Here is a 230,686-nt window from a genome sequence, read left to right as displayed (position 1 = left end):
TATCGCCATTGAACTGCCTGATTTCGATCCCAGCGTTTACAACGATGCGATTCGGGGGCAGCACCTTATCGCGATGAAGTCGCTACGGCAGAAATTCGGTTTGGATGAGCGTGTGACGCACGTAGAAAAAGGCCTGCCAGAAGAAGTGATCCCCGATCTGGCAGAGCATTTACAGGCGGGTGTCGTGGTGTTGGGTTCCCTGGGCAGAACCGGCCTTTCCGCTGCTTTTATCGGCAACACCGTCGAGCATGTGATTGATCATCTGAAGTGCGACCTGCTTGCAATTAAACCCGATGACTTCGTTTCGCCGATTACACAGGAAGAAGGCGATAACAGCTGATTGCTCGTTTCACACGTTTGAATCAAATAATGCCAGCCTCTCAGCGCTGGCATTATTTTTTTACGATAAGGTGCAAAAAAGGGGCCTCATTCGCCCCTTTCGCTGTCTACCTTCGTCACGCTTACAGCGCTTTCAGAATCGCCTCAACGCTGTCTTTGGCATCGCCAAACAGCATCTGCGTGTTCTCTTTAAAGAATAGCGGGTTCTGTACGCCAGCGTAACCGGTATTCATAGAACGCTTGAACACGATAACATTCTGCGCTTTCCACACTTCCAGAACAGGCATGCCTGCGATTGGGCTATGCGGATCTTCCTGCGCGGCCGGGTTAACCGTGTCATTCGCGCCAATGACCAGCACGGTGTCGGTATCGGTGAAATCATCATTAATTTCATCCATTTCCAATACGATGTCGTAAGGCACCTTCGCTTCAGCCAACAGCACGTTCATGTGACCAGGCAAACGCCCTGCAACTGGGTGAATACCAAAGCGAACGTTGATACCGCGCGCGCGCAGTTTTGCGGTGATGTCATGCACAGGGTACTGCGCCTGCGCGACAGCCATACCGTATCCTGGTGTGATGATGACCGAGGTTGAGTTCTTGAGCAAATCAGCCACATCTTCCGCTGACGCTTCACGATACTCACCCACTTCTTCACTCTCACCAGAGGAAACGCCGTCTGTACCAAAACCACCGGCAATCACGCTGATAAAGGAGCGGTTCATCGCCTTACACATGATATAAGACAGAATCGCACCAGACGAACCCACCAGAGCGCCGGTTACGATCAGCAGGTCATTGCTCAGCATAAAGCCCGCTGCCGCTGCCGCCCACCCCGAGTAGGAATTCAGCATAGAGACCACGACTGGCATGTCCGCACCGCCAATCGACGCAACCAGATGCCAGCCGAATACCAGTGCAATCGCCGTCATCAGAATCAGCGCAAGAACCTGCAACGCCACGCTTCCGGTACTGACGAAAACCAACAGCAACAGGAAGGACACAACCAGCGCCGCCAGATTCATTTTATGGCGATGAGGTAGCATCAACGGCTTGGAAGAGATCTTGCCGCGCAGTTTGCCGAAAGCGACAACCGAACCCGTGAAAGTCACGGCACCGATGAAGATACCCAGAAAGACTTCCGTCAAATGGATATTAACCATCACCGGATCGGTGATTTCACCGTGATCGAGGAAGCTGTTAAAACCAACCAGTACCGCTGCCAAGCCCACAAAACTGTGGAGGATGGCGACCAGTTCTGGCATTTCGGTCATTTCAACCTTACGCGCCAGATAAATACCGATTGACCCACCGATCGCCATCGCAACGATGATCCAGCCAACGTTGCCAGAATCCGGCCCCAAAATCGTCGCGATCAGCGCGAGCGCCATCCCGCTGATACCGAAGATATTTCCTTGTTGCGACGTTTCGTGCTTGGACAAACCAGCCAAACTGAAAATAAAGAGAATTGCGGCAACAATGTATGCAGCAGTTACTAATCCACCAGACATGTGTTACCCCTTAGTTTTTACGGAACATTTTCAGCATGCGCTGAGTCACGGTGAAACCACCGAAAATATTGATGCTGGCGATCAATACGGCAATGAATGAGAAAAACGACACCCATCCGCCATGGCCGATCTGCAACAATGCTCCGACAACGATAATGCCTGATATTGCGTTAGTGACTGACATTAGTGGCGTGTGCAAGGCGTGGCTGACATTCCAGACAACGTAATAGCCCACGACGCAGGACAACGCAAAAACGGTAAAGTGAGACAGAAACTCTTTTGGTGCGGCATCAGCCAACCAGCCAAACAGCAGAATAGCAATCGCGAGAAACGCGTATTTCTTCCACGGCGATGCAGGTTTGGCTTCTTCTTTCACGACCGCGGCGGCCGGTTTTGCCTGTTGTGGCTGCGCTGAAACCTGGATTGGCGGTGCTGGCCAGGTGATCTCCCCTTCTTTAACGACGGTTACTCCGCGAATCACGGTATCGTCAAAATCGACATTGATCTCACCATTTTTCTCTTTGCAGAGCAATTTCAGCAGGTTAACCAGGTTTGTGCCGTAAAGTTGTGAAGATTGTGTTGGCAGGCGGCTGGGTAAATCGGTGTAACCGATAATTTTGACGCCGTTTTCCGTCACGGTGACGCGATCGGCCACGGTCAATTCGCAGTTTCCGCCCGTTTGCGCCGCTAAATCGACGATCACGCTGCCGGGCTTCATGCTCAACACCATTTCTTTGGTTATCAGGCGTGGAGCAGGTTTGCCGGGGATCAATGCGGTAGTGACGATAATGTCGACTTCTTTTGCCTGTGCGGCAAACAGTTCCATTTCGGCTTTGATAAAGGCTTCAGACATGACCTTAGCATAGCCGTCACCACTGCCTGCTTCTTCTTCAAAGTCGAGTTCAAGGAACTCGGCACCCATGCTTTTAACCTGCTCTTTTACTTCAGGGCGGGTATCAAAAGCACGAACGATGGCACCTAAGCTACCCGCTGCGCCGATCGCAGCCAAACCGGCCACACCCGCACCGATAATCATGACTTTGGCAGGTGGAACCTTACCCGCAGCGGTAATTTGCCCGGTAAAGAAACGACCAAACTCGTGAGCAGCTTCAACAATGGCACGATAGCCAGCAATGTTGGCCATTGAACTGAGCGCATCGAGTGACTGCGCACGCGAAATACGCGGCACGGAATCCATTGCCATCACTGTCACCTGACGGGCCGCCAGTTTCTCCAACAGTGCTGGGTTTTGCGCTGGCCAGATAAAGCTGACAACCGTACTGCCTGCACGGGTCAGTTCGATTTCATCATCCTGCGGCGCATTCACCTTCAGGACGATATCGGATTGCCAAACTTCTGAACTGTCAACAATCGACGCACCGGCTTCTTCATATGCCGTATCGTCAAAACTTGCCAGTTTCCCCGCTTCACGTTCTATCGAGACCGTAAAACCCAGTTTCAGCAGTTGTTCAACCGTTTTCGGCGTCGCTGCTACACGGGCTTCATTGGCCAACCGCTCTCTTGGTACACCAATATGCATGCTGATACCCTTTTCGCTTATTCTTAACGAAGGTTATTATTTTCACCCTACTCTGTTATACAAGTTCGCCGAGACCTACTGCACCTTGTATCCCCGCATTCACACGGTAGGAAGAGGGGCTTATCATCTTCTTACCACACGTTTTTTTGGGGCGTCTCACTGTCGACGAATTCATTTATAACGTACTGAAAATGTGATCGATGATCCATAAATAAAGTGAATTTCACAGAAAAGCCGAGTTATTACAGCTTATGAAAGCCTTTCTTGGTCGAAAATCATGCTCTTCTCAGCCTTTTTTAGCATTATTACAGAAGTATTTTTCGGTGCTGTTTCACAAAAATGGGGTGTTACAAGGTTGTTAATACGATAAATCACATAAATATCCCTTATGATGGTAAAACAATCATTAACCGTTATTATTAGCACTTTTCTTGTTTAGAGCCGAAGCATTAGGGTTTTTCAGTCCTGCTGAAAATGCTAAAGCACAAGAATTTATTCCGTGCGATAATCAGCCCTATTCCGATACAGGTTGATTGCTATACCTAAATAATTCGAGTTGCAGGAAGGCGAAAGGATTTTTTATGAAGCTGAAGACTACTGTTATTGCGTCCACGTTATTGTTATCACTCTCGGCATTTTCAGCGCAGGCTGCACAGGAACTGACACCTGAGCAGGCAGAATCTCTGCAACCCTTTGAGCGGATTACGTTTAAAGGACGTTTTAACGCGATCAATGAAGCAGTAGCCGCGGCCTCAAAACGCGCCGACAAACTGGGAGCAGAGTCGTTCTATGTGCAATCCATGACGGATGCTAATTCAAGTTACTACTGGAATGTGACTGTCGACCTGTATCGCAAAGATGCGCCAAAGGTGAATGAGGATACGCAATTTCGCACCTTTTACGGCGTGAAAGAGCTGCCAAAAGATGTGGCCTATTCGCTAGAGCCGTATGATACGGTAACCGTTAGTGGATTTTTCCCCAGCCAACCAGACGTGAACGACGCCATCGCGAAAGCGGCAAAAGAGAAAAATGCGGACTCGTTCTACATTGTCCGTCAGATCGACGTGAACTCGAATAGCGCGAACCAAAGGGTTACCGCATTTATCTATAAAGCCGATGCACCAAAACGTCAACTCCAGCGTCCTGATGCAATCCCTGCTGATTCTGATGCAGGCCGCGCCGCACTGGCCGCTGGTGGAGCAGAAGCCGCCAAAGTGGAAATCCCAGGGGTTGCTTACTCTGATAGCCCTAGCCGCAACGTAGGTAATTTCTTTGAAACGCAGTCGTCCAAAGGTGGGCGTTACACAATAACGTTAACGGATGGTTCCAAGATTCAGGAACTGAATAACGCGACGGCGGCGCAGATGGTACCTTTCGATTCGATTAAGTTCCGTGGTAACTACACCAATATGACACAGGTGTCCGAAGCCGTCGCTAAACGTGCCGGCGAGAAAGGTGCCAAGTACTACCACATAACCAGACAGTGGGAAGGCAAAGGCAACAATATGACGATCAGCGCCGATCTCTATAAATAACAGCGCGGTAGAAAGCCACAAGCGTGATAAACAAAAAACCCGCAATATCGCGGGTTTTTTACATCAGTAGTCATCAATCGGCTGTAAGCAGAAGATTACTTGTTGGTATTCAGTTCAGGGAAACCTTTCACCAGATCGTCAATCGCTTTGATCTGTTGCAGGAACGGTTCCAGTTTATCCAGCGGCAGCGCAGACGGGCCATCACACTTCGCGTTAGCGGGATCTGGATGAGCTTCAATGAACAGCCCCGCCAAGCCCACAGCCATACCGGCACGAGCCAGTTCGGTCACTTGTCCACGACGGCCACCCGACGCGGCACCAAACGGGTCGCGGCACTGTAGCGCATGTGTAACGTCAAAAATCACGGGCGAACCATTAGAAACCTGCTTCATGACATTGAAGCCGAGCATATCAACAACCAGATTGTCGTAACCGAAATTGCTGCCGCGATCGCACAGAATAACCTGATCGTTGCCACCTTCGATGAATTTATCGACGATGTTGCCCATTTGTCCCGGGCTGACGAACTGCGGTTTTTTCACGTTGATGACCGCGCCCGTTTTCGCCATCGCTTCGACCAGGTCAGTCTGACGTGCCAGAAACGCAGGAAGTTGGATCACATCAACCACATCGGCAACAGGTTGCGCCTGATACGCTTCATGCACGTCGGTGATAATTTTTACGCCAAAGGTCTGTTTCAGTTCCTGGAATATTTTCATCCCTTCTTCCAGACCGGGACCACGGTAAGAGTGAATCGAGGAGCGGTTAGCCTTATCGAATGACGCTTTGAACACGTAAGGAATGCCCAACTTCTGCGTGACCGTGACGTAATGTTCACAAATGCGCATCGCCAGATCGCGTGATTCAAGAACATTCATGCCACCAAACAGCACAAAAGGCAGGTTATTGGCGACGGAGATATCCCCTATCTTGACCACTTTATTCGTCATACTTTTACCTTCATGTCTGGAAATAAATTAACGCTGCATTACTGCAAAACGGGTTCTTAATGTAAGACAATCTGTTTTTGCTCTATTGAGTGAATCTGTACTTTTATCATTTCACTCACCGGGTCTTCCGGGCACTGTTCAACGAAATAGTTGAGATCGGACAGCGCAATATGGTCGCAATCCAGCTGCGCATAAATCAGGCCGCGATCGCGGATTTCATACGGGTCATCCGGATCAAATTGCAGTACCGCTTCGCTGGCTCTTAGCGCGAGTTCCATCTGTTTTTCTTCCATCAGCGCGACTTTCAACGTATCGAGCATTTTACGCACGATCAAAACGTTCTCTGCTTCATCCAGATCTTCATCCAGCAGGCGCGTTGATGGACCGATATTACCTTTCAGCCACACTTCCAACACATGCTCACTCAGCGTATCGCCGTTTAGCGGGTTGATCAGCCACATTTCTTCGTCGAGCCAGTCGGCACGCAGAATCAGCTGGGTTGGGAAAATGACTGGCATCAGCGGTAGGCCGAGCTCATTGGCGATATGCAGGAAGATGACGCCAAGTGACACAGGTAGGCCCTGACGTGATTCAAGCACCCGATCGAGCCACAGTGCATCAGACAGGCGATAAACCCCGCCCGCACCGCCGAATCCCCAGGTGCGATAGAACAGCTCAATCAGCTTTTCAAGCTGAAGATCTTGCTCAAGATCTTCAGGGATAGCGGCCCGAGCGCTCTCAACCAGCTGTTGCAGATTTTGCCGCACATCCTGAGCGGGAAAGTCGCGGCGAATCGCCTGTGAAACCAACACGACACCATCACTTAGTAGCGACTGGTTGAACTCAAAATCAGCAATAGCACTCATAATTATTCCATCACCAGCGGTGAATGAGTCAGTGCCAGCAGCACGACCACACCAAAGCACATTAAAGCAGATACAAACGCCAGCCAGCGAACGTTCTGGCTACGGGGGCGTTTCCCCAAGGCGATAGCGCCAAGGAGGATATAAATAATAACGCCAAACAGTTTTTCCGTCAGCCAGCTTTGCTCTGGAGTAAACGGATAAATGTGGCTAATCATGATTAAACCAATACCGCTGATTAATAACAAGGTATCGTTAATATGCGGCAGGATTTTTGCCCAGCGCTGTTGCAGCAGCGCTGATTGTCGGCACAGCCAGAAAAAACGAATAATAAACAGAGAAATACTGATGCCAACCGTTGCCAGATGAAGATATATCGTGGCCGGGTAAAGAGTTATCACGTCCATTGCTCCTAATGCGTTGGGGCATCCAACCAGCGTCCTAACGACACGCGGTCATTGCCACCATAGTCCTGACAGGTTTCTATTTGTGTGAAACCGCGTGCCTGCAAAAGTTGACGCACTGCATCAGCCTGCTGCCAGCCATGCTCCAGCAGCAGCCAACCATTTGCCTCTAAATAATGTGGGGCAGACTCAATGATGGCGCGTAAATCCGCCAGCCCGTTGTCGGCGGCAATCAGCGCGCTGGCGGGTTCAAAACGAACATCGCCCTGCGACAGATGCACATCATCCGCATCGATATACGGTGGATTACTGGCGATGAGCGCAAAGCGCGTTTGAGCAAGCGGTGAATACCAGCTTCCAGACAAGAAACGGGCGTTGTCGAGCCCCAATTGTCGGGCATTTTTCGTTGCTAAGGCAACAGCATCCGGTTGAACATCAACGCCTGTCACCCGACAATCACGTCGTTCACTGGCCAGCGCCAGCGCAATTGCCCCGGTTCCGGTCCCCAAATCCAGCACGGCACACGGCGTTTGAGGCAGGCGCAGCAGCGCCTGTTCAACCAGGCATTCGGTATCGGGGCGAGGAATCAATGTGGCGGGCGAGACGGCCAGTGGTAGTGACCAGAACTCGCGCGCACCGATCAAATAGGCGATAGGTTCTCCCTGTTCACGGCGTGCCAGCAGTTCGGTTAACTGCTGCTGTTCCGTCTCATTCAGCTCGGTTTCGCCAAATGCCAGCAAAAACGTGCGAGACTTGCCAGTCACAAAGCCCAGCAAAATTTCAGCATCTCGCTTCGGGCTTTCTCCCGCCGCAAGCTGAGTCGCGGCAGAGATTAACCAATCCTGATAGGTCATTATTCCTGCTCGGACAACGCAGCAAGTTGATCGGCCTGATATTCTTGTACGACAGGCTGGATCAGCGTATCCAGTTTCCCTTCCATGACTTCATCCAGCCGGTAAAGCGTTAGGTTAATGCGGTGATCGGTCACCCTTCCCTGCGGGAAATTGTAGGTACGGATGCGGTCAGAGCGATCGCCGCTGCCGAGTAGGTTACGGCGAGTTGACGCTTCTTCCTGCTGACGTTTCTGCACTTCTGCCGCACGAATACGTGCCCCTAGCACAGACAGCGCTTTGGCTTTGTTTTTATGCTGTGAACGCTCGTCCTGACATTCCACGACAATACCGGTTGGCAAGTGAGTAATACGGATGGCGGAATCGGTGGTGTTAACGTGCTGACCGCCCGCACCAGAAGAGCGGAAGGTATCAATACGTAAATCTGCGGGGTTGATATCCGGCAGTTCCGCTTCCGGCACTTCCGCCATCACGGCGACCGTGCAGGCTGACGTATGAATGCGCCCTTGAGACTCCGTGGCAGGAACGCGCTGCACGCGATGGCCGCCAGATTCGAACTTGAGCTGACCGTACACGCCGTCGCCGGAGATTTTAGCGATAACTTCTTTATAACCGCCATGCTCACCATCGCTGGCGCTCATCACCTCAACACGCCAGCGGCGTGATTCGGCATAGCGGCTGTACATGCGGAACAGATCGCCAGCAAAAATCGCGGCTTCGTCGCCGCCCGTCCCGGCACGTACTTCCAGAAAACAGCCGCGCTCATCATCGGGATCTTTCGGCAACAACAGCACCTGAAGCAGCTGCTCCAGTGCCTCAATCGTCGCTTTACCCTCTTTCAATTCTTCCTGCGCCATATCGTGCATTTCTGGATCGTCCAGCATTACTTCTGCGGTCTGCTGATCCTCTTGCGCCTGCTGCCATTGCTGGAAACAGCGAGTAATATCAGTGAGCTGAGCATATTCTCGCGACAACGCGCGAAAACGATCCATATCAGCGATGACGCTGGGCTCACCGAGTAACGCCTGGACTTCCTCATGGCGTTCTTGTAACGCTTCCAGTTTAGCAACAATAGAAGGCTTCATGCGGGCGGTTAAATCCTGTAGTAGAGATGAATGCTAGTCCAGCCCAAGGCTGTCACGTAAAATTTGTAACCGGTTTTGGTCGCCGTCACGAGCGGCTTGCTGAAGGGATTTGGTCGGCGCGTGAATCAGACGGTTGGTTAAGCGGTGCGTCAGTTCCTGAATCACCGCTTCAACATCATTACCATGTTGAATGGCAGCCAGCGCCTTGGCCGTCATTTCCGCACGCAGCTCATCGGCTTGAGCACGATAATCGCGAATGGTCTCCACCGCTGACTGCGCTCGCAGCCAGGCCATGAAGTCGGAGCTTTCCTGCTGCACGATGGATTCGGCCTGCACCGCCGCCGCTTTACGCTGTGCGAGGTTATGCTGAATAATCGCATGCAGATCGTCCACGCTGTAGAGATACACGTTCGGCAATTTTCCGACTTCCGGCTCAATATCACGTGGAACCGCAATATCCACCATCAACATTGGCTGATTTCGTCTGGCCTTTAGCGTCCGTTCCATCATCCCTTTTCCGATAATCGGCAGTGTACTGGCCGTTGAACTGATCACGATGTCGGCCTGAGCAAGCTGTTCATCTAACTCGGCCAGCGTGATGACTTCTGCGCCCACTTCCGTTGCCAGCACCTGGGCGCGTTCACGGGTGCGGTTCGCAATCACCATTTTTTGTACCTTATGCTCACGAAGATAGCGAGCAACCAGTTCAATGGTTTCTCCAGCACCAACAAGCAGCACGGTAACGTCCGCCAGTGATTCGAAGATCTGCCGCGCCAGTGTACAGGCGGCAAAGGCAACCGACACCGCACTGGCACCAATATCCGTTTCCGTACGAACACGTTTGGCCACGGTAAAAGACTTCTGGAACAGCCGTTCCAACTCGCTGGACAAAGAATGGCCACGCTGTGATTCGGCAAACGCCTTCTTCACCTGTCCCAAAATCTGCGGTTCGCCTAACACCAGAGAATCCAGACCGCTGGCTACACGCATCAAATGGCTAACCGCGGCGTTATCCTGATGCCAGTAAAGACTGCCGTTGACGTCTTCCGGGCGCAATTGATGATATTCACACAGCCAGCGAATCAACTGTTCACGCTGGTTTTCCTGCTCGTCAACGCTAAGATAGAGTTCCGTACGATTGCAGGTAGACAGCACAACGCCACCCTGCACCAGCGGTTGCTGTAGCAGACTGTCGAGGGCCACCCCTAATTTATCTGGTGAGAACACAACGCGTTCACGCAGAGAAACTGGTGCGGTCTTGTGATTAATACCAAGCGCAAGCAGGGTCATTAGGCTGTTTCTGAGTAATACCGGTCTTAGTATGGATTTCGTTTGAGTCGCATTCTACTTGATGCAGGGGTGCAAGAAAAGCGACAGCACGCGATACACCTCGTCTAGGGTAGTCACTTTTTGACAGAAAACATTAAACGCCATTGACGAATAACAATCATTGACGCTGAGCGGTAAGCCCGTTAGCGTGACGTCTTTCACGAACTTCATTCATTTACAGGATACGACCGCCATGCCAACCAAAACCGTCCGATGCCTGCGTTTACTGCCTTTAGCCAGCGTGTTGCTAGCCGCCTGTAGCGTTCATCAACCGATCCAAACGGGTAAAAGCCCCACCTCGCCAGAGTGGCAACAGCATCAGCAAAAAGTACAGCAACTCAGCCAATATCAGACTCGCGGTGCTTTTGCCTATATCTCCGATAGTAAAAGAGTATCAGCCAATTTTTTCTGGCAGGACACACCGCCTCAGCGCTATCGCCTGCTGCTGACCAACCCACTCGGCAGCACCGAATTAGAACTGCGCGCCCAGCCTGACGGCGTGCAAATCACCGATAATCAGGGTAAGCGTTACGTGGGGAAAGATGCCGAATATATGATTCAGCAACTCACCGGTATGGCGATCCCGCTAAACAATCTGCGCCAGTGGATTCTCGGCATCCCGGGCGATGCCACCGAATTCACGCTGGATGAACACTATCTGCTGAAAACGGTCACCTATCGTCAGGGCAATCAAAACTGGAATGTCAGCTATCAGAGTTACAACACCGAGCTGACGCCTCCTCTCCCAACGAGTCTAGAATTAGTTCAGGGTGAGCAGCGTATCAAGCTGAAAATGAATAACTGGATGGTTAAATAAGCGATGCAACCGACGGTTATCGAGACATGGCCTGCTCCGGCCAAACTGAATCTGTTTCTTTATATCACCGGCCAGAGAAAGGACGGGTATCATCTGCTGCAAACACTGTTCCAGTTTCTGGATTACGGCGACACCTTGACGATTCGGTCGCGTGATGACGACCAAATTAACTTGCTCACACCTGTCGATGGTGTAGAGAACGAACAAAATCTGATCGTCCGCGCGGCACGCTTATTACAGCAGTACTGCGAACGCCATCATCTCCACCCTGTCCGGTTCGGTGCAGACATCAGTATCGATAAATGCCTGCCAATGGGCGGAGGGTTGGGCGGTGGCTCATCCAATGCGGCTACCGTTTTGGTCGCCCTGAACCATTTGTGGCAAAGCGGGCTGAGCGTTGATACGTTGACCAAGTTGGGACTGGAATTAGGTGCGGACGTTCCCGTGTTTATTCGTGGACATGCCGCTTTTGCCGAAGGTATTGGTGAACAGCTAACACCCGCGAATCCGCCAGAGAAATGGTATCTGGTGGCACACCCTGGTGTGAGTATTGCCACGCCATTGATTTTCGGCGATCCAGAATTGACGCGTAATTCGCCAGTTCGTGATTTAGAAACTTTATTAAACCAAACCTTCGTCAATGATTGTGAAGCTATCGCAAGAAAACGTTTTCGTGAGGTTGAACAGCTACTTTCATGGCTGCTAGAATATGCCCCGGCGCGCCTGACTGGAACGGGAGCTTGTGTGTTTGCAGAGTTCGACACCGAGTTCGCAGCCCGTCAGGTGCTTGACCAGGCCCCGGAATGGCTCAATGGTTTCGTCGCGCGAGGCGTTAACGTCTCTCCGCTACAACGTACGCTTTCCGGGCAACGTTAGGTTTTGCCACACACCGGCTGCCGTGCGGTCAGGCTGTAGCAAACTTAATTCATACACCCGTATGCATATTGTGCCTGTTGCTCTTCCCTGCCCGGCAGGTGCAATATTTCTCTGGACGCAAGCCTGAGGTTCTTCTCGTGCCTGATATGAAGCTTTTTGCTGGTAACGCCATCCCGGAACTAGCACAACGTATTGCCAACCGTTTGTACACTAGCCTTGGCGACGCCGCTGTCGGTCGTTTTAGCGATGGCGAAGTCAGCGTGCAAATTAATGAAAATGTACGCGGTGGTGATATTTTCATCATCCAGTCCACCTGTGCACCCACCAATGACAACCTGATGGAACTGGTTGTGATGGTCGATGCTCTGCGTCGCGCTTCGGCGGGACGTATTACCGCCGTTATCCCCTACTTCGGTTATGCCCGTCAGGATCGTCGTGTACGTTCCGCACGTGTGCCCATCACCGCGAAAGTCGTTGCTGACTTCCTGTCCAGCGTCGGTGTTGACCGTGTTCTAACCGTTGATCTGCACGCTGAGCAGATTCAAGGCTTCTTCGATGTGCCAGTAGATAACGTATTCGGTAGCCCGATCCTGCTGGAAGATATGCTGCAACAGAATCTGGAAAACCCAATCGTGGTTTCTCCAGACATCGGTGGCGTTGTGCGCGCGCGCGCAATCGCTAAACTGCTGAACGATACCGACATGGCGATCATCGACAAGCGCCGTCCGCGTGCTAATGTTTCTCAGGTGATGCATATCATCGGTGACGTCGCTGGCCGTGACTGTGTACTGGTTGACGATATGATCGACACCGGCGGTACGCTGTGCAAAGCAGCAGAAGCGCTGAAAGAACGTGGGGCGAAACGTGTATTCGCTTATGCCACACACCCGATCTTCTCAGGCAATGCTTACGAGAACATAAAGAACTCTGTCATTGATGAAGTGATTGTCTGCGACACCATTCCGTTGGCGGAAAACATTCGTTCACTGCCGAATGTTCGTACGTTAACGCTGTCTGGTATGCTGGCCGAAGCGATTCGTCGTATCAGCAACGAAGAATCTATTTCTGCGATGTTTGAACATTAATCGCGGCTGATCGGGTAACCGATCGCAAACGATAATAATAATGAAGCCACCTATAACAAGGTGGCTTTCTTATTTCTACCCACAGTTAAAAGCAAAAAGCCGCCATAGCAAAATGACAGCGGCTCTCATGTTCAATTTTCATTAATGCCTGTTGCGTCATTAATGGTTATGGGTGACGCTGGCGGCGACAACGCTTATCAAAGTGTTTAACCCACCAATAACGGTCTGCAACTTCCTCACGCCCGCTAATACGCGCTCCCACTAACCAAAATATTGCGCCAGAAAAAATACCGACCAGATCAATATAAGTCATAAATTCAGGAACATTCAGTTTAGGGAACTGGCTGGCGATGGAAAAACCGATGCCGCCAATCATCAGAATCATACCGAGCCCCATCAACATGTTACCCAACACTGTCACGTTTTTACGTTTCATCTGCCACCTCCAGATTAATTCTGTGGATGAATCGGAGTGCCATTACCGTCTACTTTCTTATTATTGATGTAATTATAGGCAATAATGTACCTGGATGATTGCGGGAGCGATCACAGATAAAACGAATGATTAATATTTTTTACGTTTAAATAAATAGATAAAATTCTGAATAATCACATTGCCGAACAAATAACATTGTATTTACATTTCAACATCAATATACCCTAAGTAATTCGAGTTGCAGGAAGGCGGCAACGCAGTAAATCCCCAAGAGCTTACACAAGTAAGTGACTGGGGTGAGCGAGGAAAACCAACGCACATGCAGCTTGAAGTATGGGGATATTTGGCTATCCACCACACGGTGTGTAAACTAGCGCTTTCGTTTATCACGCAACCCCGCTTAAGTGTAAGCACGTAATCTGGAATATACCGTGAGCAGCATTAAATTAATTGTCGGCCTGGCCAATCCCGGCGCTGAATATGCCGCCACCCGCCATAATGCGGGCGCCTGGTTTGTCGATCGTCTGGCGGACGTTTACCGTCAGCCGCTGAAAGAAGAAAGCAAATTTTTTGGTTACACGTCCCGCTTGAACATGGCTGGTCAAGACGTACGCCTGCTGGTTCCTACCACGTTCATGAACCTGAGCGGCAAAGCCGTCGCGGTAATGGCTACCTTCTATCGCATTCAGCCTGATGAAATCCTGGTTGCCCACGATGAACTGGATTTATTACCGGGGATTGCCAAACTTAAGTTAGGTGGCGGACACGGCGGCCACAACGGACTGAAAGACATCATTAGTAAATTGGGTAACAACCCAAACTTCCATCGTTTACGTATTGGTATTGGCCATCCGGGCGATAAAAGCAAAGTGACCGGTTTTGTGCTGGGTAAGCCGCCGACAAGCGAACAGACGTTGATCGACGATGCCATTGACGAGGCCGTGCGCTGCACAGAAATTCTAATGAAAGAAGACATGATCAAAGCAATGAATCGCTTGCATGCCTTCAAAGCGGCATAATCTGGTTAGAATACGGATGGCAGATCGAGATAAATCGTCATTCCGTGTATAATCGGCCGTAATGTTTCCATTCTGAAAGGCGATATACAGTAATCGTCTGATTAATAAGTTATTTAAGGTGATATAAACATGGGATTCAAATGCGGTATCGTTGGGCTACCTAACGTCGGTAAATCCACACTGTTCAATGCGTTGACCAAAGCCGGCATCGAAGCGGCCAACTTCCCGTTTTGTACCATCGAGCCGAACACTGGCGTTGTGCCAATGCCCGATCCACGTCTGGACAAATTGGCTGAAATCGTTAAGCCGCAGCGTATCCTCCCTACCACCATGGAGTTTGTTGATATCGCGGGCTTGGTAAAGGGCGCGTCCAAAGGTGAAGGCTTGGGTAACCAGTTCCTGACCAACATCCGTGAAACGGAAGCCATCGGCCACGTTGTACGCTGCTTTGAAAACGATAACATTATCCACGTAAACAACAAAGTTGATCCGGCCGATGACATCGACGTGATCAACACCGAACTGGCGTTATCTGACCTCGATACCTGTGAACGCGCCATTCATCGCGTGCAGAAAAGAGCCAAAGGCGGCGATAAAGATGCGAAAGCTGAGCTGGCTGCACTGGAGAAATGCTTACCGCAGTTGGAGAACGCCGGGATGCTGCGTTCACTGGATTTAAGCGACGAAGATAAAGCAGCGATCAAATACCTGAGCTTCCTGACGCTGAAACCAACCATGTACATCGCTAACGTCAACGAAGACGGTTTCGAAAACAACCCGTACCTCGATAAAGTACGTGAAATCGCGGCCGCTGAAGGTTCTGTCGTCGTGGCCGTCTGTGCCGCCGTTGAATCAGATATTGCGGAACTGGACGATGCTGACCGTGAAGAATTTATGGCTGAGTTAGGTCTGGAAGAACCGGGTTTGAACCGCGTTATCCGCGCGGGCTATGAACTGCTGAATCTGCAAACCTACTTCACTGCTGGCGTGAAAGAAGTTCGCGCCTGGACTATCCCTGTCGGTGCCACCGCCCCACAGGCCGCAGGTAAAATTCACACCGACTTCGAGAAAGGCTTCATCCGTGCCCAGACTATCGCCTATGAAGATTTCATCACCTACAGAGGTGAACAAGGCGCGAAAGAAGCTGGAAAAATGCGTTCAGAAGGCAAAGACTACATCGTAAAAGATGGTGATGTCATGAATTTCCTGTTCAACGTCTAATGAAATCTATCGTCTCATGAGGTTTCGCTGAATCTCACAAGAGTCGTAAAAAGCTATAAAATCCACGCAATTGCGTGGATTTTTCTTTTCATGGCGTCTCACGTAATCTCATGACAGCGCAGTCAAAATAGACAAGGACTCGCTATACTCACTGATACGCAATGCCGCACTGCCAAGTCGAAAGAAAAACTCTATCGACTCAATGGCTTCAACGGTCTCTAGCTCGAAGTGAAACCCAACGGCAAAAAAGCATGGCGCTAACGGTTTAAACTCAATGGTAAATCCAGCATGTTCGCGTTGGGTGAGTATCCAGCGGTGAAACTTGCCGAGGCGCGGGAGAAATGCGAGCAAGCCCGTAAACAAGTCGCAGAAGGCCTCAACCCGGCACAGGCTAGGCAGCTAGATAAGCTCCGCAAGGTCAACGATGCCTCCAACACCTTTGAGCTTATCACCAAAGAGTGGCTACAAATGAAATTACGGGCATCGACAGCACCTCTTTCCGGGCTGGGATAACCCACGTGGCCCGATGACATCACACTCTCTACGCCAGCTACTGAAAAGCCTCGGCTGGAGCGGAACGTATAGCCCACATGCCCTCCCCGAACCACAGGCCGCACACGTTTAAACGAGAGGGGCTATCAGCCTGATGCTATCAAGGCTCATTTTACCCATGCAGATACTAATAATGTTCGCCGCACGTATTACCACGCGACTTATCTTGATGAACGCAAAGTGATGATGCAGGATTGGGCAGATAAGCTTGATGGATGGGTAGGAAGCATACACAGCAATATTGATGTTTCGTAACCCATTGATGCATTGGTGTTTTAACACTGATTACTAACGATTATTTTCCACCAGAGTATAAAAACTACATTTTAATCTACACTTTTATAAGCATCTGATTTTACGAGCATTGTTTGCCCTGCCCGTCTGACGTTATAATCCCTCTGTTTTCCATCCCTCTAATAACACGGGGCATCTCCATGAGTCGATACCATGTATCCAGCAGTGAAGGCCAGTATGAGAAAGACTCTGGCGAACAAGTTTTGGCTAACAAACTGGGGATCGCTGCTTCTGATGAGATGGATGAGGCTGAACTTACCCTGTTGGAACAACTCTACCAGTCTGTTTTTGAAGAACAGTTCCCGGAATGGCAACTCAGCGTAGCCCTGCTAAAAAGCTGGCATCGCCGCTGGTTAGGTAACATCTACGAGTGGGCTGGACAAGAAAGAGCGGTAAATATCAGCAAGGACGGTTTTATGTTTGCTCCCTCAGCACAATTGCCGAAACTGCTGAACGAATTCGACACCAAGTATCTGGCTCAATACACGCCGTGTAGTGGCATGGATGAAGAACAACTCATCACCGCTATCGCCATAACCCATGTCGAGCTGATACTCATCCACCCATTCAGAGAGGGAAACGGGCGTTTGTCGCGACTATTAGCCGACGTGATGGCTGTTCAGGGAGGATACAAACCGCTGGATTATCAAAGCTGGGAGCAAAACAAAACCCAGTATATCTCGGCTATCCATGCTGGCGTATCAATGGACTATGAGCCGATGAGGCACTGGGTCAGAGAAGCATTGAGAAGTGATTAAACCGCAAGACGCAAATGGGCGAATTTTTTGCGCGTCGCTTCAAGGGAGGCTTCAATCTTCGCGGAGGACTGCCCTGTTTCTACAGCTGTAGACGTCACCACTGAGCGAACGATGTCAGCACGAGATGGCTTGGTGTAGCTTACCTGAGTTTTTTTGCTGTTGCTCATAATTACTCCTGAAAAGCAGAATCTGGGCTGAAAAACACCGTACAGACATTATACCAAGATTTCTACACAAATTCACATCTAGCCCCGCCAAAGATTCACTCATTGGCCGAGCCCTTTAAGCAATACATCAAGTATGAAACGATTGGCTAAATTTAGCAGTGAGCGTGTCGGCTTTTAGCATGAAGGAGTCAATGACCTTTTATAGCATTGGTGATGTAGCAGAGCGATGTGGAATTAACCCTGTAACACTGCGTGCCTGGCAACGACGTTATGGGTTGCTGAAACCGCAGCGCAGCGAAGCGAAGGCGGGCATCGCCAGTTTGATGAAAGTGATATTCAGCGAATCGAAGAAATTAAGCGTTGGGTAGAAAGTGGTGTTCCGGTTGGTAAGGTCAAAGCCTTGTTAGAAGGAAAAAGCATTGCCATCAATGATGGCTGGTCGTCACTTCAGGAAGAAATGATGACCATATTGCGTCATGTTCGTCCTACCAAGTTGCGCACCATGATCATGGCAATACATCGCGAGCATTCTGCCGACGAAATCATCGATCATGTTTTTATCCCCGTCCGTCAACGCTTCAGCCTTGATCAAAATACATCGCGGATTATGTCTAGCTTGCTGGATGGCGTTCTCATTGAATATGCGGTCTTGCGCCTTGCTGAGACGCGTAAGAAAAAAGGGAAAGAGGCTTTACTGATCGCATGGGATAACGATGACCGCACGCGCCTCTGGCTAGAAGCGTGGCGCCTTTCACAGCAAGATTGGAATAATATTGACGTGCTGGCTGAACCACTGAGTGCGCCCCGCCTGGAGCTTTTTCCCGGTCAACACCTCTTTGTATGGACAGGAAAGGCCTTGTCTCGCAGCCAGAATGAACAACTCACTCACTGGCAGGAACAAGGTTTTGCTATCGATTTTCATTCTGCGTAATGGCGTTGGTTCATTGAGATAAACCAACGTTCAATGACACGGCAGAATGGCTGACAAACCCCGTTGACGCTTGTATGAGAAACCCTTACCGTCTGTCACCGATGACGCTCGTTCTGGTGCGTCAGGTGTATCATTTTTTCAGCGCCAGCAGCGTTTTTCCCATCCCAATAACGAATTCATTTTGCTGTCCGATGACCTTATGCAGCGCGGCTTCATCCTGGATATTATCGACCATATTGATGGCCTGCACCTCCAGCACGCGCCCTTTAATCAGCGTCGAACACAGCGAATGCAGGACCTTGTTGTTCAGAATCGTTTGTAAGCAACGAAAAGGCGTCGCATCGTCAATGTTTCCCGCACGCTGATCGGGTTTGATGCGTTGGCGCAGCATCTCTTTTTCCGTGCTAGCAATCACCGCATCCAGATCGCTGGGCGTCGATGCGATGGGAATAGTTCCCTTGCTGTCTGGTGGTAGCATAAACAGTGAAACCAGTGCCTTATTGCCTGTCGTAGGATCGACATATTCGGTCTGTGCCATATGGTTAGCCGCATCGACCACTTTGTCCCGCTGCATCATGTTCAACAACTGCGCAGGTAATGCATCGGTAAGATCCTGCGTGGTATAGCCGACGAACAAATCTGGATCTTTTGCCTCTGCGACACCGTAGAGCGGTAGCGCCAGTAGCAGGACAACAATCCTTTTCTTTATCACACTGATTTTCATTATATTCCTCGACGATTCATTGTGTGCTTCCCCTATCCTACCACGCGTTATTCTTCGTGCACTGAAGCGGATAACCTCGGGCTTTTTTACCACGTTTACACGCAGTAACGCACTCTACAACTGCAAGAAAGAATAGCATTTTTTATACAAAAACTTGTTGTCGGAGGATTCCTTCGCTAGAACCGTGCCGTTTACTCCCCCTAATGTGTCATTTGGAGCCCCTAAGTACCCTCTCCCACTAACCGTCGACGACTGCATTAGCAGCCTCGATTCGATGCAGTCTGCGCCAGTGTTAGCAGAATACGCCGAACGCATCAAATCGAAAGTAAATCGTGAGGGTTGTGTAATGATGATTAATCATAGGGTTAGCATGGATAACATCGAGGATGGGCAAGTGACCCGCAGAAAAGAAAAAAGGAATGGGAGTACGGCGAAACGGGTGAAAATACTTCTTGATAATAAAACGAAGTCAATGAGGATAAGCACGCACCGAAACAATCGTTTACAGCACGCGATTGCCCATTTTATCCGCTTGCTGCCACGTTAAACGTAAACATTCAGTTGGTTATTTGCCGTCGGGCGGTTAATCCCGTCCGCCACAGGTGGCTTAAAGACCGAACCGCTATTTTCGTAAGTTGCTCGGGTTCGGGTAGATGCGTCTGGATGAGGATAACCAGACAGCTGCGACGAGCGGGAGATACCCTGTACGTGATCAGGTTTGTCCGGCATAGTGTAATATGACACTGGAGAAACAAGGTTGAGACCAATCATATTTCTTCCCCCTATTCATCTTTATCTCATCTGCCAGTAAAACTTATCTTGCTTACCAATGAGTATAGAACAGTCAAACAGAGGGAATATGTAAGGTTTTGTCTGAAAAAACGCCGCTGGCGCTATCGTACCAACATTCACCATAGCGCGTTCATCGCTCACATTTTTCGGCTTACTCAGCGCTGAGCCAGCAGCCGAATCGAGGCCTCACGCTCACGGAGTGACGTCACCGGCGTATGGATGATGAATTCATCCACGTCAAAGCGCTGATGGTAACTTTCCAGATGTTGGTGAATGTGCTCCGGCGTGCCGTAAAGCACATTGCGCGGCTCCTGCACGATACGGAAATCCGTCGCGCCCGCCTGCCGCACAAAATTATCGGCCTGCTCCTGACTCCCTACCGTCAGCGGCGGCTTGTTCTCAATATAAACCTTATAATTATGCTGCGTGCTGGCCAGTGCCTCCGCATCCTCATAACGTTCGGCGGCAATCACCGACAGCGACAGCAGTGTCTGAGCACTGGCTGGCTTCAATTCCCGATAGCTCAGCAGGGATTCCGTCAGTAGCGTGTCACTGGCGTTAATGAACCCGGCGAAGACAAAACTCCAGCCCAGCGAGGCGGCTAACCGCGCGCTCTCCTGACTGGCACCCAGAAGAAAGCGCTGTGGTACATGTTCTGGTAATGGCGTGGCATTCAGGCGTTCGGCCGTCTTGTCATGTCTGTCGAGAAAACGGTTTAATTGCTGTAATTTCTCCGTGAAGGCCACTCGTGTCGCTTCACTGATTTCCTGCTGTAGCGCCCGCGTTGCCAGTGGCAGCCCGCCCGGCGCTTTGCCAATTCCCAAATCCACACGTCCGCCCGCCAGTGCACCGATCACATGGAAATTCTCTGCGACTTTATACGGACTGTAGTGCTGTAACATCACCCCGCCGGAGCCAATCCGCAGCGTGGTAGTGTGCGCCAACAGCCAGGTGATTAAAACCTCGGGAGATGACCCCGCCAACTCATCAGAGTTATGATGCTCGGAAACCCAAAAGCGGTGATAGCCAAGTGTTTCTGCCACTTTCGCCAGCGACACGGTTTGCGCCAACGCCTGTTCCACGCTCATGCCTTCGGCAATGGGGCTTTGATCTAATAAACTGAGCTTATATTCCACGATGTTTCCCTATTTTCAACGCCTCTATTTTCAGCAACCATCCATCAGCGTCATTTATTGAAAGTGATGTTTTATTTCAAAACCATTCATACATAATGATTTGTTTCAATTTAAGCGTCACGGTAAGAACCTGGCAAAAAAAACAGAATAAGAAGCATGTTGCATAACAGCGTGAAATATAAATACCAATAACGAATTTTGTTAGCAGAAATTTTAATAAAGGAAATCCCTCATTGCTGGAAAAATAAATTACGCATAAATCATTCGCATTACGAACAGGAAATGGCATTGCTTTCCCAAAATATTAAATATATCGGGATAAAAAGGCATGAAATATAACCAGATGGTATTTATCCGCTGAGCTACTATCGGCTACCTTTATCATGTTTGAGTTTTGTTAAGGAGGTGTATTGATATGGCTGAATCTATCCCCTGTTGTGATACGTCATTCGAGCAACAGCTAATTAACTGGCGACGGCACTTGCACCAGTACCCGGAACTGTCCAATCAGGAACACCAAACCACCGCGCACATCACCCGCTGGCTACAAGAGAAAGACATCCGCCTGCTGCCCCTGACGTTGACCACTGGCGTCGTTGCCGAGATCGGTCACGGCAGTGGCCCGACGATTGCGCTGCGGGCCGATATTGATGCCCTGCCGATTGAAGAGCTGGTAAATGTGCCATTTCGCTCTGAGCATGCAGGCGTCATGCATGCCTGTGGGCACGATTTCCACACCGCAGTGATGCTGGGTGCCGCCTGTTTACTGAAAAAGCGCGAATCTGTCTTACCGGGTAAAATCCGCGTCTTTTTCCAACCGGCAGAAGAGGTTTCTACTGGCGCTAAACAATTTATCCGCGCGGGTGCACTCGCCGATGTGGCTGCCGTTTTCGGTCTGCACAACGCGCCTGAACTTCCCACAGGCACCTTCGCCACACGCAGCGGCCCGTTTTATGCCAACGTGGATCGCTTCGCCATTCACATTACCGGCAAAGGCGCGCACGCCGCCAAACCCGAACAGGGCATCGACAGCATCGTCACCGCCTGCAATATCGTCAATGCGCTACAAACGTTGCCCAGCCGCAGTTTCAGTTCACTGGAGTCGCTGGTCATCAGCGTCACGCGCATTCAGGGCGGCAACACCTGGAATGTACTGCCGCAAACGGTAGAATTGGAAGGCACAGTACGCACCTACAATGCCGCGATTCGCGCGGAAATACCGGAGCGCATTGAACAGTTGATCGGCGGTATTGCCGTTGCGTTGGGTGCCAAAGCGGAACTGAAATGGTACCCCGGCCCGCCAGCGGTCGTGAATACCAACGAATGGGCAGTTTTCAGCAAACAGATTGCCCGAGACGCAGGCTATCAGGTGGAAAACGCCGAGCTGCAAATGAGTGGCGAGGACTTTGCGCTTTACCTTCAGGAAGTGCCGGGCACCTTCGTCAGCATTGGTTCAAACAGCGAATTTGGCCTGCACCATCCTCAGTTTAACCCAGATGAAAGTGCGATTGCGCCTGCCTCACGCTATTTCGCACAGTTGGCGGAGGCCGCGTTGCATCGGCTGCGTACCACGAAAGTCACTCCACCGCAGGCGGTACTGTCTCGATCGTAATACCTTGTTCTACAACTAGAGTCATCCACAAACACATCACCTCCGCACGATCAATTCGGCGGAGGTGTATTGATTACATTAATCCGATATTAGGTGAGAAATCGGTATCAATTAACCGCGCACAGTATGATAACGGCGGGAAAAATACACCAGACCATCGGTGCTTTCGCCCTGCTTAAGCGCTAACACCCGGCAAATAAAGATATCATGCGTCGCAGCGCTTACTACTTCTTCAATCTGGCAGTCAAACGCGACCAGCGCATCCCGCAACACCGGTGCTCCTGTGTGCAGCACGTCCCACTCCGCCGCGGTAAACCGTTCTTCAGTAGATGAGCGGCTACCAAACAGCGTCGACAGCGCTTCATGATGGGAAGCCAACGTATTGATGCACAAATGCGTATTCGCCTGAAACGTGGGATACACCGACGAACCACGATTCAGACACACCAGTAACGTACCGGGCGAATCGCTGACACTGGACACCGCGGAAGCCGTGAATCCAGCTTTACCCGCCGGGCCATCCGTCGTCACGACATTAACCGCAGCACTCAACTTAGCCATCGCATCGCGAAACGCCTGCCGGTCAACCGTAACAGCCGCAGCAGAGAACACCGCGTCATTCGCGGTAACGTGTCGTTCAGCTATCAAATCAGACATTAAATACTTCCTTTAGATACGGCGAGAGACATGATCATTAACATGATACTAACAAAATAAGCCGCGTCATCATCTGAAATTTTTGAATTTTATTATCCATTTTTGTTGTTTTACATCACGCCTCGCCTCATCAATAGTGAAAACACGTCATTAACGCCTGATTAACCTTTCATTGGATACGTGAATTTCTATTGATGGCTTGTTTATTGATAGCAGGTTTATCGATGGCTTACTTTCACTTTCATGAAAGTTCATTCAATCAACAATACGTTCGCTCAATCAATAAAAACACATTCAATTAATAAAAAGGCATCTGACAATGAGTGAAAAACACACCTCCACCAAGCGACAATTAAGACTGGGTTTAATATTACAGGGTGCAGCGGGAAATATGTCCGCATGGCGACATAAAAATGTTGTGCCAGATGCCAGTATCAATTTTGGTTTTGTTCTTGATGCGGTAAAAAAAGCCGAACAAGGGAAATTTGATTTTGTCTTCGTGGCTGACGGCTTATATATCAATGAAAAATCTATCCCTCACTTTCTCAATCGCTTTGAACCGTTAACGCTGCTGTCCGCATTAGCCACTGTTACCACGCATATTGGTCTGGTCGGCACGCTTTCGACGTCGTATTCCGAACCCTTTACCACTGCCCGGCAATTCTCCAGCCTCGACCATCTCAGCAATGGCCGCGCGGGCTGGAACGTGGTGACTTCACCGTTAGAGGGGTCGGCGAAAAACTTCTCCCGTGCACAGCACCCGGAACACGCACTGCGCTACCGCATTGCCGATGAATTTCTTCAGGTGGCGAAAGGCCTGTGGGATTCCTGGGAAGATGATGCCTTTATTCGCGACAAAGCCAGTGGACAGTTCTTCGATCCTGAGAAGCTGCACACGCTACACCATAAAGGTGAATTCTTCTCGGTACAGGGACCGCTGAATATTGGCCGATCCGCACAGGGGCGCCCTATTGTGTTTCAGGCTGGCGCATCTGAAGACGGCCAAAAACTGGCCGCCAAGCACGCCGATGCCATCTTCACCCATCAACACACGCTGGAAGAATCACAGCGTTATTACCGCGAGGTAAAACAGAAGCTGGAAGAAAACGGCCGCCGGGCCGATCAGCTACATATCTTTCAGGGCGTCAGCGTAATTGTCGGCAACGACGCGGAAGACGTAGAGCGTCAATATCAGGAAACCGCCCAACTGGTCACGATTAAGGACGCCCTCAATTATCTGGGGCGCTACTTTGAGCATTATGACTTCACCCAACATCCGCTGGATGAGCCTTTCCCCGATATCGGCGATTTAGGGAAAAACAGCTTCCGCAGCACCACTGACGAAATCAAACGCAACGCGCAGGAAAAAGGCTTAACGCTGCGGCAGGTCGCGCTGGAAGCCGCATCACCGCGCCCCGTCTTCAGCGGCACGCCCGAACAGGTGGCGGATGGTTTACAGATCTGGTTTGAAAGCGGTGCGGCCGATGGCTTCATCATTCAGGGGGGTACGCCGGATACACTCAACCACTTTGTCGATCGCGTTGTTCCTCTGCTGCAACAGCGCGGCCTGTTCCGTCAGGATTACGCGGGCTACACGCTGCGGGAAAATCTGGCGCTGGATTATCCGGTGAATCAGCACCGCCATCAATGGCGCGATCCACAACGGCAGCTATGCGCAGGTGCTGGATCGCTGGGGTGAAGAGGATGAAAAAATCGCGCAATCCGTCGTGAATCCGCCGGGTATCGGCAATTAAGCAAGGCACATAAAGTGACAATGTCACAATAATCACCTGCAAGGGAAAACCAGATGCAAAAAGAGATTGCCCACACCATCACGCAGTCATCCGACTCACATCGACTGCGTCCATCGCGCTTGGCGACACTATTGACGGGAGTGCTGCTCGGTTCGTTTTCTATGGCGACCAGCACGCAGGCGGCTATTGACCTAAAAGCCAATCAACAGCCGATCCATGCACCGAAGAACGCAGAGGCTATCGCGCAAATACCGGCTGATTTTACCTTCGTCACACCGGGTAAATTCACCGTGGCGATTGCCGCGCTGGGGTCGTCACCGCCGCTGGCGTTTCTGGCCGACGATAACAAAACCGTGGTGGGCAGCGAACCGGATATCGCCCGACTGGTGGCCGACAGCCTCGGGCTGGAGCTGAATATCGTCCCCACCTCGTGGGAAGACTGGCCGCTTGGCGTGACTTCCGGCAAGTATGACGCCGCCATCATCAACATTACCGTCACCAAAGCGCGCAAGGAAAAGTTCGATTTCGCCACCTACCGCATCGACTCGCTGGGCTTCTATGTGAAATCCACCAGTAAGATTCAGTCCATCAACGAAGCGAAAGACATCGCTGGCTTGAAGATTATTGTTGGTTCCGGCACCAATCAGGAGGCTGTGCTGTTGGCCTGGGATAAGCAGAATCGCGCCAACGGTCTGCCCGCCTTTCAGCCGATTTATGTCACGGACGATGCGGCCGCCAACCTGAGCCTACAATCCGGTCGTTCCGATGCCTATTTCGGCCCCAACGTGATCGGGGCGTACAAAGCCGAGCTGACCGGCAAGGTTAAGCATGTCGGCACGGTCAACGGCGGCTATCCCAACGTCGCACATATCGCGGTCACCACGCGCAAAGGCAGCGGACTGGTTCAGCCAATTAATACTGCGCTGAACGGCGTGATTAAAAGTGGCGAATACGACCAGGTGCTAAACCGCTGGGGAGAAAGTATTGAGCGTATCGACCGTTCAGAAATCAACCCGCCGGGACTGGGCGATTAATCCCGCCCGATGGCTATCGGACACGATGAACATACCCGATAGCCCGTCATGTGTTAATGAATCAGGAGCACGCCATGTCCGACGACATCTTCATTGTTACCCAGCCCGAAGACCCTATCATGGCCCCCATTATCGACGGGTTATTCGCGGAATATGAGCAGCGCTATGGTGATTTTTTTGGCGAACGGGAAAGCGATCCGCTGGGAATCTACCAGCAACCGCACGGCATTTTTATTGCGCTGCTGCGTCAGGGGGTACCGATTGCGACTGGCGCGTTTAAACGCTACGACAGCACCACTGCCGAAATTAAGCGCGTATGGACGGATAACGCACTGCGCCGTCAGGGGCTGGCAGGGAAAGTGATGCAAGAGCTGGAGCAACATGCACGCCGGTTAGGCTATCAGCACTTTTTCCTGACCACCGGTTTCCGCCAGCCTGAAGCCGTGTGCCTCTACCTGAGCCACGGTTATACCCCGCAGTTCGACATCAACGTCGACCCGGTAACCTACAGCATTCCGCCTTACGATGGGCGACTGCCGTTTAAGAAAGCGCTGTTTGACACAGCCCCCCCTCGGGCTGCTCGACAGACGAAGGTCGATCTTATCGCTCGCCATTTGAAAGTGTGTTGACCCAGCACATCACGTCTCACCCAGTGCGGTGATGAAGAGCAAAAGGACATTTTTCAGGATCACCTTCAAAGGGTATCGATATGACACAATCTCTACACATACCTTCTCAGCCGGCACTGAGCCCGGCACCGTTACGCATCGTGCCTGCACGTTATCCCTTTCGTTTTGCTGGCGCGCTCTTTTCCCTGTTTATTTTTGCCGGGATTATTCAGTCAATCGCGCTAAATCCGCGCTGGGAATGGGCGGTCTTTGCCGAGTGGTTTTTCAATCCGGTTATACTCACCGGTCTGGGGCAAACGCTGCTATTGACCGCGCTGGGCACAATATTCAGCATCATTTTTGGCACCGCACTGGCGCTGGCGCGCCTTTCGCCGTCTTATCTGCTGTCCACCCTGTCGTGGCTCTATATCTGGCTGTTCCGGTCACTGCCGCTGATTCTGGTGCTGATCATTCTCTACAATTTCTCGTATCTCTACGACGAACTGGCGCTGGGGATTCCGTTTACCTCCATCGTCTTCCTGAACTATCCGACGATTGACTTACTGGATCAATTTTCCGTCGCCGTACTTGGCCTGACGCTGGTGCAGTCCGCCTATACGGCAGAGATTATTCGTGGCGGTATTCTTGGTGTAGATGCCGGGCAGTTTGAGGCCTCTGCCGCGCTCGGGCTGCCCGGAGGTCGCCGTACAGTACGCATCATTCTGCCGCAGGCGCTGCGCTCGATTCTGCCTACTGGTTTCAACGAGATCATCAGTCTGGCAAAAGGCACGTCCATCGTTTATGTGCTGGCGCTGCCGGAGCTATTTTATACCGTTCAGGTCATCTACAACCGGACGCAGCAGGTTATCCCCCTGCTGATGGTCGCCACTATCTGGTATCTGCTGATCACCACGGTGCTATCCGTCATCCAATACTACGTGGAACGCTATGTGTCGCGCGGTGCCGTGCGTGAAATGCTGCCAACGCCGCGCCAGAGACTCGTCCGTTTCCTGACGCGCAAGCGCGCACATTAATCTACCCGATTCTGGAGATTCACCATGTCTGAAGCTATCGACTATTTCGCTCATGCTCGCCCTGCTACACAGCCACAGGCAGAAAATGCTCAGGGGCTGATCGAGATCCGCAACGTGGCAAAATATTTTGGTCAGCACAAAGCGCTGGAAGATATCAATCTGACGCTGGCGCCCGGTTCCGTCACGGTGATCCTCGGCCCGTCCGGTTCGGGGAAATCCACGCTGCTGCGCACCATTAACCACCTTGAGCGGGTGGACGACGGCTTTATCCGCATCGACGGCGACTACATCGGCTACCGTCGCAAGGGGAATACGCTCTATGAGCTGAAAGAAAAGGACATTTTACGCCAGCGCATCAACGTCGGTTACGTGTTCCAGAATTTCAATCTGTTCCCACACCTTTCCGTGTTAGAGAACATTATTGAAGCCCCGCTGGCGCATAAGTTGTATTCACGCCAGGAGGCCGAAGATATCGCCTTTACCCTGCTGGAAAGCGTCGGCCTGCGCCATAAAGCCCAGTCCTATCCCCGCCATCTGTCTGGTGGTCAGCAGCAACGCGTTGCCATCGCCCGTGCGCTGGCACTCAAGCCCAAAGTCATGCTGTTTGATGAACCGACATCCGCGCTCGATCCTGAACTGGTCGGCGAGGTACTGGATGTGATCAAGTCGCTAGCCAGATCCGGCGTGACGCTGGTCGTCGTCACACATGAAATCGGCTTTGCGCGCGAAGTCGCCGACCGCGTGGTATTTATGGTGGACGGGAAAATTATCGAAAGCGGCGATTCCTGGCAGGTACTGAACCACCCCCGCCATCCACGCACGATCAACTTTTTGAATAAGGTGCTGTGAGGAAATAAAGGTCAGTTATTGACTAACACCCCGTCTGGTTCACTCGCAGCGAGCCAGACAGGGGGATAAACAATGACTTTTCAGGTAGTCACTCAGTATACGGGCTGCTATAAACCTGAACCATCACGCTTTTACACCAAGATAGCGGTATAGTTCGGTTAAATGCTCGCGCCGGGTTGTATCTCTACCAGAAAGGTAAGCTGGTCAGAGATCCCCGGTGAGTTTCAGCCTGCTGGCGATATGCTTCAGCGGCAAGTCAGATGGGAATAAACGCAAGATCATGTTCACTGAAATACGCCATTCAGGTCAGCATTAGTTCATCATCTGGTAACGCCAATAATGATTCTTCCGACAGCGAAAGAATCTGCCTCCGTGCCATATAGTTTTCCTCGTAAATCATTCCATTCGGTATTTTTAACAAATTCGATTATCGCCTAAGGGTACACCCTGACGCCATAACCAAAACGTGACGGCACCCCATCAATGATATAACCTATGTGCGATAGAATAAATGCAACAACTTAAATGCGATAACGTGGTGAAAAAATGTTCATTAGAGCTTATTTAAGGACATTGACGGAAGATCAGTTTGCCGATCGGGTAAAAGAGATGCTGGAGCAGTTCGTTCAGGAACGGGGACATAAAATAACCAGTTATTATCGGGAAAACATCAGCGCCACAAAACTTGACCGCCCGGAGCTGGGACGCTTACTGACGGACTGTCATCACAATGATATTTTATTGGTCGAGCGGATAGACCATCTGACCCGCCTGAGCAACAGCGACTGGATGAGGCTGAAAAAGCAGATCGAGCAACATGAACTACGAATTATCAGCCTGGATGTGCCCACATCATGGCAGGCGCTATCAGATAAAGACCTTTCACAGGCTGACCCGCTCACCCGCGCCGTGATAACCGCCATCAATAACATGCTTATCGACCTGATAGCCGCGATGTCGCACAAGGACTGGCATAGCCGCAACCAGCGGCAAAAACAGGGAATCGAACGGGCGCATACACTGGGTAAATACAGGGGTAAACAGGCCGATCATGAACGGCATCAGCAAGTCCTGTACTACCGACAGATAAAAAAACTCAGCATCCGCGAAACCGCAGACGCAACGGGCTACAGTGTTTCACAGGTTTGCCGTATCCAGGCTCTTTATTAAAGATGTCAGGGTTCGCTGAAAAGTTATTTTACTCCGTCCCAGATGGAGTTTTTTCATATTTTAAATCATATCGTTAGACATTACAGGAGAAAAAAGATGAAACAGTGGCAGGCTTTCCTTACTGGAGGGTTTTTAATGATTTCGACAATCACCGGAACGATAGCTTCCGAACAGCACGACCTTCCAGGATATACTCAGGGAGCAGAGGTTATTCAGGTTAAAACCACCCGCAACCAGGTAGATTACATCGGGGACGTGGTATACGCGCAGGTAAAAAGTACCCGGTCAGTCAGGCAAATGCACATGTCTGTTTTAGTTCCCCGTAATGATGAGCTGAAACCGGCCATTATCTATTTTCCCGGTGGAGGATTTACTACATCCGAGCATGACAAGTTTATTGAGATGCGCATGGCGCTGGCAGAGGCCGGTTTTGTCGTGGTGGCCGCAGAATACCGGACGATCCCTGATATATTCCCGGCACCGGTTATCGACGCTAAAAGTGCTGTCAGATACATCCGCCAGCATGCAATAGAATATGGAGTCGATCCCAAACGAATTGGCGTATTGGGAGACTCAGCCGGAGGATGGCTTGCTCAGATGTTGGGAACCACAAACGGCGATCAATCTTTTGATAAAGGTGACAACCTCAGTCAGTCATCGGATGTTCAGGCGGTCGCGACGCTTTACGGAATTTCTGACCTGCGAAATATAGGTGAAGGTTTCTCTGAGGTTATTCAGCGTGTTCATCATTCACCTGCAGCAACAGAAGCCCTGCTGGTTAATGGTGCAGCGTTCCGGAATTTTGCAGGGGCATCAATAACAGACTCACCAGAAAAAGCGCTTAATGCAAGCCCGGTTGGACATCTGAGTGGCCATACCCCTCCGTTCCTGATTATGCACGGCAGCAAGGATTCGCTGGTTTCGCCGGAGCAAAGTGCAACACTTTATGGATTACTCAAAAAAGCCGGAAATCACGCTAATTATGTGCTTATTGAAGGCGCTGAACACGGCGATTATCACTGGTACCAGCCAGCAGTAATCAGCAAGGTTGTTGACTGGTTTCGTCAGACGCTGGGTTCCCCTGAAAAAACAGGGAAGCAATCAACAATAAATCCGGATGCCAATCTCTGACATCCTCATATTCGTTATTTCCCGTTTCTAACGGGAAATAACGAATCAATTAACCTCAGGTATTATTGGGTTCAGTATTATTTACCTTCAAAAAAATCATCAGGCAGTTGCCCGGGTGGCATGTTGATAACGGCATCATTAGGGGCAAACTGTACGGCGTTCATCTGCTGGTTTGTCACCCAGCGGCCCCTACCAGCCCTTGATGAATACGGTAATCTCAGGTATTAGCGTTTCGGGCGCACCATTGAGAATATGTAGACGCAGCCTATTCATCATTCCAGACAGAAATAATAAGCCACTCGCATTAAATCGCAACCAGCCCCCGCACGCCGTCCTGTTCCATCGTTTCACCTCGTCCGCGCTGTATAATTTCCCCACGTGACATCACCAAATAGCTGTCAGCCAGTTCGGCGGCGAAGTCGTAAAACTGCTCGACCAGCAGAATCGCCATGTCGCCACGCTGCGCCAGTTGGCGAATCACCGCGCCGATTTCTTTGATCACCGACGGCTGTATGCCTTCTGTCGGCTCATCCAGAATCAACAACTGTGGTTTACAGGCCAGCGCACGACCAATGGCTAATTGCTGCTGTTGCCCGCCGGACAAATCGCCGCCGCGTCGCTGTTTCATTTCATCCAATACGGGAAAAAGCTGGTAGATTTCATCCGGCACCTGCCGCGCCTGTTTACCCGGAAAGCGCGACAGCCCCATCAGCAGATTCTCTTCTACCGTCAGACGAGGAAAAACTTCCCGCCCTTGCGGCACATAGGCGATGCCATCCTGCACACGCTGGTATGGCTTGCGCGTATTGATCGCTTCGCCCTGCCAGCGAATCGTGCCGGATTTCGCCGGAATCAGCCCCATCAGGCATTTCAGCAGCGTGGTTTTCCCCACGCCGTTGCGCCCGAGCAGGCAGGTAATCTCGCCAGGTTTTACCTCAAAGGACAGGCCGCGCAGGATGTGGCTGCCGCCGTAGTACTGATTCAGTTCAACAATCTCTAACATGTTAGCGCCCCAGATAAACGTCAATCACCTGCTCATTCGCCTGCACTTCGCGCAGCGATCCTTCCGCCAGCACCTGCCCCTGATGCAGCACGGTGACGCGATCGGCAATGCTCTCGACAAACCCCATATCGTGCTCTACCACCATCAGCGAGTGTTTGCCCGCCAGACTGCGGAACAGTTCGGCGGTGTACGCCGTTTCTGCGTCGGTCATCCCGGCGGCGGGTTCATCAAGCAGCAGCAGATGGGGCTCCTGTACCAGTAGCATACCGATCTCCAGAAACTGTTTTTGGCCGTGCGACAGCAGCCCTGCGGGGCGCTGCCGTTCGTGACCGAGCCGCAACAGCGCCAGCGTCTCGTCAATCCGATCACGCTGCTCGCTATGTAGTTTGGCACGCAAACTCGCCCACACTGACTTGTCGGTTTTCAGCGCGATATCGAGATTTTCAAACACCGTCAGCGCTTCAAACACCGTCGGTTTCTGAAATTTTCGCCCAATTCCTGCGCGGGCTATTTCTACCGGTGATAGCGTCGTCAGGTCGGTGTACTGATCGTAAAACGCTTTGCCGTTGTCGGGCCGCGTTTTACCGGTGATGACGTCCATCAGCGTGGTTTTCCCCGCGCCGTTTGGGCCGATAATACAACGCAGTTCCCCCACGCCAATCTGCAACGACAGATCGGTGAGTGCCCGGAAACCGTCAAAACTCACATTAATCTTGTCGAGTTGCAGCACCGGATCGGTCTGATGACGATGACGATCCGACGGGTGTGGTTGTGCAAACATCGGCTGAGCGGCAACAGTGTACGCAGGCTCGGAGACAGATGGTGCAGATAAAGACTCAGTCATGCTTCTTCCTCGTCAGCAAGCCAATCACGCCACGCGGCAAAAACAGCGTGACGAGAATAAACATCAGCCCTAAAAAGAACAGCCAGTATTCAGGGAAGGCCACGGTAAACCAGCTTTTCGCCCCGTTGACGATGCCCGCACCGAGTAGTGGCCCGATCAGCGTTCCACGTCCGCCCAGCGCCACCCAAATAGCCGCTTCGATGGAGTTGGTCGGTGACATTTCGCCAGGGTTAATGATGCCGACCTGCGGCACATACAGCGCCCCGGCCAGCCCGCACAGCACGGCGGAGAGCGTCCAGACAAACAGTTTGAAGCCTTTCGGATCGTAGCCGCAGAACATCAGACGGTTTTCCGCATCACGCACCGCCGTCAACACGCGGCCAAATTTACTGCGCGCCAGCGCAAAACCCACCAGCAGGCTGGCCATTAACAACAGCACGGAGGCGACAAACAGCCCGATGCGCGTACCGGTGGCCGTAATGGGGAAACCGAGCAGTGTGGTAAAGCCGGTAAAACCGTTATTACCGCCAAAACCGGTTTCGTTACGGAAGAACAACAACATACCCGCGTAGGTCAGCGCCTGCGTCATGATCGAGAAATACACGCCCTTGATTTTGGAGCGGAATGCAAACCAGCCGAATACAAAAGCCAGCACGCCAGGCACCAGCACAATCAGGCACAGCGCCCAGGCGAAATACTGGGTTCCTGCCCAGAACCACGGCAGTTCCGTCCACGACAGAAAGGACATAAACGCGGGCATTCCTTCTCCAGCGGCCTGCCGCATCAAATACATGCCCATCGCGTAGCCACCCAGCGCGAAAAACAGGCCGTGCCCGAGCGACAGCAGCCCGGCATAGCCCCACACCAGATCCAGCGCGACGGCAATAATCGCATAGCACAGAATTTTGCCGATCAACGTCAGCGTGTAAGTCGACATCGCCAACGGATTCTCTGCAGGCAACAGCGCGAGGAACGGCAGCGTCAGCAAAGCCAGAAAAGCGATCGAGCCGAGGCCAAAGATCAGTCGCGGCGCGCGCTGCGTCAGGGTTATCGTCATGGGTTGCGTAATAGGTTGCGTCATCAGTCAATCACCCGTCCTTTGAATGCAAACAGCCCCTGTGGCCGCTTCTGAATAAACAGCACGATCAGTACCAGAATGACAATTTTTCCCAGCACGGCACCGATCTGCGGCTCCAGCACTTTGTTGAGAATGCCGAGGCTGAATGCAGCCACCACCGTTCCGGCAAGCTGCCCGACGCCACCCAGCACGACAACAAGGAATGAATCGATGATGTAGCCCTGTCCCAGCTCCGGCCCGACGTTGCCTAGCTGCGACAGCGCCACACCGCCTAGCCCGGCGATGCCGGAACCCAGACCAAAGGCCAGCATATCGACGCGTCCGGTCGGCACACCGCAGCAATCCGCCATCGCCCGATTTTGTGTTACCGCCCGCACGTTCATGCCGAGGCGAGTCTTATTAAGCAATAACCAGGTGAGCAGCAGCACGCCAAGAACAAACAGGATCACCGCGATGCGGTTATACGGCAGCATCAGATTCGGCAACAGACGCAACCCTCCGGACAGCCACGCGGGGTTCGCCACTTCCATATTTTGCGTCCCGAATAACATCCGCACCAGTTGAATCAGCATCAGGCTAATTCCCCAGGTTGCCAGCAGCGTTTCCAGCGGCCGGCCATACAGATGACGGATCACCGCACGTTCCAGCGCCATACCGACACCAGCCGTAATGAAGAAAGCGACAGGCAACGCCAGCAGCGGATAGTACGCCAGCCAGCCGGGTGCAAACTGCTGACACAGCGACTGCACCAGCCAAGTCGCGTATGCTCCCAACATCAGCATTTCGCCGTGCGCCATGTTGATGACGCCCAGCAGCCCGTACGTGATCGCCAACCCCAGCGCCGCCAGTAGCAAAATAGAACCGAGCGACAGCCCGGTAAACGCCTGTCCCAGCAGATCGCCGGCGATCAAGCTTTGCTTAATCTGATCCAGACTCTCCTGCGCCGCCGCACGCACGCCGGTATCCGATTCGTTTTGCGTCTGCGTCAAGGGCTGTAAGCGCGCCTGCATTTGCGGATCGCCGGTCTGCCCTAAGCGTTTGACCGCCTCCAGCCGCACCTGCGGATTAGGATCGCTTAACTGTCGGGTCGCAATAGCGGTATTCAGCGCATCATGCACCTGCGCATCCTTTTCTACCTCAAGGCGCTGCACCAACAGCGGCAGTTGGTCCGCACTACTCTCGCTTTGCAACTGCCGTACGGCATTCAGACGCGTTGCGGCATCGTCGCTAACGAGCTGATGTGAGGCCAGCGCGGTAGCAACCAGCACACGCAGGCGGTTATTCATAAACAGCTTTTTGGTCGCGCCAACCGGTTCCGCATGCCCTTCCAGCGGCGTTAACGTCCCCTGCACATCCCTAAATGGCTGTTGGTTACGATCGAGCACCACGGATTCATCGCGCAATGCCTGTAACAGCGGCAAACGTGCGGGATCCGGCGCAGCGGCCCATTGTTGCAACAGTTCGGCCTGCTGCGTGCGGTTTGCCGCGGCGAAATCGGCCGCAGGCCCGGCCTGTGCCAGCAAAGGAAGCATCAGACACAGCGACAACACAAACGTAGATAATCGACAACTCATCATCGCAATATCCGCCATATAAGAGAGATAATATCTATTCGGCACCATTTATTTTGCCTTATATATCCAGCCGTCTCACCGCCACACCTTTAGTATGCTGGCACAGTGAGTATTTCGTGCGCTATAACGCCGCCATTCATATGCAATACCGTATGCGCGCCCGACGCAGGCGCTCAATCGCCGCCGCCCTGCGACCCCAGACTTCCGGCTAAATTATGCCGCTACGCGGTTCCATCGATGTTTATGACCGATAATCGAGCCGCTAGTAACGCGAATATTCGTCCCATAAACGGGACTCTCCCTACAGGCCAGCACACGTGCTGTTCAAAAACGTCTTTGACGTTTTTTGTCCTACGCGACACTGACTTTCTCGGCATCCATGCCGCTCACTCGGCGGTCATGCCCATCAATGCATAATTTTTTACGCCGGATTAAGGCCTAAAACTCAAATTTACTGCGCGGCTTTTATTGGATGATCGGGTTTCTTATCGTTACCGGGGATATACGGGCTCCACGGCTGCGCGCGAACCGGTTTATCCGTCTGCCAGACCACGTTGAACTGACCGTTTTCCTCAATCTCGCCAATCATCACCGGCTTGTGCAGATGGTGGTTGGTCTTGTCCATCGTCAGCGTAAAGCCATCCGGTGCGGCAAAGGTCTGGCCGGCCATCGCGGCGCGGACTTTATCTACGTCTGTGGTACCCGCTTTCTCTACCGCCTGCGCCCACATATGAATGCCCACATAGGTGGCTTCCATCGGATCGTTAGTCACCACCGTGCCTGCGTTCGGCAGATTTTTCGCTTTGGCATAGGCTTTGTAAGCTTCCACGAAGTCGGCATTGGTTGGGTTATCTACCGACTCAAAGTAGTTCCATGCAGCTAAATGGCCGACCAGCGGTTTGGTATCAATTCCGCGTAGCTCCTCTTCACCGACCGAGAACGCCACAACGGGTACATCCGTCGCTTTGATACCCTGATTCGCCAGCTCTTTATAGAACGGTACGTTGGAGTCGCCGTTGATGGTGGACACAACCGCCGTCTTACCGCCCGCCGAGAACTTCTTGATGTTGGAAACAATTGTCTGGTAATCGCTGTGACCAAACGGCGTATAAACTTCCTCAATATCCTTGTCCTGCACGCCTTTAGAATGCAGGAACGCACGCAGAATTTTGTTAGTTGTGCGTGGATACACATAATCCGTACCCAGCAGGAAGAAGCGCTTCGCCGCCCCGCCGTCTTCGCTCATCAGGTACTCCACGGCAGGAATCGCCTGCTGATTCGGTGCTGCACCCGTGTAGAACACGTTCGGCGACATCTCTTCGCCTTCATATTGTACCGGGTAGAACAATAAACCGTTCAGTTCCTCAAATACCGGAAGAACCGATTTGCGCGATACCGATGTCCAGCAGCCGAACACCACCGCCGCTTTGTCCTGCGTCAGCAGTTGGCGAGCTTTTTCGGCAAACAGCGGCCAGTTTGATGCCGGATCGACCACTACCGGCTCCAGTTTTTTACCCAACACACCGCCTTTGGCATTGATTTCATCAATGGTCATCAGCGCGACATCCTTCAGCGGCGTTTCCGAAATCGCCATTGTGCCGGACAGCGAATGCATAATGCCGACTTTGATGGTGTCCGCCGCCTGCACGCTCCAGGTCAATCCCATACCAACCACCGTCGCAGAAAGCGCAAAAACTTTTAGCAATGAACGTCTTTTCATTTATTAGCCCTTAAGTCGTGTTGAGTGAGAACGGAATTGTGTGATGCGTCAGGTGAAGTGCCTTCCGTTGAAACGGATGGCATTGAAACAGATTGCGGTGAAACAGCTTGAGGCCGCGCCTGTTGTAGCATGTGCAGGGTGATCTTCCTGACTTCGGCTTTACTGACGGCAATGTGGTCGGTCAGAATGCGCTGCGCCTCCTCGGTGTGTTGTTGTAATATCGCCAGCAGAATACGGGCGTGCTCTTTATAGGTCGCGTCGATACGATCCTCGCGGGTGAAATCGAGACGCCGAATAATGCGGATTTTCTCCGTCAGTTCGCCGTGAACCCGCGCCATTTCGCTATTGCCTGCCGCTGTCACCAGCCCTCGGTGAAACCCTTCGTCGTAGCGGGAGACGATCTTGCCGTCATCCAGACGCGGTTCTTCAATCCAGAAGCGTTTCAGGTCAGCCAATAGCTCGGCACAGCGACCCGGCGGCATTCCGCACAGTCGTCGAATGGCTTCGCGTTCTAGCACGATGCGGAAATCATACAGTTCTTCGAAATAGGCGAAATCAAACGGACGAACCTGCCAGCCGCTGCGAAAATAGACTTCGACATAGCCCTCCCGCTCCAGCCAGAACAGCGCCTGACGCACCGGCGTACGACTGACCGACATCCGCTCGGCAATTTCATTTTCACTAAAGCGGTCGCCCGGCATCAGGTGAAAGTCGAAAATGTCGTTTTTCAGCGCTTGATACACCCGCTCCGCCAGCGCTTCCGGGCGATCTTTGCTGCTCTTTTGTGTACCTGCTCGCATCGTTTTCTCCTCCTGGCTGTTTATTGCCGTTCGTCCGTTTATTCAGGCTCATGGTTTATGCCAGCCTGTCCTTTTATTCCAGCCCCTATCCAACCACAGCAAGGCATCACCGGGACTGACCGGTCGCCCCGGCTGGCAACCGATGCGCTTCACCCGGCCAGACTGCGGCGCGCTAATCGTCAGCTCCATCTTCATGGCTTCGACGATAATCAGCGGCTGCCCGGCTTCAATGACATCTCCGACGTTCACCAGCACTTTCCAGATGTTGCCATTCATGTCCGCACTGACCTGAAACGCATCGACGTCGTTCTCCACGGGGACGACCGCTACCCCCTCCTGCTGCGCGCTGTCATCCTCCTGTTGCCACAGCGCCACTTCCGTTTCAAACGCCGTGGCCTGACGCTGGCGGAACGCGGCAATATCGTCGGCCAGCTCCGTTAGGAAATGAGTGTGTTCAGCGAAATCAAATTCGGTTTCTTCGATGTGGATCGCGGCACGTCCTTCGCGAAAATCCTCACGCAGCGTTGTCAGTTCTGCTTCACTGACCGGATAAAACCGCACCTGATCGAAGAAGCGCAGCAGCCACGGTTCACCCGCAATGAACTGATCGTTCTTGAGGAATTTGTTCCAGATAGGCAGCGTGCGCCCCACCAGTTGATAGCCGCCCGGCGAATCCATGCCGTAAATGCACATGTACATGCCGCCGATACCGACCGTGCCTTCTGCGGTGAAGGTGCGTGCCGGATTATATTTGGAACTCAATAAACGATGGCGCGGATCGACTGGCACCGCGCAGGGCGCGCCGAGATAAACGTCGCCCAGCCCCAGAATCAGATAGCTGGCATCGAAAATGATGTCGCGTACGTCTTCACGGCTCGCTAACCCATTAATACGCTGGATGAAATCGACGTTATTCGGCAGCCACGGCGCGCTAGGCCGTACGGTTTCGCGGTAGCGCTCCACCGCGCCGAGCGTGGCGCTGTCTTCAAACGCCATCGGCAAATGGACGATGCGCGACGGTACTTTCATCTGGCTAACGTCGCCCAACTGATGTTCCAGATGCAGCAGTACGTCTAACAACGCCTGCTGGCGGATAACCTGGCTGTCATAACGCACCTGTAGTGACCGCACGCCGGGCGACAGCTCTTCGATCCCTGCGGCTTCGGAGGCACGAATCGCCGCCATCAGGAGATGGACACGCAACCGCAGCGCCAGATCCAACACGTTGTCGCCGTATTCAATCAGAACGTAGTTATCCCCCGCCTGACGATACACGGCGGCTGGGGTGGTCGCGGTGGCCGCTACAGCCGCCAACACCGTTGCAGAGCCGTGCTCTGTCGTCGCTAGCAAGGGCACGTCAAAGGTAGGCGTCTGCGTCACACCCAGTGTGGCAACACAGTCAGACTGCACCTGTTCCAGCGCTCGCGCTTCATCCGCGCTGATAGGATGAAAGCGGATACGATCGCCAGGCTTAACCTGACCGACTTTCCACAGTTCTGCTTTGGCAATCGTGACCGGACAGACAAATCCACCCAGACTCGGCCCGTCTCGAGTGAGGATCACCGGGAAATCACCGGTAAAATTCACTGCGCCGATGGCGTATTCACAGTCGTGAACGTTGGAGGGATGCAGACCCGCCTCGCCGCCGTTAGCCCGCGTCCAGGTGGGCTTCGGCCCAACCAGACGCACGCCCAGACGATTCGAGTTGTAGTGCACCTGCCATTCCGCCGCGAAAAATTCGTCGATTGCCGCGTGGGTAAAGAAATCCGGCGCACCGTGCGGACCATAGAGCACGCCAATGCACCACTCATCGCCATACTGCGGAATCAGCGCGGCGTCCACAGCTTGCGGCTTACTCACGGGCGCAGGCGTGGTGCAGGCTGGCAATGCAGGTTGAGAGATCGCCAACATATCGGCCACGCGCAGCGTTCGTCCGGCATGACCGCCAAATTCTCCGAGCGCAAAGGTCGAGCGGCTGCCGAGATACTGCGGCACATCAATGCCATTACGCACCGCCAGATAGGTGCGACAGCCAGACTGCGCCCGTCCCAGCGTCAGCGTTTGCCCGGCCGTTACCGTAACGGGCTGCCAGTATGGCACCGTTTCCCCATCCAGCGTCGCCAGGCAGTCTGCGCCTGTCAGCGCAATGACTGCCTCACGGTGGAAGCGCAGCGTCGGGCCTTGTAGCGTAAACTCCAGTCCGGCGGCAGTTTCATCGTTGCCGACAATACGGTTCGCCAGCCGAAACGCGAAATCATCCATCGGGCCGGACGGCGGCACGCCGATGTCCCAGTAGCCGAGGCGTCCGGGGTAGTCCTGCACACTACTCCAGGTGCCAGGTTGCATCACTTCAATCACCGAGGCGGATGGGGTAAAGCTGTCGAGCATCCGCGTCCACACGGTTCCGCTGCGGAACGCCTCGGTGGCGATAATCTGGCGCAGGTAATCGAGATTGGTGGCAATGCCGTGCAAACGCGTGGCATTCAGCGCCTGCTGCATCTTTTCCAGCGCCAGCTCACGGGTTTCCGCGTGAACGATCAGCTTGGCAATCATCGGATCGTAATATGCCGACACCTCGGTGCCAGAACTTACCCAGCCGTCAACACGCACGCCAGCAGGAAACGCCACTTCGGTCAGCACACCGGGGCTGGGCTGGAAATTTTTCAGCGGATCTTCCGCGTAAATACGTACTTCAATCGCGGCACCACGCGCTGCCTGCGTCAGTTTCGCCCAGTCCAGTGTTTCATCCGCCGCAACGCGCAGCATACATTCGACCAAATCCAGCCCGGTGACACACTCCGTTACTGGGTGTTCCACCTGCAAACGGGTATTCACTTCGAGGAAAAAGAATGCATCGCGTTCGGCATCGTAGATATACTCCACCGTTCCCGCGCTGCGATAGCTAACCAGCTCACCCAGCTTCACCGCTGAGGCCAGCAGCGCCGCACGCGTCGCTTCCGGCAAATGCGGTGCAGGCGTTTCTTCTACGACTTTCTGGTTGCGCCGCTGCAATGAGCAATCACGTTCGCCCAATGCCACTACGCGGCCTTTACCATCGCCAAAAATCTGTACTTCTACGTGACGCGCCCGATCGATACAGCGTTCGAGGAACACGCCCGCATCGCTGAAGAACTGTTCACCCAGACGACGCACGCTTTCCCACGCGGCCTGTAGCGCCACGGCATCGGCACAGCGCGTCAGGCCGATACCACCGCCCCCGGCGGTACTTTTCAACATGACCGGATAGCCGATGTCTTCGGCGGCGGCCAGTGCGTCCTCCAGCGAGGACAGCAACGGCGTTCCTGGCGTCATCGGTACACCGGCAGCGGCGGCTAATTCACGGGCACGGTGCTTCAGACCAAATTCACCAATTTGCTGAGCGGTTGGCCCGACAAACGCAATGCCGGCCTTTTCACACGCCGCGGCAAACGGCAGGCTCTCTGACAAAAAACCGTAGCCCGGCCAAACAGCCTCTGCCCCTGTCTGCTGTGCGGCGGCAAGTACTTTGTCGATACACAGATAGCTGTCGCTGGCCTTCTCGCCGCCAATCGATACGGCGATGTCGGCATCTTTCACGTGTTGTGCATTTTTATCCGCATCGGAATACAACGCTACGCTGGTGATACCCAAACGCTTTAGTGTACGTATGGCGCGGCAGGCAATTTCCCCTCGGTTAGCGATCAGTACGGTCTTAAACATGAGATGCCTCCTGATGAGCAAGCCAGTGACGCCAGCCGCCGAATGCCGTGATATCCACGGCGTCGCTCAGCGCAGCCGGTTCGCAAATAAAGCCTTTCACCTGCCGTCCGTCGGCTAATGTCAGCGTACCAATGCCCAGCGGTGCCGGAATTTCCGCGACGAACTCGCCAAAACGCGCCAGCGGAATGTCCCACAGTTCGACGATAATCGCCGCGCCATCGGTGCTTTTCGCTAAACCGGGCTTGGCGGGTTGCGTATTCGCTAGCGCATAAAGACGATAGTTTTCTGTGGTGCGCGTCTCTTCTACCCGCACCGCATCGCGGCTGGTCAGTTGATGGTTCAGCGGCATGCCCGTCAGATGTGCCCCGACAACGGCGAGACGGACGTGTAAGGCGGAAGGCGACAAGGTGCCCGCCCCCGCAGGCAACATTTTTCCTGTGGCCCCCAGCGTGAGCGCCAGTTGCGCCTGCCAGCGCAGACCAAAGCTCGCTAATGCGCGGTCGTGCCAGGCAGGCGCAATCAGCGTGATCCCCGCCGGTAAGCCATCGGAGCGGAAAGGTGCTGGCAGCGCCAGCGCCGAGAGATCGGCCAGATTAGTAAAGTTGGTGTAGGTGCCCAACTGAGAGTTGTAGCGCACCGGTTCCTGCTTCATCGCCTCACGCGTGTGGATTGTCGGCGAGGTCGGCACGACTAATGCATCAAATGAGGCCAGCATCTGCTGAATCTGACGCGCCAGTTCGGCACGCAGGTATTCAGCCCTAAACGCCTCTACCGCGCTGAAGCGTTCGCCGCTGGCCACAATACCGTGCACCACCGGATCCATGCTCTCTGGCTGTCGTAGCATGTCGCCAACGGCGACGGTGCGTTCCGCCACCCAGGGGCCTTGATACAGTTGATCGGCTAGCTGTGTGAAAACACTGAAATCGATAGGGTGCAGCGTCGCGCCCGTTGCTTCTAGTTCAGCCAGCGCCTGTTGCCATGCTGCCTGTGCAGCAGTATCAGCAAAGAAATTCGGGTCGCTGGGAATAGCAAAGCGCGGATGAGTGGGCAGCGCCGCAGGCGCACATCCTGGATTACTACGCGAGTAAGCATCTGTCACATCGTAGCCGCCAGCCAGTTCGGCGACGGTAAACGCATCTGCGACGGTCAGTGCAAACACGGAGATGGTGTCGTTCAGACGACAGGCTGGCACCACACCGCTTGCCGATAGCCACCCTTTCGTCGGCTTCAGGCCGACAATATTGTTAAATCCGGCGGGGACACGCCCCGAACCGGCGGTATCAGTGCCTAATGAAAAAGCAACCAGCCCACGCGCCAACACCGACGCCGATCCTGAACTGGAACCCCCGCTAACATAGTCCGCGTTAAAGGTGTTTGGCACCTCACCAAACGGTGAGCGCGTACCGACCAGACCGGTCGCAAACTGATCGAGGTTGGTTTTGCCAATGACAATCGCCCCTGCCGCTTTCAGTTTGGCAACGGCAGTCGCATCATTGTCGGCCAGATAGGTAAACGCCGGACACGCTGCGCTCGTCGGCCAGCCTGCAACATCAATATTGTCTTTGACGGCAAAAGGAACGCCAAACAGCGGCAGCGCATCGGGATTTTCACGATACTGAGGCAAGAGCGCCGCGATTTGTGCCTGAAGTTGCTCAGGTGTCGCCAGTGCGATCCAAGCCGGATCGTCCGGTGATAAGCTCGCAAGCAATGCCCCTAACGTTTCGCCGATGTTATCGGCCTGCTGGTGATAGTGCTGTTTCCATTCCTGAAGCGTGAGTCCTGTCATTCTTAGCATGATGTGAATCCCATCTGGTATACAAGATTGGATTCACTAAAGCGAATACCATGCCAAATTTTATTTTATTGATTTATATAGAATTAAAATAAATCGCCATATTGCAATGCACAGAAAAGGAACAACCGTGCGCCATCGCGGAGCATGGTTGCAAAAAAGCGTGGGTCATTGATATACGGATAATGTTTCTCTCAGGCAATTTTCTTCGCGGCCTGCTGCGCCATAATCGACAATTCCGCCGCCTTAAAGATATGCGCTTGCGGCATCGCCAGCTCGGTGCGCTCACGGCAGTCACGAAGAAAATCCCGGAAGAAGGTTCGTTCAACGTGTCCTGCGGGGGTAAAGCGCTGTTCACCCTTGCTATTCACCAGATAAACGACGTTGCTTTCGCGGCGCGTCAGATCGACATATTTTCTGATTTCGATATAGCCTTCCGTCCCCAGTATCGTCAGGCGTCCGTCGCCCCACACGCTCAAGCCATCTGGCGTGAACCAGTCACAGCGAAAATAGCCCGTTGCCCCATTATCACCCAGCAGCATCGCATCACCAAAATCCTCAAATTCTGGCTGATGCGGATGATGGTAATTCGCCGTTTGGCTGGCAACCACTCGTGCGCCGGTATTGTCGGTAAAATAGAGAAACTGTTCGATCTGGTGGATACCGATATCGCAGAGAATCCCGCCGTACTGACGCTTTTGATAAAACCAGTCAGGCCGTGCGCCGCGTTCACGATGTGGACCAACGCCGATCGTCTGAATCACTCGACCGATCTCACCTTGTTGCACCAGTTCACCGGCAAACAGCGCGCTATCCACATTGATTCGCTCATTAAAATACACGGCAAACTTGCGGCCCGTTTCCGCGACCCGATGCTGGACGGCATCCAACTGCTCCCGCGTGGTCAACGGTGGTTTGGCGGTCAAGAAATCTTTGCCTGCATCCAACGTGCGCAGCGCCAGTTCGGCTCGGTCACAGGGAATTACCGCACAGGCAATAAGATCGATAGACGCGTCGGCAATCAGTTGCTCCGTAGAATCAGCAAAAGGAACGGAAGGAAAAAACGAGAGGAATTTTGCCCGATTATGCGGATCGGATTCGAACACGCCGACCAGTTCCGCTCCTGCATCAACCAGTTGCCGACACATGTCATAAATGTGGTTGTGCGCTAACCCAATTGCTGCAAATCGAATCTTTTTCATCTTCACCTCTGCCGATATCACCATACCAAACCACTACAATAAAGTTGAAACCGAGCTGGCTAAAGACAAAAGCCGTGTAAGGCGGTAGAATTTCCTCTGTTTCTTTAACATATTCACATTTTTTGCAGCGCAACCGACGAAAGATCCCCATGAAAAGAAAACGTATTCTGATCCCCCTCATCATTCTGATCCTATTTGTGCTCTATCTGAATCGCGATGCGTTGAATCCCTTTGCGCCTGACTGTAAAAACCTCTCGGCTAATCAACCCAAGCCCGAAGTGTGTAAGAAGCCGGTAAAAGAAGTCGCTCCTGGTTTTGAAATCTAATGTTTTGAAATTTAAGCTAGCGTATCAGCGCGGTTTAGGGATATTGAACTGTTCCAATCTCGGGATGAATTATCGTTACAGCTAGATACCATCGCTGGCTACGATTAACGTAACCAGCATAAGTTGACTCAATAATTTCAAACGTTAGTTAACCAGAGGCACCTCTGGGTGCACGCCAAGCCAGCCCGGTGTGGGCTCGCCTTTTGCTTCACCAACATACAGGCTCATCTGTGCGCGAAAGCGCTCGACCGCACCGCGATCATACATAAAATCAGCAAACGCCTGTGGTCGAGTATTACGGTATTCCCAGATAGGTTTGTAGCCTTCTGGCGGCGCAACGTCAGTACGCACCGACCACATGCGCGAGACCTGAGTCTGTGTTTGCGGATCCAGCAGCCAGCTCAGGTACAGCTTGGCACTTTCCGGATGTTTAGCCTTTTTGAAAATAGCGGCACGCTGAGCCCAGGACACAAAAGGATCGGACTCAGGCAGAACAAAGCGGGTTACGGAATCCGCAGCCGGAACGAGCGCACCGGAGCTGGTAAACGTCGCGCTGTATTTTCCTGTCGCGATTTCAGCACCGGGCACATGGGTGCCGCGCACGTAGACAGGATCTTGCTCCTGCAATTTTTTAACAAAATCCCAGCCGTATTTGTCCACGACCTGCTTGTACCAGAACAGCACCGCATCGTCGTCGTTAGGATAGGCCAGAATCAAATTGCCTCTCAGATTCGGACGAAGGTAGTCATTGGCTTCGCGCGGCCAAGATTTTTCATCCAGAAGTTGGGTATTGACCAGATTGCTGAACGCGATGACATAAGCACCGATCCACGCGCCGTCTGCATCACGAAACTCCGGGTAAATCTTGTCCCAGCCGCGTGGTTTGTAATTCAGCAACACGCCTTCCTTTTTCCAGCGCGGGAAATCCTGCACCGTTTGCAGTTGCACCACGTCAGGAATCAGAGTATCGGTCGCCAGTTGGTTATCAATACGGGCGTCATGGTATTTGCTGTAATCGACAATCACGTTCAACTTTATGCCAGGAAAACGCTTCTCAAATTCCTGCTTGAAACGAGCCTGCTGCGATTGCACGTCACCACCGGCGTAAACGGTGACCGTCCCGCCTTCTCTCAACGCACTCTTATAGATTTGATCCAACGAGCGCGTCTCAAGTTCTACGGCCGCCTGACTTTGTCCGACACTGACCCCAGCCATCATAGCCAACATCAGCACTGTTTTCTTCAGGTACTTCCCAGTGTATTGCATTGTGATTTCCTTCACTTAATGAATAAAACTCGTACCGAAAAACGACAACTACCCGCCGTTAAAACGGCAACGGTGTGACCAGCGGATCGCGAATAAGCGACGCGCAGGATTGGATCGACGATAGGGGATCGTCAAAAATAAAATCAGAATATAAACGTATGAACCTTCGTCTCTATATTTCTCGTTCGAGGTTAATTCCCCTGCTTCCATTAGGAATTTTAGCCTTAAGTTTACAGGATTCAATAAAAACACATACGAAGAAAAAGCGAACAATATAGTTAAAAATATTGAATGGATAAACAGGGAGTTATTATATGCAGCGTACAGATTCTACGGGGATAGATTAAAAATGAGAGGAGATAGAACGGTATTACTTACCTTATGAAAAGATTTAAATTTAAATAATGTTATTTTTCACTATACCAAAATGAGAATATTGGCTTACAAGGTGCCGTTCTTCCCGCTGTGTAAAAGTAGGTTGTAAGCGCCCCGACCCTGTAAATAATACTGCGTATTTCATGACCTTTTCTTGTCGATTCCACCCAAGAGACGCCTCCCCCCATAGCATCGTTGATGCATCATATTGTATATTAGCGCTTCAGCGCCGCAGGTCATTGCGGCATTACGCATGTTTGTCTCACCACGTTGCGCAGCGCTTCTCTTTGGGGGAACAGTGAATTATCCAATCGGGCAGATCAATCACAGCTACCTGGGCTCCAGCGTTTATACCATGCTGCGTGAGGCGCTAATTACTGGTCAACTCAAACCGGACGACCGCCTGAGAATACGGGAGCTTGCCGCACAGGTTGGCACCAGCGTCACACCGGTACGAGATGCGATCCTGCAACTGGCGAAAGAGCAGGCGCTGGTGCTCAAGACGCCACGCGATATCCGTGTCCCCCAATTGACCGAAGCCCAGTTTATCGAAATCCGTACATTGCGGCTGGCGCTGGAAGGCACGGGCGCTGAACGGGCGGCCGCACACATTACGCCGAAGATGCTGGAACAGATTGAAGAAAATATTCGCCAGAATCGTCTGGCGATTGACGAGAAAAATCTACGCGAAGCCCTGCGGTTAAATAGCGAATTTCACCTGTTTCTGGCACAGGCGGCGCGTATGCCACTGTTGACGCAGTTTATCGGCAGTTTGTGGATGCGCACAGGCCCGCTGATTGCTCAAGCCTATGCGCATTTTTCCGTGCAGATGGCGATCGAACATCACGAAGACGTCCTTGCCGCGCTACAGCAGCGCGATGCCAGTGCCGCTCGGCAAGCCATCCAATCTGACATTCTGGACGGTAGCGAAACGATGCTGGACTTTATTGCTATAGATCAATAGATCAATAGCTCAATCGCGTTAGACCGCCATGAGACGAGGTAATAAACCGCGAATCAGCAGTCGGGTTTCTTTTCCTGACTGATAACCACGGGTTTTCGCCGCTCTGCCCGGTGTTAAGTGAGTTGGATGTGTAATCCATCTGACCATCCAGAATCGCGTTTTCCGTATCCAGCGCAATTCTCTGTGCCTGGGCGCCCGCTACACGCGTCAGAGAATCAGCCATCGCGATATCCAGATTCTGATTGTTCATTCATTAAGTGGTAGAGCAGGTCAGAGAGTTCCCGCAGAAAGGAGATTCTTTCGCTAAGACCACGGCGAGGGGAAGAACTAGCCTATTTTTCGCTGTGTTTCCGACCGTTAGTTATCGTAGGTTTTCTTTTAAAATAATAAAAAGCGTTATGACCGAAAGGCCGTATGTTGTTTCTGATTTGCACGCTTTACGCTATGTAACTGGCAAGGAGGCGATATCTGAACCTATGCCGCACTGTTCCCGTCACGCTGCCAAATGGTCGCTATGCTCAACTTAACTACTAACACCGGATTGTGGTTCAGACTTGTTTTTATTTCGTTTGCCAGCGCGTTGCTGGCGCTGTTTATTGGGCAAGGCATTTTAGCCAGGCTGGAACAAACACAGTTGCAGCAATATAGCCAGGAGGTGCTCGATCAGGGCATCGCTGTCGCGAATGAAAGCCGGGAAACCATCAACCGGGTGCTAACACTGAACAACCCCCCCTGTTCCACCGCAGACCTGAAAGAGTTACGCCTGATTTCCTTCTACTCCGTGTATCTGCGCGATATCGGGCGTATCAAAGACAACTATTTCATCTGTTCCGCGGGTTGGGGTATCCTCAATCCACCGATTTATCTGCTGCCGCCAAACCTGACGACGCCCGAGGGCATACAGTTGTGGACCGCAATGAAAGACGTGGTTGATCCACGTATTACCGCAGATATGCTAAGCCTCAACGATATTGTCACGATCACCGCTGCCGCTGCATTTCGCCGTTTCATTCATCCGCCAGCCGAACACAGCGCGATGCTACTCACGCGTAATCTGAATCATGTCTATCGGACCTTTGGCGACATCGACCTGCCAGCATTTAAACAGACTCGGCAACACGATAACGCGTGGCTGACCATGGGAAAACGCCAGACGTTTTTTTGTGCGCCACACCGGAATATCTGCGTCCTGGCGCAGTTGGATTCCGCGGGTATACTGTACCTGGTATATCATCACTGCCCTGTTTTTTGTCGGAGCGCTCATCGGTGCCAGTTTTACCCTGTCCTATCAGCTCTATGACGATCGGCATAAAGCCTTATCATCACAGCTAAAACGCGCGATCAAACATCAACGACTGCATGTACATTACCAGCCGCTGATCAGCCTGCCACAGCGCGCTATTATTGGCGTAGAAGCGCTGGCTCGCTGGAAGAATGAGTGTGGTGATAACGTCTCACCAGAGCTTTTCATCGGCATCGCTGAAAAAATGGGCTATTCAGCCGAACTTACTCGCCTCATCACGCGCCAGGCGCTGTGTGACATGCAACCGTACCTCACACTCACACAGGAAAGGCCCTTTCTGCTTAGCATTAATTTATCCGTCTCCGACATTGTTTCGCCCGATTATCATCGCTTCCTACAACAAATATGTGACGAATTGGCGATCGATAAAACGCGCATCATGCTAGAACTCACCGAGCGGTCGAGCACTTCACATAAAACACTGGCAAACGGCCTTGAAGCCCTGCGACGCTCGGGCTATAAGGTCGCACTCGATGATTTCGGCACGGGCTATTCCAACCTTGATTACCTGAGCCACTTACCGTTCGATATGATCAAAATCGACAAGATTTTTGTCGGCGCCATCGGCACAGACTCGGTTAATGCCGCCATGGCGGATTTGCTATTTTCCCTCATCAAAAAACTGGACGTCCCGGTAATCATCGAAGGGGTAGAAACTCGCGAACAAGCCGCCTACATCCTGCAACAATGCCCTTCGGCGATTATGCAAGGATGGTATTTCAGTAAGGCGGTAGCGTTACACGATCTACCGGATATCCATAACTATCCGTGCCCGCCGATAGAAACGGTGTAGCGAGTAATCACGCGCTCCGCCAACAGGCATAGGGTGATCTCATTGAATGGGTTCGCGCAATCAGTAGATCATCAAACCCTATACCTGTCTCCTTCTCTGGGGATTCGTCAGCCCTACAGGATGCCGCATCACCAAACATCACAAATCATGATAATGCGTTGATAAGTATCTCAAAATATATCCTGAAACATTACTATCACAATCAGCGCCTAGCCTGCTTCTATACCAACACACGTTTATACTCTCAATTAAGGATGCCACCATGCGTTATCGCTCTATGCCGCTACCCGCGACTAAAGTATTTCCTGCGCTCAGGCTGCTGCCTGCTGCTGGCCTTTTTCTGCTTCCCCTCTATGGCGTGGCTGCACCGTCTCAGCCAGATAACGCAAGTATCAGCACCCTTGTCGATACCACCACGCAGGCTAGTCATAGCTCTCGCGTTGTTGAATTGGAACAATCCATTCAGGCTGCGCTGCGCAAGGCAATCCAGGGTGATGCACCGAAGATTACCCGGGCACAGTTGGAGCAGGCAAAAGAAACGCCACAAATGGCGGACATCGACTGGCTCAACAACAGCGGTTATGACTTTGCCGTGAAAGCCAACCAGCAGGCCGGTATTGCTTTGCTGGAGTCTTTCTCACACCTTTCTGCTGAGGTATTGCAGCAAAACACAGCTATCGTGACGCACATTAATCGCGAAGCCACCACAGGGCAGCGCGAACAGGCTCTCGTGGATGCAGAAGGTCAAGGGTATCTCTACTATCTGGCTGATGCATTAGGCCCTCGGTTGGGCAAAATCTTCCTCAATGCGTATGATCACGGTGAAATACGCAAGGCCGCCGCCTTACTCAAGTTATCTGCCGTCAGTACGTCCGCCGCTAAACAGCATTTCGACTACCCTCGCCCTTTCCTACAGCCGAATAACACCATCCATCTGGTGCCGGATACCGCTGTAATTGGCGATAATAAACCCTATACCGCTTCCGGCGGTGCGTTTCCGAGCGGACACACAAATACGGGTTACACCGATGCGCTGCTGTTAGCAGAAATGATCCCTGAACGCTTCGTCCCGCTGATTGATCGTGGTGCGCGTTACGGCTATTCACGCATCGTGTTGGGTGTGCATTATCCATTAGACGTGATCGGCTCGCGGATGATTGTCGAGCGCAACGTAGCGCATTACCTCAACGATCCACAGTACCGTCGGCTGTTTGAACAGGCGAAGACAGAGTTACGCAACGCGTTAGAGAAAGCCTGTGGCACAACGTTGAGCGACTGCGCGAAGAGCGCGCCGCAGGATGACCCCTACGCCGCACCGGAAATGAAGACGTTTTATCGCTACACGATGACGTACGACCTGCCCGCACAACCAGGTGCAGCGTCTCCGGTTAGCGTTCCGGAAGGTGCGGAAGTCCTGCTCGAACCCGTGTTTCCTCGTCTTTCCGCGGCACAACGCAAAAACCTGATGGTGAAAACCGCACTGGCGGACGGCTACCCGCTTTCCGGCTCGCCGGGCGATAAAGGCACGCAGAATTTCTGGCAGCGCCTCAACCTTCATGACGCCGCACAATTGGCTCAACACCGTTAACGTTCCCCTACGACAGGTTATTCCTGCCTACGGGGGCTGATTTCCATCAATACATCACTCAGCGTGGTTAAAAACACATCAGCGTGTTCTTCCTGAAACACCAGCGGCGGACGAATTTTCAGCACGTTCGCCGCGGGCCCCGTCGCGCTGATCAGCACGCCGCGCTGGCGCATGGCATTCACCACCTGCAATGCGGATTCCTTTACTGGCGCTTTGCTTTCATGGTCGCTGACCAGTTCTACACCGATAAACAGACCGTAAGCCCGAATATCACCAATCAGTGGGAAATCCTGCGCGAGCTGCTGCAATCCCTGCCGCAGATATTCACCGACCCGCTGGGCATTCTGCTGCAACTGCTCTTCACGAATCACCCGCAGCACGGCATGCGCCGCCTGGCAGGACACCGGATTACCGCCGAAGGTATTGAAATAGCGCACATCCCTTCCGAAGGCATCGAACCGTGCTGAACGTCCAACCAACCCGGCAATAGGATGCCCGTTACCCATCGGTTTCCCCAGACTCACCAGATCAGGGATAACGCCATGACGCGCAAACCCCCACATCGACTCCCCGGTGCGGCCAAAGCCCGACTGCACTTCATCCGCGATAAACAACCCGCCCGCCTGACGAATCATAGCCGCCGCCTGCGCCATTTCGCCTTCCGGCGCGCAGAACACGCCATCGCTGGAAAAAATGGTATCCACTAGCAGTGCGGCGGGACGAATGCCTTCCTGCTGCATCTGTGCCAGCGCGTCACGAATACTGGTAAGAAATGCGCCGGGCTGGCGATAGGTATCCGGTGCATCGATCAGCTTCACATGGCTACCGCGCGCCACGCCATCGCCCAACGACGGCGACAGCTCCGCCAGCGCGCTGGTGACGCCATGATACGCCCAGCGTGTGATCAATACGCCTGTGCCCCCTGTGGTATGTCGGGCAATACGCAACGCCAGATCGTTGGCCTCACTGCCGGTACAGGTCAGCATCACGTTGTTCAACTCTGCGGGAAATTCGCTCAGCAGATCTTCCGCAAAATCGACAATTGCAGCGTGCAGGTAGCGCGTGTGGGTGTTGAGCTGAGCGCTTTGTTGCGCTATCGCCTCAACCACCGCCGGGTGGCAATGTCCTACTGAGGCCACATTATTGTAAACATCCAAATAGCGCCGCCCCTGATGATCAAACAGCCACACGCCCTCTCCGCGTGCAACATGCAGCGGTTCTTCATAAAACAGGCGGTAACCGCTGCCCAATACCCGCTGACGGCGCGTCAGCAACGCTTCTGTCGCAGTCATTTCAGACGTGATTTCGCTCTGATTCATCGCACATCCTCCGGGCAAACCTGCTGTAAGCGAGTCACAAATTGAGCATGGGAATAAGTCGCGATGCGCTGCAAACTGTGCCAGCAGCGCGGTACATTACGCAGCAGATATTCCCGATTGTCGGGGTAACGTAGTGCACGCCACTGCGCGATGGTCAGCGTGAGCGCCATGCGGGTCGCAATCAGATCCGGCAGCAGTGCGATCTCCTCCGGTACTAACGGACTATGTTGATGGTACGCAGCAATAAACGGCACCACCTGTTCCAGCAGATCCGCCCCTTCGCCAATTTGATACGCCAGCGCCGTCGCCACTTCGCAGATTAACGGGGCAAATATGGCATCGCCAAAATCGATAATGCCGCTCACTCGTGTCAGTGATGCACCATCTACCAGCACATTATGCGGATTCAGATCGTTATGAATGACCTGGCGTCGCAACGTCGTCAATACGGGGGCGACACGACTGTCATAGCGGTCAAAAATACGTAGAAGATGCTGGTGCTGTTGCCGCTCAGAAATGAAATCAAGGTAAGGACGCACCTGCTCTGCGCGGCTGATATCCCACAGCAGAGAACGGTTCGCCGCCGGATGCGTAAAGCCGTGCAGCGCCTTGTCCAACTGCGCCAGCGTGCTTCCCAACTGCGGCATCAATGCCGTTGAAGGCGCGGTCAGGTGCTGCGGCGTACCAGCCAGATAGCTCACCAGCCGCACGCGCAACTGCTCGCCCCCCATCTCAACACAGGTTTCCGGCAGACCCAATGTTGTCGGCTGGATTCGCGGTACAGGCAGTTCAGGTGCCTGTTGTGCAAGGTGCAGCAACAGCGCAGTCTGGAAATCGCTGACGTCGGCAGGCTCCGCCGCGTTGATCACCTTCAGCATATAGCGCTCATCTGGCGTCACCGTCAGACAAAAATTCATGTCACGCTCGCCCTGTAACAGCGTCACCTGCCCGGACAAGCCATATTCTTGCTGCGCAATCGCCAGCGCCTGTGGACAGGATACCTGTGGTACACTGTGCGTCATCAGTTCATCGTCGTGCGATACCGTCTCGGCAAACACCGGCTGATTGGACGCCGAAGGCGGGTATGAAGGGAAAAGTACGCTGGCTCGTCCGTCAGACATGTTGCCCTCCGTTGATGTGGATTTCCGCACCGTTGACATAAGAGGCACCGGATGTGCAGAGAAAATAGATTAGGCTGGCGACTTCTTCGGGCTTACCTAAGCGCTGCATCGGCACCTGCCGTTCAATGATGTCGTCCGTGCCGGGGGACAGGATCGAGGTTTCGATTTCTCCTGGCGCAATCGCATTCACGCGAACGCCGTGCGGACCAAAATCAAATGCCATTTCTCGCGTCAATGCGGACAGCGCCGCTTTTGACGTGGCATAAGCGACACCGGCAAAAGGATGAACCCGTAATCCGGCAATCGAGGTCACATTAATCACGCACCCCTGTGATGCCTTGAGTTCATCGAACAAACCCTTTGCCAGCAGCGCACAGGAAAACAGATTCACATTGAAGACACGCAGCCAGGTCGCGTAGTCCGTATCGCGAACGCCCAGACGCTGCCCACCTGCGCTTTTGGGTGAAATCCCTGCGTTATCCACCAATGCATCCAACCGCCCTCCCAGCTTTTCCTTAATCAACGGCAATGTCTGTTGCAGGCTGTCGATATCTTCCAAATCGAGATGAATGTGATTGAGCAGTTTTTCCACCCATGGGCACTCTTCTGCCCAGTTCTGACGCGACGCGGTAAAAATCCGCCACCCCGCTGCGTGGAAATGCTTAACGGTGGCATGCCCGATTCCCCGGCTGGCGCCGGTCAGCAAGAGTGTTTTTTGTGCTGTCATACCGAACCTCCTGAGCCTTTTGTACACGACCATCAAAATGGTGTTTGATGCATCATGATTTTGGTTTTAAAAAAAGCTGAAGAAAATTTCAGCGAAAACCGGTCTTTTCTCGTGGCGAAATGCGCTCTTAAACACACTTTTATGCCGAATCAGAGCGCGTTTCGTGCGCTACAGTACTGTTATTTCATGCTACCTCGTAGCACGCGCCCGACGCAGGGCGGCTCAATCGCCGTCGCCCTGCGAACCCTGGCTTTTCGGCGCTAATTATGTCGCTGCGCGATGCCTTCGTCGGTATCTGGCTTAACGGACCGCTTGCGACACGTTCCCTACGTGGCGCAAGCGGTCGCGGCATCCATGCCGCTCATCCTAAGCCTGCTACCTCCTCAGCATAATTTCTTACGCCGGATAACAACTGCTCTCACTTGCACCTTACATTAATGACGATAAGAAACGGCATGCAAATATCAACGCGCACGAAACATAACTCTGACACTGATTAGCTCCCACTCCGTAGCCGCTCCGAGCGGCGGCGCAGGATTTCCATTACGATCAGCAGGATGAGTGCAGCCCCCACCATCATGGTGGCGGCAGCGGCGATCGTCGGGTCGAGGTTCTCACGGATGCCGGCAAACATCTGTAGCGGCAGTGTTCGCTGGCGCGGACTGGCAAGGAACAGCGTGACGATCACCTCATCAAACGACGTCGCGAAGGCAAAGAGCGCCCCCGAGAACACGCCGGGCGCAATCAGCGGAAATGTCACCTTGCGAAAAGCCAGCAGCGGAGAGGCACCCAGACTGGCTGCGGCTCGCGTCAGGTTGTGATCGTAGTTCTTCAATACCGCCGTGACCGTAATCACCACGAACGGCACGCCCAACATCGCATGTGCCAATACCAGACCCAGATAGCTGTTCAGCAGCGATAGCTTGGCGAAGAAGAAAAACATCCCTACCGCGACAATCACCACTGGCGCAATCATCGGTGAAATCAGTACCGCCATCACCAACGATTTACCGCGAAACTCACCACGTACCAGCCCAACTGAGGCCAGCACACCGAGCACCGTCGCCAGCAGCGTAGCCAGCGGAGCAATCAGCAGGCTGTTGCCCAACGCGCCCAGCCATTCGCTGGAGTTGAAAAACTCACGATACCAGCGCAGGGAAAATCCCGTTAGCGGGTAACTCAGAAACGAACCGGCATTAAATGAGAGCGGAACAATCACTAGCACAGGGACGATCAAAAACAACAGCATCGCTGCCCCGTAGAAATTAAAGAACGTGTTCCACAGGCGGATCACCACTTCACCCTGCTGTCTCATTGGTTATCTCCCAGTATAAGTTTACAAACATCGTGCTTAGTGCGCCGCCGCTTCCGCATTCGTGCGCGTCACGCGGATGTACACGACATACAGCAGCGTCACGATAATCAGCAGTTGCGTACCCAGCGCGGCCGCCATTCCCCAATTCATCGTGGTATTGGTGAAGAACGCGACAAAATAGCTCAGCATCTGGTCACTCGGCCCGCCCAGCAACGCCGGCGTAATGTAGTAGCCAATCGCCATCATGAAGACCAGCAGCGCCCCCGCCGTGACACCCGCGTACGTTTGCGGCACATAAACCCGCCAGAAGGCAATAAACGGATGCGCTCCCAACGAGACGGCCGCCCGCACGTAGTTCGGGGAAATGCCTTTCATCACCGCGTACAGCGGCAGAATGAAGAACGGCAACAGGATGTGGGTCATTGAGATGTAGACGCCGATACGGTTGAACACCAGCACCAGTGGTTCATCGATAACACCGATGCTAATCAGCGAACGGTTGATCAAGCCACCCGATTGCAACAGCACAATCCAGCTCGCGGTGCGCACAATCAGCGATGTCCAGAACGGCAGCAGCACCAGAATCAGCAACAGGTTCGCGCGGTTAGACGGCTGCTTCGCCAGCCAATAGGCCAGCGGATACCCTAGCCCCACACACAGTAGCGTTACGACGCCCGCCATCAGCAGCGTGCGCAGCAGCACGTCAACATACAGTGCCTGATCGGCAGGCTGCGGGACAATCTGCTGCGTTGTGGCGTCAACTTTATGGTCAAACACGGCCAGCAGGTAATAGCTGGTAAAAGGACGCGCCGCGCGATCGAACGTTTGCCAGGTCGCCAGTTCCCCCCACATCGGCTGCTCACGTATCAGTTGATCACGTATGTCGCTGCTGCCCTCAGCGGGTAACTTACGCAATGTGCGAGTAATCAAGGTACGGTACGCCGCCCCTTCATACCCCAATCGTTTTGTGATCGTGCTTAATTTTCCGCTGCTGCGAGCCTCGCGCAGATCGCCGACCAGCGCCCGAAAGACCACTTCATCCGGTAGATTGTTGCCCGACCATTGCCGCATAGCAGCAATGGTCTGCGGCATATTGTCGCGCAATTCCGGGTTAGAGATGCTTTTCCCCAAAATCGAGGTGATCGGGAAGAGAAAACTCACCACGATAAACAGAAACAGTGGTGCGATTAACAGCAGAGAGCGTTTCTTATAGGCTTTCTGCGCCATCGACAATTGCTGTTTCAGTGTCGAATAATCCCCGTTTCCACCAGACGGTGCAGCGGTAACGATATCGCTCTGGGACATAAGCTCTTTCTCCATCATCACACGTACGGTCAATCACTGCGGTCTTATTGGGCAGCCCAGGCGTTAAAGCGTTGTTCTAGCTCTTCGCCGTGATCGATCCAAAACTCAGTGTCTACTTGCAAAGCCTGTGCCAGATTATCTGGAGCCGTTGGCAGATTGGCCGCAATAGCAGGGGCCAGCAGACTGGTGGTTTTGACATGTGTCGGACCATAAGGAATGTTTTCGGCGAACACCTTCTGGTTTTCCGGCTGGTTGGCAAACGCAATAAACTGTTCTGCCAGCGCCTTATGCTTGGAGCCTTTGACGATCGCCCAGCTATCCAGATCGTAAATGCTGTCGGCCCAGACAATTTTGAAGTCATGCCCTTCTTTCTGCGCCGCCGCAACGCGACCGTTATACGCAGAGGTCATCACCACATCGCCCGACACCAGCCATTGCAGCGGTTGCGCGCCGGACTCCCACCACTGAATATTGGATTTGATTTGATCCAGTTTCTTAAAGGCGCGATCAACCCCTTGCGGCGTCGCCAGTACCGTGTAGAGATCGTCACGCTTCACGCCATCTGCCAGCAGCGCGATTTCCAGCGTAAATTTGGCGCTTTTACGCAACGCACGTTTGCCGGGATACGCTTTCACATTCCAGAAATCGGCCCAGCTTTTCGGTGCCTGTTTCAACTTCTGGGCGTTATAGGTCAGAACGGTTGACCACAGGAAAATCCCCGCGCCGCATTCGGTTACCGCCCCTTTGACAAACTGGGATTGATCGCCCAACTTTGACCAGTCCAGCGGCTCAAACAGCCCCTCACTACAACCGCGCATCAGCTCTGGGCCTTCGACTTCCACCACGTCCCAGCCTACCTGCCCGGTTTCCACCATCGCCCGGATACGCGCCATCTCACCGTTATATTCACCGGCTTCCACCGTGCCTTTGCCCGCGGCGGCGAACGGTTTGTAAAATGCCTTATCCTGCGCATCCTTATTCAAACCGCCAAATGAGATCACCGTGACGGATTCCGCTTGCGCCTGACAGGCCATCGTCACCAGAAAAGCAGTAGCTGCGATTTTGTTCAGCGCCTGACGCTTGAACAGTCCTTTTGCTTTGGAGAGAGTATTGAGTCTGGACATTCTTTTGCTCCTGGAGTGGTAGTCAACGTAAAGGTCAAATGCGTATCACAATTTTACACTCTGCCCTTTTGATGCATCATGTATCATCATAACCATGCAAAAAATATGAGCATAAATTGTGCCAATTCAAAAATTTTATTGATGCTTTTCCACTACGGCGGTGGGAACGGCGATGAGAAGTATCAGGGGTGCACCGTAATGTCTTATTGCCTGATGGTATGTCACCACCCTTGCCTTGTTATGGTGCAAGCCGCAATGGTTTGCACCACCCAGACGCATTACGCGTCTTCCGCACGTACACCGACATTGACTGCCGATGTGCGTTTTTTACCGACGACCGGGATAAAAATTTTATCGGGAAAGATCGACGCAGAGGTATTTCATTTCCAGATAATCTTCGATACCAAAGCGCGAACCTTCTCGCCCCAGACCAGACTGTTTCACCCCGCCAAACGGCGCGACTTCGTTCGAGATCAGGCCAGTGTTAATACCGACCATGCCGTAGTCCAGCGCTTCCGGCACTATCCACTGGCGCACCGCATCACGCGTGTAAACATAGGCCGCCAGCCCGAATTCGGTATCGTTCGCCATCGCAATCGCTTCCGCTTCATCGCTAAAGCGGAACAGCGGCGCAACAGGCCCGAACGTCTCTTCGCGGGCGAAAAGCATCTCGCGGGTCACGTCGCCAACGATGGTTGGGGTGAAGAACGTGCCGCCCAGTTCGTGTCGTTTCCCCCCCAGCAGTAGCGTTGCCCCGCGCGATAACGCGTCGGCAATGTGCTGCTCGACTTTGGTGACCGCATCAGCATCAATCAACGGTCCCTGCGTCACACCTGGCTGAGTACCGTCACCGACATTTAACTTGCGTACTTCCTCAATCAGCCGTTCGACCAGCGCCGGGTAAATCCCATTCTGCACATAAATGCGGTTGGCGCAGACGCAGGTCTGCCCACTATTGCGGAACTTAGAGGCCAGAATGCCCTTCACCGCCTGATCCACATCGGCATCATCGAACACGATAAACGGCGCATTGCCACCCAATTCCAGCGACAGCTTTTTCACCGTTGACGCGCTCTGCGCCATCAGGATGCGGCCCACTTCCGTGGAACCGGTAAAGCTCAGTTTGCGCACCACCGGACTATCGCACAGCAACTTACCAACCGACTGCGCATCGCCAACGATGACCTGAAGCACGCCGCGTGGAATACCGGCCTGCTGTGCCAGTTCTGCCAGCGCCAGCGCGGTAAACGGCGTCTGCTCGGCGGGCTTGACGATCATCGTACAGCCGGCCGCCAGCGCGGGCCCGACCTTACGTGTGATCATCGCCGCAGGGAAATTCCACGGTGTAATCGCCGCACACACGCCGATGGGCTGCTTGATGACCAGCAAACGCTGCTGTCCCTGCGGCGATTGCAACACGCTGCCTTCAATGCGCTTGGCTTCTTCCGCAAACCAGTCAATGAAGCTGGTCGCGTAGGCGATTTCGCCCCGGGCTTCCGCCAGCGGTTTTCCCTGCTCTGCCGTCAGTAACTCGGCCAGGTCATCCTGATTGTCCATAATCAGACGCGCCCACGCCTGCAACAGCGCGGCACGTTCTTTTCCTGTCTTCTTACGCCATTCAACCAGCGCTTGTTCCGCAGCGGCAATCGTCTGCTCGGTTTGTGACGCTGTCACTAGCGGTATCGACCCCAGCACCTCGCCCGTCGCCGGATTGGTCACATCCAGACGCTCACCGTTTTGGCTGTCTTGCCACTCGCCATCAATCAGGCAGTGCTGGCGGAATAAGGCTTGTTGTTTCAATGAAATGGAGGATTTCAGTTGCATAGCTTCTCTTCTATCGTGTTAATACGCGAGTCAGGATGCTCATGGCCTTGCTGAACTGATCGTCAGGAATCGTTAGCGGGTACAGGAAACGGATCACGTTGCCATGTACGCCACAGGTCAGCAACAGCAGACCCGCTTCCAACGAGCTTTTCTGAAATTGACGGGTAATCTCCGCCGACGGTTTACCCGTATTCGGATCGTTAAATTCTGCCGCGACCATCGACCCTTGCGCACGAATCGCCACCAGCGCGGGGCACTGCGCTTTGATATTTTCCAGCGTTTCCACCAGCGCGGCACCCAGACGTTGTGCCCGTTGGCACAATTTCTCTTCTTCAATCACATCTAATACCGCTAGCGCGGAGGCAACCGACAGCGGGTTGCCCGCATAGGTCCCCCCCAGCCCGCCCGGCGATGGCGCATCCATCACCTCGGCGCGACCCACGACGCCGGAAATCGGGAAGCCGCCGCCCAGGCTTTTCGCCATCGTAATCAGATCCGCTTTCTCTGCGTAATACTCCATCGCAAACAGCTTGCCGGTACGGGCAAAACCCGTTTGCACTTCATCGGCAATCAGCAGAATGCCATGCTCATCGCATAGCTTACGTAGCCCGCTAATGAAGGCCGGTGGCGCGATGTTGAAGCCACCTTCGCCCTGCACTGGTTCCAGCAAAATAGCAGCAACCTGATCGGCGGCGATGTCCGTGTGCATCAGGCGTTCAACGCTTTCCAGCGCCTGCTCAACGGTAATGCCATGTTGCTCGCTCGGATAAAGCGCATGAAAAATGGAACCGGGGAACGGCCCAAATCCTGTGGAATACGGAGCCACTTTGCCCGTCAGAGTCATGGTCAGCAACGTACGGCCATGAAACGCCGCGTTGAAGGCGATCACACCAGGGCGTTTGGTGTACGCGCGGGCGATTTTCACCGCGTTTTCCACCGCTTCAGCCCCGGTGGTAAAGAACGTGGTCTTTGCCGTGCCTTGAATCGGTGCCAGTGCGTTGATACGTTCGGCCAGCGTGACATAGCTGCCGTAAGGCACAATCTGGTAGGCCGTATGGGTAAAGCGATCCAACTGTTCGCGCACCGCGGCGACAATCTTCGGGTGGCGGTGACCAGTGTTCAGCACCGCAATCCCGGCGGCAAAATCGATAAATTTTCGCCCTTCAACATCCCACAGGGTGCTGTTTTCTGCACGCTCAGCATAGAAATCACACATGACGCCCACACCACGCGGCGTGGCGGCCAGACGGCGTTGATTCAGTTCGCTATTCTTCATGATCTGCTCCGGTATCCCAAACACATCAGTTAGTTGATGATGATTAGTTGAACGATGACAGTTAGTGTAGTTGCAAGATGATGATGTCATTTAGACGCGAGATGGTTCTATAATCCAGTGCCAGTTTTTAATATTTGAAGGATCCACTTATGCGCTCACTTCTAACCGACTTATTGCTCCAGCGTTTAGCCAACCAGCACGACGGTGCACTAAACAAGCGTTTGTACGACTGCATTCGGCTGGCGATTCTTGATGGCGCAATTGCTGCTGGCGAACGCCTGCCATCGTCGCGCGATCTGGCGCAGCAATTGTCGCTGTCGCGTAACACCGTACTAACAGCTTATGAACAGCTACTGGCAGAAGGCTATATTGAAGCCCGCAAAGGCAGTGGGACCTTCGTCACGGAACAGTTGCCTGATGGCAATATGCAGCCCGTGGACAGCGCCAATGCGGGGGAAATACGTGAACCTAAACATGAGCTTTCGCGACGCGGTATGCATCTGCTGGGTTATGCCGGTGCCTCCGCCCGCCAGTGGGGCGCTTTTATGCCAGGTATCCCGGATATCGCCAGTTTCCCCCATGATTTATGGCGACGCATTCAAACGCGCCTGACGCGCCGCGTTCGTCCCGAGCAGTTGTCCTATTCGCCAATTGGTGGCTGCCCTGAACTGCAACTCGCCCTAGTGGATTATCTGCGTGTCGCCCGCTCCGTTGAATGCACGCCGGAGCAGATTCTGATTACCGAAGGCACCCATCAGGCGATGGATCTGCTAGCTAAAATGCTGTGTAACCCCGGCGATTTGGCGTGGATTGAAGATCCCTGCTACTGGGGGATTCGCAATGTTCTGACGATTAACGGGTTGCGCGTCGCTCCTATCGATGTCGATGAACAGGGACTGGCCCCCCCAGAGACGCTATCACCCGATGCCGCGCCACGCCTGATTTGCGTGACACCGTCACACCAATACCCACTGGGTGCAGTGATGAGTCTGGCCCGGCGTCAACGGCTGTTGGCACTGGCGCAGGAGCACGGCTGCTGGGTGGTGGAGGATGATTACGACAGCGAGTTTCGCTTTTCCGGTAGCCCAATCCCCGCGCTGCAAGGGCTACAGGCGCAGTCGCCGGTAATCTACATCGGCACATTCAGCAAGACGCTCTACCCCGGCCTGCGTGTCAGCTACATGGTGCTGCCGCCGCTACTGGCGCAGTCGCTGAAGACGGCACATTCCGAACTCTATCGCGGCGGACACTGGCTAACACAGGCGACGCTCGCGCAGTTTATCCGCGAAGGCCACTACGCTGCGCATATCCGCCGCATGCGCCTGCTGTATGCCAGGCGCCGCGCGCTATTAACGTCGTTGATTGAGCAACATCTGGGGGCGAATTACGTCGGGGACAACAGCAACGCCGGGCTGCATATGCTGCTCAGTCTGCCTTCCCACATCGATGATGTCGTGCTGAGCGCCGCGATTTTACGCCGTGGTGTGATGGTTAAACCGCTTTCCAGCTACTACCTGCAACCGACACCGCAGCGCGGTTTATTACTGGGTTACGCCAGCGTGGAAGAGGAGCAAATGATGCAGGCTTTTTCCGCGATCGTGGCCTGTATTCAAACACTAAATCAGACGTTAAATTCACGCGATTCCGAGGCCTGACAGCCCACTTTATTTATCCTGATCAATTCGCACCGTCACGGTGCCATCCGATACCAGCATGCCCCATGACGGGGCGTCCGTGGTGATGTACGATCGCGTTTTAGCGCATTACCGCGCGCCATTTTCTACTCGTGAAGCGTCCGGCATGGTTTATGCATTCTTATGAATAATAGTGACTGCCGGAGAATGAAAAAATGAGAAATTATGTCAGCTTCAGGAATGTTCAGAAGACTTATGACGGCGACCGCCTGATCGTCAAGAACCTGAATCTGGATATCCGTGAAGGTGAATTCCTGACCCTGCTTGGGCCATCCGGCTCGGGAAAAACCACCAGTTTGATGATGCTCGCCGGGTTTGAAACCCCGACACAGGGAGAAATTCTGCTGCGCGACGCGCCGCTGCACCATCTTCCGCCGCATCAGCGCGACATCGGCATGGTATTTCAGAACTATGCCTTGTTCCCACACATGACCGTGGCGGAGAATTTGGCGTTTCCGCTGTCCATTCGTCGTCTGAATCGTGCCGATATAAAAGAGAAAGTGGATCGGGTACTGGATCGCGTGAAGCTAACCAGTCTGGCCGATCGCTACCCTGCACAGATGTCCGGCGGCCAGCAGCAGCGTGTGGCGCTGGCTCGCGCACTGGTTTTCGAGCCAAAGCTGGTGCTGATGGATGAACCGCTGGGCGCGTTGGATAAGCAACTACGCGAACATATGCAGTTGGAAATCAAAGAGCTGCATCAGTCGCTGGAATTAACTGTGGTGTACGTCACCCATGACCAGAGCGAAGCCATGACCATGTCCAACCGCGTCGCCGTGTTTAACGATGGCGTGATTCAGCAGATGGACAGCCCCAGCGACATCTACGAAAAACCGGAAAACGCGTTTGTGGCGCAGTTTATCGGTGAAAACAATACGCTGCTCGCCACGCGCGCCGAGGCCGAAGGGGCATTCTATCGGGCAACGCTGGATGACGGTACCTCGCTGCGCGCGCTGAAAGTCCGCCCCAGTTCGCCGGGCCGACAAATTACGCTCTGCATCCGTCCGGAACGTATTCACGTCAACGCGACCCACATCGATGACGGCATGCAGCAGGTCACCGCACGTATTCAGCAGTTCATCTATCTGGGCGATCACGTCAGGATGATGACGGAAGTAGCGGGTCAGCCACAGTTTATGGTGAAACTCCCTGCCAGCGATATTCAGCCGCACTGGAAAGCCGGCACCGAAGTCAACCTATCGTGGCAGCCGGAACACCTGCGCGCGCTGGATAGCATCGTCACGCATTAATCGTGGCGCACTGACCGTATCAGCGAATGTGGGAAGTTAATCAGACAGGAATAAGGAAAGAAAGCACGTTGCCCCTGAACAGGGGCAACGGATATAGTACTAGTCTCGAATCTTGCGGTAGACCCACAGCACGACAATCGCGCCAACAATCGCCACCACAAAACTGCCAAAGTTAAAGCCATCGACCCGGCCGAACCCAAAGAAAACGCTGATATAGCCACCCACGACTGCACCGACAATCCCGAGCAACACCGTCAGGATAAAGCCGCCACCGTCTTTACCGGGCATAATCCACTTAGCCAGAATCCCCGCAATCAAGCCAAAAATAATCCAGGATAGAATTCCCATAACCACCTCGCTTTTATTTCATCATACCCGTATAAACGCCAATCCTTGACAGATAAGACGCGAATCCAATTATAGACAAGGATTTCATAAACGATCGGCAGACTGCCAATAAAAATCTGACGATGTGTATTTATCTCATTCATCCAGCACAATAATATCCACGCAGCCACTCACGATCGGTTTACATAAAATTTTATAGCCGTCGCTATCAAAATTTGCCGTGACCTGCTTTAAAGCAGCAACCTCTGATAACCTCGCCACGGTTCCCAAATAAAACCAGTTGTGAATGATGTGATAATCCGTCTTCCCCTGACGCGCTTCTTTAATGGCAATCTTCCCTGGATACGCCCAACAGTTCAGTTTCATGGCATTGAGTCGGTTTGTCAGCCTTGCGTGATGTGCCGCGACAGATTCTTTACCACAGCAGGCTCCTGCGCATTTTTTCAACGCATGGCGAAAACACGCTCTGCCTGCGGGCAGATGTTCAATACCCAATACTCCCAGGCATAACTTTTCTTCATCAGCCAAGGTCTTCAACGCGTTTACCGCTGCGAGACGGTGGCTAAACAAACCGTAAAGGTCAGGCGTTCTGGAGAAATCGAGCTGTTTAGCATAGACCACGTCAACACGTTTTCCATCAAAATGGAGCGCGCACAGTTGACGCGAACGCCGCAGCCGTTTGTTAAAAAGCGGCACCTGCTGCTTAATCAGTTGCGCTTCTAGTAGCAGCGCCCCAATTTCCCCTGCCGTTTCGATACACGTAATGCGCCGAGTCTGTCTCAGCAACCTTGCTTCTTTACGCGTACGCATGTGGGATAATACGCGTGAACGAATGTTGATACTCTTCCCAATGTACAGCGGTAATGTTTCGCTGTCGCCGTGGAAAAGGTAAACGCCGGGCGCAGCAGGCAACCCGGCCAGCTCGGTACGCAGATGCTCTGGATATTCATAAATATCCGGCATTTTTTCAGGCAATATCATGATTTAACGACCTTTACCTCTTCAGCTCGCGTAGTATAAGCGGGCGAAAGCCACTCTCGTTTCATTGACCAACCGGGGTTAATCCCCTGTCCTGCGAACCAGATTTTCCCTTTACCCGAATGATTGATACGATCTATGGCGTCCATCAAACTAGCGCTGTTCGCATACGGTTTACGCGCATCAAACATATCCAATTGCGCTACGCCTTGCAGGTAGAAATCGGATAACACCACGCCGGCTTTGCAATAGCGATAGCCAGGTTTCCAGATACGGTCCAGCGCATCTACCGAGAGTGCGATAATGTCGCGTGTATCGTTGGTCGGGATGTGGATCACGCGGGTCGCCTGATCGCCATAATATTCCCCCAGTGCAACATGGGGACTGGTGCGGATAAAGACGGAAATCTGGCAACAGTACTGGTTCTCATGGCGTAATTTCTCTGCGGCGCGCTCAGCATAACGACACACCGCCTGACGCAGGTGAACATATTCGGTAATACGCGAGCTAAATGAGCGGGAACAGAGTATCTGCTGTTTGGCGGGAGCCAGTTCCTCTATGTCCAAACAAGGCTGACCGCGGAGTTCCCGAACCGTTCGTTCTATCGCTACGCTGAAGTTTCTGCGGATATAGGCTAGATCGCAGCGTGCCAGCGTCAACGCATTCTCAATGCCCATTGATTCCATCCTGCGCGCCAGCCGTCGCCCAATGCCCCAAACATCAGCGACGGGCGTAATCGCCAGCAGTTTCTCCTGACGTACCGGGCTGGACAAGTCCACCACGCCATTCGTTTTACGCCAGGTTTTTGCCGCATGGTTAGCCAGTTTAGACAAGGTCTTGGTCGGCGCAATACCGACACCGACGCTCAAATGCGCTTCTTGTTTTACCCGTGCTCTAATCTGCTGTCCAAAAGCCTCAAGTGATGTACAGTGCGCCACACCGGGCACGTTCAAAAACGCCTCATCGATACTGTATATTTCCACCGCTGGTGCCATCTCTTCCAGAATACTCATTACGCGCGCCGACATATCAGCGTAAAGCGCATAATTGGAGGAAAACACAGCAATATTGTGTTGTTGAATTAACGCACGAATTTGAAACAGCGGCACCCCCATTTTTATCCCAATCTGTTTTACTTCATCGGAGCGAGAAATCACACAGCCATCGTTGTTGCTTAGCACAATGACCGGTTTGCCTGCCAGATCAGGGCGAAAAATTTTTTCACAGCTGGCGTAAAACGTATTCACATCTACCAATACGTACATCAGCGTGTCGCATGTATAACGTAAGTCACAACGCCAAAAATCTCGAGGCTGTCGCTGTCGTTAATCAAAATCGGAATATAGGCAACATTCATAGGAAGCAGGGCCCGGGTAGGCGTCAACTGTAGCTGTTTGATGGTGAATTCGCCGTCCAGCGCAGCGATAATGATATCGCCATGACGCGCCTGCAATGCGCTATCGACCACCACCAGATCGCCATCGTGAATACCGCCCTCAACCATCGATTGACCAGAGACGCGAACAAAATAGGTCGCTGAAGGATGGCGAACGCATAGCGTATTCAGGTCGATACGCTGTTCAACATAATCATTAGCAGGACTGGGGAACCCCGCAGGCACGGTATTCGCATAAAGATCTAACGCCTGCTTATTGGGGCTGTGCTCCGGAAGGTATCGTTTCATTGCTCGACCAGATTACTGTTTTTTTATACAGTATAAAGACAAGCGCCGACAATGCAACGCACAAGATTCGCCGACATCGCTAAATAGCCATCCCTGAATCTGAGTTAATAAAGAAACGTTCTGTTACGTCAGCGAGTTAACGCACCAAAGGCTGTAGTGTAAAGACATCATTTTCTTACTCCTTCGCATACAAATACACCGACGCACGCGATACGCTGAGGTGCTGTCCGATGGTTTCCATTGATTTTTTGACTTCCAGCAGGCCGCAGTTTCTCAGGTAAAAGATTACGGTTACGGGCTGGTTTGTGACCTCTACGGCAGCCCTTACAACGACCACTGCGCGTTTACCCCATTCAGCTCAGCGGTTCATCCCTAATGTCGGTTCGCAGTTCACCGGGAAATTCACCGAATGGGCGATGTAACAGGCATCATGCGCCAGTTCGTGCAACTGGGCATATTGCTTGGCGGTCGGCTGTTTTTCACCGCTAAATATCACCTGCGGACGCAGGGTGACGTCCAGCATCGCCGTTTTTCCCGCAGCGTTCACGCCCATCGTTCCTACCGCATGGTCCTGATAATCATCGACGCAGAAGCGTTTTTTGGCCGCAATCGATAAAAACCACAGCATATGACAGCTCGACAGCGAGGCCACTAGCGCTTCTTCAGGGTCGACCGCGTCTTCCCGCGAAAAAGGCAGCGGTACGACATGAGGCGACGATGAGGCTCTCAGCGTAATCCCCCCGTCAAACTGCCACTGATGCAGCCGGCTGTAGCGGTTATCAATAAAATCTTGCCCATCACGCTGCCAGCAGATTGACGCACGGTATTCAGACATCGTTCAGTTCCTTTTGTAATGACACAATTAGGTTTCGTTCGGCGAATGACTTCGTCTCTTTAGGCACAGTACGCCCAGTATGACTCTCCAGCCCGCACAATAGCGCAGCGAGATTAACATCAAGCGCAGCCAGAACCTCGGCAGGCAGCACGGATAACACCTGACGCTCGTTCTCAATGTGTGCCTCAACGGCGCGATTAATCAGGTCAAGTCCCGTGCCGGTGAGTTGCACCAGCGTACTACGCGCATCCTGCTCGTTCTGCACGCGTTCGATAAATTCGCGCGTTTCAAGGCGCTTGAGTCGATGAGTCATCGTGCCTGACGTCACCATCAGCGTGGAGAAAAGTTCGGTCGGACTCAGACAGTGTGGTGCACCCGCACACCGCAGCGTAGCCAGCATATCAAACTCCTAGTAGCCAGCATATCAAACTGCTAATAGCTCAGTTCGAATTTGGCAAAACAGGATTCCAGACGCTGATCCATGAGCACGGCACAGCGTCTGAGGCGTCCAATCGGTCCCATCGGGCTGGCATCCAGAAAAAGTCGTTGATGAAAAACAGTGGGTGGAAATGCGACCGAATTCCCGCAAAATATAAACGATTTCTAAACGGAACCGGCATTTATAGCCATTATCCTAATTAATGTGACGTTGCTCTCGTCTAAACTAGTTTGTAATCGCATTTTTCGGCTTTTACACCGAGTTTAACGTTGAGGAACAACATGAAGAAGGTCAGTAAAGAGCGATTTATCGGCCTGGAGTGGTTACGATTTTTGCTCGGCTGCTATGTGATGATTTATCACACGGTCCACGTTTATCCCCAGCGTGAGCGCATTCCTTTCCTGAACGAGCTCACCAGCATGGGATTCTTCGCCACCAGCACATTCTTTGTTCTGTCTGGTTTTTTACTCGCGCATGTCTACATTAAGGACGGGCGTCTGCGTGAACCGGCTCGTCAGTTCTGGGCCAAACGCTTCTTTAATCTTTATCCCATTCATATTATTGCCCTGCTGGCTTCGATTGCCGTCGTTACGCTCATGCAGTGGCTGGCCGTGCCACCGGAAGGGCAAGTCGCCAGTGCGCGTTTTGTCATTTATGACACCAACGATCCCGCCGCCGACCCCGAATCGCTGCGCCATTACATGACAAATGCACAGTTGGCGTTCAACGGGTTATTGCAGGTGCTGATGTTGCAGGCATGGAATCCTTACTTCCTGACCTTCAATGCCCCGTTATGGTCGCTTTCCACACTGTTCTTTTTCTATCTGACATTTCCGCTGCTGGCCCCGCGTCTGTTGAACAGCCGCCATCCGTGGCTGTGGATGGGAATAGTCTGCCTGTTGTATCTGCTGCCACCGATTTGGGTGATCTGGCAACAGCAGTTCGGCATGCCATATACCGGCTTATTGCAGCGCGGGCCGATCTTCCGCCTGCCGGAATTTCTGGCCGGGATTTTGGGGTATGCGCTATTCCGTCATTATCGTCAAAAAGATCGTTCACCGCTGACCAAAGGCCAGCGCTATGCACTCGCTCTCTTTATCAGTGTGAATTTCCTTGTCGCCACCTGGCTGTTCACCAAAGGCGAAGCCTATTGGTATTTCCTGCTGCACAACGGTTTGCTGCTGCCAACGCAGGTTGGTCTGGTCTGTCTCAGCGCGCTGGCACGTGAACCTAATAGCGAGTGGCTACGACATTGGTCCCCGCGTCTGGGTGCCGCATCGCTCTCGATCTTTGCGCTGCACGTTCCGCTCTTCAATCTGTTCCGCACGCTGGAACAGCTGGTGCGCGGCAATCCGATGGCCTGCTTCAGCGACTGGGATCAGTGTATTGCCGCCGCAGGTCAGGTGCAGCTCTCCATGACGGGCTACATCATTTTCCTGCTCACCACCGTGACACTCTGTGTGCTCTTCCAGGAGCGGATCGTACTACGCGTGAGGACATTCCTGACCTCGCGTTTCCTTAGTAACAACAGCGCATCACGTACGCAACGCACCGCGTAGTATCCGTTCTCGTACTCGCCTCTCTGGCCTGAGTAGTTTCAGACCAGAGAGGCCTCCCCCGCATACCGCATTGCCTTCTCATTAACCTAAAAATGTGACAGACACCGCGTTATAGCTGTTAATCATCAATGACAACTTTTATAACTATTTACATTCTAATCAATTACCGTTTTCGGGTAGAGCATCACTACGATTCCTGTTAATGTTTGCCGTTCCGGGCTAAACCGGTTCGTTATCAACGGCTGTGCGTCTTTGTCTCTGACGGACATCTCAATACCTGTCACCACTGTTTACTTGGCAATAATGACACTATCCAAACACGCAATCTCTTCCCTCAGCCTGGTTATCGTCCTCTCTGCTGGCATTACACAAAGCCGCGCTGACACCATTTGGTTGAACAACGGCGACAAGCTCACAGGGAAAATCACGCTACTTGACGGCGGTAAACTCTTTATCAACACCGACTATGCTGGCTCGATTTCTGTAGCCTGGGACAAGGTGAAAACCTTTGAATCCGACCATGGTCTGGTGATTCAAGGCGAACGCTACGAGAAAGGCGTTCTGTATCCGACGATCAAAGCGAGCGAAAACCGCGCTATCGTCGCGAACCCGTCGCTTGCTAACGAAGCCGCGGGTCCGCAAACATTGCCGCTTTCCGAAATCACGTCCATCGTCGCACAGAAGCCGCTGGTGACCGATTTTGCCTGGAAAGGCAACATTGACGCCGGCATGTCTCACAAGAAAAGCTCGACAGAAACGGATAACTACGACGTGACGCTGGATGCAAAAGCGCGTCATGATACGTGGCGACACAACCTTGATGCCAGTTACCATTTGGCAAAAGAGAATAAAGTTGAAAGCACCAAGAATGCGGCTGGCGAATATGCGCTAGACAAATTCGTGGATGAGAACTGGTTCTGGCAGGGGCGTTATCAGTACAAACGCGATTGGATCGAAAGCATTAAAATCAACCGCTCTTTCGGTCTTGGTCCGGGTTATCAGTTCTGGGATAACGATTTAGGCGCGTTCTCTCTGACCTCACTGGTCAACTCCCAAACCTTCGTGTACCGCGATCGGGGCGATGATGACTTCTACTCCGGTGCGATTAAGTGGGCGTACAACCGCTACCTGTTCAGCAAATCGGTCGAAGCCTTCACCAACGGTGAATTGGGTCGCTCATTTGACGGCACAGCGCCACTCTACCTGAAAGCGGACGCAGGTCTGCGCTTCAAGCTGACCGACTGGTCTTCCATGAGCATGAAAGTGTCACGTACCCGTATCGAGAGTAATCAAGGGGATGTTGACGACACGCTGTACACCATGGGTGTTGGCGTCGGCTGGTAGTTTGGTCGTTTCACACGTCTCAAGGTGAACGGCGCCTCTCGTCGTTCACTTCAACTCTCACACTCATCGCGCCGTTATTGCCCGGTCCCTGCCGCAGTAGAACACGCCTGTTGAAGAGCACGCACTCGCTGCGCCAATTCGCTCACGCTTGCATCCTCTGTCCCGTGATTTTTCAGCTCTTGCTCCAGCGCAAACAGATATTGCGCATTGGTGCCAAGCGGACCGCTCGCACGAGCAATCAGCGGTGCAACGCTCTGAATACAGGTATCATTTTCATTCAGAGGATGTTCTGGTTCGGAAACAAACACCAGCGCCGTCAGCGGTGTGCCGTTTTTCCGATGCAGTTCACACCAGAGTGGACGATAGCAGCCCGTCAGCATTTCACGCTTCCACAGCAGTTCCAGATCTTCACGCAGAGAAGCTTCCGGTAAACGAAAAGCCAGACCTGTCGTTTGTCCACCGGGCCGCAATGCTAACATCCGCCCCGGTTGGGTTAACGTGCCGCGGCCAATGGTGAGACGCAGACAAAACGCACGTTGCCACCCAGTCAACGTGGCCAGACAGGTTTCTTCAGCGTCAAAAACCGGGTTCCACATGAGTGAACCGTAGCCAAATACCCAGACCGGACAGCTATTGGGTCGGAGCGCCAGCGTCTTGTCCAACGAATCAGCCCGCTGTTGCGGCGTGAGCAGTAAGGTTTCTTCAATACTACCAAAAGACGTTCTACAATCTGCTTTCTGCAAAAAATCGCGTGTTAACACTACTTACCACCCCCAACCCTACTCTTTTTCTGCTCGTCAGACCGACTCTCGCCCTGCGTTTAAAAACCTAACTGCTTCATCTGCTTAATTTTACAACACCATCAATCTTGAGGTTATTCATTTATGGCTTTGCGATCAAGTTTGATTGTGGTCACAAAAACGAAAAAAGTTCGTGATAATGTTTCATTCACACAAGATTCCGCTTTTATATCAACTAATCGGCAACACGCCGTAAGACTTGACGTTTTCCTGATACAAGCCTCATTTGTGTGACATCAGCAGCCTGCCGCAAGCCGTGCGCCTAACGTGAAAATGCCAGCAGAGCATAGGCCTTAAAAAGCATCCATATCAGTTGCGGCAAAAATAACTGTAAACAGGAATAACAGACAGGCAAGAAATGATAATAGTTATCATCTCATGTTATTATCCCCTTTATTTTGGCATCGACTATACACGGAGACACTGAATGGCAACGCCGCGTCAGCCTGCTTTAGTTCAGGTTAAACAGATCCACGATATTTCCCCTCATTTGCGCTGCATTACTTTCCATCATGACGCGTTGCGCGATTTCCCAGCCGAGCGATATGGCGCACACATCAAACTCTTTCTGCCTCAGCCGGGACAGTTAAAGCCAATTCTGCCTGCCATTGGCGAACACGGCCCAGTCTGGCCGGAAGGCGAAGCCCGCCCTATCGTCCGTACCTATAGCGTCCGTGCGCTGCGCCCTGAAGAAGCGGAACTGGATATGGTTTTCGCGCTGCATGAACACGCCGGACCTGCCGTCACCTTCGCCCGTCAAGCTAAGCTCGGTGACTGGGTCGGTATTTCGCAACCCGGCGGCCCGTTCCCGATGTTGCCGCCGGCAACCGCTTATTATTTGGCCGCCGATCCGTCTTCGCTCCCTGCGCTCATGGCGCTGTTGGAGAATCTGCCTGACGACGCTCAGGGACATGCGGTGATCCGTATCGACAGCGAGGCGGATAAACTCGATATAATTAAGCCATCACGGCTTCAACTACACTGGATCGTTGGCGGAACCGATGTAACCGATGCGCTGTTACAGCATTTTCAGGCGCTTCCAGCGACTGAAAATGCGTTTTATTGGCTAGCAGGTGAGGATCGTATCGTGGTTCAACTTCGTCGCCATATACGTCGCGAACGCGGGGGTGAGAGAAATCAGATGTATGCAGTTCCTTATTGGCGAGAGGGGTTAAATGAAGAGGATTATCATCATAAACGCCACGATATTATGGACAACCCTGAAAAATAACGACAAAAAATACGTTTTATATTATAATCATAGGGAGAAAAATCGTAGATTCTCCCTTTTCATTTAAATTTTACTTCAAAGCGTAAAAATCCGTAAAAATACCCGCATCGCATCAACAATCTGTTATTGTCTTGTTCGCTTTATTACGTTACAACTACTTTTTAGTAACCTTTGCTGTTTATTATTGTTTTAAGACCTTAACAAATTGTTTAAGACCTTAATAAATAGCTTTATACCCAAAATAATTCGAGTTTCAGGACAAAACGTCAACGTTTTGAACAACGCGAAGCGTTAGCCCTTTAGGGCGATGCTCAGCGATGAGCATCGTAACGCGGCAAGCGAGGGACAAATTCGTCGGGAACGAATTTGACCAGCCAACGGCTGGCCTTCGGTGAGAGACAGGATGTCTCTCATTTCATCCCGATGAGCTTAATTAGGTAAGTGATTCGGGTGACTAAACGCAGCCAACGCTCATGCAACTTGAAGTATGACGGGGATATTTTGCCGTATCATTCCTCTGGATAAGGAGAACTCCCGCAATGAAGTCTCATGCTGAGGTGGTCAAAACTCGCCATCATGAATACTCACTCATTTTTCCTGTTATTGCGTTGGCCGTGCTCTACATGTGGGGCAGTTCACAAGATTTTATCGCCATTCTTGGCATTAACGCCCTCGCGTTAGCCGGCATACTTTTCAGCGCGTTTAGCGTGGTACGCCACGCCGATGTGCTCGCACACCGTCTGGGTGAACCCTACGGGTCGTTGATCCTCAGCCTGTCAGTCGTCATTCTGGAGGTCAGCCTGATTTCAGCGCTGATGGCAACCGGTGACGCAGGCCCAGACCTGATGCGTGACACCCTCTATTCCATTATCGTCATTGTCACCGGTGGCTTGGTCGGTTTCGCCCTTCTACTCGGTGGTCGTAAATTTGCGACGCAATATGTAAATCTCAGTGGCATCAAGCAGTATCTGATGGCGATCTTCCCATTGGCGGTGATTGTACTGGTTTTCCCCAGCGCGTTGCCCGATGGTAATTTCAGCGTCGCGCAGTCGCTGATTGTTGCCGCGATTTCTACGGCGATGTACGGCGTGTTCCTGTTGATTCAAACTCGTACGCATCAAAGCCTATTTGTGTATGAGCACGAAGATGAAGGCGACGGCGACGATCCCCAGCACGGTAAACCGTCTGCGCACAGCTCGCTGTGGCACACCGGCTGGCTTCTGATTCACCTGATTGCCGTTATCGCGGTCACCAAAATGAATTCCATGCCGCTGGAAGCGCTGCTGACCGAAATGAACGCGCCAACGCAATTTACCGGCTTCCTGGTCGCGCTGTTAATCCTCTCTCCTGAAGGACTGGGAGCGATCCGTGCCGTCCTGAAAAATCAAGTACAGCGCGCCATGAACCTGTTTTTCGGTTCCGTGCTGGCAACCATTTCACTGACGGTTCCTACCGTTACGATCATCGCTATGATCACGGGCCGTACGCTGAACTTCGGTCTGGACATGCCGCACATCGTCGTGATGCTGTCGGTGCTGGTGCTGTGCCACATTACGTTCTCCACCGGTAGAACCAACGTATTAAGCGGCAGTGCACACCTGGCGCTCTTTGCCGCCTATTTGATCACCATCACGCTGTAACCCATCTTCCGACGCGGTTTTCGCCGCGTCGGCTCAGCAAGACTTCACTTCTCTTGATGTATATCTGGATCTTCTGAACACGTCCGGCGTATTGTAAGGCTGTCGTCGACGGACCGACAGGCCCGCCATGTTAATTTACTTCCTTACTTTGGTTTCTGCTTAGATGAAAACGCACGGAATTAACGGCGTCAGGCCGTTCAGCGCGCTGATTGACGCGTGCTGGCGCGAAAAATATACGCTGCAACGTTTTACCCACGACATTATCGCTGGCGTTACCGTCGGTATCATCGCCATCCCCCTGGCGATGGCACTGGCCATTGCCAGCGGCGTTCCGCCGCAGTACGGGCTATATACTTCGGCTATTGCCGGGATCGTCATCGCCCTCAGCGGCGGCTCGCGCTACAGCGTGTCAGGCCCGACGGCTGCCTTCGTCGTCATTTTGTATCCGGTGTCGCAGCAGTTCGGGCTCTCCGGCCTGCTGATTGCCACCTTGCTTTCCGGCGTGTTTCTGTTGCTGATGGGAGTCTGCCGTTTCGGTCGTCTGATTGAATACATTCCGCTCTCCGTGACGTTAGGGTTTACCTCCGGGATCGCGATCACCATCGGTACCATGCAAATCAAGGATTTCTTCGGCTTGCAGATGGCCGTCGTACCCGAACATTACGTCGAAAAAGTGGTGGCGCTGGCGCAATCGCTGCCTACCCTACACCTTGCGGATACGTTGATTGGGGCCACAACGCTGTTGGTTCTCATCGTTTGGCCGAGACTCGGTATTCGTTTGCCCGGCCATTTGCCCGCGCTGCTGGCTGGCGTCGCGGTGATGGGGATCATGTCGCTGCTCGGTGAAAACGTGGCTACAATCGGCTCCCGATTCAGTTATCTGCTGGAGGATGGTTCACAAGGGCAAGGGATTCCGCCCATCCTACCGCAGCTCATTCTGCCGTGGGATATTCCGTCACCGGATGGAAAGACAATGACGTTGGATTGGCAAAGTATTTCCGCTCTGCTGCCCGCCGCATTCTCTATGGCGATGCTGGGCGCGATTGAGTCACTACTGTGTGCGGTCGTGCTGGACGGAATGACGGGCAAAAAACACAATTCTAACGCGGAGCTGATGGGGCAGGGCTTCGGCAACATTATCGCCCCGTTCTTTGGCGGAATTACCGCAACCGCGGCGATTGCCCGCTCCGCCGCCAACGTACGCGCAGGCGCAAACTCACCGATCTCCGCCGTGGTTCATGCACTGTTGGTGCTATTGGCGTTGCTGATACTTGCGCCGTGGCTGTCTTATCTGCCGCTGGCGGCAATGGCGTCGCTGTTGTTGATTGTCGCGTGGAATATGAGCGAAGCGCACAAGGTGGTAGATTTACTGCGCCACGGACCAAAAGATGACATCATCGTGATGCTGCTCTGTATGTCGTTGACCGTGCTGTTCGACATGGTGATCGCCATTACGGTCGGCATTGTGCTGGCGTCACTGCTCTTCATGCGGCGCATCGCACAGATGACCCGACTGAGTGAACTGCCGGACACCAAAATACCGGATCATCTGGTTCTGCGCGTCAACGGCCCGCTGTTTTTCGCCGCGGCAGAGCGCATCTTCAATGATCTGACTGTGCGCAGCGAAGGCTATCAAAATATCATCTTGCAGTGGGATGCCGTGCCGGTGCTGGATGCCGGTGGGCTGAACGCGTTCCTGCGCTTTAGCGAGACGCTGCCTGAAGGCAAGCAACTCATCATCACCGACATTCCCTTCCAGCCGTTAAAAACGCTGGCGCGGGCAAAAGTCCACCCGATTGAAGGACGGCTCAGCTTCTACGCCTCATTAGCGCAAGCGATTGAGGCGACCACAGTGCGCCCCAGCGTAGCAAAAACAGAGTAGAAATGTCGTGCAGGCCACGCCGAGCTAGTGCTGCACGGCTGGCATGTTGAAGCGGACGGACAGACGTTCGTCCCGCAGCGTTAAATCCAGCGCCGCGTCACATTCGCGGCTAATGGCGCTCAGTTGCTCGTTCGTCAGCGAATATGGCAATTGGATATCAAACGCGCTCAAGCCTTGCTGACGTGCCAGCGTAATCAGCCTGATAATGTTGGTTTCATCACTCACCTGAGTAGAAAGAATCTGTAACGCCAGTCCCTTCAGTCGCTCCTTCGGCGCACTCTGCCGTGATGACGCCATTTTGGTCACCATGCCAAAGATCGGCATCACGCCATACATCGCATCCATAAAGCGCCAACGTTTCTTACACAGTGCCGCCAAATAATCCGTATAGTCCAGACAGAGTGGCTCACCGGAACTTGTAAACTCAGGGGATTTTTCCATATTCCCTCCTCTCCTCTTTGCCAGTGTTTTGCTGCGCACTCCCCTGACGGGTATAAAACCGTAACCTGTATAGTGGTGAATTCGGGTATATTGTCACGGTTCGCCCCCTTTTGACTAGCGTGTTGAGGAGACCTAATTGTGACAACTTTTTCTTCCGCTCCCGTGTTAATTACCGGCGGCGCGCGGCGTATCGGGCTGGCACTGGCGCGTTCGTTTCTGACTCAGTCGATTCCGGTCATCATCAGCTATCGTACGCCTTACCCCGAACTGGACAGGCTACAGCAAGGCGGTGCGGTTTGTCTGACCGCCGATTTTTCCACCACGGAAAACCTCTATGCGTTTGCGGAGCAAATCCAGTCGCTCACGCCGCGGCTGCGCGCCATTATTCACAATGCCAGCCGCTGGGAGCCAGAAAGCCCTACCACACCGCCAGAGCAAACGCTGGCCGATATGCTGCAAATTCATGTCTATGCGCCCTACTTGCTCAACCAATTACTGGAGTCTTGCCTGCGTGGACAAGGTGTGGCTGGCGCGGATATCATCCATCTCACGGATTACGTGGTAGAAAAAGGCAGCGACAAACACATTGCTTATGCAGCCAGTAAAGCGGCGCTGGATAACATGACGCGTTCGTTTGCCCGCAAACTGGCACCGGAGGTGAAAGTCAACGCGATCGCCCCCGGTCTGATCCTGTTTAATGAACAAGATGACGAATCCTATCGTCAGCAGGCGCTGGACAAATCCTTGATGAAAATTGCCCCCGGCGAAGAGGAAATTGTCCGACTGGTGAATTATCTGTTCAGCAGTAACTACGTCACCGGGAAAACGCTGGGCGTTGATGGTGGGCGGGCTTTGCGTTAAAGCCACGCGACAATAAGATCTCTGGCGCTTTTTATGCCTTTTTCTTCGCGCGTCCCTTGCGCTGGTAAGCTTTATTATCGGCGACTTACTCCAGATAGGCCGCACGCGTCAGGCCCTGAAAACCGTATCCTGACTGGCCTAAAAATCATACTCAGCATGCTTATCTCATTCGGACGAGTAAACAATTACTTAACACCCATTTACGCTTCATTTCTCGTTTATCGCCTATCATCAGGCTATGCTATCAGGAATAAGATGGGGATGACGTAGATACCATGCATAAGATTGTTTTTATAGAAGATGATACCGAGGTGGGGAAATTGATCGCAGCCTACCTAGGCAAGCATGACATTGATGTTCAGGTTGAAGCACGCGGCGATCAGGCATTGGCCTTTATTGAACAACAGCGGCCCGATCTTGTGCTGTTGGATATCATGCTGCCCGGCAAAGACGGTATGACTCTCTGCCGGGAATTGCGGCCAGGGTACAGTGGCCCGATTGTGCTGCTGACCTCACTGGACAGCGATATGAACCATATTCTGGCGCTGGAAATGGGCGCCGATGATTATATTCTGAAAACCACACCACCCGCCGTTTTACTCGCCCGCCTGCGCCTGCATTTGCGGCAATACGCCACGGCACCCCAAGCTGTGGCGGAAAAAACCACGTCTGCCGCATTACAGGTGCATAAATCCCTGCACTTCGGCCTGCTCTGCATCGATCCGGTCAATAGGGAAGTGACATTAGGGCAAGAGCACATCGTATTATCCACTGCGGATTTCGATCTGCTCTGGCAACTGGCGACCCATGCGGGTCACATCATGGATCGGGATGCACTACTGAAAAGCCTGCGCGGCGTCACCTACGACGGTATGGATCGCAGCATTGATGTCGCGATTTCCCGCCTGCGTAAAAAATTGTACGACAACCCGCTGGAGCCGTTCCGCATCAAAACGGTGCGCAACAAGGGTTATCTGTTCGCCCCCAATACCTGGGAGAGCGTCACGCTATGAGAAAGCTGTTCGTACAGTTTTTTCTATTGCTGTTCGCCTGCTTTGTCGTCATGACGCTGTTGGTCGGGCTGGTCTATAAAGTCACAGCCGAACGCGCGGGTCGCCAGTCAATGGATGACCTGATGAAAAGCTCGCTCTACCTTATTCGTAATGAGCTGCGCGCAATTCCGCCCCGCGACTGGCATAAAACGATCAACCAGCTTGATTTAAACCTGTCGTTCAAATTGCACATCGAGCCGGTGAGTAAATATGTGCTGAGCCCCCAGAATCGCCAGCGTCTGAATCAGGGGGAAATTATCGCGCTGGATGACGAATACACGTTTATCCAACGTATCCCTCGCAGCCACTATGTTCTCGCCGTAGGCCCTATTCCCTATCTGTTCTTCCTGCACGAAATGCGGCTTCTGGATTTACTGCTGGTGATGCTAATTGGGCTATCGCTGGCACTGCCGGTTTTCCTATGGATGCGGCCGCACTGGCAGGCCATGCTAAAACTGGAGAATGCTGCACAGCGCCTGGGAGATGGTAATCTGGAGGAGCGCATTCACTTCGATAGCACCTCTAGCCTGTTTCGGCTTGGCGTCGCCTTCAATCGCATGGCGGATAATCTGAACCAGCTCATCAACAGTAAAAAACAGCTGATTGATAATATTGCCCACGAGCTGCGCACGCCGTTGGTCAGGCTGCGTTATCGGCTGGCTATGAGCGACAACTTAACCGAAGATGAACAACAGGCGTTAAACCGGGATATTGGTCAACTCGAAGCGCTGATTGACGAACTGCTGACGTATGCCAGACTCGACCGTCCACAGGTGACGCTGCATCTTGCCGATATTGATATCCTGTCGTGGCTACAGGCAAAAGTTGACGATTTCCGCCTGATCCACCCAGACAAACACATCTCGCTGGACATGCCCCACTCGGCACAGATTGGTGCGCTCGATTTACGCCTGATGGAACGGGTGCTGAATAACCTGATCGGTAACGGATTGCGCTTCTGCCATAATCGATTACACATCAGCCTGACATCCGATGCTGATCATATTGCCTGTCTGCAAGTCGAAGATGACGGCCCCGGTATTGCGCCGGAAAGCCGAGAAAGCGTTTTTGAACCGTTTATCCGTCTGGAGGCTGGTATCGAAAACAGCAGCGGCGGCTGTGGGCTCGGACTGGCAATTGTCCATGCTATCGCCCGAGCTTACGACGGCAGCATTACCGTGGATGAAAGCCCACTCGGCGGCGCTCGTTTCCGTTTTTGCTGGCCGGTAAAAACCACGACGGCGCAGGCCGCTATCACCAATCAGCACTAGCACTGAGACAGCGAGAACCCACCGTTTTCTCCTGTTTGCCTCGTTTTTCTGGCTTGTACATTAGGTTACACGCCGAAACCAATCACTCACTGAAGCCGCTCTCTGTTTCTCCTATTCTCTCTTCACCGGCCCAACCGAGGGCTACGAAACGTGAATGAGACAACGAGGAAATGATGATGAATAAAGTATTAGTTATTATCGCAGGTGCGGCACTGGGTCTATCCTCTGTAGCGTTTGCCGCGGATACGGTAACCAGCACACCAACTCAGCCTACGGCGACTACTTCAGCTCCGGCTAAAGCCGTTCACCATAAAAAACAGGTGAAAAAAGCTAAACCCGCTCCTGCACAGAAAGCGCAGGCTGCCAAGAAACACGTGAAAAAAGCAAAAACTACAAAACCTGCTGACGCCACACCAGCAGCGTAATCGGTAAACACCCACGTCTTCCCACGGGAAGACGTCATTTTCGGCCTGCCCTGATTTGAATCACATCGCTACGGCTGACCGAATAAGACAACGATCAAACACCCGGTTTACCGGGTGTTTCTTTCATCGGGGGATAGGAAAATGATGCGTCGTTACTCATTTGAAATTATGCTATCCCTTGTTCTGCTCTGCGGCATTATCACCTTGAGTTTTTTTCTCTAGTCCATAGTGCACCTGCATTGGCACTCTTGAACGCCAAACCACATGCAGAGAAAATGCTAACTGAGGAGGGTAATGCCGCTCATCAACAATTCCCTCCACGCCATTCGCCCCTTTAATACCCAGCCAGATAGATATCACAAGCGAATAGAACGTGAAATCCAATAATGCGCGATGTAACATTTGAGAACCGATCAACGTTAAAAATAAATCAATAAATTTCAAATAGTTAATAATTCAACTACCCAAAGATTTCAGAATAATAAAGTTTTATCATTCAGCGCCGTTTATATCATTACACTCCGGGCAATACCGAGAACGTCATAATGAAAAAAATCCGGCAAATCTCCGCCATATTGCTGGGCACTGTGGCAGCCACATCGTATACCTTTGCATCCCCTTCGCCATCGGCTGGTGTCATCCGCTTTTCAGGTGCCATCGTCGAACCCGTTTGTGGTGTTACAACACAGTCACGTAATGTGACCGTCAGTTGCGAACGACAAGGGGAAGTGCAAACGCTACAAATGAAAAACAGTTCACAGCACGCGGTGTTACCGCAAGGCATCGGTTCTGTGAGCACGAAAAACGTGAGTTCAAATGCGCGTATCGTGATCGTCAGCTACGAATAAGCGTGATGGCGCAACGAAATGCCGTTTGCTGATGCAAAAACACGACGCCACTGAAGATCGTCGCATGGCATTTGAAGCATTGTGACACGGTGAAACAGCCGCAGAAGGATTTGTCACAAATAATCGAGCTCCGCAGAAGCCATTTTGGCGATCGATAATCCTCCTGTCACCGCGCCGTGATGTCATGCGGCCTCTTTTACACTCAATAACATTTTAATTTTCAGTCCCTCACCAACAAATACATCTATAGTTAATCCAACACGCTATATTTAGCGTCTCAAGATGACTTTTATCATAAGGTTCATTCACTACATGCGCATATCAGCCTGGTTGTTATGTTCATTATCATTTATCGCCCCGCTAAGTTGGGCTGAGTCCTCACCAACCGATATCGACGCGCAGAAGCAGCAACAAATCCTATTTTTCAACCACGACGATCGGGATGTGGTTCCTGATACGGCAATCTGGCCGTGGCAGGCTATTGGGCAGTTGGAAACCGCCAGCGGTAACCTCTGCACTGCGACGCTGATTTCCCCCCATCTGGCGCTGACTGCTGGGCATTGCGTTGTCACGCCACCGAAAGGCGAGATCGATAAACCGGTCGCGCTACGCTTTCTGGCGACAGAAAATGGCTGGCGTTATGAAACGACGGAAATTGAAGCACTGACGAATAAAACGCTCGCCAGGAAATTGAAATCCGATGGCGAAGGATGGATAGTGCCACCTTCAGCAGCACCGTTGGATTATGCCCTGATTCGGCTAAAGCAAACGCCGCCGGGAATTCGTCCGCTCCCGCTCTGGCAGGGCAGCCGTCAGGAATTGATGCAGGCGTTGAAGGATAACGGTCAGCGCGTCACGCAGGCTGGCTACCCGAAAGATCATCAGGAAACGCTGTATCGCCACCAAAACTGTGTGATCACAGGCTGGGTTCACACCGCCGTTATAGCACACCAGTGCGATACGCTGCCTGGTGATAGCGGTTCCCCTCTGATGCTGAATTCATCAGTAGGCTGGGTGCTCATGGGCATTCAAAGCTCTGCGCCGGATGCCAGTGAACGCGATCGAGCCGATAATCGTGCCGTTTCCGTTACCGCGATTCGTCAGCAGTTAGAAACATTGGCAACACAACGCTAACGTCCCTTTACAAACGCACGACCGCCAAGCAACAACCGTTATTCAGGGCGTGCCGGGCGTCGGACACTTCCTGTCAGCAGCATGGTATCAAAAAATATCTGTTCTATTTTTATCCGAGATATAGGTTAATCATCCATATTGTTATGGTAGCAATGGAGTAGAAATTATCAGGGTGTTATTTTTATCTTATGAAAAATGCCATTTTTTATAATTAGATTGTCATTTATTTATAGAGCACCTCCTTAGCCAAGTTGTTTACATAATTCATCAAATCATTGAAAATAAGCACAAATTCACATAGAAAAATGAAAGACGGAAACATGACTTAAGACAAAGAATCGTCCAAATCTTAACGGAAAGATAAAGGTGGTATTATAAGTTACCTCAATTTTTAGCCTCTATGTTATTGTGTCGCCGTTAAATTAAATTGATGTTGTCGCGATTATTATTGCGAAAAGGAAGAGTCTACATGTTAAAATATTTGAGTCATGACGAAGAAAAACGCATGCAGACTCTCGATGAATCTAAAAAAACAGATACATATCAATATGATACGCTTCACAAGCTCACGAAATTAGCGTGCCAACTACTCGGAACCTCGACGGCACTGATCACGCTAACCGGCAGTAAATCTCTGCACGTTAAAGCCAAAACTCATTTCCCGCTGGATGATATGGATAAAATCGGTTCATTCGACCATTTTACCGTACAAACGGGTCAAGCTTTTATCTGCAACGATGCCATTCAGGATGAACGTTTTAAAGACAGTCCTTATGTAACAGGTGAGCCTCTGATCCGTTTTTACGCCGGCGTTCCGCTTAAAACCAAAGAAGGTTACGCCATCGGCACGTTCTCCGCCGTCGATTATGTTCCGCGAACGTTCAGTAAAATCCAACTGCGCTTACTGCACGATTTAGCCGCCATTGCGATGGTGTTAATGGAATACCGCAACGCAATCGGGCTAATTGACGCCGTCACCCTGTTACCTAACCGCCAGCGCCTGATTGACGACATCAGCTGTATTACCGACATTCACGAACGCTACCTGCTTATTCTGATTGATACCATCGATATTTCTTACGCCTATGAGATGGGATGCGCGCTGGGGATGCCAACGGTAGAAGGCCTGCTGAAAGATATTGGCATCTTCCTGCGCCTCAGCTTAAATGCGCCAGAAAATATCTACTGCACTGCCGTAGGACGTTTCGCCCTTTTGGTGAAGGCGGATAAAAAAGAACAGGTGCTAGCGGAGCTCGATGCCTGTGCCGATAGGATTCATGAAAGCATTACCAGCCATATTCCGCTCAAGCTGGAATTTTTCGTTGGCTATACTGAATTCCAAATTCCGGCCAACGATCCTCAGCGAATCCTGCGTGAGTCCATGAGCGCGCTACGCACCGCTATTACCAAGAATGTTCGCCAGTTCTCCTACGACCTTGAAGCCGATAAGGCACAGCAAATCGCCTTTACCTTACTCAATGAGCTGGCTGATGTGTTACATAACAACAAACCAGGTCTCTATCTGGTTTACCAGCCGAAATTAAGCATCAAGACCAACACCGTTATCGGTGCCGAAGCGCTGATTCGCTGGCATCATCCCGAACTGGGCGAGATTTATCCTGACCAGTTTATTCCGCTCGCGGAAGACACCACGCTGATGCGTCCGTTAACGAACTGGGTGACCCGAGAAGCGGCATGCCAGGTGAAACAGTGGCGTCAGGAGGGGCTAAGCTTCCCGGTGTCGATTAACGTTTCCGCCAGAAATTTCTCCGAAAATGACTTCATCCCACGCCTTATCACCATTCTGGAGACCCACGGCCTCACGCCTCAGGATATTGATATCGAGTGCGTCGAAACGCAGAAAATCATCGAAAATCCTGAAACACTTACCACCATCCAAACGCTACAGCAACTTGGATTTACTATCGCCCTTGATGATTTCGGCACAGGGTATAGCAACTTAAGCTATTTGCGTAATATCCCCTCTACAGTGATAAAGCTGGATAAGTCGCTAATTAAAGATATAAAAACCGATCACAAAAGCCGCGTCATTGTGGCATCGATTATCAGTATGCTGCACAAACTGAATTATGTTGTGCTGGCAGAAGGCGTGGAAAATAAAGAAACGCTCGACTATCTGGGCTGTTTTGGCTGTGATGAAGTACAGGGCTACTATTTTTCCTGCCCTATTCCTCCAGAGGCCTTCACCGCCTGGGTAACGGCACATTTGTCACAGCCCTCAACATAACCTCCCCGTCAAGCGGGCTATTCAACAAACGGTTTGGAGAACGACATGACTCTTCTTACTTCATTGGATGAGCTCGCCATCAGAAATGCGATGGCTCTGCTGGAAGCCCCCTCTTTTGCAATACAGGCGGCGAATCTAGTTGGAAAACCGATTGAATGGAGCCTATCAAAGCTACCCGACGTGGTGAAAAACAGAATTCAGGATGTGGTTCACTCCGCGCTATACAAAGCGGTAGACGCCGCGCTCTATACGCTGGACGATGCTCCCGCTCGGGTGGCATCCCCCAAGACACATAAGCTGGTCGTCGCCGCTTCCGGTGCCGTCAGCGGTTTTTTTGGCGCGGCCGGTTTGCTGGTCGAACTGCCCATCAGCACCACGATCATGATGCGTTCCGTCGCTGATATTGCCCGAAGCGAAGGTTTCTCCCTCACCGATCTTTCCGTCAAAGCCGCCTGTGTGGAAGTCTTCGCACTCGGTGGGACACAAGAAAGCGACGACGCTGCCGACTCCGCCTATTACACGTCACGCGCCGTTCTGGCAGATATTACCCGACATACCACACGCGAATTAATCGGCATTGCTGGCAAGAAGAGCGCCGGAAAAGCCTCAGCCCGAATGAGCACCTCGCAGGCAGGAAAAACCCTGGCAAAGCTGATTGACGCCGTCGCCACCAGACTGGGCGTGACCATGACGGAAAAAATGGCCGCGCAGATTGTCCCGGTGATTGGCGCTGTCAGCGGCGCAGCCATTAATACGCTGTTTATTCACCATTACCAAAACATGGCGAAAGGCCATTTCATCATAAAACGTCTGGAGCAGACGTATGGTGAAGAGGCGATCAAGTCGGCTTACCTTGAGCGCAAACAGCAACCCTCGCGACCTGATGTGATAACGCGAGATTAGCCTTCGACCTGCTCCATCGCCTGTAATACGCGTTTATCCGAGATCGGGAACGGCGTACCCAACTGTTGGGCAAAGTAACTGACACGCAGCTCTTCAAGCATCCAGCGCACCGCTTTCACATCGTCGTCATCACGTCGCTCCGCAGGCAGCTTATTCCACCACTGCTGCCACGCCTGTTGAACCTGCTCCACCTTCAGCATCTGTGCCCGATCGCGGTGGACATCCTGTGCCAGTTTCTCCAGACGTCGCTCTATTGCTTGCAAGTAGCGCAACACGTCCGGCAGGCGTTGCCAGCCGTTTTCGGTCACAAAGCCACGAAATACCAGGCCATTCATCTGATTCCTGATATCGCTTAACGCCAGCGCCATCGCTATGTCTACTCGCCCTTTCAGACGCTTGTTAATGGTGAAAACGGCCGTCAGGATTTGTTCAACCTGTTTGGCGATATCCACCACTGTATCGTTCAGTTCCGCACGCACTTTTTCATGCAACTGCTGGAAGGCTTCTTCCTGCCAGACCGGGCCGCCGGATGACTCAATCAGCTTATCCACTGCGCAGGCGATACAGTCATCGATAAGATCCAACACTTTGCCGTACGGGTTGAAATAGAGGCCTAGCTTCGCTTTGTTGGGCAGTTTTTCGTGCAGATATTTGATCGGCGACGGAATATTCAACAGTAACAGGCGACGCAGCCCCTGCCGCATGACCTGCTGTTGCTGATGCGGTGTATCGAACAGACGAATCGCCACGCTATCCTTTTCATCCACCAACGCCGGATAGGCTTTAACCGAGTAGCCACCACGTTTCTGCTCATAGCAGTCCGGCAGCGAACCGAAGCTCCAGACGTGCAAACCGCGCTGCTCCAACCCATCATCCGCCACGGATGACAGCGTTTGCTGCACTTTATCTTTGAGCTGATCTTTCAGCGCGTTCAGGTCTTTGCCTTCCCGCTGCGTCCGGTTCTTCTCATCGATGACACGGAACGTGATTTTCAGATGATCGGGCACCTGATCCCACTGCCATGCCTCGCGCGGCACCGTCACGCCCGTCATCAGCCGTAGCTCACGCTCCAGCGCATCCAGCAATCCCTTCTCTAACGGCGTAGTACGCGCCAGAAACGCCTCGGCATAATTTGGCGCGGGAACAAAGTTACGACGTAACGGTTTGGGCAAGGATTTAATCAACGCGATCGCCAGTTCACGGCGCACGCCAGGAATCTGCCACTCGAAACCCTCTTCACGCACCTGATTGAGAATGGGCAACGGAATATGTACCGTCACGCCATCCGCATCCGCACCCGGCTCAAACTGATAGGACAGCCGTAATTTCAGGCCCCCCTGATGCCAGAAGTTCGGATAATCCAGCGCGCTAACCTTCTCCGCGCCGTCTTTAATCAACATACTCTTTTCAAAATTAAGCAGGTCGGCATTATCCCGGCTGGCGGCTTTCCACCACTTATCAAAGTGACGCGACGAGATGACATCGTGCGGCAAGCGCTGATCGTAGAAAGCAAACAACGTCTCGTCATCCACCAGAATGTCGCGGCGGCGCGATTTGTGTTCTAAATCTTCGACCTCCGCCAGCAGTTTGAGGTTGGCGCGGAAAAAGGCATGATGCGTTTGCCAGTCCCCTTCCACCAGCGCATGGCGGATGAACATCTCACGCGCCAGAATTGGATCGATTTGGCTGTAATTCACCTTGCGCGCCGCAACAATCGGCAGCCCGAAAAGCGTCACCTTCTCCTGCGCCATCACGGTGCCCTGCGCTTTTTCCCAGTGAGGTTCGCTGTAGCTCCGCTTAATCAGATGCTGAGCCAGCGGTTCGATCCACTCAGGTTCAATACGTGCAGCGATGCGTCCCCATAGGCGACTGGTTTCCACCAATTCAGCCACCATCGTCCACTTAGGTGGCTTTTTGAATAGTCCAGAGCCAGGGAAAATCGCAAACCGGGCGTTACGCGCACCGCTGAACTCCTGTTTCTCAATATCTTTCTGCCCGATATGCGACAGCAAGCCGGTAAGCAGCGAGCAGTGAATACTCAGGTAATCGGCTGGTTCACTGTTGACTGGTAGCCCAAGTTCCTTCACCACCTGACGCAGTTGCGTGTAGATATCCTGCCATTCGCGCACGCGCAGATAGTTAAGGAAATCCGTGCGGCACTGGCGACGGAACTGGCTGGAAGAGAGCGCCTTTTGCTGGTCACGCAGATAGTCCCACAGATTGACGAAAGCCAGAAAATCAGAGTCTTTATCAGCAAAACGGCGATGTTTCTCATCCGATGCCTGCTTCTTATCCAACGGCCTTTCGCGCGGATCCTGAATCGACAGCGCGGCGGTGATGATCATTACTTCACGCACACAGCCGGTTTTACGCGCTTCCAGCACCATTCGTGCCAAACGTGGATCGATCGGCAACTGTGCCAGTTGCTGTCCCTGCGGCGTCAGGCGGTAATGCCCATTTTCCGCCAGATTAATCGCGCCTAGTTCCTCCAACAACCGCACGCCGTCCTGAATATTGCGCTTATCCGGCGCTTCAACAAACGGGAACGCGGCTATATCGCCGAGTCCCAGCGATGTCATTTGCAGGATAACGGAAGCCAGATTGGTACGCAGAATTTCGGGATCGGTAAATTCGGGCCGCGACAGGAAATCCTGCTCGGAATAGAGACGAATACACACCCCGGCGGCGACACGGCCACAGCGCCCTTTACGCTGATTGGCCGACGCCTGCGAGATCGGCTCAATTGGCAGGCGCTGTACCTTGGTGCGGAAACTGTAGCGGCTGATGCGCGCGGTACCAGGATCGATTACATAGCGAATCCCCGGCACGGTCAATGAGGTTTCTGCCACGTTGGTCGCCAGCACGATGCGACGGCCGTGATGTGACTGAAAAACGCGGTTCTGTTCCTGATTCGACAGACGGGCGTACAACGGCAGGATCTCGGTATGCGGCAAGTCCAGACGGGTCAGCGCCTCTGCCGTATCGCGAATTTCACGTTCGCCGCTCATAAAGACCAGAATATCCCCCGGCCCTTCGCGCGTCAGCTCGTCTACCGCATCGAAAATTGCCTGTAGCTGATCGCGTTCGCTGTCGTCGGCGTCTTCCACCACGGGGCGATAGCGGACATCTACCGGATAGGTCCGCCCAGACACTTCGATGATCGGTGCGTTATTAAAGTGGCGAGAGAAACGCTGCGGATCGATGGTCGCCGACGTAATAATCACTTTCAAATCAGGACGCTTTGGCAACAGCTGGCGCAAATAGCCCATAATGAAATCGATATTCAAGCTGCGCTCGTGCGCTTCATCGATGATTAACGTGTCGTACTGCATCAACAGGCGATCCTGCTGAATTTCCGCCAGCAAAATACCGTCGGTCATCAGCTTGACCAGCGTATTATCACTCACCTGATCGTTAAAACGGACTTTATAACCAACACTGCTGCCCAGCGGCGTTTCCAGCTCGGCGGCAATGCGGTCGGCGACGGTTCTGGCAGCCAGACGACGCGGCTGCGTATGGCCAATCAAACCATGCACACCACGACCCAGTTCAAGACAGATCTTCGGCAACTGTGTGGTCTTCCCCGACCCCGTCTCGCCCGCGACAATAATCACCTGATGGTTACGCAGTGCCTCCAGTATTTCGTCTTTTTTCTGGCGAACGGGAAGTTGTTCAGGGTAGCGAACCGCCGGACAGCTTGCTCGCCGGTTCTCGACCTTCTGGCGCGCCGCGACAATTTCCCCCTCAATTTCCTGCGCGATGGCAGCCTGCGCCTGCGGGCTGCTGACCTTCTCTGCGCCCTGCAAGCGGCGGCGCAGACGTTGTCGATCGCGAAGCATTAGCTCACTTAACTGCGTAGATAATGCACTGAGAGGTGATTTCACGTTGCTCTTCCTTAATTGTTTCTCTAATTCTTTTCTCTGCCGGGACAATGCTTGTCGCCGAATTTGGCTCGATTGAGCCTAACCTAATTTCAAGGTACGACATGTTTAAACGATGAAAATGGTTAAGACGTGGATAGTAGCACATTGTCATATGCGGCTCTAATCGCCCCATGCGGTCTTATTCAAACGTCGTCTTATTCAAGAAAATCGAATAAAGACCTCGAATATTTGCACTTTTCACCTTCCAGAGCACCGCATAAGATGTGACGCAGCAAAGGGCGTTATGTTGTCGTCCACTTCTAATCACTAAAGGAATTGGCAATGAGAAAAGTATTGGTTCTGAAATCAAGCATTCTGGCGGGTTATTCTCAGTCAAACCAACTGGCCGACCACTTCACCACCGAGTGGCAGTCTGCACATCCAAACGACAGCATCACCGTACGCGACTTGGCCGCTCAACCGATTCCGGTTCTTGATGGCGAGTTAGTCGGCGCACTGCGTCCTTCCGATGCCACGCTGACCCCGCGCCAACAGGAAGCCCTGAAACTGTCCGACGATCTGATCGCGGAACTGCAAGCGCACGACATCATTGTGATCGCCGCACCAATGTATAACTTCAACATCCCTACCCAATTGAAGAACTACTTCGACCTGGTTGCCCGCGCCGGTGTGACGTTCCGCTACACCGAGCAAGGCCCTGAAGGTCTGGTGAAAGGTAAACGCGCTATCGTCTTAACCAGCCGCGGCGGCATCCATAAAGGCACACCAACCGATCTGCTGGAACCATATCTGCGCGTCTTCCTGGGCTTCCTCGGCCTGACCGACCTTGAATTCGTGTTCGCAGAAGGCTACGGCTACGGCCCGGATGTGGCGCAAAAAGCCACCGAAGCGGCGAAAACACAGCTGTCTCAACTGGTCACTGCATAACGAATCACTGTCCATACAAATAACGGCTATAACGAATCATTGTTACCAACCTTGCCATCTCTTGATTTTATTGGCTAATTATTGCGCGCCTTCCGGCGCGCTTTTCTTTATCTCATCACCGGCCGCATTGTCCGATTTTTCCAGCAGTTGCGTCGCTTCTTTATCCGCTTTGATGTGAATGTCATGTTCGATCTTCACATTCATATTGATGGTGATGGGCTCTTTCGGCGCAGCCACTTCAATACGCGGCACACATGCCGTCAGGAAAACGACCGCGCAACATGCCGCCAGCCCTATCTCACTCTTGTTCATGGTTCTGCCTTGAATTTATTCATTTGCCTGCTGTTCCAGCGTATCCCGCAAGTTATCGCCAAAACGTAAGCTGCGCCATAGCTGGAAGAGATTCTCCTGATGGCGATAGTTAAGAATAACCTGCCGGTTCGCACTGAGCTGAGGATTTTTCCCCTGCACCTGCGACGTTAATGTCAGTTCACCCTGGTTATTCAGGTCAAGCGTGGCATAGGAACGCCCAATCTCCAGATAACGCAGCCAGCCAATCGCCGCACCGCCTGCCAGATTTTTACTCGCTAATTCATCGGCCAGTTGGTTATCCAGCCGCAGCGTCAGAAAGCCATCATTGGTAATTCGCCCGCCTGTAATCAACATGGTCGGGTGATTAAAATTCAACGGAAGCGTCCCGCTCACGCGCCCGGACAAGGCAAACTGTTTTTGTTTCAACACCGTCAACAGCTCGCTAAGATCCACACTTTTAACGGTGAACAGCGCGGGTTCACGCTGCGGCCAGCGCAGCGTCGACAGGCCGATATGCCCATCCAATACGTCCATATATGCCTGAGACATAATCAGCGGTCGCCGCTCGCTGTAAGGATAAAAACCCTGTAGATCGACACGAATATTGCTCATCCGAAGCAGGTTATCCAGCACGTCAATACGCAACGTGACAGGTTGCCTGACGCCCAGTTGCCAGCGTTGATCTTTCAGACGATAAGGCAGGACAAAGTTTACGCCGCCAACCTCACCATCCTGCAACCACAGTCCGCCATTTTTCACCACCCAATGCCCACCGGCGCTGAACCCTTCTTTACGTGCGGCGGAGAAGGCCGCCTGTGCGTAAAAATGTCCGGCGCGAATGTTCATTTTCAGCAGTGGGGAAAGCAGAGGCTGAAACACTTTAAGCGGCTGTGTCGGCCACCATGCGCCACCGCGAAGTCGTTCGCCATCCCAGCGTCCGCGCAGCCTCACCGGGCCGATATCATCAGCCTGTAACTGCCCCTGTAGCTGAAAATCATTCGGGCTGCGCCCCTGAATCGCCAGCGTTAACAGTGAAGGCGGCAGATAGCCGCCGTTGCTGAAGTGCGTCCGCTCTGAGGCTAGTTGCAGCGCCCCTTGAAAATATTCACCGGAACGGGCGCGCTGCCACCGGATCGGATCAGTAATCGTCAACCGGGGCTGATACACCGTCACCATGCCATAGCCCAACTGATCCAAGCCGCTCGATAGCTGACTGATTTCAATCAGCGTATCCTGCCATTGGCCTCGCCCGGCCACATCCCACTGGCCTTTCAGCGGGGGCAGGCGGCCATTGCCCCAATAACGCCATTGCCACCGCCCTTTATCTGTCCAGAAATCCTGCGCCTGACCGTCAAGGTGCAGGTTAACGCGCCCCCAATATTCTTCCCGCGCTTTCACAATCGCCTGAAGTCGCCCATTCACGCCAGTCGCACTCACCCGAACGCCCGCCAGCGGCCAGCGTGCCTCCTCCAGATAAACCTGCGGCGCAGGCGTTCCCCAGGCGCGCAGCAGCGCCCCAGGTAAAAGCGCGAGTTCAGGATTGAGAATCGAGCCCTGCAACACCCCCGGCAGCGTCGCCGTCAGGGAAAGCGCCGGTAAGTTAGCTTGCCCGGTAAGCTGAAAGCGCAATTCGCTGTTGAGCAGACCAATATTACCCGGACCCAGCACCAGCACGGCGTTCGCCTTGCCGTTATGTCCTTGCGTCAACACGTTCAAACGCGCATTAATCGTGGTGGCATCCAGCCCTTGCCGCCAGTGCTGTAAGGTCATGGCGACTTGCCCAGAGAGCGGCTGAGCGGTATACGGCCAGCGCCAGATGCCGTTAGTCACCTGGATCACCTCATCCGTCAACTGCCACGGTAGCGATATCAGCGGCGTTTCATCATTCGCCGCATTCATCACCAGTTCACCTTGCTGGTTATGCCAATCCAGCAGAAGCGAAAGCGGATCCGGCGTCTGCTCTGAATCCAGCTTTCCTGTCAGTCTCCCCTGTATAGGAGCCGCATCCAGCGTATCGGCCAGCGCCATCTCACCGCTGACCTGTAAACGTACGAATCTCGCTGGCGTTGCAAGCATGCCTTCATGCAGGGTCAGTTGTGCCTCATTCAGCTCTGCCCTCACCACCAGTTGATCGCCCTGATAATCGAGCGTTTGGTGCCGTTTACCGTCACTACTGAACCACACTTGCCCGGCATAATCCTGCCAAGGCTGTAGCGTAAACGCCTTTATCTGAATATCGGCAGCAGGCAATCGCTGTTGCCACTGCGCCAGTTGCGCCGTTGGCTCGGTGCTGCTACCTGCTGGCACATGTTGCAGACAGTCACTGTTTAATGTCACGGCATCAATATCGACATGCCATCGCCAGTGATGCCAGCGCAGCGTCATATTCCGTACCTCAACTAACGTGCACTTCCCGGCCATCATACGGAACCCCGTGCTATGTAGCCCACCGCTCTGCCAGCCAAGCGTCTCATTTACGGACAAAGACACCTCCGCCGGCAGCCAGATTGTGGCGATACGCGGCAACCACTGCGGCAGTGTTCGCCAGGAAAGAAACAGCAGCACAGCAATGAGGAAAACGACTGAAAGTGCATGTTTTTTAATCATTAGCGCGAGTTAAGCATCCTGTTCAATAGCGGTAAAAAGTCGTCCTGTATATCTCTGCCATTATTCATTCACAACTAGCTCTTTTTGTTAACAAAAAATCCTATGCATCTCACATTTACCACTATTGTGCGTACAGGCTCATTATCCTTTCGTGGTAAGATGTTTAATTGAAGTTATATTTTGTAATGAATTAGGTTATCTCATCATGAACAACGCGTTTCCGGGGGAATATCAGGATTATCTCCTTCTGCCCGAATCGCCTTAAAAAAAGCCATGAGCAACCTGAACCATCACCGCTATCCGCTGATTCACTCCGTGGGTATGCCTCAGTTAAATCAGTATTCGAACACAGCATATCAAGGACTGCTTCATGCGTAACAACACCCCTGTCACCGACCGCCAACGCCCTCTTTCTGAAAAAACCAGACTGATGTCGGTCACTACGCCAGAAAGCCATATTACCTACGCAAACAAAGATTTTATTGACGTCAGCGGCTACAGCACCGATGAGTTAATGGGGCAACCCCATAATCTTATCCGACACCCGGATATGCCACCAGCCGCCTTCGCGGATATGTGGAAAACGCTGCGTGCGGGTAATATCTGGACGGGAATTGTGAAAAACCGGTGTAAAAATGGCGACCACTACTGGGTAAAATCCAGCACCACGCCGTTGAGAAAAGGCGGTGAGATTACCGGTTATATGTCCGTGCGCACTGCGGCATCCCCCGAAGAAATTCGTCAGGCCGAAGCGCTCTACGCCAGTGTAAACAAAGGGAAACTGAAATACCGCACCTTCCATCACGGCTTGCTTATTTATACCGGGCCATTGCGCATTCTGAGCCTATTTGAAACCATGCCACTACGCTGGCGTATCCGCAGCTATTTTCTGCTCTTTAGCCTGATCCCATTGCTCGCCGCCTATTCCCTGCTGGCGGGAACAGCATTGGCTTCAGTACTCTTTCCACTGCTTATCGCCTGCTGTTTTGTTAGTGGCGAGCTTCTGGTGCACCATGTTGCCTCCCCCATCGAGCAAATTCTGTCTCAGGCCATGCGTTCCGCAGCCGGACAAGCTGACAACCTGACACAACTTAATCGCGTGGATGAAATTGGCATGCTGATGCGGGCAGTCAATCAGTCCGGGATGAATTTCCGCACTTTCGTGGACGATGTGAATACCAATCTGAGCGAGTTGAAGAACGCCTGTAATGAAATCGCGCAGGGTAACCATACGCTGGCGCAGTGCTGCGAGGAAACGGAAGAAAGCCTGCAACAAACCGCGACTTCCGTGGAACAGCTTACCGCAACGATAAAAAGCAATGCGGAAGCTTCACTTCAGGCTTCGATATATACACAGGATGTGAATCAGGCAGTGAACTCTGGCGAGCAGGCCGTCAGTCAAGTCTCTGATACCATGGAGACGATCACACGTTCCAGCGAACGCATTACCGATATCGTCAGTGTGATGGATAATCTCGCGTTCCAGACCAATATTCTGGCCGTGAACGCCGCCGTCGAAGCTGCACATGCCGGGGAACAAGGTAAGAGCTTCGCGGTGGTCGCCAGTGAGGTTCGTTCGTTGGCGCAGCGTAGCGCTTCCTCTTCCAGCGATATTTCAACCATCATTGACGAAACGCTAAATAGTATCCGTACCGGTGAACAACAGGTTTCGCATACCCATAAATCCATGAGCAATATTCTGCTTCAGGTTCAGCACGTCACCAACCTGATGAATGAGATCAGCCTCGCCACACAGGAACAATCTCTGGGGTTGGAACAAATCAATGAAGCGGTAAACCGCATTGATGAGCTCACGCATCAGAATACCGCGCTGGCCAGCCAGTCACATTCTGCCACCGATCATCTGCAACAGCAGATATCGAGTATGGTGCAGGCGGCATCCGTCTTCAGTCTTTCGCGCTAATCTCATCTTCACGGGCGCGTCACGTCAGGGTGCCCGTCGTCGCCTCTTCTCGCCATTTCCCCTCAATGTAGCGTGCGTTGCCCGCAGTGCAAATTCACAGACTCATAATATACTTAGCAAGTGAATGCTTTTGCTCATCGACACATGCGTTTATCACGAGTCTGGCTAGATAACTACTTTCCTGAATAAAAAATAACCAGAGAAATTAACGACAATATAATAAATATATCGCTAATTATTTCATAAATATTGCCGTTAATTAACTAGCATCAATCGCCTTTCCGTTCGCTAATAGATCTAAAAACATCATATTTACGCCTGCTTATACTAAAAGGATCAATAAATGCGTAAGAATTTTCCGGTCAGTGATATTCAGTATTTATTAGATGAAAAAGTCAAGCTAATGTCGGTAACCACCACCGATAGTCATATCACTTATGCCAATGACGATTTTATTGATGCCAGTGGTTACGACTTTGAGGAAATTCTCCACCAACCTCACAATATCGTGCGCCACCCGGACATGCCCCCGCAGGTGTTTGCCGACATGTGGGCGACGCTCAAGGCAGGTAAAATCTGGACTGCCGTCGTCAAGAACCGCCGCAAGAATGGCGATTACTATTGGGTCAAAGCCAGTACGACACCGTTGATGAAGGACGGAAAAATAACAGGATATATGTCGGTGCGAACCCGAGTCTCACAAGAAGAGATTCGGCAAGCTGAAGCGCTTTACCATCAAATGAATGAGAATAAATTAAAAAACCGCCGACTCTTTCAGGGACTGCTGATTTATAAAGGTCCGCTAAAGTTTCTTAGCTTATTTAACGTTATTCCCGTACGTTGGCGGATAAGAAGTTATGTATTCCTTTTCATGCTATTCGCGCTACTTTCCTTACTGGCTACCTTTCCACTCACTACGCCGCTATTAATTTTTGTTTTGGTGCTACTCGCTGGCGCAGCCATCACCAGCGAATTATTAGTTCAGCATGTAGCAAAACCACTGGAAAAAATTCTGCGCCAGGCCATTAATTCCGCATCCGGGCAGGCAGATAACTCGTTCCAACTGAATCGCGTGGATGAAGTCGGCATGCTATTACGCGCCGTCAATCAATCCGGCATGAATTTCCGGACGTTTGTCGATGATGTCAACGGCAAGCTAGCCGAACTGCGTCACGCTTGCGGCGAGATTGCCTCAGGGAATTACACGCTAAGCCAGCGCTGTGAAGATACCGCGCAAAGTTTGCAATCCACCGCATCTTCAATGGAAGAACTGACGGCGACGATTCAAAGCAACGCGTCTGCTTCACAGCTCGCGACGCGCTGTGCGAACGATGCCAATCAGGCCGTCGATGCCGGAGAGAAAGCGGTGAGTCAGGTTACGGACACGATGGCGGTCATGACCTGCTCCAGCAAAGAGATCACCGACATCATCAGCGTACTGGATAACCTGGCGTTCCAGACCAACATTCTGGCGCTCAATGCAGCAGTCGAAGCCGCTCACGCGGGAGAACAGGGTAAGAGCTTTGCCGTCGTCGCGGGGGAAGTCCGTATTCTGGCGCAACGTAGCGCCGCCGCCGCCAAAGACATCGCAGAAATTATTGATACCACGATCACAAACATTCATACCAGCGATAAATTGGTCAGCCACACCAGCCAGTCCATGAACAATATATTGACTCAGGTACAGCAGGTTACGCAGCTTGTAAATCAAATCAGCCTAGCGACACAAGAACAATCGCAAGGTTTGGGGCAGATCAACTCAGCAGTGAACACCATTGATGAATTGACGCGTCAGAACACGATTTTGGCAACGCATTCCAGTTCCGCCATTAACAGCCTGGAAAAGCAGATCTCCACAATGTCCGAAGCCGTGTCGGTTTTCAGTACGCCTCGCTAAACCCGTTATGACGTTATTATCGCCCATCAATTTCAAACCGTTATCATCAGTCAGGTAACGGTTTGTTACCGCCCTGTTTTCTGATAGCTTAACCTAAGGATTTTTCGGAGAAACTATCAATGAAACTGGCAATTTACAGTACTAAGCAGTATGACCGTAAATATCTGGAACAGGTTAATCAACAGTTTGGCTATGATCTGGAGTTTTTTGATTTCATGCTGACATCGCGCACAGCCAAAACAGCGGCGGGCTGTCAGGCCGTCTGCATATTTGTGAACGATGACGGTGGTCGCGAGGTGTTGGCCGAACTGGCAGAGATGGGCATTAAAACGCTGGCGCTACGTTGTGCTGGCTTTAACAATGTCGATTTGAAAGCCGCTAAGGAACTGGGAATCAGTGTGGTGCGTGTGCCTGCGTATTCTCCCGAGGCTGTTGCCGAGCACGCCGTCGGCCTGATGCTGACGCTTAACCGTCGCATTCACCGTGCCTATCAACGTACTCGCGACGCGAACTTCTCTTTGGAAGGGCTGATTGGGTTCAATATGCATAACCGGACGGCGGGCATTATCGGCACTGGAAAAATCGGTATCGCCACCATGCGTATCCTGAAAGGTTTTGGCATGCGGCTATTGGCCTTCGATCCCTATCCGAATCCACAGGCATTGGAATTAGGCGCGGAGTATGTTGATCTGAAAATACTGTATGCGAATGCGGACGTCATTTCCCTGCACTGCCCGCTGACGCCGGAGAATCATTATCTGCTGAATCAAGCAGCCTTTGCGCAAATGAAAAACGGCGTCATGATCGTCAACACCAGTCGTGGTGGACTGATTGACTCACAGGCGGCTATCGACGCGTTGAAGCAACAGAAAATTGGCGCGCTGGGGATGGACGTTTATGAAAACGAACGCGACCTCTTCTTTGCCGATAAATCCAACGATGTGATTCAAGACGATGTTTTCCGTCGCTTATCCGCGTGCCACAACGTGCTGTTTACCGGGCATCAGGCATTCCTGACGGAAGAAGCGCTGATCAGCATTTCTCAAACCACGCTACAGAACCTGAAAGACATTAGCCAAAACGTGCCCTGTGCAAATCTGGTGCCCCTCTAAGTCATCCCTGCGGCAGCGCAGACTGCCGCACATTCACCCAGCCGGACAGCTTCCATTCATCAGCGATTGTTCGCTACAGCGCTTGCCATTGGCTAACTGACAGGCTCCCACGCTCGCACCGTCAAGCTGCCGGGAGAGCGTCATCGTCCCGCCAATCAGCATACAGTTGACGTCAACCGGAGAACTGCTTTTCAGCAACACGACAGCGCTTTTATCATCATTTTGCGTGGCATCTTGCTGAGTCGCCGCAGCATTCTCGTTATGATTACTGCATCCCGCCAGCAGCACAGCGGCAGTACATAGCCATGGCAATAATTTCATGTTTCAACTCCGAGTCATGTGTGGAAGGCGCGCTGGCGTTATTTTTACACTCAACGTCGGTGCGTATATTTTCAGATAAAGACGATATCTACTACATTTTATTTTTTTGAAGTATAAAAGACACCTTCGCCAGAAAAATCAAGATAGCATGCGTCTCTAACCATTGAGATACATGTGTTAGAAAAGCCATACTAAGTCACATACCGGTCGGCAGTATCATACTGATTCAAAGATATCGAAACGTCCCACTTCTGCCCGTATTTATCGGGGAGATTATTACCTCTCCTGACCCTCTCTTAATCATGGCTCGACTATGCTCTCCTTGATGTACCTTTACTCATAATATCTTCCTCCCTTGGTTGAAGACTCCTCTATCAGGATAGTTATAAGTGCCCCCTTACCAAAAATGGCTTCATTTCGCGATCGATAAAACAAAACGGATAACCACAATGGAAAAGTGAGCAAAAAGCAATAACGCCCCCCTTACTCACAGGGTAATTCTGGCATACCGCTGTAAAACGAACTGGTATTCGTCGCCGTAATCCGTACCATACACGCCATGATCGTGCAGACCGTCTTGGCGTCTGCGCTGAACCGCTTTCCATCCGCAACGCTTTTTGCAACGAGCAAAGATAAAAATGCATGAAAATCAAAATATTAACCAGAAAAAACAATACAATCTCAACAAATTGCAAAAACGCCTGCGGCGTAACGTCGGCGAAGCCATCGCTGATTTCAATATGATCGAAGAAGGCGACCGCATTATGGTGTGCCTGTCCGGCGGGAAAGATAGCTTTACCATGCTGGAAATTCTGCGCAATCTGCAACAAAGCGCACCGGTTAACTTTTCTCTGGTCGCGGTGAATTTAGATCAGAAGCAGCCTGGGTTCCCGGAACATGTTTTGCCGCAATACCTTGATAGCATCGGCGTGGAATACAAGATCGTCGAAGAAAATACCTACGGGATTGTGAAAGACAAAATTCCAGAAGGGAAAACCACCTGTTCACTGTGTTCACGCCTGCGTCGCGGAATTTTGTACCGTACCGCAACGGAACTCGGCGCGACAAAAATTGCCCTTGGTCATCACCGCGACGATATTCTGCAAACGCTGTTCCTGAACATGTTCTACGGTGGAAAATTGAAAGGCATGCCACCGAAGCTGATGAGCGATGACGGTAAACATGTCGTTATCCGCCCGCTTGCCTACTGCCGTGAAAAAGATATCGAACGCTTTGCTGAAGCTCGCCAATACCCGATTATTCCGTGCAATCTGTGCGGTTCGCAGCCAAATCTGCAACGTCAGGTGATTAAAGATATGCTGCGTGACTGGGACAAACGCTATCCTGGCCGTATTGAGACCATGTTCAGCGCCATGCAGAATGTTGTGCCTTCTCATCTTGCCGATCATTCACTGTTTGATTTCAAAGGCATTCGTCACGGTAGCGACGTAGTGGATGGGGGCGATCTGGCTTTCGATCGCGAGGAGCTACCGTTGCAGCCTGTTGGCTGGCAGCGGGAAGACGATGATGAGACACCATCACTCACCCGCCTTGATGTGCTGGAAATAAAATAAGCGCAGCCTTCACATCGGCAATGACATTATCATTACATCATTACGCATCTGAATACGGTGGCAAGAAGCAGCGGTTGCTGTTTCGCCACCGTTTTATTTCTAACTGAATACCACGTCCATAGGACGCGGTATTCAGTTAGAAATAAAATGCCAAAGGCATAGGGCAGCATCGTTCAGGACGAAACAGGAAAGGGCAAGATCGAAGGACAAAAAAAAGCCGACAAAACTGTCGGCATGGTGTGAATCAATTGTGCTATGCAGTAATTCAAAAAAGGAAGTAAGACAATATGGAGCGCAACGCCCATCGCTTGACGTTGCATTCACCTGCGGGAATGATAGTGCCGCACAACAGGGTAAAAAATGTTGATATTGCTCAATTTACGCGTGCTTTTTTAGCGGTTCGCGACAGTTTGTGATTATCAGCGCACCCAGTCACCGCAAGTCGTTATAGCCATTTACTGCGTTTTAACCACCACGCAACGCCGCCAACCAATATCACCAACATCAGGCAGAACGTGACAAAACCAAACGGCGCATCGCCGCCGGGAATGCCCCCTAAATTGACGCCAAATAGCCCGGTTAGGAACGTCGTCGGCAGGAAAACCATCGCCAAAAGCGACATCGTATAGGTGCGGCGGTTCATCGCTTCGGTCATCAGCGCAGTGATTTCATCCGAAAGCACCGTGGTACGCGAAATACTGGCATCCAGATCTTCCAGCCCCCGCCCTAACCGATCGGCAATTTCTTGCATTCTGCGGCGATCGTCGTCCTGCATCCAGGGCAATTTTTCACCGGAAATACGCGAGAACACATCTCGCTGTGGCGTCATATAGCGGCGTAGCACGATGAGCTGTTTGCGAATCAGCGCAAGTTCACCACGCGGTGGAATCTTATGTTCCAGCAAGTCGTCTTCCAGATCGATGATTTTCTCATGTAAATCATCAATAAACTCGCTGGTATGATCGGTCAACGATTCCGCAATGGAGACCAGCCAGCTTCCGCTGTCCGTCGGGCCATTGCCCTCCTTCAGGTCGGTAAGAATCTCGTCGATAGCCAGAACCTTACGGCGTCGGGTAGAAATAATCAGCTTGTCAGTAATGAATACCCGAACGGCTACCAGTTGATCCGGCCTTGCATTGGCATTCAGGTTAATGCTGCGCAGCGTAATTAACGTGCCTTCCCCCAAACGCGTCACTCTGGGGCGGACGCTTTCCCCCGCCAGCGCATTGCGCACACTATCCGGTACCAGTGTCGTTTTATTCAACCAGCGTGCGCTAGCGGGCAATGTAGAATCCAGATGCAGCCAGCAGGGTTTCTCGCTGTTAACCACGTCCTGCTCGCCAATCGGGGTTATCCCCCCCTTTCCATCCAACTGATACGCATGAACCGCACCGCTGTGTTGCAACTCTTTTCCTGCAATGGATTCCACGTTTTGCCTCCAACGGTGTTTGCTATCCGTTCTTTTGCTATCAATGCTTTTACTATCAATTCTTTTACTATCAACGGTGCGATTGTCAGCCGGAATGATCATCATGACCACCCGGCTTTATCGCCACATCATTCGATGCGTTAATCCGGTATTTAATGTTTCTCGATGTAAAGCATATGGCTGTAGGCCACATCTTCAGGGTTCGTAATGGGATAGCCCTTCACCCATGGCTTGATCAAACGTCCGTTGGTATATTGATAGATCGGCGCAATCGGCGCTTCATTCATCAAGATCTGCTCTGCCCGGTTATAGTCAGCATTCAGCGCCTGCGGGTTAGTCTGGTTCCCCGCTTCATCCAATACGCGATCGTAATTCGCGTTTTTAAAGCGCGCGATGTTACCGCTGTGGTGTGACGTCAGCAGTGAGAGGAATGTCGACGGTTCGTTATAGTCACCCACCCACGACGCTCGCACGACATCAAAATTGCCACTATTGCGGCTGTCGATGTAGGTTTGCCACTCTTGATTGGACAGACGGACGTCAACGCCCAGCGTTTTCTTCCACATGGACGCTACGGCAATCGCAATCTTCTGGTGGCTTTCCGAGGTGTTGTACAGCAGCGATAATTTCAGCGGATTGTTTGGACCATAACCCGCCGCCGCCATCAGCGCTTTTGCCTGCGCATCCAGTTCATCCTGGGAATACTGCTGCAACAGGCTTTCCGTCGGTTTGAAGCCTGCGGTGACATCCGGTGTGAAGTGCCAGGCTGGTTTTTCCCCTGTACCTAATACTTTTTCGGCAATCACTTTACGGTCGATAGCGTAAGACAGCGCTTTTCGTACCCGGGCATCGTTGGTCGGCGCCCGCTGCGTGTTAAACGCGTAATAATACGTACCAAGCTGATCCGGCGTATAAACCTGACCGGGTAAATCTTTCAGCAGCTTTTGATACTGGTTTTTAGGAAATGACTCGGTGATATCGATATCCCCGGATAGATAGCGTTTTGTTGCATTCGATTCCTGATTGATGGGAACAAAGGTCACCTTTGTCAGGCGCGTGTTAGCGTTATCCCAATAATATGGATTCTGCGTGAGCACCAGTTTCTCGTTAACGACGCGCTGATCCAGCTTAAACGCGCCATTGCCAACCAGATTGCCCGGCTTCGTCCAGTCATTCCCGAATTTTTCGACCGTAGCCTGATGTACCGGAAACAGGCTGAAATTCGCCGTCAGGCTGACAAAATAAGGGACTGGCTTGCTGAGCTGTACTTTCAGCGTATGGTCATTGACGGCCGTCACGCCAAGCTGATCGACAGGCAGTTTACCCGCAAGAATCTGTTCGGCATTCTGAATCCCCGCCAGTCGGGCAAACCAGGAGAACGACGAGCTGTTTTCCGGTGTCACCAGACGACGCCAGCTGTAGACAAAATCGTTTGCCGTAACGGGTTCACCGTTAGACCAGCGGGCATTGTCACGCAAAGTGAAGACAAACGTACGGTTATCGGTCGTCTGCCAGCGTAGTGCCACGCCCGGAACGATGTTTCCCTTGGCATCCTGATTGACCAGCCCTTCAAACAGATCGCGATCCACTTGAGCTTCCATCAGCCCCACCGCTTTTATCGGGTCGAGAGAAGCCGGTTCATCTTTAATATGGCGGACGATTTCCTGTTTTTCAGCCAGAACCGTTCCCGCAGGAACCTGTGCCGCGACGGCATTGCCCGTCATGGCCGCCATCAACGCGGCATAGAATGCAGAATATCCATAGTGCATGATGATTTGACCTGAAAGTATAATGAAATGATTGAAGAATATAATAGTCAGAAATCAGCGCTATCATCCAGCGATACGCTCGCAATTTATCAGCCCACATCGCCATTTGCGTCTCTGGGTCGATTTTTTTATGATGAAACACATAGGCAACCACAGGGCAGTATCATGGAAAACACAATCATTCCTCTTCAGGCGCGCCAGCAACGCGGTAATTTACCGTCGCTGGGCGAACCTTATGGGAAATCGCTGCTGGGCGCACCGCTGCTATATTTCCCCTCCGAGCTAGCGCCCTCGGAGAGTGGACTGATTATTGCCGGAACGCACGGCGATGAAACGGCAGCGGTGGTGGCGCTTTCCTGCGCGCTGCGTACTCTCTTTTCAGGACAACGTCGCCATCATGTGATTCTTGCAGTGAATCCGGATGGCTGTCAGTTGGGCCTGCGCGCCAACGCTAACGGCGTCGATCTCAATCGCAACTTTCCGGCCAGTAACTGGCAGCCGGGAAAGACGGTATACCGCTGGAATAGCGCCGCAGACGAACGCGATGTCGAACTATCTACGGGTGAAACCGCAGGTTCAGAGCCGGAAACGAAAGCCCTTTGCTCGCTGATAGAGAAACTTAATCCTCACTGGGTTGTCTCTTTTCATGAGCCACTCGCCTGCATTGAAGATCCGTATCGTTCCGAATTGGGGCGGTGGTTGGCGCAGCAGTGCGAGCTGCCATTAGTCTCGAGTGTCGGTTACGACACGCCTGGATCGTTCGGAAGTTGGTGCGCCGATCGTTCGCTCCACTGCATTACCGCTGAGCTACCGCCGATCTCGGCAGATGCCGCCAGCGAATGCTACCTGAAAGCGATGGTCGCGTTGCTAAGCCAGCAATTTTAATCGTAATTTTTATACCAATGTTGCTAATGTTGCCCTAAACTGAGCAGCGTGTTAATCACCTGTAATTAAGGACGCAAACATGTCACAGAACGTACATTTTCAAGGCAATCCTGTGCCAGTAGCAGGGGCATTTCCAGCTAAAGGAAGCAAAGCCCCGGCATTTACGCTGGTGGCTAAAGATCTGTCAGATACCCCGCTCAGCAACTATGCTGGCAAGCGCAAAATCCTGAACATTTTCCCAAGCATCGATACCGGTGTTTGTGCCGCATCCGTGCGCAAATTCAACCAGTTGGGCTCTGAGCTGGATAACACTGTTGTTCTGTGTATCTCTTCCGATCTGCCGTTCGCACAGTCCCGCTTTTGCGGTGCGGAAGGTTTGAATAACGTCGTAGTGCTGTCTACCCTGCGTGGCGGTGAGTTCAAAGAACACTATGGTGTTGCTATCGCCGATGGCGCGCTGAAAGGCCTGACCGCTCGTGCAGTTGTCGTACTCGATGAAAACGACAACGTGCTGCATAGCGAACTGGTGAGCGAAATCACCACTGAACCAGACTATGACGCTGCGCTGGCTGTTCTGAAATAAGCGACGCTGGCATTACATGAAAAACGGCTGCTTGCGCAGCCGTTTTGTTATTTACTCTTCGTCGTCTCCCGCCGATTTACGCTGGCTGAGTCCATATTCCCGTAGTTTGTTGGCTATCGCCGTATGCGATACCCCTAGCCGCTTCGCCAGTTTGCGTGTGCTTGGATAGGATTGATAAAGGCGGGTCAGTACGGAGCGTTCGAAACGCTTGTTGATATCATCCAGCGAGCCGTCAAGCAGGGTTTCGTCTTGCGGCGCATCAATCGAAAACGCTGGGAGGTCGATGTCCTGCATATACAGCTCGTTCCCTTCCAACTGCGTTAGCGCCCGATAAATGGTATTCCTCAACTGCCGAACGTTCCCCGGCCAGCCGTATTGCGGCAGGAAATGTTCCACATCTGCGGCCAGTTTAGGTCGTGGAATCCCCTGCTCGTCGGCAAAACGCGCGACGAAGAGCTCGGCCAGCGGCATAATGTCCGCCGGACGCTCGCGCAGCGGCGGTAGCATCAGTGTAAGCACATTCAGGCGATAATAAAGATCCTCCCGGAACTCACCGCGCTGTACCAGTTCCAACAGATTTTTCTTGGTCGCGCAAATCACCCGCACGTCGACATGGACTTCGTGATCTTCACCCACGCGGCGGAATGTCCCGTCATTCAGGAAACGCAGTAGCTTAGTCTGCATTTGTGCCGACATTTCACCGACTTCATCTAACAGAACCGAACCGCCGTTAGCCTGTTCAAAAAACCCTTTCTTGCCTTCCTGCGCATTGAGATACGCGCCGGGCGCATGGCCGAACAGTTCACTTTCCATCACGTCATCGGGCAATGCCGCACAGTTCAGCGCCAGGAAAGGATTCTTACCACGCGGCCCACGTAGGTGGCAAGCTCGCGCCAGCATATCTTTGCCTGTCCCCGTGTCGCCCACAATCAGCAGCGGCGCGTCCAGCATTGCCAGTTTGCGTGCCTGTTCCACCACCTGACGCATTTTCGGGCTAACCGCAACGATGTGATCGAATTCATTTTCATCGTTTACGGTGAGATTCTGTAACTGCCACCCCATGCGAGCGGCCGATTTCAACATTACCAGCGCCCCTGCCGTGGTGGCTTTGCGGGCATCATCTTCCAGACGGACAGGCGTCATTTCCAGCAAGAAATCCTGACCGCGAATCACTACGCGCTCAGCGACGACAGCGCTGCTTTTTTCCAGCCAGTTGGCGAAATTGAAACCGGGGATCATGCTGGAAATCGTCAGTTCACTGATGGTCTCAGCCGATTGTTCAAACAGCGCCAGCGCGGCCCGGTTAAACAGCTCCGGCTTCCCTTTCATATCCAGCGAGAATACCGGTTCCGGCATGGATTCCAGCAGCGCATTCAGCGCCCGATGCTCGCGCTCAGACGGCATAAACGCCACGGTACGCACATCGCTAACGCTTTCAATGCAGCGGATTTCCGTCATCAGCAGGCTAAAAGCATCAAAATCGAGCGTGGCAAAATTGAGGTAAATACGGCCAATGGTGGCAATTTCGATGCCGCGTAAATCAATATTGCGTGACGCAAGTAGATCTAACAGTTCACGGACCATACCAATGCGGTCTTCACAAATCACTTCCAGATGCATCAACGGCTACCTTCTTCATTAGAGACACGATATGGCTATTGCTGCTGATAATACCCTTTCGTTTGCATCGGATGAAGTAAGGTGGCAGCAAAAGTTGACACATCTGTACGTTTTTTCCACTCAATAACAAAACGGGATTATGACAGCGGCGTCGTTGCCATCGCCACAAGGGTTCGGATGCCTTCAAAATAGTTACCGAGACGTAAATTCTCATCAAAACTATGCTAATTATTATCGGCATTCACCAGAGGAACGATGACATAAGGCACTTTTAACGCGCAGCCCCTGCTCATCGGTAGCGTCCTGCCCATCATACGATTCTTCTCCGGCGCGGTGCGAATATTCACGTTGGTTGTTGCGATTGACGGAATAGCATTCGAGGCTTCACGATGCTGTCATAACGGTACTAACACGCCTGACAATGAAAAAGATGACGAAAGCGCACACTGCGCCCCTTCGTTCCTCTAACGCCCTTTTTGCAGCGTTTTTTTTACCTGACCAATCAACTCGCGGCGGAAATCACCGAGGCGCGGCTTGTCATCCAGCCACGGCAGCGGGCGGCACAATTCCATCGCTTTAATGCCCAGACGTGCGGTCAGCAGCCCGGCGCCAATGCCCTGTGCGGCACGGGCCGATAGCCGCGCGGCAAGATCCTGCGACATCCAGTCCATGCCAATTTCCCGCACCAGTTCCGATGCCCCGGCAAACGCGATATTGACCAGCACGAGTCGGAACAGGCGAATGCGGCTGAAATAGCCGAGCTCAATGCCGTACAGCGCAGCAATACGATTAATCAGGCGCAGGTTGCGCCAGGCGATAAATGCCATGTCCACTAGCGCCAGAGGACTGACGGCGATCATCAAGGTCGATTCCGCCGCAGAGCGGCTGATTTCACGCCTCGCCTGCGTGTCCAGTACGGGCTGAACCAGACGTGCATAAAGCTCCAGCACTTCACGATCATTGTGGGTTTCATGGAGTGAAGCCTGCCAGCGTTGTATCGCCGGATGGCCGCGATCCAAGCCCGCCAGTCGTGCCAGCTTCTCACAGAATTCACGCCCACGCCCCACACCGTGGCTGTGCAGCAGATCGCGTGCCACATCGCGCTCTTCCGCACGTTCCCGCAGGCGATAGAGCCGTCGCCATTCGATGGCCAGCGAACCGACGCCCGCCGCGACAATCAGGCTACCCGCAGTAATGCCGCCCAGCGCGATCCAATCCTGTTGCACCCAGGCGTTGTGCAGTGACTGCACGCCCTGTGCCAGCGCACTGACGCCAAACAGTCCTATTCCTGCCATCACCATACGTCGCCACAGGCTGCGCTTCGGGCGCAGCGCCGAGCTGACGGCCTCTTCCGCTATGCCTTCTTCCGGCACTTCTTCTTCGCGGCTGAGGGGGGAAAATGGCGTACCGCTCTGCTCATCAAATGCCAATCCGGCGCGCAACTGCGGCTGTGGCTCTTGTGGTGAAACATCGTCGAACGTGACGCGTGGTTTTAATGACTCGCTCATCGCAATTTATCCTTTAGCAGAAAGTCCATGACCGTATCCAAGCGGATGTGCGGCAACGGCGTGTCTACCGTCATTTCTCGCGGACGAAATTGATCGAAATGGAAGCCCTGCGTGTGCCAGAATGTCGCACCCGGCAAACGTGCAGGCACTTCACCGGGGTAGACCGTCAGCGGCTGACCGTCGCTGAGACGATGCCCTTTCAGCGCCGGAATTTTCTGCCCGTGATGATCGACGACCCCACTCTGCGTTGACTGGATTGACGCAATGCCTTCACAACGCATATCAATGCCTTCAAACGCGGCGTTCTGCCATGCCTCGTGCACCAATTGCTGAAGCAAAGACACCAGATTGGCGTGCTGATCGGCGGTAATGTGATCGGCTTTGCTCGCCGCAAACATCAGCTTGTCGATACATGGCGAGAACAAACGGCGGAACAACGTGCGCTTCCCGTAGTGAAAACTTTGCATCAGTTGAGTTAACGCCAGCCGCATGTCGTTAAATGCATGGATACCGCTATTCAGCGGCTGTAAGCAGTCAACCAGCACGATCTGTCGGTCAAACCGCACGAAGTGATCTTTATAAAATCCTTTGACGACTGACTGGCAGTAATAATCAAAACGCTTGCGCAGCATGCCGATATTGGTTTTTTCGTCCGCCTGTGCCAGTTTGGCTTCACCGATCTGATTCACCTGTGGCCAGGGGAAAAATTGCAGCACCGGCGCGCCCGCCAAATCGCCTGGCAGCACAAATCGCCCCGGCTGAATAAAGTGCAGCCCTTCCTGCTTGCAGCGATGCAGATAATCGGTGTAAGCCTGCGCCACCTCGGCGAGCTGGTTTTCATCCGCCGGGGCCAGCGGATCGATTTTCTCACACAGCGCTAGCCAAGGTTTCGCCCACTCAATGCGTCCCCCTTGCAGCAAGCCGCTCATCTGTTGCGACCAGCTCAAATAGGTTTGTTCCAGCAGTGGTAAATCCAGCAACCATTCGCCGGGATAATCGACAATTTCCAGATAAAGCGTCGAGGTGTCTTTAAAGTGGCGCAGTAACGAATCTTTAGAGCGATAGCGTAACGCCAAACGAATCTCACTCACGCCGCGCGTCGGCGTCGGCCAGTCCGGCGGGGAACCATACAGTGCCGCCATGCCTTCATCATAGGCGAAACGCGGCACGCCCAGATCGCGCTGCGGTACACGTTTCACCCCGAGCAAACGTTCTTCGCGCACCGGAGAAAACATCGGCAAATGGGCACCGCTATGGGTGTTCAATAATTGATTAACAAACGCGGTGATAAACGCGGTTTTGCCACTGCGGCTCAACCCAGTGACGGCAAGACGCAGGTGGCGATCCACGCTGCGATTAACCAGTGAGTGAATTTCGTTTTGTAGTCGACTCATTGAATGATCCATCACTCCTGTAGTTGAAAAAATTATGGTTAAAAATGCGAGTAGCTAAAAAAGCGAGCGGTTGAAAAAACTGTAGTTGAAAAAACCTGTAGTTGAAAAAACGTATGGTTGCAAAACGCATTCAGGCTACCGCATTGATCGTGGAAAAAAGCAGTGCAGACATTATCCACTATGAATCTGATGGACAACGCCTGCGGCGGTTATAACCCATGAATGCCACAACCGGTGACACATTACAGGTGACGAAAGCGGTTCTGAACGCCAAACGTATCCGAGGTGACATAGCGCTCAATGTTACGCAGACGCTGTTCGCTGGCCTGCAATGTCGCGTCCGCCTCATTCAGCAGTTGGCTGGGCGTTCGGGTCGTCTTTTCATCCTCAAATTTCATTCCTGCCGGGGCCGGATCGAGCATGAAGGTCAGAATGATATAAGCCACGATGGTGAAAAAGAACAGGCCGAAAAACATCGACAACACCACGATCACCCGCAGGAGCTTCACCGGCACGTCAAAATAACGTGCTAAACCAGCGCAAACCCCTTTCAGCATACCTTCTTCCGGCAAACGGTATAATTTTTTACCTGACCACGTATTTTTCATTACGATTTTCTCCAGTCCGGGTGTTCTGTATCCAGAATGTCTTCTAGCGCCCTGATACGCTCACGCATACGGTTGGACTCTTCCGTTAAACGTGTCAGACGTTGCATATCGTTTTGCCCCAGTTGAGCACTGTTTTTACGCTGACTGTAATGTAGCCAAAGCCATATCGGTGCCACAAACAACATGAAAATGGTCAGCGGAATGGCAAGAAACAACGCACTCATTGTGTCTCCTTAGTTATTATTTACACGCTGGTGGCTGCCGTTTCTAACGACAGCCATCCGATGGTGCCTACGCTTTTATGCTTTATTACTATTACTCTGCTGGCTTAACTTTAGCTTTAAGTGCCGCCAGCTGCGCGCTGATTTCATCATCCGCTTTCAGCTCGGCAAACTGCTGATCCAGCGATTTTTGTTTCCCCAGCCCGTGACTTTCAGCTTCCGCTTCCATCGTATCGATGCGACGTTCAAACTGATCGAAACGTGCCATCGCTTCGTCCAGCTTACCGTTGTCCAACTGGCGGCGCACATCACGCGACGATGCCGCAGCCTGATGACGCAGCGTCAGCGCCTGCTGGCGAGCGCGCGTTTCGCTTAATTTGTTTTCCAGCTCGCTGATTTCACGCTTCATACGCTCCAGCGTTTCATCCACGCTTTCGGCTTCATGCTGCAACACCGCAATCAGGTCGGTCAGTTTTTGCTTCTCAATCAGCGCTGCTCGAGCCAGATCGTCTTTATCTTTACGCAGCGCCAGCTCCGCTTTTTCCTGCCATTGATCTTGCTGACCATGTGCTTGTTCAATACGGCGGGCAATCTGTTTCTTTTCTGCCAACGCCCGCGCCGAGGTTGAACGCACTTCAACCAGCGTATCCTCCATTTCTTGAATCATCAGCCGCACCAATTTCTGCGGATCTTCAGCTTTATCCAGCAATGAATTGATATTGGCGTTCACGATGTCGGCAAAACGAGAAAAAATACCCATAATTACACCCTCTTCATGGTTTCCAGCGTCTGATTACGCCCGATTTATCACCGTGGCTGACCAAGCCAGCCGCGATCTCATTGTAGAGATATCAATAAACATGCCAACTTTTAATTTAATTTAACTAACTGAAATTAAAAGGATAGATAATTTTGACTATTTTTCTCTTTTCGTTAGATTAGTCAAATACACTAACTATTAGTAAAAATAACACGGTGGAACATCATGCTTCAGGAAAAAGAGAACCTGTTGGGCGAAGCCAACAGCTTTTTGGAGGTACTGGAACAGGTATCGCAACTGGCGCAACTGAATAAGCCCGTGCTGGTGATTGGTGAACGTGGCACAGGTAAAGAGCTGATTGCCAGCCGCCTACACTACCTTTCTCCACGTTGGCAAGGGCCGTTCGTTTCTCTCAACTGCGCGGCGCTCAACGAGAATTTGCTTGATTCCGAGCTATTTGGCCATGAAGCCGGTGCCTTTACCGGGGCGCAGAAACGTCATCTGGGACGTTTCGAGCGCGCCGACGGTGGAACGCTGTTTTTGGACGAGCTAGCCACTGCGCCGATGCTGGTGCAGGAAAAATTACTACGGGTGATCGAATACGGCATGCTGGAGCGCGTCGGCGGCAGAGATCAGCTACAGGTTGATGTGCGACTGGTGTGCGCGACCAATGACGATCTGCCAGCGCTTGCCGCCAGCGGTAAATTCCGCGCAGATTTACTCGACAGGTTGGCTTTTGATGTCGTACAGCTCCCGCCGCTGCGCGAGCGCCAGCAAGACATCATGCTGCTGGCCGATCACTTCGCAATTCAGATGTGTCGCGAATTACATCTGCCGCTGTTTCCCGGTTTTACGCCCGCCGCGCGCGACACGCTGCTGAATTACGGTTGGCCGGGCAATATTCGTGAGCTGAAAAACGTGGTTGAACGTTCGGTGTATCGTCATGGCGACAGCGAACAGCCTCTTGATGCCATTATTCTGAATCCCTTCCGCCGCACTCCCGCCGTTCAGGACATTTCCTCACAGGCGACAGCCAGCCGGCCGGATTTACCGCTGGAGATGAAGCCGTGGCTGTTGGAACAAGAGAAAGGCTTGATTGACCGGGCATTGAATCAGGCAAAATTTAACCAGCGTAAAGCCGCCGAACTGCTGGGATTAACCTACCACCAGCTACGTGGACTGTTAAAGAAACACGACATTATGGTGAGTGAATAAAGTCTGGCAAGAAAAGGCGGGCGAATTCACGCCCGCGAAGTAAAGGATTAAAAAGATTAATACGTTAACAGCACACGGTTACGGCTCCACGCCCCATACCAGCGTACCTTTATCGTGTACGGTGATCTTATCCCAGTTAGTGTAGCTCGTGACGTTAGCACCGTATGAATAGTCATTCGTTTCATTCACGTTACTCCAGTCACCGGCGTGGATACGTACCTGTACTTCACCGGTTTCCGCGCCCGGCTGGAGAGAACCGGCTCCGCTACTGAAGGTCACCAGAACGTAGCGGTTAGCCTTATCGGTGCTGGCGGCAGGGGTTCCTGTGCTGGTCACGATGTTTTGTGGACCGACGTTCGCCCAGTCAACAAAGAGGTTCGCGCCAGATTTGCCATCATCATGGAAGTAGTAACGTACTTGCAGATCGCTCAGTTTAATCGGCGTACTTCCAGTATTTTTGATGTTGACGGCCATACGAATCGCATCATCGGAAGGGTTGTTATCCACATTACGATATTGCAGCACGATGTCACCTGTGGTGCCATTGCCCGGATTCGTCGGTTCCGTTGGTGTGGTCGGCGTATCGTCATTGCTTAGATCCGCGCCTGCTCGAATCTGCTCTCTGACAAATTTCCCTGACGTTGACAGATTTTGCTCCGTCCAACCGCCTGATTTGCTCGCCCCCGGTGCCAACGCAGCAGACGCTTCTGATTTATCGGTAAGCGACCAGTTCACCCAACTTACGCCACGGTTGTTCAGGAAATCGATCCACGTCTGCGATTCAGGCAGGAATGGCCCGCCCCCACCGGATGCATCGCTGGTGCCCCACTCACTGACAAAAATCGCAGCACCGCGGCTTTGTGCATAGTCAATGCGATCGCGCAGGAACTGTCCATGCGTACCGGCATAGAAATGCAGCGCGTACATGGTATTGGGATCGGGCAACTGATTATCCGCCGCGTCATGAATATCCTGACTCCAGGTGCCCGTACCGACGATAATGATGTTATCGGGATCTTTACTGCGGATAGTGTCAGTCACTTCCAGCGCATAAGGCCGAATCTGTCCGTTCCATGTCACGCCACCGTTGGGTTCATTGGCGATTTCATAAATCACGTTCGGCGAGTTACCGTACAGCCCCGCCATTTCGGCAAAGAAGGTTTTTGCCTGTGCTTTATAAATATTAGGATCGTTGTCCGATAAGATGTGCCAGTCGATGATGATGTAAACGCCAAGGCTTTGCGCCGCCGCAACGGCCTCTTTTACCTTATTGGCAAGGGAGGGATTGGAAATATAGCCATCCTCCGCCGTATACATGGCGACACGGAATACGTTAATTCCCCAATCGTCACGTAGCCATTTCATCGAGTCTTTGTTTACATAATCACCAAACCACTGCAAACCATGCGAACTCATCCCTCGCAGTTGTACCCTTTTTCCCTGTTCATCCACCAGTCGTCCATTTTCAATGGACAGTTGGCCATGCGTTTCCACCGGCGTGGCGGATAATGCTGAGAAACTGAGTGACATCCCCAGCACCGTTGTTACCACACCTAACGTCAATTTCCTGACGAGTTGATTCCTTCTGATCCACATATTCCTTATCTCCATTGTGAACACCCATGAGCTTGGGTATAGGCATGATAAGGGAGATTTCCGCTTCCGCAAATAATTTAAGAAACGTCCTAATGATATTGATTTTATTAATTATTTACAGAAAAATAGTAAGCATATAATGTTGTTACTCTTGCCAAAGATACGCAGCTCGTTTTCGTCATCCTTCGTTGCCTCATATCCGAATCTGAATAAAGCACCACCACCGCAGAAGTCATCTTATTTATGCGGATAGTGGACTTGTGCAGGTAGAGACGCCAACCGGACAATGGTTGGGAACAAAAAAAAAGCCAGCACGTAGGCTGGCTAAAATAATACTGGAAGCAATGTGAGCAATGTCGTGCTCTCCTTCAGTGTCTGCGAGAAGCCACTGCTGAAGTGCGAAAATGATGATAATAGTTATCAGTATCATCTGTAAAGCACTTTGTTGAGAATTTTTCTCATCTCCATACTGACTATAGGGTTCCTGCCGACGCTATCACGGCCAATAGCACGCTAACGTTTTTCAGGATTAAACAGTCTGTGGCTGTAAAAATCCGGAATCGCCTCCATAAGACGTAGCTGACTTAACGCCGGATGTAACGGATTAATCAGCGCATTGCGCATGCTGCCAAATGGCTTAACCGTACTGGTCGGCACCCAAATTATCAGCGATTTACCCGCGTTCAGGCAGCGTGATCCCAACGCCTGCACGTCCGGCATAAACGGATAGCGATGCCAGTCCTCAGGCAGCATGTCCAGCGTAATGGATTCTTGCGGAACATCGTCCGGCAGTTCATACACACCCAGACGATAGCTAGCAGGTAGCAACTGCGGCGAAGGCAGATAATTGCCCATTTCCAGCATCGCGACAGCGGGCGTTTCACTGAAATACAGCACCGGCGTATTGGGCTGATTGAAACGTGCGCCGTGCAGGAAACTCACGCCCGTCCGTCCTGAAAAGGCTTCCAGCCAGACCGCTTTAGTAATGCGGTAAAGCCTCATATGAATTCGCCGTATTCGATCCGGCTCAGTGCGTTATCGACCAACTGACGCCCTTTGTGCGTGTCCAGCATGTCCGCCGGCGTTTTTCCGCCAAAGGCCGGAATACTGCTTTCCATCCACAGCAGTGCCTTTGTTTCATCTTCAAACGTCGTCATGGCTTTCAGCCACAGTCGAAACGTCTCCAGCGCGGCCTCTCCCTGCTCCAGCGTTAAATGCTTACGGCGGAACAAACGGGAGATATTAGAGGGATCGACGGACAGCGCCGAACCAATCAGCTTGCGGCTTAGCCCGCTGGCATCCGTCCCACGTTTCAACATCGCCCCGGAAATCCCGCCGCGTACGACATTCACGAACATCAACGGGTCATGAAACACGCCGTCAGGCAGTTCAGCTTCACGAGCAAAGTTTTCAACTTTCAGACTGATTTCAGCATTCATGGTTTTTTCCTCGTCATTATGACTTAACTATAGCATTCATTATGACGTTTTCAATCGTTCATCTGGTCCCTTACGCGGTTGGAAAGTCGCCAGACGCGCATAACAAGAGTGGGGAGGATGCCAAGAGTGCGATACACTCTGTCTATAACCGTATTGACTGAAAAATCCCGTATGTTCGGAAAAACCTGTTTCGCACTGGCATTTACCTGGCTGACTTTGCCTGCACTGGCCGCATCGCCGTCCGTGCCAACGTCACCTGCTCCGCTGGAAAGCATTCACCAGAGCGGTTTTGTCTATTGCGTCAATGATGTCCTGAACACATTTAATCCGCAGATGGCACGCAGCGGCGTGACGATTGATACGCTGGCGGCGCAGCTTTACGATCGTCTGCTGGATGTTGACCCCTATACCTATCGTCTGATGCCAGAGCTGGCGCAGCGCTGGGAGGTACTGGACAACGGCTCGACATACCGTTTTTACCTACGCCGCGATGTGCCATTTCAGCACACCGCCTGGTTCAGCCCCACTCGCAATATGAACGCCGATGATGTGATATTCAGCTTCCAGCGCATGCTGGACGAAAAGCACCCGTATCATGATGTTAACGGCGGCGAATACCCCTATTTCGACAGCCTGCAATTCGCCGATTCGGTGCAAAATATTCGCAAAATAGGCGAGTATAGCGTTGAGATCCGCCTCAACAGCCCGGATGCGTCTTTCCTCTGGCATCTGGCCACGCACTACGCGCCGATTCTGTCCGCGGAATACGCGGAACATCTGGCAAAAGAGGACAAAAAGGAGCGACTGGATCGCGAACCGGTTGGCACCGGCCCTTATCTGCTCAATGAATACCGCAACGGGCAATATATCCGACTGACGCGTAACGGCGATTATTGGCGCGGTTTGCCACGTATGCAGCAGGTGGTTGTCGATCTCGGTTCCGGCGGTACGGGCCGCTTATCCAAGCTGCTGACGGGCGAATGTGATGTGCTCGCCTATCCGGCGGCCAGCCAGTTGACGATTCTGCGTAACGATCCCCGTCTGCGTCTGTCGCTGCGCCCTGGCATGAACGTTGCCTATTTGGCCTTAAACGTGCGTAAACCACCGCTGGACGATCGCCGCGTGCGGGAAGCCATCGCGCTGGCGATCAATAACGACAGGCTGATGCAGTCAATCTATTACGGTACAGCGGAAACCGCGGCGTCAATTCTTCCCCGCGCGTCATGGGCGTACGACAATGAGTCGCAGGTAACCGAATACAACCCGCAGAAAGCGCGGCAAATCTTACAAGATTTGGGGCTGACTAACTTCAATCTGCACCTGTGGGTGCCCAGCGCCTCGCAATCCTATAACCCTAGCCCGCTGAAAACGGCTGAGCTGATACAAGCCGATCTGGCGCAAATTGGCGTTACCGTGACCATCGTTCCGGTGGAGGGCCGCTTTCAGGAAGCGCGACTGATGGAACTCAGCCACGATTTAACGCTGGCAGGCTGGGCAACGGACAGTAACGACCCAGACAGCTTTTTCCGACCGCTGTTAAGCTGCGCGGCGATTCGTTCCCAGAGTAACTACGCACACTGGTGCGATCCTACTTTTGATGAAGTGCTGCAAAACGCACTCTCGTCACAACAGCTCTCTAAACGGATTGACTATTATCAGCAGGCACAGCGTATTCTGGCAGAACAGTTACCCGTTCTGCCGCTGGCATCGTCATTACGACTGCTGGCCTACCGCTATGATATGAAAGGGCTGGTATTAAGCCCCTTCGGCAATGCCTCGTTCGCGGGTGTCTTCCGCGAGGATCAACAGGCGCAGCAGAAACCCTCTGCATCGGAAACCGTGGAGGAAGCACAGCCGTGATTATTTTTACCTTGCGACGTCTGGTGTTACTAATGGTGACACTGTCACTACTGACGCTGGTGGGCTTTAGCCTCAGTTACTACACGCCTAACGCCCCGCTCAACGGCGCGGCGCTGTTTGATGCCTATCACTTTTATCTCACCAGCCTGCTTCAGGGAGATTTCGGCCGTTCCAGCATTAACGGACAGGCCATCAGCGAATTGCTGAAAGAAGTGTTCCCGGCCACGATCGAGCTTTGTCTGCTGGCGTTTGCGCTCTCGCTGCTGGTTGGAATTCCGCTGGGCATTACCGCTGGTGTGATGCGGAACCGCGGCGCAGACATTGTGATCAGCACGCTGGCGCTCATTGGTTTTTCCCTGCCCGTGTTCTGGCTGGCGCTGCTGCTGACGCTCTTCTTCTCGCTGCACCTCGGCTGGCTACCGGTTTCAGGCCGTTTCGACCTGCTCTATCAGGTGAAAACCGTGACCGGATTTGCCTTGATTGACGCCTGGCTGTCAGATTCACCCCATCGTGGTGAAATGATCCTCAGCGCCATCCGACACTTGATTCTGCCGATCACCGTGCTGGCCGTTGGGCCGACGACCGAAGTGATCCGCCTGATGCGCGTCAGCACCACGGAAATTATCAGCAAAAACTACATTAAAGCGGCGGCAACTCGCGGACTGTCGCGCTTTACGATCATTCGCCGCCATCTGATTCACAATGCGCTGCCACCGATTATTCCCAAACTGGGGTTACAATTTTCCACGATGCTGACACTGACGATGATTACCGAAGTGGTCTTTAACTGGCCGGGCATTGGCCGCTGGCTGGTTACCGCTATTCGCCAGCAGGATTTCGCCGCGATTTCTGCGGGCGTAATGGTAGTCGGCGCAATGGTCATCACGGTCAACATCCTGTCCGATATTTGGGGTGCTATGGCAAATCCCTTGAAACACAAGGAATGGTATGCCCTTCGATAACGTTTATAGCGAAAAACGGCTGCCTAGCCGACTGGGCGATACCTGGCGGGCATTCCATCAGGATATGCTGGCGATGATTGGGCTGTACGGCTTTCTGATCCTGATCGGCCTGTGCCTGTTCGGCAAGTTTCTTGCGCCTTATGAAGTTGATCAGCAATTTTTGGGCTATCAGCTGTTGCCCCCGTCTTGGTCTCACTACGGTGAGGTGTCATTCTTTCTCGGCACCGACGATTTGGGGCGCGATCAGCTAAGCCGTCTGCTGAGCGGTGCAGCGCCGACCGTCGGTGCATCACTCATCGTCACCTATGCGGCCGCGCTATGCGGCATCATCCTGGGCGTATTTGCTGGCGTCACCCGCGGGCTGCGCTCCGCGATGCTCAACCACATTCTCGATACGCTGCTGTCGATTCCCTCGCTGCTGCTGGCGATCGTGGTGATTGCCTTTATCGGCCCCAAGCTCGAACATGCGATGCTCGCCGTTTGGCTGGCGCTGCTGCCGCGCATGGTACGTACCATCTACAGCGCCGTACACGCTGAAATGGATAAAGAGTACGTGATCGCCGCCCGCCTTGACGGCGCTTCCACGTTTTATCTGGTGTGGTATGTCGTGCTACCCAACATCGCCGCGCTGCTGGTTTCTGAGTTTACCCGCGCCTTGTCGGTCGCCATTCTGGATATCGCCGCGCTGGGCTTTCTTGATTTGGGAGCCCAGTTGCCGACAACCGAGTGGGGCGCACTGCTTGGCAACTCGCTGGAGCTGGTTTATGCCGCCCCGTGGACCGTGATGCTGCCCGGCGCGGCTATCGCGCTGAGCGTATTAATCGTCAACCTGCTGGGCGACGGCATCCGCCGCGCGCTCGTCGCGGAAACGGAATAAGAGGCGACGACTCCCTATGCCATTACTTGATATCCGTAACCTCACGATTGAATTTCTAACCGCCGACGGCGCGGTAAAAGCCGTCGACCGCGTCAGCATGACACTGAGCGAAGGAGAGATTCGCGGGCTGGTGGGCGAATCGGGCTCAGGTAAAAGCCTGATCGCCAAAGCTATCTGTGGGATCACCAAAGAGAACTGGCGTGTGACCGCCGACCGCTTCCGCTTCGATGACATCGACCTGCTGCAATTGTCTCCGCGAGAGCGGCGTAAGCTGGTCGGCCACAACGTCTCCATGATTTTTCAGGAACCGCAATCCTGTCTCGATCCATCTGAGAGTATCGGTAGGCAACTGGTGCAGGCGATTCCCGGCTGGACGTTCAAAGGCCGCTGGTGGCAGCGGTTGAACTGGCGTAAACGCCGTGCTATCGAACTGCTGCACCGCGTCGGGATTAAAGATCATAAAGATATTATGGGCAGCTATCCCTATGAACTGAGCGACGGCGAGTGCCAGAAAGTGATGATTGCTATCGCGCTGGCGAATCAGCCACGCCTACTGATTGCCGATGAGCCAACCAACGCGATGGAATCCATCACACAGGCTCAGATTTTCCGCCTGCTGTCGCGCCTGAACCAAAACAATAACACCACGATTCTGCTCATCAGCCATGACCTGCAAACCATGAGTAAATGGGCAGACCGGATCAACGTGCTCTATTGCGGGCAAACAGTAGAAAGTGCCACCCGTGAAGATTTGATCACCGCGCCGCACCATCCCTACACACAGGCGCTGATTCGTGCGATGCCCGATTTCGGACGTTCGCTGCCGCACAAAAGTCGGCTGAACACGCTGACCGGCGCGATTCCATCATTAGAACATCTGCCTATTGGCTGCCGACTTGGCCCGCGCTGCCCTTACTCACAAAAACAATGTATGCAAACGCCGCCATTGCTTTCCGTTAAGAACCACTTATATGCCTGCCACTTTCCGCTCAACATGGAGGAGCCGTGATGGTTGACATGCTGCTTGAAGCCCGCAACCTGACCAAGACGTTCCGCTATCGGACCGGGCTGTTCCGCCGTCAGCATGTTGAGGCGGTGAAATCCGTCAGCTTTACACTGCGTGAACGACAAACGCTCGCCATCATCGGCGAGAACGGTTCAGGGAAATCGACGCTGGCTAAAATGCTCTCGGGCATGATCGCCCCGACGTCCGGCGAGTTGGTGATTGACGACCATCCACTGCATTATGGCGATTACCGCTATCGTAGTCAGCGCATCCGCATGATCTTTCAGGATGCAAGTAATGCGCTCAATCCGCGCCAGCGTATCGGGCAGTTGCTAGATGTCCCGCTGCGGCTAAATACCGACCTCAACGCCGAAGCGCGTGAAAAAGCGATTAATCAGGTCTTGCATCAGGTTGGGTTACGTCCAGACCACGCCTATTACTACCCGCATGCGCTCGCGCCGGGGCAAAAACAGCGCGTCGGTCTGGCTCGCGCGCTGATTCTGCAACCGAAGGTGATTGTTGCCGATGAGGCGCTAGCGTCGCTGGATATGTCTATGCGGTCACAGATTATTAATTTGATGCTGGAGTTACAGGAAAAGCACGGTATCTCTTATATTTACGTAACGCAGCATCTGGGCATGATGAAGCACATCAGCGACCAGATTCTGGTGATGCAGGCTGGCGAAGTGGTCGAACGCGGCAGTACCGCCGATGTATTGTCCGCCCCGCTACATGACCTGACGAAACGTTTAATTGCCAGCCACTTCGGCGAAGCGCTCAGCGCCGACGCCTGGCGACGCGACGGCGCACAACGTTAATCTCCGCGCGCGACGACGGCATTCCCTCTGACCACAGGATGGTGGAAAAGAGAGGATACTGCTCGGAGTACCGCTACCGTCCCCAACATGGTAGAATCGCGCGGTTTATTCATCTCGGTCGTCACTTGCCGCGTACGTTTACAGGCACGTTGATGTTTACATGCACAAAAGTGGCGATCGCAGCAACAATGATCACAAGGATTACTGCTATGGGTTTTCTTACCGGTAAGCGCATTCTGGTAACAGGTGTTGCCAGCAACCGTTCTATTGCCTACGGTATTGCACAAGCAATGCAGCGTGAAGGTGCCGAACTGGCCTTCACTTATCAGAACGACAAATTAAAATCACGCGTTGAAGGCTTTGCCAGCGAACTGGGTTCCAGCATCGTTCTGCCGTGTGATGTCGCTGAAGATGCCAGCATCGAAGCACTGTTTACCGAACTGGCTAACGTATGGCCGACCTTTGATGGCTTCGTGCACTCGATCGCTTACGCACCGGGCGACCAGTTGGACGGTGACTACGTTGATGCCGTTACCCGTGAAGGCTTCAATATCGCTCACGATATCAGCTCTTACAGCTTTGTTGCGATGGCGAAAGCCTGCCGTAACATGCTCAATCCGAACGCTGCGCTAGTTACCCTGTCCTACCTGGGTGCTGAGCGTGCCATCCCGAACTACAACGTGATGGGTCTGGCAAAAGCCTCTCTGGAAGCGAACGTACGTTACATGGCAAACGCGATGGGTGCTCAGGGTGTGCGCGTTAACGCTATCTCTGCGGGCCCGATTCGTACACTGGCTGCTTCGGGTATCAAAGACTTCAAGAAAATGCTGTCGCATTGCGAAGCCGTTACGCCAATTCGCCGCGTCGTTACCATTGAAGACGTGGGCAACTCTGCTGCGTTCCTGTGTTCCGATCTGGCTGCCGGTATCTCCGGTGAAGTCCTGCACGTTGACGGCGGCTTCAGCATCGCCGCGATGAACGAGTTGGAACTGAAATAAGTGCCGTTGTAAACGTTTTTTTGCCAAAAATGCGCGCTTAAACTAAGGGTAAGGGCGCATTTTTATTTCCTCATATTCCCAAAAGAAGAGTGGATCATCAGTAAACGCCTCCTTAATATAAAACTCAAGAATTTATTTAAATTGAATTAATTCCCCCACAAATAATATGCACGAATAGAAAATCGCTTAAGAATAATAAACCACCACGAATCCAGTAATGCATAAAAAATAACACCATACTTTAATAGAATGGTTTTTTATATTGTTTTATCACTTATCAAAAAAATATCACACCAATAAAAACCCTTGAATAACAATCAATTGATTAATTAACTAAAAATTTATTAAAAATAAAACCCGTAAAATCAAGGAAATGAAAATTATAGTCAAAAAATCAATTAGATCACAAAAAAACAAATTATCATTTATTATTTATCTGCGTACTCGTCGCGCTGTGTTTTATCGTAGAAAGAACGTTCACACACTAATTATTTGATGCTAATCCAAATAATCCATTTACTATGTATTTTTTAATCGAGGTTATTATGAGTAGCAATGATATAGCTAACTTAAGGTCCAGTAACAATATTATCAATATTATTGTCGTTATTGACACGGATAGTATTATTCGTGATTTTACAGGTAAAAACCCGAGTCAGGACGCCAATAAACCTACAGGTATTTCACACCAATATTCTTATATGGTGGTCTCCTCAGCTTCTGCTCTCAAAGGGCAAGCATCCGCCGATCTCAACATAAAAGCCAATGTGGGCGATGTGATTCGCTGGACCGGAACATCAGAATATGCAAATTTTGATTCCAGCGTGTTGATTTATAGCTTACCCAAGTTCGGTGGTGTAGATGTATTTACGGGTACAACGTTTAAAATGTATACGAAGACATCCATGTTACCGACACAAAATGGTCCTTTCCCAGTAACATATACAGACCAATCATATTGGTTTATTCAGGCCGATATTAGTCAGAAAGGGACTGAAAACTATCAAATCCAATTCGGATTATACTATCGTCCAGATGGTGGGGAACAAAAACTCTTTGGTTATTTCCAATGGGATCCAACTATTACCGTATCTAATTAAATAAAAAATCACTATTAATTATTACACATAAAGCCAAATAAATGGCTAGTCATGTATCTAGTCATTTATTTGTGTTTTTTAGTAACCATTAATGCTGAGTCACTGAATAATCCTTATCCAGCAAGTCAAACGTATGATGTCGCTGAGAAGAAAAGATAATCTCTCGTGCTTTTGTCACAAAAATAGCTTCTATGTCCGGCCGGTTTTGTAGAAAGTGAATGCCGGCGCTCACGCCCATGCCATAAAGCAGCGTGGTATGGATATCACCGTCGAGAGAGTCGTTCGAGATCACCGTTACACTGTGCAGTTCATTATCCAGCGGATAACCCGTCCGGGGATCGAGAATATGGTGATAAATGCGGTCGTCGACGGTAAAAAAGCGTTCGTAAACGCCGGATGTCACTACCGATTTGTTCTTCACCTTAATGATGCCAAGCAAGCTATCGCGATCCGCAAAAGGCCTCTGCAACCCAACGCTCCACAGCCCTTGCTCATCCGTCAGCGCGCTGCCGATAGCCAGCACATTCCCCCCCAAATTGATCAACGCATCCTGAATCGCATGTTGATGCAGGACATCCCGGACGATATCCGCAATATAACCTTTCGCAATCCCGCCCAGATCGATCTCCATTCCCTCGCTTTCCAGCAACACAGCGCAGTCCTGCTCTCTGAGAATAATGCGTTCGGGATGCGTTAATGCCAGCGACCGTTGTATCGATTCACTATCAGGCACCGTGCTGCCGCTAAAACCGATTTTCCATAATTTGACGACAGGGCCAATCGCTACATTAAAACAGCTATTTTCAATCAAACTCACCGCCTTAGCGCGCTTAATCAGCGTAAAGACAACCGGACTGACCGGCACATACGCCTTACCTGCCGCGTGATTGATACTCATCACTTCCGACTGCGCTCGGTTAACGGTTAGCACGTCCTCAAGCTGCTTGATGCGCAGGAAAACCTGCCTGACGGCCGTTTCATCATGAACAAACAGTTTGAGCAGAATGGGGCTGCCCATCAGATTAACGGAATAAACATACGCGTTATCGACAGAAGGCATACGGTAGTTCCCATGAACGGATGGCGATAATACAGAGAGGAAACGGTTGGAAAATCACGAGCGTCCTTTCAGACGCCCGCCATTAGCACGACTATTTTATGGCTGACTCTTATGCCCTTATTCTTCTACCCGTATCGGCTGATTTTCAGCCGTTCTCACCTCAGCTTTCGCAAACCTTGGCTTACGCGCCTTCGCCGGAAAAGCCCCGGCACAACGCGGCACCCGCGCATAGGCTGCCGCCTGAATGCCCGCCTGAATACCGAAGATAATGATATCCGCCACCGCATTACCGCCAATGCGGTTCGCGCCATGAATACCGCCCACCACTTCTCCTGCGGCATACGCCCCGGAGATCGTCTCTTTATAGCGGTTCAGCACTTCCGCTTTCTCATTGATGGTGATGCCACCCATTGTGTGGTGTACGCCTGGCGCCACCTTAATGGCGTAGTAAGGCGCCTGATTCAGCGGATCGCGCATTCCCGTAGTACGGCCAAAATCTTCATCGTGTTTATCGGCAATAAAGGTATTGTAGCGTCCCAGCGTGGCGTGCAGCGCAGCCGACGGCATATTGAGCTTGTCGGCCAGTTCCACGATGCTGCCCGCACTGACAGTCAATCCTTGCGCGACATACTCTTCAACCGCCCGATTACGGTCTCTCACCTGTTCGTCGAACAGAATGTACGCATAGCCTTCAGGCAGATTCACGATAGCTGACGAGACGTTATCGCGTGTTTCCATCTCATTAAAGAAACGTTCCCCGCGCTGTGACACCAGAATGGCTCCGCCGCCGCGAATGGATTCGGAGATCAGATAAGACGTCGTCTGTTCAACCGTCGGATGGGTCTGAATTTCGCCCATGTCCACTGTATCCGCACCAATCTGTTCCAGCAAATGAATCCCGCCGCCCGTCGCCCCTTTGTGGTTGGTGGTGACGAAGCCTTTCAGGTCTGGGCGGTATGACACCACCATCGCCTGATTGGCACTAAATCCCCCCGTGGCGACAATCACCGCTTTGGTCGCAATCAGGTTCTCTTCCTGTTCATCGTTGACGATCCGAACAGCGGTGACTTTACCCTTCTCCTGCAAAATTTCCGTCACCGCCGTTTCCAGCAGTACCTCAATATTGTATTTATTGAGATTTTTAATCAACCCGCTGACCAGATAGCCACCTACCGCCGCGCCGTTGGCTGGCCGATGCGTTCTGTCCACGCTCATGCCGCCCGTGGTGGTGATATCGCTGAGCTCAATATCGTGCTGTGCCAGCCAGTTAATCGCGTCTGACGCATGATCGACAAAATACTTCACCAGCGCGGGATTGTTCTTCTGTTTGCCGCTTTTCAACGTTTCGTCATAGAACAGCGCTTGGCTGTCTTCGATGCCTTTATTTTGCTGGAAGACTGTGCCCGCCGCGTTCATACCGGCAGAGGCCTTGATGGTATTGCCGCCGATGACTGGCATCTTTTCAATCACAATAACACGCGCGCCCTCTTCGCTGGCCTGAATCGCCGCCGACAGCCCGGCACCACCGCTACCAATGACCACCACATCCGCTTCGCGGCGTGCGTCAGGGTTACCGCCATCGGCAATAATCGCGTCTTTGCTGGATTTCACCATCGCCTTAGTGACAGCCTTTTTAATCGCTTCACTTTGCGCCGTTGCCCCCGTTACGGCATCAACGTGTGGGCTGTTGGTATCCAGGATACGTTCGCGGATAATGTCAAAACTGATTTTCAGTGAATCATCAATCTCACTATTCCCCAGCGCGATATCGGCGACCCGATTCTGTTCAAAATGAACATGAATGCTCAGCTCACCACTTTCATCCTGAACACGTTCCTGATAAACCCCGGATTTAAATTTTTTGCCGCTTAAATTCACGTCCCGAATCATGGCTTCAACCAATGAAAAACGCCACAGCGGCTCAGGAATCATTAATGCTTCACGTTTATCGCTGGCAATATAAAGTTCGAGTTTTTCCTGCTCGGCAATACGATCGGTCCAGTCGGGATAAGCAATACAGGCTCTGCCAACAGCAATCAGATCATAACCCTTTTCCAGTGCCGCGTCGGCGTCTGCCTGATTGACAATATCCCCGACGCCAATAACCGGAATCGCCGCTAATGTGGCGGAACGGCGGGCAACATATTTCTTAATCAGCGGCGTCGGGTCATTGGTTTCGACAATAGACGAGCGCAAAGTATTTCCCATAGAGAAGTGAACGTAATCCAGCCCACGTGCCGCTAATTTTTCCAACAGATAGAGTGAATCGTCAAAATGAATACCCGGTTCTTCGATTTCCTCCGGCGAAAAACGATAACCGATAATAAATGAAGGATCGGCGTATTTATCCGCAACCTCATGGGTGATATTCAGCACCGCCAGCGGAAATGCCGCACGGTTGTCACGGCTACCGCCCCATTTATCTGTGCGCCGATTAGAGTGAGGAGAATAAAACTGTTGGATCAGGTAGGTGTTCGCGCCATGAATTTCCACCCCATCGAAACCCGCCTGAATCGCACGATGGACGGCATCACCAAACTTGCCAATCATGGCTTCAACCTCGTCGCCCGATAAGGCAACCGGAACGATAGCACCCGCGCGCGGCGCGGCAATGGCACTCGGAGCAACCGGCGTCGCGCCACCGATAAAACGCGGTTCGACCATACGGCCGCCGTGATAAATTTGCAAAATCGCCGTCGAGCCTTTTTCTTTAATCGCTGTCGCGATTTTGGCCAGTCCGGCAATTTTGTCGTCGTTGTCTATCCCTATCGCACCGGGAAAAGCCAGCCCTTTGTCATCAATAAAACAGCATTCCACAATCACGGTGCCAATGCTGCCAGCTCTGGCCTGATAATACTCCACCAGCTCTTTGGTCACGCTGCCATCGTAAAACCCACTACAAGTGGTCATGGGAGCCATCAATACCCGGTTTTTCAGCGTTGCGCCGTTGGGGAGTGTAAAAGCGGCAAATAAATCATGGTGATTATTCTTCATAGTGAATACTCCACTTAAAATAAAAATCTTGTTCGAAAAGAAAAAAAATCAGCCATGCTTTTTTAATCATTAATTCTTTTGATTGATAATTTTCGAACTTATTACTTACCAAGTATCTATTTTTTTAAACGTTATAAAACGTTTTTTTACTATTTAAACTATTTTTTAGTTCCGCTTTTATTAGGGTATTAGCACAACTCTTTTTTATATTTAATATTCCATTTACCTCGTTAACATTTATTTATCCTGGCAATAACCAATCGGATATTATTGATGTTCTGCATAACAAAAAAACGCCCCGGCAATAATAAAAACCGAGGCGCAATAACGTCGGGATAGCGAGAGTGACTGGCCGACTATACGCCAGCCAATCAGTGGTGCTACAGGACAAAAGCCTTTACGACTGAGCTTGCAACCACTGCTGTGCCGCATCAAAGAAGTTCTGCGCCAACGGCGTCGCTTTGCCTGCCTGTGCAACAACGACAGCCGCACGGCGGCGCATCGGCGGAAATTGCAGCGGCCGCAGCGCTAACGCGGGCGTCATTTCCGGGATGAGGCTGCCGTGGGGCACAATGCCGCACCCAAGCCCGACATAAACGCTTTGGATCAGTTGCAGGATGGAAGCGCTTTCCACTTTGACGCACGGCGAGACACTCATTTCACGGAAATGACTATCCAGATAGCGACGGAAATAGCGGCTGGCCTCCGCCAGACAGAGCGGAACGTCGGAAAGCGCGGCGAGAGGCAGCGGCATTTCCCCGACTAACTGCGGGAAATGGTGAGGATGGAACAACAGATCAATGCCCTGCTCCGTCAACGGCGACGCCTGAAAGTGCAGTTCCTGTAGCGTCGAAAATTCAAAAAAGCCGATGCCGACATCCACCGAATGCGCATTCAGCGCTTCCAGCAGTTGATCCGCACTGAATAACGAGATCTGAAAATCCAACTGCGGGTAAACCTCGTTTACCGCCGCCAGCAGGCTCGACAGCGCAATACTGCTTTGCGGCACCGCACCGATGCGCAGCACGCCGCTGACGCCGCGCTTCAACGACGCGACTTCCAGCTTCAGCCCTTGATAGACCGAGACGATCTCCCGAGCCCAGGCCAGTACGCGCTCGCCTTCGGCCGTAAAGCCTTCAAAATTGTTACCCCGGTTGATTAGCGGCAGATCCAGCTCTCGCTCCAGATTTTTCAACCGCATGGAGAGCGTTGGTTGACTGACAAAACTGGCTTCCGCGGCCCGGCCAAAATGGCGCTCTTTCTCCAGATTGCACAAGTATTGCAGTTGCTTGATATCCATCGTCAGACTCTGTAGTGGGTAAGCGATAAGTATACCATCGATAAATGTCCTCTATCCCACCATAGCCGCATTTGATTAGACGGGATCGCCGACCGCACCTAAACTTCCCTCAAGAGCAAATATTTAAAATTTTGTTCACATAAAAAAAACAAACCCTAAATAATTCGAGTTTCAGGCTGGCAGCAACGCAGCGAGTCCCCAGTAGCTTACTCAAGTAAGTGACTGGGGTGAGCGACAAATATGCCAGAGGCAGATTTGAACGCTGCTTGCAGCGGCCCCAACGGGGCGAGGTACACGTTAGTGTGCCGAGTAACGCAGCCAACACACCTGCGGCTTGAAGTATGACGGGTTTATTCACCTGCGGAACATGTCATGAAATTCAAACCATCCATCAAGCCATACCGCAACGCGGCTGGCGGCTGGGGCTCCTTGGAAGCCACCACGCGTTTTGTTCTCGACAGCAAGCAAGCGCTGAAAAATATCCGAAATTTGTTGCGGGTCAATAAATCGAAAGGTTTTGACTGCCCCGGCTGCGCCTGGGGTGATGACAACAGCAGCACATTCAGTTTCTGTGAAAATGGCGCGAAAGCGGTAAGTTGGGAAGCGACACGCAAAGCGGTCGGTCTGGATTTCTTCGCCGCCCACAGCGTCACAACGCTACGCCAGCAAAGCGACTATTTCCTTGAATATCAGGGGCGCTTAACCCATCCGATGCGCTATGACCGCGCCAGTGACCGCTATGTTCCCATCGACTGGGATGCGGCGTTTGCGCTGATCGCTCACCACATCAATAATATGTCTCACCCCAATCAGGCGGAGCTTTACACATCTGGTCGTGCCAGTAATGAAGCCTCTTATCTGTATCAACTTTTTGGCCGCATGCTGGGCACTAACAATTTTCCTGACTGCTCGAATATGTGCCATGAGGCCAGCGGTATTGGTCTGAAGCAAAGTATCGGCGTGGGCAAAGGCACTATCCGGCTGGACGATTTCGAGCACGCTGACGCTATTTTCGTCTTCGGTCAGAACCCCGGGACCAACCACCCACGCATGCTGCACAGCCTACGCCATGCCGCCGAGCGCGGTGCGCACATCGTTTCATTTAATACACTACGCGAGCGCGGTCTGGAACGTTTTGCCAATCCTCAGAATCCGCTGGAACTGCTCACGCCGCTGTCCGGTACCATCAGCGAAACCTACTTGCAACCCAATCTGGGCGGCGATATGGCCGCCGTGCGCGGCATGGTAAAAGCGCTGCTGGAAACACATCGCCAGCGTTTGTCTGTCGGGGAAGCGGGATTATTCGATCAGGAATTCCTGTCCACGCACACCCAACAGGTGGATGAGTATCTGGCCGTTGTCGATGCGACAAGCTGGCAGAAAATCGAACAACAGTCCGGCCTGAACGAAGCGCAACTGCGTTATGTCGCGGCGATTTATCAGCAGTCGCCGCGGGTCATTTGCACCTGGGCGATGGGAATTACTCAGCATAAGCACTCCGTCGCCACCGTGCGGGAGATCGTGAATCTGCAACTGCTGTTCGGGCAGTTGGGGAAACCGGGTGCCGGGCTGTGTCCGGTGCGCGGGCATAGTAATGTGCAGGGCAACCGCACCATGGGGATCGATGAAAAGCCGACTGCGGCATTTCTCGACCGTCTGGCGACGCATTATGATTTCACACCGCCTTACGCCGCCGGCCACAACACAGTAGAAGCGCTGGAAGCCATGTTACGCGATGAGATCAAAGTGCTCATCGCGCTGGGCGGTAACCTCGCCGCTGCCGCACCGGATTCGGCGCGTACCGAAGAGGCGCTCAGCCGCTGCGATCTGACCGTGCATATCAGCACCAAACTCAACCGCAGTCATCTGATTACCGGCAAAGTCGATGCATTGATTCTGCCGACGCTTGGCCGTACCGATCTCGACATGCAGACCAGCGGCCCGCAGTTTATTACCGTCGAAGACTCCTTCAGCATGGTGCATGCGTCACAAGGCGTCGGGCAGCCGCTTTCGCCATTGCAGCGCTCGGAAACGGCGATTGTCGCCGGCATTGCTAATGCGGTTCTTGGCCATGAGAAGCTCGATTGGCTGGGGCTGGCAGATGATTATTCACGCATCCGCGATCATATCGCCGCGACGATTCCCGGTTTTACCGATTTCAATGCCAACTGCGACCTGCCGGGCGGATTCTATCTCGGTAATGCCGCCGCCGAGCTGCACTTCAATACCCTCAACGGGAAAGCGCAATTCAGCCATGCCGCGCTGCCCGATACGCTGTTCCCACAGCTACAAGGCAGCGACGTGCCTTTTACCCTGCAAACCCTGCGTTCACACGACCAGTACAACACCACCATTTATGGACTGGACGATCGCTATCGCGGCGTGTATGGGCAACGGGAAGTGCTGTTCATGCACCCGGATGACATCAGCGCACTGGGGCTGGAAGATGGCGATCGGGTTGATATCGAAACGTTATGGAATGACGGCATCACCCGCATCGTCAACGGTTTCAAACTGGTGAGTTACGCCATTCCGCGCGGCAATCTGGCAGCCTATTACCCGGAAACCAACCCGCTGGTGCCACTGTCCAGTTTCGGGGATGAAACGCACACGCCAACCTCTAAATCGGTGCCGGTTCGCGTTCGGCGCAGTACGCAAGAGGAATCTCTGCTGCGTATCGCCTAAGAACCTGTCTACCAGACGTAGACTGCCTGCCGTGTCGAGAAATAAATAACGTACACGGCAGGTAACCCACTAAAAATCAGCGTTCACTTTACTCGCATTGATGCGTGCTCCTGCTGCCGTTTTGCGCTCACATCTTCCCCCGATTATTCTTGCCGCCAGCACCCGATTCGAGTAAAACTGTGAACCGCTAATTGAGCCATTCACAACCGTATTTCTGGACGCTATGTTTCAAGATAATCCGCTGCTTGCACAGCTAAAACAGCAACTTCACTCTCAGACGCCGCGTGTTGAAGGTGTCGTCAAAGGCACCGATAAAGGATTTGGCTTTCTTGAAGCTGACGGACAAAAAAGCTATTTCATACCCCCTCCGCACATGAAAAAAGTGATGCACGGTGACCGGATTACTGCCACCTTGCATACGGAAAAAGAGCGGGAGATTGTCGAGCCAGAAACGCTTATCGAACCTTTCCTTACCCGATTTGTTGGGCGCATTCATAAAAAAGACGATCGTCTATCCATTACGCCTGACCACCCCCTGTTGAAAGAAGCCATTCCCTGCCGTGCAGCGCGTGATGTGACGCATAATTTTCAGGAAGGCGATTGGGCGGTGGCAGAAATGCGACGTCATCCGCTGAAGGGTGACCGTGGCTTTCATGCAGAACTGACGCAGTACATCACCACGGGCGATGACCCGCTGGTGCCGTGGTGGGTGACATTGTCACGTCATAATCTGGAGCGTGTGGCGCCAGACGTTGAAGCAACGGAACGCCATGACGGCGAACTCGTCCGCGACGATCTGACCGCGCTGAGCTTTGTCACTGTCGACAGCACCAGCACTGAAGATATGGACGATGCGCTGTACGTACAGGACAACGGCGATGGTTCGCTGCAATTAACCATCGCTATCGCCGATCCAACCGCCTATGTCGACGCGGGCAGCGAATTGGACAAGATTGCACGCCAGCGTGCCTTCACCAACTACCTGCCCGGCTTTAACATCCCGATGCTGCCGCGCCCGCTGTCCGATGATATCTGCTCCCTGCGCCCAAACGAGCGCCGCCCTGTCCTCGCCTGCCGCGTGACGATTGCCGCTGACGGTGCGTTAGGTGACGATATTCACTTCTTTGCCGCCTGGATCGAATCCAAAGCCAAGCTCGCCTATGACGATGTCTCTGACTGGCTGGAAGAACAAGGCGAATGGCAGCCGCAAGATGACGCGATTGCTGAACAAATCCGTTTGCTGCACCGCGTCTGTCTGGCGCGCAGCGAATGGCGCACCGCCCACGCGCTGGTATTTAAAGATCGTCCTGATTACCGCTTCCTGCTGGGTGAAAAAGGCGACGTCTTGGATATCGTGGTTGAACACCGCCGCATTGCCAACCGTATCGTTGAAGAATCCATGATTGCCGCCAACGTTTGTGCGGCCATTGTGCTGCGCGATAAACTGGGCTTTGGCATCTATAACGTCCACAACGGCTTCGATCCGGCATCAATTGACCAGGCCGTTGCCGTTCTGGACACCCACGGCATTCAGGCCGACGCGCAGGCGCTGTTGACGCTGGAAGGATTCTGTAAGCTGCGTCGCGAGTTGGATGCCCAGCCGACACCGTTCCTGGATAGCCGTATTCGTCGCTTCCAGTCTTTCGCCGAAGTCAGCACCACGCCGGGGCCGCATTTTGGTCTGGGACTGGAGGCCTATGCCACCTGGACATCCCCTATCCGTAAATACGGCGATATGGTGAATCACCGCTTGCTGAAAGCCGTGATCACCGGACAGGCTGCGGAAAAACCGCAGGACGACGTTACTGTACAGTTGGCGGAACGCCGTCGCCTTAACCGTATGGCCGAGCGTGATGTCGGCGACTGGCTGTATGCTCGCTACCTCAGCGACAAAGCGGGTACCGATGTGCGCTTCAACGCGGAAATCATTGATGTCACACGCGGCGGTCTGCGAGTCCGCCTGCTGGATAACGGCGCGGTAGCGTTTATCCCGTCCTCCTTTATCCACGCCGTGCGCGATGAGCTGGTGTGCAGTCAGGAAATGGGCACGCTCGCCGTGAAAGGCGATGTCGTTTATCGTCAGGGGGATACGCTGGACGTCGTCATCGCGGAAGTGCGTCTGGAAACCCGCAGCATCGTGGCAAAACCGGCCGCATAATACACCGCCGACTAGCAGCTCCGCGCGGGCATTCATCGTGAACTGGCCCGCGCGTCATCATCGTTATTTCGCGACATGATTTATCAACGACATGGCCACGCCTGACACGTGTTGAGAGCAATAGACGACGGGCGTGCTCACCCATAACAGGAGTGTTCCCGATGAAGAAAATGGCAATCGGTACATCCACGATACAGGCTTCCAACATTGCGCTGGGCTGTATGCGAATGGCGAAGAAAAGCACGAATGAAGCGGTCGATATCCTCAATACCTCCATCGACGCTGGCATCGATTTCTTCGATCATGCCGATATCTATGGCTCAGGTTTTTCGGAAGAGATTTTCGCCGCCGCGTTACAGAAGACATCCATCCGTCGGGACACGATTTTTCTGCAATCCAAATGCGGCATTCGTAAGGGATTCTTTGATTTCTCTAAAGCACATATTATCGCCTCCGTTGAAGGCAGCCTACAGCGTTTAAAAACCGACTATCTTGATACGCTCCTGCTGCACCGTCCGGACACGCTGTTTGAACCCGATGAAGTGGCCGCCGCCTTCGATGAGCTGGAAAGCAGCGGGAAAGTACGCCACTTTGGCGTCAGTAATCAGAACCCGTTGCAGATTGCGCTGCTGAAAAAATCCGTGCGCCAGCCGCTTATCGCCAACCAATTGCAGTTCAGTATCATGCACACAGGCATGATTGATGCGGGTTTTAACGTGAATATGACGAATTCGGCATCGGTGAATCACGATGGCACCATTCTGGAATACAGCCGTTTGAATACCATGACTATTCAGGCCTGGTCCCCCTTCCAGTACGGCTTTTTTGAGGGTGTTTTCCTCGATAACGAGAAATTCCCCAAGCTGAACGCCACCCTTGATCGCCTCGCCGAGCAGCATCGCGTCACCAATACCGCGATCGCCACCGCGTGGATCTTGCGTCACCCTGCCGCAATGCAGGTGATTATCGGCACCATGAACCCGGAACGTATCCGTGATATCGCGGCAGCGTCTACCCTGTCGCTTAGCCGGGAAGAGTGGTACGAAATTTACCGTGCCGCCGGAAACGTCTTACCGTAAACGCACTGGCCCTGCCATCCACTGAATTTCTCCCGGCAGGGCAGCTTTATTTTATCGCCGTATTTTCTAGCGAATTTGCACGTTAGCCCTTGTTTGGTCTTTAATTTTTTTACAAAAATTCACCTTCACTCACATTTTCTCATCCATCCGCTTCTCTTCGCCACTAAACCCACTATTGTTAAATTGCATTAACATCTGCGCTACACCCTTTATAAATAACGAAGGAGCCGTTGTTATGAGTAACGTAAAGAGCATTGTGATCTGGCTGCTCGTTGGCCTAGCGGGCGCCTTTTCGTTCGCCACGCTGGCGCTAAGCCGCGGTGAACACGTCAATGCCGTGTGGCTAGTCGTCGCGGCTGTGTCGTGTTACAGCATCGCCTATCGGTTTTACAGCCTGTTCATTGCCAAAAAAGTGTTTGAGCTCGACGATCGCCGGCTGACACCGGCAGAGCGTCATAACGACGGTCTGGATTACGTACCCACCAATAAATGGGTACTGTTCGGCCACCACTTCGCCGCCATCGCCGGAGCCGGGCCGCTGGTCGGACCGATTCTCGCCGCACAAATGGGCTTTCTGCCCGGTACGATCTGGATTTTGGTCGGCGTGATGCTGGCGGGTGCCGTGCAGGATTTCCTGGTGCTGTTTATCTCCACCCGCCGGGACGGTCGTTCTCTGGGTGAGATGGCAAAACAGGAACTGGGTACGTTCGCGGGTATTATCACGATGCTCGGTGCGCTGGGCGTGATGATCATCATTCTCTCGGCGCTGGCGCTGGTCGTCGTTAAAGCGCTGGCAGAGAGCCCGTGGGGATTGTTCACGATTGCCGCCACCATCCCTATCGCGCTCTTCATGGGCGTTTACATGCGCTTTTTACGTCCGGGCAAAATCGCGGAAGTGTCCATCATCGGCTTTGTGCTAATGATGCTGGCGATTGTCTATGGCGGCAACATCGCCGTACACCCTTACTGGGGGCCGTTCTTCACGCTGAAAGGCACGTCACTCACCTGGGTACTGGTGATCTACGGCTTCGTGGCGTCAGTCCTGCCCGTCTGGCTGCTGCTGGCACCGCGTGATTATCTCTCTACGTTCCTGAAAATCGGGGTCATTGTCGGGCTGGCCTTCGGTATTGTATTCGCGATGCCGGAAATGAAAATGCCTGCCGTTTCTCGTTTTATTGACGGCTCCGGCCCGGTCTTCTCCGGAACGCTGTTCCCCTTCCTGTTTATCACCATCGCCTGCGGCGCGATTTCCGGCTTCCACGCACTGGTTTCCAGCGGCACCACCCCGAAGCTGGTTGAACGTGAAAGCCATGTTCGCTTCATCGGCTATGGCGCCATGCTGATGGAATCCTTCGTGGCGATTATGGCGCTGATTTGTGCCTCGGTTATCGAACCGGGCATCTACTTTGCCATGAACTCACCCGCCGCACTGATCGGCACCACGGTTGAGAGCGCATCGCAGGCTATCAATAGCTGGGGATTTGTGATTAGCCCACAGGAATTGAGTACGATTGCCAATGACGTGGGTGAAGCCTCTATTCTTTCCCGAGCCGGTGGTGCGCCAACCTTCGCGGTGGGCATGGCCTACATCATCACCGAGATCTTTAATAGTCGGGCGATGATGGCATTCTGGTATCACTTCGCAATTCTGTTTGAAGCCCTGTTCATTCTGACCGCAGTAGATGCCGGAACGCGCGCCTGCCGCTTCATGGTGCAGGACCTGGTCGGTATTGCGATTCCCAGACTGGCTAACAGCCACTCCTGGCTGGGCAATCTGGCCGGAACAACCGTCGCCGTTGCCGGCTGGGGATTCTTCGTGTATCAGGGTGTCATCGATCCGCTGGGCGGGATCAACACGCTTTGGCCACTGTTCGGCATCGGTAACCAGATGCTGGCCTCGATGGCGTTAATTCTCGGCACCGTGGTGCTGTTTAAAATGAAGAAACAGCGCTATGCGTGGGTAACTATCGTCCCTACCGTTTGGCTGTTTATTACGTCGATGACGGCGGGCTGGCAAAAAATCTTCCACGAAAAACCCAGCATCGGTTTTCTGGCACAAGCGAAACGCTTCGCGGCAGGTATTGAGCAAAACACGTTGATCGCACCGGCCAAATCGATTAAAGACATGGAAACCATCGTCTTCAGTAACCAGATCAATGCCGCTCTGTGCGGATTCTTCATGCTGGTCGCGGTGACGATGCTAATTTCCGCGTTCTTCGTCATTCGCCGTGCGTTAAACAGCGATATACCAACGGCAAAAGAGACACCGATAGTATTACGGGACGGCGTGCAGCCTTAAACCGTCGTCACGTCTTCTTTAATCCCTCCTTCGCGGAGGGATTTTTTATGGCAAGCCATTCAGCAACGAGGACAGCAGCGCAATCAATAACGATCGCGCCGCATTGGCGGCACTATGTCGATGACATAGAAAGTGCAAGGAAGCACTGCGGTTTATTGTCCGTAATACGCGTTCTTGCCGTGCTTGCGTAAGTAGTGTTTATCCAACAGTGTTTGCTGCATCTCACCCAACTGAGGCGCTAGCTGGCGCGAGAAAATCCCCATATAGGCGAGTTCTTCCAGAACAACGGCGTTATGTACTGCGTTGTCTGCATCTTTCCCCCACGCAAAGGGGCCGTGCGAGTTAACCAATACAGCAGGGACATCTACCGGAGAAATACCACGCTGGCGGAACGTTTCGGCGATCACTTGCCCGGTCTCCCACTCATAGCGTCCGTTAATTTCCTCATCCGTCATCAGGCGTGTACAGGGAATAGGACCATAAAAGTAGTCTGCGTGCGTCGTTCCCCAGGCGGGGATATCTTTACCGGCCTGAGCCCAGATCGTGGCATGGCGAGAATGGGTATGCACAATACCACCAATATCGGCAAACGCCAGATACAGTACACGGTGGGTATCAGTATCTGAGGACGGCTTCTTCGTGCCTTCTACTACCTTACCGCTTTTCAGCTCAACGACAACCATATCCTCCAGCGTCATGGCTGAATATTCCACACCAGAAGGTTTGATCACCAGCAGGCCGCTTTGCCGATCCACCGCGCTGACATTCCCCCAGGTAAACGTCACCAAATTGTGCTGCGGCAAGGCCAAATTGGCTTCCAACACCTGTTTTTTTAGCGTTTCTAACATATTCAGCCTCCCATCGGCGCGATGACACCATTTTCGCGGCCTGACGAGCGGGTCGCTATGGGCTAAATCGCTAAAGACCTAGCGGTGTTCTGCTATGGAAAAAAGAAAGAGACACACCTCAGAATTGCGCAAAAAACAGCCAGGCATATCAATTGTTGCTATCGTTAACATAACGCAGGGGAATTAAGAGTTTTTACCTGTTGTCGTTTTTTCCGATGATTATACTTGTCATCATACGGTAAAAGGTTCGGTTTCTTTATTTAATACCGTAAAAAGCACGTTGTTCGATATTTCCTCACAAGAAACGTGAGGCCAAGAGCAGAAGGGGAAAAAGATGAAATTAAACAAACGTTTTGCAACAGCCGCTCTGGCAATTACGCTTGCTGTAACGCTTGCGGGCTGTTCAAATATGTCTAAACGTGACCGTAATACCGCGATTGGTGCCGGGGCCGGTGCGGTAGGCGGCGCTATCTTAACGAATGGCGGAACATTAGGAACACTGGGCGGTGCAGCTATCGGCGGGCTGATTGGCCGTCAGGTCGACTAACGAATTTGTGAGCAGCAGGTTCACGGGAGTAAACCTGCTGCTTTTATCTATCTCTACACTATGCTTTAGCCGCCAGCCAGCTTAACTTTCATGCCTTTCGCTTCCAGAAGCTGTTTTAGCAGATCGCGTTTATCTCCCTGGATTTCGATCACGCCGTCTTTCACTGAACCGCCGCAGCCGCATTTTTTCTTTAACTCTGCCGCCAGCTTATTCAGCTCGGCATCATCCAGGTCGAGACCGCTAATCAGGCATACGCCCTTCCCTTTGCGCCCGCTCGTCTGACGCTGAATACGCACGATGCCATCACCTTTTGGCCGAACGATCTTTTCTTCTTCCGGCTTAATACGCCCGGTTTCCGTGGAGTAAACCAGTTGGCTATTCTCGTCACGACGTATGTTCATGAGGCAACGCCGTTTAACAGTGAGGCGCGAATCTCTCGCAGCGTCTGTGCGGGGTCCGCCGATTGGGTGATCGGACGGCCAATCACCATATAATCTACGCCAGCCTGCTGTGCCTGAACCGGCGTCATGATGCGGCGCTGATCGCCAACATCGCTGCCTGCGGGGCGAATTCCTGGCGTGACCAGCTTAAATGCCTGGCCGCATACCTGTTTCAACCGCTGAGCTTCATGTGCGGAACACACCACGCCATCCAGCCCGCTGTTATGCGTTAACACCGCTAGCCTTTCCGCCTGCTCAGCCGGGCTGACGGTAATGCCAAGCCCACGCAGTTCGTCTTCGTCCATGCTGGTTAGCACGGTCACGGCAATCAGCAACGGAGCCTCTTTACCAAACGGCAGCAGCGCCTCTTTCGCCGCCACCATCATGCGCGAACCACCGCTGGCGTGGACATTCACCATCCACACGCCAAGATCGGCCGCTGCCGCAACGGCGTGAGCGACAGTGTTCGGGATATCGTGGAATTTCAGATCGAGAAATACATCAAAGCCGCGCTGTTGTAACGTCTGCACGAACTGTGGGCCGAACAAGGTAAACATCTCTTTGCCTACCTTCAAACGGCAATCCTGCGGATCGATACGGTCAACAAACGACAACGCCGCTTGCTGACTGGCATAGTCCAACGCGACCACAATCGGGGAGGATACCGTTTGATTGTTTTGCTGTAGATTCTCGTTTTTCATTCGTCACCCAGTCTCTTGCGAAGCCAAAATTCCCGCCGCATTCTACATGCCCCGCCCTTGAAATCCCAGCCACCTGTAGACCAATGTCATTTAAGATGGCTGCCTGGAACGGAAATCCTATGCAATAATTAGTATGTTGTAACTAAATGGCATTGATTCATATCCACCAGATATGGCAGGCTGCTATTGCCCGTCGAGACCGCGGATCGGTTTCACGCTAGCCCAGGTACGGCAGGAAGGGCATTGCCAATAGAGCGATTGTGACGTGAAGCCACATTTGCGACAGCTGTAGCGGGGTTTGGTGCGAATCTGTTCGCCCACCATGTCACGCAATCCCTGAAGATTTTCTTTTGTCCGTCCGTCTTCCGCTTCATGCAGGTGAAAATCCATCAAGCGGTGGAACACGCGCATCGTGGGGTGGCGTTGCAGTTGGCGGTTGATATACGCCTGTGCAACCTCCGCCCCCTCTTCTCTTTCAAGGATGTCGGCCAGCATCAATTCCGCCGTCGCGCCCGTATTTTCCTCCACGCAGCGTCGGAGGAAAGTAGACCAGTCCAGAGGCTTATCTAAATGCTGATAGCATTCCTGTAACATCGGCAGCGTTTCACTGACGAGATCTTTATCCTGATCGAGAACCTGTCGCAGCGATTCTGCAGCACGCGAATAATCCTGCTGTGCTATGTAAATGCGCCCCATCATGATAGACGCGCGGGCGCACTGGTTGTCTGCTGCGGCGCCTTTTTTAAGGAGCGTTAACGCTTTATCCAGATCATCGTTGCCCATCGCCAGCAGCGATAGCTCACAGTAAAAATGGGCGATATCAACACGGAGCTGATCTTTTCCCATCTTGACCAACTTTTCGGCAATCTCAATCGCCGTCTGCCAGTCGCTGGTCGCCTGATAGATCTGTAATAGCTGCTGCAAGGCGCTACGCCGAAAATCTTCTTCATCCACGAGTTGGTTGAAACTTTCTTCAGCACGGTCGTACAACCCGGCCGCCATGTAATCACGACCCAGTTGTTGCACCGCCAGCAGACGTTGTTCAAAGGTTAGCGATGCGCTTTCGGTCAGTGCCTGGTGAATACGAATCGCACGGTCAACTTCACCGCGCGAGCGAAACAGGTTACCGAGCGTGAGGTGAGCTTCAAAGGTATTGCTGTCATCTTTGAGCATGTCGAGGAACAGCTCCACCGCCTTATCCTGCTGATTGGACAACAGGAAATTAACCCCGGTGACATACTCACGAGACAGGCGGTTGGATTCCTGCTCTTTGTCCTGCTGCGCACTTCTGCGACCCATGTACCAACCATACGCGGCGGCCACGGGCAGCAACAGAAACAGCAGTTCTAACATAGAGAGAATTCCTTAGTGGGTGACCGTCTGCACTGGCGCCACGTTCTCCTCAGTGGAGGTAGAAAGCTGTTGTTCCAGACGCTTGATTTTACGTTGTGCACGGCCAAGCGCAATGCGCTGACGCAGATAAAACAAACCACAGATAACCCAACCAAGGACAAAGCCCAAGGCAAGCAGCGTGGAGATTCGGTAATCCCCCTGTGCCAGTAGGTAGTTAAATGTCACAACCTGATCGTTGTGCGCACCCAGTGTGACAGAAATGATGAATATCGCCAGCACGAGTAAAAAAATCAGCAAATATTTCACATTGTCCTTCCTGTGATATCCATTAACCGGATGAATTATGCCAGATTTTGGCGACAAACCCCATTAAATTACCATGTCCGGCGCGGACAGGGAAATCATGGAATCAGCCCGATTTTTTGCCGCCGCACTTGTCACCACACTTCTCTCTGTACTAAAGCCAAAAACAAGAACCACGCTCCACGTCCGTCTGCGCTTGTTATTTATTCTGTACTGAATAAAAATGACAGTAGCATGCCAGTAAGGGGAAAAGTCATGTCAAAGCAGGACGAACAGCGATTATTGGTCAAGATCGCTACGCTCTATTATAGCGAAGGGATGAAACAAGCAGAAATTGCTGCCTCACTCCATTTGTCACAGTCTTTTGTGTCCCGCGCCATCACGCGCTGTGTTAAAGAAGGTGTGGTCAAAATCAGCGTAATTCAACCCCCGAACATGTTCATGGGACTGGAAGCGGCAATTCAGAAGCGCTACGGCATCGACCAGGCTATCGTGGTGGATATTGCCGATAATGCCACGCTGACGCAAATCAAGCAGGCGATTGGTTCTGCGGCTGCACACTATGTCCAAACCAGTATCCGTCCTGACGATCTGGTGGGTATTTCATCCTGGAGCAGCACGCTGCGGGCGATGGTGGACAGTCTGCATCCACAAAGTGTCAAAGCCCGGGGCGTCATCCAATTGTTAGGGGGAGTAGGGCCGAACGGCAACGTGCAGGCGACGATCCTGACGCAAACCTTAGCCAATCAGCTCAGTTGCCCCGCTTATCTCTTGCCTGCACAGAGTATTGAACGGTCGGTGGAAGATCGCGCACGACTGGTGACCAGCGATGAGGTTTCCAGCGTGGTCGATAAATTCAGCGAGGTGAGTCTGGCGCTTGTGGGGATTGGCGTACTGGAACCGTCGCAGTTGCTGAAAAATTCCGGTAACTACTATCATGAAGCGATGCTGCAACAGTTGGCCGAACGCGGCGCCGTGGGGGATTTGTGCCTACATTACTACAATGCGGACGGCGAACCGGTGTTGCAGGACAATGAGGACCCGGTGATTGGTATGGCGCTGCCACAGTTGCGTCAATGTCCACGCGTGGTGGCGTTGGCGGGTGGTGTCGAGAAAAGTGCAGCGATTCGCGGCGCGTTGACCGGCCATTACGTTGATGTGTTGATTACCGATCGATTAACCGCCGAAACACTGATCTAACGTACTCATCATGCGTGATGAGCAAGCAAGAACGATAGCGTCAGGCGCAGGATGATTCCCCTCCCCCCGCGTCTGACGCACCACCGTGAGATTATTCGTTTACGTTAATGGATGACAGCAGCGCATCCTGCACAATCCGCTGCGCCTGTAACGGATTTTGCGCTTCCTGCGCCGCCTGAAGCGCCAGGATATCCAGCTTGTCCAGCGCTCGATAGATGTGCTTCAGGAAACGAATGGACAGCTTCGCTGCTTCAACGTGGTTCTCGCGGAACGGGAACTGATCGAGCTGCCAGACGCCCTGCCAATTATTGATTTTCAGCACGTAGAAGAATTCGAATATCTCGGTCATATGCACGGTGCCGACCACCAGATCGTCATCCCAACCGCGCAAATTGTCATTCACATCCATGCCGAACAGCCGACCGCGATCGATAATCAACTGAGCAGAATCGGCCGGGGATTCACCGCCATACAGCGCATGCCCGAAGTCCAGCAGCACGCCGACGTTATCCAGCCCGATATCTTCAATCCCCAGCAACGTTCGCGCGGCAGAATCCCAGGTCATTTTCACGCGCGGCTCACGCGGCTTGTACTCAATAGCGAATTTCACATCGGGGTTAGCCCCCGCCAGATCGCGCATGCCGTCAACCGCCAGCTTCCACAGATTTTTATGACTGACCTGGAACGGATAATCCCAGCCATCCTGCCCCGGCCAGACTTTAACGTAATTAGCGCCGAGTTCACGCACAATGCCAGCAGATTCGTGCATGAGTTCAAATGCTGCGGCTCTGGCCGCCGGATCGGGGTTGGTAAACGCACCGCGCGACCACTTTTGCAGGTAAATTTCCGGCGTGATGCCAATCGCCTTCAGCCCGGCATCCTTCAACGCCTCCTTCACATCGCTGAGCGTCACACCCGGCGTGAAGGGATAAGGCAAATCGACATAGGAAAGCTCGCCGACCGCTTTCGCCGCTTTGATCTGATCGAGGGTACTCAATGCCGGACCGTAGCCGTCCACCGCGTAACGGTCAATATAGTTCGCAAAATGCCACAAACCGGCACCAAATTCAGGGTAGGTATACGTTGCCATAATAAAGTCACCTCATTGATTTGTGATGGTATTGAGCTGCTTATCTTTCTTACGTATCGGATAGGTTCTTGCTGCTAAACATGTCTTACTGTCGAAAAACGTTACGGTTCTGCGCGTAAACGTGCACGCGCCACCGCCGTGCGCCACTGCTGATATCCCTCCAGAACGGCGTGATTTGCCGCCAAGGGCTCGATGACCTCCACTTCTCTGGGCAACGCGGCGATCTGTTCGTTGTGCTCCCACCATCCCAGCATCTTACCGCCCAGATAGGCCGCTCCCAGTGCCGACACTTCTGCGTTATGGTTGCGAATCAATGGGCGCTGCAAGAGGTCAGCCTGAAACTGCATCAGCCAGCGGTTTTGCGTCGCGCCGCCGTCCACACGCAGCGCGGGTAATGCGGCTTGCGACGCCTGTTCCATCGCAAAAAAGACATCGGCAATCTGATACGCAATGGCTTCCAGCCCCGCACGGGCGATGATGGCGGGCGTGGTGGCATCGCATAAACCGCACAGCAGGCCACGCGCTTGCACATCCCAATAAGGCGCGCCCAGCCCGGATAAGGCCGGAACAAAAAAGACGCCCTGATTAGACTCGGCGCTGAGCGCCAGTTCGGTAAGTTGCGTAACAGAAGGAACGCCCAGCATCTGACCAACCCAGGCAAATCCCGAACCGGTGTGAGTAATGTTGCCTTCCAGCGCGTAGCGTAGTTCGCCATCGTGCCAGGCGATCGTGGTACTAAGCCCCGCGGCATGCTGATGCGGCGTGTTGATGGTGGTCATCAGCGACGACCCTGTGCCGTATGTCGCTTTGATTTCACCGCTTTGGGTGATGCCCTGCCCATACAGCGCGGCATGAGAATCGCCAATCAGCGCCACAATCGGTACGCCAGCAGCAAGCCCGCTGATTCCCGTTCCCCCCGTGTGACCATGTAGCGCCGAGGATGGCGTGACGGCTGGCAGGCACACGCTGGGAATGCCGAACAGCGCCAGCAGATCCTCATCCCAGCAGCCGCGGTGGATATTAAACAGTTGGGTTCTTGCCGCATTGGAATAATCAGTGGAATACGCCCGTCCGCCGCTGAACTGCCAGTTAAGCCAGCAATCCACCGTTCCGATGCACAGTTCCCCCTGCATTGCACGGGCGGCACCATCCGGCAATTCCGCCAGCATGGCATGAAGCTTGGCGGCGGGAAAAAGCGGATCGACCTGTAGCCCGGTACGGGATTCGATCAGACGCGCTTCCGCACTGCCCTGCAATGCCTGGCACAACGTCTCGGCACGACGATCCTGCCAACTGACCAATGGTGTCATCGGCCTTCCCGTTCGCCTGTCCCAAATCAGCACCGACTCGCGCTGGTTACTGATCGCCACCCCCACGACCTGAGCCCGGTGTACTGACGACAGACAGGCTTCTGCCGCCTGACAAACCGCACGCCAAATCGCCATCGCGTCCTGCTCGGCTCTGCCCGGCTGCGGGTGCAGCACCTGCAAAGCGACAGCCGCTTTAGCCAGAATGCGCCCCCGCTCATCGACAGCAATCGCCTTGGCGTTGGTCGTCCCTTCATCGATTGCCAAAATAACCGGCGTAAACATCATCAGCCTCCCGGGCAAAGACGCAGTGCTGCGTTGACAATGCCCGCCGCGTCCAGCCCGTGATGCGCACGCATCGCACCACGATCGGCGGCAATCGCGTATTGACCATCGGGAATTCCTAACCGTACAAGAGGAATACTGCTGCCCGCTTCCGCCAGAACTTCCGCTACCAGACTGCCTGCACCACCGTTGACGTTATGTTCTTCTACTGTGATGACTCGGGGTGTTTCACTTAGAATTTCAAGCAATTGCTGAGTATTGCATGGGCGGATAGAGGAAAGATTAACCACCGTAGCGGAAAGCCCTTTTTCTGCTAATAATTCAGCCGCCGTCACAATTTCATGTACGGTCGACCCCAGCCCGACCAGCGCAATATCACGGCCTTTACGCAGCACATCGATTTGCCCCGGCAAAAAACGATACTGCTCATCATGCAAGGCAGGCAGCGGTTTACCATCAAGGCGGATATAGACTGGCCCCTGATGTTCAAACGCATAATCGATAATCTGGCGGCACTCTTCCGGGCTGGACGGCGCGTAGATCTCAATATTGCCAAACCCTCTCAGCACCGCGATGTCGTCAATACTGTGGTGCGTGCTGGCGAGCGGGCCATAGCTACAGCCGGCATTGAGTCCAAACAGCTTAACGTTGCTGTTGTTGTAGCAGACATCGACTTTGAGCTGCTCATTCGCACGGGAGATCAAGAACGGCGCCGCATTACAGGTCACCGCAATCTTGCCGCCGATGGACAACCCTACTGCCGTCCCCACCATGCTTTGCTCTGCAATCCCCACGTTGACAATGCGGTCAGGGAAACGCTGAATGAAAGGCGAAATCTTCGCCGTTGAGCTTGAATCCGCCAACACCGGGACGACATCAATCCCCTGTTCGACGGCCTTGATGAACTGCTCGACCATGACGGTTGCCAGATGCTCTGCATTACTCATCTTTTAATTCCTCCAGCGCCAGTGCAATTTCCTCGCCTTTCGGCACGCGGTGGTGCCACTCAGCCCTCCCCTGAATAAACGACACGCCTGCGCCTTTTTCCGTATTCGCAATCACTACGTTCGGCATGCCGTTGCGTGGCAGATTCTCCAGCGTGTCCACCACCGAGCGCATGTCATTCCCCGCACACTCCGTGACCTGTAAGCCAAAGGCCTGCCACTTCTCCGCCAACGGGTCGGTGTTCATGATGGAGCGCGTCGGCCCCGCCAGTTGTAGCTTGTTCTTGTCGTTGATGATGATCAGGTTATCCAGTTGATAATGCGCCGCCGCCAGCGCAGCTTCCCAGTTGCTGCCTTCCGCCAGCTCGCCATCTCCCGTCAGGACAAACACCCGACGCGGGCTGTTATCGCGCTTTGCCGCCAGTGCAATACCAACGGCAACCGGCAATCCATGACCCAGCGCGCCAGTGTTCAGTTCAATCCCAGGCGTTTTGTGCTTGACCGGATGCCCCGGCAAATGTGAATCAGCGTGCTGATAAGTCGCCAGCCACGATTCAGGGAAATAGCCCGCTTCCGCCAGACAGCAGTAATAGCCGCCAACCGCATGACCTTTTGACTGAATGTAAATATCCCGCTGCGGATCCTGGAGCCGATCCGGCGCACAGTTCAAAATGCGAAAATACAGCGCTGTCAGAATCTCAACCTGAGACAGGTCTGCACCCGTATGCCCGCCAGCCGGGCTATTGGCATTCAGATGAATAATGCGGCGACGAATGGCGCGGGCTTTTTGTGTCAGTGCCTCCACCGACAAGGAGTACGGATTCATATCTCACCTCATTTGAATTTTTACTCAAAAACGAATATTTATTCATATCGAATCAAAAAAAAATGCGCTCAAATCGGACCTCGGTATGCCTACCGATATCATTCCCGCCGCGACTCAACGCCCCTTGCTGTTTGGCTATTTACCTTAACTTAAGTCCCTTCCGCTGCGGCCTTCTGTGACACTATTGCGGCCTTGTGCTGCATACGGTTCTGCATCTGATCGATAATCACCGCCACAATGATGACGATACCTTTAATCACCATCTGCCAGAATTCACTCACCCCCATCATCACCAGCCCATCGGCTAGAATCCCGATGACAAACGCGCCAATTAGCGTGCCCAGAATTGTGCCGCGTCCGCCTGCCAGCGACGTTCCGCCGAGCACGACAGCTGCGATCGCATTCATTTCAAAGGCGGTACCCGTTGCCGGATGGCTGGCAACTAATTGAGAGGACACCACGATACCTGCGATAGCCGCACAGAAACCGGAAATGGTGTAAACCCAGACTTTGACCTGACGCACTTTGACGCCAGAAAGTTCAGCGGCACGTTCGTTGTCGCCAATCGCATAGACATGACGGCCGAACGGCAGGCGACGCGCCACGTAGGCAATCACCACAGCCAGCAGCAACATCATCCAGATCGCCAGCGGTAACCCCAGGAGCGTGCCGGAACCAATCAGCTCAAAGCCGGTATTGCCCAACTGCGGGTTACCGTCTAATCCGGGGAATGTCTCCCCACCGGAAATCAGCATGGATGCCCCGCGCACGATGTACATGGTGCCCAGCGTGCAGATAAAGGGCGCAACGTTGTACCGCGTGATGATCCAGCCGTTGATGGCACCGATGAGCGCGCCTATCAGCAGCACAACGGGTACGATGACCCACACACTGGGGAAAATCGCGACACCGAACATCGGCAGCACAATGCCCTGAGTAATCATGTAACCCGCCACCATGCCGCACAGCCCCAGCGTGGCGCCGATTGACAGATCAATCCCGGCGGTAATGATGACAAACGTGATCCCCAACGCCAGAAACGCATTGATGGCAATGTGCTTCACCATAATGATCAGGCTGCCCGTGGCCAAAAATCCGGGTACCGTGAAGGCAAAGAACCCGAGAATCAGGAACAGCGCGATAAACGTGCGCAGCTTGAGAATCAACAACAGGATGCTATCTCGTGAGCGTACAAACTTACCCGGTGAGAGCGCGCCTGACGCCGCCGGAAGGTGAGTCGTTTTCATATCAGAACCCTTGTGCACTTGCCGAAACCAATGCCGACTCGCTGGCCGACTGACGCACGATATTCGCCGTCAGCTTGCCATTCGACATCACCAAAATACGGTCCGATACCGCCATAATCTCTTTCAGATCCGAGGTGGAAAACAGCACGCCGATGCCCTGTTCAGACAGCCCGACCATCATTTCAAATACGTCGGCTTTGGCACCCACATCGATACCCCGTGTCGGCTCGTCCAGCAGCAAAACCTTGGGGCTGGTCAGCAACGAACGGCCAATCACCACTTTTTGCTGGTTACCGCCGCTGAGCGCCTGAATTTCCACCTCGGGCGAAGAAACTTTGATCGCCAACTGCCCAATGGTGCTGGCAACCACCTCCGACTCCTGCCGCTGGAAGATCGCCATGCCGTATTTCAGCCGCCGCCACAGGCTGGCGATGGTGAGATTGGAAGCCACCGAGGAGAGCGGAAAAATGCCGGTTTTTTTGCGATCTTCCGGCACCAGACTCATGCCCATACGAATGCGTTGTGCGGTAGAAAGCCGCGGATTAACCGGTTTGCTGTCGAGATAAATCTTGCCCAGATAATCATTCTGAATCCCCAGCAGGCACTCGAAGAGTTCGGTGCGTCCCGCGCCCATCAGGCCGTAAATGCCGACAATTTCCCCTTCACGCACCATCATCGACACATCATTCACCACCTGATGGCCAGCATCATTGAGGCAGGTAAGGTGCTCCACTTCCAACACGGGCGCACCAAACGTTCTGCCAGGTTGAAGAAAATTAGTGACAGGGTCACCGCCGAGCATTTCCCGCACGATCCACGGCACATCGATATCGCCGACAGCGGCTTCCGCTTGAAAACGTCCGTCGCGCAGGATGGTGATGTAGTCACCAATTGCCATCAGCTCTTCCAGTCGGTGTGAAATGTAGATAATGGAAACATTCTGGCGGGTCAGTTCGCGGATCACGCGAAACAGAATGTCTACCTCGGTTTTGCTCAGCGCAGAGGTGGGTTCATCCAGAATCAGAATGTCTGCGCGATCTGCCAGCGCTTTGGCAATTTCCACCAGTTGCTGTTGCCCGACTTTCAGGCTGGCGACGTCGGTACGCGGTGAAATGTCCTGATCGAGACGCGCCATCAATTCCGCCGAAATCCGTTCCTGCTCCAGATGATCAATAGGTGCCACACCCTTTTGCAGCTCTCGCCCCAGAAAGATGTTCTCCGCCACACTCAGGTTCTCAGACAGGTTAAGTTCCTGATGCACCATGCCGATACCTTTTGCCGCCGCATCGCGCGTATCGGCAATGCGTACTGCTTCACCATTCAGCAAAATCTGCCCGGATGTCGGCTGCTGCACGCCAGCCAGAATTTTCATCAGCGTCGATTTACCCGCCCCGTTCTCACCGATAATCACGTTGACCTTGCCGCGATACACGTTGTAATCGACGTTATCCAACGCTTTGGTGCCGGGAAACAGCATAGTGATGCCGCGGGTCGCCATGACGATATCGGGTCGGTTCACCATGTTTGATTGCAGAGAGGCGTCTGGTTTTTCCATTATTGTGCTCCTCCGCCGCTCATTCCGGTCAGGTTTAACGTCATCGGCACCGCATCACTGACGCCCTGTTTCGTTATCACCAGTGCCGCCAAGACATTGACAGGTTTACCCTGTACACCGGCCTCCAGCGTTGGCAACGATGTAAGGGCTTTGTTATTCAGCGCACGCGCCAGTTGGGCAAACTGCACCTGATTTTTGAAATCCTCAAAGCGGATAAACCCAGCCGCATCGCGGATGGCATTGCCTTTGACGATCGGCCCGAGTTGAAGCGTGACAGCGTCACCTTGCACATCCATCATCAATTTCCCTTCACGACTTTCCCGGTCAATCCCACTGACCGTGCCCTGAAGCCGTGCGTAGACGGCTTTACGCGCTGAATCCTCCAATGCCGCCTGCGTTTGCTTCACCTCATCCCAGGACAATGCCTGCTGCTGCGCAGTTGGAAGCAGCGTTGGCTGCCACAGCGCCGTCGCGATACTCTCTGGCGTCATGGTGCTATAGCCCGGCGTGGAAGCGGGGTCGACCGGAATGATCGGTTTACCGTTTTCATCCAGATCGACCACCGTACAGGCCGACAGCAGCAAGGCACAGATCCCAACCCAGCTGGCACGGTATCGTTCATCGAACAGCATAACGACTCCTTTCATCAGCAGGAGCTGACGCTCCTGTGGCCTTAGTTACGGTTTCAACGCAAAGGTGTTGAGTTTGGTCGCGTTCGATTCATCGATCAGAATGCAGTCCATCAGCTGTTTCTCGTCATGCTGCGCCTTGCCGTTCTTCAGGTAGTAATCCGCCTGTTTGACCGCCATCTGCGCCTGCTGCCAGCCGGGTTGCAGTACCGTAGCCTTGATATTGCCTTTATTGATGATGGAATCGCGCACATAGTCGCTGCCGTCAAAGCCCACCACAATCACGTCGTGACGCCCCGCGGCTTTCAGCGCCGCTTCTGCCCCCAACGCCATCGTGTCGTTGCCGGAAATCACACCGGTAATATCCGGGTTTGCCTGCAAGATGGCTTCCATGCGCGTAAAGGCTTCCGTCTGGCTCCAGTTCGCGGTTTGTCTGGCAACTCGCTTCATATCGCTATATTGATCGATCACATCATGGTAACCCTGCGAACGGACGTGCGCATTGGTGTCTGATTCGCGGCCAATCAGCTCGACGTACTTGCCTTTCTGCCCCATCAGCTCGACGAATTTCTCCGCACCGAGCTGCGCGCCCTGATAGTTATTGGAAACAATCTGCGCCACAGCCACGCCAGTTTCATTGATTTCACGATCGATCAGGAAAGCGGGAATACCGGCGGCTTTCGCTTTCTTCAACGGGCCAATGGTGGCATCAGCTCCGGCATTATCCAGAATGATGGCCTTTGCCTTGCGGGCAATAGCGGTTTCAATCAGCTGATTTTGCTTACTGACGTCATCGTCATGTGACGCCACCAGCGTGGTGTACCCCAATTCGATAGCTTGAGTTCTGGCACCTTCGGCTTCAGCTTTAAAGAACGGGTTGTCGTGTGAAGGGGTAATAATGGCGATCAACCCGTTATCTGCGGCGAACGCACCAACAGAAAAGGAAAACATGATGGCCAGCAGGGAGGATTTCAGACGGTAAGGTTTCATTGTTATTCTCCTTTTTGAATATATATTCAATATTGAATTAACATTCAATTGAAGTTTTACAACCAACCGAAAAATTGTCCAACAGCAAAAACTGGAATAGCGAAGCAGCTCACAAATTGTTTATATTTTGCGCGAGACGATGGCGGTGGAAATCGGAAAGAAAAAAACAGAAACGGAGGGAGAAAAAAGGCGAATGACCGAGGCCATCCGCAGGATACGCACTACATGGGGATTATTTACGGACGACTGGCAACAGGAACGACAACTCAAGGGCTACGAGTGCTTATTTTTGGCGGCATCCTCCTCCGTCTGTTCTTTCACCTCTGCATACTGGAGGGATAGCGGACCACACCAGCGCTGTGCCAGCCAACTGGCAACCACGACCAGCAGCCAGCTAATTAGCGTCGCCACCACTAAATCCTGCGGCCAGTGCATGCCAAGTACCAGACGGCTACCCATAACACCAATGGCCCACAGCATCAGGATCACCACGGTTTTATAATGCCGACGCGCCCACAGCAGACCGACGCCCAGCAGCGCCCAGGTCGCAGCAAACATGGTGTGCCCGGACGGGAATGCAAAGCCGGTTTCAAACTGCCAGTGGCTACGCAACCACTGTGGAATCTGCGCTTGATCCTCTAACTGTGTTTTCACCAGTTCAGAACGTTCTTTACGCGGCAGCGAATAGAAATAACTGTCGTCCACCTGATGATTTTTCTCCAGCCAGACGACATAAGGCCGAGATTCCTGCACCCACTCTTTAATCACCGACTTGATGCCCTGACCAATCAGCACCGTAATCACCATGATGACCAACAGGCCGAGCGCAGGCTTCAGACGAAAACGCAAGCACCAGAGAAACCAGATGCTTAGCACGATGCTGGTCAAAATCCCCCACGGCGATGTCACCGTTTCTGTAATCCAGAACAGTACGCGTAACCAGAGACCGCCATACTCCGGCTGCCACTGCCAACCGCTCATCCAGATAATCATTGGCATAATCAATAATAGCGTGGCACCAATGGTGGTTCGTTTGGCAATTTCGTACATAATTTCTTCCCATAATTCAGTATGATACTTTGCAACAAAACCTTAATAATTCTATCAGAAAATCCGACACAAACTGTCAGTATGGCGTAAAATAGCGCTCAGTTCTGTCAACGACTCTGAAACCCGATGGCAGTCTGCTCATGTTCTACTTCAATTTTTGTGACGTTCTTAGACAGGCTTTTTTGCTGGTCAAGCGCGGTAGGTCGCAGTAGGATTCGCCTCAGCACATTTTTGGGATACCGCTTTTTAGATACAGTTTTTGGAGAAGAGTATGCAGCTAAAACGGGTGGCGGAAGCCAAGTTACCCACCCCGTGGGGCGATTTTCTGATGGTGGGTTTCGAAGAGATCGCCACGGGTCACGATCACCTCGCTCTGGTTTATGGTGATATTTCTGGTTCAGTTCCCGTACTTGCCCGCGTGCATTCCGAATGTTTGACAGGGGATGCGTTATTCAGCCTGCGCTGTGACTGTGGTTTCCAGCTTGAGGCTGCACTGGGTCACATCGCCGAAGAAGGTCGCGGCGTGCTGTTATACCACCGCCAAGAAGGCCGTAATATTGGACTGCTCAATAAAATCCGCGCCTATGCATTGCAGGATCTGGGAGCCGACACGGTGGAAGCGAATCATCAGCTTGGGTTCGCCGCCGATGAGCGCGATTTCACGCTGTGCGCTGATATGTTCAAACTGCTGGGTGTTGATGAGGTTCGCCTGCTGACCAATAATCCGCAGAAAGTGAAAATACTCAACGAAGCGGGCATCAATATCGTCGAGCGTGTGCCATTAATCGTCGGGCGCAACCCGAAGAATGAAAACTATCTGGCAACCAAGGCTGCCAAAATGGGACACATGCTGGAGTAAAATAGCGGTCCCGTCTCGCATCAGAATCGTTTCTGTCAATGACAACAGCCGGTTTTTTACCGGCTGTTGTATTTAGATTAGTGCTTGAGGATGTACATATCTTGCGTGTAATAATCGCCGCGCACATTCGGCGAAAAACCACCAATGTATGTTTTAACCATCTGAGGCTGGACGTAATAATAGATAGGCAATAATGGAATATTTTTATCTAAAATATCCGAAGCCTGTTGATAAATAGCCTCTTTATCCTGCTTATCCTTGACCGTCAGCGCTTTTTTCAACAACGCATCATATTCCGTATTACTGAATTTACCGTTATTGTTGCTGTCATTAGTTTCCAACGTATTCAGGAACGTACTGGCTTCATTGTAATCCCCCGTCCAGGATTGTCTGACCACTTCAAAATTCCCCGTACGTACGGTATCGAGCATGGTTTTCCATTCCTGGTTTTGCAGCGTCACTTCTGAGCCAAGATTCTTCTTCCACATTGAACTCGCAGCGATCGCCACACGTAAATGCGATTCCGAGGTGTTGTATAGCAGGTTGAATTTCAGCGGATGTTTTTCATCAAATCCGGCCTCTTTCAACAGTTTTTTCGCTTCCTCGTTGCGTTGTTGCTGCGTCCAACTTGCCCATTCAGGATCCTTACGCTGGAAGCCACCGATGTTTTTAGGAATCACACTGTAAGCCGGCGTCTGTCCCATCCCCAACACATTATCTGCGATGATATCTTTGTCTAAGCTGAGATCCAGAGCGCGACGGACACGGGGATCGTCAAAAGGTGCATTTTTCGTATTGAAGCGATAGAAGTAGGTACCAATCTGCGGCGCCACCTTCACTTCCTGCGGGTATTCTTTTTTCAATGATGCAAACTGAATCGGTGATAAAAGTCCCGTAATGTCAATCTCACCGGATTTGTAGCGGTTTAGCTCCGCCGCCTGCGAACTGATCGGCAAGTACGTCACTTTGTTAATCACGGTATGCGCGTTATCCCAATACTGGCTATTGCGCTTACCGACGATACGTTCGTTAACGACCCACTCGCTCAGCGTGTAGGGACCACTGCTGACAAAATTGCCGACCTGCGTCCAGTTTTCCGGATGCTTTTCAATCACCGCTTTCGGTAATGGCACCAGTACATGGTAAGCCGACATTTCCAGGAAATAGGATAGCGGATGTTCCAGTGTCACTTCAACGGTATGACTATCCAGCGCCTTGATACCCAAGGAATCTGGCGTTTTCTTGCCCACCATAATATCCGCTGCATTCTTCACATACATACTAGCGACATAGCTGCCGTAAGGCGACAGCGTTTTTGGGTCGGCAAGGCGTCGCCAGCTGTAGACCACATCGTCAGCGGTAATCGGTGAACCATCGGACCATTTGGCATCAGGCCGCAGGTAGAACGTCCACACGGTGTTGTCTTTATTCTCCCAGCGCTCCGCCAGCCGCGGCTCGATAGTACCGTCATCACCCACACGTACCAGATTATCGAAGAAATCATTGATAATGTGGCCTTCCACATCGCTTTCGACCTTATGCGGATCGAGCGAGGCAGGTTCTGAACCATTACCTCTCACCAGCTCTTGCTTATCCGCCAGCACCGCGCCGGCAGGAATCTGAGCCGCAAAAACTGATGTCATCGCTCCCGCCGTACACAGCGTAATAAACAGCAACGAGTGTTTGAAACGTTTTTTGATCAATTCATTCATATAACCTCCTGTTATATCCCCGTCATTCTTCAAGCGGTATTTACATTGTTCCAGGGTAGGTTTAAGCAATCGTTTTTACTTATTCCCCACGTAGTTAGCGTCACTACAACATAACCACAATTCATCAGAGGATTCGAGTGCTTTAATGTGAGATAACGTACGCTGGTGCAGAGGAAAAAGTGCACCAGCGCGGCAGGATTGAACCGGAGTCGCATTACAGCATATTGCGGATAACATAGTGCAGGATGCCGTCATTCTGGTAGTAGGTCAGCTCATTACGGGTGTCGATGCGGCAGCGGGTCTTGATCGTCTGCGTATTGCCGTCAGCATCAGTGATGTTGACCTCAACCGTCACCCCCGGCGTCAGCTGATTTAATCCCGAAATCGAAATCTGCTCGTCCCCAGTGAGCTTCAACGTCTTACGCGTCACGCCTTCGGGAAACTCCAGCGGCAGAATCCCCATCCCAATCAGGTTAGAACGGTGAATACGCTCGAACGATTCGGCAATCACCACGCGAACCCCCAGCAAACGCGGACCTTTCGCGGCCCAGTCGCGGCTGGAGCCCGAGCCGTATTCTTTCCCGGCAAACAGCGCCAACGGGACATTTTCGTCCTTGTAGCGCATCGCAGCGTCATAGATCGTCATCTCATTCTGCGACGGGATATGGCGGGTATAGCCGCCCTCTTTACCCGGCACCATTTCATTACGGATACGGATATTGGCAAACGTGCCGCGCATCATCACTTCATGGTTGCCGCGGCGTGAACCGTAAGAGTTGAATTCCGCAGTTTCGACGCCGCGCTCCAGCAAATATTTCCCTGCTGGGCTATCACGCTTGATATTACCGGCTGGTGAGATATGGTCGGTGGTGACCGAATCTCCCAGCATCGCCAGAATACGCGCGTTGTGGATATCCTGAACCGGTTCAGGTTCTTTCCCCATCTCCAGAAAGAAAGGCGTCTGGCGAATGTAGGTCGATTCTTCCGGCCATTGATAGGTAGGATTGTTGTCGACCTCGATATCTTGCCACTCCTGCGTGCCTTCAAACACCGCCGCATATTGCTTGTGGAACATGCCCGCTCTAACATTCAATACCGCGTCCGCCACCGCTTTCGTCGACGGCCAGATGTCCTTCAGGTAGACGGCTTTTCCGTCACGATCTTCCCCCAGCGGTTCTTGGGTCAGATCGACGTTCATATTCCCCGCCAGCGCATACGCGACCACCAGCGGCGGCGATGCCAACCAGTTCGTTTTCACCAGCGGATGGATGCGGCCTTCAAAATTACGGTTGCCTGACAACACCGCGCCAACCGTCAGATCGCCTGCTTTTATTGCGGCTTCGACCGCATCCGGCAGCGGGCCGGAGTTACCGATACAGGTGGTACACCCGTAGCCGACCAGATTAAATCCCAGTTCATCAAGGTACGGCGTCAATCCCGCTTTAGCATAGTAATCAGTTACGACGCGTGAGCCGGGCGCCAGCGAGGTTTTCACCCACGGTTTGGTTTTCAGCCCACGCTCTACGGCATTTTTTGCCAGTAGCCCTGCCGTCATCAGCACGCTCGGGTTAGAGGTATTGGTGCAGGACGTGATCGCGGCAATCACGACCGCGCCTTGATGCAAACGGTGCGTTTCACCTTCCAGCATGAATGCTTCATAATCAGAGCGATTCTTCACCGTGCTGACATCCAGTTCCCGGCTAGCGTTAAAGGCCTCCGGCACGCCAGCCAACGGTACACGATCCTGCGGACGTTTCGGCCCTGCCAGACTGGTTTCCACCGTCGCCAAATCCAGCGCGAGCTGGCTGGTGAATACTGGTTCATCCCCGGCATTGCGCCATAGCCCCTGCTGCTTACTGTAGGCTTCCACCAGCGCAATCTGTTCTTCCGCCCGGTTGGTCAAGCGCATGTAGTCTAGCGTGATCTGGTCGATAGGGAAGAAACCGCATGTCGCGCCATATTCCGGCGCCATGTTGGCGATGGTCGCCCGATCCGCCAGCGGCAGCGAATCCAGCCCATCACCGTAAAATTCTACAAACTTGCCGACCACACCGTGTTTACGCAGCATCTGCGTGACCGTCAAAACCAGATCGGTTGCCGTGATCCCTTCTCGCATCTTGCCGCTGAGTTTGACGCCGACCACATCGGGGATCAGCATCGAGACCGGTTGCCCCAGCATCGCTGCCTCGGCTTCTATCCCGCCGACGCCCCAGCCGAGCACACCCAGGCCGTTAATCATCGTGGTGTGTGAATCGGTTCCCACCAGCGTATCGGGATAGGCAACCTGTTTGTCGCCCTGCTTTTCATACCAGATGGCCTTGGCCAGATACTCCAAATTCACCTGATGGCAAATCCCGGTTCCCGGTGGCACAACGCTAAAGTGGCTAAACGCATTTTGCCCCCAGCGCAGAAACTCATAGCGTTCACGGTTACGCGCCATTTCCAGCTGTGTGTTATCCTTGAGCGCCTCACGATCGCCGAAGTGATCAACCGTCACCGAGTGGTCAATAACCAAATCGACTGGCGACAGCGGGTTAACCTTATTCACATCGCCGCCCAACCGCTTCACCGCCGCCCGCATTGCCGCCAGATCGACCACAGCGGGCACGCCGGTAAAATCCTGCATTAATACACGCGCGGGACGGTAGGCAATTTCCCGGTCAACGTGGCCGGTTTTCAGCCAGTCCACGATCGCCTGAAGATCGTCCTGCTCGACCGTGTCGCCGTCCTGATGGCGCAATAAATTCTCCAGTAGCACCTTGAGTGACTTCGGTAATTTATCGATGCTGCCGAGCGTTTTTGCCGCCTTCGACAGGCTGTAGTAATGGTAAATCTGCTGCTGTACCGTCAGTGTGTCCAGACAAGTATCGCGAAGGTGTAATGACATGCTTCCTCCCAAATGAACTTGCTTTTAGGGTATATTCGTTATTCTGTATCGGGCGTTCAATGAATAACCAGCCTGAGCTTGCGGTCTTATTTAAAGATAACACAAACAAAAAATAACGTTTTTGCAACAAGGTGATATGAACGCAGTGATAGCCGCTAGCTATTGAAAAAAGCAGATCGAAATAAACGAGAATAGGGACATTAAGAGGACAGAAAGCCGTACGGGCAGTAAGCGGAGGATAGCGAAGAAAAAAGAGAAAAACGGCCCGAAGGCCGCCTATCTCTGAGTATTAATCTGAAGCGAATTTAGACATTCCCGGTGACCATATCAGGCGTGTCTTCGTCGGCATGCCCTTGCACTTGCTCTTCCAGGCTATGGTTTCGTTCTAGCTTGGCAACAACCGCAGTCGCCATACCGTTACCAATCACATTAGTCGCCGTACGGCCCATATCCAGGAACTGATCGATACCAATAATCAGCAGAATACCCGCCTCGGGTAAGCTGAACATCGGCAATGTCGCTGCTACTACGACAACTGCGGCACGCGCTACACCCGCCATCCCTTTACTGGTGATCATCAGCGTCAGCAGAATCAGGGTCTGCTCCGTTAAACTTAAGTGAATATTGTAAGCCTGCGCGATAAACAGAATGGCAAACGCCTGATAGATCATGGAGCCAACCAGGTTAAAGGAATACCCCAGCGGAAGTATGAAGCTGGTGATTTTTTTGGGCACGCCAAATTCACTCAGCGCCTCCATCGTTTTTGGATAAGCCGCTTCGCTACTGGCCGTAGCAAACGCCAACATGCTGGGTTCGCGCAGCAGTTTGATCAGGCCCCAGGTTGCTTTCTTACCAAGGAACAGTGCGCCAGCACCGAACATGAGTCCCCATAGCAGCGCCAACCCAAGGTAGAATTCGCCGATGACTTTGCCAAAGTCGAAGAGAAGCCCCAGACCTTCGGTCGTAATAGACGACGCCAGCGAGGAAAATACCGCCAACGGCGCTAATCGCATGACATAGTCCGTCACCCGAAACATGACTTTCGCCAGTTCCTCAACCATCGTTTCCATGGTAACGGCATGCTTGTTTTGGCCTTTCACAAAAGCCAGTGCAGAACCAAAGAACATGGAGAACACCAGAATCTGCAATATTTCATTATTCGCCATCGCTTCGACAATGCTGCGTGGAAATATATGGGCGATGAAACTTTTCAGCGTAAACCCGCCAGTGTTCACGCCAGTATCTGGCGCGATTGGCGTGCTCGGAATGGCGAGATTCATGCCAACGCCTGGCTCGAAGATATTTGCCAATAACATGCCAATAAAAAGAGAGACCACTGAAGAACAAATAAACCACACCATGGCCTTCAGCCCTATTCTGCCGACGGAAGAGGAATTCCCCATACTGGCAAGACCAGAGACCAATGTTGCGAATACCAATGGCGCAATAATCATTTTTATCAAACGAAGAAAAACATCGGTCACTAAATTAAAGTAGGAGACGACCTCTTTGGTTTGCTGATCAGTTAATACAGAATGACAACCTCCGCCGACAATAATCCCGAGAACAATAGCCAAGGCGATAAAAAACAATAACCTGTTCTTTTTCATAGTAACCTCATGGTAATGAATAGCGTCAGACAATATGCATTATTAGTAAGAACTCTCCGCTCGATGCATCATCGTAATTACCCTACGGTTCATCCCGTTTTTTCTTAATATTGTCTGTACCTTGATGCAGAATAAAATTTAACCGAGAATATTATTGTCTTCCCATCAATAATAAAAACTGAGTAACAACCCAGAGGATATAAATGGAAAATTTATAGTTAGCGCATTTTTCTCCTTCGCCACAAAAGTCATTCAACATGACTACTCCTCTTTTGTTACATGCGATAAATAAGTGGGTAATCTAACCGACATGACAATAAATTGCGTCTCTTCATACCCCCTCCTATTTACATTTTTAGATATCCATGAGGCACTAGCCTGGGGGAAATAACTTAAGTTGACGGTATCATGAAAAATACGAAACCTGTCACTAATGAAATTTTTCTTATCAAGAAATTTAATAAAAATTAATTAACATCGATAAATCACGCATCGGAAAACATCGCTCACGCCACTGATTTAACCGTATTTGCTTCAAAATCCAATAACACCATTTTATTTAGCGTGTTTGCTGCGTTATCGTCTTCCCCCCCACCGTAATCGCAATTTTGAACACCCAGAAACGTCCCTAATGCTCCGTAACGCCAATGTTTCTGCACCAGCCCCAAATGGCCGATGCCAGACGCTGCACCACGTTGCTTATCTGCTCGTTGACTCCAGCAAAACAGCCTCAACATGGCGTATAAAAATTTGACGTCGCACTGTCAAATTTGCCTAAATTTCATGCAAAAATCATACATAAGGAGTATTTTGCAAGAGGCCTCACACTCTCCCATTACGTTTTGTTGTAAAAAAACGACAGTAGTTATTCAACAATCATCAGCGCATGTGTTGATGGAAAAATAATAATAGAAAGGGGTTTTCATGAAACTGTTTTATCAGGCTGAAAGCAGTTCTCTTTTTACACACATCGTTTTGATCGAATCCAAGCTGGATTTCAAGCTAGAGAAGGTCAACCTGCGCACCAAAAAGACAGAGCGTGGAGCCGACTATATGTTCATCAACCCGAAAGGCATGGTGCCTGCGCTAGAGCTGGATGATGGTTCTATCCTGACTGAAGGTGTCGCGATCGCCGAGTACATCGCCGATCTGGTTCCACACTGTAACCTTATCGCCCCTACCGGGAGCATGGCTCGCTACCATACCCTCGAATGGCTGAATTACATTTCTGCTGAGCTGCACAAAACGTTTACGCCGCTCTTCCGTCCTGGTACGCCGGAAACCTATAAAGAGCTGCTTATGGAATATTTGCAGGTCAAATTCCGTTATATCAATCTGGTGTTAAGTGAACAGAACTATCTGGTCGCTAACCGTTTTAGTATCGCCGATGCCTACCTGTTTACCGTGATGCGCTGGGCACAGTCGCTAAAACTGGATATGTTCCGCTACCCTGCGCTGGCAGCTTACCTCGACCATATTGCCGAACGCCCTTCCGTTGCGACCGCACTTAAGGTTGAAAGGTTGAAAGGATAACACGCTATAACGCCCCGAAATTCGGGGCGTTATACATTTTACGACAGGCGAATTGCCTGGAAATGATGACGCGGATTAGCAATCCCATCCTGAGCGGCCACCAGTTGTAGCTCATATTCATCCATCTCTTTCGTCACCAGCATGACTTCGTAGACAGCCGCCGTTGTGTGCTCCAGCGCCTTATCCAATGCCACCCCCTTCAGCAAGTTAACCAGTAGCAACCCACTGGTTAAATCGCCCACGCCGACAGGCTGGCGTTCAAATTCCACCAGCGGGCGGCTGATATGCCAGGCATCCGTCGGCGTGACCAGCAACATTTCAAAGCTGTCTTCACGCTCGGCCGCTCGGCTAAGGTGCTTGACCAGAATGATTTTTGGCCCTTTTTCACACAGTGCGCGCGCAGTTTCCACGGCTTCCGCCACGTTATGCACAGTACGGCCACCGAGCAGTTCCAGTTCAGGCAGATTCGGTGCGATAATATCGGCCGCAAGCAGCGATTGCTGACAGTGAAATCCAGATACGCCAGGCGCGACAATACAGCCTTTCTCTGGCGTGCCCATCACCGGATCGCAGAAGTACAGCGCATCAGGGTTAGCGGCTTTTACTTGCCGGACAATCCCCAGAATATGTTCCCCTTGCTCCGCCGAACCGATGTAACCACTCAGCACAGCATTACAGGTTTTCAGCTTGTCGATATTCGCAATCCCCTGCACCACTTCGGTCAGGTGACTGGCAGGCATCACACACCCCGTCCAGTGGCCGTATTGGGTATGGTTCGAGAATTGCACCGTATTCAACGGCCAAACGTTTGCGCCCATCCGACGCATCGGAAACTCTGCCGCGCTGTTACCAGCATGACCAAAAACGACATGGGATTGGATGGAAAGTATATTTTTCATTAGATACAACTCGAATCCTTGCCAGCGCCTGTGCGCCTCAACTTACAAGAAGAAAGGGAGCTGGCGCTCCCTTATCGGTGATGCTTATGCTTTCCAACAGATCAGGCAGTAGTGCTTTTTACCACGACGCAGCAAGGTATAGCGATCAAACAGACGATCGGAAGCACTAAAGGTGTACTCAGGATCGGCCTGTTTTTCGCCGTTAATCGTTACCGCATTCGAGGAGATCATTGTACGGGCTTGTCCGCGTGACGGCACCAGCTCAGCACTCACCAGCGCCTGTTGCAAATCAGCGCCGTTTTCCAATTCGATAATCGGCATACCATCCTGCGCCAGTTGGGCAAAATCGTCCTGCGTCATATCCTGCAATGCGCCAGAAAACAGGCTTTGCGTAATACGGCGAGCCGCTTCCAGACCCGCTTCGCCATGTACCATACGAGTCACTTCTTCCGCCAGCACGTACTGCGCGCGTGGAGCCTTGCCGCTGTTTTTATCTTCTTCTTCCAGCGCATCGATGTCTTCAAGGCTCATGAACGTGAAAAATTTCAGGAAGCGGTACACATCGGCATCTGCCGTGTTGATCCAGAATTGGTAGAATTTGTAAGGGCTGGTTTTGCTGGCATCCAGCCAGATCGCGCCGCCTTCAGTTTTACCGAATTTCGTCCCATCAGATTTGGTGATCAACGGCACAGTCAAACCGTAAACCTGTTTCTGGTTCATACGGCGCGTCAAATCAATACCGGAGGTGATGTTGCCCCATTGGTCAGAACCACCGATTTGCAACTCGACGTTATGCTGCTTGTTCAGCGAGGCAAAGTCATATCCCTGTAGCAGGTTGTAAGAAAACTCGGTAAAGGAAATACCGACGTCATCGCGGTTTAAGCGCTGTTTAACGGCTTCTTTGTTAATCATCTGATTAACTGAGAAATGTTTGCCGACATCACGCAGGAAATCCAGCACGTTCATACTGCCGAACCAATCGTAGTTATTGGCCGCGATTGCGCTGTTTGTGCCACAGTCAAAATCCAGGAATGGAGAAACCTGACGACGGATTTTTTCTACCCATTCACCTACGGTGTCAGCCGTATTCAGCTTACGCTCCGTGGCTTTAAAGCTTGGGTCACCGATCAGCCCCGTGGCACCGCCAACCAATGCAACCGGTTTGTGGCCAGCCAACTGGAAGCGTTTCAGGCAGAGCAGCGGCACCAGATGCCCCAAATGCAAGCTGTCAGCGGTGGGATCGAAGCCGCAATACAGTGCAATTGGCCCTTGCGCCAGCCGCTCTGCTAACGCACCCTCATCCGTCACCTGAGCAATCAAGCCCCGCTCTTGCAATTGTTTAATCAGGTTACTACTCACCATCGATAACTCCATTTTTATAAAAAATAGGCTGTTACGTTCCCTATTAGGGGTACGCACAACACTGTGAGAAATGCGCAGCATACCTGCCTGCCGTCGCATGATGATTTCGCTGCCGCATTACCTTGGCAACAGGCTATAAATGCCCTATCGCCGTGCAATACCCAGTCAACGCGAAACTTCATAGGATAAAGTGCTGATGATAGGAGCGCCAGCGTTTAACACGGATATTTCGCGATTAAGGCGCTAAACGATCAATCTGCCAGCCTTCTCCCTGCCGCTGGTAGAAAAACCGATCATGCAAGCGGTGTTCACCGCCCTGCCAAAACTCCACAGAATCGATAACGACGCGATAGCCTCCCCAAAAGCTCGGCAAAGGTACTTCGCCATTCTGGAATTTTTGCTTCAACTCCAAAAATTTGCTTTCTAGCACGCCGCGCGCAGAGATCCGGCTCGACTGTTTTGACACCCATGCACCAATCTGGCTGTCTCTCGGGCGGCTATGGAAATATTTCAATACCTCCAACATGGGGAGTTTCTCCACGCGCCCCAACACCATCACCTGTCGCTCCAGCATATGCCAAGGGAACAACAAACTAATACGTGGGTTGTTTTCCAAGTGATGGGCTTTGCGGCTGCCCATGTTGGTATAAAACACCATGCCTTTCTCATCATAGTGCTTAAGCAAAACGATACGTTGATAAGGTTGTCCGAATTCATCAATGGTCGCGACGGACATCGCCGTAGGATCGGCCAGTTTCGCGTCACAGGCCTGCTTCAGCCAGCGTTCAAATAAATCCAGCGGGTTAGCGGGAAGATCGCTACGGCGCAGCCCACCACGCGTGTATTCACGGCGGATGTCGGCGATATCGGCGGGTTGAAGAGGAGTACTATCAGAGGGGGAGCGTTCCTGAGTCATAATGTCCTGCTGTCGCAATGTCGGGCCAGAAGCGGGCGAAAATCCCATTTTGCTCCCGTACCCGAAAAATCGCAATCAGCAGTAACACCGTGACCGTGTGATACCGTTACAACGGTTCCAACACGCAGTCGTCTACGATCACTCGTTCACCACGTTGGATAAATGCGCGATTGCCTTTGCTCCAGAATGTGTAGGTATCATTGCTGTATCGGACGCCAGACGCGGAGACCGCCTCAGGGAGAGTCAAACGTTCACCATCCAGAAGGAAATTCACCTGCGAAGGCGTTTCACCGCCCTGCTGTAGCGTCACGGTTAACGGCATGGTACCGCATTGGTAATGCAGCGTTTCCACCGTCTGTTTATGACCAAAATAGCTGCATCCGCTCAGCAGAATCAGCGCTGTCCCCACCAGCAATCGTTTCATTCTTTTCTCCTGTCATTCTTGTTGATGGCGGCAACTGACGCTACCGCTTATTCAAGTTTAACAAGAGGATAAACCTGAACCTCTCGGCAAAATCTGATTAATCCGCGTTGGCCGGATAAATCGCGCCTAACACCGTTTCCTGACTCGCTCCCGTTACGGACGGTAGGTTGCCCGACAGTCCCGACAGCGTGCGTGAAGCCAGCCAGGCAAATGCCAATGCTTCCATATCATCACCGCTCACGCCACATTCATCCGTCGTGCTGACTTCAATGCCCGGTAGCAGCGCCGAGAGACGCGTCATGATGAGCGGATTACGCGCCCCGCCGCCACAAACCAGTAAACGTTCGCATCCACCGACCAGCAACACCTGTTCGGCGATGCTCGTTGCGGCTAATTCAACCAGCGTTGCCTGAACATCCTGCGGTGCCATCGGCGGCAATCCAGCCAGCATTTTTTCCAGCCAACCCAGGTTGAAATACTCCCGTCCGGTACTTTTGGGCGCACGTAACGCAAAGTAAGGATCGCTCAACATCCGGCGGAGTAATAGCGGATTCACCTGCCCGCTTATCGCCCACACGGCGTCTTTATCATACGGTTGTGCACGGTGCCGCCAGATCCAAGCATCCAGCAGCATATTTCCGGGCCCCGTGTCGTAACCACGTACAGGCCCGCCCGGCACCAACAGCGACAGATTGGCGATTCCCCCGATATTAAGCACGATACGCCGTTCGACAGGATGTAGCAGCAACGCATGGTGGAACGATGGCACCAACGGTGCGCCTTGCCCGCCATAAGCCACGTCACGGCGGCGAAAATCCCCCACAGTCGTAATGCCTGTCAATGCCGCTACGCGGTTATTGTCGCCTATCTGCAACGTACAGGGCGCCTCACCCGTGGGCTCATGCCAAACCGTCTGCCCGTGGCAGCCAATTGCCGTAATATCCTGAGCGCCCAACGCTGTCTCTTTAAGCAGCGCCAGCACAGCTTCGGCAAACAAGATACCCAGCCGCGTATCCAACTGCCCCAGCGCCGACAGCGTCACCGCCTGCCCCTGACACATCCCCAGGATGGCCATTTTGATGTCCTGCGGTATCGGGTGACAGTAACTGGCCTGCTGAGCAACTGTATGTTCGTCAATCGCGGCTAGCACAACATCCACACCATCCAGGCTGGTGCCGGACATTACGCCAATATATCTGCCTGATCTCATTATGTAGCCTTTGACTCTATGGGATAAAAAGAGAAAACCGCTAACAACCGTTGCCTCGAGAATAAAAGTAGCACGTTAACACGCTGAATTATTAAATTTTTTGCGTTTTTTCTACACGGTCTAGGTTTTAACCAAATAAGGGTTTTTGATAATATTTGCTACAAAAAAGCCACTGTTCGTGCGATTTACTTCTCTATTTATACGCAATTTAAGCGCACCATTATATTCTGAAAAAAAGAGTAAAAAGAGTGGCATGCTACACTGAGCCAGACCATAATTTATTGGTATAACACGATGTCGGCCAGGGCTGAAGCCAACCCGACATATTCGCTATTAAGGAGTTTGTATTATGATGAAGCGTTTACTTGTGGTTACCCTTGCTGGTATCACGCTGGCTGGTTGTGCTAATACCAGTACGCTTTCAGGTGATGTTTACAGTGCGTCCGAAGCTAAACAGGTGCAGACCGTTACCTACGGTACGATTGTTTCTACGCGCCCGGTTCAGATTCAGGCGGGAGAGGATTCTAATGTGATCGGCGCGCTGGGCGGTGCCGTACTGGGTGGTTTCCTGGGCAACACTATCGGCGGCGGTTCTGGGCGTAGTCTGGCAACAGCTGCCGGTGCGGTAGCCGGTGGGGTCGCGGGTCAAAGCGCAACGAGTGCGCTGAACCGCACACAGGGAGTAGAGTTGGAAATTCGTCGTGATGACGGTAGTACCATCATGGTAGTACAGAAACAAGGCGACACGAAATTTAGCGTAGGTCAACGCGTTGCTATGGCCAGCAATGGCCGCAACATCACCGTTTCCCCACGGTGATGTTATGTGACGATCGCCGCCAACTGCGGCGATCGTCACAACGAATAATCAACTCCCAGAATGAGTAACCAATAACAGGTATTGGTAATATTACCGGGATTTAATTCTCCCTCTGCGTAACCCAAATTTAGCTACGCTTGATTTTCATGTAATGCCAATATATTTTTCTCAAGGCGCGCAACCAGCAGCGCTAATTCATCGACCTGCTCCGGCGTAATTCCAAATAATACTTCATTACGTGTATGGCTAATTACTCCATTGACTGCCTGTATGATCGGCTCTGCCGATTCAGTCAGCATAATACGTTTTGCCCGACGATCGTGTGCACAAACGTGGCGAGTGATTAACCCTTTCTCCTCAAGCTGATCCAGTGTTCGGACTAATGAGGGTTGCTCAATACCTATCGCTTTGGCCAGTTGAATCTGTGATTGGCCTGGGGGTAAATGGTATATGTTATGCAGCGTAATCCAGTGCGTCTGAGTCAGTTCAAGTGGTTTTAACCGATGATCGACTAGCGCACGCCATACGCGCACCAGACGGGCTAAATCAGATCCTAATGGCAATTCCATCACCTCTCCTTATTGTTAGCACGCTAAGTTATATCCCTGGATTGCAATCAACTCTGATTTATAAAATAAGAAACGACTTTATTGTTGTAAAAATAGAACCATCGAGAAATGGATTCTATCAAATAAAAGTCTTTTAAAAATGATCTCAGGCTTATTTTATTCAATCGAACGCTCCTGCGTTGCTTAAACAAAATTTCACGTGAATAGACCATCTCAGACAAGATGACTTAAAACAACGATGGCTGAAGAGACTCTGCTGGCGTATCGGTTTTCTCTGAACGCTGTGACCGTTTCATTCTCTGCCGACACAAACGCAGCACATCCTGTTTCTGCGCATCACTCATTTGGCCCCAACTAAAGCGCTCATTACGACTGCGAAAGCAACCGCGACAATACCCGCCTTCATCTGCCTGACAAATACCACGGCATGGATTAGGAACCACAAAGAGTTCAAGTTGCTCTGGCACAACACCTCCTGCGACAACTCTATTTATTGAAGCCCTGTTCTTTACCGCTGGCAAGTCCAAATGGACAGTCACAATGAAAATAATTAGGTAGCCATTGTAATAACTAACGATTTTTTTACACGCCAGTCGATCTAAAAGTGACCCACCGCGCTATTTCCCCCCTCCTATTGGTACGTTTTAACACAAACCTTACTACCGTGTCGCTTTTTTAGCATCATCCCAACAGTTTGGACTCGGCAGAGCCGTAACGCTATACTTCCCTTTTGTTGCACTTTATTAACGAGGACACTATGCGTTTACTTCACACTATGCTGCGTGTTGGCGATTTACAACGTTCTATCGATTTCTATACTCAGGTTCTAGGCATGCGCGTGCTGCGTACCAGTGAGAATACCGAATACAAATACACGCTGGCTTTCGTCGGTTATACCGAAGAAAGTGAAGGTGCGGTTATCGAACTGACCTACAACTGGGGTGTCGACAGCTATGATCTGGGCAACGCCTATGGTCATATCGCATTGGGCGTTGACGATGTTGCCGCAACCTGTGAGCGTATCCGTAAAGCGGGGGGCAATGTCACGCGTGAAGCCGGCCCGGTCAAAGGCGGCACAACCGTCATCGCGTTCATTGAAGATCCAGACGGCTATAAAATTGAATTGATCGAAAATGTCCACGCGGGTAACGGCATCGGCCACTGATATATCTCGCATGCTACAGGTGCTGCATCGGCACCTGTTCTCCCCCCTCTTCTTCTACCACCTTCGGCGTTTGAACGGCAACAGCATGCTGCATCTCCAGTCAAAATTTGCAATAATGCGCGCTGCGTTTTGCTAACAATTAAGAGACAAATGGCTGATAAAAGTGATCTGAATGCCCTGAGCGGCCGTTTTCGTGGGTTTTACCCGGTAGTGATTGATGTTGAAACCGCCGGATTTAATGCGAAAACCGATGCCTTGCTAGAGGTTGCGGCGGTAACATTAAAAATGGATCAAGACGGTTGGTTGAAGCCAGATGAAACGCTACATTTTCATGTTGAACCATTCGAAGGTGCTATCCTCGAACCCGCTGCGCTGGCGTTTAACGGCATTGACCCTACCAATCCGCTACGCGGTGCCGTGAGCGAATATGATGCGCTGCACGACATTTTCAAAGTCGTGCGCAAAGGGATCAAAGAGCAAAACTGCAACCGTGCCATTATCGTGGCGCATAATGCTACATTCGACCATAGTTTCATGATGGCGGCAGCGGAGCGCTGTAGCCTGAAACGCAACCCGTTTCATCCTTTCGCCACCTTCGATACCGCGGCACTCAGCGGGCTGGTGTTAGGACAAACCGTCCTTGCTAAGGCCTGTATTACCGCGGGTATTGCATTTGACTCCAGCCAGGCACATTCCGCACTGTATGACACCAACCAAACGGCCTTGTTGTTCTGTGAGTTGGTTAATCGCTGGAAACGTCTGGGCGGGTGGCCGATTGCGCAGGAAGAACATGTGCTGGAAGACGCGTCAGTTGAAGACTGAAAAGACGGGAAAATCAGAGATAAAAGAACGGGTGCCATAAGGCACCCGCTGGAAGGATTTACGCTCGCATGGTAATGACATGTGGCATCGTCATTACATCAAAAGAACGCATCACTCTTGATCGGCCTGCTGCGCTTTGTACTTGTCGGCCGTTTCTTTGATCAGCGGTTGCAGTTCACCACGCTGGAACATTTCAACTACGATATCACAACCGCCAATCAGCTCGCCGTCAACCCACAACTGCGGGAATGTCGGCCAATTCGCATATTTCGGCAGCTCAGCGCGAATATCCGGATTCTGTAAAATATCAACATACGCAAAACGCTCGCCGCATGCAGACAACGCCTGAACCGTCTGTGCGGAAAAACCACAGCTTGGCAATTTAGGGGAGCCTTTCATGTACAGCAGAATCGGGTTTTCAGCAATTTGGCGCTGAATTTTTTCAATTGTCGGTGTCGTCATCTTCTTGCTTCCTTAAACCTATAGGATGGCTAACGTCCAAAACGCTAGCCATGAGCCGCCGTCAGAGGTACTACGACAGCGACATTGACTCAGTGATATTGTACCGATGCCACCAGCCACAAAAAAACGCCATTTTTTGTAGGGGTATTTTCCCTGCACGTTATTCGCCATTGATGAAATCAACGCCAGAACGCGTTGATAAATCAATCGAAAAAACAACTATTAATGTTTTTTCACTATTCTGTATGAATAAAGCGGCCATGCCCACTTTTTTATGCCGCCGTTTTCAGGAATACTGTGCGGATTGAGCGAGTTAAGGATTATGTTCGGTTACTTTTATCATGCGCTTGTTTATTACTCTTTTTATATTATTTTTCAGCAATCTATCCCTGAACGTCGTTCAGGCTGCGCCGCATACCCCACATTCTGCGCTAAAGAAAAGCACCGTTGAAGAAACCAATAAGAAAAGCCGTCAAACAAAGGGTAATGCGAAATCACCGACACCAATCAAAAGCAAAAAACCAGAACCTACCGCTGCCATTACGAAAACCACCCCCCGCAGCGCGAACAAATCAACAGAAAAAAAGCTGTCACGGACGCAAAGCAGCACACCCGCACTAGTGAAAAAAAACCTCAAAAAGCTGAAGCCTGAAAAACAGAAGCAGACAACCGCACAGGTCAGAGTCAAAACCGGGCTGAAGAAGACGGCGCTTAAGACAAAAGCGGAGAAAGATCCGGCCCCTAGAGAAAAAGGCATGGCGCTGAGTGCGGCGCATAAAAAGCGTTATCAGCATGCCAAAACGACAGCAATGAATAAGTTGATGAGCCAGATAGGCAAGCCTTACCACTGGGGTGGCTCATCTCCCTTTACCGGATTCGACTGTAGCGGACTGGTCTATTATGCGTACAAAGATGTCGTTAAGATCCAGATTCCACGTACCGCTAACGAAATGTATCATCTGCATGATGCCGCTCCGATTAAAAAGAGCGAGCTGGAAAGCGGCGATTTGGTCTTCTTCCGTATCAATAATCGCGGCGCAGCCGATCACGTCGGGGTTTATCTGGGAGAAGGGAAGTTTATCCAGTCGCCGCGTACAGGTTCAGATATTCGTATCAGCAAGTTGAGTGAAGATTATTGGCAGGAGCACTACGTTGGCGCGCGTCGCGTGGTAACACCACAGACGATTCGTTGAGAAACAGATTACATAAATCGATTCAGACACATTTTATGCAATATAAACGTGTCTGATATACCAAAACCACACAGAAGCATCGTTCGGTTAGTTCAGCACCGCAACAAAACTGAACACAATGATCATCGCCAGTGCGCCAACCGTTGTCAGCAAAGACATCTTTAGATCTGTATTCATAAACCACTCCTTATTAACGAACAAATTTTACCTGAAAGAGGAAACCGCCCTTTACAGCGAACCCATTCAGGCGCTTAAATCCACAAACAATAGGGTTATTACGATTCTTTCATAATTTCAGTGAAAAATCTCGGACGAATGCATCACTAATAGTATAAATTAGCCCTTTCACTTTCATGATAAATCGGACACAATCCGCTGTTTATGAAAGCGCTGCGTATCGGTCGAAAAACGTCAAGCCTGATCCCTTCGGTATAACATTCGGCATTCTCCTTCTGAAATCCTGTTTTTTAGCTTAGAAGAAGAACTTTAAACGCAGGCAAACGATTAACAATATACTTACGTCTGTAACAGGTAAGTTCAGGAGTCATTTTTAGATGGCAACGATTAAAGATGTGGCAAAACGTGCTGGCGTTTCCACCACAACCGTATCGCACGTGATCAATAAAACACGTTTCGTCGCCGAAGAGACTAAGGCAGCCGTCAGGGCGGCAATCAAAGAATTACACTATTCGCCCAGCGCCGTCGCCCGCAGCCTCAAAGTTAATCACACTAAATCAATCGGTTTGCTGGCCACATCCAGCGAAGCCCCCTATTTCGCCGAGATCATCGAAGCCGTCGAAAACAGCTGCTATGCCAAAGGCTACACGCTGGTGCTGTGTAATTCGCATAACGACATCGGTAAGCAGCGCGCTTATCTCTCCATGCTGGCGCAAAAACGCGTGGACGGTCTCCTGGTGATGTGCGCCGAATATCCACCAGAGCTGTTGGCGATGCTGGAAGATTACCGCAGCATTCCGATGGTCGTGATGGACTGGGGACAGATACACAGCGATTTTACCGATACGATTATCGATAACGCCTTTGAAGGCGGTTATATGGCAGGCCGCTACCTGATCGAACGCGGTCATCGGGATATCGGTGCCATCCCCGGCATTCAGGAACGCAACACCGGCAGCGGGCGCTACCTCGGCTTTTTAAAAGCCTTGAAGGAAGCAGACATTACTGTACGCGAAGAGTGGGTGGTTCAGGGCGATTTCGAGCCGGAATCCGGTTATAAAGCCATGCATCAGATTCTCGCGCAGAAACAGCGACCAACGGCCGTATTCTGCGGCGGCGATATCATGGCGATGGGCGCTATCTGTGCGGCAGACGAACTGGGTCTACGCGTGCCGCAGGATATTTCGGTGATCGGTTATGACAACGTGCGCCACGCGCGTTTCTTTACGCCGGCGCTGACCACCATTCATCAGCCCAAAGAGCGACTAGGTCAATCCGCCTTCGCGATGTTGCTGGATCGTATTACCAGTAAGCGGGAAGATGCGCACGTCATTGAAGTCCATCCGACGTTAATTGAGCGACGCTCTGTGGCAGACGGCCCTTACCTCGACTATCGCCGCTAAACGCGGCGACACGATACAGACAACTTTCTTATTCCAGCCAGTTCTCCTTTATGCTTCAGCCAATTTTCTTGTATGCTGGCTGAAGTCGTTCTAAATTAAATACCGCGTTTCATTTTCTCTGGTGACAACCGATACGTCGGCTGCGATAAGTGCTGTCCAGGTATGTTTTACGATACTTTTACACGTGAAAAGTTAAGGAGACATGATGGGTTTACCTTATACAGAAGAATGGGATAACGATATCGCTCCCTGGTTCCACATCGTGCAGGACATGTTGGATGCAGCGGATATCACCATAAACGGCCCTCGCCCTTTTGACATCCACGTAACCCATCCCGGCTTTTTTAAACGTATTCTGCGTGAAGGAGCGCTGGGATTGGGAGAAAGTTACATGGACGGATGGTGGGAATGTGAACGACTTGATATGTTTTCCCATCGCGTCCTGCGTGCGGGGCTGGAGGCGAAACTGCCCCGCCGTCTGCACGATCTTACGCGAGTAGCCCTTTCTCGTGTCATGAATCCGCAATCCCGCAGACGCGCTCAGATTGTTGGCAAAGCGCATTACGATTTAGGCAATGACCTCTTTACCCTGATACTGGATCCTTACATGCAATACTCCTGTGCTTACTGGAAACAAGCACAGACGCTGGAACAGGCACAGGAAGATAAACTCGCCATGATTTGCGAAAAGCTTCAGTTAAAATCGGGAATGACGTTGCTGGATATTGGCTGCGGCTGGGGAGGACTTGCAGAATTCGCAGCTCGCCACTACGGTGTGTCGGTTTATGGTGTCACCATTTCCAGAGAGCAGCAGATGCTGGCACAACAGCGTTGTCAGAATCTGAATGTCACGATTGATCTACAGGATTACCGCGATCTCGATCGGCAATTCGACCGCGTGGTGTCGGTAGGCATGTTTGAACACGTCGGGCCACGCAACTATGATCGCTATTTTCGCGTCGTACGGCGTAACCTAAAGCCTAACGGGCTGTTTCTGCTGCATACCATCGGAGCCAATAAGACCGATCCACATGTCGATCCCTGGATTCATAAATACATCTTCCCCAACGGCTGCATTCCCTCTATACAACATATTGCACAGGCAAGTGAGCCTTATCTGGTGATGGAGGACTGGCACAATTTCGGGGCCGATTACGATCGTACATTAATGGCGTGGCATACGCGCTTTCAGCAAAGTTGGCCACAGCTTTCCACTCACTATCCTGCCCGCTTCCGCCGGATGTTCAGCTACTACCTTAACCTCTGTGCCGGTGCCTTCAGAGCAAGAACGCTCCAACTCTGGCAAGTGTTGTTCAGCCTGGAGGGAATCGAAGGGGGAATACGCGTCTCACGCTGACAGAAAAGAAAAAACCGGACGAGGCTGTTCGTCCGGCTTACGAGAACAGGCAACGCAGAAATTACTCTTCTTTGCCCAAGTCGCTCACCTGCTTGCTCGCCAACACGCGCTCAACCGTATCCACCACAGCCTGGGTCTGCGGATCGATTTCAATATTAATGCGATGTCCCAGACGTTTCCGTCCCAGCGTAGTGCGATTCAGCGTTTCGGGAATTAAATGCACGCAGAAACGCCCACGCGTCACTTCCCCTACCGTCAGGCTGATACCATCAATCCCGACGAAGCCTTTATGCAGCACGTATTTCATCAGCGCTTCATCTGCCAGACGGAACCAAATCTGATGGTTATTCTCTGAAACCTGAATCTTCACCACTTCCGCCGTACACATAATATGGCCCGACATGACGTGTCCACCGATCTCGTCACCAAACTTCGCGGCACGCTCAATATTCACGACATCGCCTTCATGAATATCGCCCAGATTCGTTAATCGCAGTGTTTCTTTCATGAGATCGAAGCTGACGCGATCGCCGTCAATGGCGGTTACCGTCAGGCAGCAGCCATTGTGCGCCACCGAGGCACCGGGTACAAGTCCAGGCAGCAGATCGTGCGGGAGTTGGACAACGTGCGTGCGAAAGTTGGATTTTTCTTCAATCGACACCACTGGCGCGGTGCCCTGAACAATACCGGTAAACATACGGTTTGCCTCTTAAAAACAAAGAAATGATTTTGTGCAGTGTGCCCGATATTTAGCTGAAAACCAAACCGGAATACCGCACACCACATTGCTATCGGAACCGTAGCGTAACAAAAAGAATATATTCTCTTCCATGCTGGTTTACTTTCGTTAAGTCGTTACAATGATCCTCTCTTTATCCCGATCTGTTTCTTATATCTGAGTTATTTATTCCGCCGTCAAGTCATTCAAGGAAGGTATCCGTGCAACAGTATCTGACAGAAGCGCGTAAATTATCGGCGCTTGCTGTTCCTGTCATTATTGCGCAAGTGTCTCAAACATCAATGGGCGTCGTTGACACCGTCATGGCTGGTGCCTATAGCGCCACCGATATGGCCGCCGTTGCTGTAGGAACGTCTATCTGGCTACCCGCTATTCTTTTTGGTCACGGTCTGCTGTTGGCGCTGACGCCTGTTGTCGCACAGCTCAACGGTTCCGGCCGACGCGATCGCATCTCGCATCAGGTGCGGCAAGCCTTTTTCCTAGCCGCTATTATTTCTGTCTTTACGATGCTGATGCTGTATCAGGGGGAATATGCCATTAACCTGATGAGCGACGATTCGCCAGAGCTGGCGGAAAAGGCCATTGGCTACCTGCATGCGCTGCTGTGGGGCGTACCTGGCTATCTGTTCTATCAGGTTTTGCGCTGCCAGTGCGAAGGGCTGTCCAAAACCTACCCTGGCATGATGATTGGATTCATCGGGTTATTAATCAATATCCCGATCAACTATGTCTTTATCCACGGTAAATTTGGCATGCCCGAACTGGGCGGCGTAGGCTGCGGCGTCGCTACCGCATCGGTTTATTGGATCATGATGCTGTTGATGATGGCCTATACCCAACACACTTCCTGGCTACGCGACATCCGGCTGAATCGTCCGGCATTCCGCCCGGATTTTTCCGTATTAAAGCGCCTGTTTGGCCTCGGTTTACCCATCGCGCTGGCGCTGCTGTTTGAAGTCACCCTGTTTGCCGTAGTGGCGCTGTTGGTGTTACCGCTGGGCGTTGTCGATGTGGCAGGTCACCAGATTGCCCTGAATTTCAGTTCGCTGATGTTCGTCCTTCCGCTCTCGGTTGGCGTCGCCACCACCATTCGTGTCGGACATCGGTTAGGGGAAGGTTCGGTCGAGAACGCTCGCATTGCCGCGCATACCGGCATTCTGGCCGGCGTGGCGTTAGCCAGCTGTACGGCCATTTTCACCACGCTGCTGCGTGAGCCTATCGCGCTGCTCTACAATCAGGACCCGCTGGTGGTGGCAATGGCTTCTCAGCTCATGCTGTTGGCTGCCGTTTATCAAATTTCCGATGCCGTTCAGGCCATCGGCAGCGGCGTATTGCGCGGGTATAAAGATACCCGGTCGATTTTCTATATTACGTTCACGGCATACTGGATGCTGGGGTTACCAAGCGGCTATCTTCTGGCCTTGACGGATATCGTCGTACCGCGCATGGGGCCTGCGGGTTTCTGGTGTGGTTTCATCATTGGTTTGACAGCAGCAGCCGTGATGATGGTGACCCGCATTCGTTTTCTTCAGCGCCAGCCTGCCGCACAGATTTTAGCGCGCGCCGCCCGCTAGATAACGTTTATCCATTTTGAGTCGAAAAAAACGGCGAAATGGACACAAGCACAGCAATCGCACTGGTAAGAGCACAAAATTGCATTTTTCCTCTTGCCAGTTTTCCCCTTGCTCGCTACTATTCGCCTCGCTGTCAGACAAGCAGAACGGTATCTTAATGCGTTCATAGCTCAGTTGGTTAGAGCACCACCTTGACATGGTGGGGGTCGTTGGTTCGAGTCCAATTGAACGCACCATTCCCTATTTTCGGTATAATTTACTTTCCACCATTTCTTACTGAAAATAAACGGCTATATCCTCTGTTGCATCTGCTTTATTATCTTCCCGCAATATCGATTTAATTCCGTCTACCCCTGGCCTGCTATTCAGGTTGTTCAGCGTCCTATGTGATGCTGTCCCGAATATTTAGCGAGGTGATGATGCAGCAAAGAAAGCCCCCCGCTGTTCAAGGAATTTGCCGCTCCGTTCAGGGAGTTTATGTTGAAACTGAAGAAACAGTCTGCTGCCGGATAAATTGAATAGGTATCACGGCGGAACATAATGCGCCCCACGCCGCATCAATACCAGCATGGAGCGCGTTTATGCCTTACTCTGCCAGATCGAAGCGATCCGCATTCATCACTTTCACCCAGGCAGCAACAAAGTCATTCACAAACTTTTCTTTATTGTCGTCCTGTGCGTACACCTCGGCGTAAGAACGCAAAATGGAATTGGAACCAAAGACCAAATCCAGACGCGTCGCCGTCCATTTGACTTCACCCGTTTTACGATCGCGGATTTCATACAGGTCTTTACGGTAGGGCTTCCACGTGTATTTCATATCGGTCAGGTTGACGAAGAAATCATTCGTCAGCGCACCCTCACGATCGGTGAATACACCGTGCTTAGCGCCGCCATAGTTCGTTCCCAGTACGCGTAATCCACCAACCAGCACCGTCATCTCATTCGCCGTTAACCCCATCAGTTGAGTGCGATCGAGCATCAACTCTTCCGGGCTCACGGCATAATCTTTCTTCAACCAGTTGCGGTAGCCATCGTGGATTGGTTCGAGAACATCGAAAGACTCCGCATCGGTCAGGGCATCGGTGGTGTCGCCGCGTCCCGGTGCAAACGGCACAGTGATATTCATACCAGCGGCTTTCGCGGCTTTCTCAATCCCCACATTACCGGCCAGCACAATGGTATCGGCCACGCTAGCTCCGGTTGCAGCCGCAATGCTTTCCAGCACGACTAACACGCGCGCCAGACGCTCAGGTTCGTTCCCGACCCAGTCTTTCTGTGGAGCAAGACGAATACGCGCACCGTTGGCACCGCCGCGCATATCGGAACTGCGGAACGTGCGGGCGCTATCCCAGGCGGTTGTTACCAGCTCGCTAATGGACAGGCTACTTTCCGCAATGCGGGCTTTGACAACATCGACATCATAATCGGTACGTCCTGCCGGAACCGGGTCCTGCCACAGTAAATCTTCCTGCGGCACATCTGGACCTAAGTAACGCGCTTTCGGTCCCATATCGCGGTGCGTCAGTTTGAACCATGCGCGGGCAAACACCTCGGAGAAATAAGCCTGATCCTGATAGAAACGCTCGGAAATCTTGCGATATTCCGGGTCAACTTTCAGCGCCATATCGGCATCGGTCATCATCGGGTTGTAACGGATAGACGGGTCTTCAACATCCACCGGTTTGTCTTCTTCTTTAATGCTGACAGGTTCCCACTGCCATGCACCCGCCGGACTCTTTTTCAGTTCCCATTCATGATTCAGCAACATGTGAAAGAAACCGTTATCCCACTGCGTTGGATGCGTTGTCCAGGCACCTTCCAGCCCACTAGTGACAGTGTAACGACCTTTACCCGTTCCCGTCGGGTTATGCCAGCCAAGTCCTTGCTCTCCAACATCCGCACCTTCCGGTGCCGCCCCCAGCAGACTGGCGTCGCCATTACCGTGGGTTTTACCTACCGTGTGTCCGCCCGCGGTCAAGGCAACGGTTTCTTCATCATTCATCGCCATACGAGAGAACGTCACGCGCATATCCTGTGCGGTCCGCAGCGGATCGGGATTGCCATCGACGCCTTCCGGGTTAACGTAAATCAGCCCCATCTGCACAGCAGCCAGCGGGTTTTCCAGCGTGGTGCGATCGTCGCTGCTATAGCGCTCAGTGCTCTTCGCCAGCCACTCTTTTTCGGAACCCCAGTAGACGTCTTTTTCCGGGTGCCAGATATCTTCACGTCCAAAGGCGAAGCCGAATGTTTTCAGTCCCATAGATTCGTAAGCGATATTACCCGCCAGAATAATCAGGTCCGCCCAACTGAGTTTATTGCCGTACTTTTTCTTGATTGGCCAAAGTAAACGACGCGCTTTATCAAGGCTGACGTTATCCGGCCAGGAGTTGAGCGGTGCAAAACGCTGGTTACCGGTTCCACCACCGCCGCGACCATCGGCAGTACGGTAAGAACCCGCTGAGTGCCAGGCCATACGAATCATCAGGCCGCCGTAGTGTCCCCAGTCCGCTGGCCACCACTCTTGGCTGTCGGTCATCAGTGCATGCAGGTCTTTCTTGAGGGCCTCGACATCAAGGGTTTTCAGGGCATCGCGGTAGCTGAAATCGCTGCTTAACGGGTTAGTCTTGCTGTCGTGCTGATGAAGAATGTCGAGATTGAGGGCATTTGGCCACCAGTCCGTATTTGATGAGCCAGCAGAAGTATTTCCGCCGTGCATAACCGGACACTTGCCGGCTGGTTTCGTTTTATTCTCGTCCATCATTATCTCCAGTATGTTGCATTGCCTTAATCGCTGCGCAAGAAGGCGGGTCGTTCTCCGATAGCGCTACCAGATCCCTCACCTATTCCCTCTTCTTGATGCAAGACAGTGCCAGAGTCTCCCTATGATTTATAATTGTATATGCTAACTTCTGCGATAGCTTAAGCTGATGAAAAGCAGCTCAACCACGCATTTTTCCTATCTGGATCAATAATCTTACTGATAGAACGGCCTGCGATAATGAGCCTGCTTACCATAGATAATGCCGACTGTTTAAGGAACGCGATACCAGGCGCTCCCCAATAACCTACAGCGACGGCGAACAGAGTATGAACTGGGTAGTTTCAGCGCGTTTCCCTAAGCGGATCGGAAAGCCGTTCCACAGGCCCGCACCATTGCTCACGTACAGATGCATACCATCCACATTATAGCTATCGGACACATAGCCTTCATTCGCCAACTGCGTCACCCAGTGCATGCCCAACACCTGGCCGCCGTGCGTATGACCAGAGAGTTGTAAATTCGCCCCGGCACGCGCATTCTCTTTCGTCCCTGTTGGCCGATGGCTGAGCAGAACCACGGCGCTATCTGGCGATATTCCATTGAGCGCAGCGCCAGTATCCGGCAGTGGCTGTTGAAAATCTAGAGGGCGATAAGCCCGGTAATGACATGAAACACGGATGTTTTTCTCTCTTTATCGATTATTCTCGTGAACATATCAGATAACGTCATGCTGTAAGACCAGACAATTCAAACAAAACAGCAGACGCTAATAGAAACCAGTCCATACCCAGTTCTCCTTACACAGTGAATATGGATCGTCCCATGAATCCTTTTCGCGTCATGGGGTCGTCCCCTGTTAGGCATGCTATGCCGCGATACGATAACGTTGCAGCATCCGGGAGTAAAATCAGTGCGTAAACGGTCCGCCAATCGACGAGACCGCATAAAAATGAACAGCCACAGCGGCATATTTTGCTGAAGCCGCCGCATCATTCGACGAATCCGGCTAAACATTCGACACTTGAAAGAGGATGATAAACAAAGCGCTTGCCACTCGCGCCGGAGCCGTCCATAATAGCGCCCATTCCAAACACTGGAATGAAGAAAAGCATTTTAATCAAAACGTTACTGATTAAAATGTGATCTCCTGTACGACCGTAGCTCAGTTGGTTAGAGCACCACCTTGACATGGTGGGGGTCGGTGGTTCGAGTCCACTCGGTCGTACCAATTCGCGTTCTGTAATTTTAACCTACGCCCGTAGGTTGATGAATGTGAATTGACACTTATCCCACATAAATTATTTTCACGCCGTAGATACGTTACATATTCAAAAAATATTACGAATTATTCGTAATAATGATACATCCCCCTAGAACCTACCTAATTTAATAACTGAAAATTGCTGATGCCTTCAATGAGTAGAACATGTACTTTTCGATGAAGGACCCGATGACTTTTTCATGAAGCTCAACAGAGCGAGAAAAGCAGAGGGTTTTGCGGGCCAAACGTTTCAGCCCCGTTCTCAGCGTCAGGTTGTTGCGCTCAATGTGCTGAGTAAAAATCTTGCCGATCAAATGCTCTTTCGGAAGCTCTCTGGCATAGCTTCCCCATTCATCTGTGGCCAGCATTCCGATGTTAAAGGGCCTGAGCAGTGCCAGTCATTCACAACAGATTTCATCGTTACGTGGCCCAAAAGTGTAGGCCAGAACGCCCCCCGTTTTCGAGTTGTACACGAACCCGAGCTAGTGCTGGCAGGCCTTGCTGCCGATAAAACTCCATTGTTCATCCCGTTCACAGATAAACGTCACGTCAGCACGGGCTACCGAAGATGAGGAGACTCGTCGTGGCGAGAGTTTTTTAACGTCCGGATGACGGTGTTGATACCGGCTTTCAGTGTTCTGGCGGTATCGCGCCCCCCGGCACCGTTGAAAGCCACTTCGGTTATCAGCTCTTTAACTCCGGGTTTGCGGGCTTCATAAAGGTAAGTGAGCTTGAAAGACGCGGTGAACAGCAACGGTCGTGTCCTTTGGGAGCTGTCCATGACGATAAACCTGAGCAGACTGACAACGGGGACAATAAACGGTAACGCTGACTATGGGTAAACCTCAAAAGCGAGGATTATCATTACATTCAAACAATTAGAGGCATCACCAATTATATAAAAACAACAACATAAATTAATTCATGACAGATGATAAAAAATTAAATGGGCTCCATTTTATGGAGCCCATTTTTCTAATAATTAATCTAAAGCATACGCAATCACATAGTCACCACGATCCGGAGACTGGCGAGCACCTCCTGCTGAGATCAGAATATACTGTTTACCATTTTTTGGTGAAATATAACTGATTGGCCCACCTTGGGAACCCACAGGTAAACGAGCTTTCCAGACCTCTTTCCCGGTCGCACTGTCATAAGCGCGCAGATAGTAATCCTGGGTACCGGCAATAAAGACCAAACCGCCCTGGGTTGCTAACGTACCGCCTAGTGTTGGCATGCCAACCGGCATCTGTGCTTTCATCTTGATGCCAAATGGCCCGGTGTCCTGAACCGTACCGACAGGAACCTGCCAAACGATTTTTTTAGTTTTCATATCGATTGCTGAGAGCGAACCGAATGGTGGCTTCTGGCAAGGAATACCTAAAGGTGACATAAAGCGATTTTTATTGACGCTGTACGGTGTCCCCTTCAGAGGCACTGCCCCCATGCCGGCATTCACAGACTCCCCGCCGTTACTGGCTGCTGCATTCTCATTATCCGCTTTAATCATCTGCACCCAGAGACCCAAACGCATGTCGTTAACAAACATATACTGATGCGTTGGATCAAATGAGATGCTTCCCCAGTTCATTCCACCTAAAGATCCCGGAAAACTGAGTGATACATCGGTGCCCGGTACGGTAAACAGACCATCGTAACGCATGGATTTAAACCCGATGCGGCAAGCCAGCAGGTCAAACGGCGTGGCGCCCCACATGTCGGACTCTGTTAAAGTCTGGTTACCAATCTGTGGCATGCCGACGGAGAACGGCTGTGTAGCAGTATACTGCTCACCTGGAATGCTGCCTTTTTTGATCGGTTTCTCTTCAACTTTGGTCAACGGTTTGCCCGTTTCACGTTCAAGCACCCAGATCATACCGGTTTTAGCACCAATAACCACAGCCGGTCGTGTAGAGCCATCGTCCATTGGGAAATCAACCAGGCTAGGCTGCATGGGTAAATCGAAATCCCACAAGTCGTTATGAACAGTTTGATACACCCACTTTTCTTTACCTGTTGTCGCATCAAGGGCCAGAATCGATGCACCATACTTGTGATCAAGTGCAGTACGATCGGCGCCCCACAGGTCTACAGAAGAGCTGCCCATTGGGATGAATACCGTGTTCATCTCTGGATCATATGACATCGGTGCCCAAGAGTTCGGGGTACTGCGCGCATAGGTCTGTCCAGGTTCTAACGTTTTGATGGTGGGATCATTGCTACCCGGATCAAATGCCCAACGCATTTTTCCACTGATCACATCAAACCCGCGTAACACACCTCCGGGCATATCTGTCTGAACGTTATCCGCCACACGGCCGCCAACCACCACAGTGGTTCCCGCAACAGTTGGGGCAGAAGTGAGCTGGTACTGAGGATCAGGCGCATCCCCGAGCCCTGCTTTTAAGTCAACTTGACCATTGTCACCAAAAAATTGACAAAACTCTCCAGTATCCGCATTGAGCGCAATCAGACGTGCATCAATGGTATTCATCAAAATACGGCGCTGACAGGTGTCACCCGGCTGAAGTGTAACCACATCAACAGGCGTTGAACCTGGTTTCGTTGGCTGCTCTACTGGTTTCGTAGCATCAAACCATGCCAGTCCACGGCAACGGTTCCACACCTGACTATCGGCATTGATCTCTTGCTTCCAGATTGTCTTACCGGTGTCAGCTTCAACCGCAATCACATTATTATGAGGAGTACAAAAATAGAGCGAGTTCCCTATTTGCAGAGGCGTTTGCTGATCTTCAGCCCCATTTCCCCCAGGGCTTATGGGCGTATCACCAGTACGATAAGTCCATGCCACTTTTAGATCTTTGACATTGTCACGATTAATCTGGTTCTGCGCGACAAAGCGATTACCGCCGGGGGTATTCCCATAGTTTGACCATTCCGTATGCTCTGTACCCGGTTTAATCGGTTCAATTGCCAGAGGTTTTCCTTCATCAACAATAGGATGAGGAACAAACATCTGCCAAAATGTTACGACCATACCCACCAAAATCACTCCACTGAGCGTATATGCCGGTATACGCAGAACACTTTTCCCCTGCTGTACGCGCAGAGCTGGCAAGGTTAATAGCATGATAAACATCAGACCAGCGGGTACCATCAGGCGAGCCACTAACGGCCAAAACTCCATACCAGCATCGTAAAAAGACCAAATAACCGTCACAAGAAAGGCGAGAGCAAACAAGAAAACAGCGGAGGATTTGCGACGAAATAGCTGGATGGCGGATAGCAGCATCAGAATGCCAGCGCCTGCAAAATAGCTACTTCCTCCCAAGGAAAGCAGCTTAACGCCACCTATAATGTAGTACAACGAGACGCTCAGGAGAATCAGTCCAAGGAGCAAGCACCAGACGCGCAGCCCTTTCTGATTATATTTTTTGTCAAGTTTCATTTGAACTCACTAAGACAATATTATTTGAAGTACCTATTTTAGACTAAATTTTTGTTCTGCACTTGCTTTTATTCTGCACTTGCTTTTATTCCGCACTTGTTTTTGTTGGATAAATCAAATTATAGGCGAATATTTTTGAAGAAGGGATTCGCTTGAAAAACGGAAAAATCCTATGCCAAGCCTATTTCTTAATCAGGCTTGACAATCAGATTTGAGCTGTGAGTTCAACGGGTCGATGCAACGCTATCCTTAAAGCTAACAGCTATTGTTTAAAGTCCAAAACGCCGTGAAGTCACGGTGTGAATCCCTTACTGAGCCCCATCACCGTGCACTTCTTCAAATCACACGTAAGTAAACGATACCTATCCTTCAGGCGTTTTATTTTTTCTCACCATAGGCTAACGCCAGCTTGGCGTAGAAATCTTCCAACGTGAAACGAGCATCAACGGCGCTATACACTCGGATTTGACGCGCATTTTCCTGAGATGCATAGGTCAGATCGTCATTTAATTGAGGGGCGTTGACCAGTGTATAGTGATATTCGTGGTCATCCAGCAGCAGAGAGACTGAAGGGTTATCACCCAAGACCCAGACTTCGCTTTTCGGCCAGGGAACATCCTTGATGGTTTCGGAAATCGCACGATTAAATTCGATCAGTTGTTGCCACAGGTACTCCCCGACTTTCCCTTGCGGCTTCACGCGCACGGCAAGTTCAGACAGCGAAACGCGCACGGACATATAGACATTATGTGGTACCTGCCATAGCGGTACCTGAGATTTGAATACGCTGTTTGCCGCGATCGGGTCGTTGAACATATTGTATTCCCAGCCACCTTTCGGATAAGGCATGCCACCAATCCACACCACTGTCATTTTGCTGGCGATCTTCGGCTCGGCCTGCAATGCAGCGGCGATATCCGTAATCGGCCCCATGACTAGCACAAACAGTGGGTGCGAATCATCTTTTAACGCTTCCTCGATCAGCATTTGCGCCCCTTCACTCAACGCAGGCGCGCCACCGTCGGCTTTCAGCGCCTGTGTCGCACCGCGATAAACGGGAATGTCGGTCTTTCCCATCACCTTCATCAGCCGTTGAAGTTCGTGGTAGCTCTCCATCATGCTGTTTTCGCCATCACGTTTCATCAACGGCGCAGTACGGGAGTAATGAGCGGCAATTAACCCTTTTACTTGCATCGTCGGCGTCAGTACCGCATGGGCAACGGCAAAATCATCATCAGCCTCGTTTTTGGCATCGGCGCTGATAACGACGCGAATCTGCTTATGATCGGCCACGTCAAAAAGTGAAGTTTGAGCCTGCGCGCTGAATGCGCTGAGGAAAGGCAACGCCACGAACAACATGGCGAAACGAGAAAAATATCTGTAAATAGACATAATTATCCTTAACGGAGCTTGACAGTCGTTGATATGGCAGCCCACGGCAGGCTGCCATCAGAGAAAGCGAGCGTGCGACAACACGGCCCGCAGCACGAAGACGCTATTTAAAAAGCTTCTGAACAAATTCGCTGTAGGCCGGTCGCCAGACATCCATTTCATGGCCGAGATTGGGATAATGGCGGTAATCAAACCGGATATTCTTCTGCTCCAGTACGGTTTTCAGACCGGCAATATCTTTACCCGTGATGTTGTCAGTTTCGCCAATCACTACCGTAAAGTTCTTCAGTTGCTGATTAATCTGCTCAGGCCGCTCAAGCTGTGCGGTAACGGCCGTGTTTGGCACCGTTTCGGTGGTAACGCCGCTGAACGTGGCCAGCCAGCCGAAGTGATCCAGATGGCTCATGCCAGATACCAACGCCTGATAGCCGCCCTGCGACAGCCCGGCCAGCGCCCTGCCGTTTGCATCCTGACGGACGTTAAAGCGTTTGCCGATCTCCGGGATAAGGTCATGAATCAGTTCCCTGTCCGCTGCCAGCGCATTGCGCGGATAGAACACCTTACGGCGCTCCTGCGGTGGATATTCTTCTGGGATGATGCCGGGCACGTCCGTTTCCGTATCCGGAATGACAACCAGCATCGGCTCAATCTTTTTCTCTGCCAGCAGGTTATCCATCATCTGCGGTATCCGCCCCTGCACCACGGCCGATGCCGCCGTGTCGCCAAAGCCATGATAAAAGTAGAGTACCGGCAACGGTTTTGACGATTCGCTATAACCCGGCGGGGTCCAGACATACACCTGGCGCTCTGATTTCAATGCGTTAGAGTGATAGGTCAGCGTTCTCAGTTCGCCGTGTGGCACCTGGCGCATATCCAGAATGCTCCCCGGCACCAGAATCAGGCTGGTATTGACCTGACGTTGCGGTTTAGTAAACGCCGTACCCGTATCAATGGTACGAAAGCCATCCACGCTGAAAAAATATTCATACAGGTTCGGTGCCAGCGCAGGCGTCTTGAACGACCACACGCCAGATTCATCTTTCGTCATCGCATGGGACACGATGCTATCGGGCGTCGAACCGGTAAAAACACTGACTTGTTTCGCCGTTGGCGCAAACAGGCGGAAAGTAATGCTGCTATCCGCATTCACCGCGGTAACATACTGACTCACAGGAACCGTTGCCGACGGCATAACAGGAAAATCTACAGGTAGCGCAGAAGCGTTGCCAGAAATTCCCGCCAGTACACTCAGGGTCAATAATGATAAAGCTATTTTCTTCGTGTTCATTCGCATAATCTCATCCCGAATACCATTTAATCGAGTCTGTTTTGCTAAATGTAGCGGCACCGCCGAAGCGGTACCGGTGTGATGACAGGAATTACCACCAGACTTCCGCTTGAACTCCTAAGGAGAATTGATCGCTCTTACTGTCGTTAAAGGTGGCTTTGCTGATGTCGTTATCTTCAATTTTCAGGTACGTGCCATAAAAACGAATTTCCGGCCTCGACGTCAGGATACTGGTATTAACCTTGAGGGCGTGATAAAGCGTCGTTTTATAACCCGATTCATGGTAATTCACGCTACTCGCTTTATTGGTCTGGTTGAAGTACGCCAATTCCACCCCCGTCTGGTTAAATTTATCCCAAATATAGGCTGGACGAAGCACGGCACGAAAACTGTCAAAATCGGTATTGGCACCCGTATCGTAGCTATAAATATCATTCCCTTTTGAATAGACTAACGCATTCGCCATAATAATATCATCACGTAAATATATTTCCCCTTGCGAGATCACACGGAATGCATTTCCAGAATGATTACCGTAATAATCACCATTTTGGCTATACGTTGGGTTCGCATCGGATATATTGGCGAAACCGCTCGCAATAGCATTGCTCGCCCCCTGTACAGTAAATTCATTAAACCCGCCATTATATAGACCCTGACGTAAAATGACACCGGCGGTCCAGGCATCTTTCAGTTTATAAGACAAACCATCACTTTCGTCATTTTTCTGTACATTGTCTTTATTGGCTTGTGCATATTTACCGATCAGAGACAGCGTTGCATTATCCCAGAGTGGAATGCCTTTATAGCGAATATCAATCGCGTTGGTATTGACCTGATGTTTATCCTGCGGCGAGCTGCTGTTACGCGGGTTATATAATGCATGACGGGCGTTAACATCTTCACGATTCAAAGAGATATCCAACTGTCCTACACCCAACTGCCAGTTTTCAATACCTACACCGCCTGCCGCTTCGGAACGGTGGCTTTTCCAGTCCAGCATCTGGATTTCATAGACGGGTAAGGTGTTTTTACCTACCCAGAAATCAGCCTCTGGCGCGAACGGTAAGAATCCTTTTGTTGTGACGTACATTTGAGAGAACTGTAATTTATTTTCGTTAGTCGCGTCTTCACCAAACCAGGCGCTGTTGTACTGCATCCCCACATTGCCGTCCAATTGAACCACGGCATCGACGCGCTTGTTGCCCTCTTCAAACACTTTCTGATTCAAGGAGAGATCAAACCAGCCGCTGTGTTCATTGCCAAAACGCCCCAGCGAACCAATCGCATAAGATTTTGGTGAACCATGATCGGCAGTGGCCCATCCCGAACGGAAGTAACCCGTGTAGCTAAAACCAAGGTCATTTTTAACGTATTGACTAATTTCAGCCAGCGTCAGCGGTTTGGGCTGCGTATTGGCAGTAGTGGCCACATCAACCGTGTTTGTCGCAGATTGAGCAGTCGGAACAGTCACAGTCTGGTTAACCTGAGAACTGTCTACGGATGCAACAGCCAGCGTTTTATCTTTCGCCGTTGAAGTTGCAGTAACTCGGGTTTTATTCTCTGCGTTCGCTTTATATTCACGTAGCTCTTTTTTCGTTGACTGCAATTCGGCTTTATTTGCCGCCAGTTCTTTCTCCAATAGTTCCAGCCTTTCTTCTACGGTCAATTTTGCGGCCATAGCACCATTAGACAAAAACACTGAGGACATCAGTAATACTATCATCTTTACAGGGAATTTTTTACGCATGATTATTATCCGAACAGGGTACATTTTAACATTGAAAACAGTGGTTTTAAGTCGAATTAACCCACTCGCGATGCGAGTTGCAAGTCCGCCTATTTATAAAAATTGTGTAAACCCAAGTGATCGTTTATATAATTTAATGGCTAGCCATTCCCTCCTGCATCATTTTTCCCATAGGTAATAAAAAAGAGTTCGCATTCATTCCAGATTTTATTTCCCTGAGAATGAATGCATATTTGACATCATCGATGTGATGATTTATTTCAATATTTCACCATTAGAGGAAATCACTTCTTTATACCAGTAGAAACTTTTCTTACGCCGACGTTCTAATGTACCGTTCCCTTCATCATCACGATCGACATAAATGAAGCCGTAGCGTTTAGACATTTCGGCTTTTGACGCACTGACCAGATCGATAGGCCCCCAGCAGGTATAACCCATCACCTCAACGCCATCTTCCAATGCTTCACCCACTTGATACAGGTGATCGTTCAGGTATTTGATGCGATAGTCATCGTTAATGCTGCCGTCGCTTTCCAGTTTGTCTTTGGCCCCTAAACCATTCTCCACAATGAATAGCGGTTTTTGGTAGCGGTCATACAGATAGTTCAGCAAATAGCGCAACCCTTCGGGATCAATCTGCCAACCCCACTCAGAACTTGCCAGATGCGGATTAGGCACCATGTTCAAAATATTGCCGCGGGCTTTCTGGTTCACTTCTTCATCCGTGGTCACACAGCCCGTCATGTAGTAGCTGAACGAGATAAAATCAATGGTTTCTTTCAGCGACTGGCGATCGTCTTCCGTTACCGTCAGCGTAATACCGTGCTGTGCAAAGAAACGCTTCATGTACGCCGGGTAGTACCCTCTGGTTTGTACATCGCCAAAGAACAGCCAGTCGCGATTCTGCTGCATGGTTTCCATGACATCCGCAGGCTTGCAGGTTAGTGGATAAAACATGGAACCCAACATCATATTGCCGATTTTGGCATCAGGAATGATGTCATGACACGCCTTCACCGCTTTAGCACTCGCAACGAGTTGGTGATGGATCGCCTGATAAATATCCTGCTTACTACTCTCGGTAGGTAAACCAATTCCTGTAAAGGGTGCATGTAATGCGCAGTTAATTTCGTTGAACGTCAGCCAGTATTTTACTTTGTCTTTATAGCGCTGGAATACCGTGCTGGCATAACGTTCAAAGAACATTATGGTTTCACGGCTTCTCCAGCCACCATAGTTCTTCACCAGACCATAAGGCATTTCATAGTGGGACAGCGTCACTAAAGGCTGAATACCGTACTTTGCCATTTCATCAAACAGGCGATCGTAAAAAGCCAGACCAGCCTCATTCGGCTGGGTTTCATCACCCTGAGGGAAAATACGCGTCCAGGCAATCGAGGTTCTCAGGCATTTGAAGCCCATTTCAGCAAAGAGCGCGATGTCTTCGGGATAGCGATGATAAAAATCGATCGCGATATCTTTAATGCCACTGTCGCCCGGTGTACGCGTGACGATCTCGCCAAAAATACCTTGCGGCTGTAAATCGGACGTTGATAACCCTTTGCCGTCCGTTAAATACGCGCCTTCAACCTGATTAGCGGCGATCGCGCCGCCCCACAAGAATGCTTTCGGAAACTGATGGCTCATCTTTTCTCCTCCCAACTGGGTCGTAAATTTCAATGTCAGCGGATTAACGTCAGTAAAGCGCCCTGTTCCTGCACGGTGTTTCCGGCGGTAGGCAGAACATCAACGTAATCTTCGCTATTGGTGATAATGACGGGCGTTGTCGTGTCATAACCGGCTTTCTCAATCGCCTGATAAGCAAACTCCACCAGAAGATCACCCTGCTTCACGACATCGCCGGTCTTAACATGTGCAGTGAAATATTGACCATCCAATTTCACCGTATCGATGCCAACGTGGATGAGCACCTCGGCGCCCTCTTCCGATTCGAGCCCAATGGCATGATTGGTCTTGAACAGCGAGGCGACCGTACCACTCACCGGTGACACCACGCGCCCGGCCTGCGGTTTAATCGCAACCCCTTTTCCCATTAACCCACTGGCGAACGTTTCATCACCGACCTGCTCAAGCGGCAGCACTATGCCTTCAATAGGACTGCTTATCTCTTGCTTACGCGCCACATTGCTCTGACGTGGCGTCGCTTGCGGTACCACCGCAGAAGCATGAGCTTCTGTCGTTTTTTCTTGCGCCGGAATCCCGAACACCCAGGTCGCTACCGCCGCGAAAGTAAAGGCAATCACCGTACCAATAATGGCGGCCCAGATCGTATTATCGACGCCTGTCGGTGGGATAACCTGGGTAAAGGTAAAGATGCTCGGGAAGCCGAAAGAATAAATAGTGGTATGGAAATAACCGAGAATAGCGGCTCCCATTGCGCCACCAACACAGCCAAAAATGAAGGGACGTTTCAGCGGTAGCGTAACACCATAAACTGCAGGTTCTGTAATACCAAAGATTGCTGCCGAGAACGCCGAACCAGAAATACCTTTCAATTTCATGTCGCGGGTACGCAGCAACACGCCCAGTACCGCACCGGCCTGTCCTAAAACTGCCGGAACCAGAAGAGGCAGCATAGTGTCGTGCCCCAATACGCTGAGGTTATTGATCATCAGAGGCGTTAAACCCCAGTGCAGACCAAAAATCACAAACACCTGCCACATCGCGCCCATCAGTGCGCCTGCAATCGTGGAATTCAACCCATAAATCAGTTGATAACCACTGGCTAACATGTGTCCAAGCCAGGTTGCCGCCGGCCCAATCAGCAGGAACGTAACGGGTACCGTGATGCAAAGGCACAATAGCGGCGTGAAGAAATTGCGGATATTGATATGCAATAGGGCATTCAGTGGCCTTTCCAGACGTGAAGCAAGCCAGGCCGAGAAAATAATTGGAATAACGGAAGAAGCATAATTGATGAAGGTAATCGGAATACCCAGGAAATATAGCTCTTGATAACCGGCATTCTGCATGGCACCAAATTCAGCAATCATCGATGGATGCACCAGCGTGGCACCAATTACCATGGTAACAAATGGATTGCCACCAAATTTTTTCCCTGCGGTATAGCCTAATACTACTGGGAAGAAAAAGAATAATGCATCGCTTGCCGCAAAAAGAACTTTATAGGTTCCGCTGGTTTCAACCATCCAACCACACGCCAGACTAAGCGCCAGGAAACCTTTTAAAATACCCGACGCCGCCATCACCCCAATTAACGGCGTAAATATTCCAGAGATAATATCGATGAAGCGGGAGAGAAGATTGCCTTTCTTCTCATCGCCTTCTCCAACATTTGCGGAATCAGTCCTATCGGTCAATCCAGAAATATCCAGTAAGCTGTGATAGACATCACTGACATGATTGCCTATGACGACCTGAAATTGTCCACCGCTTTCAACCACCATGATCACGCCAGAGTTATCTTTCAGCGTCGCGGCGTCCGCTTTTTTGTTATCTTTTAATTTAAAACGTAATCGGGTTGCGCAGTGTATTACGCTAATGATGTTGCCGCGTCCACCGACACCATCGAGTATCTCACTTGCTAATGCTTTGTATTCCATCGTCTACCCTTAATGAAACATACTTAAATATCAATAACTTAAGATTGCCAGTGCTGTTTGAGACAAAAAAAAACCTAAATCGCTTTTCCCAATAAGCATTGAGAAAACGATTTAGGTTTTGCCTGCCCGCCGAGACCAGCCTGACAGTAACAATCCTGCTTTTTGTCTGCACGACTCATGTGCTGACAATAAAAACGCACTTCATCTGATAATTTGCTTTCCATCTACTTTATGCTTTCACTTTCACTGTATGCAAGTACATTTACCTTGCCGTACGGCTATTTTGTGACGAAAAGCAAATTAACAGAAATTATTCTCCATCACCTGGCTCTATTTTATCCTGACCTTCTGTCCGCACGCGCTCAATATGAATAGTTAAAAACATCAACTCTTCTTTCGTCAACGTGTAGTGATATTTTTGAATAATATGCGTCTGTATTTTTTCCGCACAGCGATAAGATAGTTGATACCGTTCTTTCACGACATCATGCAATGATTCATCATCACTAAATACCGTGCTTTTACCTATTAACCGCTGCGCGAAGAACTTCAAATGCGTCACAAATCGGTGATAGCTTAACGCTTGTTCGTTATAATCCAGATTCAGCTGATATTTTACAATATTCAGAATTTCCTGCATGATTTTGGTAATTTGCAGGACTTCCGGCATTTCACTGTCGAGCTGCGCGTTCACCAAATGCAGAGCAATAAACCCGGCTTCATCTTCTGGTAAGCGCACGGCTAAACGCTGCTCAATAATATCCAGCGCTTCCAGACCGACAGCGAACTCTTTTGGATACAGACGCTTTATTTCCCATAACAGCACATTGCGAATATCGACGCCTTGTTTGTGGCGTTCTATCGCAAAATGACAGTGATCCGTTAAAGAGATATAAACGCTGTTTTGCAGTTTCCCCGGCAAACGATCTTTTGCCAGCAGAATAATCTTGTCTGCAGTCGTGATGACCTCCATCGGAATCTCTGACAGCAACTCCTGTAGGCGTGATGTCATCTCCCCGGATTTCATCACAAACACACGTTCAATCAGCGTTTCGTCCAGCAGATCGCCAGAGTGCTTTTTGAAGCCCAGCCCGCGCCCCATCACAACTGACTCATTATTGTTTTCGTCGATTACGGTAACGACATTATTGTTGAGTATTTTGGCAATCTTCATTTTTCAAACCCTGGAAACAAAAAAACCAGACACCCGTAGCAAGAACGAGCATCTGGTTTTGCCTGCTTACGCAGTAACAATCCGCAATGGCAGGTAAACTACCATCTGCTTTCATCTTCTCAAGAAGCATGACACAAAAACGTGATACGGATCGACAGAAAAACGTGCGGCCTACACGTATTTTTCTTTATTTATTGCCAGCCGTTACAAGAATCGTTCCCTTACCTTTGTTCGCTGTAATCACGCATTCCTACCGAGAATGACTTAGGCAGTTGCGCAACAAAGTTGGGTAAAAACACCAAATCGCTCAGTTTTTTGCGTAAACGCGACAAAATATTCAATTTCCTACCTTTTACCACCTTGTTTCTCGTCGCTTAATAACTATAATACGGAACGTCGTTTCAATTGAATGGTTTCAGCTAAACAACGTGCCACTATCAATAACATTATTACCAACGGCATCGCCAACGCGAACTCCGCTAATCTTATGCGATGAGCGGCTGCGCACTTCATCACCCATTGACTGCGACCATCTATACTTACCTCTTCTATACTGTTTCCTCATACATTCTTTCCAGCGGCTTGTCGCGCATCGCCACTGGTTCACTCGTTTTTTTATCCATCACAACTTGTAGAAACTATCGTATGAAAAAGACAAAAATTGTTTGTACCATCGGGCCGAAAACAGAGTCAGAAGAAATGCTTGGCAACCTGCTGTCTGCTGGCATGAATGTTATGCGCCTGAACTTCTCGCACGGGAATTACGCAGAACACGGTCAACGCATCAAGAACCTGCGTGCCGTTACGGAAAAAACCGGCAAGAAAGCCGCTATCCTGCTTGACACCAAAGGCCCGGAAATCCGCACCATGAAGCTGGAAAACGGCGCTGATGTTACGCTGACAGCAGGTCAGACATTCACGTTCACCACCGATCAGAGCATCGTGGGCAACAAGGATCGCGTCGCAGTCACGTACGCGGGTTTTACTGAAGACCTCAGCGTCGGCAACACCGTTCTGGTTGATGACGGTCTGATCGGTATGCAGGTTACGGCAATCAACGGTAATGACGTCATCTGTAAAGTGCTGAACAACGGCGATCTGGGCGAAAATAAAGGCGTCAACCTGCCTGGCGTTTCCATCCAGTTGCCTGCTCTGGCCGAAAAAGACAAACGCGACCTGATTTTCGGTTGCGAGCAAGGTGTCGATTTCGTTGCCGCATCCTTTATTCGTAAACGTTCCGATGTTGAAGAGATTCGCGCTCACTTGAAAGCACACGGTGGCGAGCACATCCAGATCATCTCCAAGATCGAAAACCAGGAAGGCCTGAATAATTTTGACGAAATCCTGGATGCGTCTGACGGTATTATGGTCGCTCGTGGCGATCTGGGCGTTGAAATCCCGGTTGAAGAAGTGATCTTCGCGCAGAAAATGATGATCGAAAAATGTAACCTGGCACGCAAAGTGGTTATCACTGCGACGCAAATGCTGGATTCCATGATCAAAAACCCACGTCCTACCCGTGCAGAAGCCGGCGACGTTGCTAACGCCATCATCGATGGTACCGATGCCGTTATGCTATCTGGTGAAAGTGCGAAAGGTAAATACCCGCTGGAATCCGTTACCATCATGGCAACGATCTGTCAGCGTACAGATTCTGTGATGAAAAGCCGTCTGGATACCATCAAGACGCCTGGCGTACTGCGTATTACCGAAGCCGTCTGCCGCGGTGCGGTAGAAACCGCAGAGAAACTGGATGCACCGCTGATTGTCGTTGCGACCAGCGGCGGTAAGTCTGCCAAATCTATTCGCAAATACTTCCCGAATGCCCGCATTCTGGCGCTGACGACGAACGAAGTTACCGCACGTCAACTGCTGCTGAGCAAAGGCATTGACACGCTGCTGGTAAAAGAAATCGCCTCTACCGATGATTTCTATCGCATCGGTAAAGAAGCGGCGCTGAACAGCGGTTATGCGCAGGCTGGCGACGTTGTGGTTATGGTCTCTGGCGCACTGGTTTCCAGCGGTACAACCAATACCTCTTCCGTACACCGTCTCTGATCCCAACAATCAGATCGATAAAAAGCGCCTTAATGGCGCTTTCAGATCGTTGATGAACCCCGTGTTTGTGCATGGGGTTCCTCTTTTTGAGCGACCGTCGGTTGCGAGCGCGATATTTTTGCCTTCAGCTCATTACTGCATTTAGTCTCATCCGTTGCTTCTTATCAGGCGCGAGTCCACCTGTCACAGCAGACAAATTAGGTCAATCGGGTTTCTTGGCCGCTATTGCTTTTCGCCTTATATCGATCATTCTAATATAAAAATCATAAATCTCTTTATTATGCTTAGCTTGCATTTCTTCCGGTAATTCCTTTCTACCATCCTGCCATTCTTTTACTTCTCTTTCACAAATGACATAGGCTTCATCGACAATTTTCTTCGATGATTCTTTTCCCAAGATTCGGGGGATCGTGTGATCACTTAAACACCTAGTCATAGGGTCAGTGCGCATATCAGCGATGGCGACCATTGGGAAGAGTGACAACAAAATTATCCATTTTTTCATGCTTATCTCTGAAATAACGAATTTACTGAATTATTTCATCCTTTAGCTGGCGATTCAAACATCTGATGCGCAAGTTTCTTCAACATACAACCAGCGCATGCAGCGTTTAACTAGATCCAGATACTGCGGCCATTCACAGACAGATATCACAGCCCCTATGATAGCCAGTGAGTTACCCAAGTGCTCAAACGTCGCCGCAATATGCCCGTCACCGCCGCATTCATTACACATGGCAATGGTTGGACGTAGCGTTTTCCCCGTTCCGTTACAGCGTGGGCAGCCGAAGCCACTGCCGAGCGTGACGGCGTCACTGCAAAATATAAGCTGGCCATCACCGAAAAGGGGATGCTGGCGACCGAGCTGAATCAGTTGAAATCCCTCAACCCTGAGCGCCTTAAAGCACAGTTGGCGCGCGTAAAAATGGAGTTGAACGATAGTCGCACATTACGCGATCAGCAACTCGCAGAGATCCGTCGGCTGAAAAGGATTCTTTCAGATGGCCGGTAGACCTCGGAAACATAACATTAAAGTGCAAAATCTATTTTGTTTTAACGACCCGCGAACTAAGCGGGTTTATTGGCAATATAAACACCCTTTAACGGGCAAGAGGCATGGACTTGGAACAAATGAGGCTGACGCTACCGCAATCGCAATCGCAATCGCAATAGAAGCCAACCTACGAATTAGCGAACAGCAGGTGAAACAGGCATTTGCTATCCGTGAACGTACTCTGTCAATCTCAGGAAAAGGTATAACCGTAAGCGGTTGGCTGGAAAAGTATAAAGCGATTCAAGATGAGAGGCTGAAATCAGGCGATATCAAGTTCAATACTCACAAACAACGTAATAAACCCATATCCTTATTTAATCAGCACGCGGGAATGAAATTACTCACGGAGGTAGGGGCTAAAGATATTGCAGAAATTTTGGATGACTACAAAGCTAACGGACAATCACGCATGGCACAGGTCGTTCGTTCCGTCCTCATTGATGTTTTCAAAGAGGCGCAGCATGCTGGTGAAGTCCCTCCTGGTTATAACCCTGCACTTGCCACCAAGCAGCCACGTAAAAGAATTCAACGCCAGCGTTTGGATTTGGATGAATGGCAGGCCATTTTTGATGTGGCCGATGCTCAACATCAATACATGGGAAACGCCATGTTACTGGCACTGGTGACAGCACAACGCTTAGGGGATATCGCCAATATGAAATTTTCAGATATCTGGGATGACCACCTACATGTTGTTCAAGAGAAAACGGGTGCCCGGGTTGCCATCCCACTATCACTGAAATCCAATGCCACAGGATGGACGCTGCGCGATGTCATTGCACGGTGCAGAGATTACGTTGTCAGTCCCCATCTGGTTCACTTCTTTCGTTCCACCTCACAAGCAGAGCGTGGCGCTGCCGTGGCATCCAGAACCATTGCGATGCGATTCAGTGCAGCCAGAGATAAAACAAGCCTTATGTGGGAAAACGGCACACCACCGACATTTCACGAACAGAGGTCATTAGCAGAGCGGCTTTATAGGGAGCAAGGTGACGTCGATACCCGAATGCTTCTGGGGCATAAATCACAGCAGCAGACAGATAGCTATAACGATGATCGCGGTAAAGATTGGGTAACAATTCAGATTAAAACAGGATGACGGCCACCATAAAAATGGTGATTTTTCGTTCTATTTTACTGGAATTTTACTGAATGCTTTTTCCGATGTTAAAAATCAGCGAGAGCAAAGCGCCCCCGCCGATCAATGTGATAACAGTAAGATTACATGTTATCGATGATGTCTTGCGCAAACTCACTACATTTCCGTAGCTTAGCGCCTTCCATCAGACGTTCGAAATCATAAGTCACGGTCTTGTTCTTGATCGCGCCTTCAACGCCTTTAACAATCAGGTCAGCCGCTTCGAACCAGTGCAGGTGACGCAGCATCATCTCAGCAGACAGAATCACGGAACCTGGGTTCACTTTATCCTGACCCGCATATTTTGGTGCCGTGCCGTGCGTGGCTTCAAACAGTGCGCATTCGTCACCAATGTTCGCGCCCGGAGCAATACCGATACCACCCACCTGTGCAGCCAGAGCATCAGAAATGTAGTCACCGTTCAGGTTCATACAAGCAATAACGTCATATTCCGCCGGGCGCAGCAGGATCTGTTGCAGGAAGGCATCGGCGATGACGTCTTTTACCACGATCTCTTTGCCAGTGTTCGGATTCTTGATTTTCACCCATGGGCCGCCATCGATCAGTTCACCGCCGAATTCTTCACGCGCCAACTGGTAACCCCAGTCTTTGAATGCGCCTTCGGTGAATTTCATGATGTTGCCTTTGTGCACCAGCGTGACGGAATCACGGTCGTTGGTAATCGCGTATTCGATTGCAGCGCGAACCAGACGTTTGGTCCCTTCTTCGGAACACGGCTTAATGCCGATACCACACTGTTCTGGGAAACGGATTTTGTTAACGCCCATTTCTTCACGCAGGAATTTGATCACTTTGTCTGCTTCAGCAGAACCCGCTTTCCACTCGATACCTGCATAAATGTCTTCGGCGTTTTCACGGAAGATCACCATGTCGGTCAGCTCAGGCTGTTTAACCGGGCTAGGTGTACCTTCATAGTAGCGTACCGGACGCAGGCAAACATACAGATCCAACTGTTGGCGCAGCGCAACGTTCAGAGAACGGATGCCACCACCGACTGGCGTTGTCAGTGGGCCCTTAATCGCCACACGGTATTCCCGGATCAAATCCAGCGTTTCGTCTGGCAGCCAGACATCTTTACCGTAGACCTGCGTGGATTTTTCACCCGTATAGATTTCCATCCAGGAAATCGCGCGCTTGCCCTGATAGGCTTTCTTCACAGCGGCATCAACGACGTTGATCATGGCTGGCGTGACATCGATACCAATGCCGTCACCTTCGATAAACGGAATAACCGGATTGTTAGGAACTACCAGTTTGCCTTGAGCATCAACTGTGATTTTCTGACCTTCTGTCGGTACAACTACTTTGCTTTCCATTAACCTCTCCTTCGAGCGCAATTTTGTTAATGACTTGTAAGATGCGTGTCAATACTACTTGAATATTTAGCCCGCGCCAATCGTAAACCATTTCGAGTATAATGCTTCTGTTTCCCGCGACTATAAAGATGATGAATAAATTCCCTGTTAAAAATCACAAAGTTAAACGATTCAGCTCACAGCCGGCAAGAAAAAGACAGCCTGACAACGCGCCACGCCGAATCGTTTTGTTCAATAAACCCTTCGATGTCCTGCCACAATTCACTGATGAAGCCGGACGCCGCACGTTAAAAGACTACATTCCGGTTAGCGGTATTTATGCTGCCGGTCGTTTGGATCGCGACAGCGAAGGTCTGATGATTCTCACTAATGACGGCAAACTTCAGGCTCGGCTGACCCAGCCAACGCAAAAAACGGCCAAAATTTACTATGTTCAGGTCGAGGGTATTCCTGAGGATGCCGCCCTGACGCGCTTTCGTACCGGTCTGGATCTGAATGACGGCAAAACGCTGCCCGCAGGGGCGGAAATCGTACCGGAACCCAGTTGGCTGTGGCCACGTAATCCGCCCATACGCGAGCGTAAAAGCATTCCTGACTGCTGGCTGAAAATCACGCTGTATGAAGGTCGTAATCGGCAAGTCCGTCGAATGACGGCGAATATCGGGTATCCTACCTTGCGTCTGATTCGATACGGCATGGCCAATCAGACGGTAGAAAACCTGTTACCTGGAGAATGGAAGGAGATAGCGGATGTTTAAGCCTCATGTGACAGTCGCCTGTGTGGTACAGGCCGAAAACCATTTTCTGGTCGTCGAAGAGTTGATTAACGATAAATTATTGTGGAATCAGCCCGCGGGCCATCTGGAAGCCGACGAAACGCTGATTCAGGCGGCAAGCCGTGAGCTGTGGGAAGAAACCGGTATTCAGGCCACGCCGCAAAGTTTCTTACGTCTGCACCAGTGGATCGCGCCCGACAGCACGCCATTTTTACGTTTTTGCTTCGCGCTCGATCTGCCTGCGCGGGTCGACACCCAACCGCACGACAGCGATATCGAATGCTGCCGCTGGCTGACCGCCGAGGACATTCTGCATTCTCGCCAGCTTCGCTCGCCGCTGGTGGCTGAAAGTATTCGCTGCTATCAGCAGCCAGAACGCTATCCGTTAACCGTACTGGGCGCGTTCAACTGGCCTTTCTAGGCACCCTGCTATTCCTGCTGCGCGAGCGAGCCATCGCACAGCAGGAATAGCGATGCAGCCCGCGGTTCAACATGCTAAAATATGCCGCTTGTTTTTCGCATCAATGCGTCAGTAAATTTCAGTTCGTGAGACTTCCATGTCAGATAACAGCCAGAAAAAAGTGATTGTCGGTATGTCCGGCGGTGTTGATTCCTCCGTTTCCGCTTACCTGTTACAGCAACAGGGCTATCATGTTGAAGGCCTGTTCATGAAGAACTGGGAAGAGGACGACGACACGGAATATTGCTCAGCAGCCACCGACCTTGCCGATGCACAAGCCGTTTGCGACAAGCTGGGTATCGAATTACATACCGTCAACTTTGCCGCTGAATATTGGGACAACGTTTTTGAACTCTTCCTTGAAGAATACAAAGCGGGCCGTACTCCCAATCCCGATATCCTGTGCAATAAAGAAATCAAATTCAAAGCCTTCCTGGAATTCGCCGCAGAGGACCTCGGCGCAGACTATATCGCGACAGGCCACTATGTCCGCCGTAACGATGTTGACGGCAAGAGCCGTTTGCTGCGCGGCATGGACGGCAACAAAGATCAGAGCTATTTTCTTTATACACTGAGCCATGAGCAGATCGCACAAAGTCTATTCCCGGTCGGCGAACTGGAAAAACCGCAGGTGCGCAAAATCGCCGAAGAACTTGAGCTGGCGACCGCGAAGAAGAAAGACTCTACCGGTATCTGCTTTATCGGAGAGCGCAAATTTACTGATTTTCTGGCACGTTACCTGCCCGCACAGCCGGGCCCGATTCTGTCCGTTGATGACAACAAACCGATGGGACAACATCAGGGGTTGATGTACCACACGCTGGGGCAGCGCAAAGGTCTGGGTATCGGTGGCGTCAAAGATGGCGGCGAAGATCCCTGGTACGTGGTAGATAAAGATGTCGCCAACAATATTTTGTATGTCGCACAAGGTCACGAACACCCTCGCATGATGTCGTACGGCTTAATCGCACAGCAACTGCATTGGGTAGACCGTCAGCCGCTAACCGCTGAATTACGCTGTACGGTAAAAACCCGTTACCGTCAGGCCGACATCCCCTGCACCGTCACGCCACTTGACGACAATCGCATTACCGTGCGTTTTGATGAACCCGTCGCAGCCGTGACACCAGGCCAATCCGCCGTTTTTTATCTGGACGATGTGTGCCTTGGCGGCGGCATCATTGAAGAACGCTTACAGGAGTAACCGTGGCTAAGAATTATTATGAAATTACGCTGGCGTTAGCGGGCGTTTGCCAATCGGCGCATCTAGTCCAGCAGTTGGCCCATACCGGTCACTGTAATAATGATGCGCTACATATCTCGCTGAACAGCGTGTTGAACCTCAATCCTACCTCCACGCTGGCCGTTTACGGCAATGACGAACAAAACCTGAAAGTGGGGTTGGAAACGTTGTTAGGCATTCTGAACACCAGCAGTAATAAAGGTGCCGGTGCAGAATTATCACGCTATGCATTCAGCCTGATTGCGTTAGAACGCAAGCTGAAAGCAAAGTCTGCCACGCTTGACGAGTTGGGTAAACGCATCGGGCAGTTGGAACGCGAACTGGAGCATTTCGACCTGCTTTCCGAAACGATTGTGAGCGCACTGGCTGCGATTTACGTAGATGTCATCAGCACGCTGGGGCCTCGTATTCAGGTTACCGGTTCGCCGGAAGTGCTGAAAAATAGCCAGGTGCAAGCGAAAGTGCGTGCTGCGCTGTTGGCTGGTATCCGCTCTGCGGTACTCTGGCAGCAAATTGGCGGAGGACGCTTACAGTTAATGTTTTCACGCAGCCAGTTGGTTAAAGAAGCGAAACAGGTATTGGCGCGTTGCCCATCGGTTTGATGGTATTCTTGCCGCGATGATTAGCGCTGGTGTGATTAACGCCAGCGTCACAAAACCGGTTGTTGTTATGAAACAAATTGCTGTTGTTGAAACGAATTGTTATTGAAACGAATTGTTATTGAAACGAATTGTTATTGAAACGAATTGTTATTGAAACGAATTGTTATTGAAATTCGCTGTTCTTATTGAAATTAATCGTTATTGAAACCAATCTCAGGAGTTGCTTGCGATGGAATTATCCTCACTGACCGCCGTTTCCCCTATTGATGGACGCTACGGCGATAAAGTCAGCACGTTGCGCACCATTTTCAGCGAATTCGGTTTGCTGAAATTCCGTGTGCAGGTTGAAGTACGTTGGCTGCAAAAACTGGCAGCCTGTGCAGAGATCCGGGAAGTTCCTGCATTTGACGCGGACGCAAACGCTTTCCTTGATAAAATTGTCGCCGAATTCAGTGAAGAAGATGCGGCGCGTATTAAAACCATCGAGCGTACGACCAACCACGACGTGAAAGCCGTTGAGTATTTCCTGAAAGAAAAAGTGGCCGCGACTCCTGCGCTGCACGCCGTCAACGAGTTCATCCACTTTGCCTGTACGTCAGAAGACATTAACAACCTGTCTCACGCGTTGATGCTGGACACCGCCCGCCGCGACGTCATCCTGCCACACTGGCGTCAAATCATTGATGCGCTGAAAACGCTGGCGCAGGAATACCGCGATATCCCGCTGCTTTCACGCACACACGGCCAGCCAGCCACGCCATCTACCATCGGTAAAGAGTTCGCTAACGTGGCTTACCGCATGGAACGCCAATATCGTCAGTTGCAACAAGTTGAGGTTCTGGGCAAGATTAATGGCGCTGTCGGTAACTATAACGCTCACCTGGCTGCCTACCCGGACGTGGACTGGCACCAGTTCAGCGAAAGCTTTGTCACCTCGCTGGGCATCAATTGGAACCCGTACACCACGCAGATCGAGCCGCACGATTACATCGCCGAGTTGTTCGATTGCATCGCACGTTTCAACACGATTTTGATCGACTTTGACCGTGATATCTGGGGCTACATTGCCCTGAATCACTTCAAACAGAAAACCATTGCCGGTGAAATCGGATCCTCCACCATGCCGCATAAAGTGAACCCGATTGACTTCGAAAACTCGGAGGGCAACCTGGGGCTGGCGAACGCCGTTCTGGCGCATCTGGCCAGCAAATTGCCGGTTTCTCGCTGGCAGCGTGACCTCACCGACTCTACCGTGCTGCGTAATCTGGGCGTCGGCGTGGGCTATGCGCTGATTGCGTATCAGGCCACGATGAAAGGTATCGGCAAACTGGAAGTCAACCGCGATCGTCTGGCTGACGAACTGGATCACAACTGGGAAGTGTTGGCAGAGCCGATCCAAACAGTCATGCGTCGCTACGGGATTGAAAAGCCGTACGAGAAACTGAAAGAGCTGACGCGCGGTAAACGTGTTGATGCCGCGGGTATTCAGGCATTTATCGATGGTCTGGCATTACCTGAGGCAGAGAAAACTCGCCTAAAAGCCATGACGCCAGCTAACTACATCGGCCGCGCTATCTCCATGGTTGATGACCTGAAATAATCCTCTATCGCGATCTTTCTCTGGCGGGCGCTCTGCCCGCCAGTTATCCCACTTACCAACCATTTCCAGCTCGTTTAAACCCGGTTTACGCTCCCAGTGGATAATTTAGCAAATAAAATAAATCACTTTCTCTGCGTATAATGTTGATACGCGGGAGCGACATACGTGGCAGATGAAAGATAGGATACAGAAAAATATTTTGATAAATATGCCCCCTATCTATTCGACAGAGGATATAACGATGCGGATTCTGGTCGTTGAAGATAATGTATTATTGCGCCATCACTTAACCGTTCAGATGAACGAAATGGGGCATCAGGTTGATGCCGCGTCTGACGCCAAAGAAGCGGATTATTTTCTGCATGAGAATATGCCGGACATCGCGATTGTCGACCTCGGGTTGCCCGATGAAGATGGCATGAGCATGATCCGTCGTTGGCGTGCTCATCAAGTCAAACTCCCGATTCTGGTACTGACGGCTCGTGAAGGCTGGCAGGACAAAGTGGCGGTACTGGAAGCTGGTGCAGACGATTACGTGACCAAACCGTTCCATATGGAAGAGGTCGTTGCGCGCTTACAGGTGCTGATGCGGCGCAACTGCGGTCTGGCATCGCAAATCATCAGCCTGCCCCCTTTTGAGATCGACTTATCACGCCGCGAGCTGGTGATCCACGGAGCGCCGATCAAACTCACCGCGTTCGAATACACCATTATCGAGACATTGATTCGTAACAAAGGAAAGGTTGTCAGCAAAGAATCGCTGATGCTACAGCTGTACCCGGATGCAGAACTGCGGGAAAGTCACACTATCGACGTACTGATGGGGCGGCTACGTAAGAAAATTCAGCAATCAGAAGCAAAGGATGTGATCACGACCATGCGCGGGCAAGGATATCGTTTTGATATTGATACGCCTTCAGGTTCTGTATGAGAGAGAAGAAGCCGCCTTTCTCGCTTCTCATTCGTTTTTTACTGGCGACAGCAGCCATTGTGTTGGCGCTGTCGCTAGCCTATGGCGTCGTCGCCATTATCGGTTACAGCGTTAACTTTGATAAAACTTCATTCCGCCTACTGCGCGGCGAAAGTAACCTCTACTACAGCCTCGCACAGTGGCGCGATAACCAGTTGAATATCATCACTCCACCCGACGTTGATATCAATTTTCCCACGCTGGTGTTGATATACGATGAGCATGGCAACGTGCTCTGGCGCGAAAAGCACGTTCCCGAACTGGAAGCGCTGATCAATCCGGAATGGCTGAACAAGACGGCCTATCATGAATTAGATACCGACACCGATACCAGCAGCGCGGTATTAACGGGCAATACCTTGCTGCTGAACAGCCTGCGCGCGCTGAATGGTGCGCACAGTAATGCCTTAACGCATTCCATTGCCGTGAATGTTTATCCGAAGACTGAACATCTCCCATCAATCACGATTGTTGTCGTCGATCGCATTCCGCAGGAGCTCCAGCAGGAAGATGTTGTGTGGGAGTGGTTCAGCTATGTGTTAATCGCCAACCTTCTGCTGGTGCTTCCCCTGCTATGGCTGGGCGCTCACTGGAGTCTGCGCCCTATTCAGCATTTGGTAAAACAGATCGCCGAGTTGGAAAAAGGCACGCGCGAACAACTGGATGAAAACCCGCCGCGCGAGTTGTTCAGCCTGGTGAAAAACCTGAATATCCTGCTGAACAACGAACGTCAGCGCTACCATAAGTACCGCACGACACTCACCGATCTCACCCACAGTTTGAAAACGCCGCTGGCCGTCTTACAAACCACGTTACGCGCGCTACGTACCGGTAAAGAGATCACTATCGATCAAGCTGAGCCCATCATGCTGGCACAGATCAGCCGCATTTCGCAGCAGATTGGCTATTACCTGCGTCGCGCTAGCGTGCGCTCAGAACATAATTTACTGACACGCGAAGTGCACTCGGTTTCGGCACTGCTGGATGGTCTGTGTTCCGCGCTAAACAAGGTGTATCAGCGCAAAGGCGTGGCGTTAACGCTCGATATTCCACCCGAACTAACCTTCGTCGGTGAGAAGAATGATTTCATGGAAGTGCTGGGCAATATTCTTGATAACGCCTGTAAGTACTGCCTCGAATTTGTCGAGATTAGCGTGCAATACTCCGATCATAAGCTGCATCTGATTGTCGATGACGACGGCCCCGGTATCCATGAAAGCAAGCGCGAAATGATTTTCCTGCGCGGGCAACGTGCTGACCGCATGCGACCCGGTCAAGGTATAGGCCTTGCCGTGGCCGTCGAAATTATCGAACAATATCAGGGTGAGATCCTAATCAGTGACAGCGCACTGGGCGGTGCCCGAGTCGAAGCGATTTTCTCCCGCCAGAACCTGAGCCAGAATGAGGGGTGAAAGGCAGTACAGCACGCGATGCTTCCGCTATACTCGTCATACTTCAAGTTGCATGTACGTTGGCTACGTTCACTCACCCGGATCACTTACTTCAGTAAGCTCATCGGGATGAAATGAGAGACATCCTGTCTCTCACCGAAGGCCAACCGTTGGTTGGTCAAATTCGTTCCCGACGAATTTGTCCTTCTCTTGCCGCCGGCATGAAACTCGAGTTATTTAGAGTATATACTTATTGCCACAATGCAGATTGTTTTAAAATACTGATTATTTAAAGAAAAATCATGTCTTCAAGAACAGTCATTTCCTCAAAAACGAGTTTCTGGAAAACGGTATGGACTATCAGCTCAATCTCGACTGGCAGGATTTTTTAGCGAACTACTGGCAAAAGCGCCCACTCCTGATTAAAGGCGGTTTTACGCATTTCATCGACCCGATTTCACCTGACGAACTCGCCGGTCTGGCGTTGGAAAACGAGGTCGATAGCCGTCTGGTCAGCCATCAGAACGGACGCTGGCAAGTCAGCCACGGCCCTTTCGAGAGCTATGACCATCTGGGGGAAAGTAACTGGTCGCTACTGGTACAGGCCGTCGATCACTGGCATGAGCCTTCTTCTGCCTTGATGCAGCCATTTCGACAACTGCCGGACTGGCGTACTGATGATTTGATGATTTCATTCTCCGTCCCCGGTGGTGGCGTAGGGCCGCATCTGGATCAGTATGATGTGTTCATTATTCAGGGGACGGGACGTCGCCGCTGGCGCATCGGTGAAAAAATACCGATGAAGCAGCACTGTCCACACCCAGACCTGCTACAGGTCGATCCATTTGATGCCATTATTGATGAAGAGCTGGAACCGGGCGATATCGTCTATATTCCACCGGGCTTCCCGCACGAAGGTTATTCGCTGGAGAACTCGCTGAATTACTCCGTGGGTTTCCGTGCACCAAATGCACGCGAGCTGGTTAGCGGTTTTGCAGATTATGTGCTTTCCCGCGAACTCGGCAGTTATCGTTACAGCGATCCCAATATTCCCTCCCGTGAACATGTCGCCAGCGTGCTGCCGCAAGAGCTGGATACGCTGCAAAAAATGATGCTGGATCTGGTGCAACAGCCGGAGCATTTCCAGAACTGGTTTGGTGAATTTATTTCCCAGTCCCGTCATGAACTTGACCTCTCACCGCCGGAACCCCCTTATCAAGTAGACGAAGTGTATGATTATCTGCAACAAGGAGAGCCGCTACGTCGTTTAGGCGGCCTGCGGGTTATCTGCGTAGGGGATAGTTGCTTCGTTAACGGGGAGAAAGTGAACAGCACGCACAAATCCGCGTTGTTTGCGTTAGCTGAGCACCTAACTATTGATGCGAAACAGTTGGGTGATGCACTGGAAGATCCTTCCTTCCTCGCGCAGCTCACGGTACTGATCAACAGCGGTTACTGGTACTTCGCGGATTAAGATCAACCCTGAATAAAGGGTAGCACAGCAGTAAGGCGGAAATTCCCCGCCTTATTCGTCTCTGCCGGATGGGATGCCTACGGCTTTGCCCGCAGCGCCGTCAGTTCCGCAATACGCATAATCACAGAGACCGCCTTTTCCATGCCTTCCAGCGTGACAAATTCATGTTTGCCATGATAGTTGTAGCCACCGGTAAACAGATTCGGGCATGGTAACCCCTGAAATGACAGGTGTGCGCCGTCTGTGCCGCCGCGAATCGGTTTCATATTCGGTTCAATATCGCAATCCCGCATCGCCTGCTGTGCCAGCGCAATAATGTGCGGGTGCTGCTCAACCTGCTCACGCATGTTGTAATAGGTATCGGTAATCGTGACTTCGATGTAGCAATCTGGGTGCAGCCCTGCACCGACCTGTTCCGCAATATCCAGCATCGTCTGTTTACGCTGTTCAAAACCGTTGCGGTCAAAATCCCGGACGATGTAATGCAAGTCGGCACGCTCCACAGAGCCTTTCATATTGTGAAGGTGGTAGAACCCCTGATACCCCTCCGTTTGTTCTGGTGATTCACTCTCTGGCACATGCTGGTGATAACGCGAGGCCAGCGTCAGCGCGTTCACCATCACACCTTTGGCACTACCGGGATGCACATTATTGCCAACAATTTTCACCTGAACCGATGCGGCATTAAAATTCTCATACTCCAGTTCACCGACGCCACCACCATCCACCGTATAGGCCCACTGTGCGTTAAACGCTTTAACATCAAAAAACCGCGCACCCTTGCCAATTTCTTCATCAGGCGTAAAAGCAATGCGGATATCGCCATGCGGTAGCTGGCTTTTTTTCAGACGCACCAGCGCAGTCATGATTTCCGCGATCCCCGCTTTATCATCAGCGCCCAGCAGCGTTTTACCATCGGTGGTAATCAGCGTATGCCCCAAGAGTTGGTGCAACACTGGGAACATCACCGGTGACAGCACTTCATCCCCCACGCCCAAGGCAATATCGCCACCGCGGTAGTTTTCCAGAATCTGCGGGTTAACATTTTTACCGCTAAAATCCGGCGACGTATCCAGGTGTGAAATAAAGCCGATAGCAGGAACGGGCCAGGAAACGTTAGCCGGAAGCGTCGCCATCAGGCAGCCCTGTTTACTGAGTACAACCTGTTCAAATCCCAGTTCAAGCAATTCCTGCCGCAACGCGCGTGCCAGTTTTAATTGACCATCAGTACTTGGCACGTGTCGGGCGCCGAGTTTAGACTGTGTATCAAACGAAACGTAGTTCAAAAATCTGTCGAGTAATTTATCCATCTTATTTATGCCCCCTGAACCCTGAGAATCATTATGGATAGGGCTACCTCGGTACATATTGCGTCAGGTCAGTTTTTTCCCGATTTAACAAACTGTCATACCAGAATTTAGGCCAAAAAGCGGCAGCCGGGTCACGAAGAATGTCCAAATCAGGAAACAATCTGGAAACATTTGCGCCAATTTAGTGACCGAATCTACGCCATTCAGCCACCAATCGGCAGGAAGTGGAGCCACACAAGTTGGCGTTAAGCAGCGTTTCCCGTAAAATGCCCCCCTTAACTGCACACGCTGTCTGAAAGGTGATAACCCTTGGTACGATGCAACGGAGATGCCGTTGGTCAGCCAAATCAGGAAATAGAGCCAGACCTTAATGAAAGAAAACTCCCTGACTGTGCCGGTCGTTGAATTGCTCAACGTCCATAAAGGCTTTGATGGCAAAGACATCATTTCACATTTTAATCTCACCATTAATAACGGGGAGTTTCTGACGATCCTCGGGCCGTCCGGCTGCGGCAAAACCACGGTACTGCGCCTGATTGCTGGCCTCGAAACGGTCGATAGTGGTAATGTCATGCTGGAAAAGCAGGACATCACCCATCAACCCGCCGAGCAACGGCATGTTAATACCGTATTTCAAAGTTATGCCCTGTTTCCTCACCTCAGCGTTTTTGAGAACATAGCATTTGGCCTGCGCATGCAGAAAACGCCCGCCGCAGAGATTGCGCCACGAGTGACTGAAGCGCTGAAAATGGTGCAGTTAGAAGAGCTGGCGCAGCGCCGTCCGCACCAGCTATCCGGTGGCCAACAACAGCGCGTTGCCATCGCCCGCGCCGTCGTCAATCAGCCAAAAGTTCTGCTGCTGGATGAATCTCTGTCCGCGCTCGATTATAAGTTGCGTAAGCAGATGCAGAACGAACTGAAGGCACTGCAACGTAAGCTGGGCATCACCTTTATTTTCGTCACGCACGATCAGGAAGAAGCGCTGACCATGTCCGACCGCATCGTGGTGATGCGCGATGGACGCATCGAGCAAGACGGCACGCCGCGTGAAATCTACGAAGAACCGAAAAACCTGTTCGTTGCCAGCTTTATTGGTGAAATTAATATCTTTGATGCTGTCGTGCTGGAATCGCTGGACGAACAGCGGGTGCGCGCGCAGGTCGAAGGCCATGAGTGTGTGATTACCGTCAGCTTTCCGGTTACCGTCGGCCAACACCTCAGCGTGCTGCTGCGACCGGAAGATTTACGCGTCGAAGAGCTGGGCGATAGTATGCCATCGGAAGGGATGGTGGGTTACGTGCGCGAACGTAACTATAAAGGCATGACGCTGGAATCCAACATTGAGTTGGAAAACGGCAAGATGGTGATGGTCAGTGAATTCTTTAACGAAGACGATCCCGACTTCGATCATACACTCAACCAGAAAGTCGATGTCACCTGGGTAGAAAGTTGGGAGGTCGTCCTGCACGATGAAGACGTCGCGTAAACGCTTTCAAAACATCATTATCACACTCATCGTTGCCTGGCTGGTGCTGTTTGTTTTCCTGCCCAACCTAATGATTATCGGCACCAGTTTTCTGACGCGCGATGACACGCATTTCGTCAGTCTGGTCTTTACGTTGGAAAACTATACGCGCCTGGCCGATCCGCTTTATGCTTCAGTTCTGGTACATTCACTGAACATGGCCGTTATCGCCACGCTCTGCTGTCTGCTGCTGGGCTATCCGTTTGCGTTTATTCTGGCACGTTTGCCGAAGAAAATTCAGCCGCTGATGCTGTTTCTGCTGATTGTGCCGTTTTGGACCAACTCGCTGATCCGCATTTACGGGCTGAAAATTTTTCTGAGTACGCGCGGCCATCTGAATGAATTCCTGCTCTGGACTGGCCTTATCGATACACCGCTGCGGATTATGTATACCTCCGAAGCCGTGATTCTCGGCCTGATTTATATCCTGCTACCTTTCATGGTGCTGCCGCTCTATTCCAGCATTGAAAAGCTCGATAAATCCTACCTTGAAGCCGCCCGCGATCTGGGGGCCAATAAATGGCAAACCTTTACTCGTGTAGTGATCCCGCTGACCATGCCGGGCATTATCGCCGGCTGCCTACTGGTTCTGCTGCCAGCTATGGGGCTGTTCTTCGTGGCCGATCTAATGGGGGGCGCCAAGAATTTGCTGATCGGTAACGTCATTAAAAGCCAGTTCCTTAATATCCGCGACTGGCCGTTTGGTGCAGCCACCAGCATCTGCCTGACGCTGGTCATGGGCGTGCTGCTCTTTATCTACTACCGTACAGCTCGCCTGATGAATAAAAAAGGAGAGCTGGAATGACCGGACGCTTAATCCGCGGTGGATTTATGTCCATCATTTACGCTTACCTGTACATCCCGGTCGTCATTCTGATCGTGAACTCGTTTAATCAGGCACGTTTTGGCATCAACTGGCAGGGATTTACGCTGGACTGGTATCGGTTGCTGATGAACAACGACAGCCTACTTCAGGCCGCACAGCACTCGCTGATAATGGCCGTATTTTCCGCAACGTTCGCCACGCTAATTGGTTCTCTGACGGCCGTCGCACTGTATCGCTACCGTTTTCGCGGCAAGTCTTTTGTCGGAGGCATGCTGTTTGTGGTGATGATGTCGCCGGATATCGTGATGGCGATCTCGCTGCTGGTGCTCTTCATGCTGTTGGGAATATCGCTCGGGTTCTGGTCATTGCTGTTTTCCCACATTACTTTCTGCCTGCCCTTCGTGGTGGTGACCGTCTATTCGCGCCTGAAAGGGTTTGACGTGCGGATGCTGGAAGCCGCACGTGATTTGGGCGCCAGCGAAGTGATTATTTTGCGCAAAATTATTCTGCCGCTGGCGATGCCCGCAGTGGCCGCCAGTTGGCTGCTGAGCTTTACGCTGTCGATGGATGACGTGGTGGTGTCCTCGTTTGTCACCGGACCCGCGTATGAAATTCTGCCGTTGAAGATTTACTCAATGGTGAAAGTTGGCGTCTCCCCCGAAGTCAACGCGCTGGCGACGATTTTACTCATTCTGTCGCTCGTGCTAGTGCTCAGTAGCCAGCTGATTTTACGCGACCGCACCGGAAAATAGAGGTTACGGCTCGCGCTATTCACATCTGCTTTTCATGCCCGTTGAAAACAACAGGTATTTCCTTTGGGATTTGTAAGGAGGTAAACATAATGAAAAAGTGGCCACACCTACTGGCGGCCTGCGCCCTGGCATTCGGCATTAACACCGCCAACGCCAACGACAGCAAAACGCTTTATTTCTATAACTGGACCGAATACGTGCCACCGGGCCTGTTGGAACAGTTCACCAAAGAAACGGGGATCAAGGTGATTTACTCCACCTATGAATCCAACGAGAGTATGTACGCCAAGCTGAAAACCTATAAGGACGGTGCCTACGATCTCGTTGTGCCATCGACCTATTTCATCTCCAAGATGAGTAAAGAAGGCATGCTGCAAAAGATTGATACCAGCAAGCTCAGTAACTTCCATAACCTCGATCCGAATCTGCTGCATAAATCCTTCGACCCAAACAACGACTACTCGATTCCCTATATCTGGGGCGCCACGGCAATTGGCGTTAATCATGAAGTGATTGACCCCACCAGCGTCAGTGGTTGGGCCGATTTGTGGGATGCGAAGTACAAAAACAGCCTGCTGCTGACAGACGACGCGCGTGAAGTGTTCCAAATCGCCCTGCGTAAGCTGGGTTACTCCGCAAATACCACCGACCCAAAAGAGATTGAAGCGGCCTATAAAGAGTTGCAAGCTCTGATGCCAAACGTGCTGACATTCAACTCGGATAATCCCGGTAACCCGTTCATTGAAGGGGAAGTCAATCTGGGTATGGTGTGGAACGGTTCTGCCTACGTGGCACGTCAGGCGGGAACACCGCTGGATATCATCTGGCCGAAAGAAGGCGGCATCTTCTGGATGGACAGCCTGGCGGTTCCTGCTAACGCCAAAAACGTTGACGGTGCGATGAAGCTGATCGATTTCCTGCTGCGCCCGGAAGTGGCGGCGCAGGTTGCGGAAACTATCGGCTATCCGACGCCGAATCTCGCAGCGAAAAAATTACTCCCACCGGAAGTGTCAGGGGACAAAACGCTGTACCCGGATGACGACACCATCGCAAAAGGCGAATGGCAGAACGACGTTGGCAGTGCCAGCACGCTGTATGAAACTTACTTCCAGCAGCTAAAAGCGGGTCGTTAATCGCGCACACTATCGCGATGCAGATCGGCTTTCTCTATCGGAATCGGCAGACAACCCTATTTGCCGAACAAGAACGGTGGTAACGGAATAGAAGAGTAAAGCGTTTGCGCCATGGACAAAAGCGTCAGGAACGCTTTTGAACGTCGCTTGCGATGGCCCTGAAAGGGTGAATCTCAGGGATGAGATTCATATCTGCGCAATCCGAGCTTACATGGACGTACTTGCAGCGTCTTTACGATCTATCCGTTACTACCGCTCGACGCGCTTTATCTGCAACCTCTAGCTTTCATTACCATAAACTGTGTTTCTACTCTGATTACAAATATCATCTCAAGCCATCAAATTGACAGCTAAAAGCATTATCCTGACGGCATTAGGAAAATAATTGTGCGCCGCTTCTTCTATAATGATTCCACACCCACCGGAATCACGATAAGGAACACCACCATGCTGCAACTTTCCAGCCACAGTTTTCAGGACGGCGAAACTATCCCAGGCGAATTTGCCTTTGCTGTACCGGATGCAACTAGCCACATTGAGCTGTCTTCTAACCACAACCCCCATCTTGCGTGGCACGGCGCGCCCGAAGGGACACAGTCTTTCGTATTGATCTGCCACGACCCTGATGTCCCCAGCCGCGGTGACGACGTGAATCAGGAAGGCCGCGAGGTGAGCGCCTCCCTGCCGCGTGTCGCTTTCTACCATTGGCTATTGCTAGATATTCCAGCCAGCGTCAATGAAATTCCTGCCGCCTCGCATTCCACTGGCATCACGCCACGTGGTAAAACGGGCCCGGATGCCCCTACCGGTCTCCGACACGGCATCAATGATTACACCGTCTGGTTCGCCACGGACGAGCAGATGAAAGGCACCTACTATGGCTATGACGGCCCTTGCCCGCCGTGGAACGATGCACTTGTCCATCATTACATCTTCACGCTTTACGCGCTCGCGACACCCTCTTTGGCGATAGAAGGCGAACTTAACGGGGCAAATGTCCGTGCTGCGCTGGCTAACGCGCCAGTATTGGCAGAAGCCAAACTCACCGGGCTGTATACGCTGAACCCGGCATTGTTGTGATAATGATAAGTGATGATAATGACTCGTTATAAGCATGACGGGCTATGAGCGTGACCGCATTACGCTCCGCAGCTCCGCCTCTGGGTGCAGAGGCGGACTGGATATTGCCGTCAGGCCAGCCGCTACAACGGTATGGCCTGTGTGCATTAGCCCAACCCCATTTGTGCACGCCACAGCAGACAACGCGCTTTCATTTTTATGAAGCCACACTTCTGCTGGTTCTCTCCGGCCAATTGACCCTTATTGAACAGAACGGCACGACAGTTATTGACACCCCGTCTCAACTTTGCCTGATTACGCCTGATACCAGTGCCAATTTGACGAAAACGCCCGGCGGTCATGACGCCGTCTTCAGATCGCTCTTTCTGACGTTTTCATCCACGCTTCTGGCGCAGTTTTATCACCGCTATCCGGAAAAATTGTCGCCAGTACACCATGCTGCGCCTTTCTCAACCCTCAGACTGGATGACGATCTGACCCACACATTGCAATATCTGGTCGCAGGGATAACGGGCAACGCGCTCACTGAAGCACGTCTCGAACTCCGGCTGATGGATATGCTGCTGGTGCTATCAGAACGAGGATATAGCTTCGGCGCACCATCACAGCCTGGCATTACGGCACAGCTACGTGCACTTATCAGCGAAGAGCCGGAGCGTCACTGGACCGCACAGTCTGCGGGGCGACGGCTGGCCATGAGTGAGGCGACGCTGCGTCGAAGGCTATCCGCCGAGCAGACACGTTTTGAAGTGCTGTTGCTGGAAACGCGTATGCAACACGCGATGATGTTGGTGCAGACGACGTCATGGAGTATGCCACTTCTGGCTGAAGCCTGCGGATATAAATCCTCGGCGCGTTTTTCCGAACGGTTTAAGCACCGTTTTGGCTGTTCGCCAACCAAGATTCGTTAATCGTCGCTTACGGCACTGCACATCCTGTCATATTCAACACCGTTATGATGTGAACACAGAAATTACCTTCAAAAAAAAGCGCCCTGTCGGATAACCCACAGGACGCTTAACGATCTCAGATGATCAGAACGATTTTAGCGTATCAGCCTTTCTGTTCCTGCGCTAAATCGTGAGCGATTTTCACCGTCTCATCCAAATAAGGATCGGGTGCCTGATAATCCTTCGGCAGATCTTCCAGCGACTTGAGCGGTTTCTCACCTTCTCTCGCCAGTCGATCGTTAATACGCTTCAGACGCATCGCTTCATCGTCATCATTCTCTTTCTCGCGCTGAGCCAGATTGAGCGCGACGACGTTGCGCTTATCTTTCATCGCGTTGTAGCGGGCGATATCTTGCGCGACGTACTGGAATTCAGGATCTTTGGCGATGCGCTCCTGATGGTGCTCATTCAGCGTGCTAATCAGCGCCTTCAAATTGCCACTTTTCGTGTAGTTAGCCGCTTTAATGCTATCCCACGGTAGTGCGTTGTCTTCAAACTTCTCGCCGGTATCTACCGTTTCGGTGCCGGTTGGCATCATGACGTCAGGCGTCACACCTTTCATCTGCGTACTGCCGCCGTCAATACGATAGAACTTTTGAATCGTATATTGCACGGAACCCAGCGCGGGCCAGTCAGGGCGCAGCATTTGATCGTAAATCCGATTCAGCGAGCGATATTGCTGCACGGTGCCTTTACCAAACGTCGGCTCACCCACGATCAAGGCACGACCATAATCCTGCATTGCCGCCGCGAAGATCTCCGAAGCAGAAGCACTGAAACGGTCTACCAGTACCACCAGCGGGCCTTTGTAATACACAATGCCATCAGTGTCGCTGTCTTCACGCACCTTGCCATTATTATCACGCACCTGCACCACTGGGCCGCTTGGAATAAACAGGCCGGAAAGCCCTACCGCTTCCGTCAGCGCACCACCGCCGTTAGTACGTAAGTCAATCACAATGCTGCTGACGTTCTGTTTTTCCAGCTTCTGGAGCTGAACTTTGACGTCATCCGTCAGGCCGACATAGAAACCGGGAATATCCAGCACGCCGACTTTATCTTTGCCGACTGTCTTGACGGACATCTTGACTGCACGGTCCTCAAGGCGGATACGCTCGCGCGTCAGCGTGACAATCCGGGTTTTCGTCCCCTTGCCAGCCGGCAGGATTTCCAGACGTACCTTACTACCTTTCGGCCCTTTAATCAGCGCAACGACATCATCCAGACGCCAGCCGATAACATCCACCATCGGCTTGCCGTTTTGGCCTACGCCAACCACGCGGTCACCGACGGTAATGTTTTTGCTTTTCGCTGCCGGACCACCGGGCACCATAGAATTGATCATGGTGTAGTCGTCATCCATCTGCAACACCGCGCCAATCCCTTCGAGAGACAGGCTCATTTCGGTATTGAATTGCTCGGTGTTACGCGGTGACAGGTAGCTGGTATGCGGGTCAATTTCACGCGCAAAGGCGTTCATGACAAGTTGGAAAACATCTTCGCTGTTGCTCTGCGCCAGGCGGCGAATAGCAAACTGGTAACGCTTGGTCAGCGTCTCTTTGATGTCTTTATCATCTTTACCGGTCAGCTTCAGGCTGAGCCAGTCATATTTTACCTTGGCATCCCACAGGCGGTTAAGTTCACCCACGTTCTGCGGCCAAGGGGCTTTGCTGCGATCGAGCTCAAACGTGTCATTGCCCGTCAGATCGACAGGTTTATCCAGCAGCGACAGCGCATATTGAAAGCGTTCAAACCGACGCTTCTGGGCCAGATTGTACAGCGCGTAAGGAACATCCAATTGACCCGATTTCAGCGCGTCGCCCAGTTGGGCTTTTTGCCCGGAAAACTGCGTGATATCAGAAGCCAACAGCACGTTGTGGCTGTAGTCCAGCATGTTGAGGTAGCGGTTAAAAATTTTCTCAGAGAACTGCGCATCCAGCATAAACTGGCGATAGTGCGAACGCAGAAAACGTGAGGCCACCCTGTCGCTCACAGTAGCATGTTGAGGCTCCTGATGTAGCTGAGGGATCTGCTCAACACGCGTAATATTTTCATTTGCAAAACTAGAGCCCGTCAGCAGTAAGCCTGCGATGGCGGTTATTCTGACTAAGTTGTTCATGCCCAGGTTGGCCTCCGTATCAGAACTGCAAATGTTCTGCGCGTACAATCATTGCCAGTCCAGAAGCCAATTGTACTCTGACTTCGCCTTTGGCAATTTCAAGCACGGTGGCATCCATGGCGTCTTTGCCGGCTCTGACTTTGATTTCCTGACCGATTTGCAGTTTGGAAACATCCGTAACTGCTACCCGCTGACGCTCATTGCTGGCAGGCTTTGCCTGACGAGGTTGAGCATTAACAGATGGCTGAGAAGAGGACTGCGATTGGCCGAGAGAAGGCTGACGGGGTTTACGCGGTGCACTGTTTTGAGATGCACTGTTTTGAGATGCGCTGTTGCGAGATGCGTTGTATTGGGAAGCATCGCGACGCGGCGCACGCTTCTGAGCGGGACGAGGGGTACGCGCAGCGTCTGCCGATTCCCCGGCTGCTTCACGTTTTTTCGCCCGCTGCTCAGCACGCTGAGCCTGAACTCGCGCTTTCGCTTCTTCCAACTGCGTGCGGGCATGATCGACATGCTGCTGTTCCAACTCGCCACACGGATTGCCATCCAGATCGACACGTTGTGCACCCAATTTTACACCGTACAGATAGCGCCAGCTTGAGGTGTAAAGACGCAGCGCAGAGCGTAATTGCGTCTTGCTGACGTTATCGGACTCTGGTACACGCTCAACAAGATCCTGAAAAATACCGATCTTTAACGGACGCGTTTCACCTTCAGTGGTGAAACAAAGCGGGAACCGCTCTGCCAAAAAGGCAATAACTTCTTTACTACTGTTCAACTTAGGTTGATTTTCCATGAAATTTCCTGATTACAACGGGTTTGCCAACCGGCGCAGGCATGAACAGGCGTCATTATAATGACGCCATCGGCAATTGCCACGTTAACCTTGTCTCAACGTGAGAGAATTGATGAATGTCATCACATCGCTCGCTTCCAGTTGAGCGCAAAGTACGCTAACTACGGCCTTCAGCCCTTCTTCATCATCCGCGTCGAAACGCTGATAAAGGGGACTGTCAATATCCAGAACGCCAATCACTTGCCCGTTCACGACAAGCGGTAGCACGATTTCCGCGTTACTCGCGGCATCACAGGCGATATGACCGGGGAACGCATGGACATCATCCACGCGCTGAATGCGATTTTCAGCTATCGCCGCACCGCATACACCTTTGCCAACAGGAATACGCACACAGGCAACTTTGCCCTGAAACGGTCCCAGGAAAAGCGTGTCGTTATCCAACAGGTAAAACCCTGCCCAGTTAACCCCATCCAAACGCTCAAACAGCAACGCACTACTGTTTGATAAGATCGTAATAAAACGGTTTTCATCCGCGATAAGCGATGACGTGTCGCGAACGAGATCCTGATAAAATTCTTGTTTATTCATAACGTATATCGTTGTCTTTTCAAAACAATGCGAACAATTCCCGCACAGACTGCATTAGCCTCGGTTACAGAATGCCATAAGATTAACGCCTTCGCGCGAAGAATCCTTCGCTTTACTGTACCGCTGTCGCGCATATCGTGCTATTTCCACCTGAAAAATAATAGCGGGCGGAGATCAGAGCGTTATATGAATTTATCATTCGTTGAGCCTTCAGTTACACTAAATAGCTGTGAATACGTTATCTATCGTGAATATAACGGGACTCAACACCTTCTACCGGATCGCAGGAAAAATGAAAATACATAATATAGCCAGCCCTGCGCCGTTTCCCTCTCCCCGACCGCCGTTAACCGAGGGAGCGAAAAGTACCGTACCCGCGCTCAATCGATATCATCGCTGCCCGGAATGTGATGCCTTTTTTGCTCTGCCACCATTGAAGCGTAACCAGACAGCGAACTGCCCACGCTGCGATGCCAGAGTTAGTTCAGGCAGAGACTGGCCCATTTCCCGGTTTGCTGCGATGGCCGTTGCCATGCTGGTACTGATGCCGTTTGCCTTCACTGAACCGTTAATCAGTATTCGTCTCCTCGGTGTCACCATCAATGCCAGCCTGTTTGAAGGCATTTGGCAAATCACCCGTCAGGGGCATCCGCTCACAGCAAGTATGGTCGCGTTCTGTACCGTGGGCGCGCCGCTCACGCTGGTCTTTTCGCTGTTATATCTGTTCTTTGCTTCCCGCATCGGCATGAATCTGCGCCCCATCCTGCTCATGTTGCAACGGTTGAAAGAGTGGATGATGCTGGATATCTATCTGGTCGGTATGGCCGTCGCGGCGATCAAAGTGCGTGAATTCGCGGATGTTCAGGCGGGTATCGGGCTGGTCGCTTTTCTGGCGCTGATGAGCTTAAGCCTACTGACGCTGATTCACTTAAATACCGACCAGTTGTGGCAGCGGTTTTACCCGCGTATGAGGCCACTGATTTCGCCGGATCGCTATCGCATCTGCCTTTCCTGCCATTTCAGCAGTTCGCCTGACAACCGAGGACGCTGTCCCCGTTGCCATATTCCGCTTCGCTTGCGCCAGCGGCACAGTCTGCAAAAATCCTGGGCAGCATTGATTGCTTCCATCATTTTACTGTTACCCGCTAACCTGTTGCCCATATCGATTATTTATGTCAACGGCGTACGCACGGAAGACACGATCTTCTCCGGCATTCTTTCGCTTGCCACAGGCAATGTTCCTGTTGCGCTGGTGGTGTTTATCGCCAGTATTCTTGTGCCGTTTACTAAAGTGCTGGTGCTGTTCGGGCTGCTAGTGAGCATCCATCTCAGGTTAGAAGGCAATATCATGATGCGCATGAAGATGCTGCGCGTTATCCGCTGGATTGGCCGCTGGTCTATGCTCGATTTATTTGTGATTGCTCTGACGATGTCGCTCGTCAACCGCGATCAACTCCTCGCTTTCACCATGGGACCTGCTGCTTTTTACTTTGGCGCGGCGGTGATTCTCACTATCCTTGCCGTTGAATGGCTGGATAGCCGACTGATGTGGGATAACACTGATGTGGAATAATAATGCAAGATAATACGTCCGGGACAACAACCGAAGCGACGGTGAAAAGCAAGCGTCGCCTGTCGCCGTTTTGGCTGCTGCCGCTGATTGCACTGATGATTGCTGGCTGGCTGATTTACACCAATCAGCAGGAGCGCGGCACCACGGTTACCATTGATTTCGTCTCCGCCGACGGGATTGTCGCCGGACGAACCCCCGTGCGCTATCAGGGGGTGGAAGTCGGCACGGTACAAAATATCAAGTTGAGCGACGACCTGCGCACCATACAGGTCGAAGCCAGTATCAAAAGCGATATGAAGGAAGCGTTGCGCAGCGGGACGCAGTTCTGGCTGGTCACACCGAAAGCCTCCCTCGCCGGGGTTTCAGGGTTGGATGCGTTGGTGGGCGGTAACTACATCGGTATGATGCCCGGTTCCGGCGAGCCGCAAGAGCACTTTTCCGCGCTGGATACACAGCCCAAGTACCGCGTGAATACCGGAGAATTGCTGATTCATCTCCATGCGGACGACCTCGGTTCACTGAATACTGGCTCGCTGGTTTACTACCGCAAAATCCCGGTGGGAAAAGTCTACGACTATACGGTTTCTCAGGATCGCCGTGGTGTCACGATTGACGTGCTGGTGGAGCGCCGTTTTACCCCTCTGGTGAAGAAGAATAGTCGCTTCTGGAACGTGTCTGGCTTTAATGCGGACATCAGCGTCAGCGGTGCGAAAATTGAGATGGAAAATCTGGCGGCGCTGGTTAACGGCGCGATCGCGTTCGATTCACCAGAAGAGAGTGAGGAGGCCGGTGCCGAGCAATCCTATCGACTCTATCCCGATCTGGCACAGAGTCAGCGCGGGGTGAAAATCACACTGGATTTACCGTCGGGCGACAGCCTATCTGAAGGTCGCACTCCGCTAATGTATCAAGGATTGGAAGTCGGCACGTTGGATAAAATCACGCTGAACCCGGACGGCGGTAAGGTCAGCGGGGAGCTGATTATCGATCCTTCCGTCGTGTCGCTGATGCGTGAAGGCACACGTATCGAACTCAGCAAACCCCAGCTTTCACTCAACGACCTGAATGTGTCACGCCTGCTGAGCGGCCCGACGCTGACGCTACTCCCCGGCGAAGGCGAACCGCGCCAGCATTTTACCGTGCTGGATAGTGGACAGCTGCAGCTCACCCAGCCCGGCGCACTGTCTATTCAGCTCACAGCAGCACAGAGCTATGGCATTGATAGCGGCCAACCCGTGCTACTGCACGGTGTGCAGATCGGTCAGGTCGTGAAGCGCACGCTGGATGAACAAGGTGTCAGCTTCATTTTGGTGATCGAGCCGCGATATCGCCAGTTATTGCACCGCGACAGCAAATTCATCGTGAACAGCCGCGTGAATGTAAAGATGGGGCTGGATGGAATTCAAGTGCTGGGTGCCAGCGCGCAAGAGTGGGTCAGCGGCGGCATTCAGGTTTTACCGGGCAGCACAGGCTATGTGCAGGCCCGTTACCCGCTGTTCAGCGATCTCGAAAAAGCCGAAGAAGGCATTCGCAGTGCTACCCCTTCTCCCACTCTTACCTTAGTGACCGATAGCCTGCCGGATATTCAGGACGGCTCCATCGTGCTGTACCGTAAATTTCAGGTAGGCGAAATCATGCGGGTGCGACCCAAGGCGGATACCTTTGAGGTTGACGTTTATATTCGTCCCGAACACCGTAAGCTGCTGACGGAAAACAGCGTATTCTGGGCAGAAGGCGGGGCCCGAGTGCAGTTGAATACCTCAGGCCTGACCGTGCAGGCTTCCCCGTTGAATCGGGCGCTTAAGGGCGCTATCAGTTTTGATAATCTGGAAGGCGCACCGGAAATTAAAGGCGGCAAACGCGTCCTGTACAACAACGAAACGGCGGCGCGCGCCGTAGGAAGCCGCATCATTCTGCGCACCTACGACGCCAGTAAACTCGCGCCGGGCATGCCGATCCGCTATCTGGGCATTGATATAGGCCAGTTGGATTCGCTAAAGCTGTCCGAACAACGTAACGAAGTGCTGGTGCAGGCCGTGCTCTATCCTGAATATGTGCGTAATTTCGCCCGTGCCGGAACGCGTTTTTCCGTCGTCACGCCGGAAATTTCCGCCGCTGGCGTGAACCATCTGGAAACACTATTCCAGCCTTATATCAACGTCGAACCGGGTAACGGCAGCGTTACACGTAATTTTGAGCTGCAACAGGCCACTATCTCCGATTCCCGCTATCAGGACGGCCTGAATATCAGCGTGGATGCACCGGAAGCCGGCGCGTTGCAGGTCGGTACGCCCGTGCTGTTCCGCGGTATTGAAGTGGGTACGGTAACCGGGTTGTCGCTGGGTACGCTCTCCGATCGTATCGCAGTGTCGCTGCGGATCAGCAAACACCATCAGCATCTGGTGCGCGACAATTCCGTCTTCTGGCTCGCTTCTGGCTACAATCTGGAATTTGGCCTGACGGGCGGCGTCATCAAGAGCGGAACCTTCCAGCAATTCATCCGCGGCGGGATCGCTTTTGCCACGCCCCCCAGTACGCCACTCGCACCTAAAGCGCAGGAAGGGAAACATTTCCTGCTGCGAAACGAGGAACCCAAAGAGTGGCGGCAATGGGGTACGGCGATTCCGAATCCTCCCCATCATTAACGCTCATACCTGACAGGGCGGCGATGATCGCCCTGTCGTTTTCACGCTATCCATGAAAGATCCGTGCTACACTTCGCCGCTTCTTCCCCTCGTTTTACTGAATAACCTGTACGGAACCACGCCGTGGCAAAATTTACCCCAGCCAGCCTGCCTACTGAATTTCTCGACATGATGCGGAACATCATGCCTTCATCGCTTTCGATGGAAGATTTTATTGCCGCCTGCCAGCGCCCGCTGCGCCGAAGCATCCGCGTCAATACGTTAAAAATCAGCGTTGATGCCTTTCTTCAGCTCGTGCAACCCTATGGCTGGCAGCTTGAACCGATCCCTTGGTGTCAGGACGGTTTCTGGCTGTTGAATGCGGAAGAGGAAAACACGCGGCTAGGCAACACGCTGGAGCACCTGAGCGGGCTATTTTACATTCAGGAAGCCAGCTCAATGCTGCCCGTCAGCGCATTGTTCCATCGTAACGATGCGCTGGAAACGGTATTGGACGTCGCGGCCGCACCGGGTTCTAAAACGACACAGATTGCAGCACGACTGGATAACAAAGGGGCGATTGTCGCCAACGAGTATTCGGCCAGCCGGGTCAAAGTGCTGCACGCCAACATCAGCCGCTGTGGCGTCAGCAATACCGCGATGACACACTTCGACGGGCGGGTTTTCGGCGCAGCCTTACCGGAGTATTTTGATGCGATACTGCTTGATGCCCCGTGTTCCGGTGAAGGCGTGGTGCGTAAGGATCCAGCGGCAATGAGCCACTGGTCGCAAGAGAGCATTACCAATATAGCCGCCACACAGCGCGACCTGATTCTGAGCGCGTTTCATGCCCTGAAGTCCGGCGGCGTAATGATTTACTCCACCTGTACGCTGAATAAGCAGGAAAATCAGCAGGTCTGTCATTGGCTCCAGGCGCAATTTCCCGATGCGTGTGAATTTGAATCATTACACGATCTCTTCGACGATGCCGCACGTGCCACAACGGAAGACGGTTTCCTGCACGTCTTCCCGCAGATTTATGACAGCGAAGGCTTCTTTGTTGCCCGTTTGCGGAAGACGGCCAGCGTGCCCCCGCTGCCGCGTCCGGGTTACAAAGTCGGAAAATTCCCGTTCTCTCCGCTTGCCCCCAAAGATTGCACGCTACTCATACAGGCGGCGCGCAAACAGAGCATTCGCTGGGATGAGACGTTACTGCAACTCTGGCAGCGTGATAGCGAGATCTGGCTTTTCCCTGCTGCGCTGACCTCCGCTTTCGGCAATATTAAATTCTCACGTATTGGCATTAAGCTCGCCGAGCGCTTCCCTAAAGGTTTTCGCTGGCAGCATGAAGCGATTGTCGCGCTGGCCGATCCAAATGCAAACAATGCCTATGCACTGACCGATGACATCGCCTGTGAGTGGTTCCAGGGCAAAGACTGTTATCCAGAACCGCTCCCTGCTGCGGATGAGCTGATTTTAACCTACCAGAACACCCCCGTGGGTCTGGCCAAACGCCTCAATAGCCGGATAAAAAACAGCCTGCCACGCGATTTAGTTCGGGATGGCGCGTCTTCCGCCCACCCTCTTGCTAAAGAATAAATACGATTTCTGCATCAGGTGGCGATAAAACCACCTGATGAACAGCCCATTCCCCTCTCCTCACTGATTTTCATCTACAATTATCACGACAGATAAGAAAATCAGTAATGTCTGGAGAGCGGCATGTTTGCGTTAGTGATATTTGTTTGTTATCTCGGGCATGGCTGTGACGATGTGGTCGTCGGCGCCTACAACACTGAAGCGCAGTGTCTGCAAGCGATGGACGAACAGCGCCTGCGTCGTGCTGGCTGTTTCCCTATCGAAGAGTATATTGATGGCTTCTGGATCCCCGCGCAGGAGTACGCTGATTTTTAGCTTTCTCACCTGACTCTTCTCATCGACACACACCAAAACCGCGCATACCAAAGTGAAAGTGATTAGCGTGTGCGGCGTTGTATTCCGGTCCCAGCGAGTTACCGAAAAAGCGACAACTTTCCCTGAACGTGGTGCGCAAATAGCTGCCGCGATCGTCCGTTGCCGCCCACTGGTTCAGGACGCTAATCTGCCGTCCATCTGAGAGACGAAACGCCGCGATATCCCACGCGTCCGCCGTCGCATGCTCACTCAAACGGCCTTCCGGCCGATGATAGACATTGCGGCAGGCATAGCTGCCCATATGATCGATACGCATCAGCGATGTACCAAGCGATTGCGCCTGCGGCACAGCGACCTGCGCCACAAACATCGTACTACTCAACGCTAATGGACAACTTGCCAGAAAGCTGGAACTGAGTGTGACCGCGCCAAAATCTTGCACCCGCACGGGCGACGCCACCGGACATTGCCCGCTGATATCATTGACCTCGGAGAAGCGTAGCCGCCCGTTTTCCTGCGCCTGTTTTAACACTGCCAAACAGGCATCAGGATCGCTGGCGACAGATTTCATTTTCAGTCGGGTAATAAATGTAGGCGGGTCATCGACAGATAACGGAGAGAAGGGATCGTAACCGGGGGGAAGTTGACGTTGGATCCAGGGTGCCAGAGCCACTACCGCCCCTAGTATCACCGCAACTATCAACCATCCCCGCATCAGCATCGCTCCCCGGTTATTTTCTTCTTCTGAGTAATATTATGCCATTAACGCAAATTCGGCCGGATCCATTTCCAGAGATACTCCCGCTTCCACAATTTTCTGCCATTCCTGTTCGGACAGGTCAATACCGTCAGCATAGCGCTGCGCCTGAGAAATACGTTCTGGTTCCCCAGCAATTAAAATAGGCTGTGCCGGATCGGGAGCCGTTGAAGAACGAACGTAATCCAGCATCGCATCATATTCTTTTTGCAACCACGCCATAGACACCATGCTGGCAGGGTCGATAACAATCGTCGTCATATTATTTACGATTGCCCCCTGACGTTCGTTTTCCGGTTGAATGGTTCCACCGCCGGAAAGTAGCCCCGCCAGCATTTCAGCCGCTAAAATCAATCCGCCGCCTTTATGCTTCGCGATGGGTTTCAGCGCGCCATGCTTTTCCCCTTCCCACATCACTTTCGGATCGTTTGTGGAAACACCGTTGCAATCCAGCATAACCTCTTCATCAAACGTTTTACCTGCCAGATACGCAACGCGAGTTTTACCCAGTGCAACCACGCTGGTGGCGAAATCCAGAACAAAGGCCGCGTTATGCGCCGTGGGCGGGAATGCAATGCAGATAGGGTTCGTTCCGAAACGGGCCTCACTGCCACACCAGGGTGCCACAATCGGGTCGAGATCGTTAACGTTGACAAAGTGTATCGAAACGAGCCCGGCGTCCGCCGCCATTTCCCCATAGGTGCCGATGCGTCCCAAATGACAGGTAGACGACAGCGTCATTAAACACACGCCCGTCGTTTTCACCCGATCAATGGCCGCCTGCATCGCTTCTTTACCCGTACGCTGACCAAAGCCGCGATCGCCAGTAAATTGCAGCACCGCTCCGCTGTCGCGCAGCAAACGCGCCGGGGTATTCGGGTGCATGATGCCTTTCCCGATAAATTCCACGTAGTGTGGCAACATCCCCACGCCGTGGCTGTCATGCCCTTTCAGGTTCGCGGTCACAAGGTGTTCGGTAACAATACGGGCTTCATTTTCTTCACATCCTGCTTTTTGCAATACGCTTTGCATCGTCGCCATCAGACGGCTGACTGAAATCTGCATATCTCTTCCCTTTATCTACTGATGAGTATTCACAGGTTTCATCCTACTGCGGAACGGGAATGAATGGCACAGCCAATAAAGAACAATATTTTTGAAAAAGAATAACAAATCTCTCTGATGTTTATTGCCAAAGCATGTCGCTATGATTTCTCACATCAAGGTAAATCGCCTAATTAACACCATAAAACGTGAAGGAATAGAATCATGAAAAACATCAAAAATTTTATCGCAGTTATCGCACTTTCTACTTTGTCTTTCGGCGCTTTTGCAGCACAAGAAATCGCGACCGTTTCCGTTAGCGGTGCAAAAACGTTAGACGGTTTCGAAGCACAGGTTGCTCAAAAAGCCAAAAAAGCGGGTGCATCGTCATATCGCATCGTTTCCGCTACCGGTAACAATCAATTGCGCGGTACCGCGATTCTGTATAAATAAGTCGTACCAGACGTCAGGGAGCCTCAGGGCTCCTCTGTCGCATCGCTCTCCCAATCTTGCGCCCACCTGCCGATTTTGCCCCCTTCTGTTGTGAACAAAATACAAACAAGTCAAACACAACACCAATCAGTGCGATTGCTTTAACCATCTGGTGAAGGCTCCCCCCCAGCAGTACTATCCCGACGCTGCAAGACGTACACCGAGACGACAGACATAGATAAGGGTTACCTGCTTATCGGGCATAGATAATATGGATTTTATTTAAATGAAAAAGACATCGCGATTTCTTCTGGCGCTTACCGGATTATGGGTTTCCGTTACTGCTTATTCCGCAACGCCTCCCTCACCTCACGCAGAGGAAACACGGATACCGGCCATCAAACTGATCAATACACCCGACAATCACTCGGCCTTCGTAACAGGCAGCGTGCCAGCGCTGGAAAAAATCACCGCACAGAAATTTTGGCTCAGTAACGCCACTGAAGCCTGGGAGATGAACGTCCACCCAGCCCCACGCAAGCAATATGTCATCACGCTGAAGGGTACGTTGAAATTTCGGGTCAGTGATGGTTCTACTTTTCTGCTCTCTCCCGGAACGGTTTTGATTGCCGCCGATACGCAGGGGGAAGGACATAGCTGGGAGATGGTTGAAGGCAGCGAGTGGGTCAGAATTTATATTCCGATTGTGGATGATAGCGATTATTTTACCCCCGACGCATCGAGCACCGCGACGGCCAAAACGCACTAATGCTCCGCAGTACATTGGCGACAGGCACCTGTCGCCAATCTATTACTCCTCATGCGCATCAAACGGATCTTCAACATCGTCCTTACTGTCATCACGTTTGCGAGGAATCTCCCCTCGATCTTTCGGTGCGTCTTCTGCCGGATGATCGTTTTCATCCCTGTGGTTAGTACTCGCATTTTTCTCCGCCATCATTTCCTCCCATCACGTCGTGTTCTATTAATTTAGTCGATGATCGCTACAAACGGGACATGAATCTACCGATTCAGTTGTGATAAAAGGTATTTTTATATAAGAAAGAACAATTATTTTCGTTCTCTATAAAATAGCCAATGAGGGTGAATATCTGTAGGTGCTACGAAGCAAGACATATTTCCCGATAAGTTCTGAAAATAAAATCTGCTGAAGAGTAATATGAGATTTAAACAAAAAACCCCCAGCGTAACGCCAAGGGTTCTTTATTACTGTTCTTGACTGCTCCGGTTTAAACCATCATCGCTATCGCAAGAAAAGTATCACTTTAATTTTTATAGTACTACAACGCAGCATTTTTATAATGCAACAACGTTGCCAGCTGCTGGGCCTTTCTGGCCATTTTCAATAGTGAACTCAACCTTTTGGCCTTCGTCCAACGTTTTGAAATCGTTGCTCTGAATCGCAGAGAAATGTACGAATACATCTTTGCTGCCATTGTCAGGGGTAATGAAACCAAAACCTTTTCCCGCGTCAAACCATTTTACTAAACCAGTCATTTTATTAGACATAGAAATTACCTTAATTTGTATAGCGCCTTCCGGCAAATAGGGCCTGTGCACAGAATTTAATTAGCAACGAGAAGGAGGCTCAAAAGAAGGGATATCTATGGATAACACTTGAAAATGAGAACTGCTTTACTAAACTGCTTTTAGGTCTGCGAATCAAACCGACAACTCATTAACGCATGTATAAATATCTTTAGCAAGGTATTTATTTTTTAATTGTTAAAGGCCTTATCCGAGACTACATCCACCCGTTACTGAAAAAGATAAATCAAGAAGATAGCAGATTAAATGCAGTTTTTCATTCATTGAAGCCTCTAATCAAAAAAAGACCGAACACGATTCCTGTGCCCGGTCTAGGGAAATGGCTCTTGGAAGAGCCGTGCGCTAAAAGTTGGCATTTATACAAGCTGTACTAGCCCTGTAGATTTAAGCTTAGCCAACTCCCCCACGTTTTCCAGCCTCAATCCGCTCGCAATTATTACAAATGGAACAGATTTCACACTTTATTTTAACCATTAAGAAGTAACTAGTTAACATCAATAGGCAAATCAATGACTTCATGGTGTCGCATCTGGCTGACACAGTTGTTCTGCACGCTCGATAAATGGCTGAAGACTTTTCTTCTGGCCGGGATGTTTAGGATCGTCCAGCCAGATAGCGTCTATCGGCTGTGCACTCACCTGCCCAGACTTCATCTGCGCAATAGCAATATCGTTTAGCGGATATTGCATCAGCGTCCCGGTATGTAAGGCGTACAGCGCATTGCCAGGGCGGCAAATCAGTTGAACTTCTTCACGAGTGAAAGCCCAACGATCGCCGTATTCCAACCGACTGATATTTGCCAGTTTCGCGGCAGCAAAAGCATTCACAGAAAGTGAGGTAAGCACGATAGATAGCAAGAATTTCTTCATCATGGTATTCCCTACATGGCGCGTTCAGACAAGATGTGTATAAGTTTTGCAGCCTTATCCAAATCAGAGAAATACGGCACAAACCTTATAAAACAGAACGTTGTATATCACTACTGAGGCGATCATAGCGGTAGAGGGAGAGGAAGTCGAGTGCGACGTCAGGAATAACATTGGCAGCCGAGTCCCGGCAGAAAGGTCGTTCGGGAGAGGAAAATGGCGGGATAAATAGACCAATAATCCCGCATCATTCACATCATCGTTAGCCGACAGAAGTGTCGCTTGTCGTTAGGCTGACGGTGCTGCCGCAGACATTTTTTTCAGGTCCTGATCGATAAAGAACAGGCCGCCTTCGCTGGCTTTGACCAGAGCCAGTTTGTCCAGAATGGAACGGAAAAGTTTCTCTTCTTCATGCTGTTCAGCAACGTACCATTGCAGGAAGTTAAATGTTGAGTAATCCTGCAGCGCCATCGCAGCATGTGCCAGCTCATTAATTTTTGCCGTAATCAGCTGTTCGTGTTCGTAGGTCAGCTTGAAGACATCAGCCAGTGAATCGAAATCAATCGGCGGTGCGGCAATCGCGCCCAATACAGGCAGGCTTCCCGTGTCGTCCAGATAGTCAAACAGACGCTGCATATGTTGCATTTCTTCCTGAGAATGCGTTTTCAGGAAACTGGATGCGCCTTCAAAGCCTTTATCACCGCACCATGCACTCATCTGCAGATACAAATTCGCGGAATAAAACTCCAGATTAAGTTGTTCATTCAGCTTCTGAATCATTTCTTTTTTTAACATATTAACTCCCTATTTTCCCGGCAGGTGAAATTATTCAGGGCATTATGCCTGAAAAAATAAAATAAAAAACAGTTTATTAACATTGCAATTGAATTAATAAAATAACCAACCAAAACAACCATATATAAAGTTGTTATTGATAGTTATTATCACTTGTATATTATAAAAACATATTATTGAGAATCATTTTTATTATCAAAAATAACAACCAAGATTTATATCAGTTATGAACTCCCCGTATTAAAAATGATTCCCATTTCATAATGAGAATAATAAACATCCACATGATAAGGCGAAGGCTTGCCATTTTCCCGCCGCTACTTTACCGTGGCGTACATCAGTGTGTGATCACTCGGCAGGAGAAAGCGGTATGGGATATAATCTGGCAGAATTGTCCAAAGAGGATATGGATAAAGTTAACGTCGATTTGGCGGCATCAGGCGTTGCCTTCAAAGAACGTTACAATATGCCGGTCATTCCAGAGGCCGTTGAGAGAGAACTGCCCGAGCACCTGCGCAACTACTTTCGTGAACGTGTGATGTTTTATCGCCAGCGCTCACTCCAGTTCTCGCGTTTACCCTACGAACCCAAGGCTAAATAGCTATATGGACACCAACCCAGAGCAAGCACAGGCAGATCTTTTTCTGACAAAGTAGTCACACACATATATCCGGCTGCGTGAGCCCTGATGAACATCCGTACTCTCTGGCCTCATTATCGCAAGGGCCTGCTATGGCCGAGCTATTCGCCAGGTTTACAGAGAGTCGGTTCTACCTGTCAGTACATCAACGCTTTGGACTTCTTATGAATCAGACTATTACTTGGCAATATAATCCGTTCTCTGGTTTACCAGAGCCCAGGCTCACCGGGCACTAATCCCAGATAACTGGCAAAATGGCGACCATTATTAAAATCCCTTTTCTACTTGCATATCGACCCGCATAGGAGGTTAATGGAGCGGCAACCTAACCTTTTATCAAACGAGGCAAGATATGAGTAAAGGACTGGATAGCAAAAAGAACAGCAAGAAGAAACCGCTGAGAAGGGCCGCTGAAAAGCGGGCTGACAAAAAAGCGAAAAAAACGCAGGCTGATATTACCTAGGTAATTGATAACCTCAGTTTTGGTAACCGAAGTCATGCATCATGCCAATCGGGTAAACCCGAAATGGAGACTGTAATTTAAATTGTGTGAGACTGTAATTTAAATTGTGTAATTGCCTGTTTTTGATATGTTCACTCCAAC

General features: G+C 51.8%; 197 protein-coding genes, 2 tRNA genes and 7 pseudogenes (1 of these 206 cut by a window edge). 96 read left to right on the top strand and 110 right to left on the bottom strand.

Features of this window, described 5'->3' with window-relative positions; translation table 11 throughout:
- Positions 1-340 carry the end of a universal stress protein UspE gene (uspE, locus tag ACKQAD_RS01025; RefSeq protein WP_409158422.1) on the top strand. 611 nt of this gene lie to the left of the window's left edge, so the window shows 340 of its 951 coding nt (coding positions 612-951); the start codon falls outside the window, past its left edge; the stop codon is at positions 338-340.
- A gap of 121 nt (positions 341-461) precedes the next feature.
- Here the strand turns inward: uspE and pntB are convergent, their stop codons facing one another.
- Both pntB and pntA read right to left on the bottom strand, forming a co-directional pair.
- A complete protein-coding gene (pntB, locus tag ACKQAD_RS01020) occupies positions 462-1,850 on the bottom strand; it encodes a Re/Si-specific NAD(P)(+) transhydrogenase subunit beta (RefSeq protein WP_409158421.1) in 1,389 nt (462 codons plus the stop codon).
- 10 nt (positions 1,851-1,860) lie between these two features.
- Positions 1,861-3,390 (bottom strand): Re/Si-specific NAD(P)(+) transhydrogenase subunit alpha, encoded by a 1,530-nt coding sequence (gene pntA, locus ACKQAD_RS01015; RefSeq protein ID WP_409158420.1) that lies wholly within the window; start codon positions 3,388-3,390, stop codon positions 1,861-1,863.
- A gap of 581 nt (positions 3,391-3,971) precedes the next feature.
- Here pntA and ydgH point away from each other — a divergent pair.
- Positions 3,972-4,925 (top strand): DUF1471 family protein YdgH, encoded by a 954-nt coding sequence (ydgH, locus tag ACKQAD_RS01010; protein WP_409158419.1) that lies wholly within the window; start codon positions 3,972-3,974, stop codon positions 4,923-4,925.
- A 95-nt stretch (positions 4,926-5,020) separates the two neighbouring features.
- Here the strand turns inward: ydgH and kdsA are convergent, their stop codons facing one another.
- From kdsA to hemA, 6 genes are read right to left on the bottom strand one after another with little or no spacing between them, the layout of a single operon-like run.
- Positions 5,021-5,875 (bottom strand): 3-deoxy-8-phosphooctulonate synthase, encoded by an 855-nt coding sequence (kdsA, locus tag ACKQAD_RS01005; RefSeq protein WP_409158418.1) that lies wholly within the window; start codon positions 5,873-5,875, stop codon positions 5,021-5,023.
- A gap of 56 nt (positions 5,876-5,931) precedes the next feature.
- Complete coding sequence (sirB1, locus tag ACKQAD_RS01000; protein WP_409158417.1) at positions 5,932-6,741, bottom strand: invasion regulator SirB1; 810 nt, start codon at positions 6,739-6,741, stop codon at positions 5,932-5,934.
- Between the two features lie 2 nt (positions 6,742-6,743).
- On the bottom strand, positions 6,744-7,145 hold the full coding sequence (locus ACKQAD_RS00995; RefSeq protein ID WP_409158416.1) for a SirB2 family protein: 402 nt from the start codon (positions 7,143-7,145) through the stop codon (positions 6,744-6,746).
- Between the two features lie 5 nt (positions 7,146-7,150).
- Entirely contained in the window at positions 7,151-7,996 is an 846-nt protein-coding gene (gene prmC / locus ACKQAD_RS00990; protein ID WP_409158415.1) for a peptide chain release factor N(5)-glutamine methyltransferase, read from the bottom strand.
- A complete protein-coding gene (prfA, locus tag ACKQAD_RS00985; protein WP_409158414.1) occupies positions 7,996-9,078 on the bottom strand; it encodes a peptide chain release factor 1 in 1,083 nt (360 codons plus the stop codon). Before prfA ends, prmC begins: the two co-directional genes overlap by 1 nt.
- 33 nt (positions 9,079-9,111) lie before the next feature.
- On the bottom strand, positions 9,112-10,368 hold the full coding sequence (gene hemA / locus ACKQAD_RS00980) for a glutamyl-tRNA reductase (protein ID WP_409158413.1): 1,257 nt from the start codon (positions 10,366-10,368) through the stop codon (positions 9,112-9,114).
- A gap of 232 nt (positions 10,369-10,600) precedes the next feature.
- Here hemA and lolB point away from each other — a divergent pair, with 232 nt between their 5' ends.
- From lolB to prs, 3 genes are all read left to right on the top strand, one after another.
- Complete coding sequence (gene lolB, locus ACKQAD_RS00975) at positions 10,601-11,224, top strand: lipoprotein insertase outer membrane protein LolB (protein ID WP_409158412.1); 624 nt, start codon at positions 10,601-10,603, stop codon at positions 11,222-11,224.
- 3 nt (positions 11,225-11,227) lie between these two features.
- Positions 11,228-12,100 (top strand): 4-(cytidine 5'-diphospho)-2-C-methyl-D-erythritol kinase, encoded by an 873-nt coding sequence (ispE, locus tag ACKQAD_RS00970; protein WP_409158411.1) that lies wholly within the window; start codon positions 11,228-11,230, stop codon positions 12,098-12,100.
- A gap of 137 nt (positions 12,101-12,237) precedes the next feature.
- Positions 12,238-13,185 carry a ribose-phosphate diphosphokinase gene (gene prs / locus ACKQAD_RS00965; RefSeq protein ID WP_010274915.1) on the top strand — a complete coding sequence of 316 codons (948 nt, stop codon included), beginning with the start codon at positions 12,238-12,240 and terminating at the stop codon, positions 13,183-13,185.
- 166 nt (positions 13,186-13,351) lie between these two features.
- Here the strand turns inward: prs and ychH are convergent, their stop codons facing one another.
- Positions 13,352-13,621, bottom strand: coding sequence for a stress-induced protein YchH (gene ychH, locus ACKQAD_RS00960; RefSeq protein ID WP_409158410.1), 270 nt, complete (start codon positions 13,619-13,621; stop codon positions 13,352-13,354).
- Between the two features lie 431 nt (positions 13,622-14,052).
- On the opposite strand from ychH, the gene pth reads away from it, so the two are divergent.
- From pth to ACKQAD_RS00940, 4 genes and pseudogenes are all read left to right on the top strand, one after another.
- Complete coding sequence (gene pth / locus ACKQAD_RS00955) at positions 14,053-14,640, top strand: aminoacyl-tRNA hydrolase (RefSeq protein WP_409158409.1); 588 nt, start codon at positions 14,053-14,055, stop codon at positions 14,638-14,640.
- 129 nt (positions 14,641-14,769) lie between these two features.
- Positions 14,770-15,861, top strand: coding sequence for a redox-regulated ATPase YchF (gene ychF, locus ACKQAD_RS00950; RefSeq protein WP_409158408.1), 1,092 nt, complete (start codon positions 14,770-14,772; stop codon positions 15,859-15,861).
- Positions 15,862-16,005: 144 nt separating this feature from the next.
- A pseudogene (locus ACKQAD_RS00945) lies at positions 16,006-16,668 on the top strand (tyrosine-type recombinase/integrase).
- 179 nt (positions 16,669-16,847) lie between these two features.
- Positions 16,848-17,465, top strand: a complete 618-nt coding sequence (locus ACKQAD_RS00940) for a Fic/DOC family protein (RefSeq protein WP_409158407.1) — start codon at positions 16,848-16,850, stop codon at positions 17,463-17,465.
- Here ACKQAD_RS00940 and ACKQAD_RS00935 read toward each other — a convergent pair.
- The gene (locus ACKQAD_RS00935) at positions 17,462-17,632 is read right to left on the bottom strand and encodes a hypothetical protein (protein WP_409158406.1); all 171 of its coding nucleotides are present in this window, start codon (positions 17,630-17,632) and stop codon (positions 17,462-17,464) included. The two genes, ACKQAD_RS00940 and ACKQAD_RS00935, sit on opposite strands and share 4 nt — an antisense overlap.
- Before the next feature lie 191 nt (positions 17,633-17,823).
- On the opposite strand from ACKQAD_RS00935, the pseudogene ACKQAD_RS00930 reads away from it, so the two are divergent.
- Positions 17,824-18,563 (top strand): annotated as a pseudogene (locus ACKQAD_RS00930) (MerR family transcriptional regulator).
- A 130-nt stretch (positions 18,564-18,693) separates the two neighbouring features.
- Here ACKQAD_RS00930 and ACKQAD_RS00925 read toward each other — a convergent pair.
- Entirely contained in the window at positions 18,694-19,287 is a 594-nt protein-coding gene (locus ACKQAD_RS00925) for a hypothetical protein (protein WP_409158405.1), read from the bottom strand.
- Between the two features lie 947 nt (positions 19,288-20,234).
- A complete protein-coding gene (locus ACKQAD_RS00920; RefSeq protein ID WP_409158404.1) occupies positions 20,235-21,215 on the bottom strand; it encodes an LLM class flavin-dependent oxidoreductase in 981 nt (326 codons plus the stop codon).
- 415 nt (positions 21,216-21,630) lie between these two features.
- Here ACKQAD_RS00920 and ACKQAD_RS00915 point away from each other — a divergent pair, with 415 nt between their 5' ends.
- Positions 21,631-22,827, top strand: coding sequence for a M20 peptidase aminoacylase family protein (locus tag ACKQAD_RS00915; protein ID WP_409158403.1), 1,197 nt, complete (start codon positions 21,631-21,633; stop codon positions 22,825-22,827).
- 111 nt (positions 22,828-22,938) lie between these two features.
- On the opposite strand, the gene ACKQAD_RS00910 is transcribed toward ACKQAD_RS00915, so the two are convergent.
- On the bottom strand, positions 22,939-23,484 hold the full coding sequence (locus tag ACKQAD_RS00910; protein ID WP_409158402.1) for a flavin reductase: 546 nt from the start codon (positions 23,482-23,484) through the stop codon (positions 22,939-22,941).
- Between the two features lie 319 nt (positions 23,485-23,803).
- On the opposite strand from ACKQAD_RS00910, the gene ACKQAD_RS00905 reads away from it, so the two are divergent.
- The 5 genes from ACKQAD_RS00905 to ACKQAD_RS00885 all read left to right on the top strand — a co-directional run bounded on the left by ACKQAD_RS00905 (position 23,804) and on the right by ACKQAD_RS00885 (position 28,763).
- Entirely contained in the window at positions 23,804-25,183 is a 1,380-nt protein-coding gene (locus ACKQAD_RS00905) for an LLM class flavin-dependent oxidoreductase (RefSeq protein WP_409158401.1), read from the top strand.
- Positions 25,184-25,291: 108 nt separating this feature from the next.
- The gene (locus tag ACKQAD_RS00900; protein ID WP_409158400.1) at positions 25,292-26,272 is read left to right on the top strand and encodes an ABC transporter substrate-binding protein; all 981 of its coding nucleotides are present in this window, start codon (positions 25,292-25,294) and stop codon (positions 26,270-26,272) included.
- Between the two features lie 74 nt (positions 26,273-26,346).
- Positions 26,347-26,901, top strand: coding sequence for a GNAT family N-acetyltransferase (locus ACKQAD_RS00895; RefSeq protein ID WP_409158399.1), 555 nt, complete (start codon positions 26,347-26,349; stop codon positions 26,899-26,901).
- 80 nt (positions 26,902-26,981) lie between these two features.
- On the top strand, positions 26,982-27,914 hold the full coding sequence (locus ACKQAD_RS00890) for an amino acid ABC transporter permease (protein WP_409158398.1): 933 nt from the start codon (positions 26,982-26,984) through the stop codon (positions 27,912-27,914).
- Positions 27,915-27,938: 24 nt separating this feature from the next.
- Complete coding sequence (locus ACKQAD_RS00885) at positions 27,939-28,763, top strand: amino acid ABC transporter ATP-binding protein (protein ID WP_409158397.1); 825 nt, start codon at positions 27,939-27,941, stop codon at positions 28,761-28,763.
- A 126-nt stretch (positions 28,764-28,889) separates the two neighbouring features.
- Here ACKQAD_RS00885 and ACKQAD_RS00880 read toward each other — a convergent pair.
- Positions 28,890-29,142, bottom strand: a pseudogene (locus ACKQAD_RS00880) (DUF4158 domain-containing protein); the annotation flags it as partial.
- Between the two features lie 167 nt (positions 29,143-29,309).
- Between ACKQAD_RS00880 and ACKQAD_RS00875 the strand changes: the two are divergent.
- The gene (locus ACKQAD_RS00875) at positions 29,310-29,933 is read left to right on the top strand and encodes a recombinase family protein (protein ID WP_409158396.1); all 624 of its coding nucleotides are present in this window, start codon (positions 29,310-29,312) and stop codon (positions 29,931-29,933) included.
- Positions 29,934-30,029: 96 nt separating this feature from the next.
- Positions 30,030-31,064: an alpha/beta hydrolase fold domain-containing protein gene (locus ACKQAD_RS00870; RefSeq protein ID WP_409158395.1), complete on the top strand. Its 1,035-nt coding sequence runs from the start codon at positions 30,030-30,032 to the stop codon at positions 31,062-31,064.
- Between the two features lie 304 nt (positions 31,065-31,368).
- Here ACKQAD_RS00870 and urtE read toward each other — a convergent pair whose 3' ends face one another.
- The 9 genes from urtE to ACKQAD_RS00825 all read right to left on the bottom strand — a co-directional run bounded on the left by urtE (position 31,369) and on the right by ACKQAD_RS00825 (position 44,776).
- A complete protein-coding gene (gene urtE / locus ACKQAD_RS00865) occupies positions 31,369-32,067 on the bottom strand; it encodes an urea ABC transporter ATP-binding subunit UrtE (protein WP_409158394.1) in 699 nt (232 codons plus the stop codon).
- A 1-nt stretch (position 32,068) separates the two neighbouring features.
- A complete protein-coding gene (gene urtD / locus ACKQAD_RS00860; RefSeq protein WP_409158445.1) occupies positions 32,069-32,848 on the bottom strand; it encodes an urea ABC transporter ATP-binding protein UrtD in 780 nt (259 codons plus the stop codon).
- A 55-nt stretch (positions 32,849-32,903) separates the two neighbouring features.
- Positions 32,904-33,980 carry an urea ABC transporter permease subunit UrtC gene (gene urtC, locus ACKQAD_RS00855; RefSeq protein WP_409158444.1) on the bottom strand — a complete coding sequence of 359 codons (1,077 nt, stop codon included), beginning with the start codon at positions 33,978-33,980 and terminating at the stop codon, positions 32,904-32,906.
- Between the two features lie 11 nt (positions 33,981-33,991).
- A complete protein-coding gene (gene urtB / locus ACKQAD_RS00850) occupies positions 33,992-35,581 on the bottom strand; it encodes an urea ABC transporter permease subunit UrtB (RefSeq protein ID WP_409158443.1) in 1,590 nt (529 codons plus the stop codon).
- A 433-nt stretch (positions 35,582-36,014) separates the two neighbouring features.
- Positions 36,015-37,283, bottom strand: a complete 1,269-nt coding sequence (gene urtA, locus ACKQAD_RS00845; protein WP_409158393.1) for an urea ABC transporter substrate-binding protein — start codon at positions 37,281-37,283, stop codon at positions 36,015-36,017.
- The gene (locus ACKQAD_RS00840; RefSeq protein WP_409158392.1) at positions 37,280-38,083 is read right to left on the bottom strand and encodes a GntR family transcriptional regulator; all 804 of its coding nucleotides are present in this window, start codon (positions 38,081-38,083) and stop codon (positions 37,280-37,282) included. Before ACKQAD_RS00840 ends, urtA begins: the two co-directional genes overlap by 4 nt.
- A 48-nt stretch (positions 38,084-38,131) precedes the next feature.
- Positions 38,132-41,782 (bottom strand): urea carboxylase, encoded by a 3,651-nt coding sequence (uca, locus tag ACKQAD_RS00835; protein ID WP_409158391.1) that lies wholly within the window; start codon positions 41,780-41,782, stop codon positions 38,132-38,134.
- Entirely contained in the window at positions 41,775-43,577 is a 1,803-nt protein-coding gene (gene atzF / locus ACKQAD_RS00830; RefSeq protein ID WP_409158390.1) for an allophanate hydrolase, read from the bottom strand. The genes uca and atzF overlap by 8 nt, the downstream gene beginning before the upstream one ends.
- 191 nt (positions 43,578-43,768) lie before the next feature.
- A complete protein-coding gene (locus ACKQAD_RS00825) occupies positions 43,769-44,776 on the bottom strand; it encodes a Gfo/Idh/MocA family protein (protein ID WP_409158389.1) in 1,008 nt (335 codons plus the stop codon).
- Positions 44,777-44,925: 149 nt separating this feature from the next.
- On the opposite strand from ACKQAD_RS00825, the gene ACKQAD_RS00820 reads away from it, so the two are divergent.
- Positions 44,926-45,102, top strand: a complete 177-nt coding sequence (locus tag ACKQAD_RS00820; RefSeq protein WP_409158388.1) for a hypothetical protein — start codon at positions 44,926-44,928, stop codon at positions 45,100-45,102.
- Positions 45,103-45,246: 144 nt separating this feature from the next.
- Here ACKQAD_RS00820 and ACKQAD_RS00815 read toward each other — a convergent pair whose 3' ends face one another.
- A complete protein-coding gene (locus ACKQAD_RS00815) occupies positions 45,247-46,368 on the bottom strand; it encodes an ABC transporter substrate-binding protein (RefSeq protein WP_409158387.1) in 1,122 nt (373 codons plus the stop codon).
- 673 nt (positions 46,369-47,041) lie between these two features.
- Here ACKQAD_RS00815 and ACKQAD_RS00810 point away from each other — a divergent pair.
- On the top strand, positions 47,042-47,707 hold the full coding sequence (locus ACKQAD_RS00810) for a GntR family transcriptional regulator (protein WP_409158386.1): 666 nt from the start codon (positions 47,042-47,044) through the stop codon (positions 47,705-47,707).
- A gap of 103 nt (positions 47,708-47,810) precedes the next feature.
- Here ACKQAD_RS00810 and ACKQAD_RS20365 read toward each other — a convergent pair.
- Positions 47,811-47,957, bottom strand: a pseudogene (locus ACKQAD_RS20365) (type III secretion system major pilin HrpA); the annotation flags it as partial.
- Between the two features lie 264 nt (positions 47,958-48,221).
- On the opposite strand from ACKQAD_RS20365, the gene ACKQAD_RS00800 reads away from it, so the two are divergent.
- From ACKQAD_RS00800 to ACKQAD_RS00790, 3 genes are all read left to right on the top strand, one after another.
- The gene (locus tag ACKQAD_RS00800; RefSeq protein ID WP_409158385.1) at positions 48,222-49,007 is read left to right on the top strand and encodes a CSS-motif domain-containing protein; all 786 of its coding nucleotides are present in this window, start codon (positions 48,222-48,224) and stop codon (positions 49,005-49,007) included.
- Complete coding sequence (locus ACKQAD_RS00795) at positions 48,910-49,803, top strand: EAL domain-containing protein (RefSeq protein ID WP_409158442.1); 894 nt, start codon at positions 48,910-48,912, stop codon at positions 49,801-49,803. Before ACKQAD_RS00800 ends, ACKQAD_RS00795 begins: the two co-directional genes overlap by 98 nt.
- 262 nt (positions 49,804-50,065) lie before the next feature.
- Complete coding sequence (locus ACKQAD_RS00790) at positions 50,066-51,391, top strand: acid phosphatase (RefSeq protein WP_409158384.1); 1,326 nt, start codon at positions 50,066-50,068, stop codon at positions 51,389-51,391.
- Positions 51,392-51,408: 17 nt separating this feature from the next.
- Here ACKQAD_RS00790 and ACKQAD_RS00785 read toward each other — a convergent pair whose 3' ends face one another.
- The 3 genes from ACKQAD_RS00785 to ACKQAD_RS00775 are packed head-to-tail and all read right to left on the bottom strand — an operon-like array spanning position 51,409 to position 54,558.
- Positions 51,409-52,710, bottom strand: a complete 1,302-nt coding sequence (locus tag ACKQAD_RS00785; protein ID WP_409158383.1) for an aspartate aminotransferase family protein — start codon at positions 52,708-52,710, stop codon at positions 51,409-51,411.
- A complete protein-coding gene (locus ACKQAD_RS00780; RefSeq protein WP_409158382.1) occupies positions 52,707-53,831 on the bottom strand; it encodes a phosphotransferase in 1,125 nt (374 codons plus the stop codon). The genes ACKQAD_RS00785 and ACKQAD_RS00780 overlap by 4 nt, the downstream gene beginning before the upstream one ends.
- A complete protein-coding gene (locus ACKQAD_RS00775; RefSeq protein WP_409158381.1) occupies positions 53,824-54,558 on the bottom strand; it encodes an SDR family NAD(P)-dependent oxidoreductase in 735 nt (244 codons plus the stop codon). The genes ACKQAD_RS00780 and ACKQAD_RS00775 overlap by 8 nt, the downstream gene beginning before the upstream one ends.
- Positions 54,559-54,824: 266 nt before the next feature.
- Here ACKQAD_RS00775 and ACKQAD_RS00770 point away from each other — a divergent pair, with 266 nt between their 5' ends.
- Entirely contained in the window at positions 54,825-54,950 is a 126-nt protein-coding gene (locus ACKQAD_RS00770; protein ID WP_409158380.1) for a hypothetical protein, read from the top strand.
- Positions 54,951-55,054: 104 nt separating this feature from the next.
- Here ACKQAD_RS00770 and ACKQAD_RS00765 read toward each other — a convergent pair whose 3' ends face one another.
- From ACKQAD_RS00765 to ACKQAD_RS00745, 5 genes are all read right to left on the bottom strand, one after another.
- Positions 55,055-55,873 (bottom strand): ABC transporter permease, encoded by an 819-nt coding sequence (locus ACKQAD_RS00765; protein ID WP_319847887.1) that lies wholly within the window; start codon positions 55,871-55,873, stop codon positions 55,055-55,057.
- A gap of 36 nt (positions 55,874-55,909) precedes the next feature.
- Positions 55,910-57,178 carry an ABC transporter permease gene (locus ACKQAD_RS00760; protein ID WP_409158379.1) on the bottom strand — a complete coding sequence of 423 codons (1,269 nt, stop codon included), beginning with the start codon at positions 57,176-57,178 and terminating at the stop codon, positions 55,910-55,912.
- Positions 57,179-57,222: 44 nt separating this feature from the next.
- A complete protein-coding gene (locus ACKQAD_RS00755; protein ID WP_409158378.1) occupies positions 57,223-58,302 on the bottom strand; it encodes an ABC transporter substrate-binding protein in 1,080 nt (359 codons plus the stop codon).
- 351 nt (positions 58,303-58,653) lie between these two features.
- Positions 58,654-60,126 (bottom strand): NAD-dependent succinate-semialdehyde dehydrogenase, encoded by a 1,473-nt coding sequence (locus ACKQAD_RS00750; RefSeq protein ID WP_409158377.1) that lies wholly within the window; start codon positions 60,124-60,126, stop codon positions 58,654-58,656.
- Positions 60,127-60,136: 10 nt separating this feature from the next.
- A complete protein-coding gene (locus ACKQAD_RS00745; RefSeq protein ID WP_409158376.1) occupies positions 60,137-61,402 on the bottom strand; it encodes a 4-aminobutyrate--2-oxoglutarate transaminase in 1,266 nt (421 codons plus the stop codon).
- Positions 61,403-61,551: 149 nt separating this feature from the next.
- Here ACKQAD_RS00745 and pdxR point away from each other — a divergent pair, with 149 nt between their 5' ends.
- Positions 61,552-63,057, top strand: coding sequence for a MocR-like pyridoxine biosynthesis transcription factor PdxR (pdxR, locus tag ACKQAD_RS00740; RefSeq protein WP_409158375.1), 1,506 nt, complete (start codon positions 61,552-61,554; stop codon positions 63,055-63,057).
- Positions 63,058-63,251: 194 nt separating this feature from the next.
- Positions 63,252-64,346 (top strand): ABC transporter ATP-binding protein, encoded by a 1,095-nt coding sequence (locus ACKQAD_RS00735; RefSeq protein ID WP_409158374.1) that lies wholly within the window; start codon positions 63,252-63,254, stop codon positions 64,344-64,346.
- Positions 64,347-64,445: 99 nt separating this feature from the next.
- Here ACKQAD_RS00735 and ACKQAD_RS00730 read toward each other — a convergent pair whose 3' ends face one another.
- The 7 genes and pseudogenes from ACKQAD_RS00730 to ACKQAD_RS00700 form a co-directional block, all read right to left on the bottom strand.
- Entirely contained in the window at positions 64,446-64,694 is a 249-nt protein-coding gene (locus ACKQAD_RS00730; protein ID WP_005972245.1) for a GlsB/YeaQ/YmgE family stress response membrane protein, read from the bottom strand.
- A 135-nt stretch (positions 64,695-64,829) separates the two neighbouring features.
- Positions 64,830-65,675: an excinuclease Cho gene (gene cho / locus ACKQAD_RS00725; protein ID WP_409158373.1), complete on the bottom strand. Its 846-nt coding sequence runs from the start codon at positions 65,673-65,675 to the stop codon at positions 64,830-64,832.
- Positions 65,672-66,937 (bottom strand): translesion error-prone DNA polymerase V subunit UmuC, encoded by a 1,266-nt coding sequence (umuC, locus tag ACKQAD_RS00720; protein ID WP_409158372.1) that lies wholly within the window; start codon positions 66,935-66,937, stop codon positions 65,672-65,674. Before umuC ends, cho begins: the two co-directional genes overlap by 4 nt.
- A complete protein-coding gene (gene umuD / locus ACKQAD_RS00715) occupies positions 66,937-67,356 on the bottom strand; it encodes a translesion error-prone DNA polymerase V autoproteolytic subunit (protein ID WP_409158371.1) in 420 nt (139 codons plus the stop codon). Before umuD ends, umuC begins: the two co-directional genes overlap by 1 nt.
- 175 nt (positions 67,357-67,531) lie before the next feature.
- Positions 67,532-67,642 (bottom strand): annotated as a pseudogene (locus ACKQAD_RS00710) (helix-turn-helix domain-containing protein); the annotation flags it as partial.
- Between the two features lie 72 nt (positions 67,643-67,714).
- The gene (locus ACKQAD_RS00705) at positions 67,715-68,191 is read right to left on the bottom strand and encodes an OsmC family protein (protein WP_409158370.1); all 477 of its coding nucleotides are present in this window, start codon (positions 68,189-68,191) and stop codon (positions 67,715-67,717) included.
- Positions 68,184-68,785, bottom strand: a pseudogene (locus ACKQAD_RS00700) (MarR family winged helix-turn-helix transcriptional regulator). The gene ACKQAD_RS00705 and the pseudogene ACKQAD_RS00700 overlap by 8 nt, the downstream one beginning before the upstream one ends.
- A 126-nt stretch (positions 68,786-68,911) precedes the next feature.
- Between ACKQAD_RS00700 and ACKQAD_RS00695 the strand changes: the two are divergent.
- Together ACKQAD_RS00695 and ACKQAD_RS00690 are read left to right on the top strand one after the other, a co-directional pair.
- Positions 68,912-70,189: an acyltransferase family protein gene (locus ACKQAD_RS00695; RefSeq protein WP_409158369.1), complete on the top strand. Its 1,278-nt coding sequence runs from the start codon at positions 68,912-68,914 to the stop codon at positions 70,187-70,189.
- A gap of 303 nt (positions 70,190-70,492) precedes the next feature.
- Positions 70,493-71,533, top strand: coding sequence for a DUF481 domain-containing protein (locus ACKQAD_RS00690; RefSeq protein WP_409158368.1), 1,041 nt, complete (start codon positions 70,493-70,495; stop codon positions 71,531-71,533).
- A gap of 74 nt (positions 71,534-71,607) precedes the next feature.
- Here the strand turns inward: ACKQAD_RS00690 and ACKQAD_RS00685 are convergent, their stop codons facing one another.
- Complete coding sequence (locus ACKQAD_RS00685) at positions 71,608-72,294, bottom strand: gamma-glutamylcyclotransferase (protein ID WP_409158367.1); 687 nt, start codon at positions 72,292-72,294, stop codon at positions 71,608-71,610.
- A gap of 466 nt (positions 72,295-72,760) precedes the next feature.
- On the opposite strand from ACKQAD_RS00685, the gene ACKQAD_RS00680 reads away from it, so the two are divergent.
- From ACKQAD_RS00680 to dauA, 3 genes are all read left to right on the top strand, one after another.
- Positions 72,761-73,564: a siderophore-interacting protein gene (locus tag ACKQAD_RS00680; protein ID WP_409158366.1), complete on the top strand. Its 804-nt coding sequence runs from the start codon at positions 72,761-72,763 to the stop codon at positions 73,562-73,564.
- A 539-nt stretch (positions 73,565-74,103) separates the two neighbouring features.
- Positions 74,104-75,204 carry a sodium-potassium/proton antiporter ChaA gene (gene chaA, locus ACKQAD_RS00675; RefSeq protein ID WP_409158365.1) on the top strand — a complete coding sequence of 367 codons (1,101 nt, stop codon included), beginning with the start codon at positions 74,104-74,106 and terminating at the stop codon, positions 75,202-75,204.
- Positions 75,205-75,367: 163 nt separating this feature from the next.
- The gene (gene dauA / locus ACKQAD_RS00670) at positions 75,368-77,086 is read left to right on the top strand and encodes a C4-dicarboxylic acid transporter DauA (protein WP_409158364.1); all 1,719 of its coding nucleotides are present in this window, start codon (positions 75,368-75,370) and stop codon (positions 77,084-77,086) included.
- 24 nt (positions 77,087-77,110) lie between these two features.
- Here the strand turns inward: dauA and ACKQAD_RS00665 are convergent, their stop codons facing one another.
- Positions 77,111-77,527 carry a hypothetical protein gene (locus tag ACKQAD_RS00665; RefSeq protein ID WP_409158363.1) on the bottom strand — a complete coding sequence of 139 codons (417 nt, stop codon included), beginning with the start codon at positions 77,525-77,527 and terminating at the stop codon, positions 77,111-77,113.
- A 138-nt stretch (positions 77,528-77,665) separates the two neighbouring features.
- Here ACKQAD_RS00665 and folM point away from each other — a divergent pair, with 138 nt between their 5' ends.
- From folM to ACKQAD_RS00620, 9 genes are all read left to right on the top strand, one after another.
- Entirely contained in the window at positions 77,666-78,388 is a 723-nt protein-coding gene (folM, locus tag ACKQAD_RS00660) for a dihydromonapterin reductase (RefSeq protein WP_409158362.1), read from the top strand.
- A gap of 275 nt (positions 78,389-78,663) precedes the next feature.
- On the top strand, positions 78,664-79,401 hold the full coding sequence (gene rstA / locus ACKQAD_RS00655; protein ID WP_409158361.1) for a two-component system response regulator RstA: 738 nt from the start codon (positions 78,664-78,666) through the stop codon (positions 79,399-79,401).
- Positions 79,398-80,711, top strand: a complete 1,314-nt coding sequence (gene rstB / locus ACKQAD_RS00650) for a two-component system sensor histidine kinase RstB (protein ID WP_409158360.1) — start codon at positions 79,398-79,400, stop codon at positions 80,709-80,711. The genes rstA and rstB overlap by 4 nt, the downstream gene beginning before the upstream one ends.
- A 170-nt stretch (positions 80,712-80,881) precedes the next feature.
- Positions 80,882-81,136: an acid resistance repetitive basic protein Asr gene (gene asr, locus ACKQAD_RS00645; protein WP_409158359.1), complete on the top strand. Its 255-nt coding sequence runs from the start codon at positions 80,882-80,884 to the stop codon at positions 81,134-81,136.
- 141 nt (positions 81,137-81,277) lie between these two features.
- Positions 81,278-81,358 (top strand): hypothetical protein, encoded by an 81-nt coding sequence (locus ACKQAD_RS20360; RefSeq protein ID WP_489262872.1) that lies wholly within the window; start codon positions 81,278-81,280, stop codon positions 81,356-81,358.
- A gap of 323 nt (positions 81,359-81,681) precedes the next feature.
- Positions 81,682-81,984 (top strand): YmdA family protein, encoded by a 303-nt coding sequence (locus ACKQAD_RS00635; protein WP_409158357.1) that lies wholly within the window; start codon positions 81,682-81,684, stop codon positions 81,982-81,984.
- Between the two features lie 312 nt (positions 81,985-82,296).
- On the top strand, positions 82,297-83,118 hold the full coding sequence (locus ACKQAD_RS00630; RefSeq protein ID WP_409158356.1) for a trypsin-like serine peptidase: 822 nt from the start codon (positions 82,297-82,299) through the stop codon (positions 83,116-83,118).
- Between the two features lie 469 nt (positions 83,119-83,587).
- Positions 83,588-85,366 (top strand): sensor domain-containing phosphodiesterase, encoded by a 1,779-nt coding sequence (locus tag ACKQAD_RS00625; RefSeq protein WP_409158355.1) that lies wholly within the window; start codon positions 83,588-83,590, stop codon positions 85,364-85,366.
- 45 nt (positions 85,367-85,411) lie between these two features.
- The gene (locus ACKQAD_RS00620) at positions 85,412-86,269 is read left to right on the top strand and encodes an EcsC family protein (RefSeq protein WP_409158354.1); all 858 of its coding nucleotides are present in this window, start codon (positions 85,412-85,414) and stop codon (positions 86,267-86,269) included.
- Here ACKQAD_RS00620 and hrpA read toward each other — a convergent pair.
- Positions 86,266-90,153, bottom strand: a complete 3,888-nt coding sequence (hrpA, locus tag ACKQAD_RS00615; protein WP_409158353.1) for an ATP-dependent RNA helicase HrpA — start codon at positions 90,151-90,153, stop codon at positions 86,266-86,268. The genes ACKQAD_RS00620 and hrpA overlap by 4 nt on opposite strands.
- A 321-nt stretch (positions 90,154-90,474) precedes the next feature.
- Here hrpA and ACKQAD_RS00610 point away from each other — a divergent pair, with 321 nt between their 5' ends.
- Positions 90,475-91,080 carry an FMN-dependent NADH-azoreductase gene (locus ACKQAD_RS00610; protein ID WP_409158352.1) on the top strand — a complete coding sequence of 202 codons (606 nt, stop codon included), beginning with the start codon at positions 90,475-90,477 and terminating at the stop codon, positions 91,078-91,080.
- Between the two features lie 78 nt (positions 91,081-91,158).
- Here the strand turns inward: ACKQAD_RS00610 and ACKQAD_RS00605 are convergent, their stop codons facing one another.
- Both ACKQAD_RS00605 and ACKQAD_RS00600 read right to left on the bottom strand, forming a co-directional pair.
- Positions 91,159-91,392, bottom strand: coding sequence for a YnbE family lipoprotein (locus ACKQAD_RS00605; RefSeq protein ID WP_409158351.1), 234 nt, complete (start codon positions 91,390-91,392; stop codon positions 91,159-91,161).
- Positions 91,393-91,407: 15 nt separating this feature from the next.
- Positions 91,408-93,999 (bottom strand): YdbH family protein, encoded by a 2,592-nt coding sequence (locus ACKQAD_RS00600; RefSeq protein WP_409158350.1) that lies wholly within the window; start codon positions 93,997-93,999, stop codon positions 91,408-91,410.
- A gap of 370 nt (positions 94,000-94,369) precedes the next feature.
- On the opposite strand from ACKQAD_RS00600, the gene ACKQAD_RS00595 reads away from it, so the two are divergent.
- The 3 genes from ACKQAD_RS00595 to ACKQAD_RS00585 all read left to right on the top strand — a co-directional run bounded on the left by ACKQAD_RS00595 (position 94,370) and on the right by ACKQAD_RS00585 (position 98,932).
- On the top strand, positions 94,370-95,923 hold the full coding sequence (locus tag ACKQAD_RS00595; RefSeq protein ID WP_409158349.1) for a methyl-accepting chemotaxis protein: 1,554 nt from the start codon (positions 94,370-94,372) through the stop codon (positions 95,921-95,923).
- 343 nt (positions 95,924-96,266) lie between these two features.
- The gene (locus tag ACKQAD_RS00590) at positions 96,267-97,820 is read left to right on the top strand and encodes a methyl-accepting chemotaxis protein (protein ID WP_409158348.1); all 1,554 of its coding nucleotides are present in this window, start codon (positions 96,267-96,269) and stop codon (positions 97,818-97,820) included.
- 119 nt (positions 97,821-97,939) lie between these two features.
- Positions 97,940-98,932 (top strand): 2-hydroxyacid dehydrogenase, encoded by a 993-nt coding sequence (locus ACKQAD_RS00585; protein WP_409158347.1) that lies wholly within the window; start codon positions 97,940-97,942, stop codon positions 98,930-98,932.
- Positions 98,933-98,965: 33 nt separating this feature from the next.
- On the opposite strand, the gene ACKQAD_RS00580 is transcribed toward ACKQAD_RS00585, so the two are convergent.
- Positions 98,966-99,253, bottom strand: a complete 288-nt coding sequence (locus ACKQAD_RS00580) for a putative hemolysin (RefSeq protein WP_409158346.1) — start codon at positions 99,251-99,253, stop codon at positions 98,966-98,968.
- 638 nt (positions 99,254-99,891) lie between these two features.
- Between ACKQAD_RS00580 and ttcA the strand changes: the two genes are divergently transcribed.
- Positions 99,892-100,827 carry a tRNA 2-thiocytidine(32) synthetase TtcA gene (gene ttcA / locus ACKQAD_RS00575; RefSeq protein ID WP_409158345.1) on the top strand — a complete coding sequence of 312 codons (936 nt, stop codon included), beginning with the start codon at positions 99,892-99,894 and terminating at the stop codon, positions 100,825-100,827.
- 445 nt (positions 100,828-101,272) lie between these two features.
- Here ttcA and zntB read toward each other — a convergent pair whose 3' ends face one another.
- On the bottom strand, positions 101,273-102,256 hold the full coding sequence (zntB, locus tag ACKQAD_RS00570) for a zinc transporter ZntB (RefSeq protein ID WP_409158344.1): 984 nt from the start codon (positions 102,254-102,256) through the stop codon (positions 101,273-101,275).
- 152 nt (positions 102,257-102,408) lie between these two features.
- Positions 102,409-104,025 carry a peptide ABC transporter substrate-binding protein gene (locus ACKQAD_RS00565; protein WP_409158343.1) on the bottom strand — a complete coding sequence of 539 codons (1,617 nt, stop codon included), beginning with the start codon at positions 104,023-104,025 and terminating at the stop codon, positions 102,409-102,411.
- A gap of 165 nt (positions 104,026-104,190) precedes the next feature.
- Here ACKQAD_RS00565 and mpaA point away from each other — a divergent pair, with 165 nt between their 5' ends.
- Entirely contained in the window at positions 104,191-104,910 is a 720-nt protein-coding gene (gene mpaA / locus ACKQAD_RS00560) for a murein tripeptide amidase MpaA (protein WP_409158342.1), read from the top strand.
- Positions 104,911-104,989: 79 nt separating this feature from the next.
- Positions 104,990-105,493, top strand: coding sequence for a thiol peroxidase (gene tpx / locus ACKQAD_RS00555; protein ID WP_409158341.1), 504 nt, complete (start codon positions 104,990-104,992; stop codon positions 105,491-105,493).
- 51 nt (positions 105,494-105,544) lie between these two features.
- Here the strand turns inward: tpx and tyrR are convergent, their stop codons facing one another.
- The 6 genes from tyrR to pspA all read right to left on the bottom strand — a co-directional run bounded on the left by tyrR (position 105,545) and on the right by pspA (position 111,604).
- Positions 105,545-107,113 (bottom strand): transcriptional regulator TyrR, encoded by a 1,569-nt coding sequence (tyrR, locus tag ACKQAD_RS00550; RefSeq protein ID WP_409158340.1) that lies wholly within the window; start codon positions 107,111-107,113, stop codon positions 105,545-105,547.
- A 464-nt stretch (positions 107,114-107,577) separates the two neighbouring features.
- On the bottom strand, positions 107,578-108,621 hold the full coding sequence (locus tag ACKQAD_RS00545; RefSeq protein ID WP_409158339.1) for a TIGR01620 family protein: 1,044 nt from the start codon (positions 108,619-108,621) through the stop codon (positions 107,578-107,580).
- A complete protein-coding gene (locus ACKQAD_RS00540; protein WP_409158338.1) occupies positions 108,618-110,015 on the bottom strand; it encodes a YcjX family GTP-binding protein in 1,398 nt (465 codons plus the stop codon). The genes ACKQAD_RS00545 and ACKQAD_RS00540 overlap by 4 nt, the downstream gene beginning before the upstream one ends.
- Before the next feature lie 242 nt (positions 110,016-110,257).
- On the bottom strand, positions 110,258-110,623 hold the full coding sequence (gene pspC, locus ACKQAD_RS00535; RefSeq protein WP_409158337.1) for an envelope stress response membrane protein PspC: 366 nt from the start codon (positions 110,621-110,623) through the stop codon (positions 110,258-110,260).
- Entirely contained in the window at positions 110,623-110,847 is a 225-nt protein-coding gene (pspB, locus tag ACKQAD_RS00530) for an envelope stress response membrane protein PspB (protein WP_409158336.1), read from the bottom strand. The genes pspC and pspB overlap by 1 nt, the downstream gene beginning before the upstream one ends.
- A gap of 91 nt (positions 110,848-110,938) precedes the next feature.
- Complete coding sequence (pspA, locus tag ACKQAD_RS00525) at positions 110,939-111,604, bottom strand: phage shock protein PspA (protein ID WP_409158335.1); 666 nt, start codon at positions 111,602-111,604, stop codon at positions 110,939-110,941.
- A gap of 225 nt (positions 111,605-111,829) precedes the next feature.
- Here pspA and pspF point away from each other — a divergent pair, with 225 nt between their 5' ends.
- On the top strand, positions 111,830-112,819 hold the full coding sequence (gene pspF, locus ACKQAD_RS00520; RefSeq protein WP_409158334.1) for a phage shock protein operon transcriptional activator: 990 nt from the start codon (positions 111,830-111,832) through the stop codon (positions 112,817-112,819).
- A 78-nt stretch (positions 112,820-112,897) separates the two neighbouring features.
- Here the strand turns inward: pspF and ACKQAD_RS00515 are convergent, their stop codons facing one another.
- The 3 genes from ACKQAD_RS00515 to ACKQAD_RS00505 form a co-directional block, all read right to left on the bottom strand.
- On the bottom strand, positions 112,898-114,415 hold the full coding sequence (locus tag ACKQAD_RS00515) for a cellulase family glycosylhydrolase (RefSeq protein ID WP_409158333.1): 1,518 nt from the start codon (positions 114,413-114,415) through the stop codon (positions 112,898-112,900).
- Between the two features lie 513 nt (positions 114,416-114,928).
- Positions 114,929-115,417 carry an RES family NAD+ phosphorylase gene (locus ACKQAD_RS00510; RefSeq protein ID WP_409158332.1) on the bottom strand — a complete coding sequence of 163 codons (489 nt, stop codon included), beginning with the start codon at positions 115,415-115,417 and terminating at the stop codon, positions 114,929-114,931.
- Positions 115,414-115,854 carry an Xre family toxin-antitoxin system antitoxin gene (locus ACKQAD_RS00505; protein WP_409158331.1) on the bottom strand — a complete coding sequence of 147 codons (441 nt, stop codon included), beginning with the start codon at positions 115,852-115,854 and terminating at the stop codon, positions 115,414-115,416. The genes ACKQAD_RS00510 and ACKQAD_RS00505 overlap by 4 nt, the downstream gene beginning before the upstream one ends.
- A 171-nt stretch (positions 115,855-116,025) precedes the next feature.
- Between ACKQAD_RS00505 and sapA the strand changes: the two genes are divergently transcribed.
- The 7 genes from sapA to ACKQAD_RS00470 all read left to right on the top strand — a co-directional run bounded on the left by sapA (position 116,026) and on the right by ACKQAD_RS00470 (position 123,475).
- Complete coding sequence (sapA, locus tag ACKQAD_RS00500) at positions 116,026-117,714, top strand: ABC transporter substrate-binding protein SapA (RefSeq protein WP_409158441.1); 1,689 nt, start codon at positions 116,026-116,028, stop codon at positions 117,712-117,714.
- Positions 117,711-118,676: a putrescine export ABC transporter permease SapB gene (gene sapB / locus ACKQAD_RS00495; protein WP_409158330.1), complete on the top strand. Its 966-nt coding sequence runs from the start codon at positions 117,711-117,713 to the stop codon at positions 118,674-118,676. The genes sapA and sapB overlap by 4 nt, the downstream gene beginning before the upstream one ends.
- Positions 118,663-119,553 (top strand): putrescine export ABC transporter permease SapC, encoded by an 891-nt coding sequence (gene sapC / locus ACKQAD_RS00490; protein ID WP_409158329.1) that lies wholly within the window; start codon positions 118,663-118,665, stop codon positions 119,551-119,553. Before sapB ends, sapC begins: the two co-directional genes overlap by 14 nt.
- Before the next feature lie 16 nt (positions 119,554-119,569).
- Positions 119,570-120,562 carry a putrescine export ABC transporter ATP-binding protein SapD gene (sapD, locus tag ACKQAD_RS00485; protein WP_409158328.1) on the top strand — a complete coding sequence of 331 codons (993 nt, stop codon included), beginning with the start codon at positions 119,570-119,572 and terminating at the stop codon, positions 120,560-120,562.
- The gene (gene sapF / locus ACKQAD_RS00480; RefSeq protein ID WP_409158327.1) at positions 120,562-121,377 is read left to right on the top strand and encodes a putrescine export ABC transporter ATP-binding protein SapF; all 816 of its coding nucleotides are present in this window, start codon (positions 120,562-120,564) and stop codon (positions 121,375-121,377) included. The genes sapD and sapF overlap by 1 nt, the downstream gene beginning before the upstream one ends.
- 209 nt (positions 121,378-121,586) lie before the next feature.
- Complete coding sequence (gene fabI / locus ACKQAD_RS00475) at positions 121,587-122,375, top strand: enoyl-ACP reductase FabI (protein WP_409158326.1); 789 nt, start codon at positions 121,587-121,589, stop codon at positions 122,373-122,375.
- A gap of 545 nt (positions 122,376-122,920) precedes the next feature.
- A complete protein-coding gene (locus tag ACKQAD_RS00470) occupies positions 122,921-123,475 on the top strand; it encodes an inclusion body family protein (RefSeq protein ID WP_409158325.1) in 555 nt (184 codons plus the stop codon).
- Between the two features lie 88 nt (positions 123,476-123,563).
- On the opposite strand, the gene ACKQAD_RS00465 is transcribed toward ACKQAD_RS00470, so the two are convergent.
- The 3 genes from ACKQAD_RS00465 to ACKQAD_RS00455 form a co-directional block, all read right to left on the bottom strand.
- Positions 123,564-124,535 carry an FAD:protein FMN transferase gene (locus ACKQAD_RS00465; RefSeq protein ID WP_409158324.1) on the bottom strand — a complete coding sequence of 324 codons (972 nt, stop codon included), beginning with the start codon at positions 124,533-124,535 and terminating at the stop codon, positions 123,564-123,566.
- Positions 124,536-124,652: 117 nt separating this feature from the next.
- Positions 124,653-127,529, bottom strand: a complete 2,877-nt coding sequence (locus ACKQAD_RS00460) for a flavocytochrome c (protein ID WP_409158323.1) — start codon at positions 127,527-127,529, stop codon at positions 124,653-124,655.
- Between the two features lie 397 nt (positions 127,530-127,926).
- Positions 127,927-128,829, bottom strand: a complete 903-nt coding sequence (locus ACKQAD_RS00455) for a LysR family transcriptional regulator (RefSeq protein WP_409158322.1) — start codon at positions 128,827-128,829, stop codon at positions 127,927-127,929.
- Positions 128,830-129,201: 372 nt separating this feature from the next.
- On the opposite strand from ACKQAD_RS00455, the gene ACKQAD_RS00450 reads away from it, so the two are divergent.
- The 4 genes from ACKQAD_RS00450 (at position 129,202) to ACKQAD_RS00435 (ending at position 137,050) form a co-directional block, all read left to right on the top strand.
- Entirely contained in the window at positions 129,202-131,514 is a 2,313-nt protein-coding gene (locus ACKQAD_RS00450) for an FdhF/YdeP family oxidoreductase (protein ID WP_409158321.1), read from the top strand.
- Positions 131,515-131,737: 223 nt separating this feature from the next.
- Positions 131,738-133,672 (top strand): exoribonuclease II, encoded by a 1,935-nt coding sequence (locus ACKQAD_RS00445; RefSeq protein WP_409158320.1) that lies wholly within the window; start codon positions 131,738-131,740, stop codon positions 133,670-133,672.
- A gap of 161 nt (positions 133,673-133,833) precedes the next feature.
- Positions 133,834-134,751 carry an aldo/keto reductase gene (locus ACKQAD_RS00440; protein ID WP_409158319.1) on the top strand — a complete coding sequence of 306 codons (918 nt, stop codon included), beginning with the start codon at positions 133,834-133,836 and terminating at the stop codon, positions 134,749-134,751.
- A gap of 235 nt (positions 134,752-134,986) precedes the next feature.
- Complete coding sequence (locus ACKQAD_RS00435; protein ID WP_409158318.1) at positions 134,987-137,050, top strand: carbon starvation CstA family protein; 2,064 nt, start codon at positions 134,987-134,989, stop codon at positions 137,048-137,050.
- A gap of 152 nt (positions 137,051-137,202) precedes the next feature.
- Here the strand turns inward: ACKQAD_RS00435 and araD are convergent, their stop codons facing one another.
- The gene (gene araD, locus ACKQAD_RS00430; protein ID WP_409158317.1) at positions 137,203-137,898 is read right to left on the bottom strand and encodes an L-ribulose-5-phosphate 4-epimerase; all 696 of its coding nucleotides are present in this window, start codon (positions 137,896-137,898) and stop codon (positions 137,203-137,205) included.
- Positions 137,899-138,232: 334 nt separating this feature from the next.
- Here araD and osmB point away from each other — a divergent pair, with 334 nt between their 5' ends.
- A complete protein-coding gene (gene osmB / locus ACKQAD_RS00425; protein WP_409158316.1) occupies positions 138,233-138,445 on the top strand; it encodes an osmotically-inducible lipoprotein OsmB in 213 nt (70 codons plus the stop codon).
- 65 nt (positions 138,446-138,510) lie between these two features.
- Here osmB and yciH read toward each other — a convergent pair whose 3' ends face one another.
- The 4 genes from yciH to ACKQAD_RS00405 all read right to left on the bottom strand — a co-directional run bounded on the left by yciH (position 138,511) and on the right by ACKQAD_RS00405 (position 141,245).
- Entirely contained in the window at positions 138,511-138,846 is a 336-nt protein-coding gene (gene yciH, locus ACKQAD_RS00420) for a stress response translation initiation inhibitor YciH (RefSeq protein WP_409158315.1), read from the bottom strand.
- A complete protein-coding gene (gene pyrF / locus ACKQAD_RS00415; RefSeq protein ID WP_409158314.1) occupies positions 138,843-139,586 on the bottom strand; it encodes an orotidine-5'-phosphate decarboxylase in 744 nt (247 codons plus the stop codon). The genes yciH and pyrF overlap by 4 nt, the downstream gene beginning before the upstream one ends.
- A gap of 183 nt (positions 139,587-139,769) precedes the next feature.
- Positions 139,770-140,939, bottom strand: a complete 1,170-nt coding sequence (gene lapB, locus ACKQAD_RS00410) for a lipopolysaccharide assembly protein LapB (protein ID WP_409158313.1) — start codon at positions 140,937-140,939, stop codon at positions 139,770-139,772.
- Between the two features lie 12 nt (positions 140,940-140,951).
- The gene (locus ACKQAD_RS00405) at positions 140,952-141,245 is read right to left on the bottom strand and encodes a LapA family protein (RefSeq protein WP_409158312.1); all 294 of its coding nucleotides are present in this window, start codon (positions 141,243-141,245) and stop codon (positions 140,952-140,954) included.
- Positions 141,246-141,497: 252 nt separating this feature from the next.
- On the opposite strand from ACKQAD_RS00405, the gene ACKQAD_RS00400 reads away from it, so the two are divergent.
- Positions 141,498-142,442 carry a sugar-binding transcriptional regulator gene (locus ACKQAD_RS00400; RefSeq protein ID WP_409158311.1) on the top strand — a complete coding sequence of 315 codons (945 nt, stop codon included), beginning with the start codon at positions 141,498-141,500 and terminating at the stop codon, positions 142,440-142,442.
- Between the two features lie 91 nt (positions 142,443-142,533).
- Here the strand turns inward: ACKQAD_RS00400 and ACKQAD_RS00395 are convergent, their stop codons facing one another.
- From ACKQAD_RS00395 to pgpB, 9 genes are all read right to left on the bottom strand, one after another.
- Positions 142,534-143,532, bottom strand: a complete 999-nt coding sequence (locus tag ACKQAD_RS00395) for a sugar phosphate isomerase/epimerase family protein (RefSeq protein ID WP_409158310.1) — start codon at positions 143,530-143,532, stop codon at positions 142,534-142,536.
- A gap of 101 nt (positions 143,533-143,633) precedes the next feature.
- The gene (locus ACKQAD_RS00390; RefSeq protein ID WP_409158440.1) at positions 143,634-145,124 is read right to left on the bottom strand and encodes an FGGY-family carbohydrate kinase; all 1,491 of its coding nucleotides are present in this window, start codon (positions 145,122-145,124) and stop codon (positions 143,634-143,636) included.
- 2 nt (positions 145,125-145,126) lie between these two features.
- On the bottom strand, positions 145,127-146,071 hold the full coding sequence (locus ACKQAD_RS00385; protein ID WP_409158309.1) for a transketolase family protein: 945 nt from the start codon (positions 146,069-146,071) through the stop codon (positions 145,127-145,129).
- Positions 146,064-146,894 (bottom strand): transketolase, encoded by an 831-nt coding sequence (locus tag ACKQAD_RS00380; RefSeq protein WP_409158308.1) that lies wholly within the window; start codon positions 146,892-146,894, stop codon positions 146,064-146,066. Before ACKQAD_RS00380 ends, ACKQAD_RS00385 begins: the two co-directional genes overlap by 8 nt.
- Positions 146,895-147,043: 149 nt before the next feature.
- On the bottom strand, positions 147,044-148,141 hold the full coding sequence (locus ACKQAD_RS00375) for an ABC transporter permease (RefSeq protein WP_409158307.1): 1,098 nt from the start codon (positions 148,139-148,141) through the stop codon (positions 147,044-147,046).
- 1 nt (position 148,142) lies between these two features.
- Positions 148,143-149,696, bottom strand: a complete 1,554-nt coding sequence (locus ACKQAD_RS00370; RefSeq protein WP_409158306.1) for a sugar ABC transporter ATP-binding protein — start codon at positions 149,694-149,696, stop codon at positions 148,143-148,145.
- A complete protein-coding gene (locus ACKQAD_RS00365) occupies positions 149,696-150,328 on the bottom strand; it encodes a DUF2291 family protein (RefSeq protein WP_409158305.1) in 633 nt (210 codons plus the stop codon). Before ACKQAD_RS00365 ends, ACKQAD_RS00370 begins: the two co-directional genes overlap by 1 nt.
- 45 nt (positions 150,329-150,373) lie before the next feature.
- Positions 150,374-151,315: a D-ribose ABC transporter substrate-binding protein gene (locus ACKQAD_RS00360; RefSeq protein WP_409158304.1), complete on the bottom strand. Its 942-nt coding sequence runs from the start codon at positions 151,313-151,315 to the stop codon at positions 150,374-150,376.
- A 273-nt stretch (positions 151,316-151,588) separates the two neighbouring features.
- A complete protein-coding gene (gene pgpB, locus ACKQAD_RS00355; RefSeq protein WP_409158303.1) occupies positions 151,589-152,365 on the bottom strand; it encodes a phosphatidylglycerophosphatase B in 777 nt (258 codons plus the stop codon).
- Positions 152,366-152,636: 271 nt separating this feature from the next.
- Between pgpB and ribA the strand changes: the two genes are divergently transcribed.
- Positions 152,637-153,224, top strand: a complete 588-nt coding sequence (gene ribA, locus ACKQAD_RS00350; RefSeq protein WP_409158302.1) for a GTP cyclohydrolase II — start codon at positions 152,637-152,639, stop codon at positions 153,222-153,224.
- A 77-nt stretch (positions 153,225-153,301) separates the two neighbouring features.
- Here ribA and ACKQAD_RS00345 read toward each other — a convergent pair whose 3' ends face one another.
- The 3 genes from ACKQAD_RS00345 to ACKQAD_RS00335 all read right to left on the bottom strand — a co-directional run bounded on the left by ACKQAD_RS00345 (position 153,302) and on the right by ACKQAD_RS00335 (position 159,433).
- Positions 153,302-154,936 (bottom strand): ABC transporter substrate-binding protein, encoded by a 1,635-nt coding sequence (locus ACKQAD_RS00345; RefSeq protein ID WP_409158301.1) that lies wholly within the window; start codon positions 154,934-154,936, stop codon positions 153,302-153,304.
- A gap of 214 nt (positions 154,937-155,150) precedes the next feature.
- On the bottom strand, positions 155,151-157,823 hold the full coding sequence (gene acnA, locus ACKQAD_RS00340; protein WP_409158300.1) for an aconitate hydratase AcnA: 2,673 nt from the start codon (positions 157,821-157,823) through the stop codon (positions 155,151-155,153).
- A gap of 305 nt (positions 157,824-158,128) precedes the next feature.
- On the bottom strand, positions 158,129-159,433 hold the full coding sequence (locus tag ACKQAD_RS00335; RefSeq protein ID WP_409158299.1) for a dicarboxylate/amino acid:cation symporter: 1,305 nt from the start codon (positions 159,431-159,433) through the stop codon (positions 158,129-158,131).
- A 924-nt stretch (positions 159,434-160,357) separates the two neighbouring features.
- Here ACKQAD_RS00335 and gstA point away from each other — a divergent pair.
- The gene (gene gstA, locus ACKQAD_RS00330; RefSeq protein ID WP_409158298.1) at positions 160,358-160,966 is read left to right on the top strand and encodes a glutathione transferase GstA; all 609 of its coding nucleotides are present in this window, start codon (positions 160,358-160,360) and stop codon (positions 160,964-160,966) included.
- Between the two features lie 38 nt (positions 160,967-161,004).
- Here the strand turns inward: gstA and pdxY are convergent, their stop codons facing one another.
- From pdxY to anmK, 5 genes are all read right to left on the bottom strand, one after another.
- Complete coding sequence (pdxY, locus tag ACKQAD_RS00325) at positions 161,005-161,865, bottom strand: pyridoxal kinase PdxY (protein WP_409158297.1); 861 nt, start codon at positions 161,863-161,865, stop codon at positions 161,005-161,007.
- A gap of 84 nt (positions 161,866-161,949) precedes the next feature.
- Entirely contained in the window at positions 161,950-163,227 is a 1,278-nt protein-coding gene (gene tyrS, locus ACKQAD_RS00320) for a tyrosine--tRNA ligase (protein WP_409158296.1), read from the bottom strand.
- A gap of 235 nt (positions 163,228-163,462) precedes the next feature.
- Entirely contained in the window at positions 163,463-164,143 is a 681-nt protein-coding gene (pdxH, locus tag ACKQAD_RS00315; protein WP_409158439.1) for a pyridoxamine 5'-phosphate oxidase, read from the bottom strand.
- 106 nt (positions 164,144-164,249) lie between these two features.
- Complete coding sequence (locus tag ACKQAD_RS00310; protein ID WP_409158295.1) at positions 164,250-164,567, bottom strand: MliC family protein; 318 nt, start codon at positions 164,565-164,567, stop codon at positions 164,250-164,252.
- A gap of 97 nt (positions 164,568-164,664) precedes the next feature.
- Positions 164,665-165,777 carry an anhydro-N-acetylmuramic acid kinase gene (anmK, locus tag ACKQAD_RS00305; protein WP_409158294.1) on the bottom strand — a complete coding sequence of 371 codons (1,113 nt, stop codon included), beginning with the start codon at positions 165,775-165,777 and terminating at the stop codon, positions 164,665-164,667.
- Positions 165,778-166,126: 349 nt separating this feature from the next.
- Here anmK and ACKQAD_RS00300 point away from each other — a divergent pair, with 349 nt between their 5' ends.
- The gene (locus tag ACKQAD_RS00300) at positions 166,127-166,594 is read left to right on the top strand and encodes an outer membrane lipoprotein (protein WP_409158293.1); all 468 of its coding nucleotides are present in this window, start codon (positions 166,127-166,129) and stop codon (positions 166,592-166,594) included.
- A gap of 131 nt (positions 166,595-166,725) precedes the next feature.
- Here ACKQAD_RS00300 and slyA read toward each other — a convergent pair whose 3' ends face one another.
- Both slyA and ACKQAD_RS00290 read right to left on the bottom strand, forming a co-directional pair.
- Positions 166,726-167,163: a transcriptional regulator SlyA gene (slyA, locus tag ACKQAD_RS00295; RefSeq protein WP_409158292.1), complete on the bottom strand. Its 438-nt coding sequence runs from the start codon at positions 167,161-167,163 to the stop codon at positions 166,726-166,728.
- 227 nt (positions 167,164-167,390) lie between these two features.
- Complete coding sequence (locus tag ACKQAD_RS00290) at positions 167,391-167,630, bottom strand: DUF1289 domain-containing protein (protein WP_409158291.1); 240 nt, start codon at positions 167,628-167,630, stop codon at positions 167,391-167,393.
- A gap of 290 nt (positions 167,631-167,920) precedes the next feature.
- Here ACKQAD_RS00290 and gloA point away from each other — a divergent pair, with 290 nt between their 5' ends.
- Entirely contained in the window at positions 167,921-168,328 is a 408-nt protein-coding gene (gloA, locus tag ACKQAD_RS00285) for a lactoylglutathione lyase (protein ID WP_409158290.1), read from the top strand.
- Positions 168,329-168,478: 150 nt separating this feature from the next.
- On the top strand, positions 168,479-169,150 hold the full coding sequence (rnt, locus tag ACKQAD_RS00280) for a ribonuclease T (protein WP_409158289.1): 672 nt from the start codon (positions 168,479-168,481) through the stop codon (positions 169,148-169,150).
- Positions 169,151-169,261: 111 nt separating this feature from the next.
- Here the strand turns inward: rnt and ACKQAD_RS00275 are convergent, their stop codons facing one another.
- Positions 169,262-169,612, bottom strand: a complete 351-nt coding sequence (locus ACKQAD_RS00275) for a Grx4 family monothiol glutaredoxin (protein WP_010276591.1) — start codon at positions 169,610-169,612, stop codon at positions 169,262-169,264.
- A 341-nt stretch (positions 169,613-169,953) separates the two neighbouring features.
- On the opposite strand from ACKQAD_RS00275, the gene ACKQAD_RS00270 reads away from it, so the two are divergent.
- Positions 169,954-170,805: a C40 family peptidase gene (locus tag ACKQAD_RS00270; RefSeq protein ID WP_409158288.1), complete on the top strand. Its 852-nt coding sequence runs from the start codon at positions 169,954-169,956 to the stop codon at positions 170,803-170,805.
- A gap of 87 nt (positions 170,806-170,892) precedes the next feature.
- Here ACKQAD_RS00270 and cydH read toward each other — a convergent pair whose 3' ends face one another.
- Entirely contained in the window at positions 170,893-170,982 is a 90-nt protein-coding gene (gene cydH, locus ACKQAD_RS00265; RefSeq protein WP_409158287.1) for a cytochrome bd-I oxidase subunit CydH, read from the bottom strand.
- A gap of 377 nt (positions 170,983-171,359) precedes the next feature.
- Here cydH and purR point away from each other — a divergent pair, with 377 nt between their 5' ends.
- Positions 171,360-172,385, top strand: coding sequence for an HTH-type transcriptional repressor PurR (gene purR, locus ACKQAD_RS00260; protein ID WP_409158286.1), 1,026 nt, complete (start codon positions 171,360-171,362; stop codon positions 172,383-172,385).
- 205 nt (positions 172,386-172,590) lie between these two features.
- Positions 172,591-173,742 carry a cyclopropane fatty acyl phospholipid synthase gene (gene cfa / locus ACKQAD_RS00255; protein ID WP_409158438.1) on the top strand — a complete coding sequence of 384 codons (1,152 nt, stop codon included), beginning with the start codon at positions 172,591-172,593 and terminating at the stop codon, positions 173,740-173,742.
- 61 nt (positions 173,743-173,803) lie between these two features.
- Here cfa and ACKQAD_RS00250 read toward each other — a convergent pair whose 3' ends face one another.
- The gene (locus ACKQAD_RS00250; protein ID WP_409158285.1) at positions 173,804-174,439 is read right to left on the bottom strand and encodes a riboflavin synthase subunit alpha; all 636 of its coding nucleotides are present in this window, start codon (positions 174,437-174,439) and stop codon (positions 173,804-173,806) included.
- Positions 174,440-174,681: 242 nt separating this feature from the next.
- Here ACKQAD_RS00250 and ACKQAD_RS00245 point away from each other — a divergent pair, with 242 nt between their 5' ends.
- Positions 174,682-176,055, top strand: coding sequence for an MATE family efflux transporter (locus ACKQAD_RS00245; RefSeq protein ID WP_409158284.1), 1,374 nt, complete (start codon positions 174,682-174,684; stop codon positions 176,053-176,055).
- A gap of 159 nt (positions 176,056-176,214) precedes the next feature.
- A tRNA-Val gene (locus tag ACKQAD_RS00240) sits at positions 176,215-176,291 on the top strand.
- 350 nt (positions 176,292-176,641) lie between these two features.
- Here the strand turns inward: ACKQAD_RS00240 and katG are convergent.
- Together katG and ACKQAD_RS00230 are read right to left on the bottom strand one after the other, a co-directional pair.
- Positions 176,642-178,816, bottom strand: a complete 2,175-nt coding sequence (gene katG, locus ACKQAD_RS00235) for a catalase/peroxidase HPI (protein ID WP_409158437.1) — start codon at positions 178,814-178,816, stop codon at positions 176,642-176,644.
- Between the two features lie 307 nt (positions 178,817-179,123).
- Positions 179,124-179,396 carry a hypothetical protein gene (locus tag ACKQAD_RS00230; RefSeq protein ID WP_409158283.1) on the bottom strand — a complete coding sequence of 91 codons (273 nt, stop codon included), beginning with the start codon at positions 179,394-179,396 and terminating at the stop codon, positions 179,124-179,126.
- Positions 179,397-179,970: 574 nt separating this feature from the next.
- Between ACKQAD_RS00230 and ACKQAD_RS00225 the strand changes: the two genes are divergently transcribed.
- Positions 179,971-180,047: transfer RNA gene (locus ACKQAD_RS00225), tRNA-Val, on the top strand.
- A gap of 158 nt (positions 180,048-180,205) precedes the next feature.
- Here the strand turns inward: ACKQAD_RS00225 and ACKQAD_RS00220 are convergent.
- From ACKQAD_RS00220 to licT, 8 genes and pseudogenes are all read right to left on the bottom strand, one after another.
- Positions 180,206-180,916: pseudogene (locus ACKQAD_RS00220) on the bottom strand (IS1 family transposase).
- 146 nt (positions 180,917-181,062) lie between these two features.
- A complete protein-coding gene (locus tag ACKQAD_RS00215) occupies positions 181,063-183,492 on the bottom strand; it encodes a glucose/quinate/shikimate family membrane-bound PQQ-dependent dehydrogenase (RefSeq protein ID WP_409158282.1) in 2,430 nt (809 codons plus the stop codon).
- A gap of 378 nt (positions 183,493-183,870) precedes the next feature.
- A complete protein-coding gene (locus tag ACKQAD_RS00210; protein ID WP_409158281.1) occupies positions 183,871-184,884 on the bottom strand; it encodes a nucleoside hydrolase in 1,014 nt (337 codons plus the stop codon).
- A gap of 103 nt (positions 184,885-184,987) precedes the next feature.
- A complete protein-coding gene (locus ACKQAD_RS00205) occupies positions 184,988-186,172 on the bottom strand; it encodes an alpha/beta hydrolase (protein WP_409158436.1) in 1,185 nt (394 codons plus the stop codon).
- 91 nt (positions 186,173-186,263) lie between these two features.
- Positions 186,264-187,922 carry a carbohydrate porin gene (locus ACKQAD_RS00200; protein WP_409158280.1) on the bottom strand — a complete coding sequence of 553 codons (1,659 nt, stop codon included), beginning with the start codon at positions 187,920-187,922 and terminating at the stop codon, positions 186,264-186,266.
- A gap of 255 nt (positions 187,923-188,177) precedes the next feature.
- Complete coding sequence (locus ACKQAD_RS00195) at positions 188,178-189,572, bottom strand: glycoside hydrolase family 1 protein (protein WP_409158279.1); 1,395 nt, start codon at positions 189,570-189,572, stop codon at positions 188,178-188,180.
- Positions 189,573-189,607: 35 nt separating this feature from the next.
- On the bottom strand, positions 189,608-191,509 hold the full coding sequence (bglF, locus tag ACKQAD_RS00190) for a PTS beta-glucoside transporter subunit IIABC (RefSeq protein ID WP_409158278.1): 1,902 nt from the start codon (positions 191,507-191,509) through the stop codon (positions 189,608-189,610).
- Positions 191,510-191,819: 310 nt separating this feature from the next.
- Entirely contained in the window at positions 191,820-192,683 is an 864-nt protein-coding gene (licT, locus tag ACKQAD_RS00185) for a BglG family transcription antiterminator LicT (RefSeq protein WP_409158277.1), read from the bottom strand.
- Positions 192,684-193,328: 645 nt separating this feature from the next.
- On the opposite strand from licT, the gene pykF reads away from it, so the two are divergent.
- Positions 193,329-194,741, top strand: a complete 1,413-nt coding sequence (gene pykF, locus ACKQAD_RS00180) for a pyruvate kinase PykF (RefSeq protein ID WP_409158276.1) — start codon at positions 193,329-193,331, stop codon at positions 194,739-194,741.
- Between the two features lie 202 nt (positions 194,742-194,943).
- Here the strand turns inward: pykF and ACKQAD_RS00175 are convergent, their stop codons facing one another.
- Both ACKQAD_RS00175 and ACKQAD_RS20355 read right to left on the bottom strand, forming a co-directional pair.
- The gene (locus ACKQAD_RS00175) at positions 194,944-195,246 is read right to left on the bottom strand and encodes a hypothetical protein (protein ID WP_409158275.1); all 303 of its coding nucleotides are present in this window, start codon (positions 195,244-195,246) and stop codon (positions 194,944-194,946) included.
- 54 nt (positions 195,247-195,300) lie between these two features.
- Positions 195,301-195,567 (bottom strand): hypothetical protein, encoded by a 267-nt coding sequence (locus ACKQAD_RS20355; RefSeq protein WP_498044226.1) that lies wholly within the window; start codon positions 195,565-195,567, stop codon positions 195,301-195,303.
- Positions 195,568-195,591: 24 nt separating this feature from the next.
- On the opposite strand from ACKQAD_RS20355, the gene ACKQAD_RS00170 reads away from it, so the two are divergent.
- Positions 195,592-195,753, top strand: coding sequence for a hypothetical protein (locus tag ACKQAD_RS00170; RefSeq protein ID WP_409158274.1), 162 nt, complete (start codon positions 195,592-195,594; stop codon positions 195,751-195,753).
- A complete protein-coding gene (locus ACKQAD_RS00165) occupies positions 195,743-196,894 on the top strand; it encodes a site-specific integrase (RefSeq protein WP_409158273.1) in 1,152 nt (383 codons plus the stop codon). Before ACKQAD_RS00170 ends, ACKQAD_RS00165 begins: the two co-directional genes overlap by 11 nt.
- 122 nt (positions 196,895-197,016) lie before the next feature.
- Here the strand turns inward: ACKQAD_RS00165 and icd are convergent, their stop codons facing one another.
- The gene (gene icd / locus ACKQAD_RS00160) at positions 197,017-198,270 is read right to left on the bottom strand and encodes an NADP-dependent isocitrate dehydrogenase (RefSeq protein ID WP_409158272.1); all 1,254 of its coding nucleotides are present in this window, start codon (positions 198,268-198,270) and stop codon (positions 197,017-197,019) included.
- Between the two features lie 131 nt (positions 198,271-198,401).
- Between icd and rluE the strand changes: the two genes are divergently transcribed.
- The 8 genes from rluE (at position 198,402) to ACKQAD_RS00120 (ending at position 206,786) form a co-directional block, all read left to right on the top strand.
- A complete protein-coding gene (rluE, locus tag ACKQAD_RS00155; RefSeq protein WP_409158435.1) occupies positions 198,402-199,028 on the top strand; it encodes a 23S rRNA pseudouridine(2457) synthase RluE in 627 nt (208 codons plus the stop codon).
- Positions 199,021-199,467, top strand: a complete 447-nt coding sequence (locus tag ACKQAD_RS00150; protein WP_409158271.1) for an NUDIX hydrolase — start codon at positions 199,021-199,023, stop codon at positions 199,465-199,467. The genes rluE and ACKQAD_RS00150 overlap by 8 nt, the downstream gene beginning before the upstream one ends.
- Before the next feature lie 136 nt (positions 199,468-199,603).
- Positions 199,604-200,710, top strand: a complete 1,107-nt coding sequence (gene mnmA / locus ACKQAD_RS00145) for a tRNA 2-thiouridine(34) synthase MnmA (protein WP_409158270.1) — start codon at positions 199,604-199,606, stop codon at positions 200,708-200,710.
- Between the two features lie 2 nt (positions 200,711-200,712).
- Positions 200,713-201,351 carry a high frequency lysogenization protein HflD gene (gene hflD / locus ACKQAD_RS00140; RefSeq protein WP_409158269.1) on the top strand — a complete coding sequence of 213 codons (639 nt, stop codon included), beginning with the start codon at positions 200,713-200,715 and terminating at the stop codon, positions 201,349-201,351.
- A 229-nt stretch (positions 201,352-201,580) separates the two neighbouring features.
- Positions 201,581-202,951: an adenylosuccinate lyase gene (gene purB, locus ACKQAD_RS00135; RefSeq protein ID WP_409158268.1), complete on the top strand. Its 1,371-nt coding sequence runs from the start codon at positions 201,581-201,583 to the stop codon at positions 202,949-202,951.
- 241 nt (positions 202,952-203,192) lie between these two features.
- The gene (gene phoP, locus ACKQAD_RS00130) at positions 203,193-203,882 is read left to right on the top strand and encodes a two-component system response regulator PhoP (RefSeq protein WP_409158267.1); all 690 of its coding nucleotides are present in this window, start codon (positions 203,193-203,195) and stop codon (positions 203,880-203,882) included.
- Entirely contained in the window at positions 203,879-205,333 is a 1,455-nt protein-coding gene (gene phoQ, locus ACKQAD_RS00125) for a two-component system sensor histidine kinase PhoQ (protein WP_409158266.1), read from the top strand. Before phoP ends, phoQ begins: the two co-directional genes overlap by 4 nt.
- 331 nt (positions 205,334-205,664) lie before the next feature.
- Positions 205,665-206,786, top strand: coding sequence for a ribosomal protein uL16 3-hydroxylase (locus ACKQAD_RS00120; protein WP_409158265.1), 1,122 nt, complete (start codon positions 205,665-205,667; stop codon positions 206,784-206,786).
- 77 nt (positions 206,787-206,863) lie between these two features.
- Here ACKQAD_RS00120 and pepT read toward each other — a convergent pair whose 3' ends face one another.
- Positions 206,864-208,096, bottom strand: coding sequence for a peptidase T (gene pepT / locus ACKQAD_RS00115; RefSeq protein WP_409158264.1), 1,233 nt, complete (start codon positions 208,094-208,096; stop codon positions 206,864-206,866).
- 370 nt (positions 208,097-208,466) lie between these two features.
- On the opposite strand from pepT, the gene potA reads away from it, so the two are divergent.
- The 6 genes from potA to ACKQAD_RS00085 all read left to right on the top strand — a co-directional run bounded on the left by potA (position 208,467) and on the right by ACKQAD_RS00085 (position 214,323).
- Positions 208,467-209,582, top strand: coding sequence for a spermidine/putrescine ABC transporter ATP-binding protein PotA (gene potA / locus ACKQAD_RS00110; protein ID WP_409158263.1), 1,116 nt, complete (start codon positions 208,467-208,469; stop codon positions 209,580-209,582).
- Positions 209,566-210,426, top strand: a complete 861-nt coding sequence (potB, locus tag ACKQAD_RS00105) for a spermidine/putrescine ABC transporter permease PotB (protein WP_409158262.1) — start codon at positions 209,566-209,568, stop codon at positions 210,424-210,426. The genes potA and potB overlap by 17 nt, the downstream gene beginning before the upstream one ends.
- A complete protein-coding gene (gene potC / locus ACKQAD_RS00100) occupies positions 210,423-211,199 on the top strand; it encodes a spermidine/putrescine ABC transporter permease PotC (RefSeq protein WP_409158261.1) in 777 nt (258 codons plus the stop codon). Before potB ends, potC begins: the two co-directional genes overlap by 4 nt.
- Before the next feature lie 89 nt (positions 211,200-211,288).
- Complete coding sequence (gene potD / locus ACKQAD_RS00095) at positions 211,289-212,332, top strand: spermidine/putrescine ABC transporter substrate-binding protein PotD (protein ID WP_409158260.1); 1,044 nt, start codon at positions 211,289-211,291, stop codon at positions 212,330-212,332.
- 447 nt (positions 212,333-212,779) lie between these two features.
- Positions 212,780-213,412, top strand: a complete 633-nt coding sequence (locus ACKQAD_RS00090; RefSeq protein WP_409158259.1) for a YbhB/YbcL family Raf kinase inhibitor-like protein — start codon at positions 212,780-212,782, stop codon at positions 213,410-213,412.
- Between the two features lie 44 nt (positions 213,413-213,456).
- Positions 213,457-214,323 (top strand): helix-turn-helix transcriptional regulator, encoded by an 867-nt coding sequence (locus ACKQAD_RS00085; RefSeq protein WP_409158258.1) that lies wholly within the window; start codon positions 213,457-213,459, stop codon positions 214,321-214,323.
- Between the two features lie 142 nt (positions 214,324-214,465).
- On the opposite strand, the gene prc is transcribed toward ACKQAD_RS00085, so the two are convergent.
- The 3 genes from prc to ACKQAD_RS00070 all read right to left on the bottom strand — a co-directional run bounded on the left by prc (position 214,466) and on the right by ACKQAD_RS00070 (position 217,868).
- Positions 214,466-216,481 carry a carboxy terminal-processing peptidase gene (gene prc, locus ACKQAD_RS00080; protein WP_409158257.1) on the bottom strand — a complete coding sequence of 672 codons (2,016 nt, stop codon included), beginning with the start codon at positions 216,479-216,481 and terminating at the stop codon, positions 214,466-214,468.
- A 19-nt stretch (positions 216,482-216,500) separates the two neighbouring features.
- On the bottom strand, positions 216,501-217,277 hold the full coding sequence (gene proQ / locus ACKQAD_RS00075) for an RNA chaperone ProQ (RefSeq protein ID WP_409158256.1): 777 nt from the start codon (positions 217,275-217,277) through the stop codon (positions 216,501-216,503).
- An 84-nt stretch (positions 217,278-217,361) separates the two neighbouring features.
- On the bottom strand, positions 217,362-217,868 hold the full coding sequence (locus tag ACKQAD_RS00070) for a free L-methionine (R)-S-oxide reductase MsrC (protein ID WP_409158255.1): 507 nt from the start codon (positions 217,866-217,868) through the stop codon (positions 217,362-217,364).
- Between the two features lie 292 nt (positions 217,869-218,160).
- On the opposite strand from ACKQAD_RS00070, the gene yebS reads away from it, so the two are divergent.
- From yebS to ACKQAD_RS00050, 4 genes are all read left to right on the top strand, one after another.
- Complete coding sequence (gene yebS / locus ACKQAD_RS00065) at positions 218,161-219,441, top strand: membrane integrity lipid transport subunit YebS (RefSeq protein WP_409158254.1); 1,281 nt, start codon at positions 218,161-218,163, stop codon at positions 219,439-219,441.
- Positions 219,442-219,443: 2 nt separating this feature from the next.
- Entirely contained in the window at positions 219,444-222,086 is a 2,643-nt protein-coding gene (locus ACKQAD_RS00060; RefSeq protein WP_409158253.1) for a PqiB family protein, read from the top strand.
- Between the two features lie 123 nt (positions 222,087-222,209).
- The gene (gene rsmF / locus ACKQAD_RS00055; protein WP_409158252.1) at positions 222,210-223,664 is read left to right on the top strand and encodes a 16S rRNA (cytosine(1407)-C(5))-methyltransferase RsmF; all 1,455 of its coding nucleotides are present in this window, start codon (positions 222,210-222,212) and stop codon (positions 223,662-223,664) included.
- Positions 223,665-223,787: 123 nt separating this feature from the next.
- A complete protein-coding gene (locus ACKQAD_RS00050; RefSeq protein WP_015840090.1) occupies positions 223,788-223,979 on the top strand; it encodes a YdfD/YebW family protein in 192 nt (63 codons plus the stop codon).
- A 19-nt stretch (positions 223,980-223,998) separates the two neighbouring features.
- Here the strand turns inward: ACKQAD_RS00050 and ACKQAD_RS00045 are convergent, their stop codons facing one another.
- On the bottom strand, positions 223,999-224,694 hold the full coding sequence (locus tag ACKQAD_RS00045; RefSeq protein ID WP_409158251.1) for an extensin-like domain-containing protein: 696 nt from the start codon (positions 224,692-224,694) through the stop codon (positions 223,999-224,001).
- Positions 224,695-224,733: 39 nt separating this feature from the next.
- Entirely contained in the window at positions 224,734-225,801 is a 1,068-nt protein-coding gene (locus tag ACKQAD_RS00040; protein ID WP_409158250.1) for a malate/lactate/ureidoglycolate dehydrogenase, read from the bottom strand.
- Positions 225,802-226,005: 204 nt separating this feature from the next.
- On the opposite strand from ACKQAD_RS00040, the gene ACKQAD_RS00035 reads away from it, so the two are divergent.
- Together ACKQAD_RS00035 and ACKQAD_RS00030 are read left to right on the top strand one after the other, a co-directional pair.
- Positions 226,006-226,233: a YdgH/BhsA/McbA-like domain containing protein gene (locus ACKQAD_RS00035; protein ID WP_263059482.1), complete on the top strand. Its 228-nt coding sequence runs from the start codon at positions 226,006-226,008 to the stop codon at positions 226,231-226,233.
- Between the two features lie 265 nt (positions 226,234-226,498).
- A complete protein-coding gene (locus tag ACKQAD_RS00030; protein WP_409158249.1) occupies positions 226,499-226,981 on the top strand; it encodes a cupin domain-containing protein in 483 nt (160 codons plus the stop codon).
- 42 nt (positions 226,982-227,023) lie between these two features.
- On the opposite strand, the gene ACKQAD_RS00025 is transcribed toward ACKQAD_RS00030, so the two are convergent.
- The 4 genes from ACKQAD_RS00025 to ftnA form a co-directional block, all read right to left on the bottom strand.
- Positions 227,024-227,173 carry a hypothetical protein gene (locus ACKQAD_RS00025; RefSeq protein ID WP_409158248.1) on the bottom strand — a complete coding sequence of 50 codons (150 nt, stop codon included), beginning with the start codon at positions 227,171-227,173 and terminating at the stop codon, positions 227,024-227,026.
- 356 nt (positions 227,174-227,529) lie between these two features.
- On the bottom strand, positions 227,530-227,742 hold the full coding sequence (gene cspG / locus ACKQAD_RS00020; RefSeq protein WP_010275831.1) for a cold shock protein CspG: 213 nt from the start codon (positions 227,740-227,742) through the stop codon (positions 227,530-227,532).
- 554 nt (positions 227,743-228,296) lie between these two features.
- The gene (locus ACKQAD_RS00015; RefSeq protein ID WP_409158247.1) at positions 228,297-228,653 is read right to left on the bottom strand and encodes a YebY family protein; all 357 of its coding nucleotides are present in this window, start codon (positions 228,651-228,653) and stop codon (positions 228,297-228,299) included.
- A 282-nt stretch (positions 228,654-228,935) separates the two neighbouring features.
- Positions 228,936-229,442, bottom strand: a complete 507-nt coding sequence (ftnA, locus tag ACKQAD_RS00010) for a non-heme ferritin (protein ID WP_015840082.1) — start codon at positions 229,440-229,442, stop codon at positions 228,936-228,938.
- Between the two features lie 370 nt (positions 229,443-229,812).
- On the opposite strand from ftnA, the gene ACKQAD_RS00005 reads away from it, so the two are divergent.
- The gene (locus tag ACKQAD_RS00005; protein WP_409158246.1) at positions 229,813-230,043 is read left to right on the top strand and encodes a DNA polymerase III subunit theta; all 231 of its coding nucleotides are present in this window, start codon (positions 229,813-229,815) and stop codon (positions 230,041-230,043) included.
- The last annotated feature ends 643 nt before the right edge of the window (positions 230,044-230,686 follow it).

The sequence above is a fragment of the Pectobacterium artocarpous genome (assembly GCF_046159765.1).
GTDB lineage: Bacteria > Pseudomonadota > Gammaproteobacteria > Enterobacterales > Enterobacteriaceae > Pectobacterium.
The sequence above is the reverse complement of the archived record's forward strand: the minus strand, read 5'-3'. Positions and strand labels throughout refer to the sequence as shown.

What these genes read in the sequence shown, in the direction of transcription:
- pntB (WP_409158421.1), bottom strand. Translation starts at nt 1,850, where the DNA reads ATGTCTGGTGGATTAGTAACTGCTGCATACATTGTTGCCGCAATTCTC.
- pntA (WP_409158420.1), bottom strand. Translation starts at nt 3,390, where the DNA reads ATGCATATTGGTGTACCAAGAGAGCGGTTGGCCAATGAAGCCCGTGTA.
- ydgH (WP_409158419.1), top strand. Translation starts at nt 3,972, where the DNA reads ATGAAGCTGAAGACTACTGTTATTGCGTCCACGTTATTGTTATCACTC.
- kdsA (WP_409158418.1), bottom strand. Translation starts at nt 5,875, where the DNA reads ATGACGAATAAAGTGGTCAAGATAGGGGATATCTCCGTCGCCAATAAC.
- sirB1 (WP_409158417.1), bottom strand. Translation starts at nt 6,741, where the DNA reads ATGAGTGCTATTGCTGATTTTGAGTTCAACCAGTCGCTACTAAGTGAT.
- ACKQAD_RS00995 (WP_409158416.1), bottom strand. Translation starts at nt 7,145, where the DNA reads ATGGACGTGATAACTCTTTACCCGGCCACGATATATCTTCATCTGGCA.
- prmC (WP_409158415.1), bottom strand. Translation starts at nt 7,996, where the DNA reads ATGACCTATCAGGATTGGTTAATCTCTGCCGCGACTCAGCTTGCGGCG.
- prfA (WP_409158414.1), bottom strand. Translation starts at nt 9,078, where the DNA reads ATGAAGCCTTCTATTGTTGCTAAACTGGAAGCGTTACAAGAACGCCAT.
- hemA (WP_409158413.1), bottom strand. Translation starts at nt 10,368, where the DNA reads ATGACCCTGCTTGCGCTTGGTATTAATCACAAGACCGCACCAGTTTCT.
- lolB (WP_409158412.1), top strand. Translation starts at nt 10,601, where the DNA reads ATGCCAACCAAAACCGTCCGATGCCTGCGTTTACTGCCTTTAGCCAGC.
- ispE (WP_409158411.1), top strand. Translation starts at nt 11,228, where the DNA reads ATGCAACCGACGGTTATCGAGACATGGCCTGCTCCGGCCAAACTGAAT.
- ychH (WP_409158410.1), bottom strand. Translation starts at nt 13,621, where the DNA reads ATGAAACGTAAAAACGTGACAGTGTTGGGTAACATGTTGATGGGGCTC.
- ychF (WP_409158408.1), top strand. Translation starts at nt 14,770, where the DNA reads ATGGGATTCAAATGCGGTATCGTTGGGCTACCTAACGTCGGTAAATCC.
- ACKQAD_RS00940 (WP_409158407.1), top strand. Translation starts at nt 16,848, where the DNA reads ATGAGTCGATACCATGTATCCAGCAGTGAAGGCCAGTATGAGAAAGAC.
- ACKQAD_RS00935 (WP_409158406.1), bottom strand. Translation starts at nt 17,632, where the DNA reads ATGAGCAACAGCAAAAAAACTCAGGTAAGCTACACCAAGCCATCTCGT.
- ACKQAD_RS00925 (WP_409158405.1), bottom strand. Translation starts at nt 19,287, where the DNA reads ATGAAAATCAGTGTGATAAAGAAAAGGATTGTTGTCCTGCTACTGGCG.
- ACKQAD_RS00915 (WP_409158403.1), top strand. Translation starts at nt 21,631, where the DNA reads ATGGCTGAATCTATCCCCTGTTGTGATACGTCATTCGAGCAACAGCTA.
- ACKQAD_RS00910 (WP_409158402.1), bottom strand. Translation starts at nt 23,484, where the DNA reads ATGTCTGATTTGATAGCTGAACGACACGTTACCGCGAATGACGCGGTG.
- ACKQAD_RS00905 (WP_409158401.1), top strand. Translation starts at nt 23,804, where the DNA reads ATGAGTGAAAAACACACCTCCACCAAGCGACAATTAAGACTGGGTTTA.
- ACKQAD_RS00900 (WP_409158400.1), top strand. Translation starts at nt 25,292, where the DNA reads ATGCAAAAAGAGATTGCCCACACCATCACGCAGTCATCCGACTCACAT.
- ACKQAD_RS00895 (WP_409158399.1), top strand. Translation starts at nt 26,347, where the DNA reads ATGTCCGACGACATCTTCATTGTTACCCAGCCCGAAGACCCTATCATG.
- ACKQAD_RS00890 (WP_409158398.1), top strand. Translation starts at nt 26,982, where the DNA reads ATGACACAATCTCTACACATACCTTCTCAGCCGGCACTGAGCCCGGCA.
- ACKQAD_RS00885 (WP_409158397.1), top strand. Translation starts at nt 27,939, where the DNA reads ATGTCTGAAGCTATCGACTATTTCGCTCATGCTCGCCCTGCTACACAG.
- ACKQAD_RS00875 (WP_409158396.1), top strand. Translation starts at nt 29,310, where the DNA reads ATGTTCATTAGAGCTTATTTAAGGACATTGACGGAAGATCAGTTTGCC.
- ACKQAD_RS00870 (WP_409158395.1), top strand. Translation starts at nt 30,030, where the DNA reads ATGAAACAGTGGCAGGCTTTCCTTACTGGAGGGTTTTTAATGATTTCG.
- urtE (WP_409158394.1), bottom strand. Translation starts at nt 32,067, where the DNA reads ATGTTAGAGATTGTTGAACTGAATCAGTACTACGGCGGCAGCCACATC.
- urtD (WP_409158445.1), bottom strand. Translation starts at nt 32,848, where the DNA reads ATGTTTGCACAACCACACCCGTCGGATCGTCATCGTCATCAGACCGAT.
- urtB (WP_409158443.1), bottom strand. Translation starts at nt 35,581, where the DNA reads ATGGCGGATATTGCGATGATGAGTTGTCGATTATCTACGTTTGTGTTG.
- urtA (WP_409158393.1), bottom strand. Translation starts at nt 37,283, where the DNA reads ATGAAAAGACGTTCATTGCTAAAAGTTTTTGCGCTTTCTGCGACGGTG.
- ACKQAD_RS00840 (WP_409158392.1), bottom strand. Translation starts at nt 38,083, where the DNA reads ATGCGAGCAGGTACACAAAAGAGCAGCAAAGATCGCCCGGAAGCGCTG.
- uca (WP_409158391.1), bottom strand. Translation starts at nt 41,782, where the DNA reads ATGTTTAAGACCGTACTGATCGCTAACCGAGGGGAAATTGCCTGCCGC.
- atzF (WP_409158390.1), bottom strand. Translation starts at nt 43,577, where the DNA reads ATGCTAAGAATGACAGGACTCACGCTTCAGGAATGGAAACAGCACTAT.
- ACKQAD_RS00825 (WP_409158389.1), bottom strand. Translation starts at nt 44,776, where the DNA reads ATGAAAAAGATTCGATTTGCAGCAATTGGGTTAGCGCACAACCACATT.
- ACKQAD_RS00820 (WP_409158388.1), top strand. Translation starts at nt 44,926, where the DNA reads ATGAAAAGAAAACGTATTCTGATCCCCCTCATCATTCTGATCCTATTT.
- ACKQAD_RS00815 (WP_409158387.1), bottom strand. Translation starts at nt 46,368, where the DNA reads ATGCAATACACTGGGAAGTACCTGAAGAAAACAGTGCTGATGTTGGCT.
- ACKQAD_RS00800 (WP_409158385.1), top strand. Translation starts at nt 48,222, where the DNA reads ATGCTCAACTTAACTACTAACACCGGATTGTGGTTCAGACTTGTTTTT.
- ACKQAD_RS00790 (WP_409158384.1), top strand. Translation starts at nt 50,066, where the DNA reads ATGCGTTATCGCTCTATGCCGCTACCCGCGACTAAAGTATTTCCTGCG.
- ACKQAD_RS00785 (WP_409158383.1), bottom strand. Translation starts at nt 52,710, where the DNA reads ATGAATCAGAGCGAAATCACGTCTGAAATGACTGCGACAGAAGCGTTG.
- ACKQAD_RS00780 (WP_409158382.1), bottom strand. Translation starts at nt 53,831, where the DNA reads ATGTCTGACGGACGAGCCAGCGTACTTTTCCCTTCATACCCGCCTTCG.
- ACKQAD_RS00775 (WP_409158381.1), bottom strand. Translation starts at nt 54,558, where the DNA reads ATGACAGCACAAAAAACACTCTTGCTGACCGGCGCCAGCCGGGGAATC.
- ACKQAD_RS00770 (WP_409158380.1), top strand. Translation starts at nt 54,825, where the DNA reads ATGTCGCTGCGCGATGCCTTCGTCGGTATCTGGCTTAACGGACCGCTT.
- ACKQAD_RS00765 (WP_319847887.1), bottom strand. Translation starts at nt 55,873, where the DNA reads ATGAGACAGCAGGGTGAAGTGGTGATCCGCCTGTGGAACACGTTCTTT.
- ACKQAD_RS00760 (WP_409158379.1), bottom strand. Translation starts at nt 57,178, where the DNA reads ATGTCCCAGAGCGATATCGTTACCGCTGCACCGTCTGGTGGAAACGGG.
- ACKQAD_RS00755 (WP_409158378.1), bottom strand. Translation starts at nt 58,302, where the DNA reads ATGTCCAGACTCAATACTCTCTCCAAAGCAAAAGGACTGTTCAAGCGT.
- ACKQAD_RS00750 (WP_409158377.1), bottom strand. Translation starts at nt 60,126, where the DNA reads ATGCAACTGAAATCCTCCATTTCATTGAAACAACAAGCCTTATTCCGC.
- ACKQAD_RS00745 (WP_409158376.1), bottom strand. Translation starts at nt 61,402, where the DNA reads ATGAAGAATAGCGAACTGAATCAACGCCGTCTGGCCGCCACGCCGCGT.
- pdxR (WP_409158375.1), top strand. Translation starts at nt 61,552, where the DNA reads ATGCGCTCACTTCTAACCGACTTATTGCTCCAGCGTTTAGCCAACCAG.
- ACKQAD_RS00735 (WP_409158374.1), top strand. Translation starts at nt 63,252, where the DNA reads ATGAGAAATTATGTCAGCTTCAGGAATGTTCAGAAGACTTATGACGGC.
- ACKQAD_RS00730 (WP_005972245.1), bottom strand. Translation starts at nt 64,694, where the DNA reads ATGGGAATTCTATCCTGGATTATTTTTGGCTTGATTGCGGGGATTCTG.
- cho (WP_409158373.1), bottom strand. Translation starts at nt 65,675, where the DNA reads ATGATATTGCCTGAAAAAATGCCGGATATTTATGAATATCCAGAGCAT.
- umuC (WP_409158372.1), bottom strand. Translation starts at nt 66,937, where the DNA reads ATGTACGTATTGGTAGATGTGAATACGTTTTACGCCAGCTGTGAAAAA.
- umuD (WP_409158371.1), bottom strand. Translation starts at nt 67,356, where the DNA reads ATGAAACGATACCTTCCGGAGCACAGCCCCAATAAGCAGGCGTTAGAT.
- ACKQAD_RS00705 (WP_409158370.1), bottom strand. Translation starts at nt 68,191, where the DNA reads ATGTCTGAATACCGTGCGTCAATCTGCTGGCAGCGTGATGGGCAAGAT.
- ACKQAD_RS00695 (WP_409158369.1), top strand. Translation starts at nt 68,912, where the DNA reads ATGAAGAAGGTCAGTAAAGAGCGATTTATCGGCCTGGAGTGGTTACGA.
- ACKQAD_RS00690 (WP_409158368.1), top strand. Translation starts at nt 70,493, where the DNA reads ATGACACTATCCAAACACGCAATCTCTTCCCTCAGCCTGGTTATCGTC.
- ACKQAD_RS00680 (WP_409158366.1), top strand. Translation starts at nt 72,761, where the DNA reads ATGGCAACGCCGCGTCAGCCTGCTTTAGTTCAGGTTAAACAGATCCAC.
- chaA (WP_409158365.1), top strand. Translation starts at nt 74,104, where the DNA reads ATGAAGTCTCATGCTGAGGTGGTCAAAACTCGCCATCATGAATACTCA.
- dauA (WP_409158364.1), top strand. Translation starts at nt 75,368, where the DNA reads ATGAAAACGCACGGAATTAACGGCGTCAGGCCGTTCAGCGCGCTGATT.
- ACKQAD_RS00665 (WP_409158363.1), bottom strand. Translation starts at nt 77,527, where the DNA reads ATGGAAAAATCCCCTGAGTTTACAAGTTCCGGTGAGCCACTCTGTCTG.
- rstA (WP_409158361.1), top strand. Translation starts at nt 78,664, where the DNA reads ATGCATAAGATTGTTTTTATAGAAGATGATACCGAGGTGGGGAAATTG.
- rstB (WP_409158360.1), top strand. Translation starts at nt 79,398, where the DNA reads ATGAGAAAGCTGTTCGTACAGTTTTTTCTATTGCTGTTCGCCTGCTTT.
- asr (WP_409158359.1), top strand. Translation starts at nt 80,882, where the DNA reads ATGATGATGAATAAAGTATTAGTTATTATCGCAGGTGCGGCACTGGGT.
- ACKQAD_RS20360 (WP_489262872.1), top strand. Translation starts at nt 81,278, where the DNA reads ATGATGCGTCGTTACTCATTTGAAATTATGCTATCCCTTGTTCTGCTC.
- ACKQAD_RS00635 (WP_409158357.1), top strand. Translation starts at nt 81,682, where the DNA reads ATGAAAAAAATCCGGCAAATCTCCGCCATATTGCTGGGCACTGTGGCA.
- ACKQAD_RS00630 (WP_409158356.1), top strand. Translation starts at nt 82,297, where the DNA reads ATGCGCATATCAGCCTGGTTGTTATGTTCATTATCATTTATCGCCCCG.
- ACKQAD_RS00625 (WP_409158355.1), top strand. Translation starts at nt 83,588, where the DNA reads ATGTTAAAATATTTGAGTCATGACGAAGAAAAACGCATGCAGACTCTC.
- ACKQAD_RS00620 (WP_409158354.1), top strand. Translation starts at nt 85,412, where the DNA reads ATGACTCTTCTTACTTCATTGGATGAGCTCGCCATCAGAAATGCGATG.
- ACKQAD_RS00610 (WP_409158352.1), top strand. Translation starts at nt 90,475, where the DNA reads ATGAGAAAAGTATTGGTTCTGAAATCAAGCATTCTGGCGGGTTATTCT.
- ACKQAD_RS00605 (WP_409158351.1), bottom strand. Translation starts at nt 91,392, where the DNA reads ATGAACAAGAGTGAGATAGGGCTGGCGGCATGTTGCGCGGTCGTTTTC.
- ACKQAD_RS00600 (WP_409158350.1), bottom strand. Translation starts at nt 93,999, where the DNA reads ATGATTAAAAAACATGCACTTTCAGTCGTTTTCCTCATTGCTGTGCTG.
- ACKQAD_RS00595 (WP_409158349.1), top strand. Translation starts at nt 94,370, where the DNA reads ATGCGTAACAACACCCCTGTCACCGACCGCCAACGCCCTCTTTCTGAA.
- ACKQAD_RS00590 (WP_409158348.1), top strand. Translation starts at nt 96,267, where the DNA reads ATGCGTAAGAATTTTCCGGTCAGTGATATTCAGTATTTATTAGATGAA.
- ACKQAD_RS00585 (WP_409158347.1), top strand. Translation starts at nt 97,940, where the DNA reads ATGAAACTGGCAATTTACAGTACTAAGCAGTATGACCGTAAATATCTG.
- ACKQAD_RS00580 (WP_409158346.1), bottom strand. Translation starts at nt 99,253, where the DNA reads ATGAAATTATTGCCATGGCTATGTACTGCCGCTGTGCTGCTGGCGGGA.
- ttcA (WP_409158345.1), top strand. Translation starts at nt 99,892, where the DNA reads ATGCATGAAAATCAAAATATTAACCAGAAAAAACAATACAATCTCAAC.
- ACKQAD_RS00565 (WP_409158343.1), bottom strand. Translation starts at nt 104,025, where the DNA reads ATGCACTATGGATATTCTGCATTCTATGCCGCGTTGATGGCGGCCATG.
- mpaA (WP_409158342.1), top strand. Translation starts at nt 104,191, where the DNA reads ATGGAAAACACAATCATTCCTCTTCAGGCGCGCCAGCAACGCGGTAAT.
- tpx (WP_409158341.1), top strand. Translation starts at nt 104,990, where the DNA reads ATGTCACAGAACGTACATTTTCAAGGCAATCCTGTGCCAGTAGCAGGG.
- tyrR (WP_409158340.1), bottom strand. Translation starts at nt 107,113, where the DNA reads ATGCATCTGGAAGTGATTTGTGAAGACCGCATTGGTATGGTCCGTGAA.
- ACKQAD_RS00545 (WP_409158339.1), bottom strand. Translation starts at nt 108,621, where the DNA reads ATGAGCGAGTCATTAAAACCACGCGTCACGTTCGACGATGTTTCACCA.
- ACKQAD_RS00540 (WP_409158338.1), bottom strand. Translation starts at nt 110,015, where the DNA reads ATGAGTCGACTACAAAACGAAATTCACTCACTGGTTAATCGCAGCGTG.
- pspC (WP_409158337.1), bottom strand. Translation starts at nt 110,623, where the DNA reads ATGAAAAATACGTGGTCAGGTAAAAAATTATACCGTTTGCCGGAAGAA.
- pspB (WP_409158336.1), bottom strand. Translation starts at nt 110,847, where the DNA reads ATGAGTGCGTTGTTTCTTGCCATTCCGCTGACCATTTTCATGTTGTTT.
- pspA (WP_409158335.1), bottom strand. Translation starts at nt 111,604, where the DNA reads ATGGGTATTTTTTCTCGTTTTGCCGACATCGTGAACGCCAATATCAAT.
- pspF (WP_409158334.1), top strand. Translation starts at nt 111,830, where the DNA reads ATGCTTCAGGAAAAAGAGAACCTGTTGGGCGAAGCCAACAGCTTTTTG.
- ACKQAD_RS00515 (WP_409158333.1), bottom strand. Translation starts at nt 114,415, where the DNA reads ATGTGGATCAGAAGGAATCAACTCGTCAGGAAATTGACGTTAGGTGTG.
- ACKQAD_RS00510 (WP_409158332.1), bottom strand. Translation starts at nt 115,417, where the DNA reads ATGAGGCTTTACCGCATTACTAAAGCGGTCTGGCTGGAAGCCTTTTCA.
- ACKQAD_RS00505 (WP_409158331.1), bottom strand. Translation starts at nt 115,854, where the DNA reads ATGAATGCTGAAATCAGTCTGAAAGTTGAAAACTTTGCTCGTGAAGCT.
- sapA (WP_409158441.1), top strand. Translation starts at nt 116,026, where the DNA reads ATGTTCGGAAAAACCTGTTTCGCACTGGCATTTACCTGGCTGACTTTG.
- sapC (WP_409158329.1), top strand. Translation starts at nt 118,663, where the DNA reads ATGCCCTTCGATAACGTTTATAGCGAAAAACGGCTGCCTAGCCGACTG.
- sapD (WP_409158328.1), top strand. Translation starts at nt 119,570, where the DNA reads ATGCCATTACTTGATATCCGTAACCTCACGATTGAATTTCTAACCGCC.
- sapF (WP_409158327.1), top strand. Translation starts at nt 120,562, where the DNA reads ATGGTTGACATGCTGCTTGAAGCCCGCAACCTGACCAAGACGTTCCGC.
- fabI (WP_409158326.1), top strand. Translation starts at nt 121,587, where the DNA reads ATGGGTTTTCTTACCGGTAAGCGCATTCTGGTAACAGGTGTTGCCAGC.
- ACKQAD_RS00470 (WP_409158325.1), top strand. Translation starts at nt 122,921, where the DNA reads ATGAGTAGCAATGATATAGCTAACTTAAGGTCCAGTAACAATATTATC.
- ACKQAD_RS00465 (WP_409158324.1), bottom strand. Translation starts at nt 124,535, where the DNA reads ATGCCTTCTGTCGATAACGCGTATGTTTATTCCGTTAATCTGATGGGC.
- ACKQAD_RS00460 (WP_409158323.1), bottom strand. Translation starts at nt 127,529, where the DNA reads ATGAAGAATAATCACCATGATTTATTTGCCGCTTTTACACTCCCCAAC.
- ACKQAD_RS00455 (WP_409158322.1), bottom strand. Translation starts at nt 128,829, where the DNA reads ATGGATATCAAGCAACTGCAATACTTGTGCAATCTGGAGAAAGAGCGC.
- ACKQAD_RS00450 (WP_409158321.1), top strand. Translation starts at nt 129,202, where the DNA reads ATGAAATTCAAACCATCCATCAAGCCATACCGCAACGCGGCTGGCGGC.
- ACKQAD_RS00445 (WP_409158320.1), top strand. Translation starts at nt 131,738, where the DNA reads ATGTTTCAAGATAATCCGCTGCTTGCACAGCTAAAACAGCAACTTCAC.
- ACKQAD_RS00440 (WP_409158319.1), top strand. Translation starts at nt 133,834, where the DNA reads ATGAAGAAAATGGCAATCGGTACATCCACGATACAGGCTTCCAACATT.
- ACKQAD_RS00435 (WP_409158318.1), top strand. Translation starts at nt 134,987, where the DNA reads ATGAGTAACGTAAAGAGCATTGTGATCTGGCTGCTCGTTGGCCTAGCG.
- araD (WP_409158317.1), bottom strand. Translation starts at nt 137,898, where the DNA reads ATGTTAGAAACGCTAAAAAAACAGGTGTTGGAAGCCAATTTGGCCTTG.
- osmB (WP_409158316.1), top strand. Translation starts at nt 138,233, where the DNA reads ATGAAATTAAACAAACGTTTTGCAACAGCCGCTCTGGCAATTACGCTT.
- yciH (WP_409158315.1), bottom strand. Translation starts at nt 138,846, where the DNA reads ATGAACATACGTCGTGACGAGAATAGCCAACTGGTTTACTCCACGGAA.
- pyrF (WP_409158314.1), bottom strand. Translation starts at nt 139,586, where the DNA reads ATGAAAAACGAGAATCTACAGCAAAACAATCAAACGGTATCCTCCCCG.
- lapB (WP_409158313.1), bottom strand. Translation starts at nt 140,939, where the DNA reads ATGTTAGAACTGCTGTTTCTGTTGCTGCCCGTGGCCGCCGCGTATGGT.
- ACKQAD_RS00400 (WP_409158311.1), top strand. Translation starts at nt 141,498, where the DNA reads ATGTCAAAGCAGGACGAACAGCGATTATTGGTCAAGATCGCTACGCTC.
- ACKQAD_RS00395 (WP_409158310.1), bottom strand. Translation starts at nt 143,532, where the DNA reads ATGGCAACGTATACCTACCCTGAATTTGGTGCCGGTTTGTGGCATTTT.
- ACKQAD_RS00390 (WP_409158440.1), bottom strand. Translation starts at nt 145,124, where the DNA reads ATGTTTACGCCGGTTATTTTGGCAATCGATGAAGGGACGACCAACGCC.
- ACKQAD_RS00385 (WP_409158309.1), bottom strand. Translation starts at nt 146,071, where the DNA reads ATGAGTAATGCAGAGCATCTGGCAACCGTCATGGTCGAGCAGTTCATC.
- ACKQAD_RS00380 (WP_409158308.1), bottom strand. Translation starts at nt 146,894, where the DNA reads ATGAATCCGTACTCCTTGTCGGTGGAGGCACTGACACAAAAAGCCCGC.
- ACKQAD_RS00375 (WP_409158307.1), bottom strand. Translation starts at nt 148,141, where the DNA reads ATGAAAACGACTCACCTTCCGGCGGCGTCAGGCGCGCTCTCACCGGGT.
- ACKQAD_RS00370 (WP_409158306.1), bottom strand. Translation starts at nt 149,696, where the DNA reads ATGGAAAAACCAGACGCCTCTCTGCAATCAAACATGGTGAACCGACCC.
- ACKQAD_RS00365 (WP_409158305.1), bottom strand. Translation starts at nt 150,328, where the DNA reads ATGCTGTTCGATGAACGATACCGTGCCAGCTGGGTTGGGATCTGTGCC.
- ACKQAD_RS00360 (WP_409158304.1), bottom strand. Translation starts at nt 151,315, where the DNA reads ATGAAACCTTACCGTCTGAAATCCTCCCTGCTGGCCATCATGTTTTCC.
- pgpB (WP_409158303.1), bottom strand. Translation starts at nt 152,365, where the DNA reads ATGTACGAAATTGCCAAACGAACCACCATTGGTGCCACGCTATTATTG.
- ribA (WP_409158302.1), top strand. Translation starts at nt 152,637, where the DNA reads ATGCAGCTAAAACGGGTGGCGGAAGCCAAGTTACCCACCCCGTGGGGC.
- ACKQAD_RS00345 (WP_409158301.1), bottom strand. Translation starts at nt 154,936, where the DNA reads ATGAATGAATTGATCAAAAAACGTTTCAAACACTCGTTGCTGTTTATT.
- acnA (WP_409158300.1), bottom strand. Translation starts at nt 157,823, where the DNA reads ATGTCATTACACCTTCGCGATACTTGTCTGGACACACTGACGGTACAG.
- ACKQAD_RS00335 (WP_409158299.1), bottom strand. Translation starts at nt 159,433, where the DNA reads ATGAAAAAGAACAGGTTATTGTTTTTTATCGCCTTGGCTATTGTTCTC.
- gstA (WP_409158298.1), top strand. Translation starts at nt 160,358, where the DNA reads ATGAAACTGTTTTATCAGGCTGAAAGCAGTTCTCTTTTTACACACATC.
- pdxY (WP_409158297.1), bottom strand. Translation starts at nt 161,865, where the DNA reads ATGAAAAATATACTTTCCATCCAATCCCATGTCGTTTTTGGTCATGCT.
- tyrS (WP_409158296.1), bottom strand. Translation starts at nt 163,227, where the DNA reads ATGGTGAGTAGTAACCTGATTAAACAATTGCAAGAGCGGGGCTTGATT.
- pdxH (WP_409158439.1), bottom strand. Translation starts at nt 164,143, where the DNA reads ATGACTCAGGAACGCTCCCCCTCTGATAGTACTCCTCTTCAACCCGCC.
- ACKQAD_RS00310 (WP_409158295.1), bottom strand. Translation starts at nt 164,567, where the DNA reads ATGAAACGATTGCTGGTGGGGACAGCGCTGATTCTGCTGAGCGGATGC.
- anmK (WP_409158294.1), bottom strand. Translation starts at nt 165,777, where the DNA reads ATGAGATCAGGCAGATATATTGGCGTAATGTCCGGCACCAGCCTGGAT.
- ACKQAD_RS00300 (WP_409158293.1), top strand. Translation starts at nt 166,127, where the DNA reads ATGATGAAGCGTTTACTTGTGGTTACCCTTGCTGGTATCACGCTGGCT.
- slyA (WP_409158292.1), bottom strand. Translation starts at nt 167,163, where the DNA reads ATGGAATTGCCATTAGGATCTGATTTAGCCCGTCTGGTGCGCGTATGG.
- gloA (WP_409158290.1), top strand. Translation starts at nt 167,921, where the DNA reads ATGCGTTTACTTCACACTATGCTGCGTGTTGGCGATTTACAACGTTCT.
- rnt (WP_409158289.1), top strand. Translation starts at nt 168,479, where the DNA reads ATGGCTGATAAAAGTGATCTGAATGCCCTGAGCGGCCGTTTTCGTGGG.
- ACKQAD_RS00275 (WP_010276591.1), bottom strand. Translation starts at nt 169,612, where the DNA reads ATGACGACACCGACAATTGAAAAAATTCAGCGCCAAATTGCTGAAAAC.
- ACKQAD_RS00270 (WP_409158288.1), top strand. Translation starts at nt 169,954, where the DNA reads ATGCGCTTGTTTATTACTCTTTTTATATTATTTTTCAGCAATCTATCC.
- cydH (WP_409158287.1), bottom strand. Translation starts at nt 170,982, where the DNA reads ATGAATACAGATCTAAAGATGTCTTTGCTGACAACGGTTGGCGCACTG.
- purR (WP_409158286.1), top strand. Translation starts at nt 171,360, where the DNA reads ATGGCAACGATTAAAGATGTGGCAAAACGTGCTGGCGTTTCCACCACA.
- cfa (WP_409158438.1), top strand. Translation starts at nt 172,591, where the DNA reads ATGGGTTTACCTTATACAGAAGAATGGGATAACGATATCGCTCCCTGG.
- ACKQAD_RS00250 (WP_409158285.1), bottom strand. Translation starts at nt 174,439, where the DNA reads ATGTTTACCGGTATTGTTCAGGGCACCGCGCCAGTGGTGTCGATTGAA.
- katG (WP_409158437.1), bottom strand. Translation starts at nt 178,816, where the DNA reads ATGGACGAGAATAAAACGAAACCAGCCGGCAAGTGTCCGGTTATGCAC.
- ACKQAD_RS00215 (WP_409158282.1), bottom strand. Translation starts at nt 183,492, where the DNA reads ATGAAACTTGACAAAAAATATAATCAGAAAGGGCTGCGCGTCTGGTGC.
- ACKQAD_RS00210 (WP_409158281.1), bottom strand. Translation starts at nt 184,884, where the DNA reads ATGTCTATTTACAGATATTTTTCTCGTTTCGCCATGTTGTTCGTGGCG.
- ACKQAD_RS00205 (WP_409158436.1), bottom strand. Translation starts at nt 186,172, where the DNA reads ATGAACACGAAGAAAATAGCTTTATCATTATTGACCCTGAGTGTACTG.
- ACKQAD_RS00200 (WP_409158280.1), bottom strand. Translation starts at nt 187,922, where the DNA reads ATGCGTAAAAAATTCCCTGTAAAGATGATAGTATTACTGATGTCCTCA.
- ACKQAD_RS00195 (WP_409158279.1), bottom strand. Translation starts at nt 189,572, where the DNA reads ATGAGCCATCAGTTTCCGAAAGCATTCTTGTGGGGCGGCGCGATCGCC.
- bglF (WP_409158278.1), bottom strand. Translation starts at nt 191,509, where the DNA reads ATGGAATACAAAGCATTAGCAAGTGAGATACTCGATGGTGTCGGTGGA.
- licT (WP_409158277.1), bottom strand. Translation starts at nt 192,683, where the DNA reads ATGAAGATTGCCAAAATACTCAACAATAATGTCGTTACCGTAATCGAC.
- pykF (WP_409158276.1), top strand. Translation starts at nt 193,329, where the DNA reads ATGAAAAAGACAAAAATTGTTTGTACCATCGGGCCGAAAACAGAGTCA.
- ACKQAD_RS00175 (WP_409158275.1), bottom strand. Translation starts at nt 195,246, where the DNA reads ATGAAAAAATGGATAATTTTGTTGTCACTCTTCCCAATGGTCGCCATC.
- ACKQAD_RS00170 (WP_409158274.1), top strand. Translation starts at nt 195,592, where the DNA reads ATGCTGGCGACCGAGCTGAATCAGTTGAAATCCCTCAACCCTGAGCGC.
- ACKQAD_RS00165 (WP_409158273.1), top strand. Translation starts at nt 195,743, where the DNA reads ATGGCCGGTAGACCTCGGAAACATAACATTAAAGTGCAAAATCTATTT.
- icd (WP_409158272.1), bottom strand. Translation starts at nt 198,270, where the DNA reads ATGGAAAGCAAAGTAGTTGTACCGACAGAAGGTCAGAAAATCACAGTT.
- rluE (WP_409158435.1), top strand. Translation starts at nt 198,402, where the DNA reads ATGAATAAATTCCCTGTTAAAAATCACAAAGTTAAACGATTCAGCTCA.
- ACKQAD_RS00150 (WP_409158271.1), top strand. Translation starts at nt 199,021, where the DNA reads ATGTTTAAGCCTCATGTGACAGTCGCCTGTGTGGTACAGGCCGAAAAC.
- mnmA (WP_409158270.1), top strand. Translation starts at nt 199,604, where the DNA reads ATGTCAGATAACAGCCAGAAAAAAGTGATTGTCGGTATGTCCGGCGGT.
- purB (WP_409158268.1), top strand. Translation starts at nt 201,581, where the DNA reads ATGGAATTATCCTCACTGACCGCCGTTTCCCCTATTGATGGACGCTAC.
- phoP (WP_409158267.1), top strand. Translation starts at nt 203,193, where the DNA reads ATGCGGATTCTGGTCGTTGAAGATAATGTATTATTGCGCCATCACTTA.
- phoQ (WP_409158266.1), top strand. Translation starts at nt 203,879, where the DNA reads ATGAGAGAGAAGAAGCCGCCTTTCTCGCTTCTCATTCGTTTTTTACTG.
- ACKQAD_RS00120 (WP_409158265.1), top strand. Translation starts at nt 205,665, where the DNA reads ATGGACTATCAGCTCAATCTCGACTGGCAGGATTTTTTAGCGAACTAC.
- pepT (WP_409158264.1), bottom strand. Translation starts at nt 208,096, where the DNA reads ATGGATAAATTACTCGACAGATTTTTGAACTACGTTTCGTTTGATACA.
- potA (WP_409158263.1), top strand. Translation starts at nt 208,467, where the DNA reads ATGAAAGAAAACTCCCTGACTGTGCCGGTCGTTGAATTGCTCAACGTC.
- potB (WP_409158262.1), top strand. Translation starts at nt 209,566, where the DNA reads ATGAAGACGTCGCGTAAACGCTTTCAAAACATCATTATCACACTCATC.
- potC (WP_409158261.1), top strand. Translation starts at nt 210,423, where the DNA reads ATGACCGGACGCTTAATCCGCGGTGGATTTATGTCCATCATTTACGCT.
- potD (WP_409158260.1), top strand. Translation starts at nt 211,289, where the DNA reads ATGAAAAAGTGGCCACACCTACTGGCGGCCTGCGCCCTGGCATTCGGC.
- ACKQAD_RS00090 (WP_409158259.1), top strand. Translation starts at nt 212,780, where the DNA reads ATGCTGCAACTTTCCAGCCACAGTTTTCAGGACGGCGAAACTATCCCA.
- ACKQAD_RS00085 (WP_409158258.1), top strand. Translation starts at nt 213,457, where the DNA reads ATGAGCGTGACCGCATTACGCTCCGCAGCTCCGCCTCTGGGTGCAGAG.
- prc (WP_409158257.1), bottom strand. Translation starts at nt 216,481, where the DNA reads ATGAACAACTTAGTCAGAATAACCGCCATCGCAGGCTTACTGCTGACG.
- proQ (WP_409158256.1), bottom strand. Translation starts at nt 217,277, where the DNA reads ATGGAAAATCAACCTAAGTTGAACAGTAGTAAAGAAGTTATTGCCTTT.
- ACKQAD_RS00070 (WP_409158255.1), bottom strand. Translation starts at nt 217,868, where the DNA reads ATGAATAAACAAGAATTTTATCAGGATCTCGTTCGCGACACGTCATCG.
- yebS (WP_409158254.1), top strand. Translation starts at nt 218,161, where the DNA reads ATGAAAATACATAATATAGCCAGCCCTGCGCCGTTTCCCTCTCCCCGA.
- ACKQAD_RS00060 (WP_409158253.1), top strand. Translation starts at nt 219,444, where the DNA reads ATGCAAGATAATACGTCCGGGACAACAACCGAAGCGACGGTGAAAAGC.
- ACKQAD_RS00050 (WP_015840090.1), top strand. Translation starts at nt 223,788, where the DNA reads ATGTTTGCGTTAGTGATATTTGTTTGTTATCTCGGGCATGGCTGTGAC.
- ACKQAD_RS00045 (WP_409158251.1), bottom strand. Translation starts at nt 224,694, where the DNA reads ATGCGGGGATGGTTGATAGTTGCGGTGATACTAGGGGCGGTAGTGGCT.
- ACKQAD_RS00040 (WP_409158250.1), bottom strand. Translation starts at nt 225,801, where the DNA reads ATGCAGATTTCAGTCAGCCGTCTGATGGCGACGATGCAAAGCGTATTG.
- ACKQAD_RS00035 (WP_263059482.1), top strand. Translation starts at nt 226,006, where the DNA reads ATGAAAAACATCAAAAATTTTATCGCAGTTATCGCACTTTCTACTTTG.
- ACKQAD_RS00030 (WP_409158249.1), top strand. Translation starts at nt 226,499, where the DNA reads ATGAAAAAGACATCGCGATTTCTTCTGGCGCTTACCGGATTATGGGTT.
- ACKQAD_RS00025 (WP_409158248.1), bottom strand. Translation starts at nt 227,173, where the DNA reads ATGATGGCGGAGAAAAATGCGAGTACTAACCACAGGGATGAAAACGAT.
- cspG (WP_010275831.1), bottom strand. Translation starts at nt 227,742, where the DNA reads ATGTCTAATAAAATGACTGGTTTAGTAAAATGGTTTGACGCGGGAAAA.
- ACKQAD_RS00015 (WP_409158247.1), bottom strand. Translation starts at nt 228,653, where the DNA reads ATGATGAAGAAATTCTTGCTATCTATCGTGCTTACCTCACTTTCTGTG.
- ftnA (WP_015840082.1), bottom strand. Translation starts at nt 229,442, where the DNA reads ATGTTAAAAAAAGAAATGATTCAGAAGCTGAATGAACAACTTAATCTG.
- ACKQAD_RS00005 (WP_409158246.1), top strand. Translation starts at nt 229,813, where the DNA reads ATGGGATATAATCTGGCAGAATTGTCCAAAGAGGATATGGATAAAGTT.